The sequence below is a fragment of the Metapseudomonas boanensis genome, assembly GCF_042232855.1.
Taxonomy (GTDB): domain Bacteria; phylum Pseudomonadota; class Gammaproteobacteria; order Pseudomonadales; family Pseudomonadaceae; genus Metapseudomonas; species Metapseudomonas boanensis.
On record NZ_CP113889.1, the window covers coordinates 1,143,797 to 1,374,482 of the forward strand.

A 230,686-nucleotide genomic window follows, 5' to 3' on the forward strand; every position below is an offset into this window, starting at 1 on the left:
CCGTGATACTTGCCCCGATGGCGGGTGTCACCGATCGACCGTTTCGCCTGCTGTGCCGTCGCCTTGGCGCCGGCATGGTGGTATCGGAAATGGTCACCAGCGACGTGCGCCTGTGGAATAGCCGCAAGTCGCGGTTGCGCCTGCTCCACGAGGGGGATCCGGAACCGCGCTCCGTCCAGATAGCCGGGGGTGATCCGGAGATGCTGGCGGAAGCGGCACGGGCCAATGTTGCTCTCGGTGCGCAAATCATCGACATCAACATGGGCTGCCCGGCGAAAAAGGTATGCAACAAGGCTGCGGGCTCCGCGCTGATGAAAGATGAGGCCCTGGTGGCTGAAATCCTCGAAGCCGTGGTCGGCGCCGTTGACGTACCTGTCACCCTGAAGATCCGGACCGGCTGGGACAGATCGAACAGGAACGGGATACAAGTGGCGAAAATCGCCGAGCAGGCCGGCATCCAGGCACTGGCTGTGCATGGCCGTACGCGGGCCGACCTGTATACAGGCGAAGCCGAGTACGACACGATCGCCGCGATCAAGCAGGCCGTGTCGATCCCGGTATTCGCCAATGGCGATATCGATTCGCCACAGAAAGCCCGGCAGGTCCTCGACGCCACAGGCGCCGATGCCCTGCTGATTGGTCGAGCGGCCCAGGGACGTCCCTGGATATTCCGCGAGATCGCGCATTACCTGGCGACGGGCGAACTCCTGCCGCCGCCGGGGCTGGTAGAAGTGGAACGAATACTGCTGGAACACCTTGCCGCACTGCACGCCTTCTACGGCGACGAAATGGGCGTACGCATCGCCCGCAAGCATGTCGGCTGGTACCTTGCAACCCTGCCCGGGGCCAGGGAGTTTCGCACCAAGTTCAATCGTTTGGAGTCCACGGACGCGCAGTGCGCCAACGTTCGGGAGTTTTTCATCGAACGTCACAACGAAGGAGAAGAGGTGGCCGCATGACGACGATGACCGAGAATTTTTTTGATGGGGCAACACCCGTGAGCGACAACGCCAACCTTAAACAGCACCTGACTGCAGCAACCGCCGAGGGTCAGACCCTGCGCGGCAGCGTGGAAAAGGCGCTGCACAACTATTTCGCCCATCTTGAGGGCGCCGCCGTCACGGACGTTTACAACCTGGTGCTCTCCGAAGTGGAAGCGCCGCTGCTGGAAACCGTGATGAATTACGTCAAGGGTAACCAGACCAAGGCTTCCGAAATGCTCGGCCTCAACCGCGGCACACTGCGCAAGAAGCTCAAGCAGTACGATCTGCTCTGACTAGCCGGAGCCCGAGCCGGAAGCCTGAAGCTGGACTACCCGCCAGCCCTTCGAGCTTCCGGCTTATCGCTTCCAGCTCACCCTAAATTCCTCTTCCCAATCGAATGGCTCCGAAATGACCGACCAGACCACCCGCCTCCCCGTTCGTCGCGCCCTGATCAGCGTTTCCGACAAGACCGGCATTGTCGACTTTGCCCGTGAGCTGGCAGCGCTCGGGGTGGAAATCCTCTCCACCGGCGGCACCTACAAGCTGCTCAAGGACAACGGCATCGCTGCCGTAGAAGTCGCGGACTACACCGGCTTCCCGGAAATGATGGACGGTCGGGTGAAGACCCTGCACCCGAAGATCCACGGCGGCATCCTCGGCCGTCGTGACCTCGATGGCGCGGTGATGGAACAGCACGGCATCAAGCCGATCGACCTGGTCGCGGTCAACCTCTACCCCTTCGAAGCCACCGTCGCCAAGCCTGACTGCGACCTCCCCACCGCCATCGAGAACATCGACATCGGCGGCCCGACCATGGTTCGTTCCGCGGCGAAGAATCACAAGGACGTCGCCATCGTGGTCAATGCCAGCGACTACGCCAACGTCCTCGAAAGTCTCAAGGCCGGCGGTCTGACCTACGCGCAGCGCTTCGACCTGGCGCTCAAGGCGTTCGAGCACACCTCCGCCTACGACGGCATGATCGCCAACTACCTGGGTACCATCGACCAGGCGCGCGACACCCTCACCACCGAAGGCCGCGGCGCCTTCCCGCGCACCTTCAACAGCCAGTTCATCAAGGCCCAGGAAATGCGCTACGGCGAGAACCCGCACCAGAGCGCGGCATTCTACGTTGAAGCCAAACCGGCCGAGGCCAGCGTTTCCACCGCCATCCAGCTGCAGGGCAAGGAACTGTCCTTCAACAATGTGGCGGATACCGATGCCGCGCTGGAGTGCGTGAAGAGCTTCGTCAAGCCGGCCTGCGTCATCGTCAAACACGCCAACCCCTGTGGTGTTGCCGTGGTACCTGAAGATGAAGGCGGCATCCGCAAGGCCTACGACCTGGCCTACGCCACCGACACCGAATCCGCGTTCGGCGGCATCATCGCCTTCAACCGCGAACTGGATGCCGAAACCGCCAAGGCCATCGTCGATCGCCAGTTCGTCGAAGTGATCATCGCCCCGAAAATCTCCGCCGAAGCCCGCGCTGTAGTTGCAGCCAAAGCCAACGTGCGCCTGCTGGAGTGCGGCGAGTGGGCCGCCGAACGTGCCCTGGGCTGGGACTTCAAGCGCGTCAACGGCGGCCTGCTGGTGCAGAGCCGCGACATCGGCATGATCAGCGCTGCCGACCTCAAGGTCGTGACCCAGCGCGCGCCGAGCGAGCAGGAAATCCATGACCTGATCTTCGCCTGGAAAGTGGCCAAGTTCGTCAAGTCCAACGCCATCGTCTATGCCAAGAACCGTCAGACCGTTGGCGTCGGCGCAGGCCAGATGAGCCGTGTGAACTCCGCACGCATCGCTGCCATCAAGGCCGAGCATGCTGGCCTGGAAGTCAAAGGTGCAGTCATGGCCTCCGATGCCTTCTTCCCGTTCCGCGACGGCATCGACAACGCAGCCAAGGCCGGCATCACCGCGGTGATCCAGCCGGGCGGCTCGATGCGTGACAACGAAGTCATCGCCGCAGCCGACGAGGCCGGCATCGCGATGGTCTTCACCGGCATGCGCCACTTCAGGCACTGAGTAGGGACGCGCTGAAGCAGGCATCTGCTGTGTTGTCCGGCCCTTCCCCAATGCTCATTGCCAGAAGGCAACCCCGCTTGGTGAAGGACCGGACGCCTTGCATCTACCCGCTCCATCGCGCCCCCGACGGTCCGTCGTAGAAGATTCGTAGCTTTTGTAGGGTGGATAACGCTCTTCTTATCCACCGTTCGGGCGGAAGGCCCGCCTCCTCAAGGAGAACTCAATGAACGTACTCATCATCGGCAGCGGCGGTCGTGAACACGCCCTGGCCTGGAAGGTCGCCCAGGACCCACGCGTTGCCAAAGTCTTCGTCGCACCGGGTAATGCCGGTACCGCGACCGAGGCCAAGTGCGAGAACGTCGCCATCGACGTGCTGGCCCTGGAGCAACTGGCGGACTTCGCCGAGAAGAACGTCCAGCTGACCATCGTCGGCCCGGAAGCGCCGCTGGTGAAAGGCGTGGTGGACCTGTTCCGCAGCCGCAAGCTCGCCATCTTCGGCCCCACCGCCGGCGCCGCCCAGCTGGAAGGCTCCAAGGCCTTCACCAAGGATTTCCTCGCACGCCACCAAATCCCCACCGCCGACTACCAGAACTTCACCGAAGTGGAGCCGGCCCTGGCCTACCTGCGTGAAAAAGGTGCGCCCATCGTGATCAAGGCCGACGGCCTGGCCGCCGGCAAGGGCGTGATCGTCGCCATGACCCTGGCTGAAGCCGAGGAAGCCGTACGCGACATGCTCTCCGGCAATGCCTTCGGTGATGCGGGCGCTCGCGTGGTGATCGAGGAGTTCCTGGATGGCGAGGAAGCCAGCTTCATTGTCATGGTCGACGGCAAGAACGTCCTGCCGATGGCCACCAGCCAGGACCACAAGCGCGTTGGCGACGCCGACACCGGTCCCAATACCGGCGGCATGGGTGCTTACTCGCCGGCCCCGGTGGTCACCCCCGAGGTACACCAGCGGGTGATGGACCAGGTGATCTACCCGACCGTGCGCGGCATGGCCGAGGAAGGCAACGTCTACACCGGCTTCCTTTATGCCGGCCTGATGATCGACAAGAGCGGCGCGCCCAAGGTCATCGAATTCAACTGCCGCTTCGGCGACCCGGAAACTCAGCCGATCATGGTTCGCCTGGAGTCCTCCCTGGTGCTGCTGGTGGAAGCCGCACTGGCCCAGGCCCTGGACAAGGTCGAAGCCACCTGGGACCCGCGCCCGACAGTCGGCGTGGTGCTGGCGGCTGGCGGCTACCCAGGCGACTACGCCAAAGGCGATGTCATCGAAGGCCTGGCCGACGCCGCTGCTCTGGACGGCAAGGTGTTCCACGCCGGCACCGCGCTGAAGGATGGCCAGATCGTCACCGCCGGCGGCCGCGTGCTCTGCGCCACCGCCATTGGTCGCAGCGTCTCCGATGCCCAGCAGCAGGCGTACCGCCTGGCGGAGAAGATCCGCTGGAACGGATGCTTCTACCGCAAGGACATCGGTTACCGAGCCATCGCGCGCGAACGCGGCGAAGGTTGAAGGTAAAGAACAGGTAAAAGCCTGGATCAAGGCGGCCGACTGGCCGCCTTGATCATGTTCCGTACAGCCAGGCCTTGGCTATAATCGGGCCACTCACCCACGAAGGGACTTCGCCCGTGCGTCGGCTCAGGATTGCCACCGTCCTTCTTGTCAGCATGCTGCTGACCTCGCTCTTTCTGTTGCCTGCACAGGCTGCGGACGATCGGCAATGGAGCATTCTGCAAGACCCGTCCTCAAGCCTGCGCCTCGAAGACGTGCGCACCCAACAGGCCCTCTCGCAGTTCACCCCGATCGACCTCCAGCAACTCTATACCTCCGGCGGCGGCAGCGCAGTCTGGCTTCACTACCAGCTTCCCCCCAGCGAACACGAGCAACTGCTTCGCGTCTTCGCGCCCTACCTGGCTTTCCTCGACCTCTACGTCCTCAAGGGCGAAGAACTCATCGACCACACCCGCACGGGGAGCAGTCTGCCCTACAGCAACCGCCCCTTGCCCAGCCGCGACTTCCTGCTGCCGCTGCCCGTGGCGAAAGAACCGCTGGACCTCTACCTGCGCCTGTCCTCCGAGCATGCCCTGCGCCCGACGATCGACCTGCAATCCTCGGCGTTGATGGCGGCGGACGATACCCGGCCTCTGCTCTACGGCCTGCTGCTCGGCAGCTTGGGCATGCTGGTGTTCTACAGTCTCATGCGTTACGCCTACAGCCGCGACAGCAGCTGCCTGTGGCTGGCCGCCGCGCAAAGCTGCCTGATCGTCACAGGCCTGAGCCTGCTTGGCATCAGCTCGCCCTGGCTCGGCGAATGGCAAAGCGCCCAGCCGCAGATCGCCAACCTGTCGATGCTGGCGGCAATGGTCTGTGCCCTGGCCTTCACAGCCAGCTTCTTTCACAAGGTCTGTCCAAGCACGCCGCTGACCAAACTGCTGATCGGCGAGATCGTATTGATCTGCCTGATCGGTGTCCTGCTGATACTGGTCACCAGCCTGCAGTTCAATCAGCTGGTCTATATCCTCGCGGCCATTGCCAGCATCAGCATGTTCTTCGTGGCGGTATATCACTGGCGCCATGGCTATCGGCCTGCGGGGCCGTTCACCCTTGGCCTGGCGGTATTCTGTATCGCAATCCTCGGCGCCCTGCCTGCGCTGTTCGGTTACTGGCGCCTGGAGTCCGAATGGCTGGCCTACTCGCTCCTGGCAGTGTCTTCATTCAGCGGCGTCATGCTCAGCCTCGCCCTCAGTGCGCGCCAGCGGCGAATCCAGCAGGAAGCCTTCATCGCCAGCCGGGAGCGTGCAGCCAGCTCCGCCGAGCTCAAGGCCAAGGGCGAGTTTCTCGCCAAGATCAGCCACGAGATTCGCACGCCCATGAACGGCGTACTCGGCATGACCGAGTTACTGCTCGGCACCCCCCTTTCGGCCAAGCAGCGCGACTATGTGCAGACTATCCACAGCTCAGGCAATGAACTGCTTACCCTGATCAACGAGATTCTCGACATCTCCAAACTGGAGTCCGGCCAGATCGAGCTGGACGATGTGCAGTTCGACCTCAACGCCCTGATCGAGGATTGCCTCGATGTCTTCCGCGCCAAGGCCGAGCAGCAGCGCGTCGAACTGATCAGCTTCATGCAGCCCCAGGTTCCGCGGATCATTGGCGGCGACCCTGCGCGCTTGCGCCAGATTCTGCTCAGCCTGCTGGACAACGCGTTCAAGCAGACCGATGAAGGTGAAATCCTCCTGGTGGTCGCCCTGGACACTGCTGGCAGCGAGCCACGCCTGCGGATCGCCGTGCAGGACAGCGGCCGTCCCCTGGAGGCCGGCGAGCGCGACGCCCTGCTCAATGCCGAGCTGCAAAGCCGCGACTTCATGGCCGCCACCAAGCTGGGCGGTCGCCTGGGACTGGTCATCGCCCGTCAACTGGTCCGCTTGATGAATGGCGAATTCGGCATCCAGAGCGGCGGCGGCCAGGGCAGCACCCTGTGGATCACCTTGCCGGTCGATAGCCAGCGCCTTGAGCAACCCACCACCGACCTCGACCAGCCGCTTGATGGCGCACGCCTGCTGGTGGTCGACGACAACGACACCTGCCGCAAGGTGCTGATCCAGCAATGCAGTGCCTGGGGATTGCAGGTCAGCGCCGTGTCCTCCGGCAAGGAGGCCCTCGCCCTGCTGCGCACCAAGGCGCATCTGCGCGAATACTTCGATGTGGTGCTGCTCGACCAGGACATGCCCGGCATGACCGGCATGCAGCTGGCGGCCAAGATCAAGGAAGACCCTAGCCTCAACCATGACATCCTGATCATCATGCTCACTGGTATCAGTAACGCCCCGAGCAAGATCATCGCGCGCAACGCCGGCATCAAACGCATCCTCGCCAAGCCGGTTGCCGGCTACACGCTCAAGACCACGCTGGCCGATGAACTCAACCAGCGCAAAGCCGGCGGCTCGACGCCGCTGCCAGGTTCCCAGGTTAGCGAGCCGCTGCGTGTTCCGGATGATTTCCGCATCCTGGTGGCCGAGGACAACAGCATTTCGACCAAGGTCATCCGTGGAATGCTGAGCAAGCTCAAGCTGGAGCCGGATACCGCCAGCAACGGCGAGGAAGCGCTCAACGCCATGAAGGCCCAGCACTACGACCTGGTGTTGATGGACTGCGAAATGCCGATCCTGGACGGCTTCACCGCCACCCAGATGCTGCGCACCTGGGAAGCCAGCGAGCACCGCCCACGCACGCCGGTGGTAGCCCTCACCGCGCACATCCTCAGCGAACACAAGGAGCGCGCACGCCAGGCCGGCATGGACGGCCACATGGCCAAGCCGGTGGAACTGTCGCAGCTGCGTGACCTGATCGAACATTGGGTCGCCGAGAAGGAACTGCGCAGCCAGCACGCGATGCATTCCTGATCCCGCATTGCTTCTCGGCCTGCCCACACAGGGGACGCTTTTCCTGTGGGGGCGGATTCATACGCCAAGCAGGCCAACGGCCTGCCCTGGCACCCCACAACCTGGGGCCGAGTACCTGGCGCCATGGCCCACCTTCCCTCACCCCGACCCTCTCCCAGAGGGAGAGGGAGCCGTCAGTTCAGGCCAACGGCCGGCCTGAAAAAAACCGGCCTACGCAAACCGCACCGCAAAGATCGGTGGCAGATGCCCCGCCACCAGTTGCCACCTATCACCCTGATCCTTTGATACCCAAAGGTGTCCAGTGGTTGAGCCCATGGCCAGGCACTGGCCACTGGAATCCACATCCAGGCCGTGTCGGTACACCAGGTCATAGCAGTGCTGCTGCGGCAAACCTTGCTCCAACACATCGAAACTCCGCCCGCCATCGCGGGTGCGGGTCACGCGCAGGCGCTGATCCGCAGGCACCCGGCATTCATCCTTCACCGCCGGGACGAACCAGGCGCAGTCCGGATTTGACGGGTGCACCGCCACCGCAAAACCGAAAGTGGAGGGGCCGGCGTGTTCGATTTCCTTCCAGTTCAGGCCCCGGTCGGTGCTGAGGAAAATCCCATTGTGATGCTGCACCCAGAGCCGTTCCGGTTCCACCGGGCAGGCCACCATGCGATGCGGGTCCTGGATATCGGGTTCCTCGGCACGCTCTGACGGCATGTAGGCCGCGCGCATGCCACGGGTCCGGTAGCTCCAGCTTGCGCCCTCATCCTCGCTGTGCCACACGCCACCGCAGGACACGGCCAGCGTCAGTCTACGGCTGTCCCGCGGGTCGACGCTGATGGAGTGGATGCCCGGCTGGTCGTAGCCGCCACCGAACCAATTGGCCCGCTCCGGCCGCTGCCAGAGACTGTCGACCAGTTGCCACGAGTCCCCATGGTCACGGGAGCGGAATAGCCCGCCGGGAATGGTGCCCGCCCAGAGCGTTCCGGGTTGGTCGGTGCCGCCCGGCTCCAGGCACCAGATCATGTCTACCGAGGGACCGTCCTCACCGTCGTCAGCAACTGAAAAGGCGGGGGCGGGAATCTCCTCCCACCGCTGCCCGCCATCTGCAGAACGCCAGAGCTTGGGTCCGAAGTGGCCGAGGTGAAGTGCCGCATAGAGGCGGCCATCGCGCGGATCGGCCAGGACCATGCTCACCGGCTCACCGAGGAAGTCCTGGCGCACCAGACGCCAGTCGTTCCCCGCCGGCTCGAACTGCAGCAGGCCCTTGCGGGTCGCCACATGGATGCGTTGCGACATCTGCGTATCCTCCTTGCGCAGCCTCAACCACCGGACAGCGCCTGCACCACGAAAACCTCGCTGCCGGCGGCAAGTGGATCGGAGAGCCCGCGTCGATCATTGACCTGCCTGCCATCGACGAAGATCGCCACATGCCGCCGCAGGCGCCCCTGGTCATCGAGCAGATAACTGCGCAGGCGCGGGTTGGCGGCAAAGGCCTCGGCCAGGGCGGCGGCCACCGTGGCGCCGCCCACGTCCAGTTCGGGGACATCGAGGTGGCGTTGCAGGTTGGGGGTGAAACTGAGGTGTGCCATGGGTGACTCCCGATGCGGCATCACGCCCCGGTGCAGGAAGGTATAGACGAAGCCTCCGGCACGGTTATAGTTGAGCGCCCAATGGCAGGGCACGCTCTACACTGAGCAGGCGGCCCTGGCAGTCACGAACGGATGCCCCACCATGCTTGAAAGCCTTTCCAGCCTGTATCTGAAGATGCTAGTGCTCTACAGCCCCTTCTTCGTACTCTCCTGCTTCATCGGCCTGACCCGCGGCTACACGGTGAAGGAGCGCAAGAGACTCGCTTGGAAAGTCGCCCTCGGCACCCTCGTGGCCAGCGCCCTGCTCTACCTGTTCGGCCAGGGGATCTTCAAGATCTTCGGTATCACCATCGATGCGTTCCGCATCGGTGCTGGCGCTGTGCTGTTCATCTCCGCCCTGGGCATGGCCCAAGGCAACTCGGCGGTGCAGTCGGATAACGTGCAGCAGGACGTCACCATCGTGCCGCTGACCATTCCCCTTACAGTCGGCCCCGGCACCATCGGCGCCATGCTGGTGATGGGCGCCGGCCATGTGCAGTGGGACGACAAGCTCGTCGCCCTGCTCGCCATCGCCATTGCCAGCGCCACCGTGGGGGCCATCCTTTACCTTTCCGACCGCATCGAGCGGCTGCTTGGCGACCAGGGGCTGCAGATCGTCAGCCGTCTGATGGGACTGTTCGTCTGCGCACTTGCGGCGCAGATCATCTTCACCGGGGTGAGGAACTATATGGTGCCCTGATGGTTGACGCCGCACCGCCTGCCCCACCAACGAGCACTGCCCGGCACCGCAACGGGACTTGCGCACCCCGATAGTGCGCAAGACACTCGAGTCGAGCGCCGCCGACTTATCGCCCCCCGCCTCTGTTCCCTCCCTTCGCTGAACGCCACACGACGTATCGCGCGGGCGTCTTCACGCGCCAAAGCCTTATCCGCCCGGTGCTGCTACGGCGCATTTCCATCCATCCGGTCAAAAAGGCACAGCAATTGCTGAGGACTCAACCCGAAGTCAGCAACCCTGAAGTGCGCAAGATCACCCTGCACCTGTTACACAACGCGCGGCCAGCGCCGCAGCCCGACCAAGGGTGACGTGGAAGACCTTTGAATACTGCCCAGCACACCAGACCAATAAACGCAGTTATTTCAAATACTTGTGAGAATGGAGACCGACCCATGCAACGTCGCAGCCTGATCAAGGCCTTCACGCTTTCCGCATCCATCGCCGCCATGGGCATGTCCTGGACCATCCAGGCGGCCGAGACCATCAAGGTCGGCATCCTGCATTCGCTGTCCGGCACCATGGCGATCTCCGAGACCTCGCTGAAAGACATGGCGCTGATGAGCATCGAAGAGATCAACGCCAAGGGCGGCGTGAACGGCAAGCAACTGGAAGCCGTGGTGGTCGACCCCGCCTCCAACTGGCCGCTGTTCGCTGAGAAAGCCCGCCAGCTGCTGACCAAAGACAAGGTGGACGTGGTGTTCGGCTGCTGGACCTCGGTATCGCGCAAGTCCGTACTTCCTGTGTTCGAAGAGCTCAACGGCCTGCTTTTCTACCCCGTACAGTACGAGGGTGAAGAGCTCTCGCCCAATGTCTTCTACACCGGCGCCGCGCCGAACCAGCAGGCCATTCCCGCCGTCGAGTACCTGATGAGCGAAGACGGCGGCAGCGCCAAGCGCTTCTTCCTGCTTGGCACCGACTACGTCTACCCGCGCACCACCAACAAGATCCTGCGCAGCTTCTTGCACAGCAAGGGTGTGGCCGACAAGGACATCGAAGAGGTCTACACCCCCTTCGGCCACGCCGATTACCAGACCATCGTCGCCAACATCAAGAAGTTCTCCGCCGGCGGCAAGACCGCGGTGATCTCCACCGTCAACGGCGACTCCAACGTGCCCTTCTACAAGGAACTGGCCAACCAGGGCCTGGAAGCCACCGACGTACCGGTGGTGGCCTTCTCGGTCGGCGAGGAAGAACTGCGCGGCATCGATACCAAGCCGCTGGTAGGCCACCTGGCCGCCTGGAACTACTTCGAGTCAGTGGATAACCCGGTCAACGACACGTTCGTCGAGCAGTGGAAGGCCTACGCCAAGGCCAAGAACCTGCCTAACTACCAGAGCGCGGTAACCAACGACCCGATGGAGGCCACCTACGTCGGCATCCACATGTGGGCCCAGGCCGTCGAGAAAGCCGGCACCACCGATGTGGACAAGGTTCGCGAAGCCCTGGCCGGGCAGACTTTCGCAGCACCGTCCGGCTACACCCTGACCATGGACAAGACCAACCACCACCTGCACAAGCCAGTGATGATCGGCGAGATCCAGGAAGACGGTCAGTTTTCCGTGGTCTGGCAGACCGAGGGCCCGCTGCGCGCCCAGCCCTGGAGCCCGTTCATCCCCGGTAACGACAAGAAGCCGGACTATGCGGTGCAGAGCCACTGAGCTGAATGAAGACGTCCGGGGAGTCCGCGCTCGGCATGGCCTCCCTCTCCCCCGGCCCCTCTCCCAGGGGGAGAGGGGTGACGCGGAGCCAAACGCCGAGCCGCCCCCGAGACGCCAGACGGTTCCCCTCTCCCTCCGGGAGAGGGGTTAGGGGGGATGGCAGTGTCAGCCGGCACGCTCCTCCAACCGCCCGATGAACCAGGACCACCCAATGCCGACAGTCCTCTACCGAATCCTCCTCGCCCTTCCCCTGCTGCTCCCCCTGGCAGCCCAGGCGGGTGACGCCAACGACTTCGCTGCCGCCAACCCGGCGCAGCAGGCAAGGCTGTTGGAGCGCTGGGCCGCTGAGCCCGATGCCGCGCGCCAGCCACTGCTCGATGCCCTGCAGCAGGGCCGCTTCGCCAGCGACAGCGCGAAGCTCGCCTTCATCGGACAGGACGGCAACTACACCCCTGCCGAAGGTGAAGCCATACCCGCCGGCACACCGAAGCAACTGCGCCTGAACAACAGACTGCGCGGCCTGTTGATTACTGCCCTGGCCAGCCACCAGCTGCTGGCGACAGACAGCGCCGCGCGTCTGGAGGCCGCCCGCCAACTGCAAAAGAGCGCCAAGCCCGCGCAGCTGCCACTGCTCAACCAGCGCATGGTGGCCGAGCAAGACCCAGGGGTGCGCGACGCCATCAGCCTGGTCCTGGCCAACCTGCAAATGGTGGACCCGGACCCGGTGATTCGCCTGAACGCCGTGCGCCTGCTTGGTGAAACCGGTGACCCGCAGGCCCGCACCCGGCTGGAAGCCCTGCTGCAACCTGGCATCGAAGCCGACGCAGCCGTGCGCACCGCCGCGGAAACCAGCCTGGCCCAGGTCAAGCGCCGCCTGCTGGTAGGCGAACTGCTTGGGCAGGCGTTCAGCGGCCTGTCACTGGGCTCGATCCTGCTCCTGGCCGCCCTTGGGCTGGCCATCACCTTCGGCCTGCTCGGGGTGATCAACATGGCCCACGGCGAGATGCTCATGCTCGGTGCTTACGCCACCTACATCGTGCAGCTGACGTTCCAGCGCCTGGCACCGGACCTGCTGGCGCTCTACCCGCTGGTGGCGCTGCCAGTGGCCTTCTTCGTCACTGCGGCCATCGGCATGGCCCTGGAGCGCACGGTCATCCGCCACCTCTACGGCCGCCCCCTCGAAACCCTGCTAGCCACCTGGGGCATCAGCCTGATCCTGATCCAGCTGGTGCGCGTGATCTTCGGGGCGCAGAACGTCGAGGTGGCCAACCCGGCATGGCTCTCTGGCGGCATCCAGGTGCTGCCCAACCTGGTGCTGCCCTACAACCGCATCGTGATCATCGGCTTCGCCCTGTTCGTGGTGCTGCTGACCTGGTTGCTGCTGAACAAGACCCGCCTCGGCCTGAACGTCCGCGCTGTCACCCAGAACCGCAACATGGCAGCCTGCTGCGGCGTGCCCACCGGCCGCGTGGACATGCTTGCCTTCGGCCTCGGCTCCGGCATCGCAGGCCTGGGTGGCGTGGCCCTCTCGCAGATCGGCAACGTCGGCCCCGACCTAGGCCAGAGCTACATCATCGACTCCTTCCTGGTGGTGGTGCTGGGTGGCGTCGGTCAGCTGGCCGGCAGCGTACTCGCGGCTTTCGGCCTGGGTGTGGCGAACAAGATCCTCGAGCCGCAGATTGGCGCCGTGCTGGGCAAGATCCTGATCCTCGCGCTGATCATCCTGTTCATCCAGAAGCGCCCCCAAGGGCTCTTCGCACTGAAAGGACGGGTGATCGACTGATGACTCAGCCACTGAACCAAACACTGCTGATGCGCGCTACCGCCACCCTCGGCCCGCGCGCCTCAATGGCCCTCGGCGGCCTGGTGCTGGTCCTGCTTCTGGCCCTGCCGCTGCTGCACCTGCTGCCGACCGACAACCCGCTGCAGGTCTCGGCCTACACCCTGACCCTGGTCGGCAAGATCCTCTGCTACGCCATCGTCGCCCTCGCTCTGGACTTGGTCTGGGGCTACGCCGGACTGCTGTCGCTCGGCCACGGGCTGTTCTTCGCCCTCGGCGGCTACGCCATGGGCATGTACCTGATGCGCGAAGCGTCAGGCAACGGCCTGCCAGCCTTCATGAGTTTCCTCGCCTGGACCGAGTTGCCCTGGTACTGGGCTGGCACCCAGCATTTCCTCTGGGCGCTGTGTCTGGTGGTGCTGGCCCCCGGCCTGCTGGCTCTGGTGTTCGGCTTCTTCGCCTTCCGCTCGCGGATCAAGGGCGTGTACTTCTCGATCATGACCCAGGCGCTGACTTTCGCCGGCATGCTGCTGTTCTTCCGCAACGAGACCGGCTTCGGTGGCAACAACGGCTTCACCGATTTTCGCCGCATCCTCGGCTTCGACATCACCGCGCCGGGCACCCGCGCCGCGCTGTTCCTCGCCACGGTGGCACTGCTGCTGGGCAGCCTGCTGCTCGGCTGGCGACTGGCGCGGAGCAAGTTCGGTCGGGTGCTCACTGCCCTGCGCGACGCGGAGAACCGCCTGATGTTCTGCGGCTACGACCCGCGCGGCTACAAGCTGTTCATCTGGGTGCTGTCTGCCGTGCTCTGTGGCCTTGCCGGCGCGCTCTACGTGCCGCAGGTGGGCATCATCAACCCCAGTGAAATGTCGCCGACCAACTCCATCGAAGCGGCTGTGTGGGTCGCCCTCGGCGGACGCGGCTCGCTGATCGGCCCGCTGCTCGGAGCCGGCCTGGTCAACGGCATGAAGAGCTGGTTCACCGTGGCCTTCCCGGAATACTGGCTGTTCTTCCTGGGCGCCCTGTTCATCGTCGTCACCCTGTACCTGCCCAAGGGCGTGATCGGCCTTGTGAAGAAGGGAGACAACTGATGCGCGTAACCCCAGCCCCCGAATTCATGCCCGAACCTGCCTACGACCCGAACAGCGACGCCGGCACCGGCCGCGACGCTCTTGGCCTCGGCCAGGTCGCCCAGCAAGGGCTGGATGTGCGCCACGGCACCATCCTCACACTGGAAGACATCAGCGTCAGCTTCGACGGTTTCAAGGCGCTGAACGACCTCAATCTCTACATCGGCGTCGGCGAGCTGCGCTGCATCATCGGCCCGAACGGCGCGGGCAAGACCACGCTGATGGACGTGATCACCGGCAAGACCCGGCCAAACGCCGGCAAGGCCTGGTTCGGCGAAACCCTCGACCTCACCCGCATGAGCGAAGTGGAGATCGCCCAGGCCGGGATTGGCCGTAAGTTCCAGAAGCCCACGGTGTTCGAGGCGCTCTCGGTATTCGAGAACCTGGAGCTGGCGCAGAAGACCGCCAAATCCGTCTGGGCCAGCCTGCGCGCCCGGCTCAGCGGTGAGCAGAAGGATCGTATCGACGAAGTCCTCGCCACCATCAAGCTCGACGTCTCGCGCCATCGCCCGGCGGGCCTCTTGTCCCACGGCCAGAAGCAGTTCCTCGAGATCGGCATGCTGCTGATGCAGGACCCCCAACTGTTGCTGCTCGACGAGCCGGTAGCGGGCATGACCGATGCCGAGACGGAATTTACCGCCGAACTCTTCAAGCATCTGAAAGGCCAGCACTCGCTGATGGTGGTGGAGCACGACATGGGCTTCGTCGGCTCGATCGCCGACCACGTCACCGTGCTGCACCAGGGCCATGTGCTGGCCGAGGGCTCGCTGGCCGAGGTGCAGGCGGATGAACGGGTGATCGAGGTCTACCTCGGCCGCTGACCCAATTGAAGGACGGATACCACGTAGGTTGGTGCAGAGCGAAGCGAAGCCCAACAACCGGTCTGCAGGACCGGCCATTGGGGATCCGATGAACACATGGGAGCGCTGCGCGCTCCACGTAGGGCTTCGCAGGCTCAAGCCAGCGTGGCCCGCACTAACATACGAATGGCCAGCGCCAGACAAAGGGGAACAGACACATGCTCCAAGTCGACAAGCTCCACCAGTACTACGGTGGCAGCCACATCCTCCGTGGTCTCTCCTTCGAGGCGAAGGTTGGTGAAGTCACCTGCCTGCTCGGGCGCAACGGCGTGGGCAAGACGACACTGCTGAAATGCCTGATGGGCCTGGTGCCGGCCAAGGAGGGCGTGGTCAATTGGGAGGGGCGCGCCATCACCGGCCACAAGCCGCACCAGCGCGTGCACGCAGGTATCGCCTACGTGCCCCAAGGCCGCGAAATCTTCCCGCGCCTGACGGTGGAGGAAAATCTGCTGATGGGGCTTTCGCGCTTTCCCGCCGGTCAGGCCAAGGCGGTGCCAGAGTCCATCTACGAGCTGTTCCCGGTGCTGCGCGAGATGAAACATCGCCGTGGCGGCGACCTCTCTGGCGGCCAGCAGCAACAGCTCGCCATCGGCCGCGCCCTGGCCAGCCAGCCGCGCCTGCTGATCCTTGACGAGCCCACCGAAGGCATCCAGCCGTCAGTCATCAAGGAGATCGGCGTGGTGATCAGGAAACTCGCCGCACGCGGCGACATGGCCATCCTTCTGGTTGAGCAGTTCTACGACTTCGCTGCCGAGCTCGCCGACCAGTACCTGTTGATGAGCCGCGGCGAAATCATCCAGCAAGGCCGCGGCGAGAACATGGAAGCCGAGGGCGTGCGCGGCCTCGTGACCATATGAAGTACCCGTACCCCTGCACCGCGTGGGTTACGCCGCTTCGAGGCTAACCCACCCTACAGGAGCGCCCCATGAATGCACCTGCCGACACTGACCTCCTCACCCCCAGCTGGCACGCCGAGCTGGAACTCGGCTACGCCCGCGATGGCGCCGCCACGCGCCCATCGCTGCGCCGCCACAAGGGCCCGCTGCGGGTGCAGAAGCACCTGCACGCCGAAGGCCCGGAAGTCTGCCAGCACATCATCGTGCACCCGCCTGGCGGCATCGCCGGTGGCGACCGCTTAGGAATATCCGCCCGCGTTGGCGAACGGGCCTGGGCCCAGCTTACCAGCCCCGGCGCGGCCAAGTGGTACCGCGCCAGCGGCCCTGCCTACCAGCGACTCGACCTGAAGGTAGAAGCCGGCGCCATCCTCGAATGGCTTCCGCAGGAGACCATCGTCTTCTCCGGCGCCCAGGCCGAACTCAGCACCCGTATCGAGCTGGCCGAAAGCGCCCGCCTGTTCTACTGGGACATGGTCGCCCTTGGCCGCCCGGCCAGTGGCGAGTGCTTCGCCGAAGGCCATTTCCAAGCCCACCTGGACATCCGCCGGGGCGGCAAGCTGCTTTGGCACGAACGCCAGCGCATCACCGGCAACGATGCCCTGCTCGACTCGCCCATCGGCCTGGCCGGCCAGCCGGTGTTCGCGACCCTGATCGCAACCGGTACGATCGACTCTGAGCTGCTGGAGCGCTGCCGAGAACTGCCCTGCCAAGGCCGTGGCAACCTCACCCAACTGCCCGGCCTGCTGGTAGCGCGCTGCCTCGCTGGCCAAGCCCTGCACGCACGCGCATGGCTGATCTCACTCTGGCGCCAGCTGCGCCCGGCTTTACTCGGACGCGACGCCGTCCCCCCAAGAATCTGGAGTACCTGATGGACCTGACGCCAAGAGAGAAAGACAAGCTGCTGATCTTTACCGCCGGCCTCGTTGCCGAGCGGCGCCTGGCCCGCGGCCTCAAGCTCAATTACCCGGAAGCCATGGCCTACATCTCCGCCGCCCTGCTCGAAGGCGCCCGCGACGGCCAGACTGTGGCCGAGCTGATGCATTACGGCAGCACCCTGCTCAGCCGCGACCAAGTGATGGAAGGCATACCGGAGATGATCCCGGAGATCCAGATCGAAGCCACCTTCCCGGACGGCACCAAACTGGTGACCGTCCACCAGCCCATAGCCTGAGGCCTGCCATGGCTTATGTGATCCGCAACGCCCAGGGACAGGACCTCGAAGGCGTCCTGGCGATCTACAACGACGCCGTGCAGAACACCACGGCAATCTGGAACGAAACCCTGGTGGACCTGGCCAACCGCCGTGCCTGGCTGGCCGAGCGCACAGCCGCAGGCTTCCCGGTGCTGGTGGCGGTAGACGACTCCGGCACGGTGCTCGGCTACGCCAGCTATGGCACCTGGCGCAGCATCGAAGGCTTCCGCCACACGGTCGAGCACTCGATCTACGTACGCAATGACCAGCGCGGCCAGGGCCTCGGCCCTGCGCTGATGCAGGCATTGATCGAACACGCCCGAGCCGCCTCACTACACGTGATGGTAGCCGCCATCGAGAGCGGCAACGCTACCTCCATCCGCCTGCACGAGCGCCTCGGCTTCATTACCACCGGGCAGATGCCTCAGGTCGGCCGCAAGTTCGGCCGCTGGCTAGACCTCACCTTCATGCAGCTCATTCTGGAGTGACCCCCATGATCCCCGGCGAATACCAGATCCAGGAAGGCGAGATCGAACTCAACGCCGGCCGTCGCACCCACACCCTGAGCGTGGCCAACACCGGCGACCGCCCCATCCAGGTCGGCTCCCATTACCACTTCTTCGAAGCCAACGACGCGCTGACCTTCGACCGCACCGCCGCCCGTGGCATGCGTTTAAACATCCCGGCCGGCACTGCCGTGCGCTTTGAGCCCGGCCAGAGCCGCGAGGTGGAGCTGGTCGACCTGGCGGGCAAGCGCCGCGTGTTCGGCTTCGCCGGCCGCGTGATGGGCGAGCTGTAACACCCACTGAAATTCGTAGGATGGGTAGAGCGGAGCGAAACCCGTCCCCCCTAAAAAGCGATGGGTTACGCCACTTCGCGGCTAACCCATCCTACGGACAGGACCCATGATGAAGATTTCCCGCCAAGCCTATGCCGACATGTTCGGCCCCACTGTCGGCGACAAGGTGCGACTGGCCGACACCGACCTGTGGATCGAAGTCGAGAAGGACTTCACCACCTACGGCGAAGAAGTGAAATTCGGCGGCGGCAAGGTCATCCGCGACGGCATGGGTCAAGGCCAGCTCCTCGCTGCCGACGTAGTCGACACCCTGATTACCAACGCGTTGATCATCGACCACTGGGGCATCGTCAAGGCCGACGTTGGCCTCAAGGACGGGCGCATCGCTGCGATCGGCAAGGCCGGCAACCCGGACATCCAGCCCAACGTCACCATCGCCGTCGGCGCCAGCACCGAGGTGATTGCCGGTGAAGGCATGATCCTCACCGCCGGAGGCATCGACACCCACATCCACTTCATCTGCCCGCAGCAAATTGAAGAAGCCCTCATGAGTGGTGTCACCACCATGATCGGCGGAGGCACGGGGCCGGCCACTGGCACAAACGCCACCACTTGCACTTCCGGCCCCTGGCATTTGGCGCGCATGCTCCAGGCCGCCGATGCCTTCCCGATGAACATTGGCCTCACCGGAAAGGGCAACGCCAGCCTGCCCGAACCGCTGATCGAACAAGTGAAAGCCGGCGCCATCGGCCTCAAGCTCCATGAAGACTGGGGCACCACGCCAGCGGCCATCGACAACTGCCTGTGTGTGGCGGACCAGTACGATGTGCAGGTGGCCATCCACACCGACACGCTGAATGAGTCGGGATTCGTCGAAACCACCCTGGGCGCGTTCAAGGGCCGCACCATCCATACCTACCACACCGAGGGTGCCGGTGGCGGCCACGCGCCAGACATCATCAAAGCCTGCGGCTTCTCCAACGTGCTGCCGAGCTCCACCAACCCGACCCGGCCCTTCACCCGCAACACCATCGACGAACACCTGGACATGCTGATGGTCTGCCACCACCTGGACCCGAGCATCGCCGAGGACGTGGCTTTCGCCGAAAGCCGCATCCGCCGCGAGACCATCGCCGCCGAAGACATCCTCCACGACCTCGGCGCCTTCAGCATGATCAGCTCCGACAGTCAGGCGATGGGCCGCGTCGGCGAAGTCATCACCCGCACCTGGCAGACCGCCGACAAGATGAAGAAGCAGCGCGGCGCCCTGCCCGAAGACACGCCCGGCAACGACAACTTCCGCGCCAAGCGCTACATCGCCAAATACACCATCAATCCGGCGATCACCCATGGCATCAGCCATGAAGTGGGCTCGGTGGAGGTGGGCAAATGGGCCGACCTGGTGCTCTGGCGCCCGGCCTTCTTCGGCGTCAAACCCAGCCTGATCCTCAAGGGCGGCGCCATCGCGGCCAGCCTGATGGGCGACGCCAACGCCTCCATCCCCACCCCGCAACCGGTTCACTACCGGCCGATGTTCGCAAGCTTTGCTGGCAGCCGTCACGCAACCAGCATTACCTTCATCAGCCAGGCAGCACTGGACGCCGGCATCCCAGAACAACTCAACCTGAAAAAGAAGATCGGCGTGGTGAAAGGCTGCCGCGGCGTACAGAAAAAAGACCTGATCCACAACGGCTACACCCCGACCATCGAAGTCGACGCGCAAAACTATCAAGTGAAAGCCGACGGCCAACTGCTCTGGTGCGAACCGGCCGACGTGCTGCCGATGGCGCAGCGGTATTTCCTGTTCTGACGCGCCATTGGGCCTCGCAGCGCCCTGCGCAGCGGGGCCCAAGGCAGCAGGCCCCGGCCCTAACGCAACTGACTGTCCTTGCTCCCCCGCCGGTTGTACCCGGTGAAGGCGGCATTTTCCTTGTCATGCTCGGTCTGGCAGGCGACACACAGTCGCACGCCCTTGATTGCCTTGCGCCGGGCTTCGGGAATGGGCGCGTCGCATTCTTCGCAGTGCGTCAGGCTCTCGCCCGTCGGCAACTGGCTGCGCGCGCGCTGAATGGCATCTTCGATGGTGCTGTCGATCTGTTCCTGTACCGCACCATCACCTGCCCAACCACTGGCCATGTTGACCTCCCGCTTGCTTTCGGCCCTGAAAGAGATTTGGGCTTTCCTGTGGCGTTTTGCAAGGGGACGGGTCGGCGAGCGACAAGTGGAGGTCGCGCTATTCCTTCACATTCATGAACTCTTCCGCCCAGACGATGTAGTCCTCCGGCAGGGTGTACTTGTGCGTCAGTTCGGTGGCGCTGAGTTCGGAGCCGGTGGCGACCTGGCGCTGGTCGCGCAGGCAGTCGTAGGTCGCCTTGATGGCGGCGAAGTAGGCGGCGTGGCCGTTGACCACGATGCGCACGCCAAGACGGGCGAGGCGCTCGTTGTCGCGCAGCTTGGGGTTGCCATAGGTGACCAGCATCAGCGGGATGTGGAGGTGCTCGGCGATCTTTTCCAGGTGATCGAAGTCGGCCACACCAACCATGCAGATGCCATCCGCCCCGGCTGCCTGGTAGGCCTTGGTGCGCTGGATCACCTCCTCGACATCGAGCACGCCGGCGTGGGTCCGGGCGATGATGGCGAGGTCCGGGTCAACGCGCGCTTCCAGGGCCGCGCGGATCTTGCCCACGCCTTCTTCCACCGGAATCAGGTCGGTGGACTTGCGGCCGAACTGGGCCGGCAACAGGGTGTCTTCGATGGTCAGCGCAGCGATGCCGGCGCGTTCCAGTTCGACTACGGTACGCATCACGTTGAGGGCATTGCCATAGCCATGGTCGGCATCGGCAATCACCGGCAGGCGGCTGACGCGGCCGATGCGGGTAGCCTGTTCAACGAACTCGCTGAGCGTGATCAGGGCGAAGTCCGGCGCCGCCAGCACTTGCAGCGAAGCGACCGAGCCGCCGAGGATGCCCACCTCGAAGCCGAGGTCCGCGGCAATCCGCGCCGACATGGGGTCGAACACCGAGGCGGAGTGGAAGCAGGATTCGGAGTCCAGCAAGGCACGAAAGGCCGTGCGCAACTCATGGTGAGAGGCTCTTCGCATAATGATTTCCAAGGCTGAGACAGGCTCGCCAGAAGCGGCCGGACGAACGGCGGCCGGGATTGCGGACGGGAAAAGCCCACCACTTTACTGCATCAATCTTTCACCTGCCTTTACCGAAAACGCGGAGCTGCTGTGCGTAATCGGCAAACTCTTCACCGCCGACGCGTAGTGAGTGCCGGCCAAGTCAGTCGCTACTTCGCCTTCAGGCACTCGCTCATGAAGCTCTTGCGCGCATCGCCCTTGAGCTCCTTGGTCGAAGCGGTCTTGTTGCAAGCGGTCATACGCTCCTGCTGGGTCATCTTCAGGCAACCGCTCATGAAGGTCTTGCGGGCGTCGCCCTTGAGCTCCTTGGCCGTAGCTTCAGCGTTGCAGGTCTTCATCTTTTCCTGCTGGGCGGTGTCCGCCACGCTGTGAGATGCCGCGAGCAATGCCAGTATCAGCAAAGGAAGGCGAATCGAACTCATGGAATGATCTCCCGGGTTATCCATGCCTATTGCAGTCTAGCCGTCACGACGAAGTGCGCTGGCCGACGGGAGCATTCACCGGCGCGCTCGCGTAAACTGCGCGGCCGTTTTTTCCCGGAACACCCGCAGCATGAACAACGTCCTCCCCGCCCGCGCCCTGGGCATAGACTTCGGTACCTCCAACTCTACCGTCGGCTGGTGGCGTCCGGATGCCGAGCCATTGATCGCCCTGGAGGACGACAAGATCACCCTGCCCTCGGTGATCTTCTTCAACTTCGAGGAACGCCGCCCCGTCTATGGCCGACTGGCCCTGCACGAGTACCTGGAGGGCTACGAAGGCCGTCTGATGCGCTCGCTGAAGAGCCTGCTGGGCTCGCCGCTACTGAAAAGCGAAACCACAGTGCTGGGCAGCGCCATGCCCTTCAAGGATTTGCTTGGGCTGTTCATCGGCGAGTTGAAGAAGCGCGCCGAAGCTGCCTCCGGCCGAGAATTCGAGCAAGTGGTGCTGGGCCGCCCGGTGTTCTTCGTCGACGACGATGCAGAGGCTGACCAGGAGGCCGAGAACACCCTGGTAGCCGTAGCGCAGAAGCTTGGTTTCAAGGACGTGTCCTTCCAGTACGAGCCGATTGCCGCAGCCTTCGATTACGAGCGCAGCATCGAGCGTGAAGAACTGGTGCTGATCGTCGACATCGGCGGCGGTACCTCGGACTTCTCCCTGGTTCGCCTGTCGCCGCAGCGCCGCGAAGTGGCGGATCGCCAGGCCGACATCCTGGCCACCGGCGGTGTGCACATCGGTGGCACTGATTTCGACAAGCAGCTCAGCCTGCAAGGCGTGATGCCGCTATTCGGCTACGGCAGCCGGATGAAAAGCGATGCACTGATGCCCACCAGCTACCATCTGAACCTGGCCACCTGGCACACCATCAACGCTGTGTACGCGCAGAAGGCACAACTGGCACTGAAGAACATGCGCTACGACATCGTCGACAGCACCGGCATCGACCGCCTCTTCAGCCTGATCGAACAGCGCGCCGGCCACTGGCTGGCGATGCAGGTCGAGGACAGCAAAATCGAGCTGACCCAGGTTGAGCAGCGCACCATCGACCTGAACCGTATAGAGCCAGGCCTGGCCGTGGACCTGACCCGGCCGATCTTCGAGGATGCCATCGAGCCGCTGCTGGTACGTGTGCGCGCCAGCGTCGAGGGCCTGCTGGTCCAGGCGGGCGTCACGGCCGATGCAGTAGACACGCTGTTCTTCACCGGTGGTTCCAGCGGTATCCCGGCACTGCGTCAAAGCGTGGCGGCGATGCTGCCCAATGCCCGCCAGGTCGAGGGCAATCTGTTCGGCAGCATCGGCAGCGGTCTGGCCATCGAAGCGATGAAACGCTACGGCTGAGCGGACGACCGTTCATCGGCACCCGGGCCGCTCCCCAGCGGCAGGCCCGGGAGCCGAACTAACCTGACTCCATCGCGGCTCAACCCGCGCGAACATGGAGGCCTCCTGATGAGCAAGCATGGGCTGGTCATCGCCTGCGCCGTGGCTACGCTGGCCGGCTGTGCGGGCAAGATGGAAAACCCCACGGATTACTACACCTACCGCGACGAGCCGCTGGTCAAGCAGGTGGAGGAAGGCATGACCGTGCAAGAGGTGAAGACCATTGGCGGTCCGCCCTCGTCGAGCACGCGCCGCAAGGTCAAGTCAGGTACCTGCAACAACTACATCCTCACCAAGGACGGGCATAAGCAGGCCTACCACGTCAGCTTCGATAGCAGCGGACGGGTCGAGGAGACCGGCTTCATGACCTGCGAGCAGCGGGAAACCGCTGATCGCGAAAAGGCGGAAGGAAGCGGAGGCGGTGGCGGCTACTGACGCGACGAAACGGCAGGATGGAGCAGGCGCATCAGCACCAACGGCATGGCTGCGCCCAACCTGTGCTGCCCGCCACACTCCACCCGAACGCTGTGCCAGCCGGGGCTTGCAGGTAACGCTCCGGGCACTTTGCCAGTTGCTGGCCGGTTGCCGTCCATCGTCTGCTCAGGACTCGGGCGAACTCTCCCCACTTTTCGATGTTCCAAGGGCCATGTTTCAGATGCGTTAACCCTTGAGGACCCATGATGTACAAGCAAGCGCTTGTCATGGCTTGTGCCCTGGCATCGATGGCGGGCTGCGCCAGCAAGATCGAGAACCCGACGGACTACCTGACCTTCCACGATCAGCCACTGGTCAGGGACGTAGAGCCCGGCATGAGCCGCCAGCAGGTGCTGATCATCGGCGGCCGTCCTTCGTCGATCGTGCAACGCAGCGTGCATCCAGGGTCATGCAACAACTACATCCTCAACGAACATGGTCACCAGCAGCCCTACCATGTCAGCTTCGACAGCAGCGGCCGCGTTCGCCACAAGGGTTTCATGACCTGCGGCCAACGCGAACAGGCCGAGCGTGACGGGCTCTAGCCCTGCTTGAGCCGCTGCAACAAAGGCGCACAGGCGCTCCCTTCTTCACTCCCACCGGCCGGGGCCACCAGCGCCAGCAGAGCCGCCGCCGGCGCCACCGCAACACCCAACGCCAGCATGCCCGCGCCCCGTACCGCCAGGGGTACCGGCTTCACCCCCGCTTCCGGCCGTTTGAAGGTGCCGCGCACATAGAGCGGCGAACGCAACGAAAAAACCCGCACCCCCTTGGATTCCGGCTCGATGCCAAGGTCGAGCCTCTCGCTGCGGAAGTTGGCATTGCCGTCGATGCGTACCAGAGCGTTTTCAGTGTCGAAGACGAAGACGCGCGGCGTCATCAAACCACTCTTCATCCCCAGGTCAGCCGCTGCGCAGTTGATCTTCACGTCGTCATCACCGAAAAGTTTGCCTACCAGGTAATTACCGACGTTGAGCCCGGCAATCTCCATCAGGTTGCGACTGATGGTGCCGTCATTCACCAGCAACTGGGCTTCGCCGGTGGCACTGCCCAGCAGCGCCGCCACTGAATTACCGCTACCGCTGAGATCGGCCTTGCCGTTGAGCTCACCCAGGCTGCTGTGCATGGACTCCACCTTGGGGAACAGCTGCTTGAGCTTGAGGTGCTGCGCATGGAGGCGGGCCTGACCCAGTAGGGGCGCACGGCGACCGTCCAGGCGGATGTCAGCCTCGAGGTTGCCGCCGGCCACACCAAAGCGCAGCGGCTCCAGGCGGAGCTGGCCATCGTCGAGCCTGACCTGGGCGAACAGGTCACGGAAGGGCAGCGCCTCGCTGTGCAGGATGCGTTTTCCGGTGAAGCGGACGTCGGCATCCATCACCCGCCAGCGGTCGGTGCGGAAGGTCTCTATCGGCAGCACCTTGTCGGCCGGCTGCCGGCTCGTTACACCACGCGTCCGCTGGCCCGCCGTGGAATCCGCTCCGATCAACGGCGCGAGATCAGCGAAGCGCAATTGCTCCGAGGTCAACTCGCCGCTCAGCCGGGGACGTGGTTGAGTGGCGACATAGCGAAGGTTGCCATGGATGTCGCTGGCACCGATCCTGCCATTGAAGCCCCGGTAGTCAAACTGCGCGCCACCCGCCTCGCGCAGGCTGGCGACCAGTCGGCCGTCGGTGGCATAAGCCGGCGTTTCCGGCAGCGTCACCCCAATCAGCGGATAGAGCTGGGCCAGGCTATTGCCGGAAAGCTGCAAGCGCAGGTCGAGGGCGCCCAGCTGTCTGGGATCGGTCAGCGTGCCCACGACGTTGATTCGCGTCGCACCGGCCTTCACTTCAGCCTGCAGCGGAAACGGCAGCTCGGCATCGTGCAGGGCAAGCAGCCCGCCCAGCTTGCCACTGCCGCTCATGGGCAACGCCTTGTAGGTGCCTTTGGCCTGCCAGCCAAAGGCAAAATCCTGTGCATCGGTGCCCGTCCTGACCGCTTTGCCGACCAACTCGGCAAAGGCGATCGGCTTGCCCAAGGGTTCGACCTGGATCTGCAGCCGGGTCTTGAGCTGCGCATCATCCAGTTCGATGCGTCCCTTGTCGAAACCGATGCTGCCGATATCAAGCGTCCAGCCCGAGGGCTGCTCGTTTTCAGCCTTGGCGGGTAGCTCGAAGGTCCAGTTGGCGCGGCCGTCCGCCAGCCGCTGAAGGCTGGCCTGGGGCCCGCCCAGATTAATGTGCGGAATACTCAGGCGTTGCCAGAGCAGCGGTAATGGCGAGATGCGGAATTCGACGCGTTCGAGGCTGACGAAGGTCGCGCCTTTGGCCCAGGCCGGGTTGCCCAGACGGACATTTTCTGCAGCGAAATGCGGCCAGGGCATCCAGGCATGCAGGCCTCCCTCACCCGGCTCGCGTTGCCACACCACCTGCAAGCTGCCCTCGATGGCGAACGGACGCCCCAGTTCAACCGAAACCTGTTCGTTCAGTGCTGGCTTGATGCGGTTCCAGTCAAAGGTGGCAATGAATACCAGCAGGACCATGAACAACAGGGCCAGCGCCAGGGCAATCCTGGCCAGGATGTGGTAGCCACGCGTCATGCATTTCTCCTTGTTCAGGCAGCTACGGACTCGTAGAAACCGACCTGCGCTGCGTCGCGTCCAGTCCATAGCCTATCGACCAGAAAAAGCGCCCAACGACTCCGGCAAACTGACCACCGTCGCAGGAAAATCGAACGGAAGCCATGCCAAGCCACTGATTTGCATAATCTAATTTCGCCCTGACAGATTCGACCGGGGTATTCGAAGACTGCCATCAATGGCGTCGATGTTCTCTATCGCGACTGTTCACTTTTTAATCGACAGGCCATCCGTAACATAGGCCCCGTAGCCAGTTTCCAGCCCCCTACGAGGAGCCTTAGATCATGAAAGCACACGCCCTTGCCGCCCTGTTCATCACCGCCCTTAGCACCAGTGCGTTTGCCCTGCCGTCCGATCCCCAGCCGCTGCTAGGCGAATCCAAGGACGGGACCTTCATCCAGGTCCTGGACCCGGTAGCTGCAGAGGGTTCGTTCATGATCCTCGACCGCGTGGCCGAGGGTGGCGCTGACCGCACACTGGAACGCATCGCTGAAGGCGGTGCCGAGCGCACCCAGGACCGCATCGCTGAAGGTGGTGCCGACCGCGCCCTGGAGCGCATCGCTGAAGGTGGTTCCGACCGCCTGCTAGACGATCAGCGCGTGATCTGACGAATAAACGCTTTCACCCTCGAAGCCCGGCGGACGCCGGGCTTTTTCATGCCAAGTCACAAAACCTGAAGCACCAGGCTCCAGGCCTTTCTCCAACCCCACAGAACCGCAGCTGAAGCCCAGCCCCTGTGGGCGCGAATTCATTGGCCAAGCACGCCGCAGCTCTGCCCATTCGCTCTCCCCAGCAATCGACCTTCCCAAACCCCATTTGCTAGAGTGCCCGCCACCTCTGCCACCGCCCCCTTCCAACCATGACGCCACGCTCCGCACAGAAGCAGCACACCCGCCATGCCCTGATGGACGCCGCGCGCCTACTGATGGACAACGGCCGAGGCTTCGGCAGTCTTAGCCTACGCGAAGTGGCCCGCAGCGCAGGCATTGTCCCCGCGGGGTTCTATCGCCATTTCGAAGACATGGACCAGCTTGGCCTCGCGCTGGTGCAGGAGGTGGGCGAAACCTTCCGCGCCACCATCCGAGAGGTCCGTCGCAACGAATTCGAACTGGGCGGCATCATCGACGCCTCGGCGCGCATCTTCCTCACTGCAGTAGCAACCAATCGTGGCCAGTTCCTCTTCCTCGCCCGTGAGCAGTATGGCGGCTCGCTGCCGGTGCGCCAGGCTATTGCAGCCCTGCGCCAGGCCATCACCGATGACCTGGCCGCCGACCTCAAGCTGATCCAGCGCATGCCGAACCTGGACGATGAAGGTCTGGACCTGGTCGCCGACCTGGTGGTGAAAACGGTATTCGCCGCCCTGCCGGAACTGGTCGACCCGCCTGCAGCCGACCTACCGGCGCATCTCACGCCGGAAACCAAGATCATCCAGCAACTGCGCTTCATCATGATCGGCGGCAAGCACTGGCTGTATGCGGGCAAGCCTGGAAGCTGACCATCCGGCCAGCCTGATCGCCCCCGAAACGCGCACTGCGCACCATTTTCGACCAATCGAACGCCCCAGACACAAGCACGATCCCATTCAGCCCCGCAGCATCCGGCATTGGGCTGTCTTGGCAAGCACCTTGCTCTAGCGACTGCATTGCCCACTGCCGGAACACCGCAATGCTGGTCATCCAGGAACGTATCGAAGCCCAGGAGAGCTGGGATGAAGAACTGCTGCTGACTTTCGAAGCGCGCAGCAAGAGCCGCTTGCGCTGTTTCACCGTCAAGGGCGAGGACGTCGGCCTGTTCCTCGAGCGAGGCCAGCCGCCCCTGCACGATGGCGCCTGCCTGCGCAGCCAGGATGGCCGGGTGGTGCGCATCAGCGCCCGCCCTGAGCAGCTGCTGCATGTCACGTGCGCCAATGCCTTCGAGCTGACCCGCGCGGCCTATCACTTGGGTAATCGCCACGTGGCCCTGCAGATCGGCGACAACTGGCTGCGGCTCCTGGACGACTACGTGCTCAAAGCCATGCTCGAACAGCTCGGCGCCCGAATAGAGAACATCGAAGCAGGCTTCCAGCCCGAACACGGCGCCTACGGTGGTGGCCATCACCACTCCCATCACGGCGAGGCTGATTTCAACTACGCACCGCGGCTGCACCAGTTCGGTGTTCGGACGTGAACCACGCCTGGCAGCTACTTCGCCTGGCCAGCCCGCAACTGCCGATCGGCGGCTACAGCTACTCACAGTCACTGGAACTCGCGGTGGACCAGGGTCTGGTGCAGGACCCAGCCAGCGCCGCGCGCTGGATCGAGGACCAGTTACTGCTCAACCTCGCGCGCTTCGAGGCGCCGCTGCTGTTGGCTCATTGCGTGGCCGCAGCCGATGAGGACTGGTGCGAACTGAAGGCGCTCAACGAATGTCATCGCGCCAGCCGGGAGACTCGCGAGTTGCACCTGGAAAGCCGGCAAATGGGCTACTCATTGCAGCAGCTGCTGGACGATCTGCCCGAACAGGACGATGCGGCGCGAGCCCTGCTCGCCGATCTGGAAGAGCCCGCACTCGCCGTCGCCTGGTCGATGGCTGCCCGCGCCTGGCGCATTGCCCCGCAGGATGCTCTGAGCGCCTGGCTCTGGGGCTGGCTGGAAAACCAACTGGCGGTGCTGATGAAAACCCTGCCGCTGGGCCAGCAGGCTGCCCAACGCCTGACTTCGCAACTGCTGCCGAGCCTGGAACATGCCCAGCGCACGGCCAGCGAACTCCCCCCGTCTCGCTGGGGTAGCGCCGCATTTGGCCTGGCCCTGGCGAGCATGGCGCACGAGCGCCAGTACAGCCGTCTGTTCCGATCCTAGGAGATGCACCAATCATGAACAGCCAACCCCTGCGCGTCGGCATCGGCGGCCCGGTCGGTTCCGGCAAGACCGCCCTGACCCTGGCCCTCTGCCGCGCCCTGCGCGATCGCTACAACCTGGCGGTGGTGACCAACGATATCTACACCCAGGAAGACGCCCAGTTCCTCGTCCGCAACGAGGCCCTCGATCCGGAACGGATCATCGGCGTCGAGACCGGGGGCTGCCCGCACACTGCCATCCGCGAAGATGCCTCGATCAACCTGGAGGCAGTGGACCAGCTCAACCGCCGTTTTCCTGGCCTGGAGCTGATCCTGGTGGAGTCCGGCGGCGACAATCTGTCGGCCACCTTCAGCCCGGAACTCTCTGACCTGACTCTCTACGTGATCGACGTCTCCGCGGGTGACAAGCTGCCGCGCAAGGGCGGACCGGGCATCTGCAAGTCCGACTTGCTGGTGATCAACAAGGTGGACCTGGCGCCCATGGTCGGTGCATCGCTGGAAGTCATGGATCGCGATGCCCGCAAGATGCGCGGCGATCGGCCCTTTGTGTTCAGCAATCAGAAAGTCGGCCAGGGCCTCGACGAGATCATCGCCTTCATCGAGAAACAAGGCCTGCTGACCACCATCTGAGAAATCATCCCCCTCTCCCTCCCGGAGAGGGGCCGGAGCGGGCCGCGTTCGGATGAGGGATGCATCCCGCCACTCCCGCCGCCCAGTGAAAGGAGCCACACCATGAAACTGCGCAAGACCCTTTACACTATCGCCCTGTTCCTCACCCCGGCCATGGCCTTCGCTCACCCGGGGCATGAGAGCTCGGGACTGATGGCCGGCATCGCCCACCCCATCGCTGGCCTGGATCACCTGCTGGCCATGCTGGCAGTCGGCCTATGGGCAGCCCAACAACAAGGCACGGCAAGCTGGGCACTCCCCGCCACCTTCGTCGGCGCCATGTTGCTCGGTGGCCTGATGGGCTTCGAGGGATTGGAAATGCCGCTGATGGAAACCGGAATCGCCGGCTCGGTATTGGCGCTTGGCCTGCTGGTGGCCATCGCCGTGCGCCCGCCGGTCTGGCTGGCCGTGGGCCTGACCGCCCTCTTCGCCCTGGGCCACGGCGTTGCTCACGGCCTTGAGCGGCCCGAGCTGTCCAGCCCCTGGGGCTATGCCGCCGGCTTCGTCACCGCTACCGCCGCCCTTCACGCCGCCGGCTACGGCCTGGTCCGCGCCCTGCCACAGGCTGTCGCACCGCTGGTGCGCATTGCCGGAGCGGTTTCGGCGGGCGCCGGAGTCTGGTTGCTGGCGGGTTGATCCCACATCCAGGCAGTGCCATTTCCCTTGTGAGGGCGAATTCATTCGCTGAAGGCGGCGCGGCTGCCCCCTTGGAAGTCAGACGAGCAGACCTGCGGTCTGCTTAGCGATCGAAATCGCCCCACGGGAACGCCATCCCATCTCACTCGCTTCCCGCTCGCCTCGCCTTCACGTCTTTGTCATAGTCTCCACGTTTGATTCGGCACGCCCGTCCACGTCTTACGGATAAGAACAACATGAAGCGTCTCGCCCGATTTTTTCTCGCGCCCCTTTTCCTCTTGGTCGTCGCTCTGCTGGCCATCGCGCTGACCAGCCGGCCGGCTGAGCATCCGCGCGTGCTGGCCGACCTCGGCAACCACCCCCTGGTGATCGCGCATCGTGGCGGTCGCGGCCTCTGGCCGGAGAACACGCTGTTCGCCTTCGAACGTGCCAGTGACCTCAAGGTAGACATGCTGGAAATGGATGTGCGCCGCACCCGCGACGGCGAACTGGTGGTGCTGCACGATGCCGAGGTGGACCGCACCACCAACGGCAGCGGCAAGGTCGCGGACCTGAGCCTGGCGGAAGCTCAGGCGCTGGATGCCGGCTACCGCTGGAGTGCCGACGGCGGCGAGAGCCACCCCTATCGTGGCCAGGGCATCCGCATCCCGACCCTCGCAGAGGTGCTGGAACGATTCCCTGAAAAACCCAAGGTGGTAGAAATCAAGGTGCCGGATATCGGTCTGGAGGAGCAGCTATGTGACCTGCTGACCGAGCACGGCCAGCGCGACAAGGCGCTGGTGGGCAGCTTCTACGAACGCAGCCTGAAGCGCTTCCGCGAAGTGTGCCCAGAGGTCGCCACCTCAGCGGGACCGACCTCCGTACGCCTGTTGGTAGCGCTGGACTGGATCGGCCTGGGCAGCCTGATCACCCCGTCCTACCACGCCCTGCAGATCCCCGAACACAGCGGCGGTCTGGACGTTGCCACCGCCGGGCTGATGGAGACCGCGCAGCAACGTGGGCTCAACGTGCAGATGTGGACCATCAACGAACAGCCGGCCATGCAGCGCCTGTTGGACATGGGCGCCCATGGCCTGATCACCGATTACCCGGATCGCGCCCTGCAACTGCTCGGACGCTCGACCCGCATCACTTCGCTGAGCGATCGATAGAGAAGCCCGCCCAGGTTTGGCTGACCGGCATCAACTCCAGGCTGTTGATGTTGATATGTGGCGGTTGCTCCAGCACCCAGTGGATGGTCTCGGCGATGTCTTCCGGCTGGATCGCTTCGGCCCCGGCGTAGGTCGCATCGTACTTTGCCTGGTCGCCACCGAAGCGCACCAGTGAGAACTCACTTTCGCACAGCCCCGGCTCGATGTTGGTCACGCGCACGCCGGTGCCCACCAGATCGTTGCGCAGGTTCAGCGAGAACTGGCGGACAAACGCCTTGGTGGCGCCATATACGTGGCTGCCCGGATAGGGCCAGGTGCCAGCGATGGAACCGAGGTTGACGATGCCAGCGCCACGGCCATGGGCGATCAGGCGGGGCAACAGCAGGCGTGTGCTGTAGAGCAGCCCCTTGATGTTGGTGTCGACCATGGTGTCCCAGTCATCCAGGTTGCACTTGGGCGCCGGGTCGGTGCCCAGCGCCAGGCCCGCGTTGTTGATCAGCCCACGCAACTTGTCGAACTTGGTCGGCAACGTGGCGATGGCCTGCTCCATGCCATGCCGGTCGCGGACGTCGAGTTCCAGGGTATGCACATCGGTCAGTGCCGAGAGCTCATCGCTGAGGGCCTGCAGGCGAGCCGCGCGGCGCCCGGTCAGCACCAGCGACCAGCCAGCCTGGGCAAAACGGCGGGCACAGGCCTCACCGAATCCGGAGGTGGCGCCGGTGATGAAAAGGGTGGAAGTCATGCTGTTCTCCTTGCTCAAGGGTAGGCGGAGCAGCCTCCGCCCACCTGCGAAATGACTCGCATAGGGTACGCCATCCGCACGGGGCTGCGGCACGTGGACAGATTTCGACCAGTTCCCCGCAGGCCTCGCCAAACATGGCCCAGCGCAGTTGCTCCCAAGCTTATCCACAGTTTTGCGCACAGCAGTGGTGGACAAGTCAGTGCGAGTGAAAAGTTGTTGCTTTTTTTGCTAAGCCACTGTTTTAGCGGCACATAACCTTAATGATCAATTTTCATACAGGCTGTTGGAGGCGCCCAAACGCGGGAGCTTGCGATAGCCACCCCCAAGTTATCCACAAAGTGCCCCACAGAGTTTGTGAGCAAGGCAGATACCGGAGATCTGCCTGAATCCCCTGGGAGCGGATCCATTCACGAAGAGCCGCAGCACGGGTCCATAGACGCCAGGGAGCGCACGCAACGACCTGCGTCGAGCGTGAATTCGCTTCCACAATGCACCGGGCCCCAGGAGTATCCCGGACAGGCGTCCGGGATACGGATCTACGCAGGACTTGCGTTCGACAGCAGCAAGCGCGCAGCGATCAGGTCTTCCAGGGCAAACCCTACCGACTTGAACAGCGTGATCTCACTATTGATCTGTCGGTGTCCGCGACCGTGCAACAGGTCGCTCAGCTCGAAGTGGATGTTGTGTTCGGTGATTGCGCCATCGGCGATGGCGAAAAGCAGGTCGCCCGCCTCCTCCAGCGCGCCGGCACGGGTATCGACGACGATGCGCGCACGGGCCACGGCGGCGCTGTCGGTCTCGCGCATGGTCGGCAGGAAAGCACCGACCAGGTCGAGGTGGACGCCGGGCTTGAGCCAGTCACCGAGGATCAGCGGCACCGTGGACGTGGTGACGCAGCTGATGCAGTCGGCCTGTTGGGCGCAGGTTTGCAGGTCGGTCGCCGCATGGGCGGGGTAGCCTTCCTCGGACAGTTGCCTGGCCAGCTCGGCGGCCTTGTCCGGATGGCGCCCCCAGATATCCACACGCTCGTATTGGCGCACCACGCAGTGGGCGCGCACCATGTGCGCGGTCAGGGTGCCGGTGCCTACCACCAGCAGCCGCTTCGCATCGTGTCGAACCAGCGAACTGGCGGCCAACGCCGAGGTGCAGGCGGTGCGCCGGGCCGTGAGTTCGGAGGCCTCGAGAATGGCCAGCGGTTGGCCGGTAGCATCGTCGAACAGGGTGAACAATGCAGCGACCGAGGGCAGGCCTTTTTCGCTGTTGTGAGGAAACACGGTGACGAGCTTCACGCCGACGCCCTGGCCCGTCTGCCACACCGGCATGCACAGCAGCGAGGCATCGCCCGGCAGCGCGTGACTCGCCCGCACTGGGGCTTCGCAGGGGTTGGCCAGGCCTTTGCGCAAGGCACCGATCAGCTGTGGATAATCCAACGCAGCGGCGACATCGGCGTTGGTGAAGAAACGCAGGCTTTGCATGGTGAAACTCCTTCGCAGGACGAAGCCCTGTAGTACCTGACTTGCCTCACCCCCGGCCCCTCTCCCGAACAGAGAGAGGAGGCAGGCGGGAGTGGGGAAGGTTCAGTGGCCGCCGAGATACGCGTTGCGGACTTCCTGGTTACCCAGCAACTCCTCGCCGGAGCCGCTCATGCGGATTTCCCCTGTGACCATCACATAAGCGCGGTCGGAGAGCCTCAGCGCATGGTTGGCGTTCTGCTCGACCAGGAAGATGGTCATGCCGGTCTGTGCCAGCTCGCGCAGGGTCTGGAAGATCTGCTTGACTACGATGGGCGCCAGCCCCAGCGACGGCTCGTCGAGCAGCAGCAACCTGGGCCGGCTCATCAGCGCACGGGCGATGGCGAGCATCTGCTGCTCGCCGCCGGACATGGTCATGGCGCGCTGATTGCGCCGTTCCTTGAGGCGCGGGAACAGCTCGAACATGCGCTGCATGTCTTCATCGGCATGGTCCATGCCGATGGGAATCGTGCCCATCAGCAGGTTTTCCTCCACGCTCATGTCGGGGAACACCCGGCGCCCTTCCGGCGACTGCGCCACCCCGTTGGAGGCGACGAAATGCGCCGAGCGGTGGGTGATGTCAGTGCCGTGATAGATGATCTGTCCGGCCGCGGCACGTGGCTGGCCGAAGATCGACATCAGCAGGGTCGACTTGCCTGCGCCGTTGGCGCCGATCAGGCTCACCGTCTCGCCTTCGTTGATATGCAGGCTGACCTTGCGCAGGGCCTGAATTGGCCCGTAATAGACGTCGACCTCCCTGAACTCCAGCATGGGCGCGGTCATGCCACTTCCTCCTCTTCGGCGCCCAGGTAGGCGGCAATCACCTTGGGATCATGACGGATAGCGTGAGGCACACCGTCGGCGATCACCTCGCCGTGGTCGAGCACCACGATGTAGTCGGAAATGCTCATCACCATGCCCATGTCGTGCTCGATCAGCAGTACGGTCAGTTCGTGTTCGTCGCGCAGCTTGCGGATGATGCGGCTGAGCGCTTCAGTTTCGGCCGGGTTGAGGCCAGCAGCCGGTTCGTCCAGGCAGATGAGCTGCGGCCGGGTGCACATGGCGCGGGCGATTTCAAGGCGACGCTGCTGGCCGTAGGACAGCTCCCCGGCCAGACGGTTGGCGCAATCCACCAGGTCCACCACTTCCAGCCAGTAGAAGGCGTGGTTGAGGGCATCTTCCTCGGCCTTGCGAAAGCCCGGGGTGTTGAACACGCCGGCCAGCAGGTTGCGATTGACCCACATGTGCTGGGCCACCAGCAGGTTTTCCACCACCGACATCTCCCGGAACAGACGGATGTTCTGGAAGGTGCGCGCCAGGCCGGCGCGGTTCACCAGGTGAGTACCACCGAACATCTTGTAGTGCAGGCGGCTGGCGAACTGGGCAGGGTTGACGAAATCGGTCGGCTGGAAGGGCTCGCCAAGTACCTTGATGATGTCGGTGCTACCACCGCGGGTATTGAGCTGAATGCGCCCGCCGGTGGCCTTGTAGAAACCGGTCAGGCAGTTGAACACCGTGGTCTTGCCGGCGCCGTTGGGGCCGATCAGCGCGGAAATGGAATGGCGTTTGATCTTCAGGCTGACGTCATTGAGCGCCTTGATGCCACCGAAGTGCATCATCAGGTGCTCGACACTGAGGATGTATTCGTCGCTCATGGCGCTACTCCTTTACGCGGGGCGAAGCCACTGCGGCTGATGCGGATCAGTCCGCGCGGTCGCCAGATCATCATCAACACCATGAGCACGCCGAACAGCAGCACTCGATAGTCGGCGAAAGCACGTAGCAACTCGGGGGCGACGGTCAGGACGAAGGCGGCGATCACCACCCCGACGGTGGAGCCCATGCCACCCAGCACCACAATGGCCAGGATCAGCGCCGACTCGAAGAAGGTGAAGGACGAGGGGTTAACGAAGCCCTGGTAGCTGGCGAAGAACACCCCGGCCAGGCCGGCGGTGGACGCACCGATCATGAACGCCGAGAGCTTCACCAGCACGTGGTTCAGGCCCATGGCGCGGCAGGCGATCTCGTCCTCGCGCAGTGCTTCCCAGGCGCGGCCTACCGGCATGCGCGTCAGGCGGTGCTTGATGTAGAGCACCAGCATCACCACCAGGAAGAGCACGATGTAGATGAACAGGAACTTCAGGTTGGGGTTGTAGGCAACGCCGAAGAACTCGTGGAAGGGCACCCCACCTTCCTTCGCCCGCCGGCCAAACTCCAGGCCGAGGAAGGTCGGCGCCGGCACCGACATGCCGTTGGGGCCGCCGGTGAACTCAAGCCAGTTGTTCAACACCAGCCGGATGATCTCGCCGAAGCCCAGGGTCACGATGGCCAGGTAATCACCATGCATGCGCAGCACCGGGAAGCCCAGCAGCGCACCGGCCATCGCGGCCATCAGCGCCGACAGCGGCAGCACGGTCCAGAAGCCCAGGCCCAGGTACTCGTAGCCCAGCGCCAGGCCATAGGCGCCAATGGCGTAGAACGCCACGTAGCCGAGGTCGAGCAGGCCGGCGAGGCCGACCACGATGTTCAGGCCCAGGCCCAGCAGCACGTAGATCAGCCCGAGGATCACCACGGTGAGCAGGTACTTGGTGGCCACAAAGGGGAAGAGCACCGCCAGGACCACGATCAGCGGCAGGATCCAGCGCAGCCGGCTCTTGTGACCTGGCGACAGCACGTGCACGCCGGAACCGGCGGTCTCGAAGCGCTCGACCATTGCGCTGCCGCGCCCCGACTGCAGGTATAGGCTGAGCAGGAAACGACCGACCATGACGATCCCGGTCATCCAGGCTACACGGGCGAATTCCAGGTTGAAGCTGTAGCCGTCGAGCACCACGCCGACGATGGGACCGAACACGATCAGCGCCAGCAGGCCGGCGATCACCGCATCCACCAGGCTCTTCTTGATATCGATAGGTTTGCTTGCGATAGCAGAGGACATGCTTACACCTTCGCTACATGCGGACGGCCCAGCAGGCCTTGAGGGCGGAAGATCAGGATCAGCACCAGCAGGGAAAAGCTGAACACGTCCTTGTAGTCGGTGTTCACCATGCCGGAGAACTGCGCCTCGGCGATGCCGAGGATGATGCCACCGAGCATGGCGCCAGGCAGCGAGCCGATTCCCCCCAGCACCGCGGCGGTGAATGCCTTGATGCCGATGATGAAGCCGGCATAGAAGTCGAAGGTGCCGTAGTTCATGGTGATCAGCACGCCGGCCAGGGCGGCCATGGCGGCGCCGATGACGAACACGTAGGAGATCACCCGATCGGTATTGATGCCGAGGATCGAGGCCATCTTGCGATCCTGCTGGGTAGCGCGGCACATGCGGCCGAGCTTGGTGCGCTGGATCACGTAGGTGAGCACGCCCATGCCGATGAAGGCGGCCACCAGGATGAACACCTTGGTGTAGGTGAGTTGCACGAAGCCGTCACCGATGTGGAGCTTGAATGCCCCGTCGAGCAGCGTTGGTACGCCCTGCTGGCGGGCGCCCTGGCTGATCTGCACGTAGTTCTGCAGGATCAGCGACATGCCGATCGCGGAGATCAGCGGCGCCAGACGCGTGGAGTTGCGCAGCGGTTTGTAGGCGATGCGCTCGATCACGAAGCCATACACGCCAGTCACCAGGATGGTGAACAGCAAGGTGCCGAGGATTATCAGCGGGAAGGACTCGAGGCCGAAGAAGGCCAACAGGGCCATGGTGATGGCGGCCAGGTAGGCGGAGATCATGTACACCTCGCCATGGGCGAAGTTGATCATGCCAATGATGCCGTAAACCATGGTGTAACCGATGGCGATCAAACCGTAGACGGACCCGAGGGTCAGCCCGTTGATCATTTGCTGCAGGATAATACCGTCCATCACTCTGTCTCGTCTTTTGGGGGACCGACCTTGGGTTCGGCCGGCTCCCGCGAGTGGAATCAGACGGGCACCACTGAATTACCGTGTCAGATCGGGTAGTCGCCCACCCGGCTCAGAACCTGCTCACAATTTGCTACGCGTCGGAAGAAACTGCGTTGGAAATGGCCTCGATATGCTCATTTACAGTTGTAAACTCCGCTTTCTCAGCCACTGCCGCCTTGTTTTTCCATAGCTCGCTAAATCGTCCACAGACCCTCATCAGAAAAGGACTTCAGCAGTTTCCCGGAATACACCGACCGCCCAGACGCGGGTAGCGCCTGGTCGGTCAGCCGAGCAAACGGTTCGCGGCCCTTTCGGAGCACGCGAGCCGGTCATCACTGCTGGGCGTACTTTCCTTTGTCGTCCCACTCGTAGATCACGTAGTCGGAGACTTTCAGGTCGCCCTTGGAGTCCCACTCCTTCTTGCCCATCACGGTCTGTACCGGATGGCCTTTCAGCCATTCGCTGGCCTTGGCCGGGTCATTGGCGCCAGCACCATTGAAGCCGGCAGCCAGGGCCTGCAGGGTGGCATAGGCATACAGCGTGTAGCCTTCGGGTTCGAAACCGCCAGCGCGGAACTTCTCGATCACCGCCTGGCCGTCAGCGATCTTGCGCGGGTCGGCGCCGAAGGTCATCAGAACACCCTTGGTGTACTGCGGGCCGCCGGCTGTGGTGACCAGTTCGTCGGTAACGATGCCGTCACCGGAGAGGAACTTGGCAGTCAGGCCCTGCTCGCGCATCTGGCGAACCAGCGGGCCGGCTTCCGGGTGCAGGCCGCCGAAGTAGACGACCTCAGCGCCGGTGGCGCGAATCTTGGTAACCAGGGCGTTGAAGTCCTTCTCGCCACGGGTCAGGCCTTCATACAGGACTTCCTTGACGCCGCGCTTGGCCAACTGCGCCTTGGTGGCGTCGGCCAGACCCTGACCGTAGGTGTCCTTGTCATGGATGATCGCGACCTTCTTCGCCTTCAGCACGTCGATGATGTAATCGCCGGCGACGATGCCCTGCTGGTCGTCACGGCCACACATGCGGAACATGCCGGACAGACCGCGCTCGGTCACGGCCGGGTTGGTGGAGCCGGGGGTCATCGCGATGATGCCCGCTTCGTCGTAGACCTCGGAAGCCGGGATGGTGGAGGACGAGCAGAAGTGTCCGACCACGGCGATGGCCTTGTCCTGGTCGACCAGACGGTTGGCGACGGATACGGCCTGCTTCGGTTCGCAGGCATCGTCAGCCTTGACCAGCTTGATCTTCTCGCCGTTGATGCCGCCAGCGGCGTTGATGTCCTCGGCGGCCTGGGAAGCACCGCGCCAGTATTGCTCGCCAAAGGAGGCGTTAGCGCCCGTATGCGGGCCAGCGACACCGATTACTACATCAGCCTGTACTACGGAAGAAACGCTCAGAGCGGTGGTAACCGCCAGAGCCAGAAAGCCTTTTCTGAAAATCTTCTGCGACATGGAGTTTTGCTCCTGAGGTTTTTAGGGTTAGCGCTTGTATTCAGCAAGTGGCGTGCCATTAATTCTTGTAGTTGGTTAGCGCCCTGAAAGGCTTATCCCACCTCCTTTTTGCTTATTTTTCTTATTGCAAATCAGTGTCTTACGGAAAAACAAAGAAAACTTGCAGGCACACCAGGAAGCTGCGTGGCATCAGCCTGCCAGCACGATAAGTAACAATAGTCAGGCGGTACTTATTTGCACACCGCCGGTGCGAAAAAGTTACCGTAACGCACTGTTACTGCCCGGTTTTTTTACCCTCCCCATCCTGCAGGAAGTTACCTGCAGCTTGATAGCTTTTCCTTGCAGTATTTTTGCGATCTAGATCACTACCCGTAGGCACTGGCCCGCGTGATAAAGCGAAAAGCCCGCCTCGTACAATGAACTGCGCAACCCCACCGCGGCCACGGCCCGCATCGGCTGGAAGGGCATCGGCAATACTTTTTCGTCACCGCTCAGCAGATAATTCGCGAACGCCTTGCCGACCACGCTGCCAGTGGTCACACCGCGGCCGTTGAAGCCGGTGAACGCCAGCAACCCCGGCGCCGGTTCGTACAGACGCATCAGGTGGTCGGGGGTAAAGTCGATGCAGCCGGTCCAGGTGAACTCCCAATCCACCTTGCCCAGGTACGGGAAGTAGTGGCTCTGGATGCGGTTGGCCCAGGCCCGCAGGAACCAGGCCGGCTTGCGCGAACCGTTGCCCAGGCTGCCCAGCAGCAGGCGGCCATCGGCATCGCGACGGATGCTGCTCAGCACCTGGCGAGTATCCCAGGAGCCTTGGCCGCCGGGCAGGATGCGCTCAGCCTCTTCACCGGACAGAGGCTTGGAGGCCACCTGGTAGTAGTAACCGGGGAAAAAGTGGCGGCGCAACTCGGTCCACTCGCCTTCCGTGTAGGCATTGGAGGCGATCACCACTTGTGGCGCGATAACCGAGCCGTGCTCGGTGACCACGCACCAGTTGACGCCTTGACGCTCCAGGCGCTCCACGGGCGAATGCTCGAACAACTGGCCACCGAGGTAACGCACGGCACGGGCCAGGCCACGGGCATAGCCCATCGGATTCAGCGTCCCGGCGCGGCGGTCGAGCAGCGCAGCGGCGATCTTGTCGGTGCCGGTGGCTTCGCGGCAGGCAGCGCCGGTCAGCAGCTCCACCGGCGCGCCACGGCGTTGCCACTGCTCACAACGGCTGGCGAGGTCCGCCTGGCCACGGGCGTTGTGCGCCATGTGCAGGGTGCCTTCGCGGCGCAGTTGGCAGTCGATGTCGTAGCGGTCAACCAGGGAGAACACCAGCGACGGTGCGGCGCCCAGCGTGCGATTGAGGCGATCGCCCACCTCCTGGCCGAGGCCGGCCTCGATCTCGTCCGGTGGAATCCACAGGCCGGCGTTGACCAGCCCAACGTTTCGCCCCGAGCCGCCGTGACCGGGAGCATGCGCCTCCAGCAGGCAGACTCGCTTGCCCGCTTCGAGCAGGTGCAGCGCTGCGGACAAGCCAGTGAAGCCTGCGCCGACTACGCAGACATCCGTCTTCACCTCGCCATGCAGCACAGGGCCTTCAGGCGGCTGGGGAGTCAGGAATTCCCAGAGACACTCCTGGCGCAGAGTCATGCATGTTCCTTAGGCAAAGCCAGACGATAAGAGCTTTTACCTCTCTGCCACGAGCGGGAGAGGGGCTGTTCCTGCTGAAAAATCAGTCGAAGGTAATGCCCTGTGCCAACGGCAGCTCGTGGGAGTAGTTCACCGTGTTGGTCTGTCGACGCATGTAGGCCTTCCAGGCGTCCGAGCCGGACTCACGGCCACCGCCGGTTTCCTTCTCGCCGCCGAAGGCGCCGCCGATCTCTGCGCCACTCGGGCCGATGTTGACGTTGGCGATGCCGCAATCACTGCCGACCGACGACATGAACAACTCGGCCTCGCGCACATCGGTGGTGAATACGCAGGAGGACAGGCCTTGCGGCACCTCGTTGTTCAGGCGAATCGCCTCAACGAACTCGCTGTAGCCGACGATGTAGAGGATCGGCGCGAAGGTCTCGTGGCGCACAACGGCGCTCTGCTCCGGCATTTCGACGATGGCTGGCGACACGTAGTAGCCGTTGGGGAACTGCTCGGCCAGCTGGCGCTCGCCACCGAAGACCTTGCCGCCCTCCGCACGGGCCTGGGCCAGGGCGTTCTGCATGGCGTCGAAACTCTGCTGGTCGATCAGCGGGCCAATCAGGTTGCCTTCCAGGGGATGACCGATACGTACCTTGGCGTAGGCCGCCTTGAGGCGCTCGACGATTTCCCCCTTCACCGACTCATGCGCGATCAGGCGACGCAGGGTCGTGCAGCGCTGCCCAGCGGTGCCGACTGCACTGAACAGGATGGCGCGCACGGCCAGGTCCAGGTCGGCGCTGGGGGTCAGGATCATGGCGTTATTGCCGCCCAGCTCGAGGATACTGCGGGCGAAACGCGCGGCCACTTTTGGTGCGACCTCTCGCCCCATCCGGGTGCTGCCGGTGGCGCTCACCAGGGCCACGCGCGGGTCGTCCACCAGCGCTTCGCCGGCCTCGCGGGCACCGATCACCAGTTGGCTGAGGTGAGCCGGGGCATCACTGAAATTCTTCGCTACACGCTCGAACAGCGCCTGGCAGGCCAAGGCGGTGAGCGGGGTCTTTTCCGACGGTTTCCATACCACAGGGTTACCACAGACCAGCGCCAGCGCCGCGTTCCACGACCAGACCGCCACCGGGAAGTTGAATGCACTGATCACGCCGACCACACCCAGTGGCTGCCAGGTCTCACGCATATGGTGGCCAGGGCGTTCCGAGGCGATCGTCAGGCCGTAGAGCTGGCGAGACAGGCCAACGGCGAAGTCGCAGATATCGATCATTTCCTGCACTTCACCCAGACCTTCCTGGGTGATCTTGCCGGCCTCCCACGACACCAACTCGCCCAGCTCGGCCTTGTGCTGACGCAGCGCTTCACCGTAGAGGCGGATCAGCTCGCCACGACGCGGGGCCGGCACCTTGCGCCAAGCCTCGAAGGCCTGCGCGGCCTGGGCGATCTTCTGCTGCACTTCGGCCCGGCTTTCCAGGCGTACGGTGCCGATGCGGCTGCCGTCGACAGGGGAATGAACAGCGTGATCACCCTGCTGGTAGAGGGACGAATCGACACCGAGGCGGTCAAGCAATGCAGCAACCATGGGAACTCCTGTCACAGAAAATGGTGGCGCCATATCTGTAGGAGCGAGCTTGCTCGCGGAGCGTTCGCCAGCAAGCTGGCTCCTACAGATCAGAGCCAAGTCGGAATGACACCAGTAATAGCCGCACAGGGGGCTTGCCAACAAACAACCTTTCCTCCACATATCATTCCGGAAATTCATGAAACGGCCTGCATGGCTAACGCGACCTAGAGAAACCCGATGCTCAAACGCCACATGCCTTCGATCACCGCCCTGCAATGCTTCGAGGCGGTGGCCCGGCACCTCAGCTTCACCCGCGCCGCCCAAGAGCTGAGCCTGACCCAGAGCGCCGTGAGCAAGCAGGTGGCGCAGCTCGAGGAGCTGCTCCAGCACCTGCTGTTCCGCCGTGTGCGCCGGCGCCTGCAACTGACCCCCGCCGGCTCGCTGTACCTCACCGAGGTGCGCAAGATCCTCGCCCAGGTGGAGATGTCGACCCACTACATGCTTTCCTACGGCGGCGACACCGAAGTGCTGCGTGTGGCGACCCCACCCACGTTCGGCGCGCGCTGGCTGATCCCTCGACTCAAGGGATGGCGCATGCGCCACCCGAACATTCACCTGGACCTGCGCAACGAACTTGAGCCCGACGCCCTGGCCCAGGGCCGCAGCGACGTGGCCTTTTTCTTCGGCCAGGGCGCCTTGCCCGGTGCCGAGTGCATCCGTCTGTTCAGCGAGGAAGTGGTGCCGGTCTGCTCCCCCAGTGTGATGCCCGCCACCCCTTTCACCGAGCCGACCCAGCTCACCGAGCTGGTCCTGCTGCAGAACGCCACGCGGCCGGAGGCCTGGCACGAATGGTTCCTCAGCCAGGACCGCCACACCGAGCACAGCTACCACGGGCCGCGCTTCGACACCTCCTATATGTGCATCCGCGCAGCCCAGGCCGGCTGCGGCGTGGCCCTGCTGCCGCGCTTCCTGGTGGAGGAGGAACTGGCCGAAGGCAAGCTGGTGATTCCCTGGGACCACCCCATGCCGAGCCGCAACGCCTACTACCTCGCCTACCCCGAACACGTAGCCGAAGTGCCCAAAGTGCGTGACTTTGTGCGCTGGATGCTGGAACAGCTGGACGCTGAAACCTTGTAGGTCGGCGCGTTTTTTGTGCGAGCGAATTCATTCGCCCCTACAGAGAAGCCCAGACATCCCATCAGGAAAAAACGGAATGAATCCATCCGCGTTTCCCGTTTAGCCCGACGCCGGCGCGCAGCCTGGATAGCCCGGATACCGCACGCCCAACAAAAAAGGCCGCGTCAAAGAGCGGCCTTCTCATACTCACCGGGTTCGGTCAGTCGACCAGGGCCAGGGTGCCCTTCATCATCGACACATGGCCCGGGAACGAGCAGAAGAACTCGTAGCTCTCGCCCGCAGCCAGCTTGGCCACGTCGAAGCTCACCGAATCCGTCTCACCACCGCCGATCAGCTTGGTGCGGGCAATGATGCGCGCGTCATCGGCCTTCAGGTAATCCTTGTCGACACCAGCGGTCATGCCCTCGGTGGCGATCGCCTGGGCATCAGCCGTCTTGCTCAGGACCCAGTTGTGCCCCATCACATTCTTTGGCAACTTGCCAACGTGCTTGAGGTTTACGGTAAAGGTCTTGCAGCTCTTGCTGACCTTGATTTCCTTGGTATCGAAGGTCATCTGGTCCGTACCTTGCACATCTACGGAACATTCAGCAGCCAGCAGAGGTGCACTGGCCAGGGCCAGCACGGATGCAACGACGAGCTTGCGAATCATGGGAGTCTCCTTGGCAGTCTGGGCAACCCGCCCAGAACGGGAGACTGCCCCATTCGCGTGTGAGTTCCCATGACCTGTGACAACAGGTCGCGACCCCGAACACAAGGAACCTGCCCCTATGCTGTCCTTCTTCATCGCCGCCGTGCTCCTCGGCTTCATCTTCAACGCGGCACCCGGCGCGGTGTTCAGCGAAACGCTGCGGCGCGGCCTGCGTGACGGCTATCGCCCGGCGCTGATGGTGCAGATCGGCTCCCTGGTCGGAGACGTCACCTGGGCGGCGCTTGGCCTTACTGGCCTCGCCCTGCTGCTGGACAGCGCCGCCGTGCGCTACCCGCTGACCGTGGCCAGCGCCCTGTATCTCGGCTGGCTCGGTCTGCAGTCACTGCGAGACGCTCATCGTCCACCGCAGCCTTTGGGGGAAGAACGCAGCGCCAGCGGCGGTGCCTTCGCTGCCGGTGCCGCGCTCTCGCTGACCAACCCGCAGAACATCGTCTACTGGGCCGCCATGGGCGGGGCGATGGCGGCAGTGGGGGTGGCCCAGCCGACACCGCTGCACCTGGCAGTGTTCTTCGGCGGCTTCATGCTCTCCTCGCTGCTCTGGTGCTTCATCTGCGCCGGACTGGTGGACTGGTTCCGTCGCGCCGCCTCGACCCTCTGGCACCGCCTCACCTATCTGGCCTGCGGCCTTTGCCTGCTGGGCCTGTCCGGGATGACAGCCGTCGAATTGTTGAAGCTGGCCTGAGCTATCGGCTCCATCGAGAGGATCAACGGGCCGGACCATCGGCGTCGCCCTAGCATGGCGGCATCCACCGTTGAGGAGAATCGCCATGAACTTCCTGAAAAACCTGCTTGCAGCCTACGCCGCAGGTGCCTGTGGCGCCGCGGCAGAATGAGCGACCCCGCACGACCGTTCGGAAGCTGACCGTACACACAGCTTGGAGGCCGAGGTCGAAGCCGGTACTCTTGCGCGCTTTTTTCGCTCCAGGAGTCCCCCATGTCCTTGCGTTCCGTCTGCGTGTTCTGCGGCGCCAGCCCCGGTGCCAAGCCGATCTACCGTGAAACCGCTGCCCTGCTGGGTCATACCCTGGCCGAGCGTGGCCTGACCCTGGTCTACGGTGGTGGCGCAGTCGGGCTGATGGGCACTGTGGCAGACGCAGCACTGGCCGCGGGCGGCAAGGTGATCGGGGTGATTCCGCAGAGTCTGATGGATGCCGAAATCGGCCACAAAGGCCTGACCCGTCTGGAGGTGGTGGACGGCATGCACGCGCGCAAGGCCCGCATGGCGGAGCTGAGCGATGCTTTCATCGCCCTGCCCGGCGGCCTCGGCACCCTGGAAGAACTATTCGAAATCTGGACCTGGGGCCAGCTCGGCTACCATGACAAACCGCTGGGCCTGCTGGAAGTGAACAGCTTCTACGACAAGCTCACCGACTTCCTCGATCATCTCGTGGAAGAGCGCTTCGTCCGCGACCAACACCGCGGCATGCTGCAGGTCGGCGGCCACCCATCGACCCTGCTCGACCGCCTGGAAGCCTGGCGCCCCAGCTGCGCGCCGAAGTGGGTCGACCGCAAGCCAAACTGATCAGGAACCGTCTGGCCCCACATGGCTGGGCTTCGCACAGGACTCTGCGTTGATGAAAAAGCTTCTGCTGGTGCTCTTGATCGGCTTCGGCCTCTACGGAGTCCTCGACAAGCAATCGCACCTTTTCTCCCCTGTTGAGCAGCTCGCCCCTGCTGACGGCCAACTGCGTGAAGCCTTCGAGCAACGTCGTAGCAACCTGCAGGTGGAGGGCGCCGGCGTGGTGGCCAAGGTCCTGCGCGATGACCAGAAGGGCAGCCGGCACCAGCGTTTCATCTTGCGTACGACCGATGGACTGTCGCTGCTGGTGGCGCACAATATCGACCTGGCTCCACGCGTCGAGGGTCTGAGCGAAGGGGATGAAGTCATCTTCTTCGGCGAGTACGAGTGGAACGACAAGGGCGGTGTGATCCACTGGACCCACCACGATCCCCAAGGCCGTCATATTGGCGGCTGGCTCAAGCACAAGGGCCGTACCTACCAATAGCGAGGCGGTGACGCCGATGACTGGGAAAGGACGGATCAAGGTCTACTACAACAGCGCCTGCCCGGTCTGCAAAGCCGGCATCGACGGCCAGAAGGGCAAGACCACCGCCTGCACGGTGGAGTGGACTGACATCCACCGGGACAACGCCGCCGTAGGCGAGATCGGGGAGAACCTGGAATACGTCCGCGAACGCCTGCACCTGGTGGACGAACATGGCGTGAAGCACATGGGCATGGACGCCTTCATCGTGCTCTGGCGGCACTCTCCTCGCGAGGAGTGGAAAGCACGGCTGTTCTCCTTGCCGCTGGTCCACGGCCTCGCCCAACTGGCCTACAAGGCCTTCGCCCGGCTGCTCTATCGCTGGAACAAAGCCAAGCACCACTGGTGATCCCATGCCCCATCGTGTCGAAGCCCTCCTCACGCTCACGACTGCCGACCGCCAACGCCTGGTGGAGGTCTGGGAAAGCGCCGTGCTCGCCACCCATCACTTTCTCACCGAGGACGACATCCAGTTCTTCAAACCCTTGGTGCGCGACGCTTACCTGGATTCGGTCAAGCTCGCCTGCGTTCGCGACGGTGAGGGCCGTATCACCGGATTCATCGGTACACACAAGATCGGCGTGGAAATGCTCTTCGTGGACCCGGCGCAGCACGGCTACGGTATCGGCCGCAGCCTACTGCGCCATGCCCTGGATCTGGGAGCAACGCAGGTCGATGTGAACGAACAAAACCCGCAGGCAGTGGGCTTCTACCAGCACATGGGCTTTGAGATCGCCAGCCGTTCGGAGGTCGATGGCCTGGGCAAGCCATTTCCGATCCTGCACTTGCGCCTGGCCTAGTCTTACGCGGGAACAGCTTGTGGGGGCGAATTCATTGGCTATATCCCAGTCAAGTGTTGCAACTGGCTGCATTCCACTCACTCCCAGCCCTCTCCCGACGGGAGAGGGGTTGGCAGGTGCCAGAGAGTATTAGGTGCCCTACCCCTGCGCCTGCTGCACGATCACGGTCTGGGCCGGCATCGGTGCGGGGAAGTCGGCGCCCAGGGCGTCCTTGATGATGCGATTGGTATCGAAATACACCTGCCAGTAGTTGTCGTTGTGGCAGTGGGGGCGCACAGCCAGCACCGGACCGACCAGGTTGAACTCGAGGATCTCCACATCCACCGGCGGGTCGCTGAGCACATTGGGAACAGCTGCAATGCGCTGTTTGAGGACCGCGATGGCTGCCTGGTAATCGGCAGCACCGGACAGCTGGGCCTTAAGCTCAACGCGGCGGAAGGCGTTATGCGTAAAGTTCTGGATGTTGTCGCTGAAGATCTTGTTGTTGCCCACCAGGGTCATCACATTGTCCGGCGTATTGATCGCGGTGGCAAACAGGCCGATTTCCTTGACAGTGCCAGTCACACCCCCAGCGCTGATGAAGTCACCGACCTTGAACGGTCGCAGCACGATGATGAAGCCACCCGCCGCCAGGTTGGCCAGCAGGCCCGACCAGGCCATGCCGATGGCCAGGCCCACCGCAGCGATCAGCGCCGCCAGGCTGGTGGTCTGGATGCCGAAGTAGCCGAGAATGCCCACCACCAACAGGATGTTCAGGGTCACCGTGATGAAGGAGCCGACGTAACGCAGCACGGTAGGATCGACTTTCTGCCGCTCGAGTGAGCGCTGCACCAGGCCGACGGCAAAGCCGATCAGCCAGCGACCGACCACCCAGAAGGCGATGGCGACAAGGATCTTGATGCCGAAGGTGGTCGCGTATTGCGTGACCATGGTCATGAACGCGCTGACCTTCTCCGTACCTGCGTTGACGATGTTCGTTTCATCCATGGCAAAGCACCTGCAGTAGGAAAGTGACCCGGAGAAAGCTAGCACGGCCTCGGCAAAGTGCCCGGTGCTCTTGTAGGAGCGAGCGAGGGGGACGCCGAGTTCTTGCTCGCGAACAGCCTGAGGCACGTCGGTTCGCGAGCAAGCTCGCTCCTACAAGATTATCCGGCGAGTCAGACCGCCAGTTCCCACAGCGGCATGACCGTCACCCGTACCTCGGGGTCGTGGTTGCCGCCGCCGAGGATGACCCCGCGCAGGGGCGAAACATCGGAGAAGTCGCGGCCCCAGGCCAGGGTGATGTGTTCCAGGTTCGGCAGGATGTTGTTCGTAGGGTCGAAATCCACCCAGCCATTGTGCGGGCAGTAGACCGACACCCAGGCGTGGGACGCGTCAGCGCCGATCAGGCGGGGCTGGCCGGGGGGCGGCTGGGTCAGCAGGTAGCCGCTGACATAGCGCGCTGCCAGGCCGCGGGAGCGCAGACAGGCGAGCATCAGGTGGGCGAAGTCCTGGCAGACGCCTCGGCGGCGTTCCAGTACTTCGGTCAGGGGCGTCGCCACCTGGGTGGCTTCGGCATCGAAGGCGAACTCGCTGAAAATCTTCTCCATCAGCGCCGCCGTGCCTTGCAGTAACGGCCGGCCAGCCGGGAAGCAGCCGGCGGCGAACTCGGCGAACTGGCGTTTGATGCGCACGTAGGGCGACTCGACACGGAAGCGACACGCCTCCAGTTCGGCAGATTTCAGCGCGCGACCGGTATAGGCCAGAGTCGCCGGAACCTGCTCCCAGGCCGGTGAAGCAGCAAGATCCAATGTCCCATGGGGCAGCACTTCCACCTGCAGGCGCGTGTTGACCTGCAGCTCGTCATGGGGCCGCTCGAATGCGAGGCGCGTCAGCGGGTTGCCGAACACGTCGAGCACATCGTGGCGCAACGTCGGCTCGGGGTTGATCAGCAGTTCACGGCCCGTGCAGCACTGCCACGGGCAGTCGCGCGGCCAGAGGTGCAGCAACTGCTGCGACAGCGAAACCGCCGCCGAATAGTGGTAATGGGTGTCATGGAACACCTGGTAGCGAGCGCCCTGGGCAGGGGCGATGGCGTGGGCTTGCGCGTGCATCAGGTGGATACCGTTTGCTGGCTGACATCGTCGACGTGGGCAAAATAGCGCAATCCGAGGCGATCGGAGACCTGTCCGACGTTCTGTGCGATCTCCCGCAGCAGGCCTGAGAGGCCCGTGAGCACTTCGTCCAGGCTGTCTTCGCCGAACAGCGGGTTCTCCAGAGTGCCGAGGTCGAAGGCCAGCAGACGCCCGATCAGGCCGCTGAGCATCAGCTCCTGCGGGGCGCCGAACTCCAAGTGCAGGCGCCCCAGGGAGCGCTCCAGGGCTTGTAGCTGGAAGCGCAGGGCGTGCGGGTTCTGCTCATGCAGCAGGAGCAGGTCCAGGACCGGGATCAGCTGCGGCGAGGCCAGGTAGCGCGAGCGGTAGGTGATGGTGCTGTTACCCAGCTCCAGCAGCCATTCGAGGGCTACGGGATCCCAGGCGGCGCCGCCTTCGAGGAAGCCGGCGATGCTTTCGGCAAAGAACTGCACGCGCTCGATGCGCCGGCCGATCATCAGGAAGCGCCAGCCGTCGTCGCGTGTCATGTCGTCGAGGGCGAAGCCGGACAAAGCCGCCAGCGACATCAGCAAGCGGTTGAGGAAGTCCAGCGCCTCACCAAGGTCCGTTCGCTCGGGGTCCAGCGCCTGAGCCTCGCGGTGCAGCTCCAGCACCGCGTGCCAGTTCTCTCGCGATAGGCGCCCGCGCACCTGGGCTGCCGCCCAGTGCAAGCGGCGCAGGTTCGCGCTGACGCTGCTCGGCCACTCATCATCGAGCAAGGCGGCCAGCAAGCGCTGCTCCAGCGGCTCGTCGCCCTTGGGCAGCAGGCCGATGGCCGATGCCAGTTGCAGGGCCGATTGCAGCGCCTGCTCGTCGCCATCGGCGTCGACATAGCGCGACAGCACCACTCGCAACAGCCGCGCGCCGTCGTCGCAGCGCTCGCCATAGCGACCGAACCAGTAGAGGTTTTCCACCACCCGCGAGGGCAGGTAAGGGTCCTGGCGGATCAGGTCGCGCACGCCGAGGGTGCGCGGGCGCAGCGGTTCGCCGGCCACGGGGCGATCAGCCAGCACCCAGGTGTCCTTGCTGGCGCCACCGCGCTGCATGGAGACCACTTCGGCATCAGCCTCCGAGGCCACCCGCGTAAGCCCGCCGGGCATGACCCAGTAATTGCCATCACTACCAGCCACGGCGAACACACGCATGCCGATGGCACGCGATTGCAGTTCGCCACGCTCATTATCGCCCTGCCACACCGGTGCCTGGGAAAGCTGCGCCATGCGCTGGGTAACATAGGCATGGGGATGCGCCCGTAGGCGCTTGCGCAGTGCGGCCTGGGCATCGGCGTCGAGGGCATGGCCGAACAGCGGCTCGAAGCTCTGCGAGGGGAAGGCCGGTTTGACCACCAGCCCATCCAGGTCTTCCAGCGCCCGACCGAGCACCTGCGGTTGACCGCACCAGCCGGTGGCGACCGAGGGCAATGACAGGTCCTCGCCGAACAACCGCTGGCTGATACGCGGCAGGAAGCCGAGCAGACCCGGCGATTCCAGCACGCCGCTGCCCAGGGCATTGGCCACCAGCACGCGCCCCTGGCGCACTGCGTCCAGCAGGCCGGGAACGCCCAGGGCCGAGTCGGTGCGCAGTTCCAGCGGGTCGCAATAATCATCATCAAGGCGACGCAGCACCGCGTGCACGCGTTTCAGGCCGCCGAGCGTCTTGAGGTAGAGGGTGGCGTCACGCACCGTCAGGTCGTGCCCTTCCACCAGTGGGAAACCGAGCTGGCGCGCAAGGTAGAGGTGCTCGAAGTAGGTTTCGTTGAAGCGTCCCGGGGTCAGCAGTACCACCAACGGCGTCTCGCCGTCGCTAGGGGCCTGGCGGATCAGGGTTTCCTGGAGCGTACGAAAGTAACCGGCGAGGTACTGCACGCGCAGGTCGCGGTACAGCTCGGGCAGCGCGCGGGAGACGATCTGCCGGTTTTCCAGCGCGTAGCCGGCGCCGGAGGGCGCTTGGGTCCGGTCGGCAAGCACATGCCAGCGGCCGTCGGCGTCGCGAGCCAGATCCACCGCATAGCTGTGCAGGAAGATGCCACCGGGTGGCTGCACGCCCTGGCAGGGCCAAAGGAAGTTGGGATGGCCAAAGACCAGCTCGCTGGGCAAAAGCCCTTCGGCCAATAGGTGCTGCTCGCCATAGAGGTCGGCCAGCACGGCGTTTAGCAGATGCGCACGCTGCGCCACACCGGCGGCGATGGGTTGCCAATCCTCGGCCGAAAGCAGATTGGGCAGCAGGTCCAGCTCCCAGGGGCGGTCAGTACCCTTGGGGTCGGCGTAGACGTTGTAAGTGACGCCGTTCTCCTGGATCTGCCGCGCCAACAGCTCCTGGCGCTGGCGCAGCTGCGCCGGGCTGCTGCGTACCAGCTGCTGGAACAGGCGCTGCCAGTGCGGGCGCACCGATCCATCGGCATCCAGCAGTTCGTGGTAGGCCGCGGGGGTCAGCGGGTAGTCGGCTAGCAGGTCGGACATCGAAGGCTCGGCAGAGTGGAGGCTTGAACACTTTAGCGGACGGCGAAGCGCCCGGTCAGACAATCGCTGACCGGACTCTGTTCGTTGGCCCTAGATGCGGCGCAGGTCCAGGGTCATCGGCAGCTCATCATTGACCCTGGGCTGGCTCACTTCGCGCTTGCCCGGAGTGTGCCCATGGCGGAAGAAGCGCGCCAGGCGCCGACTCTCGGCCTCATAGGCATTCACCGGGAAGCTGTCGTAGCTGCGCCCGCCAGGGTGGGCTACATGGTACTGGCATCCGCCGAGCGAGCGCTGCATCCAGGTATCGACGATGTCGAACACCAGCGGCACCTGTACGCCGATGGTCGGCTGCAGGCAGGAGGCCGGCTGCCAGGCGCGGTAGCGTACTCCGGCGACGAACTCGCCGACCCGACCGGTGGGTCTTAGCGGCACTGGTTCACCGTTGCAGGTCACCACGTAACGGTCCGGCGCCATGCCGGTGACCTTGAGCTGCACCCGCTCCAGCGAAGAGTCCACGTAGCGCACGGCGCCCCCCACGGCGCCCTCCTCGCCCAGTACATGCCAAGGTTCCAGGGCCTGGCGCAACTCCAGGTCGATACCCTTTACCGAATAGTCGCCGTATTTGGGGAAACGGAACTCGAAGTGTGGGGCGAACCATTCGGCGCGCAGCGGATAGCCTGCCGTATTGAACTCGTGGACCACGTCTTCGAAGTCCTGCTGGACAAAATGTGGCAACAGGAAGCGATCGTGCAGCTCCGTACCCCAGCGCGCCAACTTGGACGGCTGGTAGGGCTCGTCCCAGAAGCGCGCCACCATGCCGCGCAGCAGGAGCTGCTGGGCCAGGCTCATGCGTGCATGAGGTGGCATCTCGAACGCCCGCAGCTCCAGCAGGCCCAGACGGCCAGTGCTGCTGTCCGGCGAGTAGAGCTTGTCGATGCAAAACTCGGCGCGGTGGGTGTTGCCCGTGACGTCTACCAGCAGGTTGCGCAACAGCCGATCCACCAGCCAGGGCGGGCAGTCGGCGCCAGGATCGGGCATCTGCTGGAAAGCGATTTCCAGCTCGTAGAGGGCATCGTTGCGCGCCTCGTCCACCCGCGGAGCCTGGGAGGTTGGGCCGATGAAGAGGCCGGAAAAGAGGTACGACAGCGACGGGTGATTGTGCCAGTAACTGATCAGGCTGCGCAGCAGGTCGGGGCGACGCAGGAAGGGAGAATCCGCCGGAGTGGCGCCGCCGAGCACGAAGTGGTTGCCACCACCGGTGCCGACATGTCGGCCGTCGACCATGAACTTCTCACTGGAAAGGCGGGATTTCCGGGCCGCCTCATAGAGGAACTCGGTGCGCTCTACCAGCTCTTCCCAGTTGGCCGAGGGGTGGATATTCACCTCGATCACGCCCGGGTCCGGGGTAACGCGGAAATTGACCAGCCGCGGATCGCTGGGCGGCTCGTAACCTTCCAGCAATACCGGGCAGCCAAGCTCACCGGCAGTGGCCTCGATAGCCGCCACCAGCTCCAGGTAGCTTTCCAGCTCGGCCAGCGGCGGCATGAACAGGTACAGCCGCCCCTCGCGCGGCTCGGCACAGAGCGCCGTGCGGGTGATCCAGCCAGCCGATTGGTGCCGCTGCGGCTCGCGCTCGCCGGAGCGAGCCTGCGGTCCTCCCTCGCGCAGTTGCTGGCGGAGCTGCGCGGCCTGGCGCAGAGGCGGGAATGCCTGGCCAGGGTCGGCGGGATTCACATAGGGATAATCGGCCTCGCGAGCCCATGGTTGAGAGTCCAGTGGCAGGCGATAGCCCAGGGGCGAATCGCCGGGAATCAGCCGGCAATACTCGTCGCGCAGGAACCAGCGGCCGCTTTCCCACGCATTGCCGTCGGGACTGCGCGCCAGCGGCAGGACCTGGCCGACCACCTCGCCCAAGCCTCGCTCGAACACCTTGCGCAGGCGCTCGCGCTCCAGCGGGTCCGCCAGACGGGCATCCTCGGGGGTGACGTTTGCCGGCAGCTTGCGCTCGCGCCAGAGGTAGTAGAACCAGTCCTCAAAGGCCGGAAACAGGGATTCCCCGGAAAGCCCCAGGCGGCCGGCGACGCTACGGAGAAAGCGCGCCGCCAGGTCATTGTCGGCACCGTAACTGCGCGACTCGTCCGCGTGGAGCTCCGGGTCCTGCCAGATCGGCTCGCCATCGCGGCGCCAGTAGCAGTTCAGGGACCAACGCGGCAGCTGCTCGCCGGGGTACCACTTGCCCTGGCCGAAATGCACTAGGCCTTCAGGGGCGTAATGCCCGCGCAGGCGATGGAAAAGCTCGGCGGCCAGGCGGCGCTTGTGCGGTCCCAGGGCGGCAGTGTTCCACTCGGGGTCGTCGGGGTAGTCGATGGTGATGAAGGTGGGCTCGCCGCCCATGGTCAGGCGCACGTCCCCGCGCGCGAGGTCGGCGTCGATGCGTTCGCCCAGCGCACGGATCGCCTGCCACTGCTCCTCGCTGTAGGGCTTGGTCACCCTTGGCGCTTCCCAGACCCGCTCGACGCGCATTTCATGGGAGAACTCGCATTCGGACTCGTCAACACCGCCTGTGATCGGAGCCGCCGAGGACGGCTCCGGGCTGCAGGCCAGGGGGATGTGGCCTTCGCCGGCGAACAGGCCGGAGGTGGGGTCCAGGCCGATCCAACCCGCGCCCGGCAGGTACACCTCGCACCAGGCATGCAGGTCGGTGAAGTCCACTTCAGTACCGCTGGGGCCATCGAGGGATTTCTGGTCGGCGGTGAGCTGGATCAGGTAGCCGGACACAAAGCGCGCCGCCAGACCAAGGTGACGCATCAGTTGCACCAGTAGCCAGGCGGAGTCGCGGCAGGAGCCGGAAGCCTTTTCCAGGCTTTCCTCAGGCGTCTGCACGCCAGGCTCCATGCGGATCAGGTAGCGGATATCCCGGGCCAGACGCTGGTTCAGCGCCACCAGGAAGTCGACGCTGCCCTTGGGTGTGAGGTCGATGCCGGCCAGATAGTCGGCGAACAGCGGCGTGGCCGGCAAGCAACTCAGGTAAGGCGCCAGCTCACGCCGCTCATCGGCGGTGTAGGTGAAGGGAATCTGCTCGGCATAGGGCTCGAGGAAGAAATCGAAGGGGTTGAACACCGCCATTTCGGCGACCAGGTCCACCTCGACCTTCAGCTCCCGGGTTTTCTCCGGGAACACCAGGCGCGCCAGGTAGTTGCCTTGTGGATCCTGCTGCCAGTTGATGAAGTGCTTGCCGGGCGCCACTTTCAGTGAATAGCCGAGGATCCGCGTACGACTGTGGGGCGCGGGACGCAGACGGATGATCTGCGGACCGAGATTGACCTCCCGGTCGTAGCGATAGTGAGTGACGTGATGCAGTGCGACATGGATCGACACGGCGGGCCTCCTGCGAGCCTGGGCGATATCCGGGAGCGGGCAAGACTTGTGCCAGCGCCCAAGTATGGATTTGCGGCGGTTCCGACCCTTGCAGGCACCAGGACAGGGCCACACCTGCCCCCTGATGACCCGGCCGCACAAGAATGGTTCGTCGGAGAGTCAGCCGCCCTTCCAGCCTAGCGGCCAAAGATGAAGGAGAAAGGAATTCCTGGGTGACTGTTTAGGCCGATTGGGCATAAGCATCTTGGGGGGAATGCTGGGATTGAAGCCCGACCCTCGCCCCGAAGAGGAGAGGGAAATGGGCCGTGCCGAGGTTGATACGGCGCCCAGCACGGCACTGAGCCACGCAACGCTGCTCGAGAGCCTCGGCGCGAGGCACCCGGTCAGCTTCAGGAAGAGGGGTTGGGGAGAGGGGTCGCCTCCAAACAAAAACGCCAGCCCGATGGCTGGCGTTCTCATCACCGTGGCGCGGCTGGCCGCTTTCCGGGCTTTTTCTTGCCGCCTTTCTCCGCGGCTGCGGCCTTGTTCTCGGCCTGCTTGCGGGCGAAGGCGGCGGCCTTGGCCTGCTCGCGCTTGTCCCAGGGATTGCTGCCGTCACTGCCGCGTGGCGGCAAGCCGGTGTGCTGGGTCAACATCGCCTTGCCGACCTTCTTGCTGCCAGCCGGGGTCGAGTTCTTGCGGCGGGCGCTGTGGTACTCGTCAGTGGCCGGCTGATAGGCCGGGATAAGCTGGTGCTTGCCGTTGCCGATCAGGTCGCCGCGCCCCATGCGCTCGAGCGCCTCGCGCAGCATCGGCCAGCCCTTGGGATCGTGGTAGCGCAGGAAGGCCTTGTGCAGCCGGCGTTGCTCCTCGCTCTTGACGATTTTCACCCCTTCGCTCTTGTAGGTGACCTTGCGCAGCGGGTTCTTGCCCGAGTGGTACATCGCGGTGGCACTGGCCATGGGCGAGGGGTAGAAGGCCTGCACCTGGTCGGCACGGAAGCCGTTGCGCTTGAGCCAGAGGGCGAGGTTCATCATGTCCTCGTCCGTGGTACCGGGATGGGCGGCGATGAAGTACGGGATCAGGTACTGCTCCTTGCCCGCTTCCTTCGAGTATTTCTCGAACATCTGCTTGAAGCGGTCATAGGAGCCGATGCCGGGCTTCATCATCTTGCCCAGAGGCCCTTCCTCGGTATGTTCCGGGGCGATTTTCAGGTAGCCGCCGACGTGGTGGGTCACCAGCTCCTTGACGTACTCCGGCGACTCCACGGCCAGGTCATAGCGCAGGCCGGAGGCGATGAGGATTTTTTTCACTCCGGGCAGCGCGCGGGCCGAGCGGTACAGCTGGATCAGCGCCGAGTGGTCGGTATTGAGGTTCTCGCAGATGCCCGGCCATACACAGGACGGCTTGCGGCAGTGCTTCTCGATCTCCGGGCTCTTGCACGCAATTCGGTACATGTTGGCGGTCGGCCCACCGAGGTCGGAGATGACGCCAGTAAAGCCGGGGACCTTGTCGCGGATCTCTTCGATCTCGCGGATGATGGACTCTTCCGAACGGTTCTGGATGATGCGGCCTTCGTGCTCGGTGATCGAGCAGAAGGTACAGCCGCCAAAGCAGCCGCGCATGATGTTCACCGAGAAGCGGATCATCTCGTAGGCCGGGATCTTCTCCTTGCCGTAAGCTGGGTGCGGGACGCGGGCATAGGGCATGCCGAAGACGTAGTCCATCTCCTCGGTGGTCATGGGGATCGGCGGCGCATTGAACCAGACATCCACCTCGCCATGCCGCTGTACCAGGGCGCGGGCGTTGCCGGGGTTGGTTTCCAGGTGCAATACGCGGTTGGCGTGGGCGTAGAGCACCGGGTCATTGCGCACCTTCTCGAAGGACGGCAGGCGGATCACGGTCTTGTCGCGGGTCAGCCGCGGGTTGGGCAGCAGTTCGATGACCTTGGCTTCCTGCGGGTCTTCGCCGGCCGCCCCCTTCTCCTGCTCGATGGCGCAGGCGGCGGTGTCCTGTGTGTTGACGTAGGGATTGATGATCTTGTCGATCTTGCCCGGACGATCGATGCGGGTGGAGTCGATCTCGAACCAGCCCTCGGGGGTGTCGCGGCGCAGGAAAGCGGTGCCACGCACATCGGTGATATCTTCGATCTTCTGTCCGTAGGAGAGGCGCTGGGCGATCTCGACCACGGCGCGTTCGGCGTTGCCGTATAGAAGAATGTCGGCGGTGGCATCCATCAGGATGGAGCGACGCACCTTGTCCTGCCAGTAGTCGTAGTGGGCGATACGGCGCAGGGACGCCTCGATGCCACCGAGCACCACCGGCACGTGAGTGTAGGCTTCCTTGCAGCGCTGGCTGTAGACCAGGCTGGCGCGATCCGGACGCTTGCCGGCCATGCCGCCGGGCGTATAGGCGTCGTCGGAGCGGATCTTCTTGTCCGCGGTGTAGCGGTTGATCATGGAGTCCATGTTGCCCGCCGCCACGCCGAAGAACAGATTCGGCTCGCCGAGCTTCATGAAGTCGTCCTTCGAGCGCCAGTCAGGCTGGGCGATGATGCCCACGCGGAAGCCCTGCGCTTCCAGCAGACGGCCGATGATGGCCATGCCGAAGGACGGGTGATCAACGTAAGCATCGCCGGTCACGATGATGATGTCGCAGGAATCCCAGCCGAGCTGATCCATTTCTTCCCGGCTCATCGGGAGGAAAGGTGCAGGACCGAAACACTCGGCCCAGTACTTCGGATAGTCGAACAGGGGCTTCGCAGCTTGCATATTTTTTGACCAGCGGGCTTTTCACGGGGCGCGAAATATAGCACAAATTTTGAGCAAATCCGACGCCTACGCTAGGTTTCTGCGTGCCAACCCACAAGCTGGACGTTCATCGACCGCCCTGTGATCACAGTTCCTGCAGGTCGCTATACTCCTGCCAAATTGCCGCCCGCCACGCCGAACAAGTCGTCACCAACAAGGAGCATGTGCGGTGTCACGCCTGACCATTTCACTGTTCCTGCTACTTTGCTGGCTTGGCACCAACGTGCCTGCACTGGCGGCCATCGAACTGACCCCGGGCAGCAGCGGCGAGTCCCTGAATGCTTACATCGAGCTGCTCGAAGACCCGGACGGCAGCCTTGGGATCGCCGACATGGGCCGGCCCGAGGTGCAGCAGCGATTCACGCCAGCAGCCGGTCGCGCCAGCGTGGGCCAGAGTCGGAGCGTCTGGTGGGTCAGGGTACAGCTGACCCGCAGCCCCGAAGCGCCAAAGCAATGGTGGCTGGAGAACTCGGGCATCACCGTCCAGCGCGTCCAGCTCTACCTGCCGGACGGCCAGGGTGGCTGGGCGGAGCGGGAGTCCAGCGAGGCCCAGCCCTTTGCCCGGACGCGCGACTATTCCTATCGGCGCATGCTGTTCCAGCTCCCGGAGATCGAGGGCCAACCGCTCACCCTGTACTTCCGCAGCTATGACCCGGCGGGCAACTCGTTCCCGCTGAAGATCTGGCAACTGGATGACCTCAAGGAACTGAAGGCCGGCGAGAACCTCGGCTTCGGCCTGGTCTATGGCGTGATCCTGGCGCTGCTGCTGTACAACCTGTTCATCCTCATTGCGCTGCGTGACCGCGCTTACCTCTGGTACGTGCTGGCCACCGGCAGCGCGCTGGTGTTCATCCTCAGCATGACTGGCCACGGCTTCCAGTATTTCTGGTCCGACGCGCCAGTGCCGGTATGGCTGGACCGCATTACCCTGCCCTCGCTCTGGGGCATCTTCGTGATGCGTTTCACCCAGGAACTGCTCTGCGCACAGCGAGGCTTGCGCTGGGCTGATCGACTATTCAATGTCGCCTGTGCGCTCTACGCCGTCGCCATCCTGATCAACTTCTTCGGCTACCGCGCCGAGGGTGCCGTCCTGATCGCCGTAACACCAATCGTGACGGTGCCCACGGCCCTGATCATCGCCGTCATCCGCTGGCGCCAGGGCTTCATCCCGGCACGCTTCTACCTGCTGGGCTACGGCACGGTGCTGGTCAGCACTGCAGTCCTGGTGATGCGCGCAGCCGGCATCATCCAGCCGATCAATTTCACCGCCTACATGTTCCCGGTGGCCATCGCCGCCGAGTCGATCCTGTTCTCCTTCGCCCTTGCCTACCGCATCCAGATGCTCAAACAGGAAAAAGCTGCCGCGCTGGAACAGGCCGACCGCGAGAAGGCCGCACGCCTGGCACAGATGCAGGCCAGCGCGGACGAGTTGCAGGCGGCCGTCACCACCCGTACGGCTGAACTGGCAGCAGCCAACCAACGCCTGTGCGAACGTGAACGGGCGCTCGAACATGCGGCCTTCCACGATGCCCTGACCGAGCTGCCGAATCGCCGTTATTTGATCGAGCGTACCGAATCGGCCCTCTCCAGTGCCAAGCGCAATGAGGAATCGCTTGCCCTGATGCTGATCGATCTCGACCATTTCAAGCCAATCAATGACCGTTTCGGCCATGATGCCGGCGACCTGATGCTGCGCATCACCGGGCAGCGCCTGCGTGAGCACGTACGCGGCGGCGATGCCGTGGCGCGATTGGGTGGCGACGAATTCGCCGTACTGATTTGCGGGCCGGATGCCGAGCTACAGGCGCGCGAGCTTGCCCGGCGCCTGCTGGAGGAGCTGGCCGCCCCGGTGGTCTACGGCGACGAGGAGCTGGTCGTGAGCATCAGCATCGGCGTGGCCTTGTTCCCTCGTCACTCCAGCCAGTTCGCCGGCCTGTACCAGACTGCGGACCGCGCCCTCTACAAGGTCAAGGCCCACGGCCGCTCGGGCGTGGCCGTATTCGGCGAAGACGGTGAGCACTCTGCGGAAAGCAATCTGCAGCTCGATGTCCTGAGGATTCGCAGCGGGTTGCTGTGAGGGCAGGCCTGCCTAGGAAATGAATTCGCCCCCACAGGCTATGTGCATGACCTTACTTAGGCCAGGTAACGGCGCGGCACCCGGGCCGTCACCTTGGTCAGCAACTCGTAGCCGATGGTACCGCACGCCGCTGCCAGCTCATCTACGGGCAACTGTGCCCCCCAGAGCTCGACCGGGTCGCCCACGACGGCGCTCGGAAGGTCTGTCAGGTCCACGGCCAGCATGTCCATGGAAACGCGTCCGGCCAGAGGCACGCGCTGGCCATTGACGATCACCGGGGTGCCACTGGGCGCATGGCGCGGATAGCCATCGGCATAGCCGCAGCTGACGGTGCCAATGCGCGACGGTCGCGCGGCTTCCCACGTCGCGCCATAACCGACGCTCTCGCCCATCGGCACCTCACGTACTGCAATCAGCTTCGCGCTCAGGCTCATGGCTGGCTTGAGCCCCAGTTCATGGGCGCTGATATCTGCGAAGGGGCTGGCACCATAGAGCATGATGCCGGGGCGCACCCAGTCCATATGGGCTGCGGGCATGGTCAGGATCGCCGCCGAGTTGGCCAGGCTGCGCCGGTCGAAATCCAGCTCCAGCAGGCCGAGGAAGCTTTCCAGCTGCCGCTCGTTGAGCTCGTGGCCGCGCAGGTCGGCGCAGGCGAAGTGGCTGATCAGGTTGAGTTCGGCGACTTGAGGGGTGCCCCTCAGGCGCGCATGGCAATGGCGCAACTCGTCCTCGCCGAATCCCAGGCGATGCATGCCGGAATCGAGTTTGAGCCAGACGTTCAGCGGCCGGCTGAGCGGAGCGGCCAGCAGCGCAGCAACCTGCTCGCTGCCCTGCACCACGACGTCGAGGCCAAGCTGTGCGGCCAACTGATACTCAACGGCCTCGAAGCAGCCCTCCAGCAACAGGATCCGCGTCTGGTCATCCAGCGCCCGAACCTCGGCCGCCTCCTCCAGGCAAGCTACGGCAAAACCATCCGACTCACCGTGCAAGACGCTGACGACTTCACGCACGCCGTGCCCATAGGCATTGGCCTTGACCACGGCAAACGCTTCCCGACCCGGCGCGCAGCGCTTGGCAACGGCATAGTTGTGACGAATGGCGGACAGGTCGATGGCAGCGATCAGCGGGCGCATGGGCGGGCTCTAGAACGAAAACGGGCGTCCATCATACCGCCTGGACGCCTGCGTTCATTGATCCAGCTTCTTACTCATCTTCGAAGTTGTACGCACCCGGCGCCAGGTTCTCAAAGCGTGAATACTTGCCCATGAAGGCCAGGCGAACGGTACCGATCGGACCGTTACGCTGCTTGCCGATGATGATCTCGGCAACGCCCTTGTACTCGGTCTCGGGGTGATAGACCTCGTCGCGGTACACGAACATGATGATGTCGGCGTCCTGCTCGATCGCTCCCGATTCACGAAGGTCGGAGTTCACCGGACGCTTGTTGGGTCGCTGTTCCAACGAGCGGTTGAGCTGGGAGAGCGCGATCACCGGGCAGTTGAACTCTTTGGCCAGGGCCTTGAGCGAGCGGGAGATCTCGGAAATCTCGTTGACCCGGCTGTCGCCGCTGGAGCCGGGAATCTGCATGAGCTGCAGGTAGTCGACCATGATCAGACCGATCTCGCCGTGCTCGCGGGCAAGGCGGCGGGTACGCGCGCGCATTTCCGAAGGTGAGATGCCGGCGGTATCGTCGATGAACAGCTTGCGGTCGTTGAGCAGGTTCACCGCCGAGGTCAGGCGCGGCCAATCATCGTCGTCCAGTCGGCCGGCACGCACCTTGGTCTGGTCGATGCGCCCAAGAGAGGCGAGCATACGAATCACGATGGATTCAGAAGGCATCTCCAGCGAATACACCAGGATCGCCTTGTCGCTGCGCATCAGCGCGTTCTCGACCAGGTTCATCGCAAAGGTGGTCTTACCCATGGACGGACGACCCGCGACAATGATCAGGTCGGCCGGCTGAAGGCCGCTGGTCTGGGTGTCCAGGTCGTTGAAGCCGGTGGACAGGCCGGTGATGGCGTCGCCGTTGTTGAACAGCTCATCGATCCGATCGATCGCCCTCACCAGGATGTCATTGATGCCGACTGGACCGCCGGTCTTGGGCCGCGCTTCGGCGATCTGGAAGATCAGACGCTCGGCTTCATCGAGGATTTCTTCGCCGGTGCGGCCCTGCGGCGCATAGGCGCTGTCGGCGATCTCGTTGCTGATACCGATCAGCTGGCGCAAGGTGGCGCGCTCGCGAATGATCTGTGCGTAGGCCTTGATGTTGGCAACCGACGGGGTGTTCTTCGCCAGTTCGCCGAGGTAGGCCAGTCCGCCGACCTGGGGCAGTTGGCCTTCCTTGTCCAGTTGCTCTGACAAGGTGACCACGTCGAATGGCATGTTGCGTTCGGCCAGTTTGAAGATGGCGCGGAAGATCAGCCGATGATCGTGGCGATAGAAGTCACCGTCGGACACCTGGTCGAGCACGCGCTCCCAGGCATTGTTGTCCAGCATCAGGCCCCCGAGGACGGCCTGCTCGGCCTCGATGGAGTGCGGCGGCACTTTCAGGGCGGAAGTTTGCAGGTCGAATTGTTCCGGGACGGAGATATCGTTCATGGGCTCGGAAAAATATTGGGGTAGAAAGACATCGGGCACGGCATCGCTGTTGCGATGACGTGCCCGATGTTAGCGGCCCTGCACCCAAGTGCAAGTCCACTCGACGGCTTGCTTAGCCAGCGATCACGATCAGCTTGACGGTCGCTTCAACGTCGGTGTGCAGGTGCACAGCAACGTCGTACTCGCCAACTTGACGGATGGTGCCGTTCGGCAGGCGGACTTCAGCCTTGGCAACCGGAACGCCAGAGGCGGTCAGGGCGTCAGCGATGTCGTGGGTGCCGATGGAGCCGAACAGTTTGCCTTCGTCGCCAGCGCTGGCAGTGATGGTCACTTCCAGTTCGGCCAGTTGGGCAGCACGAGCTTCAGCAGAAGCTTTCTTGTCGGCAGCCTGCTTTTCCAGTTCAGCGCGGCGAGCTTCGAACGCAGCAACGTTCTCAGCGGTAGCAGCGGTGGCCTTGCCTTGCGGCAGCAGGTAGTTACGGCCGTAACCGGCCTTGACGTTCACCTTGTCGCCCAGGTTGCCCAGGTTGGCGATTTTTTCGAGCAGGATGACTTCCATTTGAGTCTTACCTCTTAACTTTTAACCTTCACCGTTCGCGGGGCCAGGGCCGTTCTTGCGCGCTTGGCGCCCACGAAAATCAATCAGACTGTCGACGATGGCCAAAACCACCAGCAACGGATAGATCAGCTGCATGAACAGCAGCAGCGACACATACAGCCCTACGAGCCAAAAACCAGCCAGCCCACCCTGCTTGACCAACCCGTGTATCAGGGCCAGTCCGGCAAAGGCCAGCGGTACGCTGCAGATCGGCGTCAGCATGGCGAGCTCCAGACCCAGGTTCGGGCCTAATAGCATCGCAGCCAGCAAGCCGAAGCTCAGCGCCGGCGGCAGCCTCAGCGCGCGAATTTCACGCCCGAAACCACCCGGGTTGTACAAGGCTGCCTGCCAGTAGCGGCCAAGCGCCAGGCTCAGCACGCAAAGCAGTTGCAGCAGCGCTGCGATCAAACCAGTCAAGACCGGTGCGATCATGGCATCCAGACGCGCTCGCTCGTCCTCCGACAACTGCGGATGGACACCCCCCATGACCTGCGGCAAGAGCTTCTGCAACTCCCCCGCCATAGCCACGATGGGCTCGCGGAACACCGCGCCCAGCACCACGCTGAACAACAGCCCGAGCGCCACGCTAACCATCAGCACCCGCGTCCAGGACACGCTGGAACGCAACACCAGGGCCAGTCCGAGCGAGCCGAGCAGCACCAGGAGGGTGCGCGGTTCGCCGAAGTACCACCAGCCAAGAGCCGGTAGCAGCGCCCAGGCAAGGATGCCGACAGCGTCGTTCATGCCGCGCCGCAGCAGCACCAGGCTACCGGCGGCCGCGCTCAGCCAGAACATCATGGGCAGGGCCGCAGCCCCAGCCACCACGAGAGTGGCCTGGGTACGACCGCGCATGATGAACTCAGCCAGGGCGCGCATGTGATCTATCCCTTACTCAGTCGACCGCCCGGTCTCAACGGCCGTGGCTGTCGGTGTAGGGCAGCAGGGCCAGGTAGCGGGCACGCTTGATAGCGGTGGCCAGCTGGCGCTGATACTTGGCTTTGGTGCCGGTGATACGGCTCGGAACGATCTTGCCGGTTTCGGAGACGTAGGCCTTCAGGGTGTTGAGATCTTTGAAGTCGATCTCTTTCACGCCTTCAGCGGTGAAACGGCAGAATTTACGACGACGGAAGAAACGTGCCATGAATGTGGCTCCTCAATAGATCCGTGGATTACTCGTCAGCGTTGTCGCTGTCGTCGCCTTCGGCAACAGCGTCAGTCTCAACGCGGTCGCGGCGCTCGCGACGCTCGCTGCGGTTTTCCTCGGCCTTGAGCATCTCGGACTGGCCGGTGATGGCTTCGTCGCGACGGATGACCAGGTTGCGGATAACGGCATCGTTGTAGCGGAAGTTGTCTTCCAGCTCAGCCAGGGCCTTGCCACTGCACTCGACGTTCAGCATCACGTAGTGAGCCTTGTGAACGTTGTTGATGGCGTAGGCCAGCTGGCGACGGCCCCAATCTTCGAGGCGATGGATCTTGCCGCCGTCTTCTTCGATGAGCTTGGTGTAGCGCTCAACCATGCCGCCAACCTGCTCGCTCTGGTCCGGGTGAACCAGGAAGATGATTTCGTAATGACGCATAAATGCTCCTTACGGGTTGTAGCCTGCCAACGTTGTGGTCAGGCAAGGAGTGAATGTCTCGTTTTGGCTTGCCGGGCTGAGGGCGCGAAAAAGCCTGCCCCCACGGCAAGGGGCGACATTCTAGAGAAGCCCCGATGACCGTGCAAGGCGAATTGGCGATTATTTGAGCAGCCCCGAAGTAGGCAATTTTCCCTGTCGGGGATTTCATTTGCCGAGCAAGCGGAGGGCCGGCCGTTCGAGCCATGAGTGACGCTCGCCCTCTCCTATCCGCGCCCTCCCAAGGGAGAGGGCGCGTGAAAGCGAATGCATTCGCAATAGCAGACCGAAGGTCTGCTGCCTCAGGGGCTGGAACGACCGCGCTGGCGAACCGCCTCGAACAGGCAGATGCCAGTAGCCACCGAGACATTGAGGCTGCTGACGCTACCCGCCATGGGCAGCTTGACCAGATAGTCGCAATGCTCGCGCGTCAGCCGGCGCATGCCCTTGCCCTCTGCCCCCATCACCAGCACAGTGGGGCCGGTCATGTCCTGCTGGAAGACCTCCTGCTCGGCCTCACCAGCGGTACCAACGACCCAGAGGCCTTTCTTCTGCAGTTTTTCCAGCGTCCGCGAGAGGTTGGTCACCGCCACCAGCGGCATCACTTCCGCTGCGCCGCAGGCGACCTTGCGCACCGTAGCGTTCAAGGTGGCGGATTTATCCTTGGGAACAATCACTGCCAGCACTCCCGCCGCATCGGCGGTGCGCAGGCAGGCGCCAAGGTTGTGCGGGTCGGTGACGCCGTCTAGCGCCAGCAGCAGCGGTGCACCGGGTGTACGCTCAAGCAGTTCGTCGAGCATGTTCTCTCCCCAGACCTGACTGGGACTGACTTCGGCCACCACGCCCTGATGGACGCCTTCGGCCCACTCGTCCAGCTCGTGGCGATCCTTGTGACCAACCGAAACGCGGTGCTGCGTCGCCAGGTCGATCAGGACCTGCACCCGCGGATCATGCCGACTTTCGGCCAACCAGAGCTGCTTGACGCGTTTGGGGTGGTGACGCAACAACGCTTCCACGGCATGTACGCCGTAGACCTTTTCCAACTGACTCATTTCTTGACCTTGGTAGCGGGCGCCTTGGGTTTTGGCGGACCCTTGCGATGCTTGGAGGGTTTACTGGCGGCTTTGGCCTTCTTCTTTTGCGGCTTGCCCCCTTCCTTGACCTTGCCTGGCATATCCAGGGCCTTCTGCGCTGGCCGCGTACCTTTGCTGGCCTTGGCGCCTTGCTTGGCCTCGCTGATCAGTGCCTGCTTCAATGCACGGCTCTTGTTCACGTCGGTGTTGCCGAGCATCTCCTCAGCCTGTACGAGCATTTCTGGGGGTACCGTCGGCAGCGCCTGCACTTGCCCGACCTTGCGCCGACGAGGTGCAGTCGAATGCTGCGGATCATGCCGTGGCTTTTCCTGTGCGGCGCGGGCAGCTGCCTTGGCGCCGCGACCACGGCCCTTGCCGGTCCGGGGCGTTTCCAACGCCTTGGCGGGTTTTTCCGGCCCACGGGACTTGCGCCCCACAGGTGCGCTGAGCACATTTCCGGACAGCTCGAAATCGATCTTGCGCTCGTCCAGGTCGACCCGCGCCACCACCACTTCCACGGTGTCGCCGAGACGGAAGCTACGACCACTACGCTCGCCGGCAAGGCGATGGTGAATGGGGTCGAAATGGTAGTAATCACCCGGCAGCGCCGTGACATGTACCAGGCCTTCGACATAGATGTCGATCAGCTCGACGAAGATGCCGAAGCCGGTCACCGCGGAGATCACGCCGGGGAAAGTCTCGCCCACGCGATCGCGCATGTACTCGCACTTCAGCCAATTGGTGACGTCGCGGGTCGCCTCGTCCGCACGGCGCTCGGTCATCGAGCACTGTTCGCCAAGCTGGGCCAGGGCGGCCTCGTCATAGGGATAGATGCGTGCCTTGACCATGCTTGCCGCACCGGCACGACGCACATGCTCGGTTGTCCGTTTGGAGCGGATGACGCTGCGAATGGCGCGATGCACCAGCAGATCCGGGTAACGGCGGATCGGCGAGGTGAAATGGGTGTAAGCGTCGTAATTCAGGCCGAAGTGTCCCTCATTATCCGGGCTGTAGACTGCCTGACTGAGCGAGCGCAGCATCACCGTCTGGATCAGGTGGAAGTCCGGGCGCCCACGGATCGACTCCAGCAATGCCTGATAGTCGCTCGGGGTTGGCTCGGCCTTGCCGCGATTGAGCGTCAGGCCAAGCTCCGCGAGGAACTGACGCAGCTTGTCCAGGCGTTCGCTCGGTGGGCCTTCGTGGATACGGTAAAGGGCCGGCACCTCATGCTGCGTCAGGAAGCGTGCAGTCGCCACGTTGGCGCACAGCATGCACTCCTCGATCAGTTTGTGGGCGTCGTTGCGCTGGGTGGGCAGGATTTCCTGGATCTTGCGATCGGCACCAAAGACGATGCGCGTCTCCTGGGTTTCGAAGTCGATCGCGCCACGCACCTGGCGCGCAGCGAGGAGCACTTTATAGAGCTTGTAGAGCTGCTGCAGCGGCTTGACCAGATGCGGCAGCTGTTCGCCGAACTGCTGGGCCTCGGCGGACTCAGGCGTCTCGAGGAACTGGCTGACCTTGGTGTAAGTGAGCCGCGCATGGGAATGGATGACCGCCTCGTAGAACTCATAGCCGGTCAGCTTGCCCGCACGGGTAATGGTCATGTCGCAGACCATGGCCAGGCGATCCACCAGCGGATTCAGCGAGCACAGGCCGTTGGACAGCACCTCCGGCAGCATCGGCACGACCTTCTCGGGGAAGTACACCGAGTTGCCCCGCCTGGCCCCCTCCTCATCCAGCGCCGACCCCACTTTCACATAGTGAGAAACGTCGGCGATGGCGACGATCAGGCGCCAGCCGCCGCCCTTGCGAGCCTCGGCATAAACGGCATCGTCAAAATCGCGGGCATCTTCGCCATCGATGGTAACCAAAGGCAGCTCACGCAGGTCGATGCGCTTTTCCTTGTCCTTCTCGACCACTTCCGGCTTGAGCTTGGCGGCCTCCTTGATAACAGCCTGCGGCCATTCATGGGGAATGTCGTAGCTGCGCAAGGCGACTTCGATCTCCATCCCGGGCGCCATGTAGTCACCCAGTATCTCCACGACTTCGCCCTGGGCCAGGCGGAAGCTGCTCGGCCACTGGTCGATCTTCACCTGGACGAACTGGCCGTGCTTGGCAGCGCCCTGCTTGCCACTGGGTACCAGCACTTCCTGCTGGATCTTCGGGTTGTCGGCCACCACCCGGGCGATACCGCTTTCCTCGAAGAAGCGGCCGACCAGGGTTTCATGGGCGCGCTCGATGATCTCGACCAATGCGCCCTCGCGTCGACCGCGACGGTCAAGGCCGGCGACTCGCGCCAACGCGCGATCGCCGTCGAACACCAGGCGCATTTGCGCCGGGCTGAGAAACAGGTCATCGCTGCCGTCATCGGGAATCAGGAAACCGAAGCCATCACGGTGGCCACTGATGCGCCCACAGATCAGGTCGAGCTTGTCGACCGGGGCATAGGTGCCGCGACGGGTATAGATAAGCTGGCCATCGCGCTCCATGGCGCGGAGTCGACGGCGCAAGGCCTCCAGCTGCTCTTCGCTGGTCAGGCCGAATTCTTCCACCAGCTGCTCACGATTGGCCGGTGCGCCGCGTTCGTCCAAGCGTTGCAGGATCAGTTCACGGCTGGGAATCGGGTTTTCGTATTTTTCCGCCTCGCGGGCGGCCTCGGGATCGAGGTTCTGCCAATCGGCCATCAAAGGGTGATCACCTTTTCATACATAGTTGGATTTGCCATATGCCTATTGAAGCGCGAATTCCGTTTATCGGTCAGCTTTGCCTGAAGAATAATTTTTTTCGTGGTCAGGGGTTTACAACACAAAACTCGGCTCGTATAGTTCGCGCCCACAGCGTCGGTGAGACGTTGTAACACGGAAATTGGTGAGTAATCATCAACATCCAGTGCCCAGGTGGCGGAATTGGTAGACGCACTAGGTTCAGGTCCTAGCGGTGGCAACACCGTGGAAGTTCGAGTCTTCTCCTGGGCACCATTTTAAGAAGTTGAGCCAACGGCTCGACTTCGTACCAAACGGATTGTGTGGATCCGTATCGAGTGAATCGATGAAGTCCATAAAAGTCGATGAGCGATCATCGCAATGTGCCCAGGTGGCGGAATTGGTAGACGCACTAGGTTCAGGTCCTAGCGGTGGCAACACCGTGGAAGTTCGAGTCTTCTCCTGGGCACCACTCTTCAACACAAAGCCGAGCCATGCTCGGCTTTGTGCTTTCCGCACGCCTGAAATCGGCCTTTGATGCCTGCGGGGCGGCCAACCCCCGCTCGACACATGGCAGGCCCAGGACGGTTTCCTACGCTTTGAACTGGCCCAAGCTGGCCTTGAGCTGGTCCGCCAGCCCGGCAAGTACGCGCCCACTGCTGGCGGTCGCCGCCACCGCCTCCGCCGCCAGACTGGCCTCGGCATGAATGACATCAACCCGGCCACGCACTCCGCCAGCACCTTCGGCCTGATGCTCTGCCGCTCGCGCCGCGGCCTGCACCGCACCGTGCACCTGCTCCACCGCTTGCTGCACACCCAGCTGCAGGCGCTCACTGTCGCGCAATGCCTCCAGCCCCTGGACCGCACGCTCCCGCGCCTGGGAGATGGCTGCCACCGCTTCGCGGGCACCGGTCTGCAGGGCCACGATATGTGTCTGGATATCTCCCGTGGATTGCTGGGTCTTGCTCGCCAGGGCCCTGACTTCATCGGCCACCACCGCAAAGCCTCGCCCGCTTTCCCCAGCCCGCGCCGCCTCGATGGCAGCATTGAGCGCCAACAGATTGGTCTGCTCAGCGATGCCGTGGATGACAGACAGCACCATCTCGATCTGCTCGCTCTGCTGCGCCAAACGCTGAATGACTTCGGCTCCGTTCTGGACACGCTCTTCCAAGGCCTCGATCAGTCCACCGACCTTGCGAGCGATCGCCGCGTTGTCCTGGGCCGCCTGGCGAATCTCGCCGACCTGGCGCAAGGCGCTTTGCATCGCCTGGCTTTCCGACTGCGCCTCGGCAACCATGCCAGCCAGGACATGCAGGCTGCCCTCCACCTCACTGCGCTGACGCTGCGCCGCCGACTCAGCCGCCAGGCTGCGCTCGGACAACGCCTTGATCTCGACCCCGGTCTGCCGCGCGACATCGCCGGCCTCCCGAACGATCGGCTGCAGCTTGTCGACGAAGCGGTTCACCGCACTGGCCATCTCGCCGAGCTCATCACGACTGTCCAGCTTCACGCGGCGAGTAAGATCACCCTCACCCGCCGCCAGGTCGTCCAGAGCAACGATCAACAGGCGCAGCCGGCTGACCACTCGCCACCCCAACACCACTGCCAGCACCAGCAGCGCGCCCAACCCGACCAGCGCCAAGCCTAAGCCGACGCGCCAACGGAGCTGATCCGCCGCCGACTCCACCGCATCACGGGTACCGGCACTCATGTTGCCGGCCGCCTCACGCGCCGACTGCAACCGTGCAGTCAAGGCTGCACTGCTTTCCGTAGCAGCACCTGTCAGACTGTCCCCAACCAGCTCGCCGCCGCTCGCAATCAAGGCATCGAAACGCTTGTCCAGCGCATTGAGCTGCTGCTCGACAGACGCCGTGGAGACCCCCAGCCGAACCTTACCAATCTCAACGCCGTTGGGACTGATCGTAGCCTCGACCAGATAGACCGACGGGTCGCTGGCTGCCGCATGGAGCACCTTATCCAGGGCACGCTGCCCCTCCCCCTTGGCCAACAGCGTCTTGATCTGCGGGTTCTCTCGGTTGAGATAACGGGTCAGGTGCTGGCCATCCGCACCGTCGTAAACGACGAAAAGAACATTGGGATTGCGCTGGGCGCGGCGGGCGAACTCGGACAGCGTCGGCACATCGCTGTCCCACATGGCACGCGGGGCCACAGCAGCGAGCAACTGCGCCAGGTCATTGGCCGACTCCTTGAGGTTCTGCTCCAGCGTCTGCCGCAGCTGCCCCTGCTCCTGCTGCAAGCGCTGGCTGAGCGCAGCGGAAAGACGCTCGCGGGTCCTGGTCGAAAGCGCTCCCAAGCTACCGGAGACCTCCTGCCCCGCCTGCTCCAGCTCGGCCGCCAGGCGCTGGGTATCACCCCCCAGGCGCACCGCGAGCTCATCCACCAGGGCACTGACGGTGCTTCGGGTCAGAACAACGGCCACCAACACTTGCACCAGCAGGGCAAGCCCCAGAGCGATGAAGGCAGGACGCAACAAACGACTTTGCAGCAGCGACAAGATGGCTGGCACGACGATGGACTCCTCAACAACCGTTACCGCTGTAACGGCGACAACCGGGATTTATTGAGTCCCCGCAAAGTGCGTGCCGACCAGTAGCACGATTATCCGCATTGCCAGAACGACGAAGGGCCGCACTAGGCGGCCCTTCGGGAGAGTCTGGCGACTCAGGCGTAGGGATGACGCAGCACGATGGTCTCGTTTCGATCCGGGCCGGTGGAGATGATGTCGATCGGCGCACCAACCAGCTCCTCCACACGCTTGATGTAAGCGCGGGCATTAACCGGGAGTTCTTCAAGGCTCTTCGCACCAACGGTGGAATCGCTCCAGCCCGGCAGATCTTCGTAGACCGGCTGGAGGCCGATGTAGCTGTCGGCATCGGTCGGCGCATCGATCAGCACTTCGCCGTTCTGGTCCTTGTAGCCGGTGCAGATACGGATGGTTTCCAGCCCATCCAGAACATCCAGCTTGGTCAGGCAGAGACCGGAGATGCTGTTGATTTCGATGGCGCGACGCAGGATCACCGCATCGAACCAGCCACAACGACGGGCGCGTCCGGTCGTGGAGCCGAATTCATGACCGCGCTTGGCCAGGTAGGCGCCAGTTTCGTCGAACAGCTCGGTCGGGAACGGACCGGAACCTACGCGAGTGGTGTAGGCCTTGGTGATACCGAGGATGTAGTCCAGGTACAGCGGTCCGAAGCCGGAGCCGGTGGCGGTGCCGCCAGCGGTGGTGTTGGAGCTGGTGACGTAGGGATAGGTGCCGTGATCGATGTCCAGCAGCGAGCCCTGGGCACCTTCGAACATGATGTAGGCGCCCTGCTTGCGCAGCTGATGCAGGCGCGCAGCCACGTCGATCATCATCGGCTTGAGCAGTTCTGCGTAGGCCAGAGCTTCGTCCAGAGTCTTCTGGAAGTCGACCGCCGGCTCCTTGTAATAGTTCTGCAGGACGAAGTTGTGGTAATCCAGCAGCTCACCCAGCTTGGCGGCGAAACGCTCGCGATGGAACAGGTCGCCGATGCGCAGCCCGCGGCGGGCCACCTTGTCCTCGTACGCCGGGCCGATCCCGCGACCGGTGGTGCCGATCTTGGCGTCACCACGGGCCTTTTCACGGGCCTGGTCCAGCGCTACGTGGTACGGCAGGATCAGGGTGCAAGCCGGACTGATGCGCAGGCGCTCACGCACTGGCACACCTTTCTCTTCCAGCTTGGTGATTTCACGCAGCAGCGCATCGGGCGCGACAACGACGCCGTTGCCGATCAGGCACTCGACGTTCTCGCGCAGGATGCCGGACGGGATCAGGTGCAGCACCGTCTTTTCACCGTCGATCACCAGGGTGTGACCGGCGTTGTGGCCGCCCTGGTAACGCACGACAGCGGCAGCCTGGTCGGTCAGCAGATCGACGATCTTGCCTTTACCCTCATCACCCCACTGGGTGCCCAGGACCACGACATTCTTACCCATAACACTTGTCCTCTTCGCGGAAGCTCGATGCCGGCAGCAGCCGGCGGAAAACTCGGAAACCCGTTACTGACCGGCCGCCTCGACCGGTCGTGAATTTACCTTCCTAGGAAAGCGGTACTACCTGCCAGCGCCCGCCCTGCAGGCTCAGCTGGCGATCACAACCCACTTCCTGAGCATCGGCCAGCCCTTGCCCCGGCAGGGACTGAACCACGCGCACACCTTCGGCACGCAGGCGCTTTACCTCTCGCCAGAGGTAAAGATCGTGGCTGTCCGGGGCCCAGACGCCCGGCAGCTCTTGCGCCTGCGCCATACTGCCGAGGGTCACCAGCGTCTTCAGGTCGGTAGAGAAGCCAGTAGCCGGACGAGCACGACCGAAATCGGCGCCGATATCGTCATAGCGACCGCCCTGGGCGATTGACTGTCCGACACCCGGCACAAAGGCGGCAAACACCACCCCCGTGTGGTAGTGGTAACCACGCAACTCACCAAGATCGAAGTAGAGCGGCAACTCCGGATAGCGCAATTCCAGCGCATCAGCGATTGCGATCAGCTCGTCCAGAGCACGATGCACCTCGGTCGGAGCATCCATCAGCACGCCTTGCGCCAAGTCGAGAACCTCACGGCCACCGCACAGCTCAGCCAGGGCACGCAGCATAGACGCCAGATCAGCCGGGAGCCCTTCAGTCAGCTCGTCAACCTCATCGATCGCCTTGCGCTGCAAGGCGTCGAACAGGCTACGCTCGACTTCGCCGGACAACCCGGCCGCCTTGGCCAGGCCGCGATAAATGCCAACATGGCCAAGATCCATGTGCACGTCAGGCACGGCTGCCAGTTCAAGCATTTCCAACATCAGACTGATCACTTCCACGTCACTTGCCGGACTGGCATCGCCGTAGAGTTCAGCGCCAAGCTGGATCGGGCTTCGCGAGGTGGACAATGCGCGCGGCTTGGCATGCAGGACGCTACCGGCATAGCACAGCCGATTCGGACCCTCCCTGCGCAGAGTGTGGGCGTCGATTCGCGCCACTTGCGGGGTAATGTCAGCGCGGAAACCCATCAGGTGGCCCGACTGCGGGTCGGTTACCTTGAAGGTACGCAGGTCGAGGTCCTGGCCGGCACCGGTCAACAGGGACTCGAGATATTCGATATGCGGGGTGACCACGAAGTCATAGCCCCAACGCTGGAACAGGTCCAGCACCTGGCGGCGGGCTGCCTCGATGCGCGCCGCTTCGGGCGGCAGTACCTCTTCGATACCATCTGGCAGCAGCCAGCGATCTACCGTTGCCATTTCGCCACTCCCCTCTTATCCGGGCGGCAAGCCTTCAGTGAAGCAGATAAAGGAGGCCTGTCCCCAGCAACATGCTGGACAGACCCATCAGGCGGAGATGGCGATCCGTCAAATCCGCCAACCCGAGTACCGCGGCGCGCCAACGGCGCGGATAGAGGAACGGCAGGACGCCTTCCAGCACCAGCATCAGACAAAACGCAATGCCCAATTCCTGCCACATGATTCCCGCGGACGCAAAAAAGCCGGGATTTCCCGGCTGACCCATGATAACACGTTTTCTCGGCCGGTCACCCCGGCGGACGATCAGCGTCCGCCGGGCGACAGGTCAGCGCGCTGTCTTGTCAAGGTAACGGAAGAACTCGCTACTTGGATCCAGCACCATCACGTCACTCTTGTTCCCGAAGCTCCCACGGTAAGCCTGGAGGCTGCGGTGGAAAGCGTAGAACTCCTGATCCTGGCTGTAGGCCTTGGCATAGATAGCCGCGGCCTTGGCATCGCCATCACCGCGAGTTTCCTCTGCCTCGCGATACGCCTCGGCCAGCAGCACGCGGCGCTGACGATCGGCGTCGGCACGAATACCTTCGGCCAGCTCAGCGCCCTTGGCGCGATGCTCGCGGGCCTCCCGCTCACGCTCAGTGCTCATCCGCTCAAAGACGCTACGGTTCACTTCCTTGGGCAGATCGATGGCCTTGACCCGCACATCCACCACCTCGATCCCCAACTCCTTGCTGGCCATGCGATTGAGGGCAGTCGTGATGTCTGCCATCAGCGCATCGCGCTCGCCTGACACGACTTCGTGCAGGGTACGCTTGCCGAATTGGTCACGCAGGCCAGCCTCCAAACGCCGGGACAGACGCTCGTCGGCGATCTGCTTGATACCCGAAGTCGCGGTATAGAAGCGCTCGGCATCAGCCACACGCCACTTGGCGTAGGCATCGACCATCACGGCCTTCTTCTCCAGAGTCAGGAAGCGCTGGGTCGGCGCGTCCAGGGTCAGCAGGCGGGCGTCGAACTTGCGCACCTGGTTGACGTACGGAATCTTGAGATGAAGGCCAGGCTGGACGTCCGCCTCGACGATACGGCCGAATTGGAGAAGGACAGCCTTCTCGGTCTGCGACACGATATAGAGACTGCTCCACACCACCAAGGCCACGATGACTCCCGCGATCAAGGTGAACAGCGATTTATTGGTCATCAGCGACTCTCCCTCGAACGCAGATTGCGCTGCTGCATATCAGAGCTGACACGCGAGCCCAGATCACTGCCGCTCGCGGAAGTCGATGCCGCCGGCGCCGCTGGGCCGGAACCGGCGCCACGGCTGTCGATCATCTTGTCCAGCGGTAGATAGAGCAGGTTGCTTTGCCCTTCCTTGCCGGTCACCAGGACCTTGTTGGTATTGCTGAAGACTTCCTGCATGGTCTCGAGATACAGGCGCTGACGAGTCACTTCAGGCGCCTTGCGATACTCGGCAAGAAGCTTGCTGAAGCGATCTGCCTCACCCTCGGCACGAGCGATCACCTCATCGCGATAACCGTTGGCGTCTTCGATGATGCGCTGCGCCTGGCCCCGTGCCTCAGGCACCACGCCATTGGCGTACGCCTCAGCCTGGTTCTTGGCACGCTGCTCATCTTCACGGGCGCGAATCACGTCATCGAAGGCTTCCTGGACTTCACGCGGAGCCGCCGCACTCTGCACGTTGACCTGGGTGACGGTGATGCCGGTGCGGTAGGTATCGAGGAAGCGCTGCAGGCGCTCCTTGATTTCGCTCGCCATCAGTTCACGTCCTTCGGTCAGCACCTGATCCATCTCTGTGGAGCCCACCACGTGGCGCAGCGCGCTTTCGGTGGCATGCTGCAGGCTGACCTCAGGCTGATCGACGTTCAGTACGAAGTCCTGCAGGTTGCTGATCTTGTATTGGACGGTCAGCGGAACCTCGACGATGTTCTCGTCCTCGGTGAGCATCTGGCCCTGCTTGCTGTAGGCACGCTCACGAGTCACGTTCTCCTGGAACCTGCGATCGATGGGCGGAAAGTAGAAGTTCAGGCCCGGACCGACCGTTTCGTAGTACTTGCCGAAGCGCAGCACCACGGCTTGCTCCTGCTCATCCACGACATAGACGGCGCTATACAGCCAGACCACCGCGAGCAACGCGAGGCCGATGCCGAGCAGGCCGAAGCCACCCGACCGTCCGCCGCGATCATCGCCGCTCCGTTTCTTGCCGCTGCCGAACAACCCGTTCAGGCTGTCCTGCAGCTTACGAAAGGCCTCGTCCAGGTCCGGCGGCCCTTTGCGATCACCACCACGGCGACCACCCCAAGGGTCCTGATTGTTCGAGTTGCCACCCGGCTCGTTCCAAGCCATAGCGCTCTCCATACTGATAAAGCAAAGACGCGCCCACGGCGCGCCCGCCCATGCTACCCAAGCCTGCGGCCCGCAGCAAAACCACTCATACAGGCTTTATTGCAAAGTGTGTTGCTCAAGGAACTCGTTCGGCTGCCAACCCTCTCGGCTGACCAGTCGATTCAACTCTACGCGCGGCAGGCGCACGGCCAAAAGGACGTCACCTGCCTCATCGTGCGCTTCTGTCTGCACCGCGCCCAGGGCGAAGAACTGAGCCCGCAAACGACCTAAACGCTGGGGCAAGCGCAGAGTCCCGACAAACATGTCTTCGCCCAGCAACTCGGCCACCGCCTGCTTCAGCAGTTCCAAGCCACGCCCTTCACGCGCCGACAACCAGACTCGCTCGGGTTTTCCTTCCTCATTCCGCTGGATATGCGGCTCGACATTCTCGAGAAGGTCAACCTTGTTATAGACCTCCAGCATCGGCAGCCCCTCGGCGCCGATCTCCCCCAGCACGGCCAATACCTGTTCGATCTGCGCCATGCGCTCGGGCTCATGAGCGTCGATCACGTGCAGCAGCAGGTCGGCATTGCTGGACTCTTCAAGGGTAGCCCGGAAGGCTTCCACAAGCTTGTGCGGGAGGTGGCGAATGAAACCCACGGTGTCCGCTAGGACGATTGGCCCCACATCGCCCAATTGCAGACGGCGCAAGGTAGGGTCGAGCGTGGCGAACAACTGGTCAGCTGCATAGACCTCGGATGTGGTCAGGGCATTGAACAGCGTGGACTTGCCTGCGTTCGTGTAGCCAACCAGGGAGACCGCAGGGATATCCGCGCGCTTTCGCCCGCGACGCGCCTGCTCGCGCTGGCTGCGAACCTTCTCGAGACGCTGCTTGATCTGACGAATGCGTACCCGCAGCAAACGACGGTCGGTTTCCAGCTGGGTTTCACCCGGGCCACGCAGGCCAATACCGCCCTTCTGGCGTTCAAGGTGAGTCCAACCGCGCACTAGGCGCGTGCTCATGTGCTCAAGCTGGGCCAACTCGACCTGCAACTTGCCTTCATGAGTACGCGCGCGCTGGGCGAAGATGTCGAGAATCAGACCGGTACGGTCAAGCACCCGGCATTCGAAGGCGCGCTCGAGATTGCGCTCCTGGCTGGGTGTGAGGGTGTGGTTGAAGATGACCAGCTCGGCCTCTTCGGCCTTGACCAGGTCATGCAGCTCATCGACCTTACCGCTACCGATGAGGAACTTGGCCGTCGGCTGGTGGCGAGACACGGAGACAAAAGAAACCGTATCGGCACCCGCCGAACGTGCAAGCTCGAGGAATTCCTGCGGATCTTCGCGCGCCTCTGGGTCTTGGCCATCCAAGTGAACCAGGATGGCCCGCTCTCCTCCGCCCGGGCGTTCGAAAAACAATGCAATCTCCTATTTAGGCGTTGCCTGGCTCTGGCTGCTCTTGCTCGGAAGCGCTGGGCAGACGTACCGGGCGGCTAGGCACCACGGTGGAGATGGCATGCTTGTAGACCATCTGGCTGACAGTGTTCTTCAGCAAAATCACGAACTGGTCGAAAGATTCGATCTGGCCCTGCAGCTTGATGCCGTTGACCAGGTAAATGGAAACCGGAACGCGTTCCTTACGCAGGGTATTGAGGTAAGGGTCTTGTAGCGAATGCCCTTTTGACATGTGCCGCTCTCCTTTCTGGATTAATCGTTTTAGTTTTCAAATGACAAGAAAATTGAATGGTATCCGCCCTACCCCCAAGGATAGACGGTAACCAGCAAGGTCTCAGTTCAATATGGAGACCGACTTCAGGTATTTCAAGGCGCGCGGCAGATTGTCGCAATCAAGGCTATCCAGCCAGTGCAGGTCAGCCCAACTGCGCAACCAGGTGAATTGCCGCTTGGCGAGTTGGCGCGTGGCAATGACTCCACGCTCCTCCATCTCTGACCGGTTCAACGTGCCATCCAGGTATTCCCAGACTTGGCGATAACCGACTGCCCTTATAGACGGCAGCCCTGCGTGCAGGTCACTTCGACCGCGCAGCGCTTCGACCTCTTCGACGAAGCCCTGTTCCAACATCAACTGGAAACGTTGTGCAATTCTCTCGTGCAACACCTGCCGCTGGGCTGGAGCAATCGCCAGATGCGCAACAGTATACGGGAATTGCCCACCACCAGGCGCGCCGGAGACAGGATTTTGCGCAGCCTGGCGCAGCCTGTGGGCGGTCATGGTGAGACCGCTGACGAGGTAGACCTCCAATGCCCGAGTAAGCCGCTGCGGGTCATTCGGATGGATTCGTGCTGCGGACTCCGGATCCACGCGGGCCAACTCTCGGTGCAAGACATCCCAGCCTTCACGCGCGGCCCGCGCCTCCAGTTCGGCACGCACGGCCGAGTCGGCGCCCGGCATGTCCGCCAAACCTTCGAGCAACGCCTTGTAATACAGCATGGTGCCGCCGACCAGCAGCGGTATCCGCCCTTTCGCCGTAGCCTCGGCCATCGCGGCCAGGGCGTCGGTGCGAAACTCCGCGGCAGAGTAACTTTGCGCCGGATCGCGGATATCGATCAGACGATGAGGGAACTCGGCAAGCGTGGCCTTATCTGGCTTCGCCGTACCGATGTCCATGCCGCGGTAGATCAGTGCCGAGTCGACGCTGATCAGCTCGCAAGGCAGCGTGCGCGCCAGGGCCAAGGCCAGGTCAGTCTTGCCGGCGGCGGTCGGCCCCATGAGGAAGATTGCTGGCGGCAGGCGTTCAGCCATGCTCAGCGACCACGCAGGAAGAGTTTGTCCAGGTCGTCCATGCCCAGCTGGGTCCAGGTCGGCCGCCCATGATTGCACTGGCCGCTGCGCTCGGTGTTTTCCATGTCGCGCAGCAGGGCATTCATCTCCGGCAGGCTGAGCCGGCGATTGGCCCGGACTGCACCATGGCAGGCCATGGTGCCGAGGAGTTCGTTGAGATGCGCCTGGATGCGATCGCTGGTGCCGTATTCAAGCAAGTCGGCCAGCACGTCACGCACCAACTGCGAGGCCTCGGCCTGCTTCAAAAGGGCGGGAATCTGGCGGATTGCCAGGGTCTCCGGCCCCAGACGCTGCAGCTCGAAGCCCAGGCGGCGAAACCATTCAGCATGCTCTTCCGCACAATCTGCTTCGCGCTGACTGACCGCGAGCGACGCGGGCACCAGCAACGGCTGCCCCTTGAGCCCCTCACAGGCCATAGCCAGTTTCAGACGCTCGTAAGTGATGCGCTCATGGGCCGCGTGCATGTCCACCAGCACCAGCCCCTGGGCGTTCTCGGACAAGATGTAGATACCTTTCAACTGCGCCAACGCATAGCCCAGCGGCGGAATATCACCCTGGGTCTCGGGCAGGCTGACCGACGCTGCCGGCGTCAGAGGGGCAAAAAACTCGCGGTAAGCGCCCTTGGCTTCAGCTGCTGGCAACGGCGCAGCCGGGCGTGGAGACTGATAGCCCCCCGACAGGTGCCAGTTCGATTCAGCGGCCGGACGCTCCAACACGTTGGCTGCGAGGCTCATTTCCGCCTGAGGGCCGAACTCACCGGCAGCTTGTCCGGTTGGCCGTACCACGCTTTCGGTACCGGCCGGGGATGCCAATTGATCCTCAGGTCGCACTTCGCCGAGGGCGCGATGCAAGGTGCCATAAAGGAAGTCGTGGACCATCCGGCTGTCACGGAAGCGCACTTCGTGCTTGGTCGGGTGCACGTTCACGTCCACAGCCGCAGGGTCGACTTCGAAGAACAGGACGAACGTGGGATGCCGGCCATTGTAGAGAACGTCGCGATAGGCCTGACGGACCGCGTGGGCGACCAGTTTGTCGCGCACCATGCGGCCATTGACATAGAAATATTGCAGATCCGCTTGGCTGCGCGAGAAAGTCGGCAAGCCAACCCACCCCCACAGATGCAGCCCGTTGCGCTCGATCTCGATGGGCAGCGCCTGCTCCAGGAAAGCCGAGCCGCAGACCGTGGCCACCCGCCGCGCCTTGGAAATATCGTCCGGCGCCTCATGCAGGGCGAAGATGGTCTTGCTGTTATGCCGCAAGTGGAAAGCGACATCGAAGCGAGCCAGAGCCAGGCGCTTGATAACTTCCTGCAGGTGATCGAATTCGGTCTTCTCGGCGCGCAGGAACTTGCGGCGTGCCGGGGTGTTGAAGAAAAGATCGCGGACCTCGACCGAGGTGCCCACCGGATGCGCTGCAGGCTGCACCCGCGCTTCCATGTCGCGCCCCTCGGTCTCGACCTGCCAAGCTTGCTCGGCATCGGCTGTGCGCGAGGTCATCGTCAGGCGCGCGACCGAGCTGATGGAGGCCAGCGCCTCACCACGGAAACCCAGGCTCATGACCCGCTCCAAATCCTCGAGATCACGGATCTTGCTGGTGGCGTGGCGAGCCAGGGCCAGCGGCAGATCGTCGGCCGGGATCCCACCGCCATCGTCGCGCACCCGTAGCAGCTTGATGCCACCCTGCTCGACTTCGACATCGATGCGGCGAGCCCCCGCATCCAGACTGTTTTCCAGCAGCTCCTTGATGACCGAAGCAGGACGTTCCACCACCTCACCAGCCGCAATCTGGTTCGCCAGCCGCGGAGTCAGCAGCTGGATACGTGGCAAGCCGCTCATGGTTGGGCCGCCAGCGTCGCGGCCGGGATGCTCAGGGTCTGACCGACTTTGATGTTGTCGTCCTTCAGAGAATTGGCACTGCGCAACGCGGGGAGGCTGACCTCATAGCGCTGGGCGATCAACGCCAGGCTTTCGCCGGAGGTCACCACATGCTCCCGCGGGCCAGGCGCGATCTTGCCTTGGTCACGCAGCCAGGCAATGTAGGTGCCGGGCGGCGGGTTCTGCTGGAAGAACTGCTTGATCCCGGTCTGGATGGAGCGTGCCAGTACCTGCTGGTGGCTCGGGTTGGCCAGCTTCTGCGACTCGTTGTGGTTGGAGATGAAGCCGGTCTCCACCAGGATGGATGGGATATCTGGCGATTTCAGCACCATGAAGCCCGCCTGTTCGACCCGGCGCTTGTGCAGCGGGGTTACGCGGCTGACATTGCTCAGGACCTTCTGCCCGACGTTCAGGCTGGAGGACAGGGTGGCGGTCATCGACAGGTCCAGCAACACGCCGGCCAGCATGCGGTCCTTGTCGTCCAGGCTGACGCTGCCAACCCCGCCGATCAGGTCGGAGCGGTTTTCGTTGTCGGCCAGCCAACGAGCGGTTTCGGACGTCGCCCCCCGATCGGACAGAGCGAACACTGAAGCTCCGAAAGCGCTGCGACTGGGCGCGGCGTCCGCATGAATGGAGACGAACAGGTCAGCGCCCTTCTTGCGGGCGATCTCGGTGCGTTTGCGCAGGGGAATGAAATAGTCGCCAGTACGCACCAGCTCGCCGCGGAAGCCTTTCTCGCGGCTGATCTGGCGCTGCAATTCCTTGGCAATGGCCAGGGTCACGTTCTTTTCATGCTGACCTTTGGGACCGAGCGCACCCGGATCCTCGCCGCCGTGGCCGGCGTCGATGGCGACAATGATGTCACGCTTGCCACCCGGAACCGGAGGCAGCTTGCTTGGTGCCGGCTGGGTCGGGGTCACAGGCGCCTGTGGCGCAGCCGGGGCGGTCGCCACCTGCGGCGCGCTGGCCTCATTGGCCGCCGCTTCCTGGTCGAACAAGTCGACCACCAGACGGTTGCCGTACTGCTGGTTGGGCGCCAAGGCGAAACTCTTGGGTGTGACAGCGGTGGAGACATCGATCACGACACGTAGGTCGGTCGGGCTGCGCTGGGCAGAGCGGACGCTGGTGATCGGCGTATTGCTGAGCGACAGCTGCTCCAGCTTGGTAGCCAACTGGGCACCGTTGAGATCGATGACGATGCGATTGGGCGCAGTGAGCGTGAAGACACTGTGCTGCACCGGACCGGAAAGGTCGAAGACCAGGCGCGTATTGTCCGGCGCACGCCATAGCCGCACCCCGCGGACCTCCGCGGCAGCCAGGACATCAGCGGCCAATGCCGCAAGTAGAACCCCAATCCCGGCAAACAGTGCGCGCGAGCGCATACCCCACCCCATTTTGTTTTTCATACTCCAACGGCCAGGGCGGCACACCAGGCTTCGCCGCGCTCGGTGTGTGGCGACAAACGCAGCGAACGGCCGCCCGCTTGCGGGGTAATGGTAATGTCCAGGTCGGCCTTTGGCAAAACGCCCTCACCCCGTTGCGGCCACTCGATCAGACATAGCGCATCGCCCTCGAAGTAGTCGCGAATCCCCAGAAATTCCAACTCCTCAGGGTCGGCAAGGCGATATAGATCGAAATGAAAGGCGCGCTTATCGCCAATTTCATAAGGCTCGACCAGCGTGAAGGTCGGACTCTTGACGGCCCCAGCGTGGCCCAGCCCCCGCAGGATTCCGCGTGACAACGTGGTTTTTCCGGCGCCCAGGTCACCATGCAGGTACAGGATGCCACAGCCGCCGGTCAGCTTCGCCAACCGCCCACCGAGGTCCAGCATGGCTTCTTCGCCTTCGGCATTCAGGATCACTTCAGGCACGGCGAAATCTCCTCGAGCAGCTGACGAATGGTCGGGATCAGGTCGCTGGCTGCAATTCCCCGCCCCAGGGCGCCGAGCGTCTCCCCGGCACTGGCGTGCAGCCAGACAGCCAGACACCCGGCATCGAAACTATCCATACCTTGCGCCAACAAAGCGCCGATCAGCCCGGCCAACACATCGCCAAGCCCCGCACCCGCCATGGCCGGATGCCCACGATCGCACAGGGCCAGTCGACCATTGGGCGCCGCAACCAGGCTGCCAGCGCCTTTGAGCACGACGCACAGGTTGAAGCGTTGCGCCAGGGCGAGCGCCGCTTTCGGGCGATCAGCCTGCACTTCGGCCGTGGAAATGCCCAACAGGCGAGCGGCCTCGCCCGGATGGGGAGTCATGACCCCGGCACTGGGCGGCTGAGCCAGGCCCACGGCAAGCAAGTTGAGCGCATCGGCATCCCACACTTGGGGAACGGTGCGGTCGGCAGCGACACTCAGCAGCGCACGCCCCCAGGCACCCTGCCCAAGCCCAGGGCCCACCACCAGCACATCGACCTTTTCCGTAAGCGCCAGCAGCTGGTTGGCCGACGCCACGCCTACACACATCACTTCCGGGCGCCTGACCAGGGATGCGGCAATGTGCTCCATGCGAGTTGCCAGCGAGACCAGCCCAGCACCGCTGCGCAAGGCGCTTTCCGCCGCAAGCAGGGCAGCCCCGCCGAACCCCAGGTCACCACCCACGACCAGCAGGTGGCCAAGCTGCCCCTTGTGCGCCGTGCGTGGACGGGGCGCCAGCCGCGGCAAATTGCCGAGCGCCAGGCGCACTGCCTGGCTTGGCGCTGCGGCCAGCAGATCGGGATCAGCCTGAAGATCGTCGAACACCAGCTCGCCGACCTGGTCCGGCGCATCGGCGGTGAACAAGCCGAGTTTCAGCCCGATAAAGGTTACGGTCAGGTCGGCACGTACGGCGACGCCCAGCACCCGACCGCTGTCCGCGCAGAGGCCGGACGGAATATCGATCGCCAACACCGGCTGTCCGCTGGCGTTAAGCAGGCGAATCGCCTGGGCATAGGGCTCACGCACCGAGCCGGACAGGCCAGTCCCGAGCAGGGCATCCACCACCACACCCTCAAGCGGCGCGCATTCAGTCCATGGCTGGACAGCGACCCCGACGGCAAGCGCTTCGTCGCGCGCCAGCGCCGCATCCCCAGCAAGCGCATCCCCAGCAAGCGCATCCGCCGCCCCGACCGCGAAAACTCGAACGCGCCAGCCCGCGCGCTGTGCCAGGGCGGCCACCAGGTATCCGTCGCCGGCATTGTTGCCACGGCCAGCCAGGACGCTGATGCAGCCCGCCTCGGGCCAGCGGTGTCGCAGCGCACGCCACGCGGCATGAGCGGCACGCTGCATCAATTCGAACCCAGGGGTGCCCGCCGCAATCAGGCAAGCATCGAGGTCTCGCACTTGTGCGGCGGAGTGGAGGCTGAGGGGCATTTCATCAGTGGGCAGCGTCATGTGCTTCGGATATGGGGATGAGGTCTGGCAGAATTATATCCACCTCAGCTGCCGTTTCCTGCCCCAGCATGCCCTTTTCAACGCCAGATCTCGCCGCACTCGCGCAATCCATCAAGGATTGGGGTCGAGAATTGGGCTTCCAGCAGGTCGGTATCTCCGGGCTCGACCTCGGCGAACATGAAACCCATCTCCAGCGCTGGCTCGACGCCGGCTACCAGGGCGAGATGGACTACATGGCGGCCCACGGCAGCAAGCGTTCACATCCGGAGCTGCTGGTACCCGGGACGTTGCGGGTGATTTCACTGCGCATGGATTACCTCCCGGGCGATAGCCAGATGGCGAGAGTCCTGGCGACGCCCGAAAAGGCTTACGTATCGCGCTATGCGCTGGGGCGCGATTACCACAAGCTGATCCGCAAGCGCCTGCAGCACCTGGCCGACCGCATCCAGCAGGTGATCGGCCCGCTCAGTTATCGCGCCTTCGTCGACAGCGCCCCAGTCCTGGAAAAGGCCATTGCCGAACAAGCGGGCCTGGGCTGGATCGGCAAGAACACCCTGGTACTCAACCGCAAGGCGGGCAGCTATTTCTTCCTCGGCGAACTGTTCGTCGACGCGCCGCTGCCCGTGGATCCGCCACAGGCCAGCGAACATTGCGGCCGTTGCTCGGCCTGCCTGGACATCTGCCCCACCGCAGCTTTCGCGGGCCCCTACCAACTGGACGCGCGACGCTGCATCTCCTATTTGACCATCGAGCTGAAGGGCTCGATTCCCGAGCATCTGCGCCCACTCATCGGCAACCGTGTGTTTGGTTGCGACGACTGCCAGATCGTCTGCCCGTGGAATCGCTTCGCCCGGCCTAGCGGTGAAGGTGATTTCCAGCCGCGCCATGGGCTGGACAATGCCGAGCTCGCCGAACTGTTCCGCTGGAGCGAACAGGAGTTTCTCAGCCGGACCGAGGGCTCGCCGCTCCGTCGTGCGGGTTATGAGCGCTGGTTGCGCAACCTGGCTGTCGGCCTTGGCAACGCCCCCTCGACCATTCCCGTACTGGAGGCCCTGCGCGCGCGCCGCGAGGACCCATCAGCGCTGGTTCGCGAACATGTGGAGTGGGCGCTAGCCCGCCACGCAGCGGGCTAGTCCTGAACCTCAGAACTTGAAGAAATTCTCGCGGTAGTGGCGCAATTCGGCGATGGAATCGCGGATGTCATCCATTGCCAGGTGGCTGCCGCTTTTACTCACGCCATCGCGCACCTTGGGCGCCCAGCGCGCGGCCAGCTCCTTGATCGTCGAAACGTCCAGGTTGCGGTAATGGAAGTAGGCTTCCAGCTGCGGCATATGCCGATAGAGGAAGCGGCGGTCCTGGCAGATGCTGTTGCCGCAGATCGGCGACTTGCCCTTGGGCACCCACTGCTCCAGGAAGGCAATGGTTTGTGCCTCTGCCTCCGCCGCGCTGATGCGGCTCTCGCGTACGCGTTGCGTCAGGCCGCTCTGGCCATGTTGGCGGGTGTTCCACTCGTCCATGCCGGCCAACACCTCGTCGCTCTGGTGCACGGCAATAGTCGGTCCTTCGGCGAGTACGTTCAGCTCGCTGTCGGTGACGATGGTGGCCATCTCGATGATGACGTCCGAGTCCGGGTTCAGGCCGGTCATCTCCAGATCGATCCAGATCAGGTTCTGGGCATTTTGCATAAGGTCAGTCTCCTCGACAGGACGCGCATTCTAGCTTAGAGGCCGCCTGAGAGGCGCGCGTGCTAAACTCGCGCCGATTTTTCCAAGCGGATCCCTCATGGCCAAACGCCACCTAACGCGCCGGCAAAGCTGGCGCATCGAAAAGATTCAGGAAGAGCGCGCTGCCCGGGCAGCCAAGCGCGAGTCACGTGCGCTCGATGAACTCGAGGGCGGCGACCTGGGGCACGAGCAAACCGGCCTTGTAATTGCGCACTTCGGCGTGCAAGTGGAGGTGGAGGCACAGGAAGGCGAACTGGCTGGCCAGATTTTCCGCTGCCACCTGCGCGCCAACCTGCCAACCCTGGTCACCGGAGACCGTGTGGTCTGGCGCTCGAGCAACCAGGGTAGCGGGGTGATCGTCGCCCAGCTGCCGCGCACCTCCGAGCTCTGCCGCCCGGATATGCGAGGCCTGCTGAAGCCGGTGGCCTCTAACGTCGATCAGATCATCATCGTCTTCGCCCCGCTCCCTCATCCGCACGCCAACCTGATCGACCGCTACCTGGTGGCAGCCGAGCACGCCGGCATTCGCCCCCTGCTGCTGCTGAACAAGGCCGACCTGGTGGACGAGCAGAACAGCGCCATGCTCGATGAACTGCTGGGTGTCTATCGGCATCTCGGCTATCCGCTGCTGGAAGTTTCCGCCCGACAGGGTGGCGGCATGGAGGAGCTCCAGACGCTTCTGGACGGTCACATCAGCGTGTTCGTCGGGCAATCCGGTGTGGGCAAGTCATCCTTGGTCAACAGCCTGCTGCCGGGCGTGGATACCCGCGTCGGCGCACTGTCGGAAACCACCGGCAAGGGCACCCACACCACCACCACCGCGCGCCTCTTCCACTTCCCTGGCGGTGGCGAATTGATCGACTCCCCTGGCATCCGCGAATTTGGCCTCGGCCACGTCAGCCGCGATGATGTGGAAGCCGGCTTCATCGAGTTCCACGACCTGCTGGGCACCTGCCGATTCCGCGACTGCAAGCATGACCGCGAACCCGGCTGTGCGCTGCTCAAGGCACTGGAAGACGGCCGCGTCCATGCGCAGCGCATGGCCAGCTATCGGCACATCCTCGCCAGCCTCCCGCAGGACGAGTATTAACGCAACGGTGCTTGAATGAAAAAGGCCACGCATTGCGTGGCCTTTTTTGAGGATTTGGATCACTGCCCCTTGGGCTCGTCCATATTCAGAACACCATCCTCGAAGATATTCAACTTCTGCCTCAATTCGCGCGGCTGGGCAGGCGCCGCCCCGGTATCCGGCAGTGCCGGCTCGGCAGCCGGCGGCTGCACCTCGGGGGCGCCTGGCGCCTGTTTGCCTTGCTCGGCCTCGCCTTCGCCCTCGATGGCGCGCTGAGCCTTCCTGGTGAGTACGGTGATGTCGATCCGGCGATTGACCGGATTGAACGGATCCTTGCGATCGAACAGGGCCGAGGAGGCATAGCCCACCACGCGAGCCACCTGCTCGTCCGGGTAGCCCCCGGCAATCAGGGCGCGGCGCGCAGCGTTGGCGCGGCTCGACGACAACTCCCAGTTGCCGAATTCACCATCGCCCGCGAACGGTTTCGCGTCCGTGTGGCCACTGACACTGATCTTGTTGGGCACAGCCTTGATAGTCTCGGCGAGGATCAGCAGGATGTCTTCGAAGTACGGTTGCAGACGTGCGCTACCCAGATCGAACATCGGTCGGTTGGCCGCATCCATGATCTGGATGCGCAGTCCGTCCTGGGTGATCTCGAAGAGGATCTGATCCTTGAACTTTTGCAGTTCGGGATTCTCCTCGACCTTGGTCTGGAGCTCCTGCAGGAGCAGTTCAAGTCTCTCACGCTCGATCTGCTCGGCGAGGGTCTCGACCTGGTCGGCATCGACCTTTTCGGCATCAGTCGAATCGACCGCCGACTCCTGGGCGTCAGGCGCATCCTTCAGTTCAGGGTTGAGCGTGCGGTCCGGCGCCGGCGTCGGCGTGCCGCCCAGGTCGATCACGTAGGGGCTGGCGCTTTCCGTGAAGCCGATGGGGTCCTTGAAGTAACCGGAAATGGCTTTCTTCTGTTCGGGCGTCGCCGAAGACATCAGCCAGAGCACCAGGAAAAAAGCCATCATCGCCGTCGCAAAATCAGCAAAGGCAATCTTCCAGGCGCCACCGTGGTGACCAGCGGCATAGCGCTTTACGCGCTTGACGATGATTGGCTGGTTGTTCTCCATGACTCAGCCTTCAACTGCCACGCACGGCCTGCTCGAGCTCGCTGAAGCTCGGCCGATGCGCCGGGAACAGCACCTTACGCCCGAACTCCACGGCCAGAGACGGCGGCATGCCGGAGGCCGATGCCACCAGGCACGCCTTGATAGCCTCGAAGACATTGAGTTCCTCGCGCGCATCATGCTCGAGGGAAACCGCCAGCGGGCCGAAAAAGCCGTAGGCGGCGAGAATGCCGAGGAAGGTCCCCACCAACGCCGCGCCCACATGCTGACCAAGGGCAGCCTGCTCGGCTTCACCCAACATGGCCATGGTGACCACGATACCCAGTACCGCGGCCACGATCCCGAAGCCCGGCAGGCCGTCGGCGATTCGGTTGACCGCATGCGATGGATGTTCCAACTCTTCCTTGAGGCTTGCCAGCTCCATGTCGAACAGCCCCTCGAGCTCGTGGGGCGCCATGTTGCCGGACGACATGATGCGCAGGTAATCGCAGATATAGGCCGTCATCCGCTCATCCTTGAGGACGGACGGGTACTTGCTGAAGATCGGGCTGGCAGCCGCGTCCTCGATATCGGCCTCGATGGCCATCATCCCTTCGCGGCGGCTCTTGTTGAGGATCTCATAGAGCAGGCGCAGCACTTCCAGATAAAAACCGTGGGAGAAGCGCGTGCCGAACATCTTCAACGACTTCTTGAAGACATGCATGGTCGTACTGCCGGGGTTCGCCTGGAGGAAGGCTCCCAACGCGGCACCGCCAATGATCATAACCTCGAAGGGCTGAATCAATGCGGCGATCTTGCCATGGGACAGAATGTAACCGCCGAGCACGCTGGCGAATACGACGATGATGCCGATGATTTTTGCCATAGAAAGGGGGGCTTGAAGAGTTAGTCGCAAGGGTTATGAAAAACAACCCTTCTAATTATCGGAAATTATGCGCCAGACTATAGCCTGTTCAGGCGAAAAGCCAGATTGGCGCCTCCCTCATGTCAACCACAAAGCCCATGCCGCGTAGCCTCGAGTCCTGGATCAAACACCTTGATGGCGTGCGCCTGCCGGTTCCGGCAACCTGCCATGAGCGGGTTCGTCGCGCCTTGGGCGACAGCCGTCGCTCACTGCGCGAGATCGCGGAGTTGACTCAGGACAGCCCAGCCCTGGCGCTCAGCCTGCTTCGCGAGGCCAACTCTTCCAGCAACATGCTGGCAAGCCCGGCGGAAAGCTTGGAAGTCGCGTTGACCCGCGTGGGTCTGAAGCGCGCAGAAACACTCCTTAACCGCCTGCCAGCCGTCCACGAGAGCGACATTCCACAAGGCCTGCGCCAACTCCAACTGATTGGCCAGCACGCTGCGCAGCAGGCCAGCGGTCTGTTCGCGGCGCGCCTGGCAAGGCTCTGGCAGGAGATTCACTGGAACAGCCTGCTCTTCCTTTCGCCCCTGTGGCCATTGCTGGCCAGCCAGCCGCAACTGTTCGAGTCCTGGGAGCAGCGGGTACTGGGCAAGGGCGAGCCGGCCCGCACGGTCGAGTTGGAGCTTCTTGGAGTTCCACTGCTTACCCTGTGCCAGGCAGTAGCCGAGCATTGGCGACTTCCCGAATGGATCATCCAGGGTTACCGCCTGCTGAACAGCGACCGTCGGATGCTGGTCAGGGCACTGCACGTGGCCCGCGACAACGAACACCCCCTGCATCAGCAACAACTGCTTGATGCCGACCCCACGCTACGCCGCTGGCTGACCCAGCCCAGCAATACCATCCTGCTCGCCAATGGTCTGGCACTTTCCGCCCACGATGGCTGGAACTGCGGACACAGCCTGCGCTGGCAGCGCCTGACGGGATTGTTCCTGCACCTGCCTCTGGCCGAGCTGCAGCAGCAAGTCCACCAACACTCCGTATCCAGCGCCCACCAGCACGCGCGCAACGACCTCTGGCATCCGGCACTGGCCCTTCTCTGGCCCTGGAGCCGCCGACGCCTGCAAGCCGAGCCAGCGGCAGCGCCGGCGCCTTCGTCCCAGGCCATGGAAAACTGGCGCAAGCACTGCGCCGAGTTGCTGCGCGAACCCAGCCCCTATACCAACGTGGTTCAGTTGGCGGCTTGCGCACGGGATGCGCTGCAAGGCTGTGGCATGCGCCGCGCCCTCCTCCTGCTGGCCGACCGGAATCACAACCGCTTGCTTGCCCAGCAATCGGCCGGTCTGCCTGCAGAGGCGAACCGCCTGCAGCTGGACCCGAGCCAGAGTCAGGTCCTGCGCCGCCTGCTGACCCAGCCTGCCCAGCTGCGCCTGGGACCGGACAACTTCACCCAGTTTTCGCCGCTGTTGCCCGGACAGATCAAGGAGCTATTCCCCGGGCACCACCTGCTGCTGCGTTCCATCGCGATCAATGGTCGCACGGTCATGCTGGTGATCGCCGACCAGAATGGCGCACCCTTTTCCGATCTCAGCTTACGCGCCTTCACCAAGACCGCGCAGTGCATCGAGCGAGCGCTCGGCAACTTCGCCAATCGCGGCCGCTAGGCTTTCCGCTACAATCCGTTCCTTTTGCCCAATCCGGAGGCTCCCATGCCTGCCTTCCCCTCACTTGCTCTGGTCATTGAACCAGCCGATCTGGCGCAATACCTGGGCGCCAGCGACCTGATCCTGGTGGATCTCACCAGCGCCGCCCGCTATGCCGAAGGCCACCTGCCAGGGGCCCGCTTCGTCGATCCGAAGCGCACCCAGCTCGGCCAACCGCCGGCTCCGGGCCTGCTGCCCGCCCAGGCGGACCTCGAAGCACTGTTCGGGGAGCTTGGCCATCGCCCAGAGGCGACCTACGTGGTCTATGACGATGAAGGCGGCGGCTGGGCCGGTCGCTTCATCTGGCTGCTGGACGTCATCGGCCATCATCGCTACCACTATCTGAACGGCGGCCTGCACGCCTGGCTCGCCGAGGGTCGCGAAACCACCCAAGACATCCCCGCACCAGTGGGCGGCCCGATCAGCCTGACGCTGCACGATGAACCCACCGCGACGCGCGAATACCTGCAAGGCCGCCTGGGCGCTGCGGACCTGGCCATCTGGGATGCCCGCAATCCAAGCGAATACAACGGCACCAAGGTACTGGCTGCAAAAGCCGGGCACATCCCCGGCGCGATCAACTTCGAGTGGACTGCCGGCATGGACAGGACCCGGGCCTTGCGGATTCGTGAAGACATGGCCGACATCCTGCGCGGACTGGGCATCACCCCGGATAAGGAAATCGTCACCCACTGCCAGACCCACCATCGCTCCGGCTTCACCTATCTGGTCGCCAAGTCCCTCGGCTACCCAAGGGTGAAGGGTTATGCCGGCTCCTGGTCCGAGTGGGGCAACCACCCGGATACTCCCGTCGAGGTCTGAGACTTCCGCCCGCCAAGGACTCCCCATGAAAGAACGCCTATTCATCATCAGTCAGTACCTGCTGCCCCATAACCTGCTGTCCCGCCTGGCCGGCTGCATCGCCGAGTGCCGCGTGCCCTGGTTCAAGAACGCCTTCACCACCTGGTTCGCCAAGCGCTATCAGGTGAACCTGAGCGAAGCCGTGGTCGAAGATCCCCAAGGCTACGAACACTTCAATGCCTTCTTCACCCGCGCCCTCAAGCCAGGGGCACGCCCACTGGATAGAACCCCGGGCGCAATCCTGTGCCCGGCCGATGGAGCCATCAGCCAAGTGGGTAGCATCGAGCACGGGCGCATCTTCCAGGCCAAGGGGCACAGCTTCAGCGTGCTGGAGCTGCTGGGCGGTGATGCCGAGCGCGCAGCTCCCTTCATGGGTGGCGAGTTCGCAACCGTCTACCTCTCGCCAAAGGACTACCACCGGGTCCACGCCCCACTGGGCGGCACCCTGCGCGAGATGGTCTATGTACCGGGCCGACTGTTCTCGGTGAACCAGACCACGGCTGAAAACGTTCCGGAACTCTTCGCCCGCAACGAGCGCGTGGTCTGCCTGTTCGATACCGAGCGTGGCCCCATGGCGGTCGTCCTGGTCGGCGCGATGATCGTTGCCTCGATTGAAACCGTGTGGGCTGGCCTGGTCACCCCGCCAAAGCGTGAATTGAAGACGTTCAGCTACGACGAGCAGGCGCGAGCGCCGATCACGCTGGAGAAAGGCGATGAGCTCGGGCGCTTCAAGCTCGGTTCGACTGCCATCGTCCTGTTCGGACCCGACCAGATCAGCTGGGCCGAAGGAGTGTGGCCAGGCAGCCAGGTAACCATGGGACAGCTCATGGCTCTACCCAAAACCACCAGTTGAACCTGGGCGCCTGGACGAGGCATGCCCCCGCCCAGGTGCTTCACCGCACCAAGGCCCAACCTTGGGATCTGCTGCCTGAGCTGGCGGATGCTGGTAGAGTGCAGAAACTGCGCTAAAGCGCCTTGAGACTTCGGAGTTGTCGAGTCGGATGGATTACCAGAGCCCTCACCTGCTATTGCGTGTCCCCACGCCAAGCAAGCAGAGCCTGTCCTTCTGCGACGCCACTCCGCGCGGCCTGACGCGCTGGATCTCCCATCTGCCCAAGGCCAACCTTGGCGAAACGGCACGGCAGCTCTACCAATGCCTGGCCGAACTGAACCAACTGGTGACCCCTTCGGAGAATCGACTGCAGCTCCTCGAACTGCTTCGTCCCGAGGTGCACTTCGTCTGCTTTCACCTTGAGCGGCATTTCCTCAACCAGGCGATTGTCCTCGACGAACGTCCGCGCAAGGTAGCCAGCCTTTGCCAGGCGCTGCAGAACCACCTGGCCATCGGTTACAAGCTCATTGTCGTGCACGAGGCCCCTCGCCCGGGACGCGAGCGCGAGCGTGCACAACTGCTGACGGTCGCCGTGCAGCGCGCAATGCACAGCCTCAACGGTCCGCTGATTCGCTCCAGCCAGTTGTACTGCCCTGCCCCCGAAGGGCTCTGGCTGGAACTCCATCAGCTTTATCAACTGGCGCAAAGCCGCCAACTCCAAGGTATCGTGGTGCGCGACCCACTCGCCCGGCACACTCAGGGGCTAAGCGTCGAGCAGACCTATCTGGTCGCGCTGCTACTCGGTTGCGCACGCTGCAACCAGATGCGCCAAATTGGAATTGCGCGCCTTGCCGAATCACTCGAACCCTGGAGCGCACTGGTCACCTTGCAGCGAGCCGACCAGCCCTCCAGCCTGTTCGCCGTGGCCCCCCTGCTCGATGGACCGCCCCGCTACAAGTCGCTGTTTCAGGACGTGGAGCCGCAAAAGCTACTTGGCCTTGACCCCTCGCCGCTGGTCCACGCCATCAAAGACCACTTGCTGCTTCCCGCAGAGCAACGCGAGCAATCCAGACTGCTGGTTCCCGAAGGGCTGAGCCTGGACCTGCTTCAGCATCTCAGCTCGGCGTGGGGCGACATTTCCGAGCGCACGTTCCAGCGTAATCCCGGCCAAGGCAGCCTGACCCTGTGCATCGGCATGAGCGCGTTGCACTTCTTCCTCGCCGGCAATACGCCGTTCAGTGACGTACTGAAGCTTCCCCTGGAAGCCGGCCAGGCGGTCTTCAACCCGCAGCTCAGAAAACCCGCTGCAGATATCTGGGCAAAGGCCTTCGATGCTCAGCCGGCACGCACTACCTGGCATACCGATTTGCCCTTGGAGGAAATCGAGTACGCTCGTCCAGCGTCAAGTGGCAATCAGCAGCCCACCGGCTTGGAGGGCTATCCCACCTATAGTGTGGCCGTAGTCAATCACAGCCCTGGTGGCTACTGTCTCAGCTGGCCCAAGGACGTGCCTAGCCAACTGCAGGCTGGCGAGCTGCTGGGTGTACAGGACGCTCCAGGTCAAGGCTGGAGCATTGCCGTGGTCCGCTGGATCCGCTTGGTTCGGGGCGGCGGGACGCAAATGGGCATCGAACTGATCGCCCCGCACGCGCAGTCATGCGGGGCACTGCTGCTGCGCAAGGACGAAAGAAACAGCCACTACCTGAGAGCCCTGTTGCTTCCGGAAGTCGGTGCCATCTCACAGCCTGCTACGCTGATTACACCCCGCCTTCCCTTCCAGGAAGGCAATAAGGTGCAGATCAACCTGCGCGGGGAAGAACACAAGGCTGTGCTGACCCGTCGTCAGACCAGCACCGCCAGTTTCAGTCAGTTCGAATACCGCACGCTTGAGCATTCCGCGCCACCAAATGGGAAGTCCAGCACAACCCAGGGAGGCCATGCCCAGAGCGGCGACGAAGACTTTGACTCGCTATGGAAGTCGCTGTAGATTCGCCAACCACTACCATTTGTCGCCTATTTGCGCTCGTCCGGCGCTAAGTGCAGGCCATGGCCATCGAAAAGAAAACGATCCGCCTGCTGATACTGGAAGACTCGCAGAACGAAGCCGAGCGTCTGGTCAGCCTGTTCCGCAATGCCGGTCGCGCGACCCGCGTCCACCGCATCCTCTCCAACGACGATCTTGTCGAATCACTTCAGCAAAGCTGGGACATGCTGGTCGCGGCTCCCAGCAGCGAACTACTCGCCCCGCTCGAAGCACTCAACACCCTGCGTCGCCAGTCCAAGGACATTCCCTTCATCCAGTTGGTTCAAGGCAACGACTCCGATCTGATCACCGAGGCCCTGGCCCTGGGTGCCCAGGATGCCCTGCCCCAGGGAGAGGACGAACGCCTGGTGCTGGTGGCCAACCGCGAACTGGCCAACCTCGAACAGCGCCGCGGGTTTCGAGCTGCCGAAGTGAGCCTGCGCGAGGCAGAAAAACGCTGCCAGTTGCTGCTGGACAGCTCCGTCGACGCGATCGCCTATGTGCACGACGGCATGCACATCTACGCCAATCGGGCCTATGTCGAACTTTTCGGCTATGACGATGGTGAAGAGCTGGAGGGCATGCCGATGATCGACCTGGTCGCCAGCAACGACCAGGCCAGCTTCAAGGACTTCCTCAAGAACTATCGCGACGGCAATGGCGCGGGAGAGCTGACCTGCAATGGCTGCAAGGTCGATGGCCAGGCATTTCGCGCACACATGAGCTTCTCGCCCGCTACCTACGACGGAGAGCCGTGCATACAGGTGGTGATCCGCACTGAAACCGATAGCTCGGAGCTGGAAGAAAAGCTCCGGGAAATCAGCAGCCAGGATCTCGTCACCGGCCTGTTCAACCGCGCTCATTTCAACGAACTGCTGGATGCAGCGGCCGAGCGTGCAGTGAAGAGCTCACAGCCCTCCAGCCTTGCCTATATCAAGGTCGACCGCTACGCAAACCTACTGGCAGAAATCGGCATCGCCGGCATCGACCTGTTGCTGACCGACCTGGCCAACCTGCTGCGCACCCACTTTGCCGGTGACGCAAAACTGGCCCGCTACGGCGATGACGTATTCAGTGTGTTGCTGCCCGGCCTCACGCCCGAACAATCGGAAGAAGGACTGCACACCCTGCTTAAGAAGGTCGACAGCCACCTGTTCGACGTCAGTAGCCGTACCGTGCAAATCTGCCTGTCTATTGGCATCGCCGGCATCAACGACACTACCCCCAAAGCCCAGGAAGTCGTCGACCGCGCCCACCGCTGCGCCGACGAACTCAGCAATGGCAATTCGCTGAAACTCTACGATCCAGCCGATGAACTGGCGGCAGCGGCAAATCGCGGAAGCCTGGTGGCCATGGTCCAGCAGGCCCTGGAAAACAACAGCTTCCGCCTGCTGTTCCAGCCGATCATCAGCCTTCGCGGCGACAATTTCGAACACTACGAAGTGCTCCTGCGCCTGCTCAACCCGCAAGGCGAGGAAGTTCCGCCCGCCGACTTCCTGGACGCAGCCAAGAATGCCGGCCTGGCCGAGAAGATCGACCGCTGGGTGATCCTCAATTCGATCAAGCTACTGGCTGAACACCGCGCCAAGGGCCACAACACGCGCTTGTTCGTCCACCTGTCCGGCGCGAGCCTGCAGGACCAGACCTTGCTGCCATGGTTGAGCGTTGCACTCAAGGCTGCCCGGCTGCCCGCGGATGCCCTGATCTTCCAGTTCAGCGAACCCGACGCCATCGCTTACCTAAAGCCGGCCAAGACCCTCACCCAGGGCCTTGCCGAACTCCATTGCCAAGTTGCCCTGAGCCAGTTCGGCTGCGCGCTGACCCCGTTCAACACCCTCAAGCACCTGAATATCGACTTCGTGAAGGTCGATGGCTCCTTCACCCAGGAGCTCAACCGGACCGAGAACCAGGAAACCCTGAAAACCCTGCTGGCAAGCCTCCATGCCCAGGCCAAGCTGACCATCGTGCCCTACGTCGAAACAGCCAGCGTGCTGGCGACGCTCTGGCAAGCCGGCGTCAACTACATCCAGGGTTACTACCTGCAGGGGCCTAGCCAGGCCATGGACTACGACTTTTCCTCCGATGATGAGTAGTCAGCCCCCACCCACAAGAAAGCCGCCCGATGGGCGGCTTTTTCGTTCAGGCGCGGACCTCAGCCCTCACCATCACGGTCGCGGAACCCGAGCAGGTAGAGAATCCCGTCCAGCCCAAGGGTGGAGATCGCCTGCTTGGCCGACTGCTTGACCAGTGGTTTGGCGCGGAACGCCACGCCAAGACCGGCCAGGCCAAGCATGGGCAGGTCGTTGGCGCCATCGCCCACGGCGATGGTCTGCTCCAGGCGCAAGCCTTCCTTCTCGGCGAGCTCGCGCAACAGGTCGGCCTTGCGCTGGGCGTCGACGATAGGCTCGACAGCGACACCGCTCAGCTTGCCATCGACGATCTGCAGTTCGTTGGCGAACACATAGTCGATGCCCAGCTTCGCCTGCAACTGCCGAGCGAAATAGGTGAAGCCACCGGAGAGAATCGCCGTCTTATATCCCAGGCGCTTGAGCTCAGCGAACAGCGTCTCGGCACCCTCGGTCAGGCGCAGCGACGCACCAATCTCTTCCAGCACATCTTCGGAAAGCCCCTTGAGCAGCGCCAGGCGCTCCTTGAAGCTGGCGCGGAAGTCCAACTCGCCACGCATGGCGCGCTCGGTAATTTCCGCCACCTGCTCGCCAACGCCCGCGGCCTTGGCCAGTTCATCGATGACCTCCGCCTCGATCAGGGTCGAGTCCATGTCGAACACCGCCAGCCGGCGATTGCGGCGGAACACCGAGTCACGCTGGAAGGCGATATCCACATTGAGCGCCTGGGCCACGCTTAGGAACTCGGCACGCAGCGCGACCGGATCGGCCGGCTCGCCGCGCACGGAGAACTCGATGCAACCTTTGCCCTGATCGGCCGGCATGTCCAGCGGCATACGTCCCGACAGGCGGTCGATATGATCGATGTTGAGGCCGTACTTGGCAGTGATCGAACTCACGCTCTGCAGTTGCTCGGCGGTCACCTTGCGGGTCAGCAGCGTGACGATGTAACGGGGCTTGCCCTGACCCTCGACCCATTGCTGGTAGTCAGCCTCGGAAACCGGGGTGAAGCGCACCTGCTGATCCAGCTTGTAAGCCGTGAACAGCACGTCCTTGAGCACCGCCGAACCCATGCCGGTGTCGGGAATTTCCACCAGGATGCCGAACGACAGAGTGTCGTGGATCACCGCCTGGCCTATATCCAGGATGTTCACTCCACCCTGGGCCAATACGCCAGTAATGGCCGCGGTCAGACCTGGGCGATCTTCGCCAGTGATATTGATCAGGACAATCTCGCGCAAGGCGCACCTCCCTCAGCGCATGAAAAGGCGCACATTCTACCCACTTTCGGAGCACTTCGAGCATGCCGAACGCTTTGCCGTGCAAGGGCCGATCGTTATACTGCGCCACAATTCCGTCCGAGAAGAGCCGCGCTCTGTGAACCGGCCCACGTCCGTCAAGCCCGATAATTTCTTCCTGCTGATCTTCCATGCACTGCGCCAGCGGCGGGTTCCCATCGCCCTGCGTATCGCCAGCCACAGCCTGTTGCTGGTGGCGCTGGCGCTGGTCATCTATGCCTGGGTCATGGGCATGCAGTTCAAGCAGGCCATGCAGCAGCAGGCCGACGCGCTTGGACAAAGCCTGACCATACAGACGGCCGCATCGGCTACGGAGCTGCTGGTGTCCAACGACATCCTCAGCCTCAACGTCCTGCTCAATAACCTGGTGAAAAACCCGCTGGTGGCCCACGCGGCCATTTACAGCGTCGACAACCGCATCCTTGCCGAAGCGGGCTCGCGCCCGAAACAAGGACTGCTGGGCGAGGCCGAGGGACTCTACTCCACGCCCATCACTTTCCAGGAAGTGATCGCCGGACACCTGCGCCTAAGCCTGGACATGGAACAGTTCCAGCAGCCGATGACCATCAGTTTGCAAAGCATGGGCCTGCTTAGCCTGATCCTGCTGGCGCTGACCCTTTCCCTCAGCCTGCGCCTGGGCCGGCACATCTCTACGCCGCTGCTCCAACTGCGGGTATGGCTGCGTGATCCGGACGATCCCGCTCCCGGCGCAGGTCGCCAGGATGAGATCGGCGACCTGGCGCGCCAGCTGCAAACGCGTCTGGTGCCCGAGAAACCCGAGCCGGAACCCGAGCCCGAGCCGATCCCGGAGGTCGACTATGCGGAGGCCGATGAGGATGAGCTCGAGGATCAAACGGACGAGGAACCGAACTTTGAAGTTCGCGACCTGAGCGACAGCAGCTTCGACGAAGACGACGAGGGGACGCCCAGCAAGTTGTTCACGCCGGACGAGGAAGACCCCTTTGCCGACCTGCGCGATGAGCTGAACGAGTCTGCCAGCGCTTCTGCCGTCCCCGAGCAGCCACGAGAGGAGCCGCAGAGGAGTGCCGTGCTGGCAATCCAGTTGGGCGCCCAGGAGCAGCTACGGCGGTTGCCGCGCGCGCGTCTGCTGGATCTGCTGCAACGCTATCGAGACTGCATGGACCAGGCGGGCGCGCTCTACAAGGGCCAGTTGCTGACGCTCAATGACGGCAGCAGTTTGATGCTGTTCCATAGCCGCCAGAGCGGAGAGGACTACCTGACCCACGCCTTGTGCTGTGGTGAGTTGATGCGCGCGCTCGGCCATGCCCTGCAGATCGAAGTTGCCGACAGCGGCATCACCCTCCAGTTGCAACTGGGCCTGACCCTAGGCGAAGACCTGTCGGGACTCGGTCAAGGCGATCTCCTGCTCAATGACGCGACGCAGAACGCCCTGGCCCTCAGCCAGCACAGCCGCAACCTGCTGCTGGTCGAACGCGCCATCGCCGACGCGCCACTGGTACGCGAGCGGGCCCGCGTCCGCGCCATCGCCAGCCCCGAGGGTGCCTCCTGCGTTGAACGCCTGCTGGAGCCCTATCCATCCCTGCTGGAACGCCAGCTCGCCCGCATGCACGAAGCCCGCGCCCACTAGGGAGCGGCTTCGGCGCCCTCGTTGCCCTGATCACGCTGTGCGCTTTCATAGGTGATGTCACGCCCCAGCGGGGACCCTTGACGATTGAATCGGCTATGTCTGCGTTAGCTGTTGCTCGCAATCAATGGCCGGACTGAGAGCCTTGTAGGAGCGGGGGGACGCCGAGTTCTTGCTCGCGAACCAACCCCCTTTTGCGAGCAAGCTCGCTCCTACAAGGAATACCGCCACTTGCAATACTCCATGCAGACAGTGCCAATGAATTCGCCTCCAAAGATATTGTTCCCACACTCAGCGCCGCGGGATACGGCTCAGGGCAGCGATACCCAATCTGCAACCGGCCTTATACCTGTCATTGGGACCTGGCCAACCTACGCGCGCACTCGGCTCCGCTGTCTAGGCTTCGGTCCGGGCTAGAAGGGCCAAAGCGCTCAGTCTCAGGACTCAAACGCCCATGAAAAAGCCCGCATCATGCGGGCTTTCATCAACTCGTTGCCTGGCAATCAGAAGCGAAAAACTTCCACATCCGTCCTCACCGGCGCCGCCATGGGTATCTTCGGCGGCTGAGGCGGCTTCGCCTTGGCAGGCGCAGCAGGAGCTGGTTTGCGGGCGGGCTCCTCGGTGGCGGCCGCCTGGCCTTCCAGCGGTTTTACCGCCGCCGCCAGTTGTTCCGCCAGTTGCTGCAACAAGTGGCTCTGGGCGCGAACCTGATCAGCTGCCGTGCCGGTATGCGGCTCTTGGAGCCTCACCAGTCGACTGTCGCGCAGCTTCCCGGCTCGGTCGAGCAAACGCCATTGAGCCTCCAACACCGCCGGGAGTTGGGGACCGGAATCCAGGCGGCTGATAGTCAGCAGCACCTGTACTTCTGGAGTGAAGCCCGGATTGCCCGGCGCGAGGACCAGGCGCTGACTGTCGAGACGCCAGGAAAGCTGGCGCAGCAGAAGCTGATCGATATCCGCTGCCAGACTGCCGGCCCAGCGACCGTCCGACGCGGCGGTGAGGCTGCCGTCAACCTGACGTTGCAACAGGGTCTCACGCTGCAGGTAATCAGCCACCGTCACCGGCCCGAGCAGGACCGACATGCCGGCTTTCTGCGAAGGAACCTCCGGCGAGCCGGCATCCAGCTGATACATGGGAACAGGCGGACTATGCACACAGCCAGCCAGGCCGAGCAGGCCGGCAAGTACTACCACCAATCGGAAACGCACCACTTTCATCACTCTCATCCACGGCCGCGGTCATTAACGGCCTGCAGTCGAACCCAGGAATTCCGCTTGCGCCTGCAGAATGGCGCAAAGAAGGTGCTTATCATCCGTGAATGTGACGCTGGACTCCAGAGCCCCGCGTCACTTGGTTGGTGTCAGGCCTGGACAATCGGCTCCACCAGGAGCGCATCGACCCGCTGAAAACCGCGCGGAAGCTTGTTGCCACGCCGTCCACGCTCACCTTTGTAATGTTCGAGATCATCGGCCTTCAGCGAGAGCGTACGCTTTCCGGCCTGCAGCACCAGGGTTGCCCCTGCAGGCAGCACAGCGAGATCAGTCAGGTATTCCTCGCGACTGGCTACGCGCTCGCCAGGGATGCCGATGATCTTGTTGCCCTTGCCCTTGGCCAGTTGCGGCAGGTCACGCACAGGGAACAGCAACAGGCGACCCTCGGTCGTCACAGCGGCCAGCCAGTCATCCTCCAGGTTCTGCAGCGGGCGCGGCGCCACGACCTTGGCCCCATTCGGCAAGCTGAGCAGCGCCTTGCCGGCCTTGTTCTTGGCCTGCAGGTCGGCACCCTTGACCACGAAGCCATAACCGGCATCCGACGCAATCACATAGGTCGCCTCGTCATCCGGCAGCAACACGCACTCGAAACTCGCGCCGGGCGGAGGGGTCAGCCGACCGGTCAATGGCTCGCCCTGGCCCCTGGCAGAAGGCAGCGAGTGCGCCGCCAGGGAATAGCTGCGGCCGGTTGAGTCGATGAACACCGCGTACTGGTTGGAGCGCCCCGGCGCGGCGGCCCTGAAGCCATCGCCAGCCTTGTAGGAGAGACCGGTGGCATCTATGTCGTGACCCTTGGCGCAGCGCACCCACCCCTTCTCGGAGAGGACCACGGTCACCGGCTCGGTCGGCATCAACTCGGTTTCCGACAGCGCCTTGGCCTCCGCCCGCGCGATGATCGGCGAGCGGCGAGCGTCGCCGTAGGTTTCCGCGTCCTTGATCAGCTCCTCGCGCACCAGCTTCTTCAGTTTTGCCTCGCTGCCAAGCAGTGCCTGCAGACGCTTCTGCTCCTTGAGCAGCTCGTCCTGTTCGCCGCGGATCTTCATCTCTTCGAGGCGTGCCAATTGGCGCAAACGCGTGTCGAGGATGTAGTCGGCCTGGATCTCCGTGAGCTGGAAGCGCTCCATCAGCACCGACTTGGGCTGGTCCTCGGTCCGGATGATGTGGATGACTTCATCCAGGTTGAGAAACGCGATCAGCAAGCCATCCAACAGGTGCAAGCGCTTTTCCACCTTGTCCAGGCGGAACTGCAGGCGCCGACGTACCGTGCCGATGCGATAGGTCAGCCACTCCTTGAGCAAGGTCCGCAGGTCCTTCACCTGGGGTTTGCCATCCAGGCCGATGACGTTGGTGTTGACCCGATAGCTCGACTCCAGGTCGGTGGTGGCGAACAGGTGCTGCATCAGTTCATCGGCATCGATGCGGTTGGAGCGCGGGATGATCACGATGCGCGTCGGGTTCTCGTGATCCGACTCATCACGCAGGTCGGCGACCATCGGTAACTTCTTGGCCTGCATCTGCCCGGCAATCTGCTCCAGCACCTTGGCCCCGGATACCTGATGCGGCAGCGCGGTAACCACGATGTCACCATCCTCGACTCGGTACACGGCGCGCATACGCACGGAGCCGCGGCCGGTCTCGTAGATCTTCAGCAACTCGGCGCGCGGCGTGATGACTTCTGCCTCGGTGGGAAAGTCAGGGCCGAGGATGTGCTCGCAGAGCTGCTCGACTGTCGCATCCGGCTCGTCCAGCAGACGCACGCAAGCCGCCGCGACCTCGCGCAGGTTGTGCGGCGGCACGTCGGTGGCCATTCCCACGGCGATGCCGGTGGTGCCATTGAGCAGCAGGTTGGGCAGGCGCGCCGGCAGGGTCGCTGGCTCGTTCAGAGTGCCGTCGAAGTTGGGCACCCAGTCCACCGTGCCCTGGCCGAGTTCCGACAGCAGGACCTCGGCATAGCGCGACAGGCGGGCCTCGGTGTAACGCATGGCGGCGAAGGATTTGGGATCGTCAGGTGCACCCCAGTTGCCCTGCCCGTCCACCAGCGTATAGCGGTAACTGAAGGGCTGGGCCATCAGCACCATGGCTTCGTAGCAGGCGGAGTCGCCGTGGGGGTGGAACTTGCCGAGCACGTCGCCGACGGTACGCGCCGACTTCTTGTGCTTGGAGTCCGCATCCAGGCCCAGTTCGCTCATGGCATAGATGATGCGTCGCTGCACGGGCTTCAGGCCGTCGCCGATATGCGGGAGGGCGCGGTCCATGATCACGTACATGGAGTAGTTCAGGTAGGCCTGTTCGGTGAAGTCGGCCAGGGAGCGACGCTCCACGCCTTCCAGGCTCAGATCGAGGGATTCGCTCATGCGTGCCTCACGGGGAAGTGACTTGGCGCAGCACCAGGGTGCCGTCGCGCTGGGTGAATTCGAGTTGTTTGAGAGCGCTCATGCCGAGCAGCACCTCGTTGCCGTCCAGTCCCGGGACGATGATCGCCGGTACCTGGGTCAGGCGGATGTCACCCAGGCGCAGCTCGCGCAGCCGGGTGCGGTGGCCGGTCACCCGGCCGTTGGCAGTGCTCACCGTGATTGGCGCACCTGGTTCAAGGCCGAGGCGCTCGGCCAGGGCAGTGGGTATCGCCACCTGGGTGGCACCCGTGTCGAGCAGGAAGGTGACGCTGGCGCCGTCGATGCGCCCGTCCAGCAGGTAATGCCCTTGGCGGCTGCTGGCCAGGCGCACTTCGATGTAGCCATCGCCATGCACCGACTGTGGCGCCCGGTTCGGGTTGCGCTGCTCCGCCTCCCAGATGCCAAAGAAGCGCGCGGCGAGGAACAGGCCGATACCCCAGACGAGCACCAGCATGACCCTTCCTGTGCGCCTGCCCGGCGTCTGTGTCGTCATTTCGCGCCCCAACCGTCCTTGGGTGCGCTGAAGCGCCAGACAATCGGCCGGCGCTCGCCATCGGCGCGTGCCTTGCCGCCGTTGTCGAGGCCTATCCAGGCGCCTTTCGCATCGACCCAAAGCCCCTCGGCGACACCGAAAGGCATGCCGTAGACCCGCGTATCGGCCATGGCCTCTTCGACGAACGACCAGCAGCGCTCGACAACCCCCGTGCCTGGCGTGCGCCGGCAGATTCGATGGGCCAAGCGCTCGAGGGTGAACAGCTTGTCGTTGAAGAAGGTGACATCCGAGAAGTCCCGGGCGATCTGCCTCTCGCTTCCAGACGGTGCCGGCGGGAGTTCGGTACCGCCTTCGGTGAAGAGTACGCAGCTACCGACGCAGCGCCAGCTGGTCTGCTGCCGTTTCACCACCATCAGGCCACGGCGCTCGCGCTCCGCCGCCAACCAAAGGCGCTCACCCGTCGGGTCGACGGCTACGCCTTCGAGCAGGGCGTTGAAGTTCAGCAACATGCCGCTTGCACGTGCCTGGCGCACCAGGGCATCGGGCAGGAGCAGCCAGTTTGGCTCGCCGGCACGCGGCACTTGCAGCACCGCCGCATGGGTTTCACTCACCAGATAGCGATTTCCGAGGGAGTCGCAGCTGATGCCTTCAAAATCCAGCTCGTTACCACGTACCAGGCTGAGCAGCTGACCGCGCGCACGCACGCCCCAAGGCAGGTTGCTGGGCGGTGGCGGTGGCGCAATGAAAGGCTCCACCTTGGCCTGCATCAGGCCGCCCACCGGCGTGAGGTGGAAAATGCGGTCATCGATCCGATCAGAAACCACCAGCAACTCACCATCGCAATAGGCGAGCCCCGACAGGTTGCCGTCGGGCATGCCGGCCACCGGATACTCGGCTTCGAGCCTGAGCTGCTCCGGCGCCTCGGAGGCCCAGAGCGGAGCGATCAGGAACAGGCCAAGCAGGCTGAGGATCCCCCTCACACCATGACCTCGGCCAGATTGCCCTTGGCCTCGAGCCAGGACTTACGATCGCCTGCACGCTTCTTCGCCAGCAGCATGTCCATGACTTCCACCGTGCCCTCGGTATCCTCCAGGGTCAGCTGGACCAGGCGGCGGGTATTCGGGTCCATGGTGGTCTCGCGCAATTGCAGCGGGTTCATCTCGCCCAGGCCCTTGAATCGGGTGACCTGCGGCTTGCCGCGTTTCTTCTCGGCAGCCAGGCGGTCGAGGACGCCATCGCGCTCGGCCTCGTCCAGGGCGTAGTAGATTTCCTTGCCCAGGTCGATCCGGTACAGCGGTGGCATGGCCACGTATACGTGCCCGGCTTCCACGAGCCGACGGAAGTGGCGGACGAACAGGGCACACAACAGGGTCGCGATGTGTAAGCCGTCGGAGTCGGCGTCGGCGAGGATGCAGACCTTGCCGTAACGCAACTGGGACAGGTCATCCGCGCCCGGGTCGACGCCAATGGCGACCGCAATGTCATGGACCTCCTGGGACGCCAGCACCTCGCCGCCGTCCACCTCCCAGGTGTTCAGGATCTTCCCACGCAACGGCATGATCGCCTGGAACTCCTTGTCCCGTGCCTGTTTGGCCGAGCCGCCGGCGGAGTCCCCCTCCACCAGGAACAGTTCGGAGCGCAGCGGGTCCTGGCCAGCACAATCCGCCAGCTTACCCGGCAGTGCTGGACCCTGGGTAATTTTCTTGCGCTCGACCTTCTTACCCGCCTTGAGGCGCCGGCCGGCGTTACTGATGGCCAGCTCGGCCAGCTGCAGGCCGAGCTCGGGATGGGCGTTGAGCCAGAGACTGAAGGCGTCCTTGACCACGCCGGAGACGAAGGCGGCCGCCTCCCGCGAGGACAAACGCTCCTTGGTCTGTCCGGAGAACTGCGGCTCCTGGAGCTTCATCGACAGCACGAAGGTGATACGCTCCCAAACATCCTCGGGCGCCAGCTTCACGCCACGTGGCAACAAGTTGCGGAATTCGCAGAACTCGCGCATGGCGTCCAGCAGGCCTTGGCGTAGCCCGTTCACGTGGGTGCCGCCCTGAGCCGTGGGGATCAGGTTGACGTAGCTTTCCTGCAGGGACTCACCACCCTCCGGCAGCCACAACAGGGCCCAGTCCACCGCCTCCTGGTTGCCGGCCAGACTTCCGACAAAGGGTTCGTCGGGCAGCCGTGCATACTCGGCAACGGCATCCACCAGATAGGAGCGCAGGCCGTCTTCGAAATGCCATTCGACGCGCTCGCCACTGGCCTTGTCCTCGAAACTGACCGACAGCCCCGGACAGAGCACCGCCTTGGCCTTGAGCACATGCTTGAGACGGCTGACGGAGAACTTGGGGGAGTCGAAATACTTGGCGTCTGGCCAGAAGTGCACGCTGGTGCCGGTGTTGCGCTTGCCGACGCTGCCGATGACTTCCAGCTCGCTGGCCTTGAAACCGTCGGCGAAGGTCATGCGGTGCTCGCTGCCATCGCGCTTCACCCTTACTTCGACACGCGTGGACAGCGCATTAACCACCGAAATGCCGACGCCATGCAGGCCGCCCGAAAACTGGTAGTTCTTGTTGGAGAACTTGCCGCCGGCGTGCAGCTTGGTGAGGATCAGCTCCACGCCAGGCACGCCCTCTTCGGGGTGGATATCCACCGGCATGCCGCGCCCGTCGTCGATCACTTGCAGCGAGTTGTCCTCGTGAAGGATCACCTGGACGCTGCTTGCGTGGCCGGCCAAGGCTTCGTCGACGCTGTTGTCGATGACCTCCTGGGCCAGGTGGTTGGGCCGGCTGGTGTCGGTGTACATACCCGGGCGCTTGCGCACCGGGTCCAGGCCGGAGAGGACTTCAATGGCATCCGCGTTGTAAGTAGCCATGGATTCCCTTTCGTTCAGAGGTCGGAAAAATCGATGTCAAGCCACAGCTGCGCGGGAAAGCCGGCGAAGGCCAGCAAGGCGGGCAGATGGGCAGGGAAGTGTTGGAAACCGTGGTCGCCGCCGGCCTCGATGCGCAAGGCGCAGGCTCGGTAGTAACGCTCCGCCTGGCGATAATCAAGGGTTTCGTCGGCCGTTTGCAGCCAGACCTGGAAGCGGGCCGGATCCTTCGGCGCGGGCACTTCCAGCTCGGCCAGCGCCGCGACGTGGTCCAGTGTCAGCTCCCAAGTCTCATCGCTGTAGTAGTTCTTCTGTGGCCCCAGTCGCCCGTCGAACAGGCGATGCGGGCTCACCGCCGGGTTGATCAGCAGGGCTTTCAAACCATGCCGTTCGGCCAAGTGGGTCGCATAGTAGCCGCCCAGGGAGCTGCCGACCAGCATCGGGCGCCCGAGCTCCGCGATCGCCACTTCGAGCTGGTCGATGGCCACGCGGGGATGATGATGCAAGTCCGGCACGCGCAGTCGGTCGGCGAGGCCGATGCGCTGCATGGCCACGCTCAGCTGGCGTGCCTTGAGCGATGCGGGCGAGCTGTTGAATCCATGGATGTAGAGCAAGCAGGGCTGATGGGTCGACACGCGGTTTCCTGGCAGGTCGGGGAAAGAATGCTACTTCTTGCCGTGCCGCAGGCCGCAGGTCAATAACCCTTGACGCTGTAGTCCACCTCGAAGGCAATCCCGGTGACTCGGGATACCCCGGTGTCCAGGCTGCCATCGGCATTCAGGCGCAGCCAACGGTAGCCCGGCGCCTCGGTACTGACTCGGAAATCCTCGCTGCCAGGTGCAAACTGCACACAGGTCGACGGCGAGGCCAGGAGGCGCATCCCCTGGAACTGCTCATCGAACTCCTGGTGGACATGCCCCCAGAGCAGGGCGCGAACCTGCGGATAGCGCTCCAGGACGGCGAACAGCCGCTCGGCGTTGCGCACCCCGATCGGGTCCATCCAGGCGCAGCCAATCGGCACCGGATGGTGATGGAAGGTAACGAGCACGTGACGCCCCCCGGCGCTGGCCAGGGCCTGTTCGAGGAGTTCTAGCTGTTCGGCGGGGAAATGCCCCGGCACTGCGCCAGCGATGGTCGAATCGAGCAGGACGACACGCCAATGGGAAAAGTCCGTCACGCTGTCGAGCTGATCGCCACCGGCACACACATCACGCATCACTGGCACTTCATCGTGATTGCCAGGTAGCCAGCGCGAAGGGGCGGGAATAGCCTCGATCAGCTCGCCAAAGCGCCGGTAAGACTCGACCGAGCCGTCCTGGGAGAGATCGCCCGTGGCCAGCACCAGATCGATTCGAGGTTGCTCTTCGAGGACCCGTGCGACAACCCGCTGCAAACTGTCCCGGGTATCCATGCCCAGCAACCGGCCGTCCGTTTCGGCGAACAGATGGCTGTCGGAAAGCTGCACCAGCAACACCGACTCATCAGTAACGGGGGGGAGTGGGCTCGGCAAGACCTTCTCCTTGCACGGAATGATTCCGATTATGGTAGTTCCAGCCAGCCAGGGTAAACCCGCGAAGCGGGACTGGATCACAGTTGAGTGAATCGTAGTGGCATTAAAGCACTACAGGTTCCAACTCGTGACCACAAGCCAGGCAATGACTGAGCCACTCACCGAGAAACAGGTTGAGCTGGCTCTTCTCGTCAGGCTGGTGCATGTCCGCATTGGGATAGGGATACACGCTGCGGAAACGCCGTGCATTCTCGGCACCGACTACTTCTGCCATGCGCGCGTCATGGTAGACGCGCACCTCCAGTTGCGGCGAAGGCAACCACGGCAGGCTGTGCTCCTGGCGAACGTGCAGGGTCGTGGTGTAGGGGCAGGCCTCCACGACATCCAGCGCAAGGACGCCGAGCAAGCGCTCACCCTGGCTGACGGCGACCCGCCGGGACCCGTGAACCTCACGCATTTCGGGCAACAGACGCATCAGGCGCGCGTAGTTCGCCTCGCAGGCTGCCTGCAGCCCGATGAGGTCGACCCGGTAGCGATCGCGCAACAAATTCACGTCCACAACCCCCTAACTTCGGTACGGTTCAATGCCAGCCACTGCAGGGCGATCATGCTCGCGGCATTGTCCAGTCGCCCTTCACGCATGAGGGCCAGAGCATCCGCCAGCGAAACCACGTGCACGCGGATATCCTCGCCCTCTTCCGCCAGGCCATGCACACCTCCGGCGCCGCGACTGTCGCAACGGCCAATGAACAGGTGCACACGTTCGTTCGATCCCCCTGGAGAAGGATAGTAGGTAGTGATCGGCCACAGCGACGTCAATTCCAGATTGGCTTCTTCGATGGCTTCCCGACGGGCGACCTCCTCCGGTACCTCGTCCTTGTCGATCAGACCCGCCACCAACTCCAGCAACCAGGGGCTCTCGCTCTTGCCAAGGGCGCCCACGCGGAATTGCTCGATCAACACCACGGCATCTTGCTGCGGATCATAGGGCAGAACACAAACCGCATCATGACGAACGAAGAGTTCCCGATGAATTACTGGCCCCATTGCTCCGGAGAACAATCGATGGCGCAGACTCAGGCGATCCAGACGGTAGAAACCCTGGAAACAATTCTCGCGCTCGATGAGCTCGAAGGCGTCGGGGCCTGGTTTGAAAGTCTCAGTCATGCGCTGCTCGCTTGAATCGAAGGTCGGTGTTTCGCGCATCCTAACTCGGCTCAGGGCCCGACGCAGCCTCTTTGCAGATCGTCATTCGGCTGGGAAGATACACGGCTATCACAAGCCTGCGCGCACCGAACTCCGAGCGGCCAGGACAGTCGAACCCAGCGATTTCTGCAATCCGAAACCTGAAGATCAAGCCCATGCCCATTGCCAGACTCCTCGCCATCGCCAGCCTTGGTTTCCTGCTCAGCGCCTGCCAGTCCCTGCTGCCGGGCGGCACCGACAAGCTGGAGGCGCAGCGCCAAGCCTGGGAGCATCTCAAGCCCGGCTGCCAAGGCCAGGAGTGTCCCCTGGTGAACATCGACACGCTGAGCTTCACCGACGAGCCTCAGCTCGATGCCCTGATCGAACGCCGCCTGCTGCAGATGACCCAGGACTCTCCCGACGCGCCGCTGCCAGCCTCGCTGCAATCCTATGAGCAGGATTTCCTGGCCAGTGCCGAGCCGGGCTGGAGCAGTTACCTGCAGGCCAAGATCCGCGAACAGCACGACAACCTGGTCCTGATCGAGCTGTCCAGCTACCTGTACACCGGCGGCGCCCACGGCATGCCCGGACGCGGCTTCATCAACTACGACCGCAAATTGGCCAAACCGCTGAACCTCAAGGACATGCTGCTGCCTGGCCAGGAAGCGGCCTTCTGGAAGCTGGCCGAACAAGCACACAAACGCTGGCTCGCAGCCAACAAGCTGGACCAGGATCCGGATTACGCCAAGACCTGGCCGTTCGAGCGCACCGCCAATATTGGCCTGGGCTACGGCGCGATGCTGCTCAAGTATGACGTCTACAGTATCGCGCCCTACTCCAGCGGCCACCCGGAGTTGCATATTCCCTATCCGCAGCTCAACGGAATATTGAAGCCGGAGTATTTCCCCGGGCGCGGCTGAAGCGCCCGAAGAGGTATTGCAGGCCTCCCGCCAGCACCAGCGCCGGCAGGGTCGCGCCCAGCTCCGGCCAGAAGTTGGCCAGCAGGTGGTAGACGGTCACGCCGCAGGCCCAGGCCAGCAACGTGTCCCAGCGCAGCCCGGTACGCGGTGCCAGGTCCGCACGACGGCGACGCAGTACGAAATGATCCACCAGCACCACGCCGAACAGCGGGGCGAACACCGAGCCGATCAAGAGCAGGAAGTTCTGGTACTCGGCCAAGGGCGCCAGCAAGGCAACCAGCGTACATATCGCCCCGATGACGAGCGCAAGTCGCTCCACCTTGAACGGCAACAGGATGCCACTGGAAACCGCAGCCGAGTGGATGTCGGCGAACGCCTTCTCCGACTCGTCGAGCAAGATCAGCAGCAGCGGAATGCCCATGCCGGCACCGGCCAGTGCCAACAACAGCGCATTGACGTCGCCACCCTCGGCAAATGCCAGGGTGTAAGCCACGCCCAGCCCCATCAGCCACAGGCACCCAAGGAAGAACCCCAGGGCCGAGCCGAAGAAAACCCCTCCGCCGCGCTTGCCGAAACGCGAATAGTCGGCGATCAGCGGCAACCAGGACAGTGGCATGGCGATCGCAATGTCGAAACCCAGGGCGAAGGACATCGAGCCATCGCCGACGCGTGCCATCAGCGCGGACAGATCGGCACGACGTAGCAGATCCCAGGTCAGCCAGAGGCAGGCGCCCACGAGCAGCCAGATCCCCCAGCGACGCAGGATGCGACGCACGAATGCCAGCGGCCCAGCGACCGCGAGCAGGGTGGCGAGCACGCCGAACAGCAGGGTCCAGAGGGTCGGCGACACCCACAGGCTGCCCTCCCCCAGGCCGCGTGTGGCCAGCAGGCTGGCGGCATCCCGCATGACGATGATCTCGAACGCGCCCCAGCCCAGCAGCTGCAGCAGATTGAGCAGCGCCGGCACGATCGCGCCGATCGACCCCAGGCTCAGCTTCAGCGAGGCCATGGAGGCCAGGCCGGTATCGCTGCCGATCACCGCAACCGCGCCGAGTAGCAGCACGCCGACGCCCGTGCCGCAGAGGATCGCCAACAGCGCATCGCTCATCCCCAGGCCGGGCGCGAGTAGAGCGCCGACTTGCAAGACCATCAGGCCGAGACCGAGGGAAAACCAGAGGGAGAACAGGTCGCGCATGCCAAGTACACGCTGGTCGAAAGCGACCGGAACGGTTGGCGAGTAGTTAGGGGTATTCACGATGGCGGGCGCCCTCGAAAGGAAGAAAGGAAAAAGCCGAAAGCCGGGCTCAATGCCCGGCTTTCGGCCTTGCTGCTCAGGCTATCAGACCTGTTTGTAGATCACCGAGCCCTCGTCCTTGAAGCGTGCGGCCTGCTCCTCGAAGCCGGCCAGGATCGCCTTGCTCTCGTCGCCCAGGCCGTTCTCCTTGGCGTAGTCTCGGACTTCCTGGGTGATCTTCATCGAGCAGAACTTCGGCCCGCACATGGAGCAGAAGTGCGCCACCTTGGCCGAGTCTTTCGGCAGGGTCTCGTCGTGGAACGACCGCGCGGTATCCGGATCGAGGCCGAGGTTGAACTGGTCTTCCCAGCGGAACTCGAACCGCGCCTTGGACAGCGCGTTGTCGCGGATCTGAGCGCCCGGATGCCCCTTGGCGAGGTCGGCGGCATGGGCGGCGATCTTGTAAGTGATGATGCCGGTCTTCACGTCATCCTTGTTCGGCAGGCCCAGGTGCTCCTTGGGTGTGACGTAGCAGAGCATGGCGCAACCGAACCAGCCGATCATCGCCGCGCCGATGCCGGAGGTGATGTGATCGTAGCCGGGCGCGATGTCGGTGGTCAGCGGGCCGAGGGTGTAGAACGGCGCCTCGTCGCAGCACTCCAGCTGCTTGTCCATGTTTTCCTTGATCAGGTGCATCGGCACGTGGCCGGGGCCTTCGATCATGGTCTGCACGTCGTGCTTCCAGGCAATCTGAGTCAGCTCGCCGAGGGTTTCCAGCTCACCGAACTGCGCGGCGTCGTTGGCGTCGGCGATGGAGCCCGGACGCAGGCCATCACCCAGCGAGAAGCTGACGTCGTAGGCCTTCATGATTTCGCAGATTTCCTCGAAGTGGGTGTAGAGGAAATTCTCCTTGTGATGCGCCAGGCACCACTTGGCCATGATCGAACCACCGCGGGAAACAATGCCGGTGACGCGCTTGGCGGTCAGCGGTACGTAGCGCAACAGCACGCCGGCGTGAATGGTGAAGTAATCGACGCCCTGCTCGGCCTGCTCGACGAGGGTGTCGCGGAACAGTTCCCAGGTCAGATCTTCGGCGATGCCACCGACCTTCTCCAGCGCCTGATAAACCGGCACGGTGCCGATCGGCACCGGGCTGTTGCGGATGATCCACTCGCGGGTTTCGTGGATATGCTTGCCGGTGGACAGGTCCATCACGGTGTCCGAGCCCCAACGGATACCCCAGGTCAGCTTGGCCACTTCCTCCTCGATAGAGGAACCCAGAGCCGAGTTGCCGATGTTACCGTTGATCTTCACCAGGAAGTTGCGGCCGATGATCATCGGCTCCAGCTCCACGTGGTTGATGTTGGCCGGAATGATCGCGCGGCCACGGGCGATTTCCTGGCGCACGAATTCGGGGGTGATCTCTTTCGGAATGGCGGCCCCGAAGCTGTGCCCGGCATGTTGTTCCTTGAGCAGGCCCGCCTCGCGCGCTTCGGCGAGCTTCATGTTCTCGCGAATGGCGACGTATTCCATTTCCGGCGTGATGATGCCCTTCTTGGCGTAGTGCATCTGTGTGACGTTCTGCCCGGCCTTGGCGCGGCGCGGGTTGCGCACGTGGGCGAAGCGCATGGCCGACAGCTCGGCGTCCGCCAGGCGGCGCTGGCCGAACTCGGAGGTCAGACCGGGTAGGCGCTCGGTGTCGCCACGGTCATCGATCCAGGGCGAGCGCACGTCGGCCAGGCCCTTGCGTACATCGATGCTGACAGTCGGGTCGGTGTAGGGGCCGGAGGTGTCGTAAACGGTGACCGGCGCATTGATCTCACCACCGAAGGCGGTGGGCGTCACGTCCAGGCTGATCTCGCGCATGGGCACGCGAATGTCAGGGCGTGAGCCTTGGACATAGATCTTCTGCGAACGAGGGAAAGGTTGGATGGATTGCTGGTCGACCTGGGCGATTTCGCTCAGATTCTGTTGTTGTTTTGCGGTCATCGGCTGGCTCCTGGGGTGATGTCGGAGCGAACCTGAAGGCAGAGCGCACCTGGACTGGTGCAGAGAGGAGCCGCCAGGGGCGACGCATCTTGTTCCCTACGCAGGCCTTAACCTGATCAGGTTCAACGGGATCCGGAACTCTCCGATCTCAGCCTCCGATTCGAGGCACCCCGACAAGAACCCGGCCAGTCTAATCAAGCTCGAACAAGAAAACCAACCCGATGGTCAGAATAAAATGACCGAACCGTCGGGAAATGACGCCAGCTACCTTGCACGCTTCCTTTGTTGCATCCAGGCAACATAGCTTGTTGCTAACTACACTGAAACCGCCTGGGAGGCCGCTTGACCGGCCCCGATGGCCCCCGTAGCCTTGCCCGACACCACTGAATCCAGGATTGATCATGCTGCGCAGACTCTCTCTGGCTATCGCCGTGGCCTCCGCATTCGCCGGAAGCGCCTGGGCCGAAGATGCCCCCCTGTCAGCCCGGACGGACCTCGTGACCGTCTACAAGGATGCCGTCGACAACAACGCCGACCTGGCCGCTGCCCGCGCCAACTACGAAGCCCAACGCGAGGCGGTGCCCCAGGCCCGCTCCGGCCTGCTGCCACAAATCAATGGCGGCGCCACAGCCAACAGTACCCGTACCGAACTGGATGAGCCGTCCAACACCAGCTCGCGCAGTGGCATCGCCTACCAGGCCACCCTGAGCCAACCTATCTTCCGGGCTGATCGCTGGTTCCAGCTGAAAGCCGCGCAAGCTGGCACCGAACAGGCAGCCCTGGAGTTCTCGGCGACCCAGCAGAATCTGATCCTGCAGACCGCCGAGAGTTATTTCTCGGTGCTCCGCGCCCAGGACAACCTGGCCGCCACCAAGGCCGAGGAAGCTGCATTCAAGCGCCAACTCGACCAAGCCAATGAGCGTTTCGATGTCGGCCTCTCGGACAAGACCGACGTCCTCGAAGCCCAGGCCGGCTACGACACCGCGCGCGCCAACCGGATCATCGCCGAGCGCGACGTGGATGACGCCTTCCAGGCCCTGGTCACCCTGACTAACCGCGAATACAACTCGCTCGAAGGCATCCTGCATACCTTGCCGATCGTCGAGCCCGCGCCGAATGACGCCAAGGCCTGGGTCGACACCGCTGCCCAGCAGAACCTCAACCTGCAAGCCAGCAACTTTGCGGTCGACGCTGCCGAAGAGACGCTGCGTCAGCGCAAGGCCGGCCATGCCCCGACCCTGGACGCGGTGGCCAGCTACCAGAAGGGCGACAACGACAGCCTCGGGTTCAGTAACAGCAACTTCAATGGCGGAACAGGCACCACCTTCGGCAGCGACGTCGAGCAGCGCAGCATCGGCCTCGAACTGAATATCCCGATCTACAGCGGTGGCCTGACCAGCTCCCAGGTGCGCGAGTCTTACCAGCGCTTGAGCCAGACCGAGCAGCTGCGCGAAAGCCTGCGCCGCCAGGTAGTGCAGAACACTCGCAACTTCCACCGCGCGGTGAACACCGACGTCGAGCAGGTGAAGGCGCGCAAGCAATCGATCATCTCCAACCAGAGCGCCCTGGAAGCCACCGAGATCGGCTATCAGGTCGGCACTCGCAACATCGTCGACGTGCTCGACGCCCAGCGACAGCTCTACAGTTCGGTGCGTGACTACAACAACGCACGCTACGACTACGTCCTCGACAACCTGCGCCTGAAGCAGGCCGCCGGCACCCTCAGCCCGGCCGACCTGGAGGCCCTGGCCGCCTTCCTCAAGCCTGACTACGACCCGGACAAGGACTTCCTCCCGCCGGACCTGGCCAAGGCCGCCGAAGCCAGCCTGAAGAACCAGACGGAATACTGAGGAATAAAGAAACGCCCCGCATTGCGGGGCGTTTCTATTCCAGGTGTCGAGCGGTCCGTGTGAGGCAGTGGGTGCCTTTCCTGTTGGGCTTCGCGAGCCCAACGGAGCGCTACCTCCCGAAACCAACCAGCCCTCGTGCTGCCCCTACTTCGCGGCCCAGCCGTTGAAGCGCTGCTCCAGTTCCTCGCCATGGTCGACCCAGAACTCGACATTCATCGGCAGGGCCTGGGTCATGTTCTGCGGCGAACTCGGCAGCATCTGGGTCAGCGACGGGTCGAGACTGGCCAGCGTCTTCTGGTTGGTCGGCCCGTACGGAATCAGTTTCACGTAATCGGCTTGGTGCTCGGGCTTATTGATGAAGGCGATCAGGCGGTGCGCCTGGTCAGCATGACGCGAGCCCTTGATGATGGCCCAGTAGTCCATGCCGTAGAGGCTTCCCGGCCAGACCACCGAGAAGTTGCGCCCTTCCTGGCGCGCTGCCGCAACGCGGCCGCTGTAGACCGAGGTCATGCTCACGTCGCCCGCCGCCAGCCATTGCACCGGCTGCGCGCCGGCCTCCCACCACTGGATATGTGGCTTGAGTTCATCCAGCTTGGCGAAGGCGCGCTCTACGCCCGTCGGGGTAGCCAGCACCTTGTAGACATCTTCCAGCTTGACGCCATCAGCCAGTAACGCGAACTCCAGGTTGTAGACCGCACGCTTGCGCAAGCCGCGCTTGCCCGGGAACTGCTTCACATCCCAGAAATCGGCCCAGGACGCTGGCGCCTTGGCCAGTTTGTCGACGTCATAGGCCAACGCCACGCTCCACACCATGGACGCCGAGCCGCACTCCTGCGCGGCATCCGGAATCAGCTCGCGGGTATCGCCCAGCTTCTGCCAGTCGAGGCGTTCGAACATGCCCTCGTCACAACCGCGTGCCAGGTCGGGAGCCTCGATCTGCACCAGATCCCAATCGGTGTGGCCGGTATCGACCATGACCTTGATACGCGCCAATTCACCGTTGTACTCGCTCTCGACCAGCGGCTTGCCGTCTGCCTTGCCGAAGGGCTTGAAGAAGGCATCGCTGATGGCTTTCTGCCCGGCACCACCGTAGCTGACCACCACCATCTGGTCGGCGGCCTGGGCACCTCCGACCGCCAGCACAAGGCTGGCCAAGAGACCGTAGCAAGCAGATTTGATGCCTGGATGAGAGCGGCGCGTGATCGGCGACGCCTGGCAGTGGGGATCGGAATGCAGGACAAGCCTGGGCTTTCGACTCATGGCGGTTCACCTCTTGTTTTTGTTGTAGAGCGCCCGGGAAGAGGGCTGAGGGAAAACTAGCCAGCCATCAGTAAAAAAACAAGTTGATTTTTTACTGATGGTAAATTTCTAATGAAAACACAAGAACAACACCCGGCCGGGTCCGGCCGCAGGAGCCCCCCATGTCCGACGTCATTCACTTCAAGCGTGCCGAACAGACCTTCCAGCCTTACTCCGGCCAGCCGCTGGAGCGCGCTGCAATCTGCCGGCTGATCGGCACCGAAGCCAGCAGCACCATGGGCGCGGGCCTGGCACGCTTTGACAACTGCTCCATCAGCTGGACGGTGCTCTACGACGAACTGATCGTGGTGCTGGAAGGCCGCTTCCGCCTGCGTCTGGGTGATCGCCTGATCGAGGCCGCGCCAGGCGACGTTATCTGGGTCCCGGAGCGCACGCCGCTGGCCTATGAGGGCGACCACGCCTGCGTGTTCTACGCGCTCTACCCCGTCGATTGGCAAGCCCGCAACGCCTGATCGCCTCACTTAGAAGGATCCCGCCCATGACCAGTCCCGCATCGGCCTTTCCCCACCTCTTCGAGCCCTTGGAGATTCGTGGCAAGCGTCTGAAGAACCGCATCATGTCCAGCGGGCACGACACCTCGATGCCCGCCGACAACCTGGTCAACGATCAGTTGATCGCCTATCACCGCGCCCGCGCCGAGGGCGGCGTCGGCTTGATTGTGCTGCAGGTGGCCGGCGTTCACGACAGCGCGCGCTACACCTCCCATGTGCTGATGGCTACCGACGATGCCTGCATCGACGGCTACCGGCGCATTGCCGAGGCCTGCCACCAGCAGGGCACCGTCGTGCTCTCGCAGATATTTCACCCGGGGCGGGAAATCATGGAATCCAGCGATGGCCTGCTAGCCGTCGCCTGGTCCGCCTCGGCCTCGCCGAACGAGCGTTTCCGTGTCATGCCGCGCGCCCTCGACCAGGCGATGATCGATGAAATCGTCGCCGGCTACGGCGCCGCCGCCCGGCGTCTGTGCCAGGCGGGTCTGGATGGCGTGGAGATTGTCGCGAGCCACGGCTACCTGCCGGCGCAGTTCCTCAACCCTCGGGTGAATCGCCGAACCGATGCTTACAACGGCGACCTCGACGCTCGTCTGCGCTTCCTCCGCGAGGTGATCGCGGCCGTACGTGCCGAGTGCGCCAAGGACTTCATCGTCGGCCTACGAATTTCCGCCGATGAGCGCGACATCGCGGGCCTGACCGAAGACGAATCCTTGAGCGCGGTGCTAGCCCTGCAAGGCCAGCTGGACTACGTGCACATCGTCGCCGGCACTTCCGCCTCCCTCGGCGGCGCCGTCCATATCGTGCCGCCCATGGCCATCGAGGCGGCCTACCTGGCGCCGACCGCGGCCAGCTTCAAGGCACGCCTGGAGATTCCGCTGTTCGTCACCGGGCGTATCAACCAGCCACAGGAGGCCGAGCTGATCATCGCCCGCGGCCAGGCCGACGTCTGCGGCATGACCCGCGCACTGATCTGCGACCCTCTGATGCCGAACAAGGCTGCTGCCGGCCGGCATGACGACGTCCGTGCCTGCATCGGCTGCAACCAGGCCTGCATCGGCCACTTCCACCGTGGCTACCCGATCTCCTGCATCCAGCACCCGGAAACCGGCCGCGAACTGCAATATGGCAAACCCAATCCGACTACCCAGCGCAAGCGCGTAATGGTGGTCGGCGGCGGTCCGGCCGGAATGAAGGCGGCCGCCGTCGCCGCCCAGCGCGGACATGAAGTCACCCTCTTTGAAGCCAGCCCCCAGCTGGGCGGCCAGGTCCTGCTGGCGCAACTGCTGCCCCGCCGCAGCGAGTTCGGTGGCGCGGCCACCAACCTGCACCGCGAAATGGAACTGGCCGGCGTACAAGTACGACGCAATACCCGCGTCGACCGTGCGCTAGTGGAACAGGAACGGCCCGACCTGGTGATACTCGCCACCGGCGCCAAGCCCTATTGGCCAACCCTGGAACAAGGCGGCGACCTTCAGGTGGTGGATGCCTGGCAGGTGTTGCGGGGCACGGTACAACTCGGCCGCTCGGTGCTGGTCAGCGATTGGCGCGGTGACTGGATCGCCCCGGGCATCGCGGAACGCCTGGCACGCGACGGCCATCAGGTGCGCCTGGCGGTCAGCGGTACGCATTGCGGGGAAAGCCTGCCGCTTTACGTCCGCGACCAGATGGCTGGCGAACTGCATCGGCTGGGCATCGCCGTCACGCCCTACGCCCGCCTCTACGGTTATGACGACAGCACCGTCTACACACTGCACTCTGCCAGCGGCGAGGCCATGCTCTTCGAGGAGGTCGACACCCTGGTGCTCTGCCAGGGCCACGAGCCGGTGGACGATCTCGGGACCGAGTTGCAGGGCTTGGTGCCCTTCAAGCGGATCGGCGACTGCATGGCGCCGCGCACCGTGGAAGAAGCCATCTACGAGGGGCTGAAAGTCGCCTGGGAGATCTGACGGCCACGCGTGGTCGCGGCTGCCTTACAATGCCGCGATCGCCGCGCCCGGACCGGAGGAACCATGAGTCCCAGCTTGCCATCGCCGAATGCCGCCACCCCAGCCGAAAGCCAGTTTCTCGGCACGCGCATTCGCGCCCTGCGCAAACGCCGGGGCATGACCCTTAGCGAACTGGCCGAACAGAGCAACCTCACGGCCGGCTATATCAGCCAGTTGGAACGCAATCTGGCCTACCCCTCGATCCCTGCGCTGTTCAACATCGCCCGCAGCCTCGGGGTGACCATCCAGTGGTTCTTCGCCAGCGAGGCCAACACCACGGAAGCCGACAAGGGCTACGTGGTACGCCGCAACAGCCGGATGAGCCTGCATTACGAAGACGGCATCATTGATGAACTACTCAGCCCGCAGCCCAGCCGCCAGTTGGAAATTCTCCATTCGCGCTTCCCGCCAGGTGCCTACAGCGAAGAAAGCTACAGCCACGAAGGTGAGGAAGCCGGCTACATCCTCAGCGGGGAATTCGAGCTTTGGGTGGGCGACAAGCACTTCCTGTTGCAGGAGGGCGACAGCTTCAGCTTCTCCAGCCAGGAGTCACACCGCTACGGCAACCCCGGCGAACGCGACACCCTGGTGCTCTGGGTGATCACGCCGCCAACGTTTTGAGACAGATCACGCTCATAAAGAGCAGAAACGCCTATCGGGAGCCAAGCAAGCGCGAAAGTCCCGCCAGCAGCCGCTCCAGCGAACCCTGGTTGGCCCTGAGCACTGCCAGGCCGGCTTCACGCATGGCAGCCGTGCCGGCAGCATCGTTCCAGAGCCCGGCAACCTGAGTCGCAAGCTCTCCGGCATCCGTCACTTCGAGCAGCGCCCCCGCCTCGCGCAATTGCGCGGAGATCTCGAGGAAGTTGAACAGGTGCGGCCCTGCCAGCACCGGCTTGCCAAGCGCGGCTGGCTCCAGCAGGTTGTGCCCGCCGTTGGGCACCAGGCTGCCGCCGACGAAGGCGACATCGACCAAGGCATAGAGGAAGAGCAGCTCACCCATGGTGTCGCCCAGCAACATCTGGGTTTCGCCCGTCACCGGCGCACCACTGGAGCGACGCACCGTGGCCAGCCCCTCACGACGGCACAGCTCGAAGACAGAGTCGAAGCGCTCTGGATGGCGTGGCACCAGGATCAGCAAGGCATCTGGCCGTTCATGCAGCAATTGGCGATGGGCAGCCAGGATGACCTCGTCTTCGCCGGCGTGAGTACTGGCGGCGATCCAGGTCGGCCGCTGAGTCGTCACCCACTGCACACGCAACTCGAGCGCTCGAGCTGTGAGATTTGGATCTATGTGGAGGTCGAATTTGATCGATCCGGTCACGCCAACACATTCAGGCCGCGCGCCCAATCGCCGGAAACGCTCCGCCTCGGCCTCGGTCTGAACGGCGATCCAGCTCAGCTCCGCCAGCATCGGCCCAGTCAGCTTTTGGAAACGCGCGTAGCCACGGGCCGAGCGCTCTGACAGGCGCGCGTTGGCCAGCGCGACCGGAATCCCGCGCCTGGCACATTGATGGATATGGTTCGGCCACAGTTCCGTTTCCATGATCACCGCCAGTTTCGGCCGCGTGCGATCGAGGAAGCGGGCCGCTGCCCAAGGCAGGTCATACGGCAGGTAGCAGTGCTGCACAGAGTCGCCGAACAGCGCCTGGATGCGTTCCGAGCCCGTCGGCGTCATGCAGGTGATGGTGATCGGCAGGCCCGGATAGCGCGCCTGCAGGGCACGCACCATGGGTGCTGCAGCGATGCTTTCGCCCACTGAGACGGCGTGGACCCAGATGCCGCCAGGCTTGAGCGTCCCGATGCCAAAGGCGAAGCGCTCGCGGATGCGCCGCGCATAGGCCGGCGCGCGCCAGGCCCGCCAAGCCAGGCGCGCCGCAACCAGCGGCAGCCCGAGATGGAAGAGAAAGGTATATAGGGTGCGGTTCATGGGCGCGGAGCTTAGCGTGACTCGACGTCGATGGCATCTCCAACATGCTCAGCCCATCGCGTGCAGGTGCTCCGCGAGGCTGTCGGCTAGCCAGAGCGCGGCAGGCCCCAGGGCCTCATCGCGCCGACACACCAACTCCACCACCAGCGACGGCGGCGTCCAGTCGCTGCGTAGTTCGATCAGATGGTCCTGGTAAGCCGGGTACTGCGCGACATGCCGCGGCAGCCAGGCCCAGCCCAGGTCGCGCATCAGCAGTTCGGCCATGACGTAGAAGCTGTCGGCGCGCCACACCTGCGGGCTGAGCTGTTCCCCGCCTGGGTAGTGACTATCCTGAGGCGACATCAACAACTGGCGATGGCGCGCCAGCTCGCGGCGATCGGCATAGGTGGAGGCGGCCAGGGGATGCCCCGCGCCGCAGACGGTCACCATTTCGATGGTACCCAGACGCTGACGTTCCAGCGCATCGGGCATTTGCTCATGGTGGAACAGCAACCCCAGGTCGGCCCGCCGCTCCAGCAGTTTGCGCGCTACGTCGCCCTGAGCGCCGCTGGCCAACTGCACTTCCAGCAGCGGGAATGCCCGGCCCAGCGCATCCAGGCTGGACAGCACCGGCTGGTAGGGCATGGCCTCGTCCTGTGCCAGGCGCAACCGCGCCTCTTCACCACGTGCCAGTCCCAGGGCTCGTCCTTCAAGGCGCTGGCACTGGCGCAGGACCTCCCGCGCCTCTTCCAGCAGTGCTCGCCCAGCGTCCGTCAACCGCGGCTGCCGGCCGCTGCTGCGGTCGAACAACTGCACACCCAGATCCTCCTCGAGCAGCGCGATGCCGCTGCTGACCGCCGATTGCGCTCGCCGAAGCTGCCTGGCCACCGCAGAAAAGGACTGCCCTTCGGCGACACTGACGAAAAGCCGGATTTGCTCAAGATTCCACTGCATGACCAGGCCAACCTATCTCATCAACAGATAGGTAATGACTTTACCCCATCGCTGTAAAACTTAGAATTCCTCCTCATTGAACGGGAGGACCTGACCATGACCGGCTACATCTACCTCGCTATCGCTATCGCTGCCGAAGTCGTCGCCACCACCTCCATGAAGGCCATCGACGGCTTCAACAAGCCGCTGCCGCTGCTGCTCGTGATCGGTGGCTACGCCATTGCCTTCTGGATGCTGACCCTTGTAGTGCGCAGCATCCCGGTGGGAATTGCCTACGCGGTCTGGGCGGGACTGGGCATCGTGCTGGTCAGCATCGCCGCACTCGTTCTTTACCAGCAGAAGCTGGATGCACCGGCCGTGTTCGGCATGGGCCTGATCGTCTCCGGGGTGGTAGTGATCCAGCTGTTTTCCAACAGCACCGGCCACTGACCCACAACCGCCGCGTCCCAGCCTGTGTTCAACGCTGCATAACCGAACGCAGTAGTTTTCACACAGCCTGGGGCGCCCGCCTGACGCCTGCGGCCGACAGGTTATACTGCGCGCCTGTTTTCCCTTGAGGCGCTCCCATGCCCCAGCCCCTTTCCACCGACGTGCTCATCCTCGGCGGCGGCATCGCCGGTCTCTGGCTCAACGCGAGCCTCCGCCGCCAGGGCTTCGCCACCCTGCTGGTAGAGAACGCCAGCCTCGGCGGCGGCCAGAGCGTGAAATCCCAGGGCATCATCCACGGCGGCGCCAAGTACGCACTGCACGGCGCCCTCACCGGCGCCTCGGAAGCGATCGCCGATATGCCACGCCGCTGGCGCGAAGCCCTCGCGGGCAACGGCGAACTGGACCTCACCGGCGTACGCCTGCTTTCCGATGCGCACTACCTATGGTCACCCGGCACCTTGACCGGCAACCTCACCAGTTTCTTCGCCAGCAAGGCCGTGCGCGGCCGCGTCGACCAGGTCAAGGGCGATGCTCTGCCGCCGGCGCTGCAACACCCGAAATTCAAGGGCAAGGTCTACCGCCTCGCTGAACTGGTGCTGGACGTACCCAGCCTGATTGCGCGGTTGGCGGACCTGGCCGGCGACGGGCTGCTCGCTGCTCGCGAGGTCGAGCCTCTGTTGGAAGAGGGTCTGTTGGCCGGCCTGCGCCTCGACGGCCGTGAGGTCCGCGCGCAGCGCATCGTGCTCAGCGCCGGCGCCGGCAACCAGGCCCTGCTGCATGCCCTGGGCCTGCAGCAACCCGCCATGCAGCGCCGCCCGCTGCATATGGTCATGGTCAAGGCACCGAGCCTGAAACCGCTCTACGCCCACTGCCTGGGCGGCGGGCCGAAACCACGCGTGACCGTGACCAGCCACCCCGCTGCCGATGGCCAGTGGGTCTGGTACCTCGGGGGCGACCTGGCCGAAGCTGACGGCGTAGCCCGCAACGAAACCGAGCAAATCGCCGCCGCCGAACAGGAACTGCGCCAGCTGCTGCCGTGGATCGATCTGTCGGCCGCACAGTGGGCCACGCTACGCGTCGACCGCGCGGAGCCCGCACAGTCCGGCCTGGTTCGCCCGGACAACGCCTTCCTCAGCGAGCATGGTCGCCTGCTGGTCGGCTGGCCGACCAAGCTGGCCCTGGCGCCCGACTTCACCGACCGCGTGCTGGCTGCCTTCGCCCGCGACGGCGTGGTCCCCTCTTCACATGCGCCTTTACCCACCCTGCCCCGTCCACCGCTGGCGCAGCCGGCCTGGGAGGAACTACTCGGATGACCAGCCTGCACCCCTTCCATCGCCCGCTCGGCAGTACCGGCCTGATGGTCTCGCCTCTGGGCCTTGGCACCGTGAAGCTTGGCCGCGACCAAGGCGTGAAGTACCCCAATGGTTTCACTATTCCCGACGACACCGAGGCCCGCCAGCTACTGGCGATGGCCCGCGACCTGGGCATCAACTTGATCGACACCGCGCCGGCCTATGGGCGCAGCGAGGAGCGGCTTGGTCCGCTGCTGCGCGGCCAGCGTGAAGACTGGGTGATCGTCAGCAAAGTGGGCGAAGAGTTCGAAGCGGGCCAATCGCGCTTCGACTTCAGCCCCGAACACGCCCGTTTCTCGGTGGAACGCAGCCTCAAACGCTTGGAAACCGACTTCATCGACCTGGTGCTGATCCACTCGGACGGCAACGACGTCGCCATCCTGCAGGAGAGCGGAGTCCTCGAGACCCTCGCCGAGCTGAAACAGGCCGGCAAGATCCGAGCTTTCGGGCTCTCGGGCAAGACCGTCGAAGGTGGCCTTCTGGCGCTGCAACAGGGCGATTGCGCCATGGTTACTTACAACCTCGCCGAACGGGGCGAGAAGCCGGTGCTGGACTATGCGGCCCAGCATGGCAAGGGCATCCTGATCAAGAAGGCCCTGGCCAGCGGCCATGCCTGCCTGGGCGCCGGCGTCGACCCGGTGCGGGCCAGTTTCGAGCTGATCTTTGGTCACCCCGGAGTGACCAGCGCGATAATCGGGACCATCAATCCGCTGCATCTGTCCCATAATGTCGCGACGGCCGCCGCAGTGATCAGCAGCCTGAGCTAGCGCCGCATTCGCGGCCGACCCCGACGCAAGAAGGAGCCGACATGCCGCGAATCCTTGACCGGAAAGACCCCAGCGCCTTCAAGACACTGCCTCTACATGTCGAGGCCAGCACCGATGCCCTGAGCTACCAGAGCCTGGGGCGGCCGCTGAACTTCTCGCAGATGCTGGAACGCCGTCGGCCAGTGCAGGTGAACGACAGCCGGCGTTTTGCGGTGGAGTTGGCCAACCTGGGGGTTTCGGTGCGCCTCACCCTCGGCCTGCAGGGGCGCGATTATTGGCTGGTAGTGCGCCAGCGCCGCCATGACCGTGGTGATACCGTCCTCAAGCTGATCTCCGGCTATGTGCCAGCCCACGAACTGAACCTGCCGCTGCTCACCGCCATCCAGGAAGTGGCTGAAGAGTGCCTGATCGAAACGCCCGAAGGCTGGCTGGCCGGTCGCTTTGGCGACACCTGGCTGCCGACGCCCTATCAGAAAACCCTGCATTATCGTCAGGCCAACCATTTCCGCCTGAGCCCGCTGTCAGGTGCCGCACGGCCGGTACGAACCGGAAGCCTGACCCTGCTGGAGCGTCCCCAGGCCTATGTGCACCTGCCTACTGCGTCGCTGCAGCTGGTCTACGACCTGCGCCTGGAGCTGCCTAGGGACAGCCGTCACGTGAGCCTCTTCCACGTCGACGAAACGCTGCAGGATGGCGAATTGGTGGCCTGCCTGCAGCGCCGCCGCCCGGACATCTACCTGCTGCCGCTGGCCCAGGGCAAACCCACGGGCGAGTTGCTGACATTGCTCAAGGGCGAGCTGAAACCAGCAAGCACCCGCGGCGTCTGGCTGTCGGAAAGTTTCGCCGAAGCCGATGGCTGGCTGGTACGCGAGGAACGGGTGCGTTGGAAGGACTGGTTGGCAAACAACTGCGCCGCAAAAGCCTGCAGTAGCCGCAAGGCCTGCTGAACCAGGCGATCAAGATCCAGCGCCTTAGCCGGTAGTTCAGCAGGGGAGCCCGGACTGAGGTCCGGGCTACGGTCAGGGCAGCGCCACCGGGCTCCTTCAGCTCGCTGGAACTCTTGCCGAGCAGCCGCCGCGCAACGATCGGCAGCTGAATCTGCTGGGTACCCTCGAAGATATCGAGGATCTTGGAATCACGGGCCCATTTCTCCAGCAGCTCATTCTCGCCGTACCCCAGTGCCCCGGCCAACTCCACGCACTTGAAAGTCACCTCGTTGGCCACCTGGCCGGCCTTGGATTTGGCGATGGAGGCCTCGTTCGAATTGCGCTGCTTGTTGTCGGCCATCCACGCAGCCTTCAGCGTCAGCAGCCAGACCGCGTCCCATTCGGCTTCCAGCCGATACAAGGTCGCCTCGGCATGACTCACACCATACTGAGTCAGCCCCAGTTCATGGACGTGGTTGAGCAGTAGCGCCGTAACGGTAGCCTGGGCGTCCGCTTCATAAGCCGCCGGGCGAAGCCTTCGAGCATGCCGACGAGCATCTGCTGTTCATCGGAGAGCGTCAGGTCGAGCAGGTCGTCCGGGCTGCCCAGAAGAGGGCTTTTCGCCGCACGCCGGGCAGCCAGTCGGAAGCCGGCGCGACTACCGCTGTAGATGAGTTTTCAGAAAGCCTTGCGCAGCTTCGGGTGATCCGGCCAATGGGCCTGGGCCACGCGATTCAGAACGGCCAGGGCGCGGCCCTGACGGGAGGAGGCCCCGGTGTCTCATTCCCTGCAACTGACGATGTCAGGAGAATGCGCACAGGGATTGCCGGCGACTATGACCGCCTTGCCTCTGGCAATTGGCAGGTCAGCCAGATCCAGCCTGACTTTGGCCACAAACGACAACGCCCTGCGAATTCAAACCGCAAGGCGTTCTCGTCACTGGCGTTCGCGGTTGGCGTGTCAGCTGGCCGGTGGCGAGCGATCCGAGCCGTGGGCAGCGCCTGGGAATACCAGGCCGCCATCGCAGACCAGGAAGTCGATCCGGCTGTCGGCAAGGGCCTGCAGGGCCTCTTCCGGCGTATTGATGATCGGCTCTTCGTGGGCGTTGAAGCTGGTATTCACCAAGGTTGGCAGTCCGGTCTTCACCTTGAACGCCTGCAGGATGTCGTAGTACAGCGGATTGCTCGCGCGCTCGATGATCTGCGGTCTCGCGGTGCCATCGACATGCACCACCGCCGGAATCTTGTCTGCCCACTCGGGATTGACCTTGGTGGTGATCGTCATGAACCGGCAGGCGTATCGATTCCGCTGGTTGATGTCGTACACGCGCTCGGCATCGACATCCAGGACATAAGGTGCAAAAGGCATGAACTCAGTGCGCTGCAAACGCTTGTTGATGCTGTCGTTGACTTCACGCTGCGCCGGGCTCGCCAGGATAGTCCGCGCACCAAGGGCACGTGGGCCCATCTCCATGGCGCCATAGAAGATCGCTCCCACCCAGTTATCAGCAAGTAGCTGGGCGGTTTTCTCGACATAGCCGGACTCGCGTTCGACCCGGAAGCCGAGCCGTTCGCCAGCGCTGAGCAAGTCCTCACCGGTGTAGGGCCATCCAAAATACAGGTGATCCAGGCGATCACGCGTCAAATTGGCGAGCCCGCGGGTGGCCACCCAGTAGTCGACACAAGCACCGACTGGCAGCCCTTCATCGCCCATTGCCGGGAAAATGAAGACCTCTTCGATCTCCGGCAATGCCGCAACCAGCTGATTCAGGCGCACATTGGAAAATACGCCGCCACTCATGGCGATGTACTTGGCCGGGTTCTTCTTCAGCAGGGCCTGCAACCAGCGCAATACCACCTGTTCGGTACCCACCTGGATGGATGCGGCGATGTCTTCGTTGGAAAGGCCCCGGAACATTTCGCCAAGCACTGCATGCAGGGCCTTGTTGTCCGCCAACTCGGTGTAGATTCGGCCGTCGTCATCGATCGGGAACAGCGCAACGATCTGATCGGCTACCTTCGGCTGACCGAAGGCGGCAAGTCCGGTCAACTTGCCTTCATGGCGGTTTGGTTTGAAACCACAGGCAGCGGTCGCATAGGCGTAGGCCAGCCCAATGGAGGCGCCTTCGTTCTGTGGCTGGTCGAGCAGCGTTTCTTCGCCGCCCCAGATCAGTTTCAGTTGCTGATCGGCAAGCAGGTACGCTGAGTATTGCGCGGCATCGCCACCGCCATCACAGCTCACCAGGAGGGTATCGCCAGACCAGTCGCAATAGCGCAGTGACGACATCACGTGCGCACGATGGTGGTTGGCGAAGTGCATGGCGACATCGGGCCGCAGGCCCATGTGTTGGCGCAACTTGGGAAGATCGAGGCACGTTTCCGCATCCAGGTTCCTGGTGCGTATCATCAGCGACCCCAGCGAGCGATCACGCTGCTGGTTGAGCATCTTCCGACGAACATCTCTGAACGGGAGTGCGCCGGTCTTGAAACAGGACACAGGGAACTTCATACGCGTAAACGCGATCACATCAATCTGGGAACGGGAGATACCGGCAATCCGCAGCACTTCATCCACTGACTGCAGAGCGAAGAAGCCGCCATCATTCTTGACCCGATTCAGGCGCTCCTCTTTGCAGAATGCCAGGAGCTTGTCGTCCGCAAATAGGCACGCCCCCGCATCATGCCCCGTATGAATCCCCATGATGTACATAATTCAAAGCATCCTTCTTTTGATCATCGACTGTCGATTGAAATAGTGAATTACGGATCAGCAGTCTTATTTTTGTGTCCACTTCATGGCGGCACAGATCCGCTACGCCCATACCAACCCGCGCGTTCAAAAAAGTGCGTCCCAAGAGCCCTCAGGAACGATCGCGAATCCTGTTGACGATTGCGGTGGTGGAACTGTTCTCCACCAGTCCGAGCACCCTGACCTCACCGCCATAAGCCCGGACGATATCGGCGCCAACCACCTGATCGATACCGTAGTCGCCACCTTTGACCAGTACGTCCGGCTTGATCTGGGCCAGCAACCGCTCGGGGGTGTCCTCGGTAAAGCTGACCACCCAATCCACCGCGCCAAGGCCTGCCAGCACGGCCATGCGTCGCTCCACGCTGTTGATGGGCCGGCCCGGCCCCTTGAGGCGGCTGACCGACGCATCGTCATTGACCGCCAGCACGAGGCGGTCGCCTTGAGCGCGAGCCTGTTCCAGGTAGGTCACATGACCCGCATGAAGAATGTCGAAACAGCCATTGGTGAAAACGATCTTCTCGCCGTGGGCCCGGGCATCCTCTATCGCGACCAGCAGCTGTTCCAGGCCAAGAACGCCGCGCTCCGAGCCTTGCTCGCGCTGTACCGCGCGACGCAATTCGGGAGCGCTGATGGCCGCAGTACCCAGCTTGCCGACCACGATGCCAGCAGCCAGGTTGGCCAGGGCCACGGCCTGCGGCAGGTCTTCACCCGCAGCCAAGGCAGCCGCCAGGGTAGAAATCACGGTATCACCGGCGCCAGTGACGTCGAACACCTCGCGGGCGCGGGCCGGCAGGTGCAGTGCCTGATGACCAGGGCGTAGCAAAGTCATGCCATGCTCGCCACGGGTCACCAGCAGCGCGCCCAACTCAAGTTCCTGCATCAGCGCGGCGCCCTTGGCCACCAGGTCGGCCTCGTCTGCGCAGCTGCCGACAATGGCTTCGAACTCGCTGAGGTTGGGGGTGATCAGGCTGGCGCCCCGGTAGATGCCGAAGTCCTTGCCCTTGGGGTCGGCCAACACTGGGACACCCGCGCGACGAGCGGCCTGGATCAGCACCTGATGGTTCTTCAGCGCGCCCTTGCCGTAATCGGACAGCACCAGCACCTTGGCCGTGGAGAGCAGACGCTCGACATCGGACGCCACCGCCTCGGCATCAGTGTCGAAGGCTTGCTCGAAGTCCATTCGCAACAGTTGCTGATGGCGGCTCAAGACCCGCAGCTTGACGATGGTCGGCTGCTGCGCGCGACGCTGAAAATGCACGGCCACGCCCGCGGCCTGCAGGCTGTCGGTCAGGCTATCGGCAGCCTCGTCGGTACCGGTGATACCGATCAGCGTGGCGGGCGCGCCAAGGGCAGCGATGTTCAGGGCAACGTTGGCCGCCCCGCCTGGACGGTCCTCGATCTGCTCGACCTTGACCACCGGGACCGGCGCTTCGGGCGAGATACGCGACGTGCCACCATGCCAGTAACGGTCGAGCATGACGTCGCCCACCACCAGAACGGGGGCCTGATCGAAACGGGGCATGGACAGCTTCATGGTGTCTCCGAGCGTCAAAAACGGCGCGGATCATAACATAGCAGCTCAACAGCCCAGAGGTCCCGAATCAGCCGGCAGGCGGGTACGGAAGCGCTCAGAGCCCCCTGCCACACGGCATGTCGCCCCTTGGGGCAATTTGCCGCCGATCATTTCGCTTCGGCAACGCCTTCCTCAGCGAACTGATTGGCATGCAAGCGCGCGTAGTAGCCATTCTGTGCCAGCAGTTCGGCATGGGTACCGCGCTCGACGATCCTCCCCTGATCCATGACCAGGATCAGGTGGGCTTTCTCGATCGTGCTCAAGCGGTGGGCGATCACCAACGTGGTGCGCCCGCTCATGACCCGGTCCAGGGCCGCCTGGATATGCCGCTCGGACTCTGTGTCCAACGCCGAAGTCGCCTCGTCCAGCACCAGCACCGGGGCGTTCTTCAGCAAGGCTCGGGCAATTGCCAGACGCTGGCGCTGGCCGCCGGAGAGCAACACGCCGTTTTCACCGACTTCGGTATCGAAGCCCTGCGGCAGCTTGTCGACGAACTCCCGGGCGTACGCCGCCTCGGCCGCGCGCTCGATCTCTTCGCGCGGCGTGCCGGCCAGATCACCGTAAGCGATGTTGTTCGCCACCGAATCGTTGAACAGGGTCACCTGCTGGGTCACCAGCGCAATATGCCGGCGCAGGTTGCGCAAGCGGTACTGCTCGATATCCACGCCATCCAGCAGGATCTGCCCTTGATTATGGTGGTAGAAGCGCGGAATCAGATTGGCCAGGGTCGACTTGCCGCTGCCGGAGCGACCGACCAACGCCACCATCTGTCCAGGCTCGGCGGTAAAGCTGATGCCCTGCAATACGGGTTTGTCCGTGCCGGGGTACTGGAAGCTCAGGTCACGCACTTCGAGACGGCCACTGGTGCGCTCGCGCTCGACGGTGCCCTCGTCCAGTTCGGGTGTTTCGTCCAACTGCTCAAAGATGCTCTCGGCACCCGCGACGCCTTTCTGCACCGTGGAGCTGACTTCTGAAAGCTGCCGGATGGGCTTGGGCAATAGGCCCGCGATGGTGATGTAGGCCACTAGGTCCCCCGCGGAAGCATCGCCGCGCAGCAGCAGCACCAGGAACATCAGCACCGCCATGGCGGAGAAGATCACCAGTTGCAGCATCGGCGTGTAGATGGCGGACGTCTTGGTCATGCGCAGCTGCTTCTTTGTATTACCCTCGCTGGCGTTGAGGAAACGCGCCTGCTCGTAGGGCTCGCCACCGAAGCTGCGCACCACGCGATAACCCTGGATGGTCTCGGACGCCACGTGGGTCACGTCGCCCATGGCAACCTGGATCTTCTTGCTCTGCTTGCGGAACTTGCGACTGGCGCTGCTGACCATCAGTGCCACCAGCGGCAGGATTGCCAGCATGACCAGTGTCAGCTTCCAGTTCATCCACAGCAGCGTGGCGAACAGGAAGATCACGGTCATGCCCTCGCGGATCACCACCTTGATCGCATCGGTCGCCGCGCCTGTGACCATGGTGACGTTGAAGGTGATCCGGGAAATCAGGTGGCCCGAGTTATGGCTGTCGAAGTAGCGGTTGGGTAGCACCAGCAGATTGTTGAACAGGGCCACCCGCAAATCGTGCACCAGGCCGAGGGAGACCCTGGCCAGGAAATAGTTGCCAAGAAAGGACCCGAGACCCTGCCAGGCGGCAATCAGCACAATCAGCAGTGGCACGGCCTGCAGAAGCTTCAGGTCCCCGACATAGGGCACGTTGGGAAACAGCACGGCATCGGGGTTGGTCAGCCCGTCGACGAAGTACTTGAGCATCCCGCCCAGCATCGGCTGCGTGGAGGCGAAGATGATGAAGCCGATGATGCTGATGAAGAACAGGCCGATGTAGGGCCTTACGTAGCCCAGCAGTCGCAGGTAGATCTTGAGACTCGAGGCCCCGGAGGCGCTGAGGGGTTGATCGGACATGAGCTCACACGTCGACGTTGCCGAAAAAGGCCGAAAAGCTTACCACAGCGGTGGCTGCCCCTAAGCCGAGGATCAATTAAGATGCCGCCTGGCCGGTGGCTCCCCGTCACCGATCCCCGCGCACAGGCGCGATGTGAAGAGTCTGATTGATGAGAGCGCTGCGAGAAACCGAACTCGAGACCCTGCTGCAAGGAGCCAAGACCATCGAGGCCGATGGTCATGGGCTCAAGGTGGCGCGCCTGGCCAATGGCAGCTTCCTGAAGCTGTTCCGCCGCAAACGGCTGCTTTCTTCGAGCCTGTGGTCGCCTCCTGCGCAACGCTTCGCCGATAACGCCAGGCAGCTGGTCAGCCTTGGCATTCCTGCGCCGGTAATCATCGATATCTTCCAGTTGCCCCGAAACCGAGCCAATGGCGTGCTCTACGAGCCGCTACCCGGCGACACCCTGCGTAATCACTGGCGAGACCTCGAGCCAGCCAGGCGCAACTCTGAAGTCCAGAGCTTCGGCCGGTTCCTCGCGCGATTGCATCAGCTCGGCGTGTACTTCCGCTCGCTGCACCTGGGCAATGTACTGCTGCTTCCTGACGGCCAGTTCGGCCTGATCGACCTTTCGGACATGCGCATCAGCGGACATCCACTGGCAGCCGGGAAGCGACGCCGCAATCTACAGCACATACTTCGCTACAAGGAAGACGTGCAATGGTTGGCCAAGGAGCATCGCCTTGCCTTGCTCGAAGGTTATGCACAAGGCAGCAGCGCTGAGTCGGCCAACTCCCTGGCGTCCGCTATCCAGCGCCTTCATCCAAACTGAGGAGAGCGTCTGCTCGACGCTCCCCTCCCCCCGGATCACTTGCCGATCACCAGCACCGTGGCGCCTTTGGCATTTTTGAAGTCAGCCAGAATCCGACGCCCATGCTTGTCCAGCCAGGGCTTCAACCAGGGTTCGTCCGCCTTGACCTCGATCGCGTAGTAGCGGAACTCGGCAACGTGCTCATCGCTCATGGCCTCTTCGCGGCTCAGGCCAGGAGTGTGGTAGCCCCACCCTGCGTAATAACGAATGCGCGGATCTTCGTAGTAGATGGCGTCGCTACGTTGGACGTTCTGCGCCAGCCAGTGGCCCGCTTCGACGTAGTGGGTTTTCTTGGCCGACAGCGAGATGACGTTCGCCAGCATCACCACAACTGCAACCGATGCCAGCACCTTGATCCCGCGCGGGAAACGCCGAGCCAGCTCAGCCATCGCCAGGATCGCGAGCGGAACCGCCAACAGGTTGAGGAAGCTGGTGTAGCGAGAGTTGATGAAGAACTGCTGGACGTAGAAGACCATCAAGACGATGAAGTACAACCCGCCCGCCCAGGCAAATGGCGAAAAGGACTTCAGATAAGGGCGCAGGCTGCGCCAACCATCGCGGAACAGAAAGGGAACACCGAACGGACCAAGCAGCCTGATGAACATCAGCACTGAGGTGGCGAGAAAACCGAAGAACAGTATTTTCCCAGCATCGTCTGCCGAGTATTTCGGCAGAACTTCAGAGCCCAATTGCTCGGCAATCGCCGAGAAGTTATGGAACATCACGCGAGGGTCCAGCAGCGCCAGGTAGTACTGGGCCCGCTCCAGCGGGAGCCGGTCGGTCGCCAGCAGACCGCCAAGGACGGCGCCGCCGAGGAGCATCGGTATCAGCACCAGTTGCAGCATCGAGCGCAGGCCAGCGGCGCTGCGGAGGCCTGGCAGCCGCCACAGGAACAGGGCTCCCATCAACAGGATGGCCTCCAGTCGGAACAGAGCGGCCATCGCCACAGCGGCTGAAATCAGGATGCCCCCAAGCCAGCCACCTCGTTCCTCCCAACGCAGTGCCAGCCATAGCGCAAGTGTCGAGAAGAACCAGAAGCCGAATTCGCGAAGGATCTCACCACGAAATCCGTTGAAGGCCGGCATCGCCAGGACCACGAGACACGCCCATCCCCCCACGCCAGGCACTCGCCGTGTTACGGCGTCCACCAACAATGCGCAGGTGCCGGCCATGAAAAGCGCGCACCAGAGATAGCCGATAGCCTCCAGGGAGACTCCGGTGACGCTATGGGTCACACCGATCAGTATCGGGAACCAGGGCCAGTTGAATTTGGCCAGTGTCGCCGCCACGCCTTGCTCATTGAAGGTTTGCGCAGCATCAAGGTAGAAGGCCGCGTCCTTACTGACCGTGACCTCGAAGTGCACGGCAATCCAGGACAACACCAGACTGCCGATAAAGGCCCAATGGGATGGGCGCAATCTGTTCACCTGATCGATAAGTCCTTGCATGACAGCTCCAGAATTCATGGCCAATGGCTACTTTGGCGGCCACTTTTACCCATTCAACGTTTCAACCAGAGGCGCAGCGCCTTGCGGCTGTAGGACAGATTGAACAGCACACGCCAGTCAGTCCGGACTGCCTCGCGATAATAGTCACGGGCGCCGTCGTGCTCGCCAGCCAGCAGACAGGTGCGGAACAACGACAGGCAGCGCTGGGCGCGATAGCACGGTTTGAGTGACTGGAGATCGGGCGGCAACTGGCGGAAGACCTCGTCCACCAGCGCCAGGCCGACCTTCCGGGCTGCTGTCGCATTGTGGCGCAGGCTGCCGGGATGCTTGTGGACACGCGCCAGCATCAGGTCAAGAACCTCGACCCGTCCGCGGGTCAGGGTGTAGGCGAACACCGGGATATCTTCGCTGTGGCGCAGATGTTCGGGATAGGGGCGCTCGAGCAGGAGCTCGCGCAGGAACACACAGGCGCCGTGGCTGAGGGCGATCTTCTTGTCCAGCAAGTAGGCCTGGAGCCTCTGTAACGGCGCTCGGGGCACCGGGCTTGCAGGGTGCGCGCGCTCGCGACCATCCGGCTCCGCGGATACGTGCCCGGCCAGCCAGAGCCCGACGTCCGGTACCTGGCGCAAGTGCTCGCACAGTTGTGGCAGTGCGCCGTGCACCAACTCGTCGTCGGCATCCAGCAACAGTACATAGCGTCCACATGCGAGGCGTATGCCGTGATTGCGCGCGGCGGAAGGACCGGCATTGTCCTGGCGCACCCCCTGGAAGCGAGCGCCATAGCGCTCGCCCAGGGTGGCAAAGACCGCCGGAGTGTCATCGGTGGAGCCGTCGTCGACCACCCAGAGTTCGACTTCTTCGGTGGCCTGGGCCAACACTGACTCGACAGCACGCGGGAGGACAGCCGCGTAGTTGTAGCTGGGAATGACGACGCTAAGCAGGGGCTTAGCCGACATTGTCATACCAATCCACACCGTCCTTGACGACCAGGATGTCTTCCATGATCAGGTACTGGAGGTCCGAGCCGTAGAACATGTTCAGTGCGTCGGTGGGCGAGCAGATCATCGGCTCGCCACGGCGATTGAGCGAGGTGTTCAGCGACACACCGTTGCCGGTGAGGTTTTCCAGCTCCTTCATCAGGTCATACCAGCGCGGGTTGTGGCGGCGCTCCAGCACCTGGGCCCGGGATGTGCCGTCCTCGTGCACCACTTCGCAGACGCGAGTCTTCCACTCTTCATTGACCTCGAAGGTGAAGGTCATGAAGGGCGACGGATGATCGACCTTGAGCATTTTCGACGCGACGGTGTCGAGCATCGACGGGCAGAACGGCCTCCAGCGCTCACGGAACTTGATCTGTTCGTTGATGCGGTCTGCCACGCCAGGCACGCTCGGGCAGCCGATGATGGAGCGACCGCCGAGGGCACGCGGACCGAACTCCATGCGGCCCTGGAACCAGGCCACCGGGTTGCCTTCGACCATGATTTTGGCGATGCGCTGCGGAGTGTTCTCGATGTGCTTGAACACCGGCTTGTTCGGGTGCTTGGCACAGGCAGCGATGACCTCTTCGTTCGAGAAAGACGGGCCGAGGTAGACGTGCTCCATCTTCTCCACCGGCACGCCGCGCTTGTGCGAGATGTAAGCGGCAGCGCCCACCGCGGTACCGGCATCGCCGGAGGCAGGCTGGACGAACAGTTCCTTCACCTCCGGACGGGCGATGATCTTCTGGTTGAGCTTGACATTCAACGCACAGCCGCCGGCGAAGGCGATCTTGCCGGTTTGGCGGATGATGTCGCCCAGGTAGTAATCCATCATCTCCAACGCCAGCTTCTCGAACAGTGCCTGCATGCTGGCGGCGTAGTGGATGTAAGGATCGTCAGCGATATCGCCCTGGCGCTTCGGCCCCAGCCACTCGATCAGCTTGGGCGAGAAGTAATAGCCCTTGCCGTTTTCCTTGTAGCGGCGGAAACCGATGACGTTGGCATAGTCGGTATTGATGATCAGCTCACCGTTCTCGAACTTCGCCAGACGCGAGAAATCGTACTTGGCCGCGTCACCGTAAGGTGCCATGCCCATGACCTTGAACTCGCCGTCGAGCATCTCGAAGCCGAGGTACTCGGTGATCGCGCCATACAGGCCACCGAGGGAATCCGGGTCGTAGAATTCCTTGATCTTGTGGATCTTGCCGTTCTCGCCCCAGCCGAAGAAAGTGGTGGCGTATTCGCCCTTGCCGTCGATACCGAGGATCGCAGTCTTATCGGTGAAACCCGAGCAGTGATAGGCGCTGGAGGCGTGGGCCAGATGGTGCTCGACCGGTTCGATCTTCACCTTCTTGGCATCGAAACCCAGTTGTTCCAGGCACCAGACAATCTTCTTGCGGTAGCGCTTGTAGCGGCGATTGCCCATCAGGATCGCGTCCAGCGCGCGGTCCGGGGCGTACCAGTAGCGCTTGGCGTAGTGCCAGCGGGCCTTTCCGAACAGGCTGATGGGCGCGAAGGGAATCGCCACCACATCGACATCGGAAGGCTTGATTCCGGCCTGCTCCAGGCAGAACTTGGCCGACTCGTAGGGCATGCGGTTCTTCGCGTGCTTGTCGCGCACGAAGCGCTCTTCTTCCGCGGCCGCGATCAGCTTGCCGTCGATGTATAGCGCGGCGGAAGGATCATGGCTGAGGGCGCCGGAAAGGCCGAGAATCGTCAATGCCACGGAGGTTAGCCTCTTTCAGGGCAGGTGCCGGGCACCTGCGGTAAACGTTTGTCCAGTAACTGGAACAGCGCCGAGTCGGCAGGCCAATTCCTCAAGAAGCGCGCGCGGTCGCGGGCGAAGGCCTTGGCGAACCCATGCTGGCTGCGGTGGTGGCACACAGCGTCGAGATCGATCAAGGCCCAGCGGCCGTCCTGCCAGAACAGGTTGGTGCCCTTCAGGTCGCCATGGCTGATCCGTTCACGGATCAGTGCGGCAAACAGTTGGTCGAGGGCCTGCAATTCGGCTTCGGGAGGAACGCCTGCCCGGTCCGGATTGTCCAGATAGGGCTTAAAACGCGCGATTATATCTTGCCCGGAGAGATATTCGGTAATCAGGTAGGCGCGTCCGCGCAACCAGCAGAACCGGCGCTCGAGCACGGCCAGCGGACGCGGGGTGGCGATACCGAGGAAGTCCAGGCGGTTGCCCTCGCGCCAGCTGTGCCAGGCACGACTGGGGCGCCAGAAGCGTGTCAGCCCGTGCATCAGTCCCTTGATGTTGTAGCGCTTGATCAATACATCATGCTCCGCCACGCGAACCTGGGCGACCGTCGCAGTGGCGCCGTCCTTGAGCCGGCGACCTTGCTGCAGGGCAGCATCCGGTTCATCCAGCAGCGGCGCAAGTGTTGACTCAGCCTCGCGGCGAACGGCCCGCAGACCGAACGCGCCACGAACCATGCTGAACAAGCTGCAGTCACGGGCGACCTTCGCCATGAAGTCGTCAAGCCGCCAGCGCCTAACCCGGGCGATGTCCTTTTGCAGAGCCTCCAGCGGCAGCGCGTGCTCGCCATTGACCAGCAGGTAGTGCACCAGCAACTCCTCGCGGAAAGGATCGAGCGCCGTCGGCAGCTGAGCGAAGAATACGCCGAGGTTGGCCAGCACCTTGTCGCGCGACAAAGGCTCGCCCGGGCTTTCCGCCTTGATGCCACCGCCATCGATGACATACAGGGTGTCGCCGTGGCGAAGCAGGTTGTCCAGGTGCAGGTCTTCCTGCGCCAGTCCCGCCGCATGCATCCTGGCGATGGTTGCCAAGGCCTCACCCAGAACAGCCTGCTGGCCATCGGATAACGGCGTGTCGCGCTCGACCTCACGCCAGGCATCCCAGAGGCTATCGGCACCGTCCAGATAATCGAACAACAGCCAGCCGCCCTCGCCTTCCAGTGTTCCGTCCGCCAGCAACTCCGGTGTCGCGAGCCCTTGCTGATGCAGCGCGCGGACACCTGCAAGCTCACGCTGATAATGTCGCTGCGCCTTGCTACCCACCAACAACTTGGCCAGCACTTTGCGCCCCTCCCACAGCGCCACGCCGACGTAGCGCTGCCCGGGCAGCACCCGCAGCAGACTGATCAGCTCGATACCGCCAGCCATCTCCAGGCGCAATGGTAGCTGCGGATTGCGTCCGGCCCGGGCCAGTTCAGCCAACTTCACTGATTGCGCTCCTTGTTCTGTCGACGGCTGCTCAGGCGCGCAAGCCAATCGGCAACCTTGGGCGAGTCACTCGGTTGCTGCAGATAGAACCCCAGTAACTCGCGCACTTCAGACTCACCCCAGGCATCGGCTCGGCGCACCAGCGCCTCCAGATCCTTTACCCGATCTCGACGCCCCAACAACAGCGGACGGGTCTTCTCCAGGTCAATGACGCAGGCCTCGAAGCCGTCGCCGGCCTCTCGCAGGAACACGTGTTTGGGGTAGAAGCAACCATGCATCTGCCATGACTGATGCAGCCGCCACGCCAGGCCAGCCACCGCAACGAGCAAGGCTGAGCGCTGGGCGGCTGCAAGCGTCGGCCAGGACGCCAGCCAGTCCGCCAGCTCACGCCAGCCATCCAGGGCCCGCGTGACGAGGATGGCCCGGCATTCGCCGTCCACCTGGCGCGCACCGAAAAAGGCAGCCTGCAAAGCGGGTATGCCCAGCCGCTCGTAGCGCCGGATATTGCGAAACTCCCGGGCGAAGGTCGGCTCGCCCAGCGGCCGCGCCAGGCTACGACTGAAGAAGTTGCTCTGCCGTTTGAGGTAGTAGGCGGCCTCGCCCAGTTCCAGCCGGAACACGCTGCTCCAGCCGCCGCGCCCGGTGTTGGGTTCATCCACTGCTTGCAGCCGCGCAGCCCAGAGCGCATCGAAACTGTCCAGGCCATGGCGGGCGAGAATCTCGCGATCCGCCAGGGCGATGAAATCACTCATTCGCGCCCCTCGAAGAATTTTACGATCCGCAGCACCTGGCGCTTGTCCGCGGCATTGAGGCGCTGGCGCCCCTGGTACTGCAGGTAGAAACGCAACCGCTGGCTGCGCGTCAGGTGGTACTTGGCCACCTTGTCCAGGCACGCCAGGTCCTTGATCACCCGATAACGCAGGAAAGGTCCCCACCAGAAGGTCCCGGTAGGGCAATCGATCAGGAACAGGCGACCAGCCTGATCCACTAGTAGGTTGCGCCACTTGAGGTCGTTGTGGGCGAAGTGGTGGTCATGCAGGGTACGTGTTGCCCGTGCCAACTGCCGACTGATGCCATCGACCCAATGCGGGTCAGCCAGGCGCGGGTCGTGCTGCAGAGCCATGGCCGCCATATCGACCGTGCCAGCCAGCTCCCGAGTGATCAGTGCGCCACGGTGAAACGCCCCCACTCGGCGCTCCATTCCCCAGCCCACCAAGGGCGCTGTCGGGATACCCCAGTTGGCGAAGTGCTTGAGATTCTGCCACTCGGCCTTGACCCGTGGTCTGCCGATCCAGCGGCGCAGTCCCTTGCCCGCAGCCCAGTAGCGTTTGACGTAATAGCGCACACCGCGATGCTCGACACGCAGGACCTCGGACAGCGGATCACCGGTGATCCAGTCACCCTGCAGGGCAAACACTCTGTCCAGGTCACCGAACAGAGCGACCACATCGGCCTCCAGGCCTTCGGCAAGTTTCCATTGGCTCAAGCCTGGTCTCCCCCGGCGTACTTGCGCTCGTAGCGCGAAAGCAGGCGCACGGCCTTCTGCTCGAGCCATGCCAGCAGGCGGGCTTCATCGCGCAATACCTGACGCAACGGCTGGCGGAAGTAGGCCTTGAGAAAACGCAGCTTGTCACGCGGGGTCAGGCCAATGTTCAGGGCAGAGAAGTACAGCCCGGCCAGGTCCTTGTTGCGCCAGCGAGTAGGCGTCCGCTCACGGGTTTGCGCACGATGCAGATCGATCACCGACAGCTTGAAATCGTCGGCACGCACCGGCCGCTCCGTGTGCAGGAGAAAATGGCAGATGTAGCAATCGCGATGATTGACCCCCGCCCGATGCATACCGCCGGTCATCCGCGCCACTTCATCGATCAGCGCCCACTTGAGACGTACAGGTGGAGGATTGCGCAGCCAGTCGAGGCAGAAGTCCTCCAGGCTGACGGTAGGCGCGAGCTCTTCGGTGATGATGAAGGAGTGCTGGCGCGCCGGATTGCTGCCGCGCTCACCAAAGGCTACGGCGGTCATGGTCGGCACGCCGACCTCATGCAGGCGCTGGATCGCCGCCCATTCCTGCGCTGCGCCGAGCACCGGCGCCCGCGCCGACACCAGGTTCTTGATGATCTCGCCCCAGCCGATGCCGCGGTGGATCTTGACGAAGTAGCCGCGACCCTCGACCTCGGTGCGCAGGGTCCGCCGACCTTCCAGCTCGCGGTACACCTGTCCCTGCAACGCTTCCACCTCGGTGAAAGCATCACGCCCAGCCCACAGTCGCTCGAAGGGTGGCTTCAGCATCAGCTTCATGAAGATCGCTCCGCGAGGATCACGTCCGCGGCATGCTGCGGCATGCTGTAGAGGTCAGCGCTGTCGGCGAAGGCCAGGCCATTGGCGCTCCAGCGCAGGCGAGCGGCAGGATCGGCAAGCATCTCAGCGAGCATGCGGTTCAACGCTTCTTGTTGGAACGGGCTAGACACTACGCGGCCGCTGTCCGCTTCTGCAATGTAATGGGCATAGCCGCAGACGTCGGTGACCAGCACAGGCAGCCCGGCGACCAGCGCTTCCAGCAGCACGGTGCCGGTGTTCTCGTTGTAAGCGGGGTGGATCAGCAGGTCTGCCCCAAGCAGGAAGCGCGGGATGTCGCTGCGTCCCTTGAGAATGTCGACCTGGTCAGAAATACCCAATGCCTTCACTTGCAGCAGGAAGGGCTTCGGGTCGTCCTGACCGATGACGATCAGCCGAGTGCGCTTGCGCAGTTCGCGAGGCAGGTCGGCCAGCGCCTTGAGGCTGCGATCCAGGCCCTTGGTCTTGAATCCAGAGCCGATCTGCACCAGCAACAGGTCGTCGTCACCCAACTTGAACTCGCGCCGGAAGTCGGCGCGAACCTCGGCAGCATTGGCCGGCGCGCGGCGATCGGCGGCAATCCCCGGCGGCAACAGATGGAAGCGCCGGGCCGGTGTGGCGTAATGCTTGACGAACAACGGCTGCTGCACTTCGGAGATCATCAATATCTCGGTGCGCGAATCCGGCGCGAACACCGCGCGCTCGTAGTCGGAGAAGTGCTTGTAACGTCCCCAGCGGCGATAGAGTCCATTGCGCAGCGTCTGCGCCTTGTCTTCGAAGCAGGGGTCGGCGGCGTAGTAGACGTCCAGCCCCGGCATCTTGTTGAAACCGATCACTCGGTCGACTGGGCGGCGCGCCAGATCAGCCTCGACCCAAGCGGTGAACTTCTCGTTGCGCTTGTGATTGAACAGCGCCTTGACCGGTGCGATCAGCACCTCGAAGCCGTCCGGGACCTCGCCTTCCCAGATCATGGTGTAGACGCGAATGGCATGCCCCCGGCGTTGGCATTCCAGGGCAATGCGCATGAAATCACGTTGCAGCCCGCCGAAGGGGAAGTACTTGTAGAGCACGAATGCCAATTGCATCAGTGGATATCCTCGGTCAGCAGCAGGGCTTCCAGCTGGGTCGCTACGCGCTGCGGATTCAGCCGCGTGAAACATAGCGGCTGTTCGCGGTCGAGGTCGAACAGGCGGCGATCCTCCGCCGTCGGCTTATAGGCGCAGGTTTTCTTCAGGCACGGCGCACAGGGGAAATCGCTCCCCAAATGGATCTGGGCACGCCCATAAGCGCCGGTGAAACCCGGATTGGTCGGACCGTAGAGCGACAAGGTCGGCACGTCGAGCGCGGCAGCCAAATGCCCGAGCCCGGTATCGACGGCGACACAAGCACGCGCCCCCGCCACAACCTTGGCCATGCCCGCGAGGGACAACCTGGGGAGCACCGCGGCGTTTTCCAAGCCCTCGGCGATCCGCTCGGCACGCGCATTCTCGCTCGGATTGCCCCACGGCAGACGCACATGCCAGCCGTGCTCGCAGGCGCGCTCGGTCAACTCGCGCCAGTAGGCTTCCGGCCAGTGCTTGGTGTCCCAGGTGGTGCCATGAAGGAACAGCAGGTAAGGCGCACCACCTTGGGAATCGGCCAGCTGCGCGCGGCTCAGGCCGTAATCGCCGACGCCTTCCGGCAGGCGGTAGTCGAGGGCCTGCGCAAATAATTGGCGCACCCGCTCGACGGCATGCTGGCCCCAGGCGACCGGATAGGCTCGGTCATAGAAGCGGCTGGCCGCCGGTTCACGGGCAGAGTCACGGTCCAGCCCTGCCACCGGCGCCTTGGCGTAACGGCTCAGCAGCGCGCTCTTGAGCAGGCCCTGTGCGTCGATCACCAGGTCGTAGTCGACCTCGCTCAGGCGGCGCTTGAAGCGGCGCCACTCGCCATTCTTCAGGGTCTGCCAGAGGTTCTTGCGCCAGCGGCGGATGGCCACCGGGATGACCTGGGCCACCGCCGGGTGCCAGGCAGGAATTTCGGCGAAGCCTTCTTCCACTACCCAGTCGAACTGGATGCCGGGGATTGCCCGCCGGGCATCGGTCAACGCCGGAAGGGTGTGAATCACATCGCCCAGGGAGGATGTCTTGATCAGCAATACCCGCACTCAGCTAATCTCCGTCAGCTCGAGCGGGTCCGGCACCAGGCGGTCCAGCGCATCCACCACCGGGCGCGGCTGAAGCTCGCGAAGGCAGTTGTAGTGCCCGAAGCGGCAGGTGCGCTCGAAGCAGGGGCTGCAGTCCAGGCCGAGGCGGACGATTTCCACCTGCTCCGCCAGCGGCGGGGTGAACTGCGGCGAGGTCGAGCCGTAGACCGCAACCAGCGGGCGCGCCAGGGCAGCAGCCACGTGCATCAGCCCGGAATCGTTGGAAACCACCGCGGTCGCACAGGACATCAGGTCGATGGCCTCCGCCAGACTGGTCTGCCCGGCCAGGTTCACCGCTTCCTCGCGCAGGCCAGGGATCAGCCGCATGCGGATGTCTTCGCCGCCCGGGTAGTCGTTCTTCGAGCCGAACAGCCAGACCTGCCAGCCTGAACGAATCTTCACCTCGGCTACCTTGGCATAGTGCTCGGCCGGCCAGCGCTTGGCCTCACCGAATTCGGCGCCCGGACAGAGCGCCAGAACCGGTCGATCCAGCCCCAGGCCAAACTTGGCCAGTGCTGCGTCACGGCTGGCCGGATCGATGCGCAGGGACGGCCGAGGGTAAGGTTTGGGCAACTCGGCACCCGGATCGAACGCCAGCGCCATGAAGCGCTCGATCATCAGCGGTAGACGCTGCTTGTCCAGGGCACGGATGTCATTGAGCAAGCCGTAGCGCATCTCGCCCTTCCAGCCCGTGCGCTTGGGAATACCTGCGAAGAACGGCACCAGCGCCGACTTCAGCGAATTAGGCAGAAGAATCGCCTGGTCGTACTGCCCAGCCAGCGATTTGCCGATCTTGCGCCGGGCGGCGATATCCAGCACGCCATGGCCAAGCGGAAAACTCAGTGCTCGCCGGACTTCGGGCATGCGTTCGAGGATGGGGCGACTCCATTCGGGAGCCAGCACATCGATCTGGCAGTCGGGATGACGACTGCGCAGGCACTGGAACAGCGTCTGCGCCATCACCATGTCGCCGACCCAGGAGGGTCCTACGATCAGAATGTTCATAAAGGCAGCTTCAAGCCCCAAGCAACAAGCCGCAAGCGACAAGCAGCTTCCACCACTTGCAGCTTGCGGCTTGTCCCTTGCAGCCTTGTCGGTTTATTTGACCAGCGTGCGCCATTCGGCGTGGGCCGAGGTCTTGCCGGTCACCAGGTCGAAGTAGGCTTTCTGCAGCTTCTCGGTCACCGGACCACGACGGCCGATGCCGATCTTGCGGCCATCGACTTCGCGAATCGGCGTGACTTCAGCGGCGGTACCAGTGAAGAAAGCCTCGTCGGCGATATACACCTCGTCACGGGTGATGCGCTTTTCCACCAGCTTGATGCCGTGCTCTTCAGCCAGGCGCAGCACGGTGGCGCGAGTGATGCCGTTGAGGCAGGCGGTGACTTCGGGGGTGTAGATCACACCATCCTTGATGATGAAGATGTTCTCGCCGGAGCCTTCGGCCACATAGCCCTCCGGATCGAGCATCATCGCCTCGTCGGCACCACCGGAAATCGCTTCCTGCAGGGCCAGCATGGAGTTGATGTAGGCACCGTTGGACTTGGCGCGGGTCATCGAGATGTTCACGTGGTGACGGGTAAAGGAGCTGGTGCGCACCTTGATGCCCACCTCCAGGGCTTCGTCACCCATGTAGGCGCCCCAGTTCCAGGCAGCGACGATCACGTGGACCTTCAGGCCGGTGGCGCGCAGGCCCATGCCTTCGGATCCGTAGAAGACCATCGGGCGGATGTAGGCGCTTTCCAGGTTGTTCTCACGAACGGCGGCACGGGTGGCCTCGTTGATCTCGTCCTTGGTGTACGGGATCTGCATGTTCATGATGTGAGCGGAGTCGAACAGGCGGTCGGTGTGCGCCTGCAGGCGGAAGATCGCCGTGCCGTCCGGGGTGTTGTAGGCACGCACGCCTTCGAACACGCCCATCCCGTAATGCAGGGTGTGGGTCAGCACGTGGGTGGTCGCTTCGCGCCAAGGCACCAGTTCGCCGTCATACCAGATCACACCATCACGATCGGCCATCGACATATTGCCAGCTCCTCAAGAATTCGATTGGTTCAGCCAGGTGAGTCAGCTCAAGCCCAACTCGCGCCAGATCCGCATCACGCCATGGCGCTCCGCCTGGAACTGGTCCCCACCCACTACGCCAGGCTGCTTCTGCAGGGCTTGGCGGTGGGCCGCCGAACGGTAGGCTTTATAGGCTTCCTGCAGCAGGCGAACCTCGTCGCCAGCCAGCAGACCTGCCTGCTCCAGGCCATCCAGAATGCGGATGTTATCGGTGTAACGCACCAGTTCAGGGTGCTGTCGTGACCAGGCCAGGGCCGCATATTGCACCATAAATTCGATATCGACGATACCGCCGGCGTCCTGCTTCAGATCGAAGGAGGCCGTGGCCGAGAAGGCATTTTCCGCCGTTCCAGCTGCGGTTTCGCGGGTGCCGAGGGTACTGCGCATCTTCGCGCGCATCTCGCTGACCTCAGTTCGCAGGGTCGGCAGATCACGCTCCCGACCGAGCACAGCCAGGCGCACCTGCTCAAAAGCAGCAGCAACCCGAGGCGATCCCACCAACACGCGGGCACGCACCAAGGCCTGGTGTTCCCAGGTCCAGGCCTCGCTTTCCTGGTAGCGCTGGAACGCGCCCAGGGAGCTGACCAAGAGGCCGGAGGCGCCGGAAGGCCGCAGGCGCATGTCCACCTCGTACAACGCGCCCGATGTGGTCTGAGTGGTCAGCAGATGGATGATGCGCTGGCCCAGGCGGGTGAAGAACTGGGCGCCATCGATCGGCTTTGCGCCATCAGTCTCGGCCTGAGGGTCGCCATCATGGATGAACACCAGGTCGAGGTCTGAACCATGGCCGAACTCCAGCCCGCCCACCTTGCCGTAGCCAACGATGATGAAGTCCGGATCGCACAGGCTTCCGTCCGCGCGCCTGGGCGTACCGTAGCGCGCCACAGTCTGGCGCCAGGACAGGGCCAGCACCTGGTCGAGAATGGCCTCGGCCAGCCAGGTCAGGTAATCACTGACCTTCATCAAGGGCAGGGTACCGGCGATCTCCGATGCGGCGACCCGCAGGCCATGAGCCAGCTTGAAGTGCCGCAGGGCCTCCATCTGCTGTTCCAGATCGTCCTCGGGGATTCGCGTCAGCCGTTCGCGCAACTCCGCAGCCAGCTCCGGCGCCAGCGGCGGACGGTAGAGCCGCCCTTCATTAAGGAGTTCGTCGAGCAGCAGGGGAAAGCGCGTGATCTGCTCGGCGATCCAGGGGCTGGCCGCGCACAACTGGATTAAGCGCTGCAAGGCCCCCGGGTTCTCGGTAAGCAGCACCAGGTACGCCGAGCGTCGTGCCACCCTCTCGACCAGGGGCAGCACACGCTCAAGCACCAGGTCAGGGTTCGCGTGCTCAACAGTCATGTTCAGCAGGCGTGGAATGAAGGCATCCAGGCGCTCACGCCCCAGGCGCTGCATCGCCCGGACTTGCGGCCCGGTACGCAGGTCGGTCAGGCGCCGCCACGCCGCGGCGGGCTCGACAAAGCCGGCCTCGGCCAACTGACGGCAGGCGCTTTCCTCATCCAGCGCCTCTTCCCAGAGCGGCAGCCATTCGCCACCAATGCACGTCTCCCCGTCACCGCCCTCTTCTTCATCCGGATCAGCAATGACCTGACGGAAGTGCCAATCGATCCGGCCGCGCCAGTAGGTCAGCCGCTCATGGAAAGCCATCCAATCATCGAAGCCCATGATGAATGCCACACGCGACCGGTCCAGCTCACCATCCGGCAGCATCTGCGTCTGACGGTCGGCGATCGCTTGCAGGGCATGTTCCGTGTAACGCAGGAACTCGTAGCCCTCCTTCAATTCCGCCACCACCGGCGGCGGCAGGTAACCCTGCCCCTCCAGAGTGTCCAGCACCTTCAACAGTGGCCGCTGTTGCAGGCTCAGATCGCGCCCTCCATGAATCAACTGAAAGGCCTGAGCAATGAACTCCACTTCGCGGATCCCACCCGAACCGAGCTTAACGTTCTCGGTCATGCCCTTGCGCCGCACCTCCTGCTGAATCAACTGCTTCATCGAGCGCAACGCCTCGACAGCCGAAAAGTCCAGGTAACGGCGATAGACGAAAGGCCGCAGCATTTGCAGCAACTGGCCACCCGCAACCTGGTCGCCAGCCACGACCCTGGCTTTGATCATGGCGTAGCGTTCCCAGTCACGACCCTGATCCTGGTAGTACTGTTCCAGCGCATTGAAGCTGAACACCAGGGGGCCGGAGGATCCGTAAGGGCGCAGGCGCATGTCGACACGGAAGACGAAGCCGTCCACTGTGATCACGTCCAGCGCCTTGATCAGCCGCTGTCCGAGGCGAGTGAAGAACTCCTGGTTATCCAGCGCGCGCTTGGCACCCTCCGTTTCGCCTCCCTCCGGGTAGCCGAAGATCAGATCGATATCGGACGACAGGTTCAGCTCATGGGCACCCAGCTTGCCCATGCCGAGAACCACCAGATGCTGCGGCTGGCCGGAGCGGCGGCCGATGGGCGTGCCGAACTGCACACAGTGGCGGCCATATAGCCATTGATAGGCGAGATCGATGCTGGCGTCGGCCAGATCAGAGAGATCGTTGCAAGTCTCCGCCAGGTCGGCTTGCCGGGTCAGGTCGCGCCAGATAATGCGCACCTGTTGGCGATTACGGTAACGGCGCAGGCGACGCGCCAGTTCGTCCTCATCCGGACAGTCATCCAGCAGCGACGCCAATTGCGCGCGCAGTTCGCCCGTCGCAAAGCTGCGCTCCAGCTCGCCGGAGGCTGCCAGGGCCAGCAACATCGAAGGATCGCGCGCAGCCTGCTCGGCGACGAAATCACTGGCGCCGCTCACACGAGCAAAATCAGCCTGCTGCTCGTCGGGCCAGTTATCCAGTTCTGCAGCGGGAACGCCTGGAATTTGTGCGAGTGTAGTGCGAAAGGCCGCCAACGCCCGATCGGCGCTGGATTGGAGGGGGGCCGACAAGGCGGCCAGCGGCGGCAGGCTCATGGTCTATCCTTTTCTGGCTGCCGCCCCAGGGGCGGGCAGCAGGCTCAGCGACAGCAGAACGGCTCTAGATCAATGATTTCAGCCGAACGTCCGTCGCAGCCTGTAGTTTTACTACGAAAGATTGTATCCAAGGTGCTGAAACCGTCGTCGATTTGTAGTAAAACTACACGAGCCCGGTTCTACCCCCGGTTAATCCAAGAATTTCGCCGCGGCCGCCCATAAGGCCGGCCGTGACCACTGGCATCCGATTCTGGAAGCCTTTCCGCCCTGGAGCAAGCCATGCAAGACCTCGATCCCGTCGAAACCCAGGAATGGCTGGATTCCCTGGAATCCGTACTCGACAAAGAAGGCGAAGACCGCGCGCATTACCTGCTGACCCGCATGGGTGAGCTGGCGACCCGCAGCGGCACCCAACTGCCGTACGCGATCACCACGCCGTACCGCAACAGCATTCCGGTGACCCACGAAGCACGCATGCCCGGCGACCTGTTCATGGAACGCCGCATCCGTTCGCTGGTTCGCTGGAACGCCCTGGCAATGGTAATGCGCACCAACCTGCACGACCCGGACCTTGGCGGTCACATTTCCAGCTTCGCGTCCTCGGCGACCCTCTACGACATCGGCTTCAACTACTTCTTCCAGGCGCCCACCGACGAACACGGCGGCGACCTGATCTTCTATCAAGGCCATGCCTCCCCCGGCGTCTATGCCCGTGCCTTCCTCGAAGGCCGCATCACTGAAGACCAGATGACCAACTTCCGTCAGGAAGTCGACGGTCAGGGCCTGTCTTCCTACCCGCACCCCTGGCTGATGCCGGACTTCTGGCAGTTCCCGACCGTTTCGATGGGTCTGGGCCCGATCCAGGCGATCTACCAGGCACGCTTCATGAAATACCTGGAAAGCCGAGGCTTCATCCCCGCCGGCAAGCAGAAGGTCTGGTGTTTCATGGGCGACGGCGAGTGCGACGAGCCGGAATCCCTCGGCGCCATCTCCCTAGCCGGCCGTGAAAAGCTGGATAACCTGATCTTCGTCATCAACTGCAACCTGCAGCGCCTCGACGGCCCGGTACGTGGCAACGGCAAGATCATCCAGGAACTGGAAGGCGTCTTCCGCGGCGCCCAGTGGAACGTCAACAAGGTGGTCTGGGGGCGTTTCTGGGACCCGCTGTTCGCCAAGGACACCAACGGCTCCCTGCAGCGCCGCATGGACGAAGTCGTCGACGGCGAGTACCAGAACTACAAGGCCAAGGACGGCGCATACGTCCGTGAAAACTTCTTCAACTCTCCAGAGCTCAAGGACATGGTCAAAGACCTCTCCGACGACGAGATCTGGAAGCTCAACCGTGGCGGCCACGACCCGTACAAGGTCTATGCGGCCTACCATCAGGCGGTCAACCACAAGGGCCAGCCCACCGTGATCCTGGCCAAGACCATCAAGGGTTACGGCACCGGTGCGGGCGAAGCGAAGAACACTGCGCACAACACCAAGAAGGTCGATATCGAGAGCCTGAAGCAGTTCCGCGACCGCTTCGACATCCCGGTAAACGACGACGACCTGGAAAAACTGCCGTTCTACCGCCCGCAGGAAGGTAGCGCCGAGCACAAGTACCTGCACGAGCGCCGTGCCGCGCTGGGTGGCTACGTGCCGCAGCGTCGCGCCAACAGCTTCTCCATCCCGACCCCGCCGCTGGAAACCCTCAAGGCGATCCTCGATGGCTCCGGCGACCGTGAAATCTCCACCACCATGGCCTTCGTGCGCATCCTCGCGCAACTGGTCAAGGACAAGGAACTGGGCCAACGCATCGTTCCGATCATCCCGGACGAAGCTCGTACCTTCGGCATGGAAGGCATGTTCCGCCAACTGGGCATCTACTCCTCCGTCGGCCAGCTCTACGAGCCCGTCGACAAGGACCAGGTGATGTTCTACCGCGAGGACAAGAAGGGCCAGATCCTCGAGGAAGGCATCAACGAAGCGGGCGCCATGTCCTCCTTCATCGCGGCAGGTACCTCGTACAGCAACCACAACCAGCCGATGCTGCCGTTCTACATCTTCTATTCGATGTTCGGCTTCCAGCGGATCGGCGACCTGGCCTGGGCGGCCGGCGACAGCCGTACCCGTGGATTCCTGATCGGCGGCACCGCCGGCCGCACCACGCTCAACGGTGAAGGTCTGCAGCACGAGGACGGCCATAGCCACATCATGGCTGCGACCATCCCGAACTGCCGCACCTACGACCCCACGTACGGCTATGAGCTGGCGGTGATCGTTCGTGAAGGTATCCGCCAGATGGTGGAAGAGCAGCAGAACGTCTTCTACTACATCACCGTGATGAACGAAGCCTACACCCAGCCGGCCCTGCCGGTAGGTGTCGAAGAAGGCATCATCAAGGGCATGTACCTGCTGGAAGAAGACAAGAAAGACGCGGCCCACCACGTGCAGCTGTTGGGCTCCGGCACCATCCTGCGCGAAGTCCGTGAAGCGGCGAATATCCTTCGCGAAGAGTTCAACGTCGGTGCCGATGTCTGGAGCGTCACCAGCTTCAACGAACTGCGCCGCGACGGCCTGGCCGTCGAGCGCCACAACCGCCTGCACCCGGAGCAGAAGCCTCAGCAGAGCTACGTTGAGCAGTGCCTGACCGGTCGCAAGGGTCCGGTAGTCGCTTCCACCGACTACATGAAGCTGTTCGCCGACCAGATCCGCCAGTGGGTACCGAGCAAGGAATACAAGGTCCTGGGCACCGACGGCTTCGGCCGTAGCGACACCCGCAAGAAGCTGCGCCACTTCTTCGAAGTGGACCGCTACTGGGTGGTCCTGGCGACCCTGGAAGCCCTGGCAGATCGCGGCGAGATCGAACCAAAGGTCGTGGCCGAGGCCATTGCCAAGTTCGGCATCGACCCTGAAAAACGCAACCCGCTGGACTGTTAAGAATCGGTTTAAGAGCGTCGTGAGCGCAGCTCAGGCAAGGAGAGAACGGGCGAAGACGCGGAGTTTACATCCAGTAAATGAGCAGTCTGAGTCCGTTTTCGACACAGCATGAGCAAGCGCAACAGCAATTAAACAGGTTCTCTGAGGAGACGCATTGTGAGTGAATTGATTCGCGTACCCGATATCGGCAGCGGCGAAGGTGAAGTGATCGAGCTGTTCGTCAAAGTGGGCGACCGCATCGAGGCCGACCAGAGCCTGCTGACCCTGGAATCCGACAAGGCCAGCATGGAGATCCCGGCGCCCAAGGCCGGGGTGATCAAGAGCCTGAAAGTGAAGCTGGGCGACCGTCTGAAAGAAGGCGACGAGCTGCTCGAACTGGAAATCGAAGGTGCCGCCGCCGCGGCACCGGCGGCTGCCGCCCCGGCGCCCAAGGCCGAAAATCAGCCTGCTGCCGCTCCGACCCTGGCTGCCGCGCCGGCAGCCGTCAGCGAAAGCGTGCAGGACATTTTCGTCCCGGACATCGGCTCGGCCGGCAAGGCCAAGGTCATCGAAGTGCTGGTCAAGGCCGGTGACAGCGTCACGGCCGAGCAGTCGCTGATCACCCTGGAATCCGACAAGGCCAGTATGGAGATTCCCTCCCCCGCCGCCGGCGTCGTGGAAAGCGTCGAAGTGAAGCTGGACGCCGAGGTCGGCACCGGCGACCTGATCATCAAGCTGCGTGTAGCAGGTGCTGCTCCGGCTGCGCCCGCCCAGGCCGCAGCACCGGCACCGGCTGCAGCCCCCGCCACCGCGCCGGCAGCGGCGCCTGTAGCTCCGGCAACAGCCTCCGTGCAGGACATCAAGGTTCCGGACATCGGCTCGGCCGGCAAGGCCAAGGTCATCGAGATCCTGGTCAAGGCTGGCGACACCGTCGAGGCCGAACAGTCGCTGATCACCCTGGAGTCCGACAAGGCCAGCATGGAGATTCCATCCCCGGCTGCCGGCGTGGTGGAAAGTGTCGAAGTGAAGCTGGACGCCGAAGTCGGCACCGGCGATCTGATCCTCAAGTTGCGCGTCGCAGGTGCTGCCCCTGCAGCGGCTGCTGTGGCGCCGGTCCAGGAAAGCCAGCCGGTGCACCGCGTGCCGGCCGGCGCCCACCCGGTCGTGGCCGCCGAGGTCAGCGCGATTGCCGCTCTATCGGCCGCAGCTGCGGGCAGCCCCGGCATGCCAGGGCGCTCGAACGGCGCCAAGGTCCACGCTGGCCCCGCCGTCCGCCAGTTGGCTCGTGAGTTCGGTGTCGAGCTGAACGCCGTACCAGCCAGCGGTCCACACGGCCGTGTCCTCAAGGAAGACGTGCAAGCCTACGTCAAGGCAATGATGCAGAAGGCCAAGGAAGCTCCGGCAGCTGCTGCTGGCGTGACCGGTGGTGCAGGCATTCCGCCGATCCCGGAGGTGGATTTCAGCCGCTTCGGCGAAATCGAAGAAGTGGCCATGACCCGCCTGATGCAGGTCGGCGCTGCCAACCTGCACCGCAGCTGGCTCAACGTCCCGCACGTCACTCAGTTCGATTCGGCTGACATCACCGAGCTGGAAGCCTTCCGCGTGGCCCAGAAGGCCGTGGCGGAAAAGGCTGGCGTTAAGCTGACCGTGCTGCCGCTACTGCTCAAAGCCTGTGCCTACCTGCTCAAGGAAATGCCGGACTTCAACAGTTCGCTGGCCCCGAGTGGCAAGGCGCTGATCCGCAAGAAGTACGTGCATATCGGCTTTGCCGTGGATACTCCGGACGGCCTGCTGGTGCCGGTGATCCGCGACGTCGACCAGAAGAGCCTGCTGCAACTGGCCTTTGAAGCCGCCGAACTGGCGGAAAAGGCGCGCACCAAGAAGCTCTCTGTCGACGCCATGCAGGGCGCCTGCTTCACCATTTCCAGCCTCGGCCACATTGGCGGCACCGGCTTCACGCCGATCGTCAATGCGCCGGAAGTGGCGATCCTCGGTGTTTCCAAGGCAACCATGCAGCCAGTGTGGGACGGCAAGGCCTTCCAGCCGCGCCTGATGCTGCCGCTGTCGCTGTCCTACGACCACCGTGTCATCAACGGTGCTGCTGCCGCGCGCTTCACCAAGCGTCTTGGCGACGTACTGGCGGACATACGCACGATGCTGCTGTAACCCCTTGCTTCATTGCGAGCACGCCACGCTCGTACCTCAACCCCGCCCAATACGGCGGGGTTTTTTTTCAGTTGTGCACACCAATCCGTGAAGCGCTGACTTTGCGCTGAATAGCCAATCTGGCGCGGAAGCAATTCAATATTTCATAAAAAGTCATTGATTCCATACAGTTGGAATCAAACGTTAAAAAAATACTTGAAATGCAGCGCATCAGCGCAAAACTCGGAACTACACTCCTTCAGGAACGAGAATGCTTGTGCCTACAGGCCTAGGGTTGCTTGCCAGTGCCAACAGCATCATGCACGCTTGCCCGATGGTTTAAGGAAGTTAGGCAGGGCCACGCCCCCGCCGGCCACGTGGATACCCAGCGCCCAATGAAAAGCCATCCCGATGCCGCCAGCCGTGCGGTGGCCGAGGTAGTGACGCAGTTGCCAGTGCCCTCCCGACTGGGCCTGATGCGTTTCGAGCGGCTCAATGAAGCGAGCTGGGCACTGCTTTTCCTCGATCCCGCCTGCGAACGCAGCATCGGACTTCCCGCCAGCGAACTCTGCGGCTTCCTCGATGCGCCCTTCGCCAGCCTGATGGAGCCTCAGGCTCGCTACAGCCTGCATGACGAAGTCCAGCGGCAGTTGGCCGAACACCGGCACTATTCCATTCATTACACCTTACACAGTCCGAACGGACCGTTGCGTCTGCTGGAAATTGGGGAAGCCTTCCAGCAACACGGGCGCCAGTTGCTGCACGGTTACCTGGTCATTCCCGGGGGCATCGATGCCCCCCGGTCACCGCAGAAAGATCTCGACCTCGAAGCACAGAATTCGCATCTGCGTAGTTCACTGGCGCGCTATCAACGCGCCCAGGAAGACCATGTGCAGCATCTGGTCCGCTCGCAGGCCCAGCAAAGTCTCATCGTTCGTCTGGCCCGCCATCGCTACACGTCCAGCGACCCGGCCCAGGAAGCCGCGCGCCTCATCTCCCAGGCCGCCTCGGAGGCCTACGACGTAGCTCGCAGCGGGATCTGGCTACTGGAAGGCAGCCAGCTCTCGGCGATCAGCCTCTATCGCCGTGACCAGGCGCACTTCGAGCAACCGTTGTCCGTTGATATCAGCCTCTACCCCAGCTACCTCGAAGCCCTGCACAGTGGCCGCGCCATTGATGCGAGCGATGCCCTGAGCGACCCCCGAACCCGCGAACTTGCCGATACTTACCTGAAACCGGAAGGCGTCTCGGCGATGCTCGATGCCAGCATTCGTATAGGCGGTGAGGTGGTCGGCGTACTGTGCCTGGAGCACACCGGAGCCTCGCGGGTCTGGCAGACCGATGAAATCGCCTTCGCGGGCGAGCTGGCCGACCAGTTCGCCCAAGTGCTGGTGAACCAGCAGCGGCGTCATGCCACCAGTGCCCTGCACCTGTTCCAGCGCGCGGTCGAACAAAGCGCCAGCGCCTTCCTGCTGGTGGATCGCGACGGCCTGGTGGAGTACGTCAACCCGAGTTTCACCGCCATCACCCAATACAGCGCCGAAGAAGTCCACGGCCGCCGGCTGTCCGAGCTACCAGCCCTGGAGAACTTCAGCGACCTGCTCTTCGATACGGGTTCGGGCTTGGCAGCCTGCAACAGTTGGCAAGGAGAGTTCCGAAGTCGGCGCAAGAATCTCGAGCCTTACTGGGGCCAGCTGTCGATCTCCAAGGTATTCGGCGAGGGCGGCGAGCTGACTCACTACATCGGCATTTACGAAGACGTCACCCAAAGCAAACTGGCCCAGCAGCGCATCGAGAAGCTGGCCTATTCGGACAACCTCACTGGCCTTGGCAATCGCCCGTATTTCATCCGTACGCTCGAGGAGCGCTTCCAGAGCGACCGCGAAACGCCCCTCTGCCTGCTGCTGGTGGACATCGACAACTTCAAGCGGATCAACGATAGCCTCGGTCACCAGACTGGCGACAAACTGCTGGTGAGCCTGGCCCGGCGCCTGCGCAACAGCCTTAGCCCTTCGGGCGTGCTCGCCCGCTTTGCCAGTAACGAGTTCGCCGTGCTGCTGGACGGCGCCGACCTGGAAAGCGGCCAGCAGATAGCCGGTCAGATCCTCAAGACCCTGGACAAGCCACTGTTCGTCGATAACCAGCTGATCAGCGTCACCGGCTCGCTTGGGCTGGCCTGCGCTCCCGTACATGGGCGCGACCCGCAAACACTGATGAAGCACGCCGGTCTTGCCCTGCACAAGGCCAAGGCCAACGGCAAGCATCAGGTGCAGCTGTTCACCGAAGTCCTGAATGCCGAGGCAAGCTACAAGCTGTTCGTGGAGAACAACCTGCGCCGCGCCCTGGCCCAGAACGAACTGGAAGTGTTCTACCAGCCCAAGCTGTGCCTGAAGACCGCAAAGCTCCTGGGCATGGAGGCGTTGCTGCGCTGGCATCATCCAGAGAAAGGCATGATCAGCCCCGACCAGTTCATCAGCGTGGCCGAAGAAACCGGAATGATCATTCCCATTGGAAAATGGGTGATCCGAGAAGCCTGCCGCATGAGCCACCGCCTCCAGTCCGCCGGGCTCGGGCAGTTACAGGTCGCGATCAACCTGTCCCCAAAGCAGTTCAGCGACCCCGACCTGGTCGGCTCGATCGCTGCCATTCTGGACGAAGAGCAACTGCCGCCCGCACAGCTCGAGCTTGAGCTGACCGAAGGGTTGCTGCTGGAGGCTACTGACGATACCCGGCACCAGCTCAACTGCCTGAAAGATCTCGGCGTCACCCTCGCCATGGACGATTTCGGCACCGGCTATTCGTCGCTGAGTTACTTGAAGAAATTCCCCATCGACGTGATCAAGATCGACCGCAGTTTCATCAAGGACATTCCCGAGAACCAGGACGACAAGGAAATCACCTCCGCCGTGATCGCCATGGCGCACAAGCTTAAGCTCAAGGTGGTCGCGGAAGGGATCGAGACGCCGGCGCAATTGGGCTTCCTGCGGCGCCAGCAATGCGACGTCGGCCAAGGTTACCTGTTCGACAAGCCGATTGCCGGTCAGCAGCTGCTGGAATACCTTGGCCGTTATCCGTCACGCGCCGGGGCCTGAGTCGCGGTAACATCCTGGTCACTGTGGTTTCCCCCCCGGATCCCCCAACCAGGAGAAAGCTGATGGTCCTGCGTTCGCAAATTCTCACTCACAAACTCGAGCTACCTACGGAAGCACAAGCCCTGCCCGGGCGCGAGACTCCCATGCCGGTGCCCGACAGCCACTACGTCAACGGTCGCCCCCTGCAACCGCCCTTCCCGCAGGGCCTGCAAATGGCGCAGTTCGGTCTGGGCTGTTTCTGGGGAGCCGAGCGGCGCTTCTGGCAGCAGCCTGGCGTCTGGACGACGGCCGTTGGCTACGCCGGCGGTTTTACGCCTAATCCGACCTATGACGAGGTTTGCTCGGGGCTGACCGGACACGCGGAAGTGGTGCTGGTGGTGTTCGACCCGCAGCAGATCCGCTACGAAGACTTGCTGCGGGTGTTCTGGGAAGCGCACAACCCGACTCAGGGCATGCGTCAGGGCAACGACGTCGGAACCCAGTACCGATCGACCCTTTACTGCTACAGCCCCGAGCAACTGGCAGCTGCGCGCGCCAGCCAGGAACGCTTCCAGGCGGAGCTGGAAAAGGCCGGGCTGGGTGCCATTACCACCGAGATCATCGAAGCCCCCACCTTCTACTACGCCGAGGCCTATCACCAGCAGTACCTGGCAAAGAATCCCAGTGGGTATTGCGGCCTGGGCGGCACCGGCGTCTGCCTGCCTGCCTGAGAAAGGCTGGATAGCTGGTGGCCGACGATGGGCGCAGCCCGTCGCTTTCTACGGTTTTGCTTCCTCGATCAACCAGTCGAGCTGCCAGCGCCCCTGGCTTTGCGCCAGGCGCTCGGCCAGCCAGGGCAGGACCTGACGTAGCTCATCCTCCAGGCCCCATGGTGGGTTGGCGATCGCCAGCCCTGAGCCATTGAGCCCAATTGCGTTGTCTGCCGGATGCACCATCAGTTCGGCGCGCAGCAGCTTGGGCGCCCCGCTTGTTTCAAGCCCTTGATAGAAACGCTTGAGCTGACGCTGATCCTTGATCGGATACCAGATGGCCACCACTGTCTGGCGCATGCGCCCGACGGCCTCCTTGAGTGCCGTCACGCAGCGGCCCAGCTCATCGGCCTGCTCGAAGGGCGGGTCGATCAGCATCAACGCGCGCTTCTCCGCCACCGGCAACCGCGCACGTGGCATGTGCCAGCCTTCGCCCAGTTGCACGGCCACCCGACGATCGCCGGCCATGTTGTCCTTGAGCAGCAGGCCATCCTCCGGGTGCTTTTCGTTCAGTTGCAGGCGGTCCTGGGGACGGGTCAGGCGACGCGCCAGCTCCGGTGAGCCGGGGTAGTAGCGCAGCTGGCCATCCGGGTTCAGCTCATGGATCACCCGCAGATAATCGGCCATGGGGGCCGGCAGGTCGGCCAGGCCCCAGAGGCGGCCGATGCCTTCGCGCCATTCGTCGGTACGACTGGCCTGGTCACCTTGCAGGTCGTACAGGCCCACGCCCGCGTGGCTGTCGAGGTAGGCGAAAGGTGCCTCCTTGCGCGACAGCAGGGCAATCAGGCGGGCCAGGGTGAAGTGTTTGAACACGTCGGCATGATTGCCGGCGTGGAAGGCATGGCGGTAATTCATTGGGTCAGGTCCTCGCAAGGTACGCAGTTTACCAGCCGGAGCTGGTTTGATGACGGCGAGGTTTTGCTGCTTTATCACGCCAATGGATGTTGCTAGGAGACCTTCATTCATCGATCTAGACTCCAAACATCCAACCGGAGAGCCTCCATGTCCGAGACCCTGCTTAGTTCCCGTAACCTGGCCTTCGAGCTCTATGAAGTGCTGGACGCCGAAGCCCTGACCCAGCGGGAGCGCTTTGCCGAGCACTCTCGCGAGACCTTCGACGCCGCCATCGGCACGGCTCGCGGCATCGCCGAGGAACTCTTCGCGCCGCACAACCGCAAGAACGACGAGAACGAGCCGCAGTACGTCGACGGTAGCGCCGTGCTGATCCCCGAAGTCAAACCGGCACTGGAAGCTTTCATCGAAGCCGGCTTCCTCAATGCCACCCGCGATTTCGAAGTGGGCGGTATGCAGCTGCCCAACCTGCTGTCCCAAGCCTGTTTCGCGCATTTCCAGTCGGCCAACATCGCCACCAGCTCCTACGCCATGCTGACCATGGGCGCCAGCAACCTGATCGAGAGCTTTGGCAATTCCGAGCAGAAGCAGCGCTTCCTCACCCCCATGATCGAAGGCCGCTTCTACGGCACCATGGCGCTCACCGAGCCGCACGCCGGCTCCTCGCTGTCGGACATCCGCACCCGCGCCGAACCGGCCGCCGATGGCACCTACCGCATCAAGGGCAACAAGATCTTCATTTCCGGCGGCGACCAGCCGATCTCCGAGAACATCGTGCATATGGTGCTGGCCAAGCTTCCGGACGCCCCGCCAGGGGTCAAGGGTATCAGCCTGTTCATCGTGCCCAAGTTCCTGGTCAACGAGGATGGCAGCCTTGGCAAGCGCAACGACGTGGTCCTGGCCGGCCTGTTCCATAAGATGGGCTGGCGTGGCACCACCTCCACCGCGCTGAACTTCGGCGACAACGGTGAGTGCGTCGGCTACCTGGTGGGTAAGCCCCACGCCGGCCTCTCCTACATGTTCCAGATGATGAATGAAGCGCGTATAGGCGTTGGCATGGGCGCGATCATGTTGGGTTACGCCGGCTATCTCTACTCACTGGAATACGCCCGCCAGCGCCCGCAAGGTCGCCATCCGGACGGCAAGAACCCAACTTCCGCCCAGGTGCCGATCGTCGAGCACGCCGATGTGCGACGTATGCTGCTGACCCAGAAAGCCTATGTGGAAGGCGCTTTCGATCTCGGTCTCTATGCCGCGCGCCTGTTCGACGATACCCAGACCCTGGCCACCGCTGAAGAACGCCAACAGGCCCATGAACTGCTCGACCTGCTGACGCCGATCGTCAAATCCTGGCCCTCGGAGTTCTGCCTGAAGGCCAACGAACTGGCAATCCAGATTCTCGGTGGACACGGCTACACCCGCGAATACCCTGTGGAGCAGTACTACCGCGACAACCGCCTCAATCCGATCCATGAAGGCACCCACGGCATCCAGTCGCTGGACCTGCTGGGCCGCAAGGTGTCGCAGAACAACGGCGCCGGCCTCAAGCAGCTGACGCGTCTGATCCAGGCTTGCTGCCAGCGCGCCGCCGCCTCTGAATCGCTCGATCCGCTACGCCAGCCGCTGGAAAACCTGGTAGTGCGACTCTCCAGCGTGACCCTGGAACTGCTCGGCGACCTGATTCAAGGCAAGGTCAACCAGGCACTGGCCAATTCAGCGCTCTACCTCAAGGTCTTCGGTCATGCCGTGATCGGCTGGCGCTGGCTGGAGCAGGCAATCTGCGCCGAAGAAGGACTGGCCCGCGGTAACTCAGCGGATGCCGACTTCTACCTGGGCAAGCTGCAAGCCGCCCGCTACTTCCTGACCTGGGAAGTGCCCAGCTGCCACCACGACCTGGCCCTGCTCGTGGCCCGTGACGACACCTGCCTGACGATGCAGGACAACTGGTTCTGACCCCTTCCAGGGTTACTCATGCCCCGCGCACATGCGGGGCTTTTTTATTTCCAGTCCCGCCCCTCGCCTACCGCCTTTGAACTCCCGCATGTCTTGAACCACCCAACATTCATATTTCATCAAAAAATTTCAAACCACTCTCTTATAGCTATTTAAAACTAATGGCTGACAGGGCTTTCCTTCAGCCGAAATAGCCTTTTATCAGAACAATCCATTCGCATTAGTTGCAACTTGAAGGGCCACGAAAACCAGCTAACGTGAATTTGGCACTGCCCAGGATGGCTCGCCACCCCCCTTCTATCTTGCTCGCTTCGAGCAGCCATCTGCGGCAATTACCTTGGTCCCGGACAGTAAGGAAATTGTCACTCGTGCCTGATCAGTCTGCGCTTGATCTGGATCAGAACGCGTTCCCCGCTCGGAGCGCTCAATTGGCCAAGTTCCTACTCGAGATGGAGATTTAGATGTCAGAATCTGCTCAGAAACTAAAGCTTGGTGCTCTAGTTGCGCTCGTGGTTGGTTCCATGGTGGGAGGAGGAATATTCTCGCTACCACAGAACATGGCTGCCAGCGCCGATGTGGGCGCCATCCTGATCGGATGGGCAATCACTGCGGTCGGCATGCTCACCCTGGCCTTCGTCTTTCAGACGTTGGCCAACCGCAAGCCCGACCTCGACGGCGGGGTCTACGCCTATGCAAAGGCCGGCTTCGGCGACTACATGGGCTTCTCTTCGGCGTGGGGTTACTGGATCAGCGCCTGGATCGGCAACGTCGGCTACTTCGTGCTGTTGTTCAGCACCCTCGGCTACTTCTTCCCGATCTTTGGCGAGGGCAACACGCTCGCAGCCATCATCGGCGCCTCGATTGTGCTCTGGGGTGTGCATTTCCTGGTACTGCGCGGCATCAAGGAAGCGGCGTTCATCAACCTGATAACCACTGTCGCCAAGGTAGTGCCGCTGTTCCTGTTCATCCTCATCTGCCTGTTCGCCTTCAAGCTGGACATCTTCACCGCCGACATCTGGGGTGCAATGAACCCGGACCTGGGCAGCGTGATGAACCAGGTGCGCAACATGATGCTGGTCACTGTCTGGGTGTTCATCGGCATCGAGGGCGCAAGCATCTTTTCCGCCCGTGCTGAAAAGCGCAGCGATGTGGGCAAGGCCACTGTCTTCGGCTTCGTCATCGTGCTGCTGCTGCTGGTGCTGGTGAACGTCCTGTCGCTCGGCATCATGACCCAGCCGGAACTGGCCAAATTGCAGAACCCGTCCATGGCGGCCGTGTTGAAGCATGTCGTTGGTGACTGGGGTGCGGTGTTGATCAGCGTTGGTCTGGTGATCTCCCTGGCGGGTGCCTTGCTGTCCTGGGTACTGCTCTGCGCCGAGATCCTCTTTGCTGCGGCCAAGGACCACACCATGCCGGCCTTCCTTCGCAAGGAGAACGCCAAGCAGGTACCGGCCAACGCCCTGTGGCTGACCAACGCCATGGTGCAGTTGTTCCTGATCGTCACGCTGTTCAGCGCCGGCACCTACCTGTCGCTGATCTACCTGGCGACCTCGATGATCCTGGTGCCTTACCTCTGGTCTGCCGCCTATGCCGTGTTGCTGCCAATTCGCGGAGAGACCTACGAGCAGGACAGCAGCGAGCGCAACAAGGACCTGGCCATCGCGGCCATCGCGCTGATCTACGCCATGTGGCTGGTGTATGCCGGCGGCGTGAAGTATTTGCTGCTCTCCGCCCTGCTGTATGCCCCAGGCGCGATCCTCTTCGCCATGGCCAAACGGGAAGTTGGCCAGCCAATCTTCACCAATGTCGAGAAGCTGATCTTCGTCGCCGTGGTAATCGGCGCAGTCGTGGCGGGCTATGGCCTCTACGACGGCTTCCTGACCCTGTAACTCGTAAGGAGACCCTGCCATGTCCAAAGTCAAACTCGGCGTTCATTCCGAAGCCGGCAAATTGCATAAGGTAATGGTCTGCTCGCCGGGCCTCGCGCACATGCGCCTGACGCCCAACAACTGCGACGAGCTCCTGTTCGATGACGTGATCTGGGTCAGCCAGGCCAAGCGCGACCACTTTGATTTCGTCACAAAGATGCGCGAGCGCGGCGTCGAAGTCCTGGAAATGCACAACCTGCTCACCGACATCGTGCAGATCCCGGAAGCTTTGAAGTGGATCCTCGACCGCAAGATCACCCTGGACCAGGTTGGCCTCGGCCTGACCAACGAAGTGCGTTCCTGGCTCGAAGGCCTGGAGCCGCGCAAGGTTGCCGAATTTCTCATCGGGGGGGTCGCTGGCTCCGACCTGCCGGACAGCGAAGGCGCCAGCGTCATCAAGATGTACCGCGACTACCTGGGCCACTCCAGCTTCATCCTGCCGCCTCTGCCCAACACCCAGTTCACCCGTGACACCACCTGCTGGATCTACGGTGGCGTGACCCTCAACCCGATGTACTGGCCGGCACGACGCCAGGAGACTTTGCTGGCCTCTGCCATCTACAAGTTCCACCCGGAATTCACCAACGCCGAGTTCGAAGTCTGGTACGGCGACCCGGACACGGACCACGGCATGTCGACCCTGGAAGGTGGCGACGTGATGCCCATCGGTAACGGCGTGGTGTTGATCGGCATGGGCGAGCGCACCTCGCGCCAAGCCATCGGCCAACTGGCGCAATCGCTGTTCGCCAAGGGCGCGGCCCAGAAGATCGTCGTCGCCGGCTTGCCGAAGTCCCGCGCCGCGATGCACCTGGACACCGTGTTCACTTTCTGCGACCGCGACCTGGTCACCGTCTTCCCGGAAGTGGTCAGCGAAATCGTGCCATTCGTGCTGCGCCCGGATGAAAGCCGCCCCTACGGCATCGATATCCGTCGCGAGGAGAAGAGCTTCATCGAGGTAGTCGCCGCGTCACTCAACCTGAAGAAACTGCGCGTGGTGCAAACCGGTGGCGACGCCTTCGAGGCCGAGCGCGAGCAATGGGACGACGGCAACAACGTGGTCTGCCTGGAGCCCGGCGTAGTGGTCGGTTACGACCGCAATACCTACACCAATACCCTGCTGCGCAAGGCCGGCGTCGAGGTGGTCACCATCAGCGCCAGCGAACTCGGCCGCGGTCGTGGCGGCGGTCACTGCATGACCTGCCCGATCCTGCGCGATCCGATCGACTACTGACCTGGCCATTCACCCCCCCCTCCTCCCTCCGGGAGAGAGGTCGGGGGTGAGTGAGGCCCTGCCCCTGCGCCGAAGCATCCTTGAAGGAGAAAGAATCATGGCGTTCAACCTGCACAACCGTAACCTGCTCAGCCTGATGCACCACAGCACCCGCGAGCTGCGTTATCTGCTGGACCTGTCGCGCGACCTGAAACGTGCCAAATACACCGGCACAGAGCAGCAGCACCTCAAGCGCAAGAACATCGCACTGATCTTCGAGAAGACGTCCACCCGTACGCGCTGCGCCTTCGAGGTCGCCGCCTATGACCAGGGCGCCAACGTCACCTACATCGACCCGACGTCCTCGCAGATAGGCCACAAGGAGTCCATGAAGGACACCGCCCGCGTACTCGGACGCATGTATGACGCCATCGAGTACCGCGGCTTCAAGCAAGAGATCGTCGAAGAACTGGCCCAGTACGCCGGGGTCCCCGTGTTCAACGGCCTAACCGACGAATACCACCCGACCCAGATGCTCGCTGACGTGCTGACCATGCGCGAGCACAGCGACAAGCCACTGCACGACATCAGCTACGCCTACCTTGGCGATGCCCGCAACAACATGGGCAACTCCTTGCTGTTGATTGGAGCCAAGCTCGGCATGGATGTGCGCATCGCCGCGCCGAAGGCGCTGTGGCCGGAGGATGATTTCGTCGCCCAGTGCAAGAAATTCGCCGAAGAGAGCGGCGCACGCCTCACCCTCACCGAAGATGCAAAGGCCGCAGTCAAAGGCGTCGACTTCATTCACACCGACGTATGGGTCTCCATGGGCGAGCCCGTGGAAGCCTGGGGCGAGCGCATCAAGGTATTGCTGCCCTATCAAGTGAACATGGAGCTGATGAAGGCCGCCGGCAACCCGCGAGTGAAGTTCATGCACTGCCTGCCCGCCTTCCATAACAGCGAGACCAAGGTTGGCAAACAGATCGCCGAGCAGTATCCGAACCTGAAGAACGGTATCGAGGTCACCGATGACGTCTTCGAGTCGCCGTATTGCATTGCCTTCGAGCAGGCGGAAAACCGCATGCACACCATCAAGGCGATCCTTGTCTCGACTCTGGCTGATATCTGACCTGAACCCTCCCCTCTCCCGGCAGGAGAGAGCCGGGGGTGAGGAACTGCATCACGCACTGCGTAGGGTGGAAAAGCCACGACGTGGTATTCCATCGCGGCCCCGCCCTGATGGAGGAAGAGCGCCATCCACCCTACGCCACTTGCCCCTGACCAAGGAGAATTGCTATGCGAATCGTCATCGCATTGGGCGGCAATGCCCTGCTACGTCGCGGCGAAGCCATGACCGCGGAAAACCAGCGCGAAAACGTACGTATCGCCTGTGAGCAAATCGCCAAGGTAGCCCCAGGCAACGAATTGGTGATCGCCCATGGCAACGGACCACAGGTGGGTCTGTTGGCCCTGCAGGGCGCCGCATACGACGCTGCCAATCCCTACCCACTGGACGTGCTGGGCGCAGAGACCGAGGGCATGATCGGCTACATGATCGAACAGGAGTTGGGCAACCTGCTGCCCTTTGAAGTACCCTTCGCGACCATCCTCACCCAGGTCGAGGTGGACCCGGCAGACCCCGCCTTCCAGAAACCAACCAAGCCCATCGGGCCGGTCTACACAAAAGAGGACGCCGAGCTCCTGGCCAAGGAGAAAGGCTGGAGCATCGCCCCTGATGGCAACAAATTCCGCCGCGTGGTGCCGAGCCCGCGACCGAAGCAGATCTTCGAGATCCGCCCGGTCAAGTGGCTGCTTGAGAAAGGCACTGTGGTGGTCTGCGCCGGCGGAGGCGGCATCCCGACCATGTACGAGAACGGCAAGCTCAAGGGTATCGAAGCGGTGATCGACAAGGACCTCTGCTCGGCCCTGCTGGCCGAGCAACTGGAGGCTGACCTGCTGGTGATCGCCACCGACGTGGACGCCGCCTACATCGACTGGGGCAAGCCAACCCAGAAAGGCATCGCCCAGGCCCACCCGGACGAATTGGAACGCCTCGGCTTCGCCGCTGGCTCCATGGGCCCGAAAGTCCAGGCCGCCTGCGAGTTTGCCATCAAGACAGGTAAAGCCGCGGTGATCGGCGCCCTGCCGGACATCGAGGCCATCGCCCGCGGTGAGGCCGGCACCCGCGTGAGCACGGCAAAACCTGGCATTACCTATCGTTGAGCCAACAACAGGGCCGCCTTGCGGCCTTTGGCAAATGAATTCGCCCCCAACAGGGTGAGCCGCTTCTTCGTGGGGGCGTATTCTTTTGCCACGCGGGTCAAAGAACCGCCCATCAACTCACCCTCAAATGACCAAAGGAGTGACTTGATAGTCACGCCCCGCGTCAGGTAGACATCCCAATACATTTGAGCTGCCACCTGGCTCATGCCACCTGGCCCGTGACACTTGTCGCTGCGAATCCGCCACTAGAGCGGCCAAACACGCACCGCAGTGCACCCAGCGGCATGAGATGGTCCATTTGAGGAGTTCCTGAGTGATGTCCCGACTACCAGTCATTGTGGGTTTTGGTGGCTACAACGCAGCAGGGCGTAGTTCGTTCCACCACGGTTTCCGCCGCACCGTGATCGAGACCCTGGAACCGCAGGCACGCCAGGAAACCCTGGCCGGCCTGGCAGTGATGATGAAACTGGTCAGCGTGGTCGATGGCCAGTACCGCTGCGCCGAGGGCCGGACTCTGTCGCCGGCCGATATCGAGGCCCGCTACGCGGCACAAATCCTCGACTCCACCCTGGTGCGCCGCGTCGAGAAGCAACACCTGGACGTCGACGCCGCCTATTGGCAGAAAAACGTCACCGCCTCCGCCATCGACGGCCAGGCCCTTTCCTTCACCACCCAGCGCAAGCAGCTGCCCGAGCCGCTCCCGGCCAACTGGTCGGTGGAGCCGCTGGAGAATGGCGAGGTCAAAGTATCCATTCACGAGCGCTGCGACTTCAGGGTCGACAGCTACCGCGAGCTGCCGGTGAAGTCCGCCGGCCAACTGCCGACCGGCTTCGAGCCGGGCGAGCTCTACAACTCGCGCTTCCATCCGCGCGGGCTGCAGATGTCCGTCGTAGCTGCCACCGATGCCATCCGCTCCATCGGCCTGCCCTGGCAAACCATCGTCAACCATGTGCAACCGGACGAGATTGCCGTGTTCTCGGGCAGCATCATGAGCCAGCTCGACGAAAACGGCTTCGGTGGCCTGATGCAGTCCCGCCTCAAGGGCGGGCGAGTTACCGCCAAGCAGCTGCCGCTGGGCCTGAACACCATGCCCGCCGACTTCATCAATGCCTACGTGCTGGGCAGCGTGGGCACAACCGGCAGCGTCACCGGCGCCTGCGCCACCTTTCTCTACAACCTGCAGAAGGGCATCGAGCTCATCACCTCAGGCCGTGCTCGCGTCGCCTTGGTGGGGAACGCCGAAGCGCCAATAACCCAGGAGTGCATCGAAGGCTATGGCGCCATGGGCGCCCTGGCCACCGAGGAAGGCCTGCGCCAGGTTGGTGGCCGTGAGGAGGTGGACTTCCGCCGTGCCAGCCGTCCGTTCGGCGAGAACTGTGGTTTCACCCTGGCCGAATCCAGCCAGTATGTGGTGCTGATGGACGATGCCCTGGCCATCGAGTTGGGCGCTGATGTTCACGGCGCGGTGACCGATGTGTTCATCAACGCCGACGGCTTCAAGAAATCCATTTCCGCTCCCGGCCCAGGCAACTACCTGACCCTGGCCAAGGCCGTGGCCAGCGCCACCCAACTGATCGGCGCGGATGGCGTGCGCCAGCGCAGCTTCGTCCACGCCCACGGCTCCAGCACCCCGGCCAACCGCGTGACCGAATCCGAACTGCTGGACCGCGTTGCCGCTGCTTTCGGCATCGAGGAGTGGCCGGTTGCCGCCGCGAAGGCCTTCGTCGGTCACTCGCTGGCCACCGCCAGCGGCGACCAGGTGATCTCCGCCCTCGGTACCTTCAAGTACGGCATCCTGCCGGGCATCAAGACCATCGACCGGGTAGCCGACGATGTGCACCGTGATCACCTCGCCCTCTTCACCCGCGACCAGGTGCTGGGCGAGCGCCAACTGGACGTCTGCTTCGTCAACTCCAAGGGCTTCGGCGGCAACAACGCGACCGGCGTGCTGATCTCCCCGCGCCTAGTCGAAAGCATGTTGCGCAAGCGCTACGGCGAGGCCACCTTCGCCGCCTATTGCGCCAAGCGCGAGGAAACCCGCGCCAACGCCCAGGAATACGACCGCCGCGCCCTGCAAGGTCAGTTCGACATCATCTACAACTTCGGTAACGACCTGATCGATGAGCAGTGCATCGAGCTCAGCAGCGACGGCATCCAGATACCTGGTTTCGCTAAGCCGCTGATGTTCAAGAAGGACGAGCGTTTCGCCGACATGCTCGATTGAGCCTCGGTCTTCCATCTCCCGCAGGGAGAGGCGACAGGCTGAAGGAATGGTGTGGGTGCGAATTCATTCGCACCCACAGGCGATCGAACTGCGGAATCAATCCAGCGCCCGTGCAAGCTGGATCAACTCCGTGCGCCATTCGGCAGCGACCGGCAGGGCAAGGAAGGACGGGTTGAGGAAATCCTCACGGGCCTCATAGGTCAACGCGGTGCCGGCCAGATCAAGCACCTCGCCCCCCGCCCCTTCGAGCACCCCCTGTGCGGCGGCAGTATCCCACTGTGAGGTCGGTGCCAGACGCGGGTAACAGTCGGCGGTGCCTTCGGCCAGCAGGCAGAATTTCAACGAGCTGCCGATGTTCGCCAGCGCCAGATCACCAAACAGTTCGCCCAACCCATTCAGCAAACGCTCCTGCGCGGGGCTGGAATGGCGACGACTGGCAACCACCGTAAAGGCCTCGTCCGGCGCAATGCGAACGCTGATTTCATGCGCCTGCTCCGCCGGCTCGACGCGCCAGGCGCCCAGGCCAGCACCGCCGTAATAGCAGCGCCCGCCTACCGGCATGCCGACCACGCCGAACACCACGCGTCCCTGCTCGATCAGCGCTACGTTCACAGTGAACTCGTCAGTACCGGCAATGAACTCCTTGGTGCCATCCAGCGGGTCCACCAGCCACCAGCGATGCCAGCCCTTGCGCTCGGCCAGCGGAATGTCCGCCGCCTCCTCGGAGAGCACCGGGATACCGGGGTCAAGTGCCCGCAAGCCGGTATCCAGTATCAGGTGCGCGGCCAGGTCAGCTGCGGTCACAGGCGAGGCATCGACCTTTTCGGTCACGGTCAGCTCGCTGCGCCAATAAGGCAGGATGGCTTCACCGGCCTGGCGTACCAGATCGATGACGGCAGGTAGGAGTGGGTGGTTCATGGTTTGAACTCTCCGCGCTGGCTGAGGATATCGCGGGTCAGATAGAGCGCCGCCAGGGCACGGCCTTCGCTGAACTGCTGGTGCTGGGCGAGGCTAGACAGCTCGCGCAGACTAATGCGATCGACCCGCAACGGTTCGGGCTCATCGCCCGGCAAGCTTTCCTCATAGAGGTCGCGGGCCAACACCACTTGGATCCTCTGGCTCATGTAGCCTGGCGACAGCGACAGCTCGGTCAGGTGCTCCAGTTGGCGCGCACCGAATCCGGCTTCTTCCTTGAGCTCGCGATTGGCAGCCTCCAGCACGTCCTCACCGGGCTCGATCAGCCCCTTGGGCAACGAGAGCTGGTAGTCATCGGTGCCGGCACAGTACTCCTCCACCAGCAATACATGCTCGGCATCCGCCAGGGCCACCACCATCACGGCGCCATAGCCGGTGCCCTGCCCCACCAGACGTTCGTAGGTACGCTCGACGCCATTGGCGAAGCGCAACTGCAGCTCCTCGACGCGGAACAGGCGGCTGCTGGCGACGATTTCGCGGGCGAGCACCGTGGGCTTCTGACGCATAACGAACTCCTTGGCATGACCGGCGGGTTATCATACCCCGCCTTTGGCCATTGTCCCCGCCAGAGATTGCCTGGTGGCGACGGCCAACCCTGCAATTGCGACAGCCCCCACTCAGCGGCCCTTTATCTCCTATGCCCCAACTGCCCTGGACTGAAATCGACACCGTGCTGCTCGACATGGACGGCACTCTGCTTGACCTGCACTTCGACAACCACTTCTGGATGGAATACTTGCCGCAGCGCTACGCCGAGCACCACGGCATCAGCCGCGAACTAGCCGACGCCGAGTTGCTGCCGCTGTTCCGCGACAACGCCGGCCAGCTCAACTGGTACTGCACGGACTTCTGGAGCCGAGAGCTTGCCCTGCCGATCCGCGACCTCAAGCGCGAAGTGGCTCATCTGATCGCCCTGCGCCCGGGCTCTGATCTCTTCCTTGCTGCCCTGCGCCGCGCCGGCAAGCGCGTGGCGCTGATTACCAACGCCCATCGCGATTCGCTGTCACTGAAGATGGAGCGGGTGCAACTCGCGCCTTGGTTCGACCGGCTGATCAGCTCCCACGACTATGGCTTCCCCAAGGAGGACCAGCAGTTCTGGGACGCCCTGCAGCAAGACTTCGGCTTCGTCCCGGCGCGCAGCCTATTCATCGACGACAGCCTGCCGATCCTGCGCAGCGCCCGGCAGTACGGCATTGGCCACCTGCTGGCCGTGCGCGAACCGGACAGCCGCAAGGGGCCGAAAAACACCGAGGAGTTCGCTGCGGTGGACAGCTACCACACGCTGGTCGAGGGGCTGTAGCGAGACTGCCCCGCCCGTGCTGCGCAGCCTCGGCCCTATTCGGGAATGCGCAGCACTTGCCCTGGGTAGATCTTGTCGGGATGCGCGAGCATCGGCTTGTTGGCCTCGAAGATCTTCATATAGGCGTTGGCGTTGCCGTACTCAGCCTTGGCGATGGCGCTCAAGGTATCGCCCTTTTTCACCGTCACGAAGCGCGCAGGAACGGTAGCCGGTGCATTGACGGTGATGTGGTCCTCGACCTCACCGACGCCTTCAACGTTGCCCAGCGCCAGAAGAATCTTCTCCTTCTCTTCCTGAGTGGCGACTTCCCCGCGTACCACCACCTTTTCGCCTTCTACCGATACCTGGATCGCCGGGTTGCCCAGACCCACCTTGGCCACATGCTCCTTCAGCGAATCGGCGGCTTGCACTTCCTGCCCGACCAGTGATTCCCACAACTTGACTCCTGCTTCTTTGACAAAGGTGAAGATGCTCATGACGGCTCCTCTCGTTCCTCAGGGGAAACAGGCGCAGGTGCGCCCGGGAGGTGCAAGTCTAGACGGCCGTTCCAGACTCTCTGGAGGACCTGCCCAACGGTGATGGCTAGAATGCTCAGGCACCCAAGGAGGCGGCATGGACATCAAGCAACTGAAGTTCCTCATCGCACTGGAGGAAACCCGCCACTTCGGCCAGGCCGCCGCGCGCTGCCACGTCACCCAGCCGACGCTGTCGATGCGACTGCGCAGCCTGGAGGAAGAGCTGGGTCTGGAGCTGGTGATCCGGGGCCAACGCTTCGAAGGCTTCACCGATGCGGGCCAGCGTGTACTGGCCTGGGCTCGCACCCTACTCGCTGCCCACGATGGTCTCTACGCCGAAGCCGCCGCCTGCCGCGGCCAGTTGGTCGGCACCTTGCGCCTGGGCGTAGTGCCGCTGGCCGGCTTCGACCCAATGCGCCTGGTGAACGCCTTTGCAAAGCAGCACCCGAGCCTGCGCTTCCAGCTGTTCTCCCTCAGCTCCGAGCAGGTGCTCGAGGGCCTGGCGCGCAACCAGCTGGACCTTGGCCTGTCCTACCTCGACCGCCTCGACCGCGAGCATTTCGAGAGCCTGGAACTGGCGCAAACGCGCATGGGCCTGCTGTACGACCGGCGGCATTTCACCTTCGACGATGCACCATTGGCCTGGGAAAGCCTGGTCGACCTGCCGCTGGGCCTGCTATCGGGCGGCATGCACTTCCGCCAGTCCATCGATCACGGCTTTCGCAGCCGTGGCCTGTCGCCCCAGCCAAGGCTGGAGACCGACGCCGTCCATCAACTGCTGCAAGCCGTCAGTGCCGGCCTGTGCTGCGCCATCATGCCGCTCGACAGTGGCCTCGACGACTTCACCGAACACCTGGCCCTGACGCCCATTGCGGACGCTCGCACCCTGGCGCCGTTGGGCCTGATCCTGCGCCGTGGGGCGCCACGCTCGGCGCTGGCGGATGCGTGTTTTGGGGAGGCGAAGGCGCTATTGGATCGGCCCCGTACCCAGCCGCTGTAGGAGCCAGCTTGCTGGCGAACCGCCCCGAGCCCCCCCCTCCCAGTTCGCGAGCAAGAACTCGGCGGCCCCCCGCTCCTACTGCGTGGTCATGACAGGTTTCTCCACGAACGATAGACGCTATCGATCACCACATCGGAACCAACGATTAGACGCCCATGCCAGACAGGCCTAGGATGGCTAGGTCAATTCGTCGCAGGGGCACCCGCCATGCCACGCCCAGGCGCCAAACGCCATCTTTCCGCCGTTTCCACCCCCTCTCCGCCAGTGGGCTATGCCTATGCCGAACTGGACCAGCCAGCCTGCGTCAAGGATGCGGTGTTGGCGGAGGAGTGCGCCCTGGCCATCGCCTATAACGGCATCAGTCATGCCGTGATGATGGTTTCCCCCAGCGCACTCGAAGACTTCATCGCCGGCTTCAGCCTGAGCAGCGGCATCATCCAGTCCATCGACGAGATCTATGACATCCAGATCCACGGTGAAGGGACGGCACTGCGGGCCGATGTGCAGATCAGCAACCGCGCCTTTTGGTCGCTCAAGGAGCAGCGCCGCCAACTGGCAGGCACCACGGGCTGCGGCCTGTGCGGAGTAGAAGCCCTGGAGCAGGCACTGCCCAACCTGCAATCTCTGGTTCCGGCGCCACTGCCTCCGGCCGAGCACCTGCACGAACTGCGTCCCCGCATTGCCGCCGCGCAGAACCTGGCTCGCCACAGCGGTGCCCTGCATGCCGCGCTCTTCGTCGATGCGGCGGGCGAACTCCGCCTTTGCCGGGAAGACATCGGCCGGCACAACGCCCTGGACAAGCTGATCGGCGCCCTGCTGCGCGAAGGCATCGAGCCTCGTGAAGGCTTTGCCGTGGTCACCAGCCGCTGCAGCCTGGAACTTATCCACAAAGCGGTGCGCGCCGGCCTGGCCACCCTGGTCAGCCTCTCGGCGCCCACCACCCTCACCGTGCAGTGGGCCCGCCAGCATCACCTAAACCTCATCCACCTGCCCCACCACAGCGCACCCCGGGTCTACAGCCCTGCGCCGCCACCACAAGCCACGATCGAATGAGCCTTCAACCCGCACGACCCCGCTACAAGCCTTACACGGGTGCAGCGGCCGGATGGGGCGCGCTGCGCAGCGTGACCCGCTTCTGGCTGGACAGCAAACAACCGTTCAAGAACCTCCGCGCCCTGCTCAAGACCAACCAGAACGGCGGTTTCGACTGCCCCGGCTGCGCCTGGGGCGACTCCCCCGAAGACGGCCGGATCAAGTTCTGCGAAAACGGCGCCAAGGCGGTCAATTGGGAAGCCACCAAGCGCGGTGTCGGTGCAACTTTCTTCGCCCGCTACAGCGTCAGCGAGCTGCGCCGGCAAAGCGATTACTGGCTCGAATACCAGGGCCGCCTGACCCAGCCGATGCGTTACGACGGCCAGACTGACCACTATGTGCCGGTCAGCTGGGACGAAGCTTTCGCCCTGATCGCACGCCACCTGCACAACCTGGAGACCCCCAACCAAGCCGAGTTCTACACCTCCGGTCGCGCCAGCAACGAGGCTGCCTTCCTCTATCAGCTCTTCGTCCGCGCGTTCGGCACCAACAACTTCCCGGACTGCTCGAATATGTGCCACGAGGCCAGCGGCGTCGCCCTGGGCCAAAGCGTGGGCGTCGGCAAGGGCAGCGTCACCTTCGCCGACTTCGAGCATGCCGATGCCATCTTCGTCTTCGGCCAGAACCCCGGCACCAACCATCCACGGATGCTGGAGCCACTGCGTGAGGCCGTGAAGCGCGGTGCCCAGGTCGTCTGCTTCAACCCGCTCAAGGAGCGGGGGCTGGAACGTTTCCAGCACCCGCAGCACGCGTTCGAAATGCTCAGCAACGGTTCAAGACCGCTCAATACCGCCTTTTTCCGCCCAGCCCTGGGTGGCGACATGGCGGCCCTGCGCGGCATGGCCAAGTTCCTGCTGCAATGGGAGCGCGAGGCCCAGTCCAAGGGTGAGGCGGCGGTGTTCGACCACGCCTTCATCGCCGAGCACACGGAGGGCGTCGACGCCTACCTGGCGCAAGTGGACGCCACACCCTGGGCGCAGATCGAGCAGCAATCCGGGCTGCGTCTGGACGAGATCGAATACGCCGCGCGCCTCTACCGCGACGCAAACCGCGTGATCATCTGCTGGGCCATGGGCTTGACCCAGCATCACCACTCGGTGCCGACCATCCAGGAAATCGTCAATCTGCAACTGCTGCGCGGCAATGTCGGTCGCCCGGGCGCGGGGCTGTGTCCGGTCCGTGGCCATAGCAATGTGCAGGGCGACCGCACCATGGGCATCAACGACCGGCCCCCAGCCGCCCTGCTGGATGCGCTGGAGCAGCGCTTCAAGTTCAGGGTGCCGCGTGAGCATGGCCACAACACCGTGGAAGCCATCAACGCAATGCTCGAAGGCCGCTCCAAGGTCTTCATCGGCCTTGGCGGCAACTTCGCCCAGGCCACCCCGGACAGCCCACGCACCCACGCCGCGCTGCAGCACTGCGCGCTGACCGTGCAGATCAGCACCAAGCTCAACCGCAGTCACCTGACCACCGGGACCGACGCGCTGATTCTGCCGTGCCTGGGCCGCACCGATATCGACCGCCAGGCGGAAGGCCCGCAAGCGGTGACGGTGGAAGACTCCTTTAGCATGATCCATGCGTCCTATGGCCAACTCGAACCGCTTTCCACCGAAATGCGCTCGGAGCCTGCCATCATCGCGGGCATCGCCAAGGCCACCCTGGGCAACCACCCAGTGGACTGGGATGCGCTGATCGTCCACTACGACCGAATTCGCGAGCTGATCGCCGATACCATTCCGGGCTTCCACGAGTTCAATCGCCGTGTGCAGCACCCGGGCGGTTTCCACCTGGGAAACTCGGCCGGTGATCGGCGCTGGAGCACCGCCAGCGGGCGCGCCAACTTCGCGCCCCATCCGCTGCCCGAAACCCTGCTGCATGAGAAGGTCCGCGAGACCGGCGAACAGCCAGACCTGATCCTGCAGACGCTGCGCTCCCACGATCAGTACAACACCACCATCTACAGCCTGGATGACCGCTACCGCGGCGTTCGAGGGCAGCGCGAGGTCGTCTTCGCCAACGCCGAAGACATCGGTCGCCTGGGTTATGAGCCGGGGCAGAAGGTGGACATGGTGTCGTTGTGGGCCGATGGCGTGGAGCGCCGGGTGTCAGGCTTCACCTTGCTGGCGTACGACATTCCACCGGGCCAGGCGGCTGCCTATTACCCGGAGACGAACCCGCTGGTACCGCTGGACAGTTTTGGTGAGGGCAGCTTCACGCCGACTTCCAAATTCGTCGCCATCCGCCTGGAGCCGGCAAGGGATACAGGCCGCATTCTCTGACGGGACGACCGTCAGAGAAACTTCCCCTGCATTCATTCGCCAAGGGGTGGCCGGCAGTCCTGGGTGTCCATCCGAAAGCGCCACGGCCTGCTTGATAAATGAATTCTCTTTCGGAATCCCCCTATATCTTCTGAGCCATCGAAGGAGGGGATTAGATCGAACTAATCAAATAAGTTCAGAACAACACTTTACTCAAATGAAACAAATTGAAACGCCAACTCAATGTGTATATAAAGTGCAAACACGCCACACACTTTTCAAGGCACTTTGCCAGCACCAGGAAGCCTGAAAGCACAAGGAAAACGGGAGGTTAACGACCTATGACCGCGCTAGGCAGAAAAAGTTCTGCCGCAATACAACCCACTTAAAAATATATAAAAAATTGGTGTTTTTCGTCGGCCTCCACTTGCGTAAGTTAATTCCCACAGTAAATATCGCCTCACCAAAACCAATGAGGCGACCCTCACCATGAAGTACACCTCGATCCTTCTTCTGTCTCTTGGCCTTGCCAGCGGCAGCGTCTTCGCAGGCGGCAATACCGAAGCCGGTGTTGGCGGCGCGCTAGGCGGGGTCCTGGGTTCTGTGGTCGGTAATGCCGTAGGCGGCAGCACCGGCGCAGCCATCGGCGCCGGCGTAGGTGGTGCCGCAGGCGGTGCAGTAGCCGCCCCGCGCCGCAACCGTACTGAAGCCGCCATTGGCGGCGGCCTGGGCGCGGCCGGCGGCCAAGTCGTCGGCCGCTCCATGGGCGGCACCACGGGCGGCCTGATCGGCGCGGCCCTCGGTGGCGGCGCCGGTGGTGCACTGGGCAATGAATACGGCGACAGGAATCGCTATGACGATGACGACTGGGACGACGATGGTCATCGCCACTACCGCCGTGCCTACCGCGACCATCCGGGCCGAGGCCATGCCTGGGGCCATCGCAAGCACAAGCACAAGCATCGCCACTGGGACGATTGATCAACGCGACCGACCGAAAAAGCCCGCATCCAGCGGGCTTTTTCTGCAGGCTGAGGCCTAGTCGAGCGACGGCCGGCCCCCTGCCGATTCCATAATCCGACCTGCGTCATGGATGCCCCGGAAACGCCGAGGGACCATGGACTTCCCCTTCAAAATGGAGACTTAGCAAGATGCGCAAAGCAGTAACCGCCCTCGCCCTCAGCCTGCTGGCAACCCAAGTCGTCGTGGCCGGCGAGACCACCAACAATGCTATCGGTGGTGGTCTCGGCGGTGCCCTGGGCAACGTCGTCGGCAACGCCATCGGCGGTGGCACCGGCGCAGCCATCGGTGCAGGCCTCGGCGGCGCCGCTGGCGGTGCCATGACCGCGAGGAGCGGTCGCAAAACCGAAGCAGCGATTGGTGGTGGCCTGGGCGCTGCAGGTGGCTCGGTGGTCGGCCGCTCCCTCGGCGGCTCCACCGGCTCCGCCATCGGTGCGGGCCTTGGCGGGGCAGCGGGCGGCGCTATCGCCACCGAACTGAGCAAGGGCGGCAGCCACCGCAAGCATCGTCACGACTGATCGATGCGCACACAAAAAAGCCCGGCATTAGCCGGGCTTTTTCATTGCAGCGCAGTTCTCAGCCGATCTGACTGGCCTGGTGCTGGGCCAGCGTATCGCCATTGGCTTCGCAGGCCGCCGCGGTGAACAGGACATCAGTCGAGGAGTTCAGCGCTGTTTCGGCGGCATCTTGCAGGACGCCGATGATGAAGCCCACGGCCACGACCTGCATGGCCACCTCGCTGGGGATGCCGAACAGGCTGCAAGCCAGCGGGATCAACAGCAACGAACCACCGGCCACGCCGGAAGCGCCGCAGGCACAGATGGAGGCCACGATGCTCAACAAGATGGCGGTGGGGATGTCGACCGCAATACCGAGGGTCTTCACCGCCGCCAGGGTCAGCACTGTGATGGTGATGGCGGCACCGGCCATGTTGATGGTCGCACCCAGCGGGATGGACACTGAATAGGTGTCTTCATGCAGGCCAAGCTTTTCGCACAGCTGCAGGTTGACTGGGATGTTGGCCGCCGAACTACGGGTGAAGAACGCCGTGATACCGCTTTCGCGCAGACAGGTCAGCACCAGCGGATAAGGGTTGCGGCGAATCTTCCAGAATACGATCAACGGGTTCACCACGAAGGCAACGAACAGCATGCAGCCGATCAGCACGACCAGCAGGTGCAGATAACCGAGCAATGCATCGAGGCCGCTCTCGGCCAGGGTGCTGGCCACCAGGCCGAAGATACCGAGGGGCGCAAAGCTGATCACCACTTTGACGATCAGTGAAACGCCATGAGACAGGTCGCTGAAGACGTTGCGAGTAGTCTCGCTGCCATGGCGAATGGCGATGCCCAGGCCAATGGCCCAAGCCAGGATGCCGATGAAGTTAGCTTCCATCAGGGCCTTGACCGGGTTGGCTACTACGCTGGAGAGCAGCGTCAGCAGGACCTCGGAAATGCCCGCTGGTGGTGCGACGCCAGTGGCGGCGGTATCCAGCGCCAAGGTGGAGGGGAACAAACTGCTGGCCAGCACAGAGACCACCGCCGCAGAGAAAGTGCCGATCAGGTAAAGCATCAGGATCGGCCGGATATGGGTGCGCTCGCCCTGTTTGTGGTTGGCGATAGCCGAGGTCACGAGGATGAACACCAGCACCGGCGCCACAGCCTTCAGGGCTGAGACAAAGAGGTTGCCGAGAAGGCTGACGGACCTGGCCGCCTCCGGCGAGAACAGCGCCAGCAAGATGCCAGCCACGAGGCCAATGATGATCCGAGTCACCAGGCTGGTGCATTTCAGGCGTTGCAGGATGGAGCCTTTTTCATGGGTCATGGCAGATACCGCTGAACAAGGGGTCGCGTCATGGAGGCGACCAAATGGGGTCATTGAATCCTGATAGCGCCTCTCGCTCGCTGCCGTAGATCAAACGAAAAGAGAAACCCGCGCCGCAGGGTGGATCACCCTGCAGTCTTGGGGGCGTTTCAGGTTTGGCGCGCATTGTGCGGGCTTGCGCCAAGGAAGGGTAGAGCGAGAGGACTATCGGTCCCACGGATGTCGCCATTTCGGCCGTTTCGGGTCGAACTGGTGAAACTTATCCACAAGAGCGACGGGAGCAAAAAGGGCAACTGTAGGAAACAAGCAGAACCTTGTCTCAGCCAGTAACCAGCAACTCCGTCAACGCCGCCCGCAATGGCTCGGGGATCGCCACCGGCCGGTTGCTGTCACGGTCCACGAAGACGTGGACGAAGCGTCCGGCGGCGCATGCCTCGCCCTCTCCCTGCTTGAAGATCGCCAGTTCGTACTGCACCGAGCTGTTGCCCAGCTTGCCCACCCGCAGGCCGACCTCGATGCGGTCGGGGAAGGCGATGGAAGAGAAGTAGTCGCAGGATGAACTGACCACGAAGCCCACTACCCCGCCCTCATGGATGTCCAGGCCGCCGCGCTCGATCAGGTAGGTATTCACGGCGCTGTCGAAGAAGCCGTAGTAGACCACGTTGTTCACATGGCCGTAGAGGTCGTTGTCGTGCCAGCGGGTGGTAATGGGCTGGAAATATCGATAATCGGCGCGCAGGTGCTGGGGTTGAGTCATCTCTGTTCCTTCTCGTAGCCCGTTAATAGGCCGCCTGGTAGATCGACAGCGCCTGGTGCTCGCTGACCTCGCGGGGATTATTCACCAACAGCCGTTGCTGCTGCATGGCCTCGTGAGCCAGTTGCGCCAGGCTGTGTTCCGGCACGCCAGCATCCCGCAGGCGCGTCGGCAGGCCGCTGCGCTCGCTGAACTCGGCCAGCTCGACGATCAGCTGCTCAGCGAGGCAGGCTGCATTGCCGGGACGAAGCCGGCGGCCCAGCACCAGCGGTGCCAGCTCGGCATAGAGTGGTGCAGCCACCTCGGCGTTGAAGCCCAGCACGTGGGGCAGCACCAGCGCATTCGACAGCTCATGCGGAATGTGGAAGCGCCCGCCCAGCGGATAAGCCAGCGCATGCACGGCCGCCACTGGGGCGTTGGCGAAAGCCTGGCCAGCCAGGCAGGCGCCCAACAACATGGCCTGGCGTGCCGCCCGGTTGCCGCCGTTGCGTACCGCCTCGTCCAGATTGGCCGCCAGCAAGCGCAACGCCTCGCGGGCCAGCAGGTCCGATAGCGGATTTTTCTTCAGCTTGCTGGTGTAGGCCTCGATGGCATGGACCATCGCATCGATGCCGGTGGCCGCCGTGACCGCAGGCGGCAGGCCGAGGGTAAGGTCGGCATCAAGTACTGCCAGGTCTGGCAGCAGCAGGGGCGAGACGACACCGAGCTTGGTGGTTCCGCTTGTGGTGACGATGGCGATCGGCGTCACCTCCGAGCCCGTGCCCGCGGTGGTGGGCACCTGGATCAACGGCAGGCGTTTACCCTTCGCATTACCGACGCCGTAGAGGTCCGCCAGGGCCTGGCTACAGTCCGGATGGGCCAGCACGGCCACCAGCTTGGCAACGTCCATCGAACTGCCGCCACCGAACCCCACCACCAACTCAGCACCCAGCGCCCTGGCCAGTTCCACGGCGTGCATGACCACCGCCTCGGGCGGATCAGCCTGGACTTGGTCGAATACCGCCACCGAGACATTGGCCGCAACGAAGCCCGGGAGGATGTCGTCAAGCATGCCGAGATGAGTGATGCCGGGGTCAGTGACGATCAACACCCGCGAGCCGCTGCGCTCGCGACTCAAGTCGGCCAGACGCAGGGCCGAGCCGGACTCACAAAGCAACTGGGCGGTGGTGGCGAAGCTGAAGGGCTGCATGGGGCGCTCCTTTTCTTGTTCGGGTTGATCTCGTCAGAAGGCGAAGTGCGCCTCGGGCAGCGCCATCAGGCACTCAACACCGCCCAGCAGGGCCTCGCGGTGGCTGCTGGCGCGCGGCAGCACGCGACGCACGTAGAAGCGCACACTATGCAGCTTGGCCTGGTAGAAGTCCGCATCACCGCTTCCGGCCTCCAGCGCCGATTGGGCACAGGCAGCCGCCTTCAACCACAACCCCGCTAGCAACACATAGGCCGAGTACTGGAGGAAGTCCACCGAACAGGCACCGATCTCTTCCGGGTTCTCGCGAACGCGATCCAGCACGGTCGCGCTGAGGGTGCGCCACTCCTGCAGGCGTGCCAGCACGGCACCGGCCAGCTCGGCCAGCTCCTCGCGGTCGCATTGGCCATCGGCAATCGCGGCCAGCTCGTCCTGCAGGGTCGCCAGCTCTGCACCATCGTCGCCCATCAGCTTGCGGCGGATCAGATCCAGCGCCTGAATGCCGTTAGTCCCCTCGTAAAGTTGGGTGATGCGGCTGTCGCGCATCAGCATCTCGTGGAAGTTGCACGCGACCATCTGCGGAAGGCCCTGACCACCGTGCTCGATCGGTCCGGTCATACTTGCCCAGCCGCTCTCGCAATACTGCCGGTAAGCCTTGCGGAAGCCCGTGGGCGTGGTCACGCGGCCCTGCTCAAGGATCACGCCTTCTTCGTCGCTGTTACGATTCAGCGGCGCCACCACCTCGGCGGCATAGCGCGCGCCCTCCTCCAGGACACCGTCGACCAATGCGCGATCGAGGCCGTTGCCAAGTAGTTCGCAGTGTCCGGCAACATCGAACAGCTCATGCAGCACGAAGCGCATGTCGCGCAGGGGAGACACGTAACTCATGGTCAGGCCTCTTGTTGAAAAATGGAGAAGTGGCCGCCGGACTCGGCCAGGCGACGGATCAGGGCCAGCAGGCAGCGCTCAAGGATCTCTTCCTGACCGATCCCGCGCCGGATGAAGCCGAGCTCCTCAGACACCGGCTGAACCAGCGCATCAACCTCCGGGTCATGCTCCGCCTGCCAGCTCCCCTCGGTGTAGCAGTAGTAGCCCCTGCGCGCCTTCTGGCCAAATCGTTCCAGGCCGCAGAGGCGGTTATCCACCTGCACGGCCGGATCATCCTGCCCGACGCCGGACAATTCGCGTGCACGCCACTCCAGGTCGATGCCGACCACGTCGTACATGCGAAACGGCCCGATGGCGAAGCCTTGCAGGGCGGCGTCCACTTGGTGCGGGAAGCCACCCTCCAGCAGCATCCGCGCCTCGCGCACATAGGTATGGAGCATGCGGTTACCAATGAAGCCTTTGCAGTTAGCCGCCACCACGCCGACCTTGCCGATGCGCTGGCCAGGCTCGTGACGATGCCGCGACCCATGGTGCCGGCGCCGATTACGGCAGTGCTCTGGATGATGAATGCGCTTGGGGTCACTGAATCCTCCTCTTGTTGTTCTTCGGGTCCGCCCCACGTAGGAGCCAGCTTGCTGGCGAATCCGGTGCGAGGCTTCGCGAGCAAGCTCGCTCCTACATCGCTCCACCGCGATCGCAGCCGCCTCATCACAAAGCCTGCCCGCCGCATCCCTCGATACGGGCGAACTGGACCTGGCTCTGGGACGTTTCGAAAGCATTCCCACACGCTTCGTCAGTCGACGCTGGATGAGCGAAACCCTTCGCCTGGTGGCCCGCCAGGACCATCCCGCCGTGCAACAGGCGCCGGACCTCGCGGCGTTTCTCAGGCTACGCCACCTGTGGGTGCACGGTGGCCAGACCAAAGGCATGGTCGATCAGTGGCTAGGCGAACAAGGCCTGGCGCGCGAGATCGTCTACACCCCCCCCAACTACCTGCAGGCCGCGCATATCGTTGCCAGCACCGACTTGGCCGTGGTGCTGCCGACTCAACTGGCGCATTACTTCGCACGGTTATTGCCGCTGCAGGTGCATCCCCTGCCCTTCGCCCTCGGCCCCTTCCACCTGGACCTGGTCAGCGTCGCCCAGCGAACGCGATGAGGCCCTGCAGTGGCTGATCGAGAAGGTATTAGCCATAGGCCGGATGTGAAAACGCCACCGCTGCACGGGGCAGCAGTGGCGTCGTTTCACTTGGTCGGTTGGTGCAGCACCCAGGATGGGTCAGGCGAAGCTCCATTGAGCACAGCCATACCCATCCTGCAACGCTTCAAGCTCGCTGGCGGACTAAAGTCCCCCCTTTTGCGGGGCAATCCACGTCAGAACTGGTTGCGGATCACCGCTTCGTCGAAGGCCAGCTTGCCGATGCGCGGCTTGGCCTCAATGGCCTGCTTGCCGACGGCGACCATCAGGCCGATGGTGTGGTTTTCCGGGAGACGGATCAGGTCAGCCACGGCGTCGAAGTCGAAGCCGTCCATGGGGCAGCTATCCAGGCCCTTGCCGCGGGCTGCGAGCATCAGGGTCTGGGCCACCAGGCCGCAACTGCGCATCACTTCGTCGCGCTGCACACGGGGCTTGTCGCGGTAGTAGGTGTCGATGGCGCCAGCCATGGAGTCCTGCACCGGTTGCGGCGCGTCGGCCCAGACACGGGCGGCGTCCTTCTCCCAGGCGTCCAGGCGGGCGCAGACCACCACCAGCATGGAAGCCTCGGTCACCTGGGCCTGGTCCCAGGCCACGTCGCGAATGCGCTGGCGCAGCGCTGGATCACTGACCTCCACCAAGCGCACGTGCTGCAGGTTGAAGGCGGTGGGTGCGAGCAGCGCCAACTGCAGCAGTTCGTCCTTCTCCTCGCGGCTGAGGCTGTGATTGGTGTCATAGCCCTTGATTGCGCGGCGGCTGCGGATAGCGTCATCGATATGCATGCAAAGCTCCTGGAAAAAGCGAGGTGAAAAAGTGGCGCCATCCTAAGCAGGCGCAATCCCCTGTACCAACACTGATTAACGATGGAATCGATCGAAAATTCAGGATGAGCCGGTCAGCCTCGGCCTAGCTGCCGCGCCACCCAGTCGCGCACCGCGGCGTAGGGATACGCCTCCAACGCTGCGAAGCCCGGCAGGCTGCGCGCCTTGAGCCGGGTGAATAGCGGCGCGGTGATGCCGCAGAGCAGGCGGGTCAGGCACTCGGCGCTGGACGGCATGCCCCGCTGCTCTTCGTGGCGACGGATGAAGGATCCGCACAGGGCCTGGAAGTCCTGCTGTTCCAGCGGCGGCAATGCCGGCGGCTCTGGCAGGCGGGTCACCTGGCCCCGGCAGACTGAGCAGTGGCCGCAGCGCTCCGGCACCTCGCGATCACCAAAATAGTTGGCCAGCCTGGCGCTGAGGCAACGCTCGCTGGCGAACAGCTCCAGCATCGCGTGAATGCGGGCGATCTCGCTGCTTTCCTGCTGGCGGAAGTAGCGGTGCAGATCCTCGCTCAGCGCCTCCAGGTCGAAGCCGGGGCTCTGCACGGCGTAGACCTCGGTCATTTGCTTGCTTTCCAGTTCGATCCAGCCACGTTCCTGAAAGTAGTCCAGGGCCTTTACCACGCGGCTGCGTTCGGCCTTGTGCTGACGATAGAGGCTGTCGAAATCCACCGAGCACCAAGTGCGTGCGCGGGTAGAAGTCTGCACCAAGGCCTCGACGAACTGGCGACGTTCGCCCTCGAACTGCCGGACCAGCGCATCGGGCTCGAGCAGGTACTTGAACCGGTAATCGGCGAAATAGACGAACAGCGGCGCGATGATGCCCCGGAGCTCCAGCTGCACCAGCAGCGTCTTCAGCGGTAGCTGGCGGATGTTGCTCTGCTCGGACAGTGCATTGAGCATCAGCTCCCAGCGATCACCACGCAGCCCTGCGGTCTGCAGCTCCTCCAGTACCAGACGGATACCCGACAGCTCCGGCGTATCACCGTAGACGAAGTTTTCCAGCACGTTGAGACTGTCGCGGTTGGCCAGCACCAGGCAGTCCGACGGCAACCCGTCGCGCCCGGCACGACCGATCTCCTGGCTGTAGTTTTCCACCGACTTGGGCAGGTCGTAATGCACCACCTGGCGGATATCGCGCTTGTCGATGCCCATGCCGAAGGCGATGGTGGCGACCATGATGTTGACCCCGCCGGCCATGAACCGACGCTGCAGGGCTTCCCGCGCCTCATGGGGCATGCCGGCATGGTAAGCGCTGGCGGCGATGCCGCGCTGGGTCAAGCGCTCGGCGATCAGTTCGGCGGTCTTCTGCAGGGTCACGTAGACGATGGTCGGCTGCCCCACGCGCGGCGCCAACCACTCCACCAGGCGATGCAACTTGTCGCCGCCGGCCACCGGTTCGACCAGCAGGTTGAGGTTGCTACGGTAGAAGCCGGTGGAAATCACATCGGCGTGGGCGATGGCGAACTTGCACTGCATGTCGGCAATCACCGTAGGCGTCGCAGTGGCCGTCAGCAGCAGTACCTGGGGAATACCGAACTGGCGCTGATAATCGGGCAACTTGAGATAGTCTGGACGGAAGTTGTGGCCCCATTCGGAGATGCAATGCGCCTCGTCCACCACCAGCAGGGATATCGGTATTTGCTGGATGAAGCTGCGAAAGCGTTCATTCTTCAGGCGCTCCACGGAGATCATCAGGATCTTCAGCTCGCCGGACCGCGCCCTGGCCATGACTTCGGCGGCCTTTTCGCGACTTTGCGCCGAATCGATGCTGGCGGCGGCGATGCCATGCCGATGGAGAAAGGCCAGTTGGTCCTGCATCAGCGCCAGCAGCGGCGACACCACCAGGGTCAAGTGCGGCAAGTGCAGGGCCGGCAATTGGTAGCACAACGACTTGCCAGAGCCTGTGGGAAATATGGCGGCAGCCGAGCGGCCGGCCAGCACCGATGCGATGGCGGCTTCCTGGCCGGGGCGGAAGCTGTCGTAACCGAAGACGCGGGCGAGGCTGGTGGCGGGCATGAAGTTCACTCCGTTGACGGGGCCATGACCATAGACCAGGCCGACATCAGGCGTGGTGCTGAGCGCCTGGAGGACTGTCCTGATCCCGGCGGCGAAAACCAGCCGGCACTGGAAAGAAGAAAGCCGCCCGAGGGCGGCTTCTTTCAACGCGGTGCGGCTTAGAGCTGCGGGCCAGCGTTCTTGATAGCGTCGGAAACGTCGAACTTCTTGAAGTTCTCGACGAACTGCTTGGCCAGGACCTTGGCGGCTTCGTCGTAGGCAGCCTTGTCAGCCCAGGTGTTGCGCGGGTTTAGCAAGTTGGTGTCGACGCCCGGAACGGCCTTCGGCACGTCCAGGTTGATGATGTCCAGGTGCTCGGTCTCGGTGCCGACCAGAGCGCCGCTCTGGATGGCCGCAATCACGCCACGAGTGGTGGGGATGTTGAAGCGCTTGCCGACACCATAGCCACCGCCAGTCCAGCCGGTGTTGACCAGGTACACCTTGGAGCCGAAGCCCTGAATGCGCTTGATCAGCAGCTCAGCGTACTCGCCAGCCGGACGCGGGAAGAACGGCGCGCCGAAGCAGGTGGAGAACGTGGACTTGATGCCGCCGCCGGAACCCATTTCGGTGGAACCGACCAGTGCGGTGTAGCCGGACAGGAAGTGGTAAGCGGCCTGCTCATTGTTCAGGATTGAAACCGGAGGCAGCACGCCAGTCAGATCGCAGGTGAGGAAGATCACTGCGTTCGGCTCGCCGGCACGGTTGGCCTCAACGCGCTTCTCAACCAGTTCCAGCGGGTAGGCGGCGCGAGTGTTCTGGGTCAGGCTATCGTCGCTGTAGTCGGGCAGGCGGGTTTCCGGGTTGAGCACGACGTTCTCGAGAACGGCGCCGAACTGGATGGCTTTCCAGATGACCGGCTCGTTTTTCTCGGACAGATCGATGCACTTGGCGTAGCAGCCGCCTTCGATGTTGAAGACAGTGCCCACACCCCAGCCGTGCTCATCGTCGCCGATCAGGTAGCGGCTCGGGTCGGCCGAAAGGGTGGTCTTGCCGGTACCGGACAGGCCGAAGAACAGGGTGGTGTCACCATCTTCACCGACGTTGGCAGCGCAATGCATCGGCAGCACGTCTTTTTCCGGCAGCAGGAAGTTCTGCACGGAGAACATGGCTTTCTTCATTTCACCGGCGTAGCGCATGCCGGCGATCAGCACCTTCCTGGCGGCGAAGTTCAGGATCACGCAGCCATCGGAGTTGGTGCCATCACGCTCCGGCTCACACACGAAGTTCGGTGCATTGAGGATCTGCCATTCCTGGCGGCCTTGCGGGTTGTACTGTTCAGGATTGATGAACAGGCAACGGCCGAACAGGTTGTGCCAGGCAGTCTCGGTGGTCATCTTGACGGCCAGGTAGTGTTCAGGATCAGCACCAACGTGCACATGCGAAACGAAACGCTCGTTTTCGGTCAGATAAGCTTCAACGCGAGTCCAAAGTGCATCGAATTTGTCCGCCGGGAACGGGCGGTTGATGTTGCCCCAGGCAATGTGGGCATCAGTGCTCGGCTCCTGGACGATGAAGCGGTCTGCCGGAGAACGACCGGTGCGGTGGCCGGTCTTCACTACCAACGAACCGTTGGCGGCCAGCTCACCTTCACCACGGCGAATGGCCTCTTCGACCAGTTGCGCGGCGCTGATATCGGTGTACACGGCGTTATTGGCTTGCGTCATGTGGTTCCCCGTCGGCGAAAAGCCGAGTCCTCCAAACGTTTTGTAGTGGGTACTGGGACCCGCTACCGCGAAAAAAGTGCGCGCGATTATGCCAGAAAAGCCCGTAATGGGTAGAAACCTCCTGTCAGACAGGCATATTCCTGACCGATTATCGAACCTTGGTCATTCAGCGACCCCTTGGACGCTTCATTGATTCAGTGGCGTGTTTGCGATGGTGATTCGCTGCCGCCACCGGCAAAAAGCTGGGCAACGTCCGCCGCGTCGAAGCTGTAGCGCTGGTTGCAGAACTGGCAGTCGATCACCACGGTGCCGCCACTTTCCTCGAGCAGCGCCTCGGCGTCGTGCTGGCCGAGGCTGACCAACGCATTGGCGGAGCGCTGGCGTGAGCAGCTGCATTTGAAATGGATCGGCTGCGAGTCGAACAGGCGCACAGTCTCTTCATGATAGAGGCGATGCAGCACGGTTTCGTTGTCCAGACCAAGCAGTTCCTCAGCGGTGAGCGTGTCGGCCAAGGTCGTCACGTGCTGCCAGTTGGCGGCGCGGGCTTCCGGGTCCTTGACGCGATCCGCCGGCAGGGCCTGGAGCAGCAAGCCACGAGCCATGCGACCGTCGGCGTAGAGCCAGAAGCGGGTCGGCAACTGCTCGGAGTTGGCGAAATAGCCGGAAAGGCACTCAGCCAGGGTTGCACCTTCGAGGGCGACGATGCCTTGGTAGCGCTTGCCCTCTGAGGGGTCGACAGTCAGGGTCAGCACGCCTTCGGGCATCAGCTCGCGCATACCGGCCCCCGCCTCCACTTGGCTCGCATGGTAGCGGGCGATACCGCGCACCTCACGATTGCTGGAGCATTCGACCATCAGCAACGGCACTGCGCCCGAGGAGCGCGCCTGCAGCACCAGCAAACCATCGAACTTGAGGGTCCCGACCAGCAGGGACGCCGCTGCGAGCATCTCACCGAGCAGTTGGGCAACCGGTTCCGGATAGGGGTGCTTGGCCAGGACGTGGGCGTAGCTGTCGCCCAGGGAAACCATTTCGCCTCGTACATCGGTGTCATCGAAGAGAAAGCGTTGGGTGAAATCGAGATCGCGCATTTCGGCAGGCCACGGCAGGGAACAGGACTGGCATTGGCCAGGCTGTCGGGGTGGAAGGGCCGTCCAACGACCCTCTTGGTAGCGGAATTTTAAGGACAAAGAACGGCACTTCCAAGGTTGCGCCAAATAATCGCCGAACCCTACCAGCTACCAGATTCAAAGCGACGTTTTTCTGTCGACTTTTTCTCTGTGCCTACCGCCCTAAATCCCAGGCAATTTAAGGGCTCAGACGAAAAACTTGGCGCCACTTTCACACTCATTAATAGCCATGGACCATTTTTCCGCCTGTCGGAACAGCCACCGATCACCTATATCTGAAGCTTGTAGTTTGACTCTTTGTGAGGCCCAAAAGCATGGACGTCAGCATCTTTGGGGCCGGATACGTCGGTCTCATCCAAGCAGCTGCATTAGCCGATGTCGGTCACCGGGTTCTGTGCATCGACATCGATGAGCACAAGATCGAGCAGTTGCAGAAAGCTGTCCCGGCGATCCAGGAGCCCGGCTTGTCCGCCATGATCGACGACAACCTGAGGGATGGACGACTGTCCTTCAGCACCCAGGCCAGCGATGCGGTGATCCACGGCCAATTGATCTTCATCACTGTCGGCACCCCACCTGACGAGGATGGTTCAGCCGACCTGCGTCATGTCCTGGCCGTGGTCCGCGAGATCGCTCAGCACATGCAGGACGACCGCACCCTGGTGATCAAATCGACCGTGCCGGTCGGGACTGCCGCCAAGGTGACGGAATCCGCGCGCGAGGAACTGAAGCAGCAGGGCAAGGGACACCTGGCCATCCGGGTGGTTTCCAACCCCGAGTTCCTCAAGGAAGGCAGCGCGGTGAACGACTGCATTCGCCCGGACCGCATCATCGTCGGCACCGAAGACGAGAAGGCCCGCGAGCAACTCGCTGAATTGTATGCCCCCTTCTGCCGCAGCCGCGACAAGCTGATCTTCATGGACAACCGCAGCGCGGAGCTTACCAAGTACGCTGCTAACGCGATGCTGGCGACTCGCATCAGCCTGATGAACGAGCTGGCCAACCTGGCCGAGCTAGTGGGTGCGGACATCGAGTCGGTGCGCAAGGGTATCGGTTCGGACCCACGTATCGGATACCACTTCATCTACCCCGGCTGCGGCTTTGGCGGCTCGTGCCTTCCCAAGGACCTGCGCGCCCTGCTGCACACCGGCAGCAGCAATGGCTTCCCGATGCGACTGCTGAAGATCGTCCAGGAAGTCAACGAGGATCAGCGCCAGGTGCTGTTTCGCAAGCTACAGAAACATTACGCCGCAGGTCTGGTCGGCAAGTCCATCGCGCTGTGGGGGCTGGCCTTCAAACCCAACACCGACGACATGCGCGAAGCGCCCAGCCGCTACCTGATGGAAGCCCTGTGGCGGGAGGGCGCCACCGTCAGGGCATTCGACCCTGATGCCATGTCGGAATGCCGCCGCCTCTATGGCTATCGCGATGACCTGGTTCTCTGCGCCACCCGCGACGACACCGTGCAAGATGCCGACGCCCTGGTGATCTGCACCGAGTGGAAAGCCTTCCGCGTGGTCGATTTCGAGCTGCTTGCGCGCAAGCTGCGGGATCGCCTGATCATTGATGGGCGAAATCTCTACAGCCCTCAGCAGGTGGCAGCGGCAGGCCTCGACTACGTGGGCATCGGCCTGCCCCATCTCGCCCCGCTGGGTGGTGCGCCGTGAAAGTCCTGGTCACCGGCGCCGCCGGCTTCATCGGTGCGCACTGCGTGCGCCGTCTCCTGTGCGACGGCCATCAGGTCGTCGGCCTGGACAACTTCGGCACCTATTACGACCCGGCCCTGAAGGAGGCCCGCATGCGCTGGTTCCGTGCCGAGGCCGGCGACTTCCCGCTCCATCGCCTGGACATCCAGGACGCCGCTGCGGTCAGCACCCTGTTCGCCCGCCAGCAGCCCGAAGCCGTGCTGCACCTGGCGGCCCAGGCCGGCGTGCGCCATTCGCTGGATCAACCGCGCAGTTACGTGGACAGCAACCTCGTCGGATTCCTCAACATTCTCGAAGGGTGCCGGGCCCACTCCGTCCGGCATCTGCTCTACGCCTCGTCCAGTTCGGTGTATGGCGCCAACCGGCACATGCCCTGTTCGGTCGACGATGACGTCGACCATCCGCTTTCGCTCAATGCCGCCCCCAAGAAGGCCAATGAGCTGATGGCGCACAGCTAAAGCCACCTGTTCGCCATTCCCGCCACCGACTTGCGTTCTTTCACGGTCTACGGTCCCTGGGGCCGGCCGGACATGTCACCGATCCGGTTCGCCCAGGCCATCGTCGGGGGCCGCCCGATCGAGTTGTCCAACCACGGCCAACATCGCCGCGACTTTCACCTATATCGACGATATCGTCGAAAGCCTGGTGCGCCTGCTGCCACGCGCACCGCAGCCCGACGCGGCATGGGACCGCGATCAGCCCCGACCCGGCTCCAGAGTGGCCCCGCGGCGCCTGTACAACATCGGCAGCCACCGCCCGGTGGCCCTCGCCGAGTACATCGACGTGCTGGAGCGCTATCTCGGACATCCGGCGCAGCGGGTCCTGCTGCCGCTGCAACCTGGCGATGTGATCCACACCTTCGCCGATGTCTCGGAGTTGCAGCGTGACATCGGCTTCCAACCCCAGGTCAGCCTCGAAGAGGGTCTTGCGCGTTTCGTGACCTGGTTCCGCCACTACTACATGAACGAACGGTCCGAAGCTCTGGGAGCGCAAGCGGCCTGGGACTGATCGTCAGTGAACGCGGGAGGAGTCGCGTCATGAGTGCTCCAGCCTCATCGCAAGAGGTACAACGAGGACGTGGTACAGGGACCGAGAAGCGTCTGGACCCGGCGCTGCACGAGAAGATCGACCGGTACCTCTGGATCCATATCTTTCGGTGAAAGAACGCTATCAAGAGGCACTTGAGGTAGCTTGGGGTCGCTGCAGGCGACGAAAGCTCAGCATCCTTCCTAGAGCATGGATTTCGCGGCCCCGAGCCAGGCAATCGTCTGGATTACCTCGGCCAGCAGGAAGACCTTGAACGCGCCGCGCGCTACGAGCAAATCGGCAACATGCTCACTGGCTATTCCTACGCCCAACCCAAGGTCCCCGAGATCAACGAAATCGTGCCGCTGCCCCCGGCCAAGCTGCCGCCATGGGACGGCACGCTGAAGTGGGAGGAAGAGTACGAGGCCAATATCCCACCGCCCAAGCCCAGCGAGGCGTTGATCGAGGAACTGGCCAAGGCCAAGCTGCTCGACCCGAAGACCGGCCGCCCCATGCCCGGCTCGCCGGCCTTCATCACGGCCGTGCCCACCGAAATCTGCTACAGCGGCGAAGCCTGTCCGCGCAGCGGTTACTGGCAGATCGCCTGGATGCACACGCGCACGATAGTGCCCCGCGAAGTCATCCGCCGCTTCGAGCAAGGCGAGGTCATGCCGGTGCAGGTGGTCGAGCGTTTCCATTCACGCCGCTGGCCATTCCCGGACAAGACCACCTTCACCGAGGAACAGGTGCAATGGAGGCTGCTCGGTGATGCCTGACCCACTGCCCGGGATGGGTTGGCCACCAGACTAGCGGTCCTGCAGGCGGAAGATCTGCCGACGCTGCTTCTTGGTCGGCCGACCGTCGGTCTGCACGCCCAGGGCGCCGGCCTTGCGCAGGGCCGCCGCCTCTTCGCGCCGCGCCACGCTGTCGGCGGTTTCCTCGTACAAGGCCTGGGCCTCGGGCGCACCGCGACGCACTACTGACAGAGCACGCACGACAACGGTGCGCTCGTCGAAGCCGGTGCGAATCACATATTCGTCGCCGACCCTGGGTTCCTTCGAGGGTTTGCAGCGCTCGCCGCGGTGATGGACCTTGCCGCCCTCGATGGCCTCCTTGGCCAACGCGCGGGTCTTGTAGAAGCGCGCCGCCCATAGCCACTTGTCCAGGCGCACCTTGTCGTCGTCTTTGTGGTCTTTTGCACTCATAGGTTCGTTCGTCCTGGCAAGATCAATCCTGGCCGGATGCAGTTGTCACACAGGCCAACTAGAATGCGACAACTTTACCGGAAAGCCTGCCTTGAAGACTTTCGACAAACTCTCCGTGATCGGCCTTCGTGAGTGGATCGCCCTGCCCCAACTGGGCATGGTCGGCCTGCGCGCGAAGATCGATACCGGCGCCAGTACCTCGACGCTGCATGCCAGCGACATAGTCCCATTCGAGCGCGACGGCGAGCGCTGGGTGCGGTTCACTGCGCACCTCGGCACCCTGGTGCAACGGCGCCATCGCTGTGAAGCGCAGGTCGTTTCGGTAAAGACCATCAGGAGTTCCAACGGCCAGGCCCAGACCCGCTATGTGATCCGCACCCAAGTCGCACTGGGCGACCGGGTCTGGCCGATCGAGTTCACCCTGGCCTGCCGCAAGACCATGCGCTACCGCGTACTGCTGGGCTCCAAGGCCCTGGTGCAGGCGCAGTTGGTGGTCAACCCGGCCCTCACCTACGTCCAAGACAAGCCGACCCTTTCCCTTCCGGGTGCCCAATGAAAATCGCTGTGTTATCGCGCAACCCGCGCCTGTATTCGACCCGCCGCCTAGTAGAGGCCGGTCAGGAGCGCGGCCATGAAATGGTGGTGATCGACACCCTGCGCGCCTACATGAACATTGCCAGCCACAAGCCGCAGATCCACTACCGGGGTCGCGCGCTGGAAGGCTTCGATGCGGTGATTCCGCGTATCGGCGCATCGGTGACTTTTTATGGCTGCGCCGTTCTGCGCCAGTTCGAGATGATGGGGGTGTTCCCCCTCAATGAATCGGTGGCCATTACCCGCTCACGGGACAAGTTGCGCTCCCTGCAACTGCTCTCACGCAAAGGTATCGGTCTACCGGTGACCGGCTTCGCCCACTCCCCGGACGACATCCCCGACCTGATCCGCATGGTCAACGGCGCTCCGCTGGTGATCAAGGTGCTGGAAGGCACCCAGGGCATCGGCGTGGTGCTCTGCGAAACCGAGAAAGCAGCCGAGTCGGTGATCGAGGCCTTCATGGGCCTTAAACAGAACATTATGGTCCAGGAGTACATCCGCGAGGCTGGCGGCGCAGATATCCGCTGCTTCGTAGTGGGCGACAAGGTGATCGCGGCGATGAAGCGCCAGGCCAAGCCGGGCGAGTTTCGCTCCAACCTGCACCGTGGCGGCACTGCCAGCCTGATCAAGATCACCCCGGAAGAGCGCATGACCGCAATCCGCGCGGCCAGGGTCATGGGCCTGAGTGTGGCGGGCGTGGATATCCTGCGCTCCAATCATGGCCCGCTGGTGATGGAGGTGAACTCCTCGCCGGGCCTGGAGGGCATCGAGACCACCACAGGCCAGGACGTGGCGAACATCATCATCCAGTACCTGGAGAAGAACGCCATTCCGAACTCGACGCGAACCAAGGGGAAGGGCTGAGCCCTCTCCCGATGGGAGCGGGTGCAGGTGCGGGCAAACAACCACCCGTCCCCATGCAAGTCGATCTCGGAACCCCAAGACCTGTCGACACGTCAGATGGCGTCCTGTCTCTGGCAAGAAATCTGCTTCAAATCTTGTAGTCCGCCTCAGGCGGCAGGTTAGAATTCCCCGGCATGCGCCCCTGCATGTCGTCGTGATACCCCGATTGCAAGGAGCCGCCCCACGTGGATGCCACCACCATCAATAGCCTGTTCCTGATCGGCGCGGCGCTGGTAGGCATGAGCATCCTCGTCAGCGCCTTCGGATCGCGCTTTGGCATCCCCATCCTGGTCGTGTTCCTGGCAGTCGGCATGCTCGCTGGCAGCGACGGCCCTGGCGGCATCGTCTTCAACAACTATTCCCAGGCGTATCTGGTCGGCAACCTGGCACTGGCCATCATCCTCCTCGATGGCGGCCTGCGAACCCGCGCCGCGACTTTCCGCGTAGCACTCTGGCCCTCGCTGTCGATGGCGACCGTGGGCGTGCTCATCACGGCCGGATTGACCGGCGTGGCAGCGGCCTGGCTATTCGGGCTGAGCACGATGGAAGGCCTGCTGATCGGCGCGATCGTTGGCTCCACCGACGCTGCCGCCGTCTTCAGCCTGCTCGGCGGACGTGGTCTCAATGAGCGGGTCAGCGCGACCCTGGAAATCGAATCGGGCAGCAACGACCCGATGGCGGTGTTCCTCACCGTGACCCTGATTGACATGCTCATCCAGGGCCAGAGTGGCTTCAGCTGGGGCTTCGTCGTTCATCTCATCGAGCAGTTCGGCCTGGGCACCCTGCTCGGCTTCGGCGGCGGATGGTTGATGCTGCAGCTGATCAACCGCCTGACCCTCGCGAACGGGCTCTATCCGTTGCTGGTGGTCGCGGGCGGCCTGATGGCCTTCGCCATCACCAACGCCGTGGGTGGCAGCGGAATCCTGGCCGTCTATCTGTTCGGCCTGTTCCTCGGCAATCGCCCTATTCGCTCACGCCACGGCATCCTGCATATGCTCGACGGTCTGACCTGGCTGGCGCAGATCGGCATGTTCCTGGTCCTCGGCCTGCTGGTAACGCCCCATGAGCTGCTGCCGATCATCCTGCCAGCGCTGGGCCTCGCCCTGTGGATGATCCTGTTCGCCCGTCCACTGTCGGTTTTCATCGGGCTGCTGCCGTTCCGTGCTTTCCATGACCGCGAGAAAGCCTTCATCGCCTGGGTTGGCCTGCGCGGCGCGGTGCCAATCATCCTGGCGGTGTTCCCGCTGATGGCCGGGCTGCCCAACGCCCAGCTGTTCTTCAACGTCGCCTTCTTCATTGTTCTGGTGTCGCTACTGCTGCAAGGCACCAGCCTGCCGTGGGCCGCGAAGTGGTTGCGGGTCACGGTGCCGCCGGAGCCGGTGCCGATTTCCCGGGCCGGCCTGGAGGTTCACCCGACCAGCGAGTGGGAACTGTTCGTCTATCGTCTCGGCGCAGAAAAATGGTGCATCGGCGCGGCGCTGCGTGAACTGAAGATGCCTGAAGGTACCCGCATCGCTGCGTTGTTCCGTGGCCGGGAACTGCTCCACCCGTCGGGTAGTACCACATTGGAGGCGGGCGACATTCTCTGCGTGGTCGGCCATGAGCACGACCTGCCAGCCCTTGGAAAACTGTTCAGCCAGGCACCGCAGCGCGGCCTGGATCTGCGCTTCTTCGGCGACTTCGTGCTCGAAGGCGATGCCCAGCTGTCCGCCGTTGCCTCGCTCTACGGTCTCAAGCTGGGCGACCTGGATGGCAGCCAGGCCCTTGGTCGCTTCATTGCCCATGAGATTGGTGGCGAGCCGGTGGTCGGTGACCAGGTCGAATGGAACGGCCTGACCTGGACCGTTGCTCTGATGGAAGGGAACAAGGTGCGCAAGGTCGGCGTCAAATTCCCCGAAGGTCATGGCCGGCCGGGGCTTTTCCTCTAGGGAAAAGCGTCTGGGACGGCCCTCTCCGGGTCATCCCGGAACCTGCAGGCCACCGCCATGGAACGCATAGGCTCGCCCTTGCGCGAACCGAGATCACAACCGCTCATGCCGGGCAGCCCCGTAACGGCCTCCCTGGCATATCATTAGCCACATTTGAACCCGAGCTGCCCGATCGCGATGATTGCTTCCTTGCGCACCTTTTTCGCTGCCACCCTGCTGGGCCTGTGCCTGTCTCCCGCCTACCTGCATGCCGCGCCTGCGGTCGGTGTCCCCAAGCCGGCCACCGCGCCCGCCGCCGACAAGGCCGCCGAGAGTGAAGCCCCGGCCAAGCCATCGGTCGAGGAACAGACCAAGGCTTTCCTCGCCAGCCAGGAGGAAAGCCAGCAAGCGCTCACCGCCCTCAAGCGTCAGTTGAACGAGGCGCCGAAGCTGATCGGCGAAGCCCAGCGCGAACTGACGCGGCTCAAGGGCAGCCAGCCGACGGCGGTGAAGGAGCGCTACGCCAAGTCCGAGCTGACGCAACTGGAACAACTGCTGGACCAGCGCAGCAACGAGCTGGCCAACCTACAGAAGGCCCTTGCCGACGCCAATAGCCTGATCATCACTTCGCAGACCCGCCCTGAACGGGCCCAGGCTGAGATCAGCACCAACCAGACGCGCATCCAGCAGATAAACAGCATCCTCAAGACCAGCAAGGACGCCGGCAAGGCCATCAGCGAAGAACAGCGCGCCCTGCTCAACGCCGAGCAGGTCTCCCTGGCCGCCCAGACCGAGCTGCGCAGCGAGGAGCTGGCTGGCAACAGCCTGCTGCAGGACCTCGGCAACAGCCGCCGCGACCTGCTGATGGAACGCATTCGCCGCCTGGAACAGGAAACCCTGGACCTGCAGTCGCTGATCAACGAGATGCGTCGGGAAAGCTCGGAGCAGACGGTGGCGGAGCTCTCCCGCGAAGCCGGCGGGGCCACGCCGGACAGCCTGGTGGCGAAGGAGAGCGCCATCAACATGAAGATGTCCAATTACCTGCTGCGCTCCACCGACCGCCTCAATGAACTGACCCAGCAGAACCTGCAGACCCGACAGCAGCTGGACAACCTCAGCCAGGCTGACCAGGCTCTGGAAGAGCAGATCAGCGTGCTCAAGGGCAGCCTGCTGCTGGCTAAGATCCTCTACCAGCAGAAACAGGCCCTGCCCCAATTGAAGCTGGACAGCAATCTGTCCGACGAGATCGCTGACATCCGCCTCTATCAGTTCGAACTGAACCAGCAGCGCGACCAGTTGAGCAATCCCCAGGGCTATGTCGACAACCTGCTGGCTGAGCAACCGCCGGAGCAGGTGACTCCGGAGCTGCGCACGACCCTCATGGATCTGGTCACCACGCGCAGCGAGCTGCTCGATCGTCTGAGTCGCGAGCTGAACACCCTGCTCAACGAATCCATCACCCTGCAGCTCAACCAGAAGCAACTGCAGGAAACCTCAAAGACCCTGCGCAATACCCTCGACGAGCAGATGTTCTGGATTCCCAGCAACAAGCCGCTGGACCTGAACTGGCTGAAATCCGCCCCGCAGCTGCTGGAGCGCCAGTTGATCGAAATGCCCTGGGGATCGGGCGTGCGCGAGCTTGGCCAGGGCCTGGTGAACCGCCCCTGGCTGTTCCTGCCGCTGCTGCTGGTGATCGGCGCCCTGCTGTGGAAACGCCGCTACCTCCACGACCGCCTCAAGGAGCTCAACCAGGACGTCGGCCACTTCAAGCGCGACAGCCAGCTGCACACCCCGCTGGCGCTCTTCCTCACCGTGCTGCTGGCGCTGCCGGTGAGCCTGTTCCTCGCGCTCGGCGGCTTCGCCTTGCAGATAGACGCCCGCGGCCAGAACGCCACCCTCGGCGCCGCGCTAATGGAAATGGCCCAGGCCTGGATGGTGTTCTACACCCTCTACCGCATACTCACCCCCGGCGGCATCGCCGAACTGCACTTCCGCTGGGACCGCCCGCAGGTGGCCTTCCTGCGCAGCCAGATCCGCCGCCTCGGCGGCGTGGTCATGGCCCTGGTGGCCATCGTCACCGTAGCCGAACATCAGCCCGCAGCCCTGGCCGACGACATCATCGGCATCATCGTCGTGCTCAGCTGCTATGCCCTGATGACCCTGGTGCTCAGTAACCTGCTGCTGGCTGAGCCCATGCGCCAGCAGACCTCGCCTTTCCGCCTGCTGATCGGCGTCGGCTTCACCCTGCTGCCGCTGGCCTTCATAGTCGCAGTGGGCTTCGGCTACTACTACACCTCGCTCAAGCTCACCGACCGGCTGATCAACACCCTCTACCTGCTGATCCTGTTCCTGCTGGTCGAAGCTGCCTTCGTCCGCGGCCTGGGTGTGGCGGCGCGGCGCCTGGCGTACCAGCGCGCGCTTACCAAGCGACAGGCGCAGACCAAGGAGAATGCCGAGGGCGAAGAAGTGGTGGTGGAGGAACCAACCCTCGATATCGAGAAGGTCAACGATCAATCGCTGCGACTGATCCGCCTCGCCTTGCTCGGCATCTTCCTTGCCGCCATGTATATGGTCTGGGCTGACCTGATCAGCGTCTTCGCCTACCTCGACCAGGTCACCCTGTACCAGTACTCCAGCGGCACAGGCGATGCCGCCACCCAGGTGCCCATCAGCCTGCTCGACGTGCTCGGGGCGCTGATCATCGCGGCCATCACCACCGTCCTGGCACGCAACCTGCCGGGCCTGCTGGAGGTGCTGGTGCTATCGCGGTTGACCCTGGCCCAGGGCAGCTCCTACGCCACCACTACCCTGCTTTCCTATGCCATCGCCGGCGTTGGCTTCGTCAGTGCGCTGTCCACCCTTGGAGTCAGCTGGGACAAGCTGCAATGGCTGGTTGCAGCCCTTTCCGTAGGTATCGGTTTCGGTATGCAGGCGATCTTCGCCAACTTCATTTCCGGCCTGATCCTGCTGTTCGAGCGTCCGGTGCGCATCGGCGACCTGGTGACCATAGGCACGGTCACCGGCACCGTGAACCGCATCCGCATCCGCGCCACGCACATCACCGACAGTGACCGCAAGGAAGTGATAGTTCCCAACCAGACCTTCCTCACCAGCCAGCTGATCAACTGGACCCTGACCGACACCGTCACCCGCATCGTCCTGGTGTACAACGTCAACCGCGGCGCCGACCTGGAGCTTGTGCGCAAGCTGCTGTTGCAGGCCACCCAGGAGAACACGCGGGTGCTGCGCGACCCGCCACCCAGCGTGCAGTTGAAAACCTATGGCGCCAGCACCCTGGAGCACGAACTGAAGGTCTACGTACGTGAGCTGGGCGACCGCGGCCTGGCGACCGACGAGCTGAACCGGCGCATCGACCAGCTGTTCCAGGAGAACGACATCAACGTCTCTACCGTGCCGAAGATGGACGTCATCCTCAGCCGCAATGCCGAAAAGTGCAGCAAGCCCGAAGCCGAAACTGTAGAAGCGCCGGCCAAGGAGAAGCAAGCGCGGGAGCCGGAGGCAAGGTGAACCGCATGTCTCCCGCCCTTCCAGCCGCAGCGGCGGCATGACAAGCTGAGTCCATGAAAAAACTCGACGAGCTGAAGTTCGACAACCGCTTTGCCCGCTTGGGCGATGCCTTCTCCACCGAGGTGCTGCCCGAGCCCATTGCCGAGCCGCGCCTGGTGGTGGCGAGTCCCGCTGCCATGGCCCTGCTCGACCTGGACCCGGGCGAAGCCGAGAGCGAAGTGTTCGCCGAGTTGTTCTCCGGGCACAAGCTCTGGTCCGAGGCCGAGCCGCGGGCAATGGTCTATTCCGGACACCAGTTCGGCGTGTACAACCCCCGCCTAGGTGATGGCCGTGGCCTGCTGCTGGGGGAGGTGCTGAATGATGCCGGCGAGCACTGGGACCTGCACCTCAAAGGCGCCGGCCAGACCCCTTACTCGCGAATGGGCGACGGCCGGGCGGTGCTGCGCAGCTCTATCCGCGAATTCCTCGCCAGTGAGCACCTGGACGCGCTGGGCATCCCGACCAGCCGTGCCCTGTGCGTGACCGCATCCAGCACGCCGGTCTACCGGGAGACTCGCGAAACCGGCGCCATGCTGCTGCGCCTGGCCAGCAGCCATGTGCGCTTCGGCCACTTCGAATACTTCTACTACACACGCCAGCATGACCGCCTGGAGGAACTCGGCCGGCACGTCCTGGAGTGCCACTTCCCCCACTGCCTCGAACAGGAACAGCCCTGGGCTGCATTCTTCCGTGACGTGGTGGAGCGCAACGCCGAACTCATTGCCCGCTGGCAAGCCTACGGCTTCTGCCACGGCGTGATGAACACCGACAACATGTCGATCCTGGGCATCACCTTCGACTACGGCCCCTACGCCTTCCTCGACGACTTCGATGCCAACCACATCTGCAATCACTCCGACGACAGCGGTCGTTACGCCTTCAGCAACCAGGTGCCCATCGCCCATTGGAATCTCGCGGCTCTGGCCCAGGCGCTGACGCCGTTCGTCGAGGTGGAAGCCCTGCGCGAAGCCCTCAACCTCTTCCTTCCGCTCTACCAGGCCCATTACCTGGATCTGATGCGCCGCAGGCTCGGCTTCACCTGCGCCGAACCGGAGGACGAGGCCATGGTCCAGCGCCTGCTGCAACTGATGCAAGGCAGTGCAGTGGACTACAGCCAGTTCTTCCGCCGGCTGGGCGAGGAGACACCGGAGCAGGCATTGAGCCGGCTTCGCGAGGACTTCGTCGACCTGGCCGGTTTCGACGCCTGGGCGACCGACTACCAGGCCAGGGTGGTTCGGGATGGCGGCACGCAGGAGGCGCGCCGCGAGCGCATGCATGCCGTAAACCCGAAATACATCCTGCGCAACTACCTTGCCCAACACGCCATCGAGGCCGCCCAGCAGGGCGACTATAGCGAAGTGCGCCAGCTGCACGCCGTGCTCTCGCATCCCTTCGATGAACAACCGGGCATGGAACGCTACGCCGAACGCCCTCCGGAATGGGGCAAACACCTGGAGATCAGCTGCTCGTCCTGAGTCGCTGACGCGAGCATCACTGCAGGAGCGAGCTTGCTCGCGAATGAACACCCGTTCGCAAGCAAGCTCGCTCCTACGGTACCGCCTATCCCAACACCCACTCCAGCCCCATCGCCACGTGCCGCTCGGCGCTATCTACCAGCGGCAGCGGCGACTCGCAGCCCTCCAGCAACAGACCGATCTCGGTACAGCCGAGGATGGCTGCCTGGGCACCGCTAGCCCTGAACTTCTCCAACTCGGCCAAGTAGAATTCCCGCGCGGCAGACAGGAACCGACCCTGGCACAGCTCCTGGAAGATCACCCGGTCGATCTCCTGTGCCGCAGCGGGCTCCGGTACCAGCACCTCGATGCCGAAGCGCCGTTCCAGGCGCTCGCGGTAGAAGGCCTCCTGCATGGTGAAGCGCGTCCCGAGCAGGGCGGCACGCTCGACGCCCTGCTGCCGCAGGGTCTCGCCGACGGCATCGCCAATGTGCAGGAGCGGAATGTCGACGACCGCTTCGATCGCCGCAGCCACCTTGTGCATGGTGTTGGTCGCCAGCAGCAGGGCCCCCGCTCCGGCCACTTCGAGACCTCGCGCCGCCTGCCCCAACGAACGGCCCGCTGCTGCCCAGTCTCCGGACTGCTGCTGCGCGGCGATCTCGGCAAAATCCACCGAATGAATCAGTAGCGGTGCCGAATGCAATCCACCCAGTCGCTCCCGTACGCCCTGGTTGAGCGACCGGTAATAGGTCACAGTCGACTCCCAGCTCATTCCGCCCAGCACGCCCAGGGTCCGCATCACGAATCACCTCTCGCGGTAAAAATGGCAGCCTACCCCAGGCCCAGGCGCAGCCAGGGATACAGTTTCCCGCCAAGGCAGCTGCACAGCCGCCATCAATAACCAAATGGCATATAAACCTATTGAAATTGTCTTAGACTCTCTAAAAAAACCCCACTAAATTGGCGGCCTTGCGCGGGTGCCGAACAGGCGCGCCCGATACCTCACACGAGATTCGCACGCCTCAAAGGAACCCCATGCCGTCCTGGGATGCTTTCCCGCTCTACTTCGTGTCCGCCCTGTTGGTCTGGGTGCTCTACGCGTTCGTCCGTGAAAAGTGGAGCCCGGACGTGGTAGTGGCCATCGCCGTCGCCACTCTGCTCGCCGCCCAGCAACTGACGCCCCACGACGTGCTCGGTGTGCTTTCCAACTCGGCTCCGGTCACCATCGCCTGCATGTTCGTGCTGTCTGCGGCCTTGGAACGTACTGGTTGCATCGACGCCCTGGGCAACTGGCTCGGTGATCTGGTCGGTGACAGCCCGACACGTGTCCTCGCCGGACTGATGATCACCGCGCTGGTGGTTTCCGCCTTCCTCAACAACACCCCGGTGGTGGCGATCCTCACCCCGGTCGCCATCGCCCTGGCCAAGCGCGCCAGCAGCTCGCCCTCCAAGCTGCTGATCCCGCTGTCCTACGCCACCGTCCTCGGCGGCATGCTGACCATGATCGGCACATCGACCAACATCCTGGTGGACGGCGTGGCGCGCAAGGCAGGCCTCGAGCCCTTCGGCATGTTCGAGATCACTCCCGCAGCGCTGGCCTTCTGCGCTGTCGGCTTCATCTACCTGATGCTCTTCAGCTGGCGCCTTCTGCCGGATCGCGAGACCCTCTCCAAGCAGCTGCGCCCAGACCTCGGTCGCACCTTCATGAGCGAACTGCTGGTGCCTCACGACTCCCCGGTGATTGGCCGCACCATCAGTGAAGCCAACCTCAACGGCGGCAGCGGCCTGAAGGTGCTGAAGATCTTCCGCGACGAGTTGGAGATCACCGAGCCCGCTCACGACACCGCTTTGGCCGCCGGTGACCTGCTGGTGCTGCATGGCCAGGTCAAGGACGTGGTGGACCTGCGCGAGAGCAACAAGCTGACCTTCAACCGTGGCGAGGCCTTCGAGACCGTCAGCAGCCACGACGTGATCGTTGCCGAGGCCATCGTCGGCCGCAGTTCGCGCTACAGCAACCGCCCCATGCGCGACCTCGACCTCACCGCGCGCTATGGCATCGCCGTGCTCGCCGTGCACCGCCAGGACGAGAACGTACAAGGCAACCTGGACGACTTCCAGCTGCAGTTCGGCGACGTCATGCTGGTAGAGGGCACCCCGGCGCAGATCAAGCGTTTTGCCGACAATGGCGACCTGATCAGCCTCAATGCCGTGCAGGAACGCGCCTACCGCCGCGACAAGGCACCCATCGCCATCCTCGCCACCTTGGCCGTGGTGGTGCTGTCGGCGTTCAGCTTCATGCCCATCGAGGGCCTGGCGATCATCGCCTGCGCCACCGTCCTGGCCACTCGCTGCCTGGATGTGGACGACGCCTACAAGGCAGTCGACTGGAAGGTCCTCAGCCTGATCTTCGGCATGCTCGCCATCAGCATCGCGATGGACAACGTCGGCCTGATCGACCTGGTCGTGGCCAAGACCATGGCCGCCATCCCCAATGCCAGCCCGCTGGTGATGCTCGGCTTCGTCTATCTGCTGACCACCATCCTGACCGAGATCCTCTCCAACAACGCCGTGGCGGTGCTGGTCACCCCGATTGCCATCGGCATCGCCCAGAGCCTGGGCCTCGACCCACGCCCCTTCGTGGTCGCCGTGATGTTCGCCGCCAGCGTCAGCTTCGCCACCCCAATCGGCTACCAGACCAACACCTTCGTCTACAACGCCGGCGGCTACCGCTTCAGTGACTTCATGCGCATCGGCATTCCGCTCAATATCCTCATGGTGGTGGTCGCCATGCTGGTGATTCCCCGCATTTGGCCGCTTCAATAGCCTTGAATTTCGTTGGGACGGCTCCAGAATCTCCCCACTCACCTCTGGAGCCGACCATGACCGACCCGCTGCTGATTCCCTGCGCCCACTGCGCAGGCCTGAACCGTATTCCTGCCACCCGCCTGGGCGACTCGCCACGCTGTGGCCATTGCAAGTCCGCCATCCTCCCCGCGACCCCCTTCGACCTCGATGAAGCCCACTTCGCCAAGCAATTGCGCGGCGACCTGCCCCTGCTGGTGGACGTCTGGGCCGACTGGTGCAGCCCCTGCAAGTCCTTCGCTCCGACGTATCAACAGGCCGCCCAGCAACTGCAGGGTCGCTGCCGCCTGGGCAAACTGAACAGCGAGCAAAACCGGCAACTAGCTGGGCAACTGGGTATCCGCTCAATCCCCACCCTGATCCTGTTCAAGAACGGTGTGGAAGCAGCCCGCCAGAGCGGCGCACTGCCATTGCCGCAGCTGCTGGCCTGGCTGCGCAGCCAGGGCATTTGAGCGATTCGGCCAAGGGCGGCGAGTGGACCGGTCATTGCTGCCTGCTATCCGCCGGCTACGCTGGTGCGATGCCAATGCCGGAGAACCCACCATGTCGATGCCCGTCGAACTCATTCGCCAACTGACCGAGGAACAGATTGCCTTCGTCCACCGCAGCGGGCTCAAGGCCGAGGTGCTGGAGCCCGGGCACGTCCGTCTGCGAATGCCCCTGAAGGGTAACCAGAACCACATCGGCACCATGTACGCCGGCGCATTGTTCACCCTGGCGGAAATCCCCGGCGGCGCGCTGTTCCTCACCAGCTTCGACAGCCGCCGCTTCTACCCCATCGTCAAGGAAATGAACCTGCGTTTCCTTCGCCCAGCCAGCAGCGACATCCACGTGGAAGCCCGCCTGGCTGTCGAGGAGGTCGCATGCATTCAGGAGCAAGCCGGTGCCCAGGGCAAAGCGGAGTACGTGCTGGAACTGGCCCTGCTGGATGAGGCGGGTGGAGTGGTCGCGCAGAGCCAGGGGCTGTACCAGTTGAGGGCGCGATAGCGGGGCTTGTCCTGGATCAATTCGCCACTACACAAATCACCGCAGATTGGCAACCTCACTGGAGGTGCTCACCATGCCCAAGCACATTCTCATCGCCCATGATCTGAGCCGTGAAGCCGACATTGCCCTGCGCCGCGCGATCCAGTTGGCCCGGCAACATGGTGCCCGCCTGAGTCTGCTGCACGTGCTGGAAGACCATCTGCCGAATGCCGTTCAGTCCAGCCTGCGCGAGGCGGCCCAACGCATTCTCGAGGAGCGCCTGGAACAGTTGGGAGCAACCGAGTGCAAGGTGTTGCTCCGCAAGGGTCGCCCCGCCCAGCAGATATTGGAAGAAATGGAAGAGAGCCAGGCCGACTTACTGGTCATCGGCCGCCACCACCACAACGCACCGGAGCTGTTCATCGGCACCACCCTGGAGCGCGTGGCACGGCACCTCACCGCTCCCCTGCTGCTGGTAGCCGGCGACACACCGCATACGCCCTACAACCATGCGGCCGTGGCCCTGGACTTCTCCGTGTGCGCCTGCGACGCCCTGCGCACTAGCTGCGATCTTCTGGCGCCCGATGCAACCTTGACCGCCTTGAACGTCATGGAGCTGGGCAGCCGCCTGCTATCTCGCAGCAATGACTCGCAAGATTTCCTGGAAACCCAGAAGGAGCTGCTGGGAAAACTGCTAGAAGATGAAATGGCCGGGCTGGCCGCACCGGCGCCGACGGTAGACGTACAAGTAGCGCGTGGCGCCCTGCCCAAGGCTCTGGATGAGGCTGTCTGCGCCCTGAATCCACAACTGTTCGCACTCGGCAGCCATGGACGTAGCCTGATCTCCCAAGCCTTGCTGGGCAGTCTGCCTTTACGCTACCTGCAGAGCCCGCCCTGCGATGTGCTGGTCGTGAAGTAGCCAGCCTTGAACGGTTGGGTTGAGTGCAACGATGCAACGGCGGCGCGCCACGGAAAACCCAACGCTCCGCCGAGTCGCTACCCACGGCGCACTTCTTTCGGTGGTACTTAGCTTTCCAGTAGATCGTGCAGTTCGACGAACTGCTGGGTGAGCTTGTGGCGCGGCTCCAGATAGATCAATGGCTTGCACGCCTGATGCGACTCGCGCATTTTCACTGACGCCATCAGATTGACCGGCAGCAAGGGCAGGCCCTCCCCTAGCAACTCGTCCAGCAGTTGCTGAGGCAGGGATGCGCGGGGCTGGAATTGGTTGACCACGATGCCCTCCACCTCCAGGCCTTCGTTGTGGTCTTCCTTCAGCTCCTCGATCTCGGCCAGCAGGCCGTACAGTGCATTGCGCGAAAAGCTGTCGCAATCGAAGGGGATCAGGCAACGATCAGCAGCGATAAGCGCGGAAACTGTATAGAAATTCAGCGCCGGCGGCGTATCCAGGTAGATCCGATCGTAATCCTCGTCCAGATCCTCCAGCAGTTTGCGCAGCTTGTTGATCTTGTGTTTGGCCTCGAGCTTGGGCTGCAGGTCAGCCAGCTCCGCCGTCGCGGTGACGACGTGGAGATTGTCGAAGGGGGTTTCGTAGATATCAACCTTGCCCTTGCGGAAAGAGGTAGGAGACAGCGTCTGCTTGAAGAAGTCAGCGATCCCCATGGGAATGTCTTCCCCGGTGAGGCCCGTGAGGTAATGGGTGGAGTTCGCCTGGGCGTCCAGGTCGATCAACAGAGTGCGATAGCCCTGGGAAGCGCTGACCGCCGCGAGGTTGCAGGCAATGCTGGACTTACCCACACCGCCCTTCTGGTTGAAGACCACTCGACGCATTGCACACCTCCCTGAATCTGGTTAGCCCTGGATTCTATGCAAAGCCTGTGACAAGGGCGAGGTATCTCTCCAGTAGAAAACAACAAGGCCGCAACAGCGGCCTTTTTGTTTTGTTACTGATGGTACTGCGCCGACAGCTCATGCACCGCCTCGAAGAAGGCGCCCGCGTGGGCCGGGTCCACTTCCGGGGTAATGCCATGACCGAGGTTGAACACATGGCCGGTGCCCGAACCATAGGCAGCCAGGATGCGCGCCACTTCAGCGCGAATCGCCGCTGGATTGGCGTAGAGCACCGAGGGGTCCATGTTGCCCTGCAGGGCCACCTTGCTGCCTACGCGGGCGCGGGCACTGCCGATGTCGCAGGTCCAGTCCAACCCCAGGGCATCGGCGCCGGTGTCGGCCATGGACTCCAGCCACAGGCCGCCACCCTTGGTGAACAGGATCACCGGCACGCGGCGCCCGTCATGCTCACGGATCAGACCGTCGACGATCTTCCTCATATAGGCCAGGGAGAACTCCTGGTACGCCGCCGCCGAGAGGCTGCCGCCCCAGGAGTCGAAAATCTGCACCGCCTGGGCGCCGGCCTTGATCTGGCCGTTCAGATAGCTGGTAACCGACTGCGCCAGCTTGTCCAGCAGCGCGTGCATGGCCTGCGGGTTGTCGTAGAGCATCGCCTTGGACTTGCGGAAGTCGCGACTGGAGCCGCCCTCGACCATGTAGGTGGCCAAGGTCCAGGGGCTGCCGGAGAAGCCGATCAGCGGAACGCGGCCATTCAGCTCGCGGCGGATGGTGCGTACGGCATCCATCACATAGCCCAGGTCCTTTTCCGGATCCGGAATCGGCAGGGCATCGATATCGGCCAGGCTGCTCACGACCTTCTTGAAGCGCGGGCCTTCCCCGGTCTCGAAGTACAGGCCCTGCCCCATGGCGTCGGGGATGGTGAGGATGTCGGAGAAGAGGATCGCCGCATCCAACTGCGGATAGCGGTCCAGCGGCTGCAGGGTCACTTCGCAGGCCAACTGTGGGTTCATGCACAGGCTCATGAAGTCACCGGCCTTGGCGCGGGTTGCGCGGTACTCCGGCAGGTAGCGACCGGCCTGGCGCATCATCCAGACAGGGGTGACATCGACGGGCTGCTTCTGCAGCGCGCGGAGGAAACGGTCGTTCTTCAGAGCGGTCATGGCAGGATTCCAACAAAAAAGTGCGGGCATTTTCGCAAAGCCCAACGCAAAAGGCACGGCGGGTGCCGTGCCTTTTGTCCATCGCGACGAAATGACGCGTTGCGCGGATGGGTACGCCTCAGACCTGAAGGTAGTCGAGGATACCTTCAGCGGCGGTCCGCCCCTCGAAGATCGCCGTCACCACCAGGTCGGAACCACGGACCATGTCGCCACCGGCGAAGATCTTCGGGTTGCTGGTCTGGTGCTTGAACTGCGACTGGGCAGGCGCCACCACGCGCCCCTGGTTGTCGATACGAATATCGAACTGCTCGAACCAGGGTGCCGGGCTCGGGCGGAAGCCGAAGGCAATCAGCACGGCTTCCGCCGGGATGATCTCCTCGGAGCCCGGGATCGGCTCGGGGCTGCGACGGCCACGGGCGTCCGGCTCGCCGAGACGGGTCTCGACCACCTTCACGCCTTCCACCTTATCTTCACCGACAATGGCAATGGGCTGGCGGTTGAAGAGGAACTTCACACCCTCTTCCTTGGCGTTCTTCACTTCCTTGCGCGAGCCGGGCATGTTTTCTTCGTCACGGCGGTAGGCGCAGGTTACGGCCTTGGCACCCTGGCGAATGGAGGTACGGTTGCAGTCCATGGCGGTGTCGCCACCACCCAGGACCACAACGCGCTTGCCCTTCATGTCGATGAAGTCTTCGGCAGACTTCTCGAAGCCGAGGTTGCGATTGACGTTGGCGATCAGGAAGTCCAGCGCGTCATGCACACCAGGCAGATCCTCACCGGGGAAACCACCCTTCATGTAGGTATAGGTGCCCATGCCCATGAAAACCGCATCGAACTCATCGAGCAGCTGCTGCATGGTCACATCCTTGCCGATCTCGGTGTTCAGGCGGAACTCGATGCCCATGCCACTGAAAACTTCGCGACGACGGCTCATCACGTGCTTTTCCAGCTTGAACTCGGGGATGCCGAAGGTCAGCAGGCCACCGATTTCCGGGTTTTTGTCGAACACCACCGGAGTCACGCCGTTACGCGCCAGGATGTCGGCACAGCCCAGACCCGCCGGGCCGGCACCGATCACGGCAACGCGCTTGCCGGTAGGCTTGACCTTGGACATGTCCGGGCGCCATCCCATGGCGAAGGCGGTATCGGTGATGTATTTCTCCACCGAACCGATGGTCACCGCGCCAAAGCCGTCGTTCAGGGTGCAGGCGCCTTCGCAGAGGCGGTCCTGCGGGCACACCCGGCCGCAGACTTCCGGCAGGGTGTTGGTCTGGTGCGACAGTTCGGCGGCTGCCAGGATGTTGCCTTCCGATACCAGCTTCAGCCAGTTCGGAATGAAGTTGTGCACCGGGCACTTCCACTCGCAATACGGGTTGCCGCAGCCAAGGCAGCGGTGAGCCTGGTCAGCCGCTTGTTGCGGCTTGAACAGGTCATAGATCTCGACGAATTCCTTCTTGCGCTGGCGCAGCAGTTTCTTCTTCGGATCCTTGCGCCCGACTTCGATGAACTGGAAGTCGTTGTTCAGACGTTCAGTCATGTAAAAACCTCATCAAACCACTTCAGGCGCTGTTGTTATTGCGGGTTGGCACGGGTGCTGGAGAGCAGCGAAGCGAGGCTCGCAGCCTTCGGCTTGACCAGCCAGAACCGACGCAGGTAATCGTCCAGGTTCTCTAGCAGGTGGGCGCCCCACTCGCTCGAGGTTTCCTTGACGTATTCGACCAGCACGCTGTGCAGGTGGCTCCGGTAGGCTTCCATGGCTTCATTGCTGATGCGCTGGATTTCCACCAGTTCGTGGTTGACCCGGTCGACGAAGCTGTTGTCCTGGTCGAGCACATAAGCGAAGCCGCCAGTCATACCCGAGCCGAAGTTATAGCCGGTCTTGCCGAGTACGCAGACGAAACCGCCCGTCATGTATTCGCAGCAATGGTCGCCCGTGCCTTCCACCACAGCATGGGCACCGGAGTTGCGCACGCCGAAGCGCTCACCCGCCGTACCGGCTGCGAACAACTTGCCACCGGTAGCGCCGTAGAGGCAGGTGTTGCCGATGATGGCCGACTCCTGGCTCTTGAACGGACTGCCTTTCGGCGGCGTGATCACCAGCTTGCCGCCGGTCATGCCCTTGCCCACGTAGTCGTTGGCATCGCCTTCCAGGTACAGGTGCAGGCCGCCGGCGTTCCACACGCCGAAGCTCTGGCCAGCCGTGCCACGGAAGCGGAAGGTAACAGGCGAGTCCTTCATGCCCTGGTTGCCATGACGACGGGCGATCTCACCAGAAATGCGCGCGCCGATGGAACGGTCGCAGTTGCCGATTTCGAGGTCGTAGACGCCGCCAGTCTTATTCTCGACGGCCGCCTTGGCAATGCCCCACATCTTCTCGGCCAGCAGGCCGGGATCGAAGGGCGGGTTCTTCTCGACTTCGCAGAACTGCGGTTTGTCAGCGGGGATGAGGTCGCTGCCGAGCAGCGGGCTCAGGTCCAGATTGGCTTGCTTGGCGGTATCGCCCGGCAGGATTTCCAGCAGGTCAGTACGGCCGATCAGCTCGCCCAGACTACGAACGCCCAGCTTGGCCAGCCACTCACGGGTTTCTTCAGCGATGTAGGTGAAGAAATTCATCACCATCTCGACGGTACCGATGAAGTGGTCCTTGCGCAGCTTGTCGTTCTGGGTTGCAACGCCGGTGGCGCAGTTGTTCAGGTGGCAGATACGCAGGTATTTGCAGCCCAGGGCGATCATCGGCGCGGTGCCGAAGCCGAAGCTTTCGGCGCCGAGGATGGCCGCCTTGACCACGTCGAGGCCAGTCTTCAGGCCACCATCGGTCTGCACCCGGACCTTGCCGCGCAGGTCGTTGCCGCGCAGGGTCTGGTGTGCCTCGGAGAGGCCCAGCTCCCAGGGGCTGCCAGCGTACTTGATGGAGGTCAGCGGAGATGCGCCGGTGCCGCCGTCGTAACCGGAGATGGTGATCAGATCCGCGTAGGCCTTGGCCACGCCGGCAGCGATGGTGCCGACACCCGGCTCAGCCACCAGCTTCACCGAAACCAGGGCTTCAGGGTTGACCTGCTTGAGGTCATAGATCAGCTGCGCCAAGTCTTCAATCGAGTAGATGTCGTGGTGCGGCGGTGGCGAAATCAGGGTCACGCCGGGCACCGCATATCGCAGGCGCGCGATCAGACCGTTGACTTTGCCACCAGGCAATTGGCCGCCCTCACCGGGCTTGGCACCCTGGGCCACCTTGATCTGCAGCACTTCGGCATTGACCAGGTATTCTGGCGTCACGCCGAAACGGCCGGTCGCCACCTGCTTGATCTTGGAGCTGCGCACGGTGCCGTAGCGGGCCGGGTCTTCGCCGCCCTCACCCGAGTTGGAGCGTGCGCCCAAGCGGTTCATCGCCTCGGCGATGGCTTCGTGGGCCTCGGGAGACAGCGCGCCCAGGGAGATACCCGCGGAGTCGAATCGCTTGAGAATGGCCTCGACTGGCTCGATTTGGTCCAAAGCCAGCGGCTGAGCAGCTTCCTTGACCTTCAGCAGGTCGCGGATCATCGACACCGGACGCTGGTCCACCAGTGCACTGTATTCCTTGTACTTCTCGTAGTTGCCCTGCTGCACTGCAGCCTGAAGGGTATTCACCACGTCCGGGTTGTACGCATGGTATTCGCCGCCGTAGACGAACTTCAGCAAGCCGCCTTGCTGGATCGGCTTGCGATTGTTCCAGGCTTCGAAGGCCAGCAGCTTCTGCTCGGACTCGATGTCGGTGAAGCGCGCACCCTGGATGCGGCTGGCAACGCCACGGAAGCACAAGTCGGTGACTTCGTCGGCCAGGCCTACAGCTTCAAATAGCTGGGCGCCACGGTAGGAAGCGATGGTGGAAATACCCATCTTCGAAAGGATCTTCAGCAGACCCTTGGAGATGCCTTTGCGGTAGTGCTTGAAGACTTCGTACAGGTCGCCCAGCACTTCACCGGTGCGGATCAGGTCCGCCAGGACCTCGTAAGCCAGGAACGGATACACGGCGGACGCGCCGAAGCCCACCAGCACAGCGAAGTGGTGCGGATCACGCGCAGTGGCGGTCTCGACCAGGATGTTGCAGTCGCAGCGCAGGCCTTGTTCTACCAGGCGATGGTGCACGGCGCCTACCGCGAGGGCGGCATGGGCCGGCAGCTTCCCGGGGGCGATGTGACGGTCGGAAAGCACCAGCAGCACCTTGCCGGCACGCACAGCTTCTTCAGCCTGGTCGGCGAAGTTGCGTACGGCGGCTTCCAGGCCAAGGCTCTCGTCGTAGTTCAGGTCGATGATGTGGCGCTCGAAGCCCGGGCGATCCAGGCTCATCAGCGCACGCCACTTGGCCGGAGAGATCACCGGGCTGCTGAGGATCACGCGGGTAGCGTGGTCGGGCGACTCACTGAAGATGTTGCGCTCGGCGCCGAGGCATATTTCCAGGGACATGACGATCGCTTCGCGCAGCGGGTCGATCGGCGGGTTGGTGACCTGGGCGAACTGCTGACGGAAGTAGTCGAACGGCGAACGAATGCGCTGCGACAGCACTGCCATCGGCGTGTCGTCGCCCATGGAGCCAACGGCTTCCTGGCCTTGTTCGGCAAGCGGACGCAGGACCTGGTCACGCTCCTCGAAGGTGACCTGGAACATCTTCATGAACTGTTTTAGATGATCCGCATCGTAGCTGGCCGCGCCGTGGTCGTCGTCCAGTTTGGCCTGGATACGCACTGCGCTCTGGCGCAGCCACTGCTTATACGGATGGCGCGATTTCAGGCGGTTGTCAATGTCCTCGGTGTTAAGGATCTGACCGGTCTCGGTATCCACCGCAAGGATCTTGCCCGGGCCTACGCGGCCTTTGGCGATGACGTCTTCGGGCTTGTAGTCCCAGACGCCGATTTCCGAGGCGAGAGTGATGTAGCCGTTCTTGGTGGTGACCCAGCGCGCCGGGCGCAGGCCGTTGCGGTCCAGCAGGCAGACGGCGTAGCGGCCGTCGGTCAGGACCACGCCAGCGGGGCCGTCCCACGGCTCCATGTGCATGGAGTTGTATTCGTAAAAGGCACGCAGGTCGGCATCCATGGTTTCCATGTTCTGCCAGGCCGGCGGGATGATCATGCGCACGCCGCGGAACAGATCAATGCCGCCGGTGACCATCAGCTCCAGCATGTTGTCCATGCTCGAGGAGTCGGAGCCCACGCGGTTTACCAGCGGGCCCAGTTCGTCGATGTCCGGCAGTTGCTCATTGGCGAACTTGGTGCGCCGTGCCACAGCCCAGTTGCGGTTGCCGGTAATGGTGTTGATCTCGCCGTTGTGGGCGAGGAAGCGGAAGGGCTGCGCCAGCGGCCACTTCGGCAGGGTGTTGGTGGAGAAGCGCTGGTGGAAGACGCAGATAGCCGTCTGCAGGCGCGGATCACCCAAGTCCGGGTAGAACTGCTGCAGGTCGGCCGGCATCATCAGGCCTTTGTAGATGATCGTCTTGTGCGAAAGGCTGCAGATGTAGTGGTCGAGGTCTTCGGCGTTCGCTACCGAGGAACGACGACGGGCGCTGAACAGCTTGACCGCGAATTCCTGATCACTCAGACCGTCACCGCCGATGAAGACCTGCTCGATCTGTGGCAGGCGCTCCAGGGCCAGGCGGCCCAGCACGCTAGTGTCCACCGGAACCTTGCGCCAGCCGATCAGCTGCAGCCCGGCGGCCTGGATTTCGCGATTCATGTTTTCGCGAGCCACTTCGGCGCGGACCGGATCCTGGTTGAAGAAGACCATGCCCACGGCATATTGCGCCGGCAGGTCGACCGCGAAGGTCTCCTTGGCGATCGCGCGCAGGAACAGATCGGGTTTCTGAATCAGCAGCCCGCAACCGTCACCCGTTTTGCCGTCAGCGTTGATACCGCCACGGTGGGTCATGCAGGTCAGAGCTTCAATGGCGGTTTGCAAAAGGTGGTGGCTCGCCTCACCTTGCATGTGGGCGATCAAGCCGAAACCGCAGTTATCCTTGAATTCATCAGGATGGTACAGACCTGCTTTCATAGGGAACTCTCACCAGGGTTGCCTTCATAAAAAGGCAGAATTTCTTTTTAATTCAAACACTTACCACACGCGCAGGACTTGGCGCCAGCTTTGCGCAGGCAAAAGGGAGGTCATTGTACATATCCACTTCGACGACCACAAATCCGCGCGGCGAACAAGCGAAAATTAATGTCGCAAAAATGAAGGAACAAACCAAGTGGTCGTGGTAGCGACCCCTTGGTCAAAAGGCGGGTGAGCGGGTTCGCAAGGACTAGCGAGCCATCTCCTGCTGAATGCTGGCGAATGTCTTGGGCCAGGGTTTACCAGCCTGGATCTTGGCCGGCAAGGACTTGATCGCGGCTTGTGCGGCGGTGCGGCTGGCGAAACTGCCGTAGGTGACCACGTAAAGCGCCTTACCCTGATGCACCTTCTTGAAGTAGCGGTACTGACCGCCATTCTGGCGCACGAATGCCTGCGCATTGCCTTCCGAACCGGTACCCAGGATCTGTAGGGCAAAGTGGCTACCGGCCTGGGTGCCGTACCAGCCATTGGTGCTGGAACCGGCTGCAGTGGCAGGAGCCGGTTTGGCAGCAGGCTTCGCCGCGACGGCCGACACAGGAGCAGGCTTGGTGACCGGCGCCGGAGCTACGGGTTTCGGAGCGGGTGCCGGAGCTGGCTTGGCTGCGGGCGCTGCAGCGATCGGCTGCACCGGGGCAGGCATCGGTTGGGCCATCGGGATAGGCTCAACAGGCGCGACGGGCGCCGCGCTGGCAACCGCTCCCTGTGGCGGCGCTATGCTGGTCACAGTCGGCGGAACAGCGGACGGCGCCTGATTGGCCGCGCTATCCTCCGGTTCGCCCTGGCCTGCAGCCTGGGCCAAGGGTTCGCGGATCACCGGCTGCGACTCGCCGACCAGCGGCAACGGCAGCGGCTGGGAGGAGCCCGCGAACTCGACGGCCGGGGCACCATCGGCGCTTGTTGCCCCAGCAGCAGGATCGGCCGGCGCAGCAGCTTGGCCCAAGGGCAACTGTGCGGTACTTGGGACCACCTCGGCACCACCATCGCTGCGCCCTTGCATCAGCCAGGCGGCAATCACGCCCACACCAACGACGGCCAGAGCCGCCAAGTGCTTCTTCGGCAGGCTGAAACCGGGACCGGAACGCCGCGCCGCGCCGCGCTGGGCCAACATGGCTTCAATCAGCAGATCGCGTGCGATCTGGTTGATCCCGCCCGGCCAACCACCGGACTGCAGATGGATGTCCTCGATCTGCCCTTCGGTCAGGACGTCAAGGCCACGACCTGCCCCTTCCAGGCGCTGCGCCAGATACTCGCGCGTTTCCTCCTGGCTATAGGGCTGCAATTCGATGACGTGAAAGCGCTCCTCGCCATCAGCGAGCGCATCGAGCCGCGCAAGCAGTTCGTCCTCGGCGAAGAGGAACACATGGGGACGCCCCTCCACATTGCCTTCAGCCAGAATCGCAAGGTTGGCAAGGGAAGCATCATCCAGCGCTTCTGCATCATCGACCAGCAGATAGACTTCCTGGCCAGTCAGCGCCAGCTGGGCAATTTGCGCCAGAATGGAGCGCGTGTCCGCCTGTACGACATTCAAACCTTGGGCAATCTGCCGAAGCAGACCGCCCGATTCCACCGCATTGCGCGCGGACACTACGACGCTCTGCACGCTCTGCTTGTTGGTGCTCGCCACGAGCGCCTGGCGCAGGAGCGTCTTGCCACTACCGTGAGGCCCGCTGACAACGAGCATGAGCTGGCTGTAACGCGCCAAATGATGCAATTGCCCCAGCACCGGCTTGCGCTGTGCCGGATAGAACTTGAAGCCCGGGACGCGTGGCGCGAACGGGTCGTGGGTAAATTGATAATGGCCGAGGAAGGCCTCATCGGCGTGCAAGCTGCTCATGGGATTCCTTACTCTCCAAGCTGGTCGGCCAGCGCGCGGTAGTCGGTGCTCAACGTGGCATCCAATACCTCACGCGGGAACTCTGCGGTGACGACGGCTTCCCCGATCTGGCGCAACAGCACCAGCCGCAATTGGCCATCAAGCACCTTCTTGTCTACGGCCATGTGTTCGAGAAAATGTTCCGGCGTCATTTCCACCGGCGGCACCACCGGCAGGCCTGCGCGGCGAAGCAATCGAATTGCATCATCACGCTCTGCAACGGAAATCCAGCCCAGTCGCCGGGACATCTCCAGGGCCATTACGGTACCGGCCCCGACCGCCTCGCCATGCAGCCAGACACCATAGCCCTGATGCGTTTCGATGGCATGGCCGAAAGTGTGGCCCAGGTTGAGGATCGCACGCAGGCCGGACTCGCGCTCATCGACGCCTACCACGCGGGCTTTGGCGGCACAGGAGCGCTCGATGGCTTCAGTCAGGGCTACCGCATCGAGGCTGCGCAAGGCGCTCATCTGCGAGGAAAGCCAAGGCAGGAAAGGCTTGTCACAGATCAGGCCGTACTTGATGACCTCAGCCAAGCCGGCAGACAACTCGCGAGGCGGCAGCGTGCCAAGTGTGTCGGTGTCGATGATCACGGCCTTGGGCTGGTAAAAAGCGCCGACCATGTTCTTGCCGAGCGGATGGTTGATACCGGTCTTGCCGCCAACCGACGAGTCCACCTGTGACAACAGGGTGGTCGGCACTTGGATGAAGTCGACGCCACGCTGGTAGCAGGCGGCGGCAAAACCAGCCATATCGCCGATGACCCCACCCCCCAGGGCGATGACAGTGGTGCGGCGATCGTGTCGCGCCGTCAGCAAGGCATCGAAGATGAGCTGGAGGGTTTCCCAATTCTTGTGGGCTTCGCCGTCCGGAAGAATCACCGGCAACACCGAGTATCCCTGGAGCGTTTTGCTCAGCCGCTCGAGGTAGAGCGGAGCCACCGTCTCGTTGGTGACGATGGCGACTTGTCGCCCAGCGATGTGAGGTGTGAATAACTCGGGCCGAGACAGTAGCCCCGAGCCGATGTGGATGGGATAGCTACGCTCGCCAAGATCGACTTGAAGTGTCCGCATGGGGCCCCCGAGACCAAAAAGGGCTAAAGAATAGCGCAGTTCCGCCCTCGCTTTAACGGGGCGGAAGCGCTTGTAGGCGCGCAAGGATTTCGTTGACCACCAATCGCGGCGGCCGCTCATCCGTTTCAATGATAATGTCGGCGATCTCGCGATAGAGCGGATCACGTATCGACATCAGATCGCGCAGCACCTTGCCTGGGTCAGCCGTCCGCAACAACGGGCGATTGCGATCACGCGATGTACGCTCGATCTGCTGTTCTACCGACGTATGCAGATACACCACACGGCCACCGCAGCGAAGCGCATGGCGATTGGCCGGGCGTAATACCGCTCCGCCACCTGTCGCCAGAACGACACCGTCCTCCTCACAGAGCTCCTCGATCATCGCCTGCTCGCGATCACGGAAGCCTTGTTCGCCTTCCACATCGAAGATCCATGGGATATCCGCACCGGTACGCTGCTCGATTTCCTTGTCGGAGTCCTTGAACGGGAGACGCAGTTCCTTGGCAAGCAAACGCCCGATGGTGCTTTTCCCAGCCCCCATCGGGCCAATCAATATCAAATTTCGCACTGCACTCAACGACTCACAGCAATGGCCTGGCTGTTCATGATACGCGGAGTGAGAAATACCAACAGCTCAGATTTCTTGTCCTGCACAACATCACGACGGAACAGTCGACCAAGGAAGGGCAGATCCCCCAGGAACGGCACCTTGTCCACCGCCTTGATCTGGGTGTTGGAGAACACGCCACCGATGACGATGGTCTCGCCATCATTGACCAGCACCTTGGCGTTGACCTCGTTCTTGTTGATCGGCGGTACGCCGTTCAGGGCATTGGCAAAGTCCGGCGCATCCTTGGTCACTTTCACTTCCATGATGATGCGGTTGTCCGGGGTGATCTGCGGCGTCACTTCCAGGGACAGCGCCGCCTCCTTGAAGGAAGTGGTGGTCGCACCGCTGGAGCTGGCCTCCTGGTAGGGAATTTCGGCACCCTTGAGGATCTTCGCGGTTTCCTTGTCGGCAGTGACGACCTTGGGCTGCGAAACGATCTCGCCGTTGCCGGTCTTCTCCATGGCCGAGAGCTGGAGATCCAGGATGGCGTGGTTGGAAATGAAACCGATGCCGATACCCGAGGTGCTGTTCACCGCCCCCATGTCGACGAAAGGCACCGGCGAGTCGCTTTCATTGGTCGGCAGCGTACAGTTGCCAGCGAAGGGACCACAGCTCACGCCGTCCTCATCTTCGATACCAATGTTGCCGTCCTTGCCAAAGCCAGCCCAGTTGCCGCTGGTGAATGCCCCACCCCAGCGAACACCCAATGCCTTGTCGTAGTCGACGTTGGCTTCGACGATGCGCGCTTCGATCATGACCTGACGCACCGGAATATCCAATTGGGTGACGATGCGGCGCAGCTCATCCAGCTTGTCCTGGGTCTGGTAGGCGATGATGCTGTTGGTGCGGTCGTCGACGGTGATCGAGCCGCGCTCGTCAGCACCGGCAGCAGCCGGATCACTGCTGGTAACCGACTGGAACAGCTTGGCGATGTCCGAGGCCTTGGCATAGTTCACCTGGATCAGCTCACGACGCAGGGGAGCCAACTCGGCAATCTGCTTCTGCGATTCCAGCTCCTGGCGCTCGCGAGCCGCGATCTCGTCGGCCGGCGCAACCAGCAGGACATTACCGACTTTGCGCTTGTCCAACCCCTTGGTTTTCAACACCAGGTCCAGCGCCTGATCCCAGGGCACGTTCTGCAGGCGCAGGGTGATATTGCCCTGCACAGTGTCGGAAGCCACAAGGTTCAGGTCGGTGAAGTCCGCGATCAGCTGCAGCACCGAGCGCACATCGATGTCCTGGAAGTTCAGTGACAGCTTCTCACCGCTGTAGGCGAAGCGATCAGCCTTGCGCTTCTCGGCATCGCCTTGGCTCAGGGGTTTGATGCTGACGGTCAGTTTGTTGTCAGTCTGGTAGGCCAGGTAATCGTAGAAACCGGTCGGCTCGATGCTGATGCTCGCCTTGTCGCCCGAACCCGAGGCACTGACGAACTGTACGGGCGTGGCGAAATCCTTCACATCCAGGCGCACCCGGAGTGGCTCTGGCAGCTGGGTTTTGGCGAAGTCCAGACGAATCTTGCCGCCCTGCTCCTGGATATCCGGGCTTACGCTGGGGTCGGAGAGAGTGATGACGACATTGCCTTCGCCCTGCTCGCCTCGCTGGAAGTCGATGTTCTCGATGGCCTTGCCAGCAGACGCATAGCTGCGAGCGGGTTGCGATGCAGCCAGCGGTGCCGGAGCAGGGACCGGCGCCGGCGCAGTGCGCGCGGCCTGGCTGGGTGCCGAGACTCCGACGAGCACGTAAAGGTTTCGACCTTCGACGCGGGTGCTGTACGGCACCAGGCTGGACAGGTTGATGATCAGGCGCGTGCGATCCTTGGCCTCGACCACGGTCACGCTGCGCGCATTGCCAACACCGAGCTCACGATTCTTGCTGCCGAGCTTGTTGGATACACCCGGCAGATCGAGTGCGATCCGCGCCGGCTGCTCGATGGTGTAACCGCGCGGAGCACTCACCGGCTCGTCGAAGCCCAGCTTGAGTTCGACCCTGTCGCCTGGCAGGGCCGCGACGTCCAGCGCCAGCAGGTTCGCCGCCAGGACTGCTGGTGACAGCAGGGCAGCCAATAGCGTTATACCGAGGCGCGATAGCGAGCTTTTCATCATCTGGTTCCGTTGTGCAGACCGGTAGTTGTAATTCATCAGGTCACCTCGCCCTCAAGAGCGCTCCTTGAGCGCGAGACTCCGTGGCCGCTCCAGCCAGCCACCCTCCCCGTCCGGGACAATCTCGATCACTTCGACCTTGGCCTCGTCGATGCCGACGATACGGCCATGGTTGCGGCCGAGGTAATCCCCCACCTTGACTCGATGCACCCCTCCCGCGCCTCGAACCAATGCAAAGGTTCCACCTTTATTGGATAGCGTGCCCACCATCTCGAACGCCTCAATGTTGAAGCCCTCGAGGAACTGCTTGATTCGGGTCTCATCCGGACGAATGTCCTTGGAACCCTTCTGTTGCTTGGCCAGTTCGATCTTGATCGGTGGCTGGAACGGGCTGCGCAACGCGGCCGCGCCGTAGGTGAAGGCTTCGTACGGCAGAAACTTCGGCAACGGTTCGATGGAGCCCTTGGGGCGTGCGCGCACCTCGTCCATGTAGGCCTGCAAGTCGCTGAAATCGCTCCCTGCGCCACAGCCTGAAAGGCCTGCCAGCGCCAGGGCACAAAGGATCAGTCGGGCGCGGACGCTACTCATTTCTGCAGCCCCTTATCGTTGTAGCGGTAGGTCTTGGCCAGAATGCTCATGCGCAACTTCGAGCCACCCTCCTGACTCAATGGCTTGATCTCGAAATCATGCAAGGTGACGATGCGCGGCAGGCTGGCGACGCCGCTGACAAAAGTCGCCAGGTCGTGATAGCCGCCGACCACGGAAATCTGGATCGGCAACTCGATGTAGAACTGCTGAACCGACTCGGGCATGAGCTTGATCTGTTCGAACTCCAGACCACTGCCCAGGCCGGTGCGAGTGATGTCTTCGAGCAGCCCGGGCACCTCGGTATCGCTGGGCAACTGACGCAGCAAGGCGCCGAAGGAGGTTTCCATCTCCTTCATCTGCTCCTTGTAGGCCTCGAGGTTGGCCGCCTGGAAGGCCTTGGTGGCGAACTGCTGCTTGAGGGTCTCTTCCTCGGCTCGTTTCGAGTCCAACTGGAACTCGAGATCCTTCAGATGAAAGTTGTAACCAAGCGCCAGCACCAGGACCACCAACAACAGGCAGGCGATGACCTTGACCGCGATCGGCCAGGAGCCCAGGTTGTTCAGGTCGAGATCGGCCAGGTCGATCTTGCGCAAGCCATCAAGGGAGTCGGACAGGCTCATTTCTTCGCTCCTTGATTAACGTCCGCAGCCTTGACGTTGACAGCTTCTTCCTCAGCCCCTGGCTGGGTCTGCTGGACGGTCAGCTGAAAAGTATTGGCCTGATCGACGGCGCCGGCCGTGATTGCCTTGACCTCGGTCAGGTTTGGCGCCATGAGCCATTCAGAGGCATCCAGGTTGCGCATGAGGTTGGAAACACGGTTGTTCGATTCGGCCGCGCCGACGATCTCGATGCTCTTGCCGGTCATCTTCAGGCCGGTAAAGTAGACGCCGTCGGGCAGCGTTCTCACCAACTGGTCGAACACGCGACCGATTATCGGGCGGTTACCCTGCAGGTCCTGAATGATCTTCATCCGCTCCAGCAGCTGCTGGCGGCGTGTTTTCAGCTCGCTGATCTCCTTGATCCTGGCATCCAGGACGGCGATCTCCTTGCGTACGAAATCGTTGCGGGCAAGCTGGTTTTCGATTGCGCCATTGAGGTATTGGTCACCCAGGAACACCAGCCCCGCGGCCAATGCCAGCACAGCCCCCAAGGCAACCAGGAATCGCTGCTTGCGCTCCTCGCGCAGCTGCTCGCGCCAGGGGAGTAGGTTGATGCGTGCCATCAGTCGAAACTCCTCATCGCCAAACCGCAGGCAATCATCAGCGCAGGGGCATCACTGGCCAAGGCACCAGCGTTGACCTTGCTGCTCAGCGCCATGTCGGCAAAGGGGTTGGCGACCAGGGTCGGAGTCCCGATTTTCTGCTGTATCAGGCGATCCAGATCAGGGAGGGAGGCGGTGCCACCAGCCAGCAGGATGTAATCGACATCGTTGTACTGACCCGCCGCGAAGAAGAATTGCAGGGATCGGGAAACTTGCTGGACCACCGCATCCTTGAACGGTTGCAAGACCTCGCTGTCGTAGTCGTCTGGAAGACCACCCTGCTTCTTGGCAAGACCGGCCTCCTCCATCGACAGCCCATAGCGGCGCTGGATTTCCTCGGTCAGCTGACGCCCACCGAAAAGCTGCTCGCGGGTATAGATGGTGCGGCCGTTATGCAGGACGCTGAGCGTAGTCATGGTGGCGCCAATATCGACCACGGCAACGGTCAATTCGTCCTGGCCGCCGCCCAGCTGATCCGAGAGCAGGCCGTAGGCACGCTCCAAGGCGTACGCCTCGACATCGACCACCTTGGCGGTCAGTCCGGCCAGCGCGAGGGCAGCCTCGCGGACTTCGACGTTTTCCTTACGACAAGCGGCCAGCAGCACATCGACCCGCTCCGGGTTGCGGGCGGAAGGTCCCTGCACTTCGAAGTCGATTGCCACTTCTTCCAAAGGGTAAGGAATGTACTGATCGGCTTCGATCTTCAGCTGGTTCTCCAAATCGTCATCGGAGAGTCCCGCTTCCATCTCGATCGTCTTGGTGATGACCGCTGAGCCGGCAACCGCAACCGCCGCTGCCTTGACGCCCGTTCGAGCCTTGGTCACGACACGTGAAATGGCTTGCCCGACACCTTCCAGCTCGGCAATGTTCTTTTCAACCACAGCATTGGGCGGGAGCGGCTCGACGGCATAGGACTCCACCTTGTAGCGGCTTCCCGAGCGACTCAATTCAAGGAGCTTGACTGAGGTCGAGCTGATGTCGATCCCCAACAGCGAATTCGCTTTCTTATTGAAGAGCCCTAGCACGACCGATTTCCTATCCACATCCGAGACTTACGGATGATTTATGTTTTTCCACATTAAATATCAGTCTTGACAGAAGCGCAAATGGCTACCCCTGAAAAAAAACGCTTATAATGTGAACGGCTTTTGCCTTTTCTAATCGCCTTCCGCTTAACTCATTCTTTTACTTGGAAATCCACAAGCCTTGATGCGCCTGCTGAAGTTTTTCTGGTGGTCCTTCGTTGCCGTTTTCTGTGGGCTGTTGCTCAGTTTCAGCGGCGCTTACCTCTATCTGAGCCCCACCCTGCCCTCTGTCGAATCGCTGCGCAGCATCCAGCTGCAGATCCCCCTGCGCGTCTACAGCGGCGACGGCAAACTGATCGCTGAATTCGGCGAGATGCGCCGCTCCCCCGTGCGCTTCGCCGACATCCCCCCGGACTTCATCCAGGCCCTGCTGGCCGCCGAAGACGACAATTTCGCGAACCATTATGGCGTCGACGTTACCAGCCTTATGCGCGCTGCCACTCAATTATTGAAGAGCGGCCACATCCAGACTGGCGGAAGCACCATCACCATGCAGGTGGCAAAGAACTACTTCCTGACCAGCGAAAGAAGTTTCTCCAGAAAGATCAATGAAATACTGCTTGCACTGCAGATCGAGCGGGAACTCAGCAAAGACGAGATTCTTGAACTTTATGTGAACAAGATCTATCTCGGGAACCGTGCATACGGAATCGAAGCGGCGGCGCAAGTCTATTACGGCAAGTCCATTCGCGATATCAGTCTGGCGCAGATGGCCATGATCGCAGGCTTGCCCAAGGCCCCCTCGCGCTTCAACCCGCTGGTCAACCCGACGCGCAGCAAAGAACGCCGCGACTGGATCCTCGGCCGGATGTTCAAGCTCGGTCGCATTGACGAAGCGCGCTACCAACAGGCTATCAACGAGCCCATCGACGCCAGCTACCATGTGCCGACGCCGGAGCTCGCAGCCCCTTACATCGCCGAGATGGCGCGTGCCGAGATGGTGGGACGCTACGGCAGCGATGCCTACACCGAAGGTTTCCGGGTTACCACCACAGTCCCCAGCAACCTGCAGGAAGCCGCCAACGAATCACTGCGCCAGGGCTTGCTGGACTACGACCAGCGCCACGGCTATCGCGGCCCCGAAAGCCGTCTGCCCGGCATGACCCGTGAAACCTGGCTGCAGGAACTGGCCAAGCAGAAAAACCTTGGCGGCCTGGAGCCAGCCATCGTCACCCAGGTCGAGAACAGCGGCGTACTAGTCCTGACCCGCAGCGGCCAGGAAGAGGCCGTGAGCTGGGACAGCATGAAGTGGGCACGCCCCTTCCTCAACACCAATAGCCTCGGTCCTCGCCCACAGCGCCCCGCAGACGTAACCCAGGTCGGAGACCTGATTCGAGTCCAGCGTCAAGCCGATGGCAGCCTGAACTTCGTGCAACTCCCGGCAGCCCAGAGTGCCCTGGTATCGCTGGACCCGGAAAGCGGCGCCATTCGCGCACTGGTCGGTGGCTTCTCCTTTGAACAGAGCAACTACAACCGCGCCGTTCAGGCCAAGCGCCAGCCCGGCTCCAGCTTCAAACCGTTCCTGTATAGCGCCGCCCTGGACAACGGCTTCACTGCCGCCAGCCTGGTCAACGATGCCCCCATCGTCTTCCAGGAAGCCGGCATGGAAGAAGCCTGGCGCCCCAAGAACGACAACAACACCTTCCTGGGCCCGATTCGCCTGCGCGAGGCCCTGTACAAGTCGCGCAACCTGGTATCGATCCGTGTGCTTCAGGCTATCGGCATCGACTACGCGCTGAACTACGTCAGCCGCTTCGGTTTCAACAAGGAAGACCTGCCGCGAAACCTCTCGCTGGCTCTCGGCACCGCCAACCTGACCCCGCTGGAAATCGCCGGCGGCTGGAGTGCTTTCGCCAATGGAGGCTACAAGGTTCAGCCCTACCTGATCGAGCGTATCGAAAGCCGCGACGGCAAGCTCCTGTTCACCGCCAACCCGCCACGCGTCCCGCAGGCAGAGCCGCTGCCCGATACCACAGCCCAACCCATGGCCGCACCGGATACCCAACTGTCCGCGAATGCCGCACCAGCCCCCGTAGCAGCCGAGCGAATCATCGACCCACGCACCACCTACATTCTCAACAGCATGCTGCAGGATGTGATCAAGCGCGGTACTGGCCGTCGAGCCCTGTCCATGGGCCGGGGGGACATCGCCGGCAAGACCGGTACCACCAACGAATCCAAGGACAGCTGGTTCTCCGGATACAACGCCGACTTCGTCACCACCGTCTGGGTAGGCTTCGACCAACCGGAAAGCCTCGGCCGTCACGAGTACGGCGGAACCGTTGCACTGCCGATCTGGATGGACTTCATGAGCACCGCGCTGAAGGACAAGCCGGCGCATGCACAGGCCGAGCCGCCGGGTCTGCTGACCCTACGTATCGACCCGCTCAGCGGACGCGCCGCTACGCCCGGCACGCCGGACGCGTTCTTCGAGCTCTTCAAGAGTGAAGATACCCCGCCCCCCATGAGTGAGCTGGAGCCTGGCCTCGCGATTCCCGGCAGCCCACTGCCGGCCGACGAGGCTGCGCCAATCGATCTCTTCTAAGCGCGACGGACACCTGCTGGAGCAAGCTGCTTGCTCCAGCAGGATGAGCAGCCAATAAAAAACCCGCCTAAGCGGGTTTTTTATTGGCTGGAGGATCAACCGTTGAACACGTCATCCACCGACTTCAGCGGATAGTGCTTCGGATAAGGCAGGGTAGCCACGCCGGACTCGATCGCGGCTTTGGCCACGGCATCGGACACCACCGTAATCAGACGCTTGTCCATCGGCTTCGGAATGATGTACTCACGACCAAACTCCAGGGAAGCCACGCCGTAGGCATCGCAGACGTCCTTTGGCACCGGCAGCTTGGCGAGGTCACGCAGCGCCAGGGCAGCGGCAATCTTCATCTCTTCGTTGATACGGGTCGCGCGAACGTCCAGAGCACCACGGAAAATGAAAGGGAACCCAAGTACGTTGTTGACCTGGTTCGGGTAGTCGGAACGACCGGTCGCCATGATCACGTCGTCACGGGTCGCATGCGCCAGCTCCGGAGCAATCTCCGGATCCGGGTTGGAGCAGGCGAACACGATCGGGCTCGGCGCCATGCGCTTGAGGTCTTCCGCGCTCAGCAGGTTGGCACCCGACAGGCCGACGAACACATCTGCACCGTCGAGCGCTTCAGACAGGGTGCGTTTGTCGGTCTCATGGGCGAAAACAGCCTTGTACTGGTTCAGGTCGTCGCGACCAGCGTGGATAACGCCTTTGCGGTCGATCATGAAGATGTTTTCGACCTTGGCGCCCATGCTCACCAGCAGCTTCATGCAGGAGATCGCTGCAGCACCGGCACCGAGGCAGACGATCTTGGCCTCGGCCAGGTTCTTGCCGGCGATTTCCAGCGCATTGAGCATACCGGCTGCGGTCACGATGGCGGTGCCGTGCTGGTCATCGTGGAACACCGGGATGTCACACTGTTCGATCAGGGTGCGCTCGATCTCGAAGCACTCGGGCGCCTTGATGTCTTCCAGGTTGATGCCGCCGAAGGTGATGGAAATGCGCTTGACGGTGTCGATGAAGGCTTGCGGGCTTTCTGCGTCGACTTCGATGTCGAAAACATCGATGCCGGCGAAACGCTTGAACAGCACGCCCTTACCTTCCATCACCGGCTTGGAGGCCAGCGGGCCAAGGTTGCCCAGACCGAGAATAGCGGTGCCGTCGGAGATCACTGCCACCAGATTACCCTTGCCCGTGTACTTGTAGGCCAGCTCGGGATCGCGTGCGATTTCACGCACCGGCTCGGCGACACCAGGACTATAAGCCAGCGACAGGTCGCGCGCAGTGGCGGTCGGCTTGGTCAGCTCGACGCTCAGTTTTCCGGGGCGGGGCTGGGCGTGGTATTCGAGAGCGGCAGTTTTCAGATCAGACATTTTGGCATTTCCGCTTTTGCTGTGTGACAGACGTGACGGGCGAGCATACGCAAGATGCTGGGGGCTAACAAGACCGTTCAGCCACCCGACGTCAAGCCCTCTAGCGTACGACTTTAAGCCAGTCCCCTGGGCGCGGCTCGCCAATTGGATACAAATTATTTAGCAATCGGATACGATTTTCCAGATCGACTTTTTCCCCCGGCAGGCCGCTGTCCCGGACGATGCTGGCGATACTCTGCCCCGCCTGCACCTGGATCAAGTGAAGGCGCAAAGGCTGGGCCAGCGCCAACTCATCCTTGCGCAGAGGACGAAAGCTCTTGATCACCGCCATGAAGTTCGCATCCTGGCTTTCCAGCGATGCTCGACCACGGATAGCACCGACGAACAAGTAAGCCTTGCCGTCCTTGTAAATGACAGCAACGCGTCGCGCCGGACTGCCAGGCAGCACGGCAGCGTGACCCTGCAATCCCTCCTGCTGCAGAGGTTCCTCCATGGCCAGACGCTGTCCAGCGGCCTTCTGCCGGAGGAACTCGGCCGGCGGTACGCTGGGCTTTGGTCCGGCGAGAGTCATGGCAATGAAGGCCTGCTGATCGGCACTGTGCGTGATCAATGCATCCGGTCGGTTGACCACACCCCAGCCCTCAGGGAAGCGCAGCGCGAACCCTAACTCGGCGTGATAGAACTGCTGCCCCCGGCGCACGCCGGTCTCGGCCGAGTCGCCGAAAGGCAAGCCCTCCAACTGTTTGAGGAAAGTCTCGCGATTGACCAACTGGTTGCCGCCAGCGAGGGCCTTCGCAGGCCCAACGACCTGCTGCAGACGGGTGTCGTTGTCCGGGTGGCTGTCGAATATCCCGTGGTAGCCGGAGGGGGGCGGCGCCTGCCCCTTGCGCTTCGCCTGATCACGGGCAAAGTCTTCCTGGTTCTTCAACACTTTGACCACTTCGATCATCGCTTGTGGGTCGTAACCGCTACGCTCCAGATATTGCGCCCCCAGGCCGTCAGCCTCCAACTCCATGTCGCGCCCGTAGCCACGGACGAAGGCCGTGCCCAGCACATTGGTCAGATCGCCTGCGGCGCCAACGCCGGTGCCGATCGCAACTGCCTGACCGAAAATATTCCAGGCCGTGGACTGGCTCTGCTGCTGCACGCTGTGGCGCGCGGTCACATGCCCGACCTCATGCCCCAGGACCGCTGCCAATTCGGCTTCGGAGTTCAGGTAGGCCAGCAGGCCGCGATGTATATAGATGTAACCGCCGGGCACCGCGAAGGCGTTGATGTCCGGCGAATCGACGACCGTGAAGCGGTAATCCAGATTGCTGCGATGGCTATGGCGGGCGACCCGCTGCCCCACCTGCTGCACATAGGCCTGCAGCTTTTCGTCGGCGTAGCGCGGGTATTGCCTGGCGATTTCCTGGCTATAGCGATGCCCGAGATCCAGCTCCTGCTGCTCGCTCATCATCACGAAATTGGTCCGGCCGGTTGCCGGGTTGACCGCGCAACCAACCAGCAGTGACGACATCAGCAGCGCCAAGGGGAGGGCAAACCATCTCATGGGAGTACCTCGAGCATTGACGCGTGAGTCAGGGGAAGCATCCAGCGTGATTGTCCTGTTTTTACGCCGCGCCCGCGCGAGCGGTCAATCACCCATCCACGCGCCTCGATCCGGCGCCCGACCAACCCTTGCAGCGCCCCGACATCGAGCTGCCTTAGCAGCCGGGGTTCGACGCGCAAGACCAAGGGCCCCTCGAGCTGCACCCAAAGTCCACCCCGATTGCGCTCGATCGCTGAAACACGCCCCTGCAGCAAGGCAAAACCGCCCTGACGCAACCGCCAGGGGGATTGCCATGGAGACTGCCGCCAGATACCACGACCGCCCATGCGGGCCTGACGCTCAGCGATCCCCTGACAATCACTGAGCGCGGCATTCGGAGCGATCGCCACCCTGAACCCCAGTCCATCGGCCAGCATCCGCTCTTCCAGGTTGCGCCCCTGGCTGTCGTAGAGATGGGCAAGGGTTCGGCCGTAGCGATCCTTCGGCTCTCGCCCGACACGTAAGCCGACCTGCCCTCGACTCTCCTGCACGAGTGCCTGCAAGCGTTTATGCGCAGCTTCTGCGTAAGGTTCTGCCGGCTTTCCATTACGCGCTAACTCAGGCGCATTCAGTCCAATCAGACGGACACTTCGGCCATCGACCAAGCGCAGAGTGTCGCCGTCGATGACTTTTTCGACTTTATAGGTAGGAAGCTTGCCCGGAACCGGGCAGGCAGCCAGCAATGGAAGACTGCTGGCCAGAAAAAAGAAAAAGGCGCCTATCAGAGGCGCCTTTTTCGTCAGCGGGGACCGGGTCATTCGACCTTCCCAGGCTGCTCGGCCAATTACTTGGCGCCGAACACACCGAAACGCTGCTTGAAGCGGTCGATACGGCCGCCGGTGTCCAGGACTTTCTGCTTACCGGTGTAGAACGGATGGCACTCGGAGCACACGTCCAGGCTGATATTCTTGCCCAGGGTGGAACGGGTCTTGATCACGTTGCCGCAGCTGCAGGTAGCTTCGAGCGCGACGTATTCGGGATGGATTTCCGGTTTCATTGGTTGATCCTCAGGTCTGGCGTGCCGCCACCCGACCCTATGTCGAGCACCGCACGGAAACAGGCGGCGGATGATACCAGAGTGATAGGGCGTTGCAAGACACAGGCCACGCCGGCTGTCGCGCTGCGCCATGTTAAGATCGCGCCTCCCGCAGAAGGACCACACGCTTGCCTGACACCTCGCCCTGCATCCTGCGCCTCGCCCTGCCCTCCCCCCTGCGCCGTCTGTTTGACTACCGCGCGCCGGCCGGCGTATCGCGAGCGGCATTGCAGCCCGGGATGCGCCTGCGGGTACCCTTCGGCCGCCGCGAAATCATTGGCGTGTTGGTGGAGGTGGCGGAGCACAGCGAAGTACCCGCGGACAAACTGAAAGCCGCACTGGAATTACTCGACAATCGCCCGCTGCTGCCGCCCGCCCTGTTCAAGCTGTGCCTATGGACCGCGCAATACTACCAGCACAGCCTGGGCGATACCCTGAGTTGGGCCCTCCCGGTACTGCTGCGCCAGGGCGAACCTGCCGAGACCCGGCAGGAGCGCTTCTGGCATGTTGCCCCTGGTGCCCAGCTCGATGATCCACGCCTTGCCCGTGCACCACGACAGCGCCAGGCCCTGGCGACCATCGCCCAGCATCCCCACGGCGTCGCGCACCAACTTCTCAACCAGCTGCAACTGAACAAGGACAGCCTTGACCTGCTGCTTGAAAAAGGTCTGGTGAACGTGGAAGTGCGTCGCAGCGCCCCCGCCACACGCCATGGCGCCTGGCTGGCGCAGCCCGAGCTACCGCTGAACCCGGAGCAAAGGGCCTCGTTCGATGCAGTCCACGCCTCGTTCGGCCAATTCAACGCCCTGCTGCTCGCCGGTGTCACCGGCAGCGGCAAGACCGAGGTCTACCTGCAGCTCATTCGCCAGACCCTGGAAGCCGGCAAGCAAGCGCTGGTGCTGATCCCCGAGATCAACCTGGGTCCGCAGACCCTGGAGCGCTTCTCCCGACGCTTCAACGCACGCATCGCCCTGCTGCACTCGGCGGTGAACGACCGAGAACGCCTGGATGCCTGGCTGGCGGCCCGCGATGGCGAGGCCGATATCGTCATCGGCACCCGCTCGGCGCTCTTCACCCCGCTGAAAAACCCCGGGCTGATCATCATCGACGAAGAGCACGACGCTTCCTATAAACAGCAGGAAGGTCTGCGCTACCACGCCCGCGACCTGGCCCTGGTGCGGGCGCGCCAGGAGAACATCCCGATTCTCCTGGGCTCGGCAACTCCGTCTCTGGAAAGCCTGCAGAACGCCCACTCCGGGCGTTATGGTTTGCTGCGCCTGACCCAGCGTGCCGGCGGCGCCAAGCAGCCGCGCTTCCTGCGCCTGGATGTGAAGAGCCTGCCGCTGGACTCGGGCATTTCCATGCCCCTGCAGCAAGCGATCACCCAGACGCTGGCCGCCGGCCAGCAAGTGCTCGTATTCCTCAACCGGCGCGGCTTTGCGCCGACCCTGCTGTGCCACGACTGCGGCTGGATCAGCCAATGCCCGCGCTGCGACGCCCGCATGACGCTGCACCAGCGTTTCAATGAACTGCGCTGCCACCACTGCGGCCATAGCCAGCGCCAACCGGCCTGCTGCCCGGATTGCGGCCGTGTGGACCTGCGCCCGGTCGGGGCGGGCACCGAGCGTGCCGAGGAACGCCTGTCGATCCTATTCCCGAAGACGCCAGTGCTACGCATCGACCGCGACAGCACCTCGCGCAAGGACGCCATGGACAAACTGTTCGCCACCATCCAGCGTGGCGATCCCTGCATCCTGGTCGGCACCCAGATGCTCGCGAAGGGGCACCATTTCCCGCGGGTCACCCTGGTCGCCATCCTCGATGCCGACGGCGGCCTGTTCTCTGCCGACTTCCGCGCCAGCGAGCGAATGGCCCAGCTCATCGTCCAGGTCGCCGGCCGGGCCGGGCGCGCCGAAGAACCGGGCCGCGTGATTATCCAGACCCACCTCGCCGATCATCCGTTGTTGGTGCAACTGACCGAGCAAGGCTACTTCGCATTCGCCGAACAAGCCCTGAGCGAACGCCGCGCCGCCGGGCTACCGCCCTTCGCCCACCTGGCCCTGCTGCGCGCCGAGGCCCACCGACCGGGACAGGCCGAGGAATTCCTCGACGCCGCCTGCGGCGAAGCGGAGCATCTGCTGGGCGACCTGGGTCTGACCGGCGTGGAACTGCTCGGCCCCGTGCCCGCCCCCATGGAGCGGCGCGCCGGCCGCTACCGAGCACAATTGCTGCTACAGTCCGGCGCACGCGCGCCCTTGCACCGCCTGCTGACTCCCTGGAGCCAGGCGCTGGAACAGTTGCCTGGCGGCCGCGCGGTGCGCTGGTCGCTGGATATCGACCCGATTGACTTGTTCTGACCGCTAGCTTTCCGCAGGTTGGCGCCAAGCGTGGCGAAGCCCGATATTTTTGCCCCCTTGCCAGGTTTCGCCCAAGGCTCAAGGCTGTAGGATCAGGTTGAGACTTGAGCGAAACCTAATCCTACATAGCTTGCCGCTGCGCCCCCTGCCCGCCGATAATGCACAGTTTTCAAACAGCGCCAGCCCCACGGCCAGGCCGGAAGAGCAGAAGATGAAAGACACGATTCGCCAGCTGATCCAGCAAGCCCTGACCCGTCTCGCCAGCGAAGGCGTGCTGCCCGAAGGCCTCAGCCCGACCATCCAGGTGGAAAACACCAAGGACAAGTGCCACGGCGACTTCGCCAGCAACATCGCCATGATGCTGGCCAAGCCCGCCGGCATGAAGCCGCGCGACCTGGCTGAAAAATTGATCGCCGCGCTGCCCCAGGACGACCAGGTGGCCAAGGTGGAAATCGCCGGCCCCGGCTTCCTCAACTTCTTCCAGAATAGCGATGCCCTGGCTCAGCGCCTCGAGGAGGCCCTGGCGGACGACCATTTGGGCGTACGCAAGGCCGGTCCGGCCCAGCGCACGGTCATCGACCTGTCCGCACCGAACCTGGCCAAGGAAATGCACGTCGGCCACCTGCGTTCCACCATCATTGGTGATGCCGTCGCGCGGGTGCTGGAATTCCTCGGCGACACCGTGATCCGCCAGAACCATGTTGGCGACTGGGGCACCCAGTTCGGCATGCTGCTGGCCTACATGCAGGAACAGCCGGTGGGAAGCGATGCCGAACTGTCCGACCTGGAAGGTTTCTACCGCGCCGCGAAGAAGCGATTCGACGAGTCCTCCGAGTTCGCCGATCGCGCCCGTGAGCTGGTGGTCAAGCTGCAGGCCGGCGATGCCGACTGCCTGCGCCTGTGGACCCGCTTCAACGACATTTCCCTGAGCCACTGCCAGGCGGTCTACGACCGCCTGGGCGTGAAGCTCACCATGGCTGACGTCAAGGGCGAGAGCGCCTACAACGATGACCTGGCCAATGTAGTCGCCGACCTCAAGGCCAAAGGCCTGCTCACCGAGAGCGACGGAGCCCTTTGCGTGTTCATGGATGAGTTCAAGAATGCCGAAGGCAACCCGCTACCCCTGATCGTGCAGAAAGCCGGCGGCGGCTACCTCTACGCCACCACCGACCTGGCCGCAACTCGCTACCGCAGCAACGTGCTCAAGGCCGACCGGGTGTTGTACTTCGTCGACCAGCGCCAGGCCCTGCACTTCCAGATGGTGTTCGCCGCGGCGCGCCTCGCCGGTTTCGTCCCCGCGTCCATGGAGATGGAGCACATGGGCTTCGGCACCATGAATGGCGCCGACGGCCGCCCGTTCAAGACCCGCGATGGCGGAACGGTCAAATTGATCGACCTGCTCAATGAAGCCGAGCAACGCGCCTACGACCTGGTCAAGGCCAAGAATCCCGAGTTGGAGGACGCCGAACTGCGCCAGATCGCCAGTGCCGTCGGCATTGGCGCCGTGAAGTATGCCGACTTGTCCAAGCACCGCACCAGCGACTACAGCTTCAACTTCGAGCTGATGCTGAGCTTCGAGGGCAACACCGCCCCCTACCTGCTCTACGCCTATACTCGCGTGGCCAGCCTGTTCCGCAAGCGGGGCTTGGACTTCACCGAAGTGGAAGGCCACATCAGCCTCGCTACCGAGCAGGAGCAAGC

General features: G+C 63.2%; 188 protein-coding genes, 2 tRNA genes, 5 pseudogenes and 1 riboswitch (2 of these 196 cut by a window edge). Of the genes and pseudogenes, 86 read left to right on the forward strand and 109 right to left on the reverse strand.

Going from position 1 to position 230,686, the window contains the following annotated elements; all coding sequences use genetic code 11:
* The 5 genes from dusB to OXH74_RS05325 all read left to right on the forward strand — a co-directional run.
* Window positions 1-959: the 3' portion of a tRNA dihydrouridine synthase DusB gene (gene dusB, locus OXH74_RS05305; RefSeq protein WP_375740359.1), read on the forward strand. 40 nt of this gene lie to the left of the window's left edge; the window shows 959 of its 999 coding nt (coding positions 41-999); its start codon lies off the left edge, out of view; the stop codon is at window positions 957-959.
* The gene (gene fis / locus OXH74_RS05310) at window positions 956-1,276 is read left to right on the forward strand and encodes a DNA-binding transcriptional regulator Fis (RefSeq protein ID WP_215371350.1); all 321 of its coding nucleotides are present in this window, start codon (window positions 956-958) and stop codon (window positions 1,274-1,276) included. Before dusB ends, fis begins: the two co-directional genes overlap by 4 nt.
* 115 nt (window positions 1,277-1,391) lie before the next feature.
* A complete protein-coding gene (purH, locus tag OXH74_RS05315) occupies window positions 1,392-2,999 on the forward strand; it encodes a bifunctional phosphoribosylaminoimidazolecarboxamide formyltransferase/IMP cyclohydrolase (protein WP_375740360.1) in 1,608 nt (535 codons plus the stop codon).
* 223 nt (window positions 3,000-3,222) lie between these two features.
* Complete coding sequence (purD, locus tag OXH74_RS05320; RefSeq protein WP_375740361.1) at window positions 3,223-4,512, forward strand: phosphoribosylamine--glycine ligase; 1,290 nt, start codon at window positions 3,223-3,225, stop codon at window positions 4,510-4,512.
* A gap of 116 nt (window positions 4,513-4,628) precedes the next feature.
* Window positions 4,629-7,406, forward strand: coding sequence for a response regulator (locus tag OXH74_RS05325; protein ID WP_375740362.1), 2,778 nt, complete (start codon window positions 4,629-4,631; stop codon window positions 7,404-7,406).
* Window positions 7,407-7,616: 210 nt separating this feature from the next.
* On the opposite strand, the gene OXH74_RS05330 is transcribed toward OXH74_RS05325, so the two are convergent.
* Together OXH74_RS05330 and OXH74_RS05335 are read right to left on the reverse strand one after the other, a co-directional pair.
* Entirely contained in the window at window positions 7,617-8,696 is a 1,080-nt protein-coding gene (locus tag OXH74_RS05330) for a WD40/YVTN/BNR-like repeat-containing protein (protein WP_375740363.1), read from the reverse strand.
* Window positions 8,697-8,719: 23 nt separating this feature from the next.
* Window positions 8,720-8,989 carry a MoaD/ThiS family protein gene (locus tag OXH74_RS05335; RefSeq protein WP_375740364.1) on the reverse strand — a complete coding sequence of 90 codons (270 nt, stop codon included), beginning with the start codon at window positions 8,987-8,989 and terminating at the stop codon, window positions 8,720-8,722.
* 142 nt (window positions 8,990-9,131) lie between these two features.
* On the opposite strand from OXH74_RS05335, the gene OXH74_RS05340 reads away from it, so the two are divergent.
* The 11 genes from OXH74_RS05340 (at window position 9,132) to ureC (ending at window position 19,892) form a co-directional block, all read left to right on the forward strand.
* A complete protein-coding gene (locus tag OXH74_RS05340) occupies window positions 9,132-9,728 on the forward strand; it encodes a MarC family protein (protein WP_375740365.1) in 597 nt (198 codons plus the stop codon).
* 431 nt (window positions 9,729-10,159) lie between these two features.
* Entirely contained in the window at window positions 10,160-11,425 is a 1,266-nt protein-coding gene (gene urtA, locus OXH74_RS05345) for an urea ABC transporter substrate-binding protein (RefSeq protein ID WP_375740366.1), read from the forward strand.
* A gap of 211 nt (window positions 11,426-11,636) precedes the next feature.
* Window positions 11,637-13,208 (forward strand): urea ABC transporter permease subunit UrtB, encoded by a 1,572-nt coding sequence (gene urtB / locus OXH74_RS05350; RefSeq protein WP_375740367.1) that lies wholly within the window; start codon window positions 11,637-11,639, stop codon window positions 13,206-13,208.
* Window positions 13,208-14,296, forward strand: a complete 1,089-nt coding sequence (gene urtC, locus OXH74_RS05355; RefSeq protein WP_375740368.1) for an urea ABC transporter permease subunit UrtC — start codon at window positions 13,208-13,210, stop codon at window positions 14,294-14,296. The genes urtB and urtC overlap by 1 nt, the downstream gene beginning before the upstream one ends.
* The gene (gene urtD / locus OXH74_RS05360) at window positions 14,296-15,156 is read left to right on the forward strand and encodes an urea ABC transporter ATP-binding protein UrtD (protein ID WP_375740369.1); all 861 of its coding nucleotides are present in this window, start codon (window positions 14,296-14,298) and stop codon (window positions 15,154-15,156) included. Before urtC ends, urtD begins: the two co-directional genes overlap by 1 nt.
* Before the next feature lie 197 nt (window positions 15,157-15,353).
* A complete protein-coding gene (gene urtE, locus OXH74_RS05365) occupies window positions 15,354-16,052 on the forward strand; it encodes an urea ABC transporter ATP-binding subunit UrtE (protein ID WP_375740370.1) in 699 nt (232 codons plus the stop codon).
* A 68-nt stretch (window positions 16,053-16,120) separates the two neighbouring features.
* On the forward strand, window positions 16,121-16,960 hold the full coding sequence (locus tag OXH74_RS05370) for an urease accessory protein UreD (protein ID WP_375740371.1): 840 nt from the start codon (window positions 16,121-16,123) through the stop codon (window positions 16,958-16,960).
* Entirely contained in the window at window positions 16,960-17,262 is a 303-nt protein-coding gene (gene ureA / locus OXH74_RS05375; protein ID WP_375740372.1) for an urease subunit gamma, read from the forward strand. The genes OXH74_RS05370 and ureA overlap by 1 nt, the downstream gene beginning before the upstream one ends.
* 8 nt (window positions 17,263-17,270) lie before the next feature.
* Window positions 17,271-17,771: a GNAT family N-acetyltransferase gene (locus OXH74_RS05380; protein ID WP_375740373.1), complete on the forward strand. Its 501-nt coding sequence runs from the start codon at window positions 17,271-17,273 to the stop codon at window positions 17,769-17,771.
* Window positions 17,772-17,776: 5 nt separating this feature from the next.
* Entirely contained in the window at window positions 17,777-18,082 is a 306-nt protein-coding gene (locus OXH74_RS05385; protein ID WP_375740374.1) for an urease subunit beta, read from the forward strand.
* A 109-nt stretch (window positions 18,083-18,191) separates the two neighbouring features.
* A complete protein-coding gene (gene ureC / locus OXH74_RS05390) occupies window positions 18,192-19,892 on the forward strand; it encodes an urease subunit alpha (protein WP_375741567.1) in 1,701 nt (566 codons plus the stop codon).
* 59 nt (window positions 19,893-19,951) lie between these two features.
* Here the strand turns inward: ureC and OXH74_RS05395 are convergent, their stop codons facing one another.
* The 3 genes from OXH74_RS05395 to OXH74_RS05405 form a co-directional block, all read right to left on the reverse strand.
* Complete coding sequence (locus OXH74_RS05395) at window positions 19,952-20,218, reverse strand: DksA/TraR family C4-type zinc finger protein (RefSeq protein WP_215371388.1); 267 nt, start codon at window positions 20,216-20,218, stop codon at window positions 19,952-19,954.
* Window positions 20,219-20,315: 97 nt separating this feature from the next.
* On the reverse strand, window positions 20,316-21,182 hold the full coding sequence (locus OXH74_RS05400) for an oxaloacetate decarboxylase (RefSeq protein WP_375740375.1): 867 nt from the start codon (window positions 21,180-21,182) through the stop codon (window positions 20,316-20,318).
* 191 nt (window positions 21,183-21,373) lie between these two features.
* Window positions 21,374-21,646: a PsiF family protein gene (locus OXH74_RS05405; RefSeq protein WP_215371393.1), complete on the reverse strand. Its 273-nt coding sequence runs from the start codon at window positions 21,644-21,646 to the stop codon at window positions 21,374-21,376.
* Between the two features lie 130 nt (window positions 21,647-21,776).
* On the opposite strand from OXH74_RS05405, the gene OXH74_RS05410 reads away from it, so the two are divergent.
* The 3 genes from OXH74_RS05410 (at window position 21,777) to osmE (OXH74_RS05420) (ending at window position 24,100) form a co-directional block, all read left to right on the forward strand.
* Window positions 21,777-23,042: an Hsp70 family protein gene (locus tag OXH74_RS05410; RefSeq protein WP_375740376.1), complete on the forward strand. Its 1,266-nt coding sequence runs from the start codon at window positions 21,777-21,779 to the stop codon at window positions 23,040-23,042.
* A gap of 108 nt (window positions 23,043-23,150) precedes the next feature.
* Window positions 23,151-23,516 (forward strand): osmotically-inducible lipoprotein OsmE, encoded by a 366-nt coding sequence (gene osmE, locus OXH74_RS05415; RefSeq protein WP_375740377.1) that lies wholly within the window; start codon window positions 23,151-23,153, stop codon window positions 23,514-23,516.
* A gap of 245 nt (window positions 23,517-23,761) precedes the next feature.
* Complete coding sequence (osmE, locus tag OXH74_RS05420) at window positions 23,762-24,100, forward strand: osmotically-inducible lipoprotein OsmE (RefSeq protein ID WP_375741568.1); 339 nt, start codon at window positions 23,762-23,764, stop codon at window positions 24,098-24,100.
* Here the strand turns inward: osmE (OXH74_RS05420) and OXH74_RS05425 are convergent.
* Entirely contained in the window at window positions 24,097-26,133 is a 2,037-nt protein-coding gene (locus OXH74_RS05425; RefSeq protein WP_375740378.1) for an AsmA family protein, read from the reverse strand. The two genes, osmE (OXH74_RS05420) and OXH74_RS05425, sit on opposite strands and share 4 nt — an antisense overlap.
* Window positions 26,134-26,456: 323 nt before the next feature.
* Between OXH74_RS05425 and OXH74_RS05430 the strand changes: the two genes are divergently transcribed.
* The 7 genes from OXH74_RS05430 to OXH74_RS05460 all read left to right on the forward strand — a co-directional run bounded on the left by OXH74_RS05430 (window position 26,457) and on the right by OXH74_RS05460 (window position 31,464).
* The gene (locus OXH74_RS05430) at window positions 26,457-26,780 is read left to right on the forward strand and encodes a hypothetical protein (protein ID WP_375740379.1); all 324 of its coding nucleotides are present in this window, start codon (window positions 26,457-26,459) and stop codon (window positions 26,778-26,780) included.
* Window positions 26,781-27,031: 251 nt separating this feature from the next.
* A complete protein-coding gene (locus tag OXH74_RS05435; RefSeq protein WP_375740380.1) occupies window positions 27,032-27,667 on the forward strand; it encodes a TetR family transcriptional regulator in 636 nt (211 codons plus the stop codon).
* Window positions 27,668-27,837: 170 nt separating this feature from the next.
* The gene (gene ureE, locus OXH74_RS05440) at window positions 27,838-28,338 is read left to right on the forward strand and encodes an urease accessory protein UreE (protein ID WP_375740381.1); all 501 of its coding nucleotides are present in this window, start codon (window positions 27,838-27,840) and stop codon (window positions 28,336-28,338) included.
* Entirely contained in the window at window positions 28,335-29,009 is a 675-nt protein-coding gene (locus OXH74_RS05445; RefSeq protein WP_375740382.1) for an urease accessory protein UreF, read from the forward strand. The genes ureE and OXH74_RS05445 overlap by 4 nt, the downstream gene beginning before the upstream one ends.
* Before the next feature lie 14 nt (window positions 29,010-29,023).
* Window positions 29,024-29,638, forward strand: coding sequence for an urease accessory protein UreG (gene ureG, locus OXH74_RS05450; protein WP_375740383.1), 615 nt, complete (start codon window positions 29,024-29,026; stop codon window positions 29,636-29,638).
* Window positions 29,639-29,740: 102 nt separating this feature from the next.
* The gene (locus OXH74_RS05455; protein WP_375740384.1) at window positions 29,741-30,313 is read left to right on the forward strand and encodes a HupE/UreJ family protein; all 573 of its coding nucleotides are present in this window, start codon (window positions 29,741-29,743) and stop codon (window positions 30,311-30,313) included.
* 236 nt (window positions 30,314-30,549) lie between these two features.
* Window positions 30,550-31,464 (forward strand): glycerophosphodiester phosphodiesterase, encoded by a 915-nt coding sequence (locus OXH74_RS05460; protein WP_375740385.1) that lies wholly within the window; start codon window positions 30,550-30,552, stop codon window positions 31,462-31,464.
* Here the strand turns inward: OXH74_RS05460 and OXH74_RS05465 are convergent.
* From OXH74_RS05465 to OXH74_RS05505, 9 genes are all read right to left on the reverse strand, one after another.
* Complete coding sequence (locus OXH74_RS05465; protein WP_375740386.1) at window positions 31,442-32,206, reverse strand: SDR family oxidoreductase; 765 nt, start codon at window positions 32,204-32,206, stop codon at window positions 31,442-31,444. The two genes, OXH74_RS05460 and OXH74_RS05465, sit on opposite strands and share 23 nt — an antisense overlap.
* A gap of 536 nt (window positions 32,207-32,742) precedes the next feature.
* A complete protein-coding gene (locus OXH74_RS05470; protein WP_375740387.1) occupies window positions 32,743-33,681 on the reverse strand; it encodes an ornithine cyclodeaminase family protein in 939 nt (312 codons plus the stop codon).
* A 102-nt stretch (window positions 33,682-33,783) separates the two neighbouring features.
* Window positions 33,784-34,500, reverse strand: coding sequence for an ABC transporter ATP-binding protein (locus OXH74_RS05475; RefSeq protein WP_375740388.1), 717 nt, complete (start codon window positions 34,498-34,500; stop codon window positions 33,784-33,786).
* Window positions 34,497-35,372 (reverse strand): ABC transporter ATP-binding protein, encoded by an 876-nt coding sequence (locus tag OXH74_RS05480; protein WP_375740389.1) that lies wholly within the window; start codon window positions 35,370-35,372, stop codon window positions 34,497-34,499. The genes OXH74_RS05475 and OXH74_RS05480 overlap by 4 nt, the downstream gene beginning before the upstream one ends.
* The gene (livM, locus tag OXH74_RS05485) at window positions 35,369-36,655 is read right to left on the reverse strand and encodes a high-affinity branched-chain amino acid ABC transporter permease LivM (RefSeq protein WP_375740390.1); all 1,287 of its coding nucleotides are present in this window, start codon (window positions 36,653-36,655) and stop codon (window positions 35,369-35,371) included. The genes OXH74_RS05480 and livM overlap by 4 nt, the downstream gene beginning before the upstream one ends.
* 2 nt (window positions 36,656-36,657) lie before the next feature.
* Window positions 36,658-37,572, reverse strand: coding sequence for a branched-chain amino acid ABC transporter permease LivH (locus tag OXH74_RS05490; RefSeq protein ID WP_215371425.1), 915 nt, complete (start codon window positions 37,570-37,572; stop codon window positions 36,658-36,660).
* A 374-nt stretch (window positions 37,573-37,946) separates the two neighbouring features.
* Window positions 37,947-39,068 (reverse strand): branched-chain amino acid ABC transporter substrate-binding protein, encoded by a 1,122-nt coding sequence (locus OXH74_RS05495; RefSeq protein ID WP_375740391.1) that lies wholly within the window; start codon window positions 39,066-39,068, stop codon window positions 37,947-37,949.
* A gap of 357 nt (window positions 39,069-39,425) precedes the next feature.
* On the reverse strand, window positions 39,426-40,709 hold the full coding sequence (locus OXH74_RS05500; protein WP_375740392.1) for an NAD(P)/FAD-dependent oxidoreductase: 1,284 nt from the start codon (window positions 40,707-40,709) through the stop codon (window positions 39,426-39,428).
* Between the two features lie 82 nt (window positions 40,710-40,791).
* A complete protein-coding gene (locus OXH74_RS05505; protein WP_375740393.1) occupies window positions 40,792-42,282 on the reverse strand; it encodes an aldehyde dehydrogenase family protein in 1,491 nt (496 codons plus the stop codon).
* A 219-nt stretch (window positions 42,283-42,501) separates the two neighbouring features.
* On the opposite strand from OXH74_RS05505, the gene OXH74_RS05510 reads away from it, so the two are divergent.
* Complete coding sequence (locus tag OXH74_RS05510; protein WP_375740394.1) at window positions 42,502-43,401, forward strand: LysR substrate-binding domain-containing protein; 900 nt, start codon at window positions 42,502-42,504, stop codon at window positions 43,399-43,401.
* Between the two features lie 199 nt (window positions 43,402-43,600).
* On the opposite strand, the gene azu is transcribed toward OXH74_RS05510, so the two are convergent.
* On the reverse strand, window positions 43,601-44,050 hold the full coding sequence (gene azu, locus OXH74_RS05515; protein WP_375740395.1) for an azurin: 450 nt from the start codon (window positions 44,048-44,050) through the stop codon (window positions 43,601-43,603).
* Window positions 44,051-44,168: 118 nt separating this feature from the next.
* On the opposite strand from azu, the gene OXH74_RS05520 reads away from it, so the two are divergent.
* The 5 genes from OXH74_RS05520 (at window position 44,169) to OXH74_RS05540 (ending at window position 46,955) form a co-directional block, all read left to right on the forward strand.
* Window positions 44,169-44,792 carry a LysE family transporter gene (locus OXH74_RS05520; protein ID WP_375740396.1) on the forward strand — a complete coding sequence of 208 codons (624 nt, stop codon included), beginning with the start codon at window positions 44,169-44,171 and terminating at the stop codon, window positions 44,790-44,792.
* A 252-nt stretch (window positions 44,793-45,044) separates the two neighbouring features.
* Window positions 45,045-45,632 carry a TIGR00730 family Rossman fold protein gene (locus OXH74_RS05525; RefSeq protein WP_375740397.1) on the forward strand — a complete coding sequence of 196 codons (588 nt, stop codon included), beginning with the start codon at window positions 45,045-45,047 and terminating at the stop codon, window positions 45,630-45,632.
* A gap of 52 nt (window positions 45,633-45,684) precedes the next feature.
* Entirely contained in the window at window positions 45,685-46,116 is a 432-nt protein-coding gene (locus tag OXH74_RS05530) for a DUF3465 domain-containing protein (protein WP_375740398.1), read from the forward strand.
* A 16-nt stretch (window positions 46,117-46,132) separates the two neighbouring features.
* Window positions 46,133-46,504, forward strand: coding sequence for a thiol-disulfide oxidoreductase DCC family protein (locus OXH74_RS05535; protein ID WP_375740399.1), 372 nt, complete (start codon window positions 46,133-46,135; stop codon window positions 46,502-46,504).
* 4 nt (window positions 46,505-46,508) lie between these two features.
* The gene (locus OXH74_RS05540; RefSeq protein WP_375740400.1) at window positions 46,509-46,955 is read left to right on the forward strand and encodes a GNAT family N-acetyltransferase; all 447 of its coding nucleotides are present in this window, start codon (window positions 46,509-46,511) and stop codon (window positions 46,953-46,955) included.
* A gap of 138 nt (window positions 46,956-47,093) precedes the next feature.
* On the opposite strand, the gene OXH74_RS05545 is transcribed toward OXH74_RS05540, so the two are convergent.
* From OXH74_RS05545 to OXH74_RS05565, 5 genes are all read right to left on the reverse strand, one after another.
* Window positions 47,094-47,942, reverse strand: coding sequence for a mechanosensitive ion channel family protein (locus OXH74_RS05545; RefSeq protein ID WP_375740401.1), 849 nt, complete (start codon window positions 47,940-47,942; stop codon window positions 47,094-47,096).
* Window positions 47,943-48,112: 170 nt separating this feature from the next.
* A complete protein-coding gene (locus OXH74_RS05550; RefSeq protein WP_375740402.1) occupies window positions 48,113-49,048 on the reverse strand; it encodes a transglutaminase N-terminal domain-containing protein in 936 nt (311 codons plus the stop codon).
* The gene (locus tag OXH74_RS05555) at window positions 49,048-51,546 is read right to left on the reverse strand and encodes a circularly permuted type 2 ATP-grasp protein (protein ID WP_375740403.1); all 2,499 of its coding nucleotides are present in this window, start codon (window positions 51,544-51,546) and stop codon (window positions 49,048-49,050) included. The genes OXH74_RS05550 and OXH74_RS05555 overlap by 1 nt, the downstream gene beginning before the upstream one ends.
* A 90-nt stretch (window positions 51,547-51,636) precedes the next feature.
* A complete protein-coding gene (locus OXH74_RS05560) occupies window positions 51,637-54,924 on the reverse strand; it encodes a DUF2126 domain-containing protein (protein WP_375740404.1) in 3,288 nt (1,095 codons plus the stop codon).
* Window positions 54,925-55,382: 458 nt separating this feature from the next.
* Entirely contained in the window at window positions 55,383-57,674 is a 2,292-nt protein-coding gene (locus OXH74_RS05565) for a YgiQ family radical SAM protein (RefSeq protein WP_215371464.1), read from the reverse strand.
* 208 nt (window positions 57,675-57,882) lie between these two features.
* Between OXH74_RS05565 and OXH74_RS05570 the strand changes: the two genes are divergently transcribed.
* The gene (locus tag OXH74_RS05570) at window positions 57,883-59,790 is read left to right on the forward strand and encodes a diguanylate cyclase domain-containing protein (protein ID WP_375740405.1); all 1,908 of its coding nucleotides are present in this window, start codon (window positions 57,883-57,885) and stop codon (window positions 59,788-59,790) included.
* A 56-nt stretch (window positions 59,791-59,846) separates the two neighbouring features.
* On the opposite strand, the gene alr is transcribed toward OXH74_RS05570, so the two are convergent.
* The 8 genes from alr to rnr all read right to left on the reverse strand — a co-directional run bounded on the left by alr (window position 59,847) and on the right by rnr (window position 68,356).
* Entirely contained in the window at window positions 59,847-60,923 is a 1,077-nt protein-coding gene (alr, locus tag OXH74_RS05575) for an alanine racemase (RefSeq protein WP_375740406.1), read from the reverse strand.
* Window positions 60,924-60,993: 70 nt separating this feature from the next.
* Window positions 60,994-62,388, reverse strand: a complete 1,395-nt coding sequence (gene dnaB, locus OXH74_RS05580) for a replicative DNA helicase (RefSeq protein WP_375740407.1) — start codon at window positions 62,386-62,388, stop codon at window positions 60,994-60,996.
* A 112-nt stretch (window positions 62,389-62,500) separates the two neighbouring features.
* Window positions 62,501-62,947 (reverse strand): 50S ribosomal protein L9, encoded by a 447-nt coding sequence (rplI, locus tag OXH74_RS05585; protein ID WP_375740408.1) that lies wholly within the window; start codon window positions 62,945-62,947, stop codon window positions 62,501-62,503.
* A gap of 21 nt (window positions 62,948-62,968) precedes the next feature.
* Window positions 62,969-63,862, reverse strand: a complete 894-nt coding sequence (locus OXH74_RS05590; protein WP_375740409.1) for a hypothetical protein — start codon at window positions 63,860-63,862, stop codon at window positions 62,969-62,971.
* Between the two features lie 34 nt (window positions 63,863-63,896).
* Complete coding sequence (gene rpsR / locus OXH74_RS05595) at window positions 63,897-64,127, reverse strand: 30S ribosomal protein S18 (RefSeq protein ID WP_016495030.1); 231 nt, start codon at window positions 64,125-64,127, stop codon at window positions 63,897-63,899.
* A 28-nt stretch (window positions 64,128-64,155) separates the two neighbouring features.
* On the reverse strand, window positions 64,156-64,563 hold the full coding sequence (gene rpsF / locus OXH74_RS05600) for a 30S ribosomal protein S6 (RefSeq protein WP_215371481.1): 408 nt from the start codon (window positions 64,561-64,563) through the stop codon (window positions 64,156-64,158).
* Window positions 64,564-64,901: 338 nt separating this feature from the next.
* Window positions 64,902-65,651, reverse strand: a complete 750-nt coding sequence (rlmB, locus tag OXH74_RS05605; RefSeq protein ID WP_375740410.1) for a 23S rRNA (guanosine(2251)-2'-O)-methyltransferase RlmB — start codon at window positions 65,649-65,651, stop codon at window positions 64,902-64,904.
* Window positions 65,648-68,356: a ribonuclease R gene (rnr, locus tag OXH74_RS05610; protein ID WP_375740411.1), complete on the reverse strand. Its 2,709-nt coding sequence runs from the start codon at window positions 68,354-68,356 to the stop codon at window positions 65,648-65,650. The genes rlmB and rnr overlap by 4 nt, the downstream gene beginning before the upstream one ends.
* Before the next feature lie 207 nt (window positions 68,357-68,563).
* On the opposite strand from rnr, the gene OXH74_RS05615 reads away from it, so the two are divergent.
* Both OXH74_RS05615 and OXH74_RS05620 read left to right on the forward strand, forming a co-directional pair.
* Window positions 68,564-68,650 (forward strand) — tRNA-Leu (locus OXH74_RS05615).
* Window positions 68,651-68,759: 109 nt separating this feature from the next.
* A tRNA-Leu gene (locus OXH74_RS05620) sits at window positions 68,760-68,846 on the forward strand.
* 120 nt (window positions 68,847-68,966) lie between these two features.
* On the opposite strand, the gene OXH74_RS05625 is transcribed toward OXH74_RS05620, so the two are convergent.
* From OXH74_RS05625 to OXH74_RS05685, 13 genes are all read right to left on the reverse strand, one after another.
* Entirely contained in the window at window positions 68,967-70,901 is a 1,935-nt protein-coding gene (locus tag OXH74_RS05625) for a methyl-accepting chemotaxis protein (RefSeq protein WP_375740412.1), read from the reverse strand.
* A gap of 155 nt (window positions 70,902-71,056) precedes the next feature.
* Window positions 71,057-72,352: an adenylosuccinate synthase gene (locus OXH74_RS05630; RefSeq protein ID WP_215371488.1), complete on the reverse strand. Its 1,296-nt coding sequence runs from the start codon at window positions 72,350-72,352 to the stop codon at window positions 71,057-71,059.
* 103 nt (window positions 72,353-72,455) lie between these two features.
* The gene (locus OXH74_RS05635; RefSeq protein ID WP_375740413.1) at window positions 72,456-73,640 is read right to left on the reverse strand and encodes an ATP phosphoribosyltransferase regulatory subunit; all 1,185 of its coding nucleotides are present in this window, start codon (window positions 73,638-73,640) and stop codon (window positions 72,456-72,458) included.
* Between the two features lie 34 nt (window positions 73,641-73,674).
* Window positions 73,675-73,860 (reverse strand): DUF2065 family protein, encoded by a 186-nt coding sequence (locus tag OXH74_RS05640; RefSeq protein ID WP_215372455.1) that lies wholly within the window; start codon window positions 73,858-73,860, stop codon window positions 73,675-73,677.
* 105 nt (window positions 73,861-73,965) lie between these two features.
* Window positions 73,966-74,835, reverse strand: a complete 870-nt coding sequence (hflC, locus tag OXH74_RS05645; protein ID WP_215371494.1) for a protease modulator HflC — start codon at window positions 74,833-74,835, stop codon at window positions 73,966-73,968.
* On the reverse strand, window positions 74,835-76,001 hold the full coding sequence (hflK, locus tag OXH74_RS05650) for an FtsH protease activity modulator HflK (protein ID WP_215371495.1): 1,167 nt from the start codon (window positions 75,999-76,001) through the stop codon (window positions 74,835-74,837). The genes hflC and hflK overlap by 1 nt, the downstream gene beginning before the upstream one ends.
* 96 nt (window positions 76,002-76,097) lie before the next feature.
* Window positions 76,098-77,399: a ribosome rescue GTPase HflX gene (gene hflX, locus OXH74_RS05655; protein WP_375740414.1), complete on the reverse strand. Its 1,302-nt coding sequence runs from the start codon at window positions 77,397-77,399 to the stop codon at window positions 76,098-76,100.
* Between the two features lie 13 nt (window positions 77,400-77,412).
* Window positions 77,413-77,667 carry an RNA chaperone Hfq gene (gene hfq / locus OXH74_RS05660; RefSeq protein ID WP_003453015.1) on the reverse strand — a complete coding sequence of 85 codons (255 nt, stop codon included), beginning with the start codon at window positions 77,665-77,667 and terminating at the stop codon, window positions 77,413-77,415.
* Between the two features lie 102 nt (window positions 77,668-77,769).
* Window positions 77,770-78,744, reverse strand: a complete 975-nt coding sequence (miaA, locus tag OXH74_RS05665; RefSeq protein ID WP_375740415.1) for a tRNA (adenosine(37)-N6)-dimethylallyltransferase MiaA — start codon at window positions 78,742-78,744, stop codon at window positions 77,770-77,772.
* A gap of 2 nt (window positions 78,745-78,746) precedes the next feature.
* Window positions 78,747-80,618: a DNA mismatch repair endonuclease MutL gene (mutL, locus tag OXH74_RS05670; protein WP_375740416.1), complete on the reverse strand. Its 1,872-nt coding sequence runs from the start codon at window positions 80,616-80,618 to the stop codon at window positions 78,747-78,749.
* Window positions 80,615-82,051 carry an N-acetylmuramoyl-L-alanine amidase gene (locus OXH74_RS05675; RefSeq protein ID WP_375741569.1) on the reverse strand — a complete coding sequence of 479 codons (1,437 nt, stop codon included), beginning with the start codon at window positions 82,049-82,051 and terminating at the stop codon, window positions 80,615-80,617. The genes mutL and OXH74_RS05675 overlap by 4 nt, the downstream gene beginning before the upstream one ends.
* A gap of 8 nt (window positions 82,052-82,059) precedes the next feature.
* Window positions 82,060-82,527: a tRNA (adenosine(37)-N6)-threonylcarbamoyltransferase complex ATPase subunit type 1 TsaE gene (gene tsaE, locus OXH74_RS05680; RefSeq protein ID WP_375740417.1), complete on the reverse strand. Its 468-nt coding sequence runs from the start codon at window positions 82,525-82,527 to the stop codon at window positions 82,060-82,062.
* Window positions 82,515-84,029 carry an NAD(P)H-hydrate dehydratase gene (locus OXH74_RS05685; RefSeq protein WP_375740418.1) on the reverse strand — a complete coding sequence of 505 codons (1,515 nt, stop codon included), beginning with the start codon at window positions 84,027-84,029 and terminating at the stop codon, window positions 82,515-82,517. Before OXH74_RS05685 ends, tsaE begins: the two co-directional genes overlap by 13 nt.
* A gap of 68 nt (window positions 84,030-84,097) precedes the next feature.
* Between OXH74_RS05685 and queG the strand changes: the two genes are divergently transcribed.
* Complete coding sequence (gene queG / locus OXH74_RS05690) at window positions 84,098-85,162, forward strand: tRNA epoxyqueuosine(34) reductase QueG (RefSeq protein WP_375740419.1); 1,065 nt, start codon at window positions 84,098-84,100, stop codon at window positions 85,160-85,162.
* A gap of 9 nt (window positions 85,163-85,171) precedes the next feature.
* On the opposite strand, the gene orn is transcribed toward queG, so the two are convergent.
* Complete coding sequence (orn, locus tag OXH74_RS05695; protein WP_215371513.1) at window positions 85,172-85,714, reverse strand: oligoribonuclease; 543 nt, start codon at window positions 85,712-85,714, stop codon at window positions 85,172-85,174.
* Between the two features lie 97 nt (window positions 85,715-85,811).
* On the opposite strand from orn, the gene rsgA reads away from it, so the two are divergent.
* Window positions 85,812-86,843: a small ribosomal subunit biogenesis GTPase RsgA gene (gene rsgA, locus OXH74_RS05700; RefSeq protein WP_215371515.1), complete on the forward strand. Its 1,032-nt coding sequence runs from the start codon at window positions 85,812-85,814 to the stop codon at window positions 86,841-86,843.
* Between the two features lie 59 nt (window positions 86,844-86,902).
* Here the strand turns inward: rsgA and motB are convergent, their stop codons facing one another.
* Together motB and motA are read right to left on the reverse strand one after the other, a co-directional pair.
* Window positions 86,903-87,943: a flagellar motor protein MotB gene (gene motB, locus OXH74_RS05705; RefSeq protein ID WP_375740420.1), complete on the reverse strand. Its 1,041-nt coding sequence runs from the start codon at window positions 87,941-87,943 to the stop codon at window positions 86,903-86,905.
* A 10-nt stretch (window positions 87,944-87,953) separates the two neighbouring features.
* A complete protein-coding gene (gene motA / locus OXH74_RS05710) occupies window positions 87,954-88,805 on the reverse strand; it encodes a flagellar motor stator protein MotA (RefSeq protein ID WP_215371520.1) in 852 nt (283 codons plus the stop codon).
* A gap of 119 nt (window positions 88,806-88,924) precedes the next feature.
* Between motA and OXH74_RS05715 the strand changes: the two genes are divergently transcribed.
* The 5 genes from OXH74_RS05715 to OXH74_RS05735 all read left to right on the forward strand — a co-directional run bounded on the left by OXH74_RS05715 (window position 88,925) and on the right by OXH74_RS05735 (window position 96,296).
* Window positions 88,925-90,448: an HDOD domain-containing protein gene (locus OXH74_RS05715; RefSeq protein ID WP_375740421.1), complete on the forward strand. Its 1,524-nt coding sequence runs from the start codon at window positions 88,925-88,927 to the stop codon at window positions 90,446-90,448.
* Window positions 90,449-90,493: 45 nt separating this feature from the next.
* Window positions 90,494-91,309, forward strand: a complete 816-nt coding sequence (rhdA, locus tag OXH74_RS05720) for a thiosulfate sulfurtransferase (RefSeq protein WP_375740422.1) — start codon at window positions 90,494-90,496, stop codon at window positions 91,307-91,309.
* 25 nt (window positions 91,310-91,334) lie between these two features.
* Window positions 91,335-92,201: an archaetidylserine decarboxylase gene (gene asd / locus OXH74_RS05725; protein ID WP_375740423.1), complete on the forward strand. Its 867-nt coding sequence runs from the start codon at window positions 91,335-91,337 to the stop codon at window positions 92,199-92,201.
* Between the two features lie 148 nt (window positions 92,202-92,349).
* Window positions 92,350-94,167 (forward strand): molecular chaperone, encoded by a 1,818-nt coding sequence (locus tag OXH74_RS05730; RefSeq protein WP_375740424.1) that lies wholly within the window; start codon window positions 92,350-92,352, stop codon window positions 94,165-94,167.
* A gap of 59 nt (window positions 94,168-94,226) precedes the next feature.
* The gene (locus OXH74_RS05735; protein ID WP_375740425.1) at window positions 94,227-96,296 is read left to right on the forward strand and encodes an EAL domain-containing protein; all 2,070 of its coding nucleotides are present in this window, start codon (window positions 94,227-94,229) and stop codon (window positions 96,294-96,296) included.
* A 59-nt stretch (window positions 96,297-96,355) separates the two neighbouring features.
* Here OXH74_RS05735 and serB read toward each other — a convergent pair whose 3' ends face one another.
* The gene (gene serB / locus OXH74_RS05740) at window positions 96,356-97,570 is read right to left on the reverse strand and encodes a phosphoserine phosphatase SerB (protein WP_375740426.1); all 1,215 of its coding nucleotides are present in this window, start codon (window positions 97,568-97,570) and stop codon (window positions 96,356-96,358) included.
* 136 nt (window positions 97,571-97,706) lie between these two features.
* Between serB and OXH74_RS05745 the strand changes: the two genes are divergently transcribed.
* The gene (locus OXH74_RS05745) at window positions 97,707-99,236 is read left to right on the forward strand and encodes a histidine kinase (RefSeq protein WP_375740427.1); all 1,530 of its coding nucleotides are present in this window, start codon (window positions 97,707-97,709) and stop codon (window positions 99,234-99,236) included.
* 500 nt (window positions 99,237-99,736) lie between these two features.
* Here OXH74_RS05745 and OXH74_RS05750 read toward each other — a convergent pair whose 3' ends face one another.
* The 9 genes from OXH74_RS05750 to OXH74_RS05790 form a co-directional block, all read right to left on the reverse strand.
* Window positions 99,737-100,450 carry a membrane integrity-associated transporter subunit PqiC gene (locus tag OXH74_RS05750; RefSeq protein WP_375740428.1) on the reverse strand — a complete coding sequence of 238 codons (714 nt, stop codon included), beginning with the start codon at window positions 100,448-100,450 and terminating at the stop codon, window positions 99,737-99,739.
* Window positions 100,451-100,593: 143 nt separating this feature from the next.
* Complete coding sequence (parC, locus tag OXH74_RS05755) at window positions 100,594-102,858, reverse strand: DNA topoisomerase IV subunit A (protein WP_375740429.1); 2,265 nt, start codon at window positions 102,856-102,858, stop codon at window positions 100,594-100,596.
* A 7-nt stretch (window positions 102,859-102,865) separates the two neighbouring features.
* Window positions 102,866-103,390, reverse strand: a complete 525-nt coding sequence (locus OXH74_RS05760) for a TIGR02281 family clan AA aspartic protease (protein ID WP_375740430.1) — start codon at window positions 103,388-103,390, stop codon at window positions 102,866-102,868.
* Complete coding sequence (locus OXH74_RS05765; protein ID WP_375740431.1) at window positions 103,387-104,370, reverse strand: esterase-like activity of phytase family protein; 984 nt, start codon at window positions 104,368-104,370, stop codon at window positions 103,387-103,389. The genes OXH74_RS05760 and OXH74_RS05765 overlap by 4 nt, the downstream gene beginning before the upstream one ends.
* Window positions 104,367-106,256: a DNA topoisomerase IV subunit B gene (parE, locus tag OXH74_RS05770; RefSeq protein WP_375740432.1), complete on the reverse strand. Its 1,890-nt coding sequence runs from the start codon at window positions 106,254-106,256 to the stop codon at window positions 104,367-104,369. Before parE ends, OXH74_RS05765 begins: the two co-directional genes overlap by 4 nt.
* Window positions 106,257-106,270: 14 nt before the next feature.
* Window positions 106,271-106,888: a YqiA/YcfP family alpha/beta fold hydrolase gene (locus OXH74_RS05775; RefSeq protein WP_375740433.1), complete on the reverse strand. Its 618-nt coding sequence runs from the start codon at window positions 106,886-106,888 to the stop codon at window positions 106,271-106,273.
* Window positions 106,889-106,947: 59 nt separating this feature from the next.
* Window positions 106,948-107,763, reverse strand: a complete 816-nt coding sequence (gene cpdA, locus OXH74_RS05780; RefSeq protein WP_375740434.1) for a 3',5'-cyclic-AMP phosphodiesterase — start codon at window positions 107,761-107,763, stop codon at window positions 106,948-106,950.
* A gap of 103 nt (window positions 107,764-107,866) precedes the next feature.
* On the reverse strand, window positions 107,867-108,322 hold the full coding sequence (locus tag OXH74_RS05785; RefSeq protein WP_215371554.1) for a DUF1249 domain-containing protein: 456 nt from the start codon (window positions 108,320-108,322) through the stop codon (window positions 107,867-107,869).
* Complete coding sequence (locus tag OXH74_RS05790; RefSeq protein WP_375740435.1) at window positions 108,313-108,930, reverse strand: NUDIX domain-containing protein; 618 nt, start codon at window positions 108,928-108,930, stop codon at window positions 108,313-108,315. The genes OXH74_RS05785 and OXH74_RS05790 overlap by 10 nt, the downstream gene beginning before the upstream one ends.
* A gap of 194 nt (window positions 108,931-109,124) precedes the next feature.
* On the opposite strand from OXH74_RS05790, the gene OXH74_RS05795 reads away from it, so the two are divergent.
* Window positions 109,125-109,868, forward strand: coding sequence for an RsiV family protein (locus OXH74_RS05795; protein ID WP_375740436.1), 744 nt, complete (start codon window positions 109,125-109,127; stop codon window positions 109,866-109,868).
* Here the strand turns inward: OXH74_RS05795 and cytX are convergent.
* Window positions 109,825-111,123, reverse strand: coding sequence for a putative hydroxymethylpyrimidine transporter CytX (cytX, locus tag OXH74_RS05800; RefSeq protein ID WP_375740437.1), 1,299 nt, complete (start codon window positions 111,121-111,123; stop codon window positions 109,825-109,827). The two genes, OXH74_RS05795 and cytX, sit on opposite strands and share 44 nt — an antisense overlap.
* A gap of 84 nt (window positions 111,124-111,207) precedes the next feature.
* Window positions 111,208-113,091, reverse strand: coding sequence for a phosphomethylpyrimidine synthase ThiC (gene thiC, locus OXH74_RS05805; protein ID WP_215371561.1), 1,884 nt, complete (start codon window positions 113,089-113,091; stop codon window positions 111,208-111,210).
* Between the two features lie 76 nt (window positions 113,092-113,167).
* Window positions 113,168-113,274, reverse strand: a riboswitch (TPP riboswitch).
* Window positions 113,275-113,492: 218 nt separating this feature from the next.
* Between thiC and OXH74_RS05810 the strand changes: the two genes are divergently transcribed.
* Entirely contained in the window at window positions 113,493-114,941 is a 1,449-nt protein-coding gene (locus tag OXH74_RS05810) for a TolC family outer membrane protein (RefSeq protein ID WP_215371564.1), read from the forward strand.
* Between the two features lie 144 nt (window positions 114,942-115,085).
* Here OXH74_RS05810 and OXH74_RS05815 read toward each other — a convergent pair whose 3' ends face one another.
* Window positions 115,086-116,048 (reverse strand): ABC transporter substrate-binding protein, encoded by a 963-nt coding sequence (locus tag OXH74_RS05815; protein WP_375741570.1) that lies wholly within the window; start codon window positions 116,046-116,048, stop codon window positions 115,086-115,088.
* A 314-nt stretch (window positions 116,049-116,362) separates the two neighbouring features.
* Between OXH74_RS05815 and OXH74_RS05820 the strand changes: the two genes are divergently transcribed.
* The 3 genes from OXH74_RS05820 to OXH74_RS05830 all read left to right on the forward strand — a co-directional run bounded on the left by OXH74_RS05820 (window position 116,363) and on the right by OXH74_RS05830 (window position 119,361).
* Window positions 116,363-116,713: an ethanolamine utilization protein EutQ gene (locus OXH74_RS05820; protein ID WP_375740438.1), complete on the forward strand. Its 351-nt coding sequence runs from the start codon at window positions 116,363-116,365 to the stop codon at window positions 116,711-116,713.
* Between the two features lie 26 nt (window positions 116,714-116,739).
* Window positions 116,740-118,701 carry an FAD-dependent oxidoreductase gene (locus tag OXH74_RS05825; RefSeq protein ID WP_375740439.1) on the forward strand — a complete coding sequence of 654 codons (1,962 nt, stop codon included), beginning with the start codon at window positions 116,740-116,742 and terminating at the stop codon, window positions 118,699-118,701.
* Between the two features lie 63 nt (window positions 118,702-118,764).
* The gene (locus tag OXH74_RS05830) at window positions 118,765-119,361 is read left to right on the forward strand and encodes a helix-turn-helix domain-containing protein (protein WP_375740440.1); all 597 of its coding nucleotides are present in this window, start codon (window positions 118,765-118,767) and stop codon (window positions 119,359-119,361) included.
* Window positions 119,362-119,392: 31 nt separating this feature from the next.
* On the opposite strand, the gene waaA is transcribed toward OXH74_RS05830, so the two are convergent.
* Together waaA and OXH74_RS05840 are read right to left on the reverse strand one after the other, a co-directional pair.
* A complete protein-coding gene (gene waaA / locus OXH74_RS05835; protein WP_375740441.1) occupies window positions 119,393-120,667 on the reverse strand; it encodes a lipid IV(A) 3-deoxy-D-manno-octulosonic acid transferase in 1,275 nt (424 codons plus the stop codon).
* Between the two features lie 48 nt (window positions 120,668-120,715).
* Window positions 120,716-121,600: a LysR family transcriptional regulator gene (locus OXH74_RS05840; RefSeq protein ID WP_375740442.1), complete on the reverse strand. Its 885-nt coding sequence runs from the start codon at window positions 121,598-121,600 to the stop codon at window positions 120,716-120,718.
* Window positions 121,601-121,696: 96 nt separating this feature from the next.
* On the opposite strand from OXH74_RS05840, the gene OXH74_RS05845 reads away from it, so the two are divergent.
* From OXH74_RS05845 to OXH74_RS05860, 4 genes are all read left to right on the forward strand, one after another.
* On the forward strand, window positions 121,697-122,029 hold the full coding sequence (locus OXH74_RS05845; protein ID WP_215371579.1) for a multidrug efflux SMR transporter: 333 nt from the start codon (window positions 121,697-121,699) through the stop codon (window positions 122,027-122,029).
* A gap of 137 nt (window positions 122,030-122,166) precedes the next feature.
* Window positions 122,167-123,342 (forward strand): FAD-dependent oxidoreductase, encoded by a 1,176-nt coding sequence (locus OXH74_RS05850; protein WP_375740443.1) that lies wholly within the window; start codon window positions 122,167-122,169, stop codon window positions 123,340-123,342.
* Complete coding sequence (locus OXH74_RS05855) at window positions 123,339-124,148, forward strand: aldo/keto reductase (RefSeq protein ID WP_375740444.1); 810 nt, start codon at window positions 123,339-123,341, stop codon at window positions 124,146-124,148. Before OXH74_RS05850 ends, OXH74_RS05855 begins: the two co-directional genes overlap by 4 nt.
* A gap of 41 nt (window positions 124,149-124,189) precedes the next feature.
* On the forward strand, window positions 124,190-125,095 hold the full coding sequence (locus tag OXH74_RS05860) for a metal ABC transporter ATPase (protein WP_375740445.1): 906 nt from the start codon (window positions 124,190-124,192) through the stop codon (window positions 125,093-125,095).
* Between the two features lie 94 nt (window positions 125,096-125,189).
* Here the strand turns inward: OXH74_RS05860 and OXH74_RS05865 are convergent.
* The 5 genes and pseudogenes from OXH74_RS05865 to msbA all read right to left on the reverse strand — a co-directional run.
* Window positions 125,190-125,516, reverse strand: a pseudogene (locus tag OXH74_RS05865) (acyl-CoA dehydrogenase family protein); the annotation flags it as partial.
* Window positions 125,514-125,821 (reverse strand): annotated as a pseudogene (locus OXH74_RS05870) (acyl-CoA dehydrogenase); the annotation flags it as partial. The pseudogenes OXH74_RS05870 and OXH74_RS05865, both read right to left, overlap by 3 nt.
* A 213-nt stretch (window positions 125,822-126,034) precedes the next feature.
* Window positions 126,035-127,783, reverse strand: coding sequence for a carbamoyltransferase C-terminal domain-containing protein (locus tag OXH74_RS05875; RefSeq protein WP_375740446.1), 1,749 nt, complete (start codon window positions 127,781-127,783; stop codon window positions 126,035-126,037).
* A 151-nt stretch (window positions 127,784-127,934) separates the two neighbouring features.
* Window positions 127,935-129,359, reverse strand: a complete 1,425-nt coding sequence (gene hldE / locus OXH74_RS05880) for a bifunctional D-glycero-beta-D-manno-heptose-7-phosphate kinase/D-glycero-beta-D-manno-heptose 1-phosphate adenylyltransferase HldE (RefSeq protein WP_375740447.1) — start codon at window positions 129,357-129,359, stop codon at window positions 127,935-127,937.
* A 146-nt stretch (window positions 129,360-129,505) separates the two neighbouring features.
* Window positions 129,506-131,314 carry a lipid A export permease/ATP-binding protein MsbA gene (msbA, locus tag OXH74_RS05885; RefSeq protein ID WP_375740448.1) on the reverse strand — a complete coding sequence of 603 codons (1,809 nt, stop codon included), beginning with the start codon at window positions 131,312-131,314 and terminating at the stop codon, window positions 129,506-129,508.
* 149 nt (window positions 131,315-131,463) lie between these two features.
* Between msbA and OXH74_RS05890 the strand changes: the two genes are divergently transcribed.
* The gene (locus OXH74_RS05890) at window positions 131,464-132,123 is read left to right on the forward strand and encodes a phosphotransferase (RefSeq protein ID WP_375740449.1); all 660 of its coding nucleotides are present in this window, start codon (window positions 131,464-131,466) and stop codon (window positions 132,121-132,123) included.
* A gap of 35 nt (window positions 132,124-132,158) precedes the next feature.
* Here the strand turns inward: OXH74_RS05890 and OXH74_RS05895 are convergent, their stop codons facing one another.
* The 12 genes from OXH74_RS05895 to glnE form a co-directional block, all read right to left on the reverse strand.
* Entirely contained in the window at window positions 132,159-133,610 is a 1,452-nt protein-coding gene (locus tag OXH74_RS05895) for a hypothetical protein (protein ID WP_375740450.1), read from the reverse strand.
* A gap of 53 nt (window positions 133,611-133,663) precedes the next feature.
* Window positions 133,664-134,566, reverse strand: a complete 903-nt coding sequence (locus OXH74_RS05900; RefSeq protein WP_375740451.1) for a glycosyltransferase family 2 protein — start codon at window positions 134,564-134,566, stop codon at window positions 133,664-133,666.
* Complete coding sequence (locus OXH74_RS05905) at window positions 134,556-136,313, reverse strand: carbamoyltransferase (protein WP_375740452.1); 1,758 nt, start codon at window positions 136,311-136,313, stop codon at window positions 134,556-134,558. The genes OXH74_RS05900 and OXH74_RS05905 overlap by 11 nt, the downstream gene beginning before the upstream one ends.
* A gap of 5 nt (window positions 136,314-136,318) precedes the next feature.
* Window positions 136,319-137,776: a lipopolysaccharide kinase InaA family protein gene (locus tag OXH74_RS05910; RefSeq protein ID WP_375740453.1), complete on the reverse strand. Its 1,458-nt coding sequence runs from the start codon at window positions 137,774-137,776 to the stop codon at window positions 136,319-136,321.
* Entirely contained in the window at window positions 137,773-138,528 is a 756-nt protein-coding gene (locus OXH74_RS05915; protein WP_375740454.1) for a lipopolysaccharide kinase InaA family protein, read from the reverse strand. Before OXH74_RS05915 ends, OXH74_RS05910 begins: the two co-directional genes overlap by 4 nt.
* Window positions 138,525-139,262, reverse strand: coding sequence for a lipopolysaccharide kinase InaA family protein (locus OXH74_RS05920; RefSeq protein ID WP_375740455.1), 738 nt, complete (start codon window positions 139,260-139,262; stop codon window positions 138,525-138,527). Before OXH74_RS05920 ends, OXH74_RS05915 begins: the two co-directional genes overlap by 4 nt.
* A complete protein-coding gene (gene rfaP, locus OXH74_RS05925; protein ID WP_375740456.1) occupies window positions 139,259-140,074 on the reverse strand; it encodes a lipopolysaccharide core heptose(I) kinase RfaP in 816 nt (271 codons plus the stop codon). Before rfaP ends, OXH74_RS05920 begins: the two co-directional genes overlap by 4 nt.
* Window positions 140,071-141,195, reverse strand: coding sequence for a glycosyltransferase family 4 protein (locus OXH74_RS05930; RefSeq protein WP_375740457.1), 1,125 nt, complete (start codon window positions 141,193-141,195; stop codon window positions 140,071-140,073). Before OXH74_RS05930 ends, rfaP begins: the two co-directional genes overlap by 4 nt.
* A complete protein-coding gene (gene waaC, locus OXH74_RS05935) occupies window positions 141,195-142,256 on the reverse strand; it encodes a lipopolysaccharide heptosyltransferase I (protein ID WP_375740458.1) in 1,062 nt (353 codons plus the stop codon). The genes OXH74_RS05930 and waaC overlap by 1 nt, the downstream gene beginning before the upstream one ends.
* Window positions 142,257-143,300 (reverse strand): lipopolysaccharide heptosyltransferase II, encoded by a 1,044-nt coding sequence (gene waaF, locus OXH74_RS05940; protein WP_375740459.1) that lies wholly within the window; start codon window positions 143,298-143,300, stop codon window positions 142,257-142,259.
* Between the two features lie 93 nt (window positions 143,301-143,393).
* Complete coding sequence (gene ilvE / locus OXH74_RS05945; protein ID WP_375740460.1) at window positions 143,394-144,317, reverse strand: branched-chain-amino-acid transaminase; 924 nt, start codon at window positions 144,315-144,317, stop codon at window positions 143,394-143,396.
* Window positions 144,318-144,359: 42 nt separating this feature from the next.
* The gene (gene glnE / locus OXH74_RS05950) at window positions 144,360-147,305 is read right to left on the reverse strand and encodes a bifunctional [glutamate--ammonia ligase]-adenylyl-L-tyrosine phosphorylase/[glutamate--ammonia-ligase] adenylyltransferase (protein ID WP_375740461.1); all 2,946 of its coding nucleotides are present in this window, start codon (window positions 147,303-147,305) and stop codon (window positions 144,360-144,362) included.
* Window positions 147,306-147,584: 279 nt separating this feature from the next.
* On the opposite strand from glnE, the gene aceE reads away from it, so the two are divergent.
* The 4 genes from aceE to msrA all read left to right on the forward strand — a co-directional run bounded on the left by aceE (window position 147,585) and on the right by msrA (window position 156,156).
* Window positions 147,585-150,230, forward strand: a complete 2,646-nt coding sequence (gene aceE / locus OXH74_RS05955) for a pyruvate dehydrogenase (acetyl-transferring), homodimeric type (RefSeq protein ID WP_375740462.1) — start codon at window positions 147,585-147,587, stop codon at window positions 150,228-150,230.
* A 156-nt stretch (window positions 150,231-150,386) separates the two neighbouring features.
* On the forward strand, window positions 150,387-152,375 hold the full coding sequence (aceF, locus tag OXH74_RS05960; RefSeq protein WP_375740463.1) for a dihydrolipoyllysine-residue acetyltransferase: 1,989 nt from the start codon (window positions 150,387-150,389) through the stop codon (window positions 152,373-152,375).
* 374 nt (window positions 152,376-152,749) lie between these two features.
* On the forward strand, window positions 152,750-155,446 hold the full coding sequence (locus OXH74_RS05965; RefSeq protein WP_375740464.1) for a putative bifunctional diguanylate cyclase/phosphodiesterase: 2,697 nt from the start codon (window positions 152,750-152,752) through the stop codon (window positions 155,444-155,446).
* Between the two features lie 62 nt (window positions 155,447-155,508).
* Entirely contained in the window at window positions 155,509-156,156 is a 648-nt protein-coding gene (gene msrA, locus OXH74_RS05970; RefSeq protein WP_375740465.1) for a peptide-methionine (S)-S-oxide reductase MsrA, read from the forward strand.
* A 48-nt stretch (window positions 156,157-156,204) separates the two neighbouring features.
* Here msrA and OXH74_RS05975 read toward each other — a convergent pair whose 3' ends face one another.
* Complete coding sequence (locus OXH74_RS05975; protein ID WP_375740466.1) at window positions 156,205-157,050, reverse strand: 23S rRNA (adenine(2030)-N(6))-methyltransferase RlmJ; 846 nt, start codon at window positions 157,048-157,050, stop codon at window positions 156,205-156,207.
* A gap of 147 nt (window positions 157,051-157,197) precedes the next feature.
* On the opposite strand from OXH74_RS05975, the gene OXH74_RS05980 reads away from it, so the two are divergent.
* From OXH74_RS05980 to arcC, 5 genes are all read left to right on the forward strand, one after another.
* On the forward strand, window positions 157,198-159,000 hold the full coding sequence (locus tag OXH74_RS05980) for an acyl-CoA dehydrogenase (RefSeq protein ID WP_375740467.1): 1,803 nt from the start codon (window positions 157,198-157,200) through the stop codon (window positions 158,998-159,000).
* 461 nt (window positions 159,001-159,461) lie between these two features.
* Window positions 159,462-160,889: an arginine-ornithine antiporter gene (arcD, locus tag OXH74_RS05985; protein WP_375740468.1), complete on the forward strand. Its 1,428-nt coding sequence runs from the start codon at window positions 159,462-159,464 to the stop codon at window positions 160,887-160,889.
* A gap of 19 nt (window positions 160,890-160,908) precedes the next feature.
* On the forward strand, window positions 160,909-162,159 hold the full coding sequence (arcA, locus tag OXH74_RS05990; RefSeq protein ID WP_375740469.1) for an arginine deiminase: 1,251 nt from the start codon (window positions 160,909-160,911) through the stop codon (window positions 162,157-162,159).
* 97 nt (window positions 162,160-162,256) lie between these two features.
* On the forward strand, window positions 162,257-163,267 hold the full coding sequence (locus OXH74_RS05995; RefSeq protein WP_375740470.1) for an ornithine carbamoyltransferase: 1,011 nt from the start codon (window positions 162,257-162,259) through the stop codon (window positions 163,265-163,267).
* Window positions 163,268-163,434: 167 nt separating this feature from the next.
* Window positions 163,435-164,361: a carbamate kinase gene (arcC, locus tag OXH74_RS06000; RefSeq protein ID WP_375740471.1), complete on the forward strand. Its 927-nt coding sequence runs from the start codon at window positions 163,435-163,437 to the stop codon at window positions 164,359-164,361.
* On the opposite strand, the gene OXH74_RS06005 is transcribed toward arcC, so the two are convergent.
* Window positions 164,352-164,567 carry a hypothetical protein gene (locus tag OXH74_RS06005; protein WP_375740472.1) on the reverse strand — a complete coding sequence of 72 codons (216 nt, stop codon included), beginning with the start codon at window positions 164,565-164,567 and terminating at the stop codon, window positions 164,352-164,354. The two genes, arcC and OXH74_RS06005, sit on opposite strands and share 10 nt — an antisense overlap.
* Window positions 164,568-164,677: 110 nt before the next feature.
* Between OXH74_RS06005 and OXH74_RS06010 the strand changes: the two genes are divergently transcribed.
* Entirely contained in the window at window positions 164,678-166,585 is a 1,908-nt protein-coding gene (locus OXH74_RS06010; RefSeq protein WP_375740473.1) for a beta-ketoacyl synthase, read from the forward strand.
* 96 nt (window positions 166,586-166,681) lie between these two features.
* Here OXH74_RS06010 and cysQ read toward each other — a convergent pair whose 3' ends face one another.
* Both cysQ and nudE read right to left on the reverse strand, forming a co-directional pair.
* On the reverse strand, window positions 166,682-167,503 hold the full coding sequence (cysQ, locus tag OXH74_RS06015) for a 3'(2'),5'-bisphosphate nucleotidase CysQ (protein WP_375740474.1): 822 nt from the start codon (window positions 167,501-167,503) through the stop codon (window positions 166,682-166,684).
* Entirely contained in the window at window positions 167,500-168,066 is a 567-nt protein-coding gene (gene nudE / locus OXH74_RS06020) for an ADP compounds hydrolase NudE (RefSeq protein ID WP_215371653.1), read from the reverse strand. The genes cysQ and nudE overlap by 4 nt, the downstream gene beginning before the upstream one ends.
* A gap of 131 nt (window positions 168,067-168,197) precedes the next feature.
* Here nudE and yrfG point away from each other — a divergent pair, with 131 nt between their 5' ends.
* The gene (gene yrfG / locus OXH74_RS06025) at window positions 168,198-168,860 is read left to right on the forward strand and encodes a GMP/IMP nucleotidase (protein WP_375740475.1); all 663 of its coding nucleotides are present in this window, start codon (window positions 168,198-168,200) and stop codon (window positions 168,858-168,860) included.
* A 35-nt stretch (window positions 168,861-168,895) separates the two neighbouring features.
* Here yrfG and lysM read toward each other — a convergent pair whose 3' ends face one another.
* Window positions 168,896-169,336 (reverse strand): peptidoglycan-binding protein LysM, encoded by a 441-nt coding sequence (gene lysM, locus OXH74_RS06030; protein WP_375740476.1) that lies wholly within the window; start codon window positions 169,334-169,336, stop codon window positions 168,896-168,898.
* A 136-nt stretch (window positions 169,337-169,472) separates the two neighbouring features.
* Between lysM and OXH74_RS06035 the strand changes: the two genes are divergently transcribed.
* The 5 genes from OXH74_RS06035 (at window position 169,473) to OXH74_RS06055 (ending at window position 175,263) form a co-directional block, all read left to right on the forward strand.
* On the forward strand, window positions 169,473-170,375 hold the full coding sequence (locus OXH74_RS06035) for a LysR family transcriptional regulator (RefSeq protein ID WP_375740477.1): 903 nt from the start codon (window positions 169,473-169,475) through the stop codon (window positions 170,373-170,375).
* A gap of 207 nt (window positions 170,376-170,582) precedes the next feature.
* Entirely contained in the window at window positions 170,583-171,428 is an 846-nt protein-coding gene (gene fdhD / locus OXH74_RS06040; protein WP_375740478.1) for a formate dehydrogenase accessory sulfurtransferase FdhD, read from the forward strand.
* Entirely contained in the window at window positions 171,425-173,746 is a 2,322-nt protein-coding gene (locus OXH74_RS06045) for an FdhF/YdeP family oxidoreductase (protein ID WP_375740479.1), read from the forward strand. Before fdhD ends, OXH74_RS06045 begins: the two co-directional genes overlap by 4 nt.
* Before the next feature lie 468 nt (window positions 173,747-174,214).
* Window positions 174,215-174,706, forward strand: coding sequence for a hypothetical protein (locus OXH74_RS06050; RefSeq protein WP_375740480.1), 492 nt, complete (start codon window positions 174,215-174,217; stop codon window positions 174,704-174,706).
* Window positions 174,707-174,876: 170 nt separating this feature from the next.
* Window positions 174,877-175,263: a hypothetical protein gene (locus OXH74_RS06055; RefSeq protein WP_375740481.1), complete on the forward strand. Its 387-nt coding sequence runs from the start codon at window positions 174,877-174,879 to the stop codon at window positions 175,261-175,263.
* 58 nt (window positions 175,264-175,321) lie between these two features.
* On the opposite strand, the gene sstT is transcribed toward OXH74_RS06055, so the two are convergent.
* The 5 genes and pseudogenes from sstT to OXH74_RS06080 all read right to left on the reverse strand — a co-directional run.
* Window positions 175,322-176,569, reverse strand: a complete 1,248-nt coding sequence (gene sstT / locus OXH74_RS06060; protein WP_375740482.1) for a serine/threonine transporter SstT — start codon at window positions 176,567-176,569, stop codon at window positions 175,322-175,324.
* A 319-nt stretch (window positions 176,570-176,888) separates the two neighbouring features.
* On the reverse strand, window positions 176,889-177,326 hold the full coding sequence (locus OXH74_RS06065) for an acyl-CoA thioesterase (RefSeq protein ID WP_375740483.1): 438 nt from the start codon (window positions 177,324-177,326) through the stop codon (window positions 176,889-176,891).
* A gap of 22 nt (window positions 177,327-177,348) precedes the next feature.
* Window positions 177,349-178,512, reverse strand: a complete 1,164-nt coding sequence (locus OXH74_RS06070) for an iron-containing alcohol dehydrogenase (RefSeq protein ID WP_375740484.1) — start codon at window positions 178,510-178,512, stop codon at window positions 177,349-177,351.
* A gap of 33 nt (window positions 178,513-178,545) precedes the next feature.
* The gene (locus OXH74_RS06075) at window positions 178,546-179,397 is read right to left on the reverse strand and encodes an acyl-CoA dehydrogenase C-terminal domain-containing protein (RefSeq protein ID WP_375740485.1); all 852 of its coding nucleotides are present in this window, start codon (window positions 179,395-179,397) and stop codon (window positions 178,546-178,548) included.
* Window positions 179,398-179,438: 41 nt separating this feature from the next.
* Window positions 179,439-179,900: pseudogene (locus tag OXH74_RS06080) on the reverse strand (3-hydroxyacyl-CoA dehydrogenase family protein); the annotation flags it as partial.
* A 166-nt stretch (window positions 179,901-180,066) separates the two neighbouring features.
* Between OXH74_RS06080 and OXH74_RS06085 the strand changes: the two are divergent.
* A pseudogene (locus OXH74_RS06085) lies at window positions 180,067-180,604 on the forward strand (LysR substrate-binding domain-containing protein); the annotation flags it as partial.
* Window positions 180,605-180,770: 166 nt separating this feature from the next.
* On the opposite strand, the gene OXH74_RS06090 reads toward OXH74_RS06085, so the two are convergent.
* The 4 genes from OXH74_RS06090 to hslO all read right to left on the reverse strand — a co-directional run bounded on the left by OXH74_RS06090 (window position 180,771) and on the right by hslO (window position 186,221).
* On the reverse strand, window positions 180,771-181,373 hold the full coding sequence (locus OXH74_RS06090) for a nitroreductase family protein (RefSeq protein WP_375740486.1): 603 nt from the start codon (window positions 181,371-181,373) through the stop codon (window positions 180,771-180,773).
* Between the two features lie 113 nt (window positions 181,374-181,486).
* Window positions 181,487-183,430, reverse strand: a complete 1,944-nt coding sequence (locus OXH74_RS06095; RefSeq protein ID WP_375740487.1) for an ATP-dependent DNA helicase RecQ — start codon at window positions 183,428-183,430, stop codon at window positions 181,487-181,489.
* A 158-nt stretch (window positions 183,431-183,588) separates the two neighbouring features.
* Entirely contained in the window at window positions 183,589-185,133 is a 1,545-nt protein-coding gene (locus tag OXH74_RS06100) for a phosphoenolpyruvate carboxykinase (RefSeq protein WP_215371685.1), read from the reverse strand.
* A 194-nt stretch (window positions 185,134-185,327) separates the two neighbouring features.
* Complete coding sequence (gene hslO, locus OXH74_RS06105; protein WP_215371687.1) at window positions 185,328-186,221, reverse strand: Hsp33 family molecular chaperone HslO; 894 nt, start codon at window positions 186,219-186,221, stop codon at window positions 185,328-185,330.
* A 353-nt stretch (window positions 186,222-186,574) separates the two neighbouring features.
* On the opposite strand from hslO, the gene OXH74_RS06110 reads away from it, so the two are divergent.
* The 4 genes and pseudogenes from OXH74_RS06110 to OXH74_RS06125 all read left to right on the forward strand — a co-directional run bounded on the left by OXH74_RS06110 (window position 186,575) and on the right by OXH74_RS06125 (window position 189,768).
* Entirely contained in the window at window positions 186,575-187,927 is a 1,353-nt protein-coding gene (locus OXH74_RS06110; protein ID WP_375740488.1) for a UDP-glucose dehydrogenase family protein, read from the forward strand.
* Window positions 187,924-188,974, forward strand: a pseudogene (locus tag OXH74_RS06115) (NAD-dependent epimerase/dehydratase family protein). The gene OXH74_RS06110 and the pseudogene OXH74_RS06115 overlap by 4 nt, the downstream one beginning before the upstream one ends.
* Before the next feature lie 29 nt (window positions 188,975-189,003).
* Window positions 189,004-189,126, forward strand: coding sequence for a hypothetical protein (locus OXH74_RS06120; protein WP_375740489.1), 123 nt, complete (start codon window positions 189,004-189,006; stop codon window positions 189,124-189,126).
* A 108-nt stretch (window positions 189,127-189,234) separates the two neighbouring features.
* Entirely contained in the window at window positions 189,235-189,768 is a 534-nt protein-coding gene (locus OXH74_RS06125) for a DUF6396 domain-containing protein (protein ID WP_375741571.1), read from the forward strand.
* Window positions 189,769-189,798: 30 nt separating this feature from the next.
* On the opposite strand, the gene OXH74_RS06130 is transcribed toward OXH74_RS06125, so the two are convergent.
* Window positions 189,799-190,197: an RNA-binding S4 domain-containing protein gene (locus tag OXH74_RS06130; protein WP_215371706.1), complete on the reverse strand. Its 399-nt coding sequence runs from the start codon at window positions 190,195-190,197 to the stop codon at window positions 189,799-189,801.
* 118 nt (window positions 190,198-190,315) lie between these two features.
* Here OXH74_RS06130 and OXH74_RS06135 point away from each other — a divergent pair, with 118 nt between their 5' ends.
* The 5 genes from OXH74_RS06135 to selO all read left to right on the forward strand — a co-directional run bounded on the left by OXH74_RS06135 (window position 190,316) and on the right by selO (window position 198,643).
* Entirely contained in the window at window positions 190,316-190,753 is a 438-nt protein-coding gene (locus OXH74_RS06135) for an ATP-dependent zinc protease (RefSeq protein ID WP_349814429.1), read from the forward strand.
* Entirely contained in the window at window positions 190,750-191,655 is a 906-nt protein-coding gene (gene rimK, locus OXH74_RS06140) for a 30S ribosomal protein S6--L-glutamate ligase (protein ID WP_215371711.1), read from the forward strand. Before OXH74_RS06135 ends, rimK begins: the two co-directional genes overlap by 4 nt.
* A gap of 224 nt (window positions 191,656-191,879) precedes the next feature.
* Window positions 191,880-193,622, forward strand: a complete 1,743-nt coding sequence (locus tag OXH74_RS06145) for a potassium/proton antiporter (RefSeq protein WP_375740490.1) — start codon at window positions 191,880-191,882, stop codon at window positions 193,620-193,622.
* A gap of 177 nt (window positions 193,623-193,799) precedes the next feature.
* Window positions 193,800-197,129 carry a mechanosensitive channel MscK gene (mscK, locus tag OXH74_RS06150; protein WP_375740491.1) on the forward strand — a complete coding sequence of 1,110 codons (3,330 nt, stop codon included), beginning with the start codon at window positions 193,800-193,802 and terminating at the stop codon, window positions 197,127-197,129.
* A 53-nt stretch (window positions 197,130-197,182) separates the two neighbouring features.
* On the forward strand, window positions 197,183-198,643 hold the full coding sequence (gene selO, locus OXH74_RS06155) for a protein adenylyltransferase SelO (protein ID WP_375740492.1): 1,461 nt from the start codon (window positions 197,183-197,185) through the stop codon (window positions 198,641-198,643).
* Between the two features lie 85 nt (window positions 198,644-198,728).
* On the opposite strand, the gene OXH74_RS06160 is transcribed toward selO, so the two are convergent.
* Window positions 198,729-199,421, reverse strand: a complete 693-nt coding sequence (locus OXH74_RS06160) for an aspartate/glutamate racemase family protein (RefSeq protein ID WP_375740493.1) — start codon at window positions 199,419-199,421, stop codon at window positions 198,729-198,731.
* 236 nt (window positions 199,422-199,657) lie between these two features.
* Here OXH74_RS06160 and OXH74_RS06165 point away from each other — a divergent pair, with 236 nt between their 5' ends.
* The 4 genes from OXH74_RS06165 to OXH74_RS06180 all read left to right on the forward strand — a co-directional run bounded on the left by OXH74_RS06165 (window position 199,658) and on the right by OXH74_RS06180 (window position 203,369).
* On the forward strand, window positions 199,658-201,445 hold the full coding sequence (locus tag OXH74_RS06165) for an SLC13 family permease (protein ID WP_375740494.1): 1,788 nt from the start codon (window positions 199,658-199,660) through the stop codon (window positions 201,443-201,445).
* 56 nt (window positions 201,446-201,501) lie between these two features.
* Window positions 201,502-201,936 (forward strand): thioredoxin TrxC, encoded by a 435-nt coding sequence (gene trxC, locus OXH74_RS06170; RefSeq protein WP_375740495.1) that lies wholly within the window; start codon window positions 201,502-201,504, stop codon window positions 201,934-201,936.
* Between the two features lie 91 nt (window positions 201,937-202,027).
* Window positions 202,028-202,471, forward strand: coding sequence for a YiiD C-terminal domain-containing protein (locus tag OXH74_RS06175; protein ID WP_375740496.1), 444 nt, complete (start codon window positions 202,028-202,030; stop codon window positions 202,469-202,471).
* Window positions 202,472-202,544: 73 nt separating this feature from the next.
* Entirely contained in the window at window positions 202,545-203,369 is an 825-nt protein-coding gene (locus OXH74_RS06180) for a universal stress protein (protein WP_375740497.1), read from the forward strand.
* Between the two features lie 107 nt (window positions 203,370-203,476).
* Here OXH74_RS06180 and OXH74_RS06185 read toward each other — a convergent pair whose 3' ends face one another.
* From OXH74_RS06185 to OXH74_RS06240, 12 genes are all read right to left on the reverse strand, one after another.
* A complete protein-coding gene (locus tag OXH74_RS06185) occupies window positions 203,477-204,241 on the reverse strand; it encodes a ParA family protein (protein WP_375740498.1) in 765 nt (254 codons plus the stop codon).
* Between the two features lie 113 nt (window positions 204,242-204,354).
* Window positions 204,355-205,422, reverse strand: a complete 1,068-nt coding sequence (gene hemE, locus OXH74_RS06190; RefSeq protein WP_375740499.1) for a uroporphyrinogen decarboxylase — start codon at window positions 205,420-205,422, stop codon at window positions 204,355-204,357.
* A 118-nt stretch (window positions 205,423-205,540) separates the two neighbouring features.
* Complete coding sequence (locus OXH74_RS06195) at window positions 205,541-206,959, reverse strand: FAD-dependent oxidoreductase (protein WP_375740500.1); 1,419 nt, start codon at window positions 206,957-206,959, stop codon at window positions 205,541-205,543.
* Window positions 206,960-206,994: 35 nt separating this feature from the next.
* Window positions 206,995-211,440, reverse strand: a complete 4,446-nt coding sequence (gene gltB / locus OXH74_RS06200) for a glutamate synthase large subunit (RefSeq protein ID WP_375740501.1) — start codon at window positions 211,438-211,440, stop codon at window positions 206,995-206,997.
* 250 nt (window positions 211,441-211,690) lie between these two features.
* Window positions 211,691-213,334, reverse strand: a complete 1,644-nt coding sequence (locus OXH74_RS06205) for an AAA family ATPase (RefSeq protein WP_375740502.1) — start codon at window positions 213,332-213,334, stop codon at window positions 211,691-211,693.
* 8 nt (window positions 213,335-213,342) lie between these two features.
* Window positions 213,343-214,446, reverse strand: coding sequence for a 3-dehydroquinate synthase (gene aroB / locus OXH74_RS06210; RefSeq protein ID WP_375740503.1), 1,104 nt, complete (start codon window positions 214,444-214,446; stop codon window positions 213,343-213,345).
* 52 nt (window positions 214,447-214,498) lie between these two features.
* Window positions 214,499-215,017 carry a shikimate kinase AroK gene (gene aroK / locus OXH74_RS06215; RefSeq protein ID WP_375741572.1) on the reverse strand — a complete coding sequence of 173 codons (519 nt, stop codon included), beginning with the start codon at window positions 215,015-215,017 and terminating at the stop codon, window positions 214,499-214,501.
* Between the two features lie 5 nt (window positions 215,018-215,022).
* Window positions 215,023-217,158 (reverse strand): type IV pilus secretin PilQ, encoded by a 2,136-nt coding sequence (gene pilQ, locus OXH74_RS06220; RefSeq protein ID WP_375741573.1) that lies wholly within the window; start codon window positions 217,156-217,158, stop codon window positions 215,023-215,025.
* Window positions 217,159-217,212: 54 nt separating this feature from the next.
* Window positions 217,213-217,746: a type 4a pilus biogenesis lipoprotein PilP gene (gene pilP, locus OXH74_RS06225; protein WP_375740504.1), complete on the reverse strand. Its 534-nt coding sequence runs from the start codon at window positions 217,744-217,746 to the stop codon at window positions 217,213-217,215.
* On the reverse strand, window positions 217,743-218,366 hold the full coding sequence (gene pilO, locus OXH74_RS06230) for a type 4a pilus biogenesis protein PilO (RefSeq protein ID WP_375740505.1): 624 nt from the start codon (window positions 218,364-218,366) through the stop codon (window positions 217,743-217,745). The genes pilP and pilO overlap by 4 nt, the downstream gene beginning before the upstream one ends.
* On the reverse strand, window positions 218,363-218,968 hold the full coding sequence (gene pilN, locus OXH74_RS06235; protein WP_375740506.1) for a type 4a pilus biogenesis protein PilN: 606 nt from the start codon (window positions 218,966-218,968) through the stop codon (window positions 218,363-218,365). The genes pilO and pilN overlap by 4 nt, the downstream gene beginning before the upstream one ends.
* A complete protein-coding gene (locus OXH74_RS06240) occupies window positions 218,968-220,032 on the reverse strand; it encodes a pilus assembly protein PilM (protein ID WP_375740507.1) in 1,065 nt (354 codons plus the stop codon). The genes pilN and OXH74_RS06240 overlap by 1 nt, the downstream gene beginning before the upstream one ends.
* Window positions 220,033-220,216: 184 nt before the next feature.
* Here OXH74_RS06240 and OXH74_RS06245 point away from each other — a divergent pair, with 184 nt between their 5' ends.
* A complete protein-coding gene (locus tag OXH74_RS06245; RefSeq protein ID WP_375740508.1) occupies window positions 220,217-222,637 on the forward strand; it encodes a penicillin-binding protein 1A in 2,421 nt (806 codons plus the stop codon).
* 95 nt (window positions 222,638-222,732) lie between these two features.
* On the opposite strand, the gene OXH74_RS06250 is transcribed toward OXH74_RS06245, so the two are convergent.
* The 4 genes from OXH74_RS06250 to rpmE form a co-directional block, all read right to left on the reverse strand.
* Complete coding sequence (locus OXH74_RS06250) at window positions 222,733-224,001, reverse strand: malic enzyme-like NAD(P)-binding protein (protein WP_375740509.1); 1,269 nt, start codon at window positions 223,999-224,001, stop codon at window positions 222,733-222,735.
* Window positions 224,002-224,101: 100 nt separating this feature from the next.
* Complete coding sequence (locus OXH74_RS06255; protein WP_375740510.1) at window positions 224,102-225,553, reverse strand: M48 family metalloprotease; 1,452 nt, start codon at window positions 225,551-225,553, stop codon at window positions 224,102-224,104.
* The gene (locus OXH74_RS06260; RefSeq protein ID WP_375740511.1) at window positions 225,550-226,350 is read right to left on the reverse strand and encodes a thermonuclease family protein; all 801 of its coding nucleotides are present in this window, start codon (window positions 226,348-226,350) and stop codon (window positions 225,550-225,552) included. Before OXH74_RS06260 ends, OXH74_RS06255 begins: the two co-directional genes overlap by 4 nt.
* 26 nt (window positions 226,351-226,376) lie before the next feature.
* Entirely contained in the window at window positions 226,377-226,589 is a 213-nt protein-coding gene (gene rpmE / locus OXH74_RS06265) for a 50S ribosomal protein L31 (RefSeq protein ID WP_215371766.1), read from the reverse strand.
* Window positions 226,590-226,756: 167 nt separating this feature from the next.
* On the opposite strand from rpmE, the gene OXH74_RS06270 reads away from it, so the two are divergent.
* Window positions 226,757-228,985: a primosomal protein N' gene (locus OXH74_RS06270; RefSeq protein ID WP_375740512.1), complete on the forward strand. Its 2,229-nt coding sequence runs from the start codon at window positions 226,757-226,759 to the stop codon at window positions 228,983-228,985.
* Window positions 228,986-229,196: 211 nt separating this feature from the next.
* A protein-coding gene (argS, locus tag OXH74_RS06275) for an arginine--tRNA ligase (protein ID WP_375740513.1) crosses the window boundary here: on the forward strand, window positions 229,197-230,686 show its 5' portion. Its footprint extends 250 nt past the window's final position; 1,490 of the gene's 1,740 nt are visible here — the first part of the coding sequence; it begins with the start codon at window positions 229,197-229,199; the stop codon falls past the right edge of the window.

Coding starts and splice junctions, on each gene's coding strand:
- fis (WP_215371350.1), top strand. CDS start 956: ATGACGACGATGACCGAGAATTTTTTTGATGGGGCAACACCCGTGAGC.
- purH (WP_375740360.1), top strand. CDS start 1,392: ATGACCGACCAGACCACCCGCCTCCCCGTTCGTCGCGCCCTGATCAGC.
- purD (WP_375740361.1), top strand. CDS start 3,223: ATGAACGTACTCATCATCGGCAGCGGCGGTCGTGAACACGCCCTGGCC.
- OXH74_RS05330 (WP_375740363.1), bottom strand. CDS start 8,696: ATGTCGCAACGCATCCATGTGGCGACCCGCAAGGGCCTGCTGCAGTTC.
- OXH74_RS05335 (WP_375740364.1), bottom strand. CDS start 8,989: ATGGCACACCTCAGTTTCACCCCCAACCTGCAACGCCACCTCGATGTC.
- OXH74_RS05340 (WP_375740365.1), top strand. CDS start 9,132: ATGCTTGAAAGCCTTTCCAGCCTGTATCTGAAGATGCTAGTGCTCTAC.
- urtA (WP_375740366.1), top strand. CDS start 10,160: ATGCAACGTCGCAGCCTGATCAAGGCCTTCACGCTTTCCGCATCCATC.
- urtB (WP_375740367.1), top strand. CDS start 11,637: ATGCCGACAGTCCTCTACCGAATCCTCCTCGCCCTTCCCCTGCTGCTC.
- urtC (WP_375740368.1), top strand. CDS start 13,208: ATGACTCAGCCACTGAACCAAACACTGCTGATGCGCGCTACCGCCACC.
- urtD (WP_375740369.1), top strand. CDS start 14,296: ATGCGCGTAACCCCAGCCCCCGAATTCATGCCCGAACCTGCCTACGAC.
- urtE (WP_375740370.1), top strand. CDS start 15,354: ATGCTCCAAGTCGACAAGCTCCACCAGTACTACGGTGGCAGCCACATC.
- OXH74_RS05370 (WP_375740371.1), top strand. CDS start 16,121: ATGAATGCACCTGCCGACACTGACCTCCTCACCCCCAGCTGGCACGCC.
- ureA (WP_375740372.1), top strand. CDS start 16,960: ATGGACCTGACGCCAAGAGAGAAAGACAAGCTGCTGATCTTTACCGCC.
- OXH74_RS05380 (WP_375740373.1), top strand. CDS start 17,271: ATGGCTTATGTGATCCGCAACGCCCAGGGACAGGACCTCGAAGGCGTC.
- OXH74_RS05385 (WP_375740374.1), top strand. CDS start 17,777: ATGATCCCCGGCGAATACCAGATCCAGGAAGGCGAGATCGAACTCAAC.
- ureC (WP_375741567.1), top strand. CDS start 18,192: ATGAAGATTTCCCGCCAAGCCTATGCCGACATGTTCGGCCCCACTGTC.
- OXH74_RS05395 (WP_215371388.1), bottom strand. CDS start 20,218: ATGGCCAGTGGTTGGGCAGGTGATGGTGCGGTACAGGAACAGATCGAC.
- OXH74_RS05400 (WP_375740375.1), bottom strand. CDS start 21,182: ATGCGAAGAGCCTCTCACCATGAGTTGCGCACGGCCTTTCGTGCCTTG.
- OXH74_RS05405 (WP_215371393.1), bottom strand. CDS start 21,646: ATGAGTTCGATTCGCCTTCCTTTGCTGATACTGGCATTGCTCGCGGCA.
- OXH74_RS05410 (WP_375740376.1), top strand. CDS start 21,777: ATGAACAACGTCCTCCCCGCCCGCGCCCTGGGCATAGACTTCGGTACC.
- osmE (WP_375740377.1), top strand. CDS start 23,151: ATGAGCAAGCATGGGCTGGTCATCGCCTGCGCCGTGGCTACGCTGGCC.
- osmE (WP_375741568.1), top strand. CDS start 23,762: ATGTACAAGCAAGCGCTTGTCATGGCTTGTGCCCTGGCATCGATGGCG.
- OXH74_RS05425 (WP_375740378.1), bottom strand. CDS start 26,133: ATGACGCGTGGCTACCACATCCTGGCCAGGATTGCCCTGGCGCTGGCC.
- OXH74_RS05430 (WP_375740379.1), top strand. CDS start 26,457: ATGAAAGCACACGCCCTTGCCGCCCTGTTCATCACCGCCCTTAGCACC.
- OXH74_RS05435 (WP_375740380.1), top strand. CDS start 27,032: ATGACGCCACGCTCCGCACAGAAGCAGCACACCCGCCATGCCCTGATG.
- ureE (WP_375740381.1), top strand. CDS start 27,838: ATGCTGGTCATCCAGGAACGTATCGAAGCCCAGGAGAGCTGGGATGAA.
- ureG (WP_375740383.1), top strand. CDS start 29,024: ATGAACAGCCAACCCCTGCGCGTCGGCATCGGCGGCCCGGTCGGTTCC.
- OXH74_RS05455 (WP_375740384.1), top strand. CDS start 29,741: ATGAAACTGCGCAAGACCCTTTACACTATCGCCCTGTTCCTCACCCCG.
- OXH74_RS05460 (WP_375740385.1), top strand. CDS start 30,550: ATGAAGCGTCTCGCCCGATTTTTTCTCGCGCCCCTTTTCCTCTTGGTC.
- OXH74_RS05465 (WP_375740386.1), bottom strand. CDS start 32,206: ATGACTTCCACCCTTTTCATCACCGGCGCCACCTCCGGATTCGGTGAG.
- OXH74_RS05470 (WP_375740387.1), bottom strand. CDS start 33,681: ATGCAAAGCCTGCGTTTCTTCACCAACGCCGATGTCGCCGCTGCGTTG.
- OXH74_RS05475 (WP_375740388.1), bottom strand. CDS start 34,500: ATGACCGCGCCCATGCTGGAGTTCAGGGAGGTCGACGTCTATTACGGG.
- OXH74_RS05480 (WP_375740389.1), bottom strand. CDS start 35,372: ATGAGCGACGAATACATCCTCAGTGTCGAGCACCTGATGATGCACTTC.
- livM (WP_375740390.1), bottom strand. CDS start 36,655: ATGTCCTCTGCTATCGCAAGCAAACCTATCGATATCAAGAAGAGCCTG.
- OXH74_RS05490 (WP_215371425.1), bottom strand. CDS start 37,572: ATGGACGGTATTATCCTGCAGCAAATGATCAACGGGCTGACCCTCGGG.
- OXH74_RS05495 (WP_375740391.1), bottom strand. CDS start 39,068: ATGTCGCAGAAGATTTTCAGAAAAGGCTTTCTGGCTCTGGCGGTTACC.
- OXH74_RS05500 (WP_375740392.1), bottom strand. CDS start 40,709: ATGACTCTGCGCCAGGAGTGTCTCTGGGAATTCCTGACTCCCCAGCCG.
- OXH74_RS05505 (WP_375740393.1), bottom strand. CDS start 42,282: ATGGTTGCTGCATTGCTTGACCGCCTCGGTGTCGATTCGTCCCTCTAC.
- OXH74_RS05510 (WP_375740394.1), top strand. CDS start 42,502: ATGCTCAAACGCCACATGCCTTCGATCACCGCCCTGCAATGCTTCGAG.
- azu (WP_375740395.1), bottom strand. CDS start 44,050: ATGATTCGCAAGCTCGTCGTTGCATCCGTGCTGGCCCTGGCCAGTGCA.
- OXH74_RS05520 (WP_375740396.1), top strand. CDS start 44,169: ATGCTGTCCTTCTTCATCGCCGCCGTGCTCCTCGGCTTCATCTTCAAC.
- OXH74_RS05525 (WP_375740397.1), top strand. CDS start 45,045: ATGTCCTTGCGTTCCGTCTGCGTGTTCTGCGGCGCCAGCCCCGGTGCC.
- OXH74_RS05530 (WP_375740398.1), top strand. CDS start 45,685: ATGAAAAAGCTTCTGCTGGTGCTCTTGATCGGCTTCGGCCTCTACGGA.
- OXH74_RS05535 (WP_375740399.1), top strand. CDS start 46,133: ATGACTGGGAAAGGACGGATCAAGGTCTACTACAACAGCGCCTGCCCG.
- OXH74_RS05540 (WP_375740400.1), top strand. CDS start 46,509: ATGCCCCATCGTGTCGAAGCCCTCCTCACGCTCACGACTGCCGACCGC.
- OXH74_RS05545 (WP_375740401.1), bottom strand. CDS start 47,942: ATGGATGAAACGAACATCGTCAACGCAGGTACGGAGAAGGTCAGCGCG.
- OXH74_RS05550 (WP_375740402.1), bottom strand. CDS start 49,048: ATGCACGCGCAAGCCCACGCCATCGCCCCTGCCCAGGGCGCTCGCTAC.
- OXH74_RS05555 (WP_375740403.1), bottom strand. CDS start 51,546: ATGTCCGACCTGCTAGCCGACTACCCGCTGACCCCCGCGGCCTACCAC.
- OXH74_RS05565 (WP_215371464.1), bottom strand. CDS start 57,674: ATGCAAGCTGCGAAGCCCCTGTTCGACTATCCGAAGTACTGGGCCGAG.
- alr (WP_375740406.1), bottom strand. CDS start 60,923: ATGCGCCCGCTGATCGCTGCCATCGACCTGTCCGCCATTCGTCACAAC.
- dnaB (WP_375740407.1), bottom strand. CDS start 62,388: ATGAACGATATCTCCGTCCCGGAACAATTCGACCTGCAAACTTCCGCC.
- rplI (WP_375740408.1), bottom strand. CDS start 62,947: ATGGAAGTCATCCTGCTCGAAAAAATCGCCAACCTGGGCAACCTGGGC.
- OXH74_RS05590 (WP_375740409.1), bottom strand. CDS start 63,862: ATGCGCGCCCTGGCTGAGTTCATCATGCGCGGTCGTACCCAGGCCACT.
- rpsR (WP_016495030.1), bottom strand. CDS start 64,127: ATGGCACGTTTCTTCCGTCGTCGTAAATTCTGCCGTTTCACCGCTGAA.
- rpsF (WP_215371481.1), bottom strand. CDS start 64,563: ATGCGTCATTACGAAATCATCTTCCTGGTTCACCCGGACCAGAGCGAG.
- rlmB (WP_375740410.1), bottom strand. CDS start 65,651: ATGAGTCAGTTGGAAAAGGTCTACGGCGTACATGCCGTGGAAGCGTTG.
- rnr (WP_375740411.1), bottom strand. CDS start 68,356: ATGGCCGATTGGCAGAACCTCGATCCCGAGGCCGCCCGCGAGGCGGAA.
- OXH74_RS05630 (WP_215371488.1), bottom strand. CDS start 72,352: ATGGGTAAGAATGTCGTGGTCCTGGGCACCCAGTGGGGTGATGAGGGT.
- OXH74_RS05635 (WP_375740413.1), bottom strand. CDS start 73,640: ATGGCAACGGTAGATCGCTGGCTGCTGCCAGATGGTATCGAAGAGGTA.
- OXH74_RS05640 (WP_215372455.1), bottom strand. CDS start 73,860: ATGTGGCAGGAATTGGGCATTGCGTTTTGTCTGATGCTGGTGCTGGAA.
- hflC (WP_215371494.1), bottom strand. CDS start 74,835: ATGACCAATAAATCGCTGTTCACCTTGATCGCGGGAGTCATCGTGGCC.
- hflK (WP_215371495.1), bottom strand. CDS start 76,001: ATGGCTTGGAACGAGCCGGGTGGCAACTCGAACAATCAGGACCCTTGG.
- hfq (WP_003453015.1), bottom strand. CDS start 77,667: ATGTCAAAAGGGCATTCGCTACAAGACCCTTACCTCAATACCCTGCGT.
- miaA (WP_375740415.1), bottom strand. CDS start 78,744: ATGGCTGAACGCCTGCCGCCAGCAATCTTCCTCATGGGGCCGACCGCC.
- mutL (WP_375740416.1), bottom strand. CDS start 80,618: ATGAGCGGCTTGCCACGTATCCAGCTGCTGACTCCGCGGCTGGCGAAC.
- OXH74_RS05675 (WP_375741569.1), bottom strand. CDS start 82,051: ATGGGGTGGGGTATGCGCTCGCGCGCACTGTTTGCCGGGATTGGGGTT.
- OXH74_RS05685 (WP_375740418.1), bottom strand. CDS start 84,029: ATGACGCTGCCCACTGATGAAATGCCCCTCAGCCTCCACTCCGCCGCA.
- queG (WP_375740419.1), top strand. CDS start 84,098: ATGCCCTTTTCAACGCCAGATCTCGCCGCACTCGCGCAATCCATCAAG.
- orn (WP_215371513.1), bottom strand. CDS start 85,714: ATGCAAAATGCCCAGAACCTGATCTGGATCGATCTGGAGATGACCGGC.
- rsgA (WP_215371515.1), top strand. CDS start 85,812: ATGGCCAAACGCCACCTAACGCGCCGGCAAAGCTGGCGCATCGAAAAG.
- motB (WP_375740420.1), bottom strand. CDS start 87,943: ATGGAGAACAACCAGCCAATCATCGTCAAGCGCGTAAAGCGCTATGCC.
- motA (WP_215371520.1), bottom strand. CDS start 88,805: ATGGCAAAAATCATCGGCATCATCGTCGTATTCGCCAGCGTGCTCGGC.
- OXH74_RS05715 (WP_375740421.1), top strand. CDS start 88,925: ATGTCAACCACAAAGCCCATGCCGCGTAGCCTCGAGTCCTGGATCAAA.
- rhdA (WP_375740422.1), top strand. CDS start 90,494: ATGCCTGCCTTCCCCTCACTTGCTCTGGTCATTGAACCAGCCGATCTG.
- asd (WP_375740423.1), top strand. CDS start 91,335: ATGAAAGAACGCCTATTCATCATCAGTCAGTACCTGCTGCCCCATAAC.
- OXH74_RS05730 (WP_375740424.1), top strand. CDS start 92,350: ATGGATTACCAGAGCCCTCACCTGCTATTGCGTGTCCCCACGCCAAGC.
- OXH74_RS05735 (WP_375740425.1), top strand. CDS start 94,227: ATGGCCATCGAAAAGAAAACGATCCGCCTGCTGATACTGGAAGACTCG.
- OXH74_RS05750 (WP_375740428.1), bottom strand. CDS start 100,450: ATGAAAGTGGTGCGTTTCCGATTGGTGGTAGTACTTGCCGGCCTGCTC.
- parC (WP_375740429.1), bottom strand. CDS start 102,858: ATGAGCGAATCCCTCGATCTGAGCCTGGAAGGCGTGGAGCGTCGCTCC.
- OXH74_RS05760 (WP_375740430.1), bottom strand. CDS start 103,390: ATGACGACACAGACGCCGGGCAGGCGCACAGGAAGGGTCATGCTGGTG.
- parE (WP_375740432.1), bottom strand. CDS start 106,256: ATGGCTACTTACAACGCGGATGCCATTGAAGTCCTCTCCGGCCTGGAC.
- OXH74_RS05790 (WP_375740435.1), bottom strand. CDS start 108,930: ATGACTGAGACTTTCAAACCAGGCCCCGACGCCTTCGAGCTCATCGAG.
- OXH74_RS05795 (WP_375740436.1), top strand. CDS start 109,125: ATGCCCATTGCCAGACTCCTCGCCATCGCCAGCCTTGGTTTCCTGCTC.
- thiC (WP_215371561.1), bottom strand. CDS start 113,091: ATGACCGCAAAACAACAACAGAATCTGAGCGAAATCGCCCAGGTCGAC.
- OXH74_RS05810 (WP_215371564.1), top strand. CDS start 113,493: ATGCTGCGCAGACTCTCTCTGGCTATCGCCGTGGCCTCCGCATTCGCC.
- OXH74_RS05815 (WP_375741570.1), bottom strand. CDS start 116,048: ATGGTGGTGGTCAGCTACGGTGGTGCCGGGCAGAAAGCCATCAGCGAT.
- OXH74_RS05820 (WP_375740438.1), top strand. CDS start 116,363: ATGTCCGACGTCATTCACTTCAAGCGTGCCGAACAGACCTTCCAGCCT.
- OXH74_RS05825 (WP_375740439.1), top strand. CDS start 116,740: ATGACCAGTCCCGCATCGGCCTTTCCCCACCTCTTCGAGCCCTTGGAG.
- OXH74_RS05830 (WP_375740440.1), top strand. CDS start 118,765: ATGAGTCCCAGCTTGCCATCGCCGAATGCCGCCACCCCAGCCGAAAGC.
- waaA (WP_375740441.1), bottom strand. CDS start 120,667: ATGAACCGCACCCTATATACCTTTCTCTTCCATCTCGGGCTGCCGCTG.
- OXH74_RS05840 (WP_375740442.1), bottom strand. CDS start 121,600: ATGCAGTGGAATCTTGAGCAAATCCGGCTTTTCGTCAGTGTCGCCGAA.
- OXH74_RS05845 (WP_215371579.1), top strand. CDS start 121,697: ATGACCGGCTACATCTACCTCGCTATCGCTATCGCTGCCGAAGTCGTC.
- OXH74_RS05850 (WP_375740443.1), top strand. CDS start 122,167: ATGCCCCAGCCCCTTTCCACCGACGTGCTCATCCTCGGCGGCGGCATC.
- OXH74_RS05855 (WP_375740444.1), top strand. CDS start 123,339: ATGACCAGCCTGCACCCCTTCCATCGCCCGCTCGGCAGTACCGGCCTG.
- OXH74_RS05860 (WP_375740445.1), top strand. CDS start 124,190: ATGCCGCGAATCCTTGACCGGAAAGACCCCAGCGCCTTCAAGACACTG.
- OXH74_RS05875 (WP_375740446.1), bottom strand. CDS start 127,783: ATGTACATCATGGGGATTCATACGGGGCATGATGCGGGGGCGTGCCTA.
- hldE (WP_375740447.1), bottom strand. CDS start 129,359: ATGAAGCTGTCCATGCCCCGTTTCGATCAGGCCCCCGTTCTGGTGGTG.
- msbA (WP_375740448.1), bottom strand. CDS start 131,314: ATGTCCGATCAACCCCTCAGCGCCTCCGGGGCCTCGAGTCTCAAGATC.
- OXH74_RS05890 (WP_375740449.1), top strand. CDS start 131,464: ATGAGAGCGCTGCGAGAAACCGAACTCGAGACCCTGCTGCAAGGAGCC.
- OXH74_RS05895 (WP_375740450.1), bottom strand. CDS start 133,610: ATGCAAGGACTTATCGATCAGGTGAACAGATTGCGCCCATCCCATTGG.
- OXH74_RS05900 (WP_375740451.1), bottom strand. CDS start 134,566: ATGTCGGCTAAGCCCCTGCTTAGCGTCGTCATTCCCAGCTACAACTAC.
- OXH74_RS05915 (WP_375740454.1), bottom strand. CDS start 138,528: ATGAGTGATTTCATCGCCCTGGCGGATCGCGAGATTCTCGCCCGCCAT.
- rfaP (WP_375740456.1), bottom strand. CDS start 140,074: ATGAAGCTGATGCTGAAGCCACCCTTCGAGCGACTGTGGGCTGGGCGT.
- OXH74_RS05930 (WP_375740457.1), bottom strand. CDS start 141,195: ATGCAATTGGCATTCGTGCTCTACAAGTACTTCCCCTTCGGCGGGCTG.
- waaF (WP_375740459.1), bottom strand. CDS start 143,300: ATGAACATTCTGATCGTAGGACCCTCCTGGGTCGGCGACATGGTGATG.
- ilvE (WP_375740460.1), bottom strand. CDS start 144,317: ATGTCGATGGCCGATCGTGATGGTGTGATCTGGTATGACGGCGAACTG.
- glnE (WP_375740461.1), bottom strand. CDS start 147,305: ATGAGCCTGCCGCCGCTGGCCGCCTTGTCGGCCCCCCTCCAATCCAGC.
- aceE (WP_375740462.1), top strand. CDS start 147,585: ATGCAAGACCTCGATCCCGTCGAAACCCAGGAATGGCTGGATTCCCTG.
- OXH74_RS05965 (WP_375740464.1), top strand. CDS start 152,750: ATGAAAAGCCATCCCGATGCCGCCAGCCGTGCGGTGGCCGAGGTAGTG.
- msrA (WP_375740465.1), top strand. CDS start 155,509: ATGGTCCTGCGTTCGCAAATTCTCACTCACAAACTCGAGCTACCTACG.
- OXH74_RS05975 (WP_375740466.1), bottom strand. CDS start 157,050: ATGAATTACCGCCATGCCTTCCACGCCGGCAATCATGCCGACGTGTTC.
- OXH74_RS05980 (WP_375740467.1), top strand. CDS start 157,198: ATGTCCGAGACCCTGCTTAGTTCCCGTAACCTGGCCTTCGAGCTCTAT.
- arcD (WP_375740468.1), top strand. CDS start 159,462: ATGTCAGAATCTGCTCAGAAACTAAAGCTTGGTGCTCTAGTTGCGCTC.
- arcA (WP_375740469.1), top strand. CDS start 160,909: ATGTCCAAAGTCAAACTCGGCGTTCATTCCGAAGCCGGCAAATTGCAT.
- OXH74_RS05995 (WP_375740470.1), top strand. CDS start 162,257: ATGGCGTTCAACCTGCACAACCGTAACCTGCTCAGCCTGATGCACCAC.
- arcC (WP_375740471.1), top strand. CDS start 163,435: ATGCGAATCGTCATCGCATTGGGCGGCAATGCCCTGCTACGTCGCGGC.
- OXH74_RS06005 (WP_375740472.1), bottom strand. CDS start 164,567: ATGAGCCAGGTGGCAGCTCAAATGTATTGGGATGTCTACCTGACGCGG.
- OXH74_RS06010 (WP_375740473.1), top strand. CDS start 164,678: ATGTCCCGACTACCAGTCATTGTGGGTTTTGGTGGCTACAACGCAGCA.
- cysQ (WP_375740474.1), bottom strand. CDS start 167,503: ATGAACCACCCACTCCTACCTGCCGTCATCGATCTGGTACGCCAGGCC.
- nudE (WP_215371653.1), bottom strand. CDS start 168,066: ATGCGTCAGAAGCCCACGGTGCTCGCCCGCGAAATCGTCGCCAGCAGC.
- yrfG (WP_375740475.1), top strand. CDS start 168,198: ATGCCCCAACTGCCCTGGACTGAAATCGACACCGTGCTGCTCGACATG.
- lysM (WP_375740476.1), bottom strand. CDS start 169,336: ATGAGCATCTTCACCTTTGTCAAAGAAGCAGGAGTCAAGTTGTGGGAA.
- OXH74_RS06035 (WP_375740477.1), top strand. CDS start 169,473: ATGGACATCAAGCAACTGAAGTTCCTCATCGCACTGGAGGAAACCCGC.
- fdhD (WP_375740478.1), top strand. CDS start 170,583: ATGCCACGCCCAGGCGCCAAACGCCATCTTTCCGCCGTTTCCACCCCC.
- OXH74_RS06045 (WP_375740479.1), top strand. CDS start 171,425: ATGAGCCTTCAACCCGCACGACCCCGCTACAAGCCTTACACGGGTGCA.
- OXH74_RS06050 (WP_375740480.1), top strand. CDS start 174,215: ATGAAGTACACCTCGATCCTTCTTCTGTCTCTTGGCCTTGCCAGCGGC.
- OXH74_RS06055 (WP_375740481.1), top strand. CDS start 174,877: ATGCGCAAAGCAGTAACCGCCCTCGCCCTCAGCCTGCTGGCAACCCAA.
- sstT (WP_375740482.1), bottom strand. CDS start 176,569: ATGACCCATGAAAAAGGCTCCATCCTGCAACGCCTGAAATGCACCAGC.
- OXH74_RS06065 (WP_375740483.1), bottom strand. CDS start 177,326: ATGACTCAACCCCAGCACCTGCGCGCCGATTATCGATATTTCCAGCCC.
- OXH74_RS06070 (WP_375740484.1), bottom strand. CDS start 178,512: ATGCAGCCCTTCAGCTTCGCCACCACCGCCCAGTTGCTTTGTGAGTCC.
- OXH74_RS06075 (WP_375740485.1), bottom strand. CDS start 179,397: ATGAGTTACGTGTCTCCCCTGCGCGACATGCGCTTCGTGCTGCATGAG.
- OXH74_RS06090 (WP_375740486.1), bottom strand. CDS start 181,373: ATGCATATCGATGACGCTATCCGCAGCCGCCGCGCAATCAAGGGCTAT.
- OXH74_RS06095 (WP_375740487.1), bottom strand. CDS start 183,430: ATGCCCGCCACCAGCCTCGCCCGCGTCTTCGGTTACGACAGCTTCCGC.
- OXH74_RS06100 (WP_215371685.1), bottom strand. CDS start 185,133: ATGACGCAAGCCAATAACGCCGTGTACACCGATATCAGCGCCGCGCAA.
- hslO (WP_215371687.1), bottom strand. CDS start 186,221: ATGCGCGATCTCGATTTCACCCAACGCTTTCTCTTCGATGACACCGAT.
- OXH74_RS06110 (WP_375740488.1), top strand. CDS start 186,575: ATGGACGTCAGCATCTTTGGGGCCGGATACGTCGGTCTCATCCAAGCA.
- OXH74_RS06120 (WP_375740489.1), top strand. CDS start 189,004: ATGAGTGCTCCAGCCTCATCGCAAGAGGTACAACGAGGACGTGGTACA.
- OXH74_RS06130 (WP_215371706.1), bottom strand. CDS start 190,197: ATGAGTGCAAAAGACCACAAAGACGACGACAAGGTGCGCCTGGACAAG.
- rimK (WP_215371711.1), top strand. CDS start 190,750: ATGAAAATCGCTGTGTTATCGCGCAACCCGCGCCTGTATTCGACCCGC.
- mscK (WP_375740491.1), top strand. CDS start 193,800: ATGATTGCTTCCTTGCGCACCTTTTTCGCTGCCACCCTGCTGGGCCTG.
- selO (WP_375740492.1), top strand. CDS start 197,183: ATGAAAAAACTCGACGAGCTGAAGTTCGACAACCGCTTTGCCCGCTTG.
- OXH74_RS06160 (WP_375740493.1), bottom strand. CDS start 199,421: ATGCGGACCCTGGGCGTGCTGGGCGGAATGAGCTGGGAGTCGACTGTG.
- OXH74_RS06165 (WP_375740494.1), top strand. CDS start 199,658: ATGCCGTCCTGGGATGCTTTCCCGCTCTACTTCGTGTCCGCCCTGTTG.
- trxC (WP_375740495.1), top strand. CDS start 201,502: ATGACCGACCCGCTGCTGATTCCCTGCGCCCACTGCGCAGGCCTGAAC.
- OXH74_RS06175 (WP_375740496.1), top strand. CDS start 202,028: ATGTCGATGCCCGTCGAACTCATTCGCCAACTGACCGAGGAACAGATT.
- OXH74_RS06180 (WP_375740497.1), top strand. CDS start 202,545: ATGCCCAAGCACATTCTCATCGCCCATGATCTGAGCCGTGAAGCCGAC.
- OXH74_RS06185 (WP_375740498.1), bottom strand. CDS start 204,241: ATGCGTCGAGTGGTCTTCAACCAGAAGGGCGGTGTGGGTAAGTCCAGC.
- hemE (WP_375740499.1), bottom strand. CDS start 205,422: ATGACCGCTCTGAAGAACGACCGTTTCCTCCGCGCGCTGCAGAAGCAG.
- OXH74_RS06195 (WP_375740500.1), bottom strand. CDS start 206,959: ATGACTGAACGTCTGAACAACGACTTCCAGTTCATCGAAGTCGGGCGC.
- gltB (WP_375740501.1), bottom strand. CDS start 211,440: ATGAAAGCAGGTCTGTACCATCCTGATGAATTCAAGGATAACTGCGGT.
- OXH74_RS06205 (WP_375740502.1), bottom strand. CDS start 213,334: ATGAGCAGCTTGCACGCCGATGAGGCCTTCCTCGGCCATTATCAATTT.
- aroB (WP_375740503.1), bottom strand. CDS start 214,446: ATGCGGACACTTCAAGTCGATCTTGGCGAGCGTAGCTATCCCATCCAC.
- pilQ (WP_375741573.1), bottom strand. CDS start 217,158: ATGAAAAGCTCGCTATCGCGCCTCGGTATAACGCTATTGGCTGCCCTG.
- pilP (WP_375740504.1), bottom strand. CDS start 217,746: ATGAGTAGCGTCCGCGCCCGACTGATCCTTTGTGCCCTGGCGCTGGCA.
- pilO (WP_375740505.1), bottom strand. CDS start 218,366: ATGAGCCTGTCCGACTCCCTTGATGGCTTGCGCAAGATCGACCTGGCC.
- pilN (WP_375740506.1), bottom strand. CDS start 218,968: ATGGCACGCATCAACCTACTCCCCTGGCGCGAGCAGCTGCGCGAGGAG.
- OXH74_RS06245 (WP_375740508.1), top strand. CDS start 220,217: ATGCGCCTGCTGAAGTTTTTCTGGTGGTCCTTCGTTGCCGTTTTCTGT.
- OXH74_RS06250 (WP_375740509.1), bottom strand. CDS start 224,001: ATGTCTGATCTGAAAACTGCCGCTCTCGAATACCACGCCCAGCCCCGC.
- OXH74_RS06255 (WP_375740510.1), bottom strand. CDS start 225,553: ATGAGATGGTTTGCCCTCCCCTTGGCGCTGCTGATGTCGTCACTGCTG.
- OXH74_RS06260 (WP_375740511.1), bottom strand. CDS start 226,350: ATGACCCGGTCCCCGCTGACGAAAAAGGCGCCTCTGATAGGCGCCTTT.
- rpmE (WP_215371766.1), bottom strand. CDS start 226,589: ATGAAACCGGAAATCCATCCCGAATACGTCGCGCTCGAAGCTACCTGC.